At 71.1% G+C, this 230,686-nt stretch carries 186 protein-coding genes, 2 tRNA genes and 2 pseudogenes (2 of these 190 cut by a window edge); 142 read left to right on the forward strand and 48 right to left on the reverse strand.

Features of this window, described 5'->3' with window-relative positions; translation table 11 throughout:
- The 3 genes from ACIBM5_RS04500 to clpX all read left to right on the forward strand — a co-directional run.
- On the forward strand, positions 1–339 hold the 3' portion of the coding sequence (locus tag ACIBM5_RS04500) for an ATP-dependent Clp protease proteolytic subunit (protein ID WP_020550724.1). Its footprint begins 234 nt before the window's first position; only the last 339 of its 573 coding nucleotides appear in the window; the start codon falls outside the window, past its left edge; the stop codon is at positions 337–339.
- 115 nt (positions 340–454) lie between these two features.
- Positions 455–1,117: an ATP-dependent Clp protease proteolytic subunit gene (locus tag ACIBM5_RS04505; RefSeq protein ID WP_391582906.1), complete on the forward strand. Its 663-nt coding sequence runs from the start codon at positions 455–457 to the stop codon at positions 1,115–1,117.
- Between the two features lie 152 nt (positions 1,118–1,269).
- Positions 1,270–2,550 carry an ATP-dependent Clp protease ATP-binding subunit ClpX gene (gene clpX / locus ACIBM5_RS04510; protein ID WP_360304477.1) on the forward strand — a complete coding sequence of 427 codons (1,281 nt, stop codon included), beginning with the start codon at positions 1,270–1,272 and terminating at the stop codon, positions 2,548–2,550.
- A gap of 152 nt (positions 2,551–2,702) precedes the next feature.
- On the opposite strand, the gene ACIBM5_RS04515 is transcribed toward clpX, so the two are convergent.
- Together ACIBM5_RS04515 and ACIBM5_RS04520 are read right to left on the reverse strand one after the other, a co-directional pair.
- Positions 2,703–3,359 (reverse strand): hypothetical protein, encoded by a 657-nt coding sequence (locus ACIBM5_RS04515; protein WP_396005353.1) that lies wholly within the window; start codon positions 3,357–3,359, stop codon positions 2,703–2,705.
- A 119-nt stretch (positions 3,360–3,478) separates the two neighbouring features.
- Entirely contained in the window at positions 3,479–4,162 is a 684-nt protein-coding gene (locus tag ACIBM5_RS04520; RefSeq protein ID WP_396005355.1) for a hypothetical protein, read from the reverse strand.
- 417 nt (positions 4,163–4,579) lie between these two features.
- On the opposite strand from ACIBM5_RS04520, the gene ACIBM5_RS04525 reads away from it, so the two are divergent.
- The 20 genes and pseudogenes from ACIBM5_RS04525 (at position 4,580) to ACIBM5_RS04620 (ending at position 31,726) form a co-directional block, all read left to right on the forward strand.
- Entirely contained in the window at positions 4,580–7,213 is a 2,634-nt protein-coding gene (locus ACIBM5_RS04525) for a valine--tRNA ligase (RefSeq protein WP_396005356.1), read from the forward strand.
- 105 nt (positions 7,214–7,318) lie between these two features.
- Entirely contained in the window at positions 7,319–8,761 is a 1,443-nt protein-coding gene (locus ACIBM5_RS04530; protein WP_391582902.1) for a bifunctional folylpolyglutamate synthase/dihydrofolate synthase, read from the forward strand.
- 2 nt (positions 8,762–8,763) lie between these two features.
- Positions 8,764–9,099 carry a DUF4233 domain-containing protein gene (locus tag ACIBM5_RS04535; protein WP_391582901.1) on the forward strand — a complete coding sequence of 112 codons (336 nt, stop codon included), beginning with the start codon at positions 8,764–8,766 and terminating at the stop codon, positions 9,097–9,099.
- Between the two features lie 119 nt (positions 9,100–9,218).
- Positions 9,219–9,629: a nucleoside-diphosphate kinase gene (gene ndk, locus ACIBM5_RS04540; RefSeq protein ID WP_396005359.1), complete on the forward strand. Its 411-nt coding sequence runs from the start codon at positions 9,219–9,221 to the stop codon at positions 9,627–9,629.
- Between the two features lie 432 nt (positions 9,630–10,061).
- A complete protein-coding gene (locus ACIBM5_RS04545) occupies positions 10,062–11,081 on the forward strand; it encodes a rod shape-determining protein (RefSeq protein ID WP_078979486.1) in 1,020 nt (339 codons plus the stop codon).
- A gap of 114 nt (positions 11,082–11,195) precedes the next feature.
- Positions 11,196–12,260, forward strand: coding sequence for a rod shape-determining protein MreC (gene mreC / locus ACIBM5_RS04550; RefSeq protein WP_396005360.1), 1,065 nt, complete (start codon positions 11,196–11,198; stop codon positions 12,258–12,260).
- A gap of 4 nt (positions 12,261–12,264) precedes the next feature.
- A pseudogene (gene mreD, locus ACIBM5_RS04555) lies at positions 12,265–12,771 on the forward strand (rod shape-determining protein MreD); the annotation flags it as partial.
- Between the two features lie 50 nt (positions 12,772–12,821).
- Positions 12,822–15,056, forward strand: coding sequence for a penicillin-binding protein 2 (gene mrdA / locus ACIBM5_RS04560; RefSeq protein WP_396005731.1), 2,235 nt, complete (start codon positions 12,822–12,824; stop codon positions 15,054–15,056).
- On the forward strand, positions 15,053–16,303 hold the full coding sequence (gene rodA / locus ACIBM5_RS04565) for a rod shape-determining protein RodA (RefSeq protein ID WP_391582898.1): 1,251 nt from the start codon (positions 15,053–15,055) through the stop codon (positions 16,301–16,303). The genes mrdA and rodA overlap by 4 nt, the downstream gene beginning before the upstream one ends.
- A gap of 183 nt (positions 16,304–16,486) precedes the next feature.
- On the forward strand, positions 16,487–18,412 hold the full coding sequence (locus ACIBM5_RS04570) for a TIGR03960 family B12-binding radical SAM protein (protein WP_396005362.1): 1,926 nt from the start codon (positions 16,487–16,489) through the stop codon (positions 18,410–18,412).
- A 71-nt stretch (positions 18,413–18,483) separates the two neighbouring features.
- Positions 18,484–19,305, forward strand: coding sequence for a hypothetical protein (locus ACIBM5_RS04575; RefSeq protein ID WP_396005364.1), 822 nt, complete (start codon positions 18,484–18,486; stop codon positions 19,303–19,305).
- A 71-nt stretch (positions 19,306–19,376) separates the two neighbouring features.
- Positions 19,377–20,246 (forward strand): TIGR03936 family radical SAM-associated protein, encoded by an 870-nt coding sequence (locus ACIBM5_RS04580; RefSeq protein ID WP_391583081.1) that lies wholly within the window; start codon positions 19,377–19,379, stop codon positions 20,244–20,246.
- Positions 20,247–20,396: 150 nt separating this feature from the next.
- A complete protein-coding gene (locus ACIBM5_RS04585; RefSeq protein ID WP_396005366.1) occupies positions 20,397–24,014 on the forward strand; it encodes a ribonuclease E/G in 3,618 nt (1,205 codons plus the stop codon).
- Between the two features lie 210 nt (positions 24,015–24,224).
- Positions 24,225–24,539, forward strand: coding sequence for a 50S ribosomal protein L21 (gene rplU, locus ACIBM5_RS04590; protein ID WP_026218258.1), 315 nt, complete (start codon positions 24,225–24,227; stop codon positions 24,537–24,539).
- A gap of 11 nt (positions 24,540–24,550) precedes the next feature.
- Positions 24,551–24,805: a 50S ribosomal protein L27 gene (gene rpmA, locus ACIBM5_RS04595; RefSeq protein ID WP_020550744.1), complete on the forward strand. Its 255-nt coding sequence runs from the start codon at positions 24,551–24,553 to the stop codon at positions 24,803–24,805.
- Between the two features lie 111 nt (positions 24,806–24,916).
- A complete protein-coding gene (gene obgE / locus ACIBM5_RS04600) occupies positions 24,917–26,359 on the forward strand; it encodes a GTPase ObgE (protein WP_391582894.1) in 1,443 nt (480 codons plus the stop codon).
- Between the two features lie 136 nt (positions 26,360–26,495).
- Positions 26,496–27,599 (forward strand): glutamate 5-kinase, encoded by a 1,104-nt coding sequence (proB, locus tag ACIBM5_RS04605; RefSeq protein ID WP_391583080.1) that lies wholly within the window; start codon positions 26,496–26,498, stop codon positions 27,597–27,599.
- A gap of 45 nt (positions 27,600–27,644) precedes the next feature.
- Entirely contained in the window at positions 27,645–28,049 is a 405-nt protein-coding gene (locus ACIBM5_RS04610) for a hypothetical protein (protein WP_391582893.1), read from the forward strand.
- 174 nt (positions 28,050–28,223) lie between these two features.
- The gene (locus tag ACIBM5_RS04615) at positions 28,224–29,990 is read left to right on the forward strand and encodes an ABC transporter transmembrane domain-containing protein (protein WP_396005368.1); all 1,767 of its coding nucleotides are present in this window, start codon (positions 28,224–28,226) and stop codon (positions 29,988–29,990) included.
- Complete coding sequence (locus ACIBM5_RS04620) at positions 29,987–31,726, forward strand: ABC transporter ATP-binding protein (protein ID WP_396005369.1); 1,740 nt, start codon at positions 29,987–29,989, stop codon at positions 31,724–31,726. The genes ACIBM5_RS04615 and ACIBM5_RS04620 overlap by 4 nt, the downstream gene beginning before the upstream one ends.
- Before the next feature lie 220 nt (positions 31,727–31,946).
- On the opposite strand, the gene ACIBM5_RS04625 is transcribed toward ACIBM5_RS04620, so the two are convergent.
- On the reverse strand, positions 31,947–33,497 hold the full coding sequence (locus tag ACIBM5_RS04625) for a fatty acyl-CoA synthetase (RefSeq protein ID WP_396005370.1): 1,551 nt from the start codon (positions 33,495–33,497) through the stop codon (positions 31,947–31,949).
- On the opposite strand from ACIBM5_RS04625, the gene ACIBM5_RS04630 reads away from it, so the two are divergent.
- From ACIBM5_RS04630 to ACIBM5_RS04640, 3 genes are all read left to right on the forward strand, one after another.
- A complete protein-coding gene (locus ACIBM5_RS04630; RefSeq protein WP_396005371.1) occupies positions 33,445–34,887 on the forward strand; it encodes a glutamate-5-semialdehyde dehydrogenase in 1,443 nt (480 codons plus the stop codon). The two genes, ACIBM5_RS04625 and ACIBM5_RS04630, sit on opposite strands and share 53 nt — an antisense overlap.
- Positions 34,888–35,101: 214 nt before the next feature.
- On the forward strand, positions 35,102–35,668 hold the full coding sequence (locus tag ACIBM5_RS04635) for a hypothetical protein (RefSeq protein ID WP_396005372.1): 567 nt from the start codon (positions 35,102–35,104) through the stop codon (positions 35,666–35,668).
- Between the two features lie 62 nt (positions 35,669–35,730).
- The gene (locus ACIBM5_RS04640) at positions 35,731–36,780 is read left to right on the forward strand and encodes a hypothetical protein (protein WP_396005373.1); all 1,050 of its coding nucleotides are present in this window, start codon (positions 35,731–35,733) and stop codon (positions 36,778–36,780) included.
- A gap of 7 nt (positions 36,781–36,787) precedes the next feature.
- On the opposite strand, the gene ACIBM5_RS04645 is transcribed toward ACIBM5_RS04640, so the two are convergent.
- Positions 36,788–37,849 (reverse strand): M48 family metallopeptidase, encoded by a 1,062-nt coding sequence (locus ACIBM5_RS04645; RefSeq protein WP_396005374.1) that lies wholly within the window; start codon positions 37,847–37,849, stop codon positions 36,788–36,790.
- 262 nt (positions 37,850–38,111) lie between these two features.
- On the opposite strand from ACIBM5_RS04645, the gene ACIBM5_RS04650 reads away from it, so the two are divergent.
- From ACIBM5_RS04650 to ACIBM5_RS04690, 9 genes are all read left to right on the forward strand, one after another.
- Complete coding sequence (locus ACIBM5_RS04650) at positions 38,112–38,261, forward strand: hypothetical protein (RefSeq protein ID WP_020549751.1); 150 nt, start codon at positions 38,112–38,114, stop codon at positions 38,259–38,261.
- Positions 38,262–38,401: 140 nt separating this feature from the next.
- The gene (locus tag ACIBM5_RS04655; protein ID WP_396005375.1) at positions 38,402–39,799 is read left to right on the forward strand and encodes a TerD family protein; all 1,398 of its coding nucleotides are present in this window, start codon (positions 38,402–38,404) and stop codon (positions 39,797–39,799) included.
- Between the two features lie 83 nt (positions 39,800–39,882).
- The gene (locus ACIBM5_RS04660; protein ID WP_396005376.1) at positions 39,883–41,169 is read left to right on the forward strand and encodes an extracellular solute-binding protein; all 1,287 of its coding nucleotides are present in this window, start codon (positions 39,883–39,885) and stop codon (positions 41,167–41,169) included.
- Complete coding sequence (locus ACIBM5_RS04665) at positions 41,166–42,098, forward strand: carbohydrate ABC transporter permease (protein WP_396005377.1); 933 nt, start codon at positions 41,166–41,168, stop codon at positions 42,096–42,098. The genes ACIBM5_RS04660 and ACIBM5_RS04665 overlap by 4 nt, the downstream gene beginning before the upstream one ends.
- Entirely contained in the window at positions 42,095–42,928 is an 834-nt protein-coding gene (locus tag ACIBM5_RS04670; protein ID WP_396005378.1) for a carbohydrate ABC transporter permease, read from the forward strand. Before ACIBM5_RS04665 ends, ACIBM5_RS04670 begins: the two co-directional genes overlap by 4 nt.
- Before the next feature lie 21 nt (positions 42,929–42,949).
- The gene (nadD, locus tag ACIBM5_RS04675; RefSeq protein ID WP_391582881.1) at positions 42,950–43,552 is read left to right on the forward strand and encodes a nicotinate-nucleotide adenylyltransferase; all 603 of its coding nucleotides are present in this window, start codon (positions 42,950–42,952) and stop codon (positions 43,550–43,552) included.
- Complete coding sequence (locus ACIBM5_RS04680) at positions 43,549–45,657, forward strand: LytR C-terminal domain-containing protein (protein WP_396005379.1); 2,109 nt, start codon at positions 43,549–43,551, stop codon at positions 45,655–45,657. The genes nadD and ACIBM5_RS04680 overlap by 4 nt, the downstream gene beginning before the upstream one ends.
- A 190-nt stretch (positions 45,658–45,847) precedes the next feature.
- Positions 45,848–46,261 (forward strand): ribosome silencing factor, encoded by a 414-nt coding sequence (gene rsfS / locus ACIBM5_RS04685; RefSeq protein ID WP_020549744.1) that lies wholly within the window; start codon positions 45,848–45,850, stop codon positions 46,259–46,261.
- Positions 46,258–46,899 carry a histidine phosphatase family protein gene (locus ACIBM5_RS04690; protein WP_396005732.1) on the forward strand — a complete coding sequence of 214 codons (642 nt, stop codon included), beginning with the start codon at positions 46,258–46,260 and terminating at the stop codon, positions 46,897–46,899. The genes rsfS and ACIBM5_RS04690 overlap by 4 nt, the downstream gene beginning before the upstream one ends.
- A 129-nt stretch (positions 46,900–47,028) precedes the next feature.
- On the opposite strand, the gene ACIBM5_RS04695 is transcribed toward ACIBM5_RS04690, so the two are convergent.
- A complete protein-coding gene (locus ACIBM5_RS04695; protein ID WP_391582879.1) occupies positions 47,029–47,604 on the reverse strand; it encodes a helix-turn-helix transcriptional regulator in 576 nt (191 codons plus the stop codon).
- Positions 47,605–47,722: 118 nt separating this feature from the next.
- On the opposite strand from ACIBM5_RS04695, the gene ACIBM5_RS04700 reads away from it, so the two are divergent.
- The 6 genes from ACIBM5_RS04700 to ACIBM5_RS04725 all read left to right on the forward strand — a co-directional run bounded on the left by ACIBM5_RS04700 (position 47,723) and on the right by ACIBM5_RS04725 (position 52,918).
- Positions 47,723–48,862, forward strand: coding sequence for an LLM class flavin-dependent oxidoreductase (locus tag ACIBM5_RS04700; RefSeq protein WP_355544145.1), 1,140 nt, complete (start codon positions 47,723–47,725; stop codon positions 48,860–48,862).
- 190 nt (positions 48,863–49,052) lie between these two features.
- Positions 49,053–49,808, forward strand: a complete 756-nt coding sequence (locus tag ACIBM5_RS04705) for a glucose 1-dehydrogenase (protein ID WP_391582878.1) — start codon at positions 49,053–49,055, stop codon at positions 49,806–49,808.
- 116 nt (positions 49,809–49,924) lie between these two features.
- Entirely contained in the window at positions 49,925–50,701 is a 777-nt protein-coding gene (locus tag ACIBM5_RS04710) for a glucose 1-dehydrogenase (RefSeq protein WP_396005381.1), read from the forward strand.
- 57 nt (positions 50,702–50,758) lie between these two features.
- Positions 50,759–51,520, forward strand: coding sequence for an SDR family NAD(P)-dependent oxidoreductase (locus ACIBM5_RS04715; protein ID WP_391582876.1), 762 nt, complete (start codon positions 50,759–50,761; stop codon positions 51,518–51,520).
- A gap of 145 nt (positions 51,521–51,665) precedes the next feature.
- Positions 51,666–51,738: transfer RNA gene (locus ACIBM5_RS04720), tRNA-Ala, on the forward strand.
- 190 nt (positions 51,739–51,928) lie between these two features.
- The gene (locus tag ACIBM5_RS04725; RefSeq protein WP_396005382.1) at positions 51,929–52,918 is read left to right on the forward strand and encodes an SDR family NAD(P)-dependent oxidoreductase; all 990 of its coding nucleotides are present in this window, start codon (positions 51,929–51,931) and stop codon (positions 52,916–52,918) included.
- A 49-nt stretch (positions 52,919–52,967) separates the two neighbouring features.
- On the opposite strand, the gene ACIBM5_RS04730 is transcribed toward ACIBM5_RS04725, so the two are convergent.
- Together ACIBM5_RS04730 and ACIBM5_RS04735 are read right to left on the reverse strand one after the other, a co-directional pair.
- Positions 52,968–53,420 carry a nuclear transport factor 2 family protein gene (locus tag ACIBM5_RS04730; RefSeq protein ID WP_396005384.1) on the reverse strand — a complete coding sequence of 151 codons (453 nt, stop codon included), beginning with the start codon at positions 53,418–53,420 and terminating at the stop codon, positions 52,968–52,970.
- Positions 53,417–54,055, reverse strand: a complete 639-nt coding sequence (locus ACIBM5_RS04735) for an HD domain-containing protein (protein WP_396005385.1) — start codon at positions 54,053–54,055, stop codon at positions 53,417–53,419. The genes ACIBM5_RS04730 and ACIBM5_RS04735 overlap by 4 nt, the downstream gene beginning before the upstream one ends.
- 134 nt (positions 54,056–54,189) lie before the next feature.
- Here ACIBM5_RS04735 and ACIBM5_RS04740 point away from each other — a divergent pair, with 134 nt between their 5' ends.
- The 3 genes from ACIBM5_RS04740 (at position 54,190) to ACIBM5_RS04750 (ending at position 56,066) form a co-directional block, all read left to right on the forward strand.
- A complete protein-coding gene (locus tag ACIBM5_RS04740) occupies positions 54,190–55,143 on the forward strand; it encodes a GlxA family transcriptional regulator (protein WP_396005387.1) in 954 nt (317 codons plus the stop codon).
- A gap of 62 nt (positions 55,144–55,205) precedes the next feature.
- Positions 55,206–55,982, forward strand: a complete 777-nt coding sequence (locus ACIBM5_RS04745) for a rhomboid-like protein (RefSeq protein WP_396005388.1) — start codon at positions 55,206–55,208, stop codon at positions 55,980–55,982.
- An 11-nt stretch (positions 55,983–55,993) separates the two neighbouring features.
- A tRNA-Ala gene (locus ACIBM5_RS04750) sits at positions 55,994–56,066 on the forward strand.
- Between the two features lie 93 nt (positions 56,067–56,159).
- Here ACIBM5_RS04750 and ACIBM5_RS04755 read toward each other — a convergent pair.
- Complete coding sequence (locus ACIBM5_RS04755; RefSeq protein ID WP_396005389.1) at positions 56,160–57,332, reverse strand: epoxide hydrolase family protein; 1,173 nt, start codon at positions 57,330–57,332, stop codon at positions 56,160–56,162.
- Positions 57,333–57,394: 62 nt separating this feature from the next.
- Between ACIBM5_RS04755 and ACIBM5_RS04760 the strand changes: the two genes are divergently transcribed.
- From ACIBM5_RS04760 to holA, 8 genes are all read left to right on the forward strand, one after another.
- Complete coding sequence (locus tag ACIBM5_RS04760) at positions 57,395–58,372, forward strand: helix-turn-helix transcriptional regulator (protein WP_396005390.1); 978 nt, start codon at positions 57,395–57,397, stop codon at positions 58,370–58,372.
- Between the two features lie 399 nt (positions 58,373–58,771).
- On the forward strand, positions 58,772–59,431 hold the full coding sequence (locus tag ACIBM5_RS04765; RefSeq protein WP_396005391.1) for a lysoplasmalogenase family protein: 660 nt from the start codon (positions 58,772–58,774) through the stop codon (positions 59,429–59,431).
- A gap of 338 nt (positions 59,432–59,769) precedes the next feature.
- A complete protein-coding gene (gene leuS / locus ACIBM5_RS04770) occupies positions 59,770–62,670 on the forward strand; it encodes a leucine--tRNA ligase (RefSeq protein ID WP_396005392.1) in 2,901 nt (966 codons plus the stop codon).
- Positions 62,671–63,151: 481 nt separating this feature from the next.
- Positions 63,152–63,784, forward strand: a complete 633-nt coding sequence (locus ACIBM5_RS04775; protein ID WP_396005393.1) for a hypothetical protein — start codon at positions 63,152–63,154, stop codon at positions 63,782–63,784.
- A gap of 198 nt (positions 63,785–63,982) precedes the next feature.
- Positions 63,983–64,828, forward strand: a complete 846-nt coding sequence (locus ACIBM5_RS04780; protein ID WP_391582865.1) for a DegV family protein — start codon at positions 63,983–63,985, stop codon at positions 64,826–64,828.
- A gap of 637 nt (positions 64,829–65,465) precedes the next feature.
- Entirely contained in the window at positions 65,466–66,146 is a 681-nt protein-coding gene (locus ACIBM5_RS04785; RefSeq protein ID WP_396005394.1) for a helix-hairpin-helix domain-containing protein, read from the forward strand.
- A gap of 1,344 nt (positions 66,147–67,490) precedes the next feature.
- Positions 67,491–70,388, forward strand: coding sequence for a ComEC/Rec2 family competence protein (locus tag ACIBM5_RS04790; protein ID WP_396005395.1), 2,898 nt, complete (start codon positions 67,491–67,493; stop codon positions 70,386–70,388).
- Between the two features lie 182 nt (positions 70,389–70,570).
- Complete coding sequence (gene holA, locus ACIBM5_RS04795) at positions 70,571–71,560, forward strand: DNA polymerase III subunit delta (protein WP_396005733.1); 990 nt, start codon at positions 70,571–70,573, stop codon at positions 71,558–71,560.
- A gap of 262 nt (positions 71,561–71,822) precedes the next feature.
- Here the strand turns inward: holA and rpsT are convergent, their stop codons facing one another.
- Positions 71,823–72,089, reverse strand: a complete 267-nt coding sequence (gene rpsT / locus ACIBM5_RS04800; protein WP_020553196.1) for a 30S ribosomal protein S20 — start codon at positions 72,087–72,089, stop codon at positions 71,823–71,825.
- A gap of 503 nt (positions 72,090–72,592) precedes the next feature.
- On the opposite strand from rpsT, the gene lepA reads away from it, so the two are divergent.
- The 3 genes from lepA to hemW all read left to right on the forward strand — a co-directional run bounded on the left by lepA (position 72,593) and on the right by hemW (position 78,005).
- Positions 72,593–74,446 (forward strand): translation elongation factor 4, encoded by a 1,854-nt coding sequence (gene lepA / locus ACIBM5_RS04805; RefSeq protein WP_391582862.1) that lies wholly within the window; start codon positions 72,593–72,595, stop codon positions 74,444–74,446.
- Positions 74,447–74,828: 382 nt separating this feature from the next.
- Entirely contained in the window at positions 74,829–76,691 is a 1,863-nt protein-coding gene (locus ACIBM5_RS04810; RefSeq protein ID WP_396005396.1) for an AMP-dependent synthetase/ligase, read from the forward strand.
- Between the two features lie 93 nt (positions 76,692–76,784).
- Positions 76,785–78,005, forward strand: a complete 1,221-nt coding sequence (gene hemW, locus ACIBM5_RS04815) for a radical SAM family heme chaperone HemW (protein WP_396005397.1) — start codon at positions 76,785–76,787, stop codon at positions 78,003–78,005.
- 140 nt (positions 78,006–78,145) lie between these two features.
- On the opposite strand, the gene ACIBM5_RS04820 is transcribed toward hemW, so the two are convergent.
- Genes ACIBM5_RS04820 through ACIBM5_RS04835 form a run of 4 tightly spaced genes read right to left on the reverse strand, consistent with a single transcriptional unit; the run spans position 78,146 to position 85,997 of the window.
- Positions 78,146–80,119 (reverse strand): dynamin family protein, encoded by a 1,974-nt coding sequence (locus ACIBM5_RS04820; protein ID WP_391582859.1) that lies wholly within the window; start codon positions 80,117–80,119, stop codon positions 78,146–78,148.
- Between the two features lie 28 nt (positions 80,120–80,147).
- Complete coding sequence (locus tag ACIBM5_RS04825; RefSeq protein WP_396005398.1) at positions 80,148–82,811, reverse strand: dynamin family protein; 2,664 nt, start codon at positions 82,809–82,811, stop codon at positions 80,148–80,150.
- Positions 82,812–82,854: 43 nt separating this feature from the next.
- Positions 82,855–83,973: a hypothetical protein gene (locus tag ACIBM5_RS04830; protein WP_396005400.1), complete on the reverse strand. Its 1,119-nt coding sequence runs from the start codon at positions 83,971–83,973 to the stop codon at positions 82,855–82,857.
- A complete protein-coding gene (locus ACIBM5_RS04835) occupies positions 83,970–85,997 on the reverse strand; it encodes a dynamin family protein (protein WP_396005402.1) in 2,028 nt (675 codons plus the stop codon). Before ACIBM5_RS04835 ends, ACIBM5_RS04830 begins: the two co-directional genes overlap by 4 nt.
- Before the next feature lie 315 nt (positions 85,998–86,312).
- On the opposite strand from ACIBM5_RS04835, the gene ACIBM5_RS04840 reads away from it, so the two are divergent.
- Together ACIBM5_RS04840 and ACIBM5_RS04845 are read left to right on the forward strand one after the other, a co-directional pair.
- On the forward strand, positions 86,313–87,206 hold the full coding sequence (locus ACIBM5_RS04840) for a phenylalanine 4-monooxygenase (protein ID WP_396005404.1): 894 nt from the start codon (positions 86,313–86,315) through the stop codon (positions 87,204–87,206).
- 32 nt (positions 87,207–87,238) lie between these two features.
- Positions 87,239–87,880, forward strand: coding sequence for a Uma2 family endonuclease (locus tag ACIBM5_RS04845; RefSeq protein WP_396005405.1), 642 nt, complete (start codon positions 87,239–87,241; stop codon positions 87,878–87,880).
- Position 87,881: 1 nt separating this feature from the next.
- On the opposite strand, the gene ACIBM5_RS04850 is transcribed toward ACIBM5_RS04845, so the two are convergent.
- The 3 genes from ACIBM5_RS04850 to ACIBM5_RS04860 all read right to left on the reverse strand — a co-directional run bounded on the left by ACIBM5_RS04850 (position 87,882) and on the right by ACIBM5_RS04860 (position 90,775).
- Complete coding sequence (locus tag ACIBM5_RS04850) at positions 87,882–89,087, reverse strand: WD40 repeat domain-containing protein (protein WP_396005407.1); 1,206 nt, start codon at positions 89,085–89,087, stop codon at positions 87,882–87,884.
- 72 nt (positions 89,088–89,159) lie between these two features.
- Positions 89,160–89,990, reverse strand: coding sequence for a DUF3097 domain-containing protein (locus ACIBM5_RS04855; protein ID WP_396005409.1), 831 nt, complete (start codon positions 89,988–89,990; stop codon positions 89,160–89,162).
- A 29-nt stretch (positions 89,991–90,019) separates the two neighbouring features.
- Positions 90,020–90,775, reverse strand: coding sequence for an MBL fold metallo-hydrolase (locus tag ACIBM5_RS04860; protein WP_391582852.1), 756 nt, complete (start codon positions 90,773–90,775; stop codon positions 90,020–90,022).
- Positions 90,776–90,925: 150 nt separating this feature from the next.
- Here ACIBM5_RS04860 and hrcA point away from each other — a divergent pair, with 150 nt between their 5' ends.
- The 11 genes from hrcA (at position 90,926) to era (ending at position 101,084) form a co-directional block, all read left to right on the forward strand.
- The gene (hrcA, locus tag ACIBM5_RS04865; protein ID WP_078979500.1) at positions 90,926–91,942 is read left to right on the forward strand and encodes a heat-inducible transcriptional repressor HrcA; all 1,017 of its coding nucleotides are present in this window, start codon (positions 90,926–90,928) and stop codon (positions 91,940–91,942) included.
- 2 nt (positions 91,943–91,944) lie between these two features.
- Positions 91,945–93,075 (forward strand): molecular chaperone DnaJ, encoded by a 1,131-nt coding sequence (gene dnaJ / locus ACIBM5_RS04870; protein WP_391582851.1) that lies wholly within the window; start codon positions 91,945–91,947, stop codon positions 93,073–93,075.
- A gap of 238 nt (positions 93,076–93,313) precedes the next feature.
- Complete coding sequence (locus tag ACIBM5_RS04875) at positions 93,314–94,381, forward strand: NAD(P)H-dependent flavin oxidoreductase (protein ID WP_396005411.1); 1,068 nt, start codon at positions 93,314–93,316, stop codon at positions 94,379–94,381.
- Positions 94,378–95,118: a 16S rRNA (uracil(1498)-N(3))-methyltransferase gene (locus tag ACIBM5_RS04880; RefSeq protein WP_396005412.1), complete on the forward strand. Its 741-nt coding sequence runs from the start codon at positions 94,378–94,380 to the stop codon at positions 95,116–95,118. Before ACIBM5_RS04875 ends, ACIBM5_RS04880 begins: the two co-directional genes overlap by 4 nt.
- A gap of 72 nt (positions 95,119–95,190) precedes the next feature.
- Positions 95,191–95,553 (forward strand): histidine triad nucleotide-binding protein, encoded by a 363-nt coding sequence (locus tag ACIBM5_RS04885; RefSeq protein ID WP_391582849.1) that lies wholly within the window; start codon positions 95,191–95,193, stop codon positions 95,551–95,553.
- Between the two features lie 6 nt (positions 95,554–95,559).
- Entirely contained in the window at positions 95,560–96,471 is a 912-nt protein-coding gene (locus ACIBM5_RS04890) for a ribonuclease Z (RefSeq protein WP_396005413.1), read from the forward strand.
- A 97-nt stretch (positions 96,472–96,568) separates the two neighbouring features.
- Positions 96,569–97,738 (forward strand): PhoH family protein, encoded by a 1,170-nt coding sequence (locus ACIBM5_RS04895; RefSeq protein ID WP_396005414.1) that lies wholly within the window; start codon positions 96,569–96,571, stop codon positions 97,736–97,738.
- A 5-nt stretch (positions 97,739–97,743) separates the two neighbouring features.
- Positions 97,744–98,217 (forward strand): rRNA maturation RNase YbeY, encoded by a 474-nt coding sequence (gene ybeY / locus ACIBM5_RS04900; RefSeq protein WP_360304623.1) that lies wholly within the window; start codon positions 97,744–97,746, stop codon positions 98,215–98,217.
- Positions 98,218–98,268: 51 nt separating this feature from the next.
- Complete coding sequence (locus ACIBM5_RS04905) at positions 98,269–99,597, forward strand: hemolysin family protein (RefSeq protein WP_391582847.1); 1,329 nt, start codon at positions 98,269–98,271, stop codon at positions 99,595–99,597.
- Positions 99,598–99,692: 95 nt separating this feature from the next.
- The gene (locus tag ACIBM5_RS04910) at positions 99,693–100,052 is read left to right on the forward strand and encodes a cytidine deaminase (protein WP_396005416.1); all 360 of its coding nucleotides are present in this window, start codon (positions 99,693–99,695) and stop codon (positions 100,050–100,052) included.
- Positions 100,053–100,133: 81 nt separating this feature from the next.
- The gene (gene era, locus ACIBM5_RS04915; protein ID WP_391582845.1) at positions 100,134–101,084 is read left to right on the forward strand and encodes a GTPase Era; all 951 of its coding nucleotides are present in this window, start codon (positions 100,134–100,136) and stop codon (positions 101,082–101,084) included.
- A gap of 15 nt (positions 101,085–101,099) precedes the next feature.
- On the opposite strand, the gene ACIBM5_RS04920 is transcribed toward era, so the two are convergent.
- Positions 101,100–101,819 (reverse strand): hypothetical protein, encoded by a 720-nt coding sequence (locus tag ACIBM5_RS04920; RefSeq protein ID WP_396005418.1) that lies wholly within the window; start codon positions 101,817–101,819, stop codon positions 101,100–101,102.
- Between the two features lie 309 nt (positions 101,820–102,128).
- Here ACIBM5_RS04920 and leuA point away from each other — a divergent pair, with 309 nt between their 5' ends.
- The 7 genes from leuA (at position 102,129) to ACIBM5_RS04955 (ending at position 109,305) form a co-directional block, all read left to right on the forward strand.
- Complete coding sequence (leuA, locus tag ACIBM5_RS04925; RefSeq protein ID WP_396005419.1) at positions 102,129–103,886, forward strand: 2-isopropylmalate synthase; 1,758 nt, start codon at positions 102,129–102,131, stop codon at positions 103,884–103,886.
- A gap of 384 nt (positions 103,887–104,270) precedes the next feature.
- Positions 104,271–104,879 carry a TerB family tellurite resistance protein gene (locus tag ACIBM5_RS04930; RefSeq protein WP_396005420.1) on the forward strand — a complete coding sequence of 203 codons (609 nt, stop codon included), beginning with the start codon at positions 104,271–104,273 and terminating at the stop codon, positions 104,877–104,879.
- 70 nt (positions 104,880–104,949) lie between these two features.
- Positions 104,950–105,702 carry a DNA repair protein RecO gene (gene recO / locus ACIBM5_RS04935; protein ID WP_396005421.1) on the forward strand — a complete coding sequence of 251 codons (753 nt, stop codon included), beginning with the start codon at positions 104,950–104,952 and terminating at the stop codon, positions 105,700–105,702.
- Positions 105,699–106,616, forward strand: a complete 918-nt coding sequence (locus tag ACIBM5_RS04940; protein ID WP_396005423.1) for an isoprenyl transferase — start codon at positions 105,699–105,701, stop codon at positions 106,614–106,616. Before recO ends, ACIBM5_RS04940 begins: the two co-directional genes overlap by 4 nt.
- A 120-nt stretch (positions 106,617–106,736) precedes the next feature.
- Positions 106,737–107,822, forward strand: coding sequence for a permease (locus ACIBM5_RS04945; protein ID WP_396005424.1), 1,086 nt, complete (start codon positions 106,737–106,739; stop codon positions 107,820–107,822).
- Positions 107,819–108,607 carry a TIGR03943 family putative permease subunit gene (locus ACIBM5_RS04950; protein WP_396005425.1) on the forward strand — a complete coding sequence of 263 codons (789 nt, stop codon included), beginning with the start codon at positions 107,819–107,821 and terminating at the stop codon, positions 108,605–108,607. The genes ACIBM5_RS04945 and ACIBM5_RS04950 overlap by 4 nt, the downstream gene beginning before the upstream one ends.
- Positions 108,608–108,753: 146 nt before the next feature.
- Complete coding sequence (locus tag ACIBM5_RS04955; RefSeq protein WP_396005427.1) at positions 108,754–109,305, forward strand: hypothetical protein; 552 nt, start codon at positions 108,754–108,756, stop codon at positions 109,303–109,305.
- Between the two features lie 15 nt (positions 109,306–109,320).
- Here ACIBM5_RS04955 and ACIBM5_RS04960 read toward each other — a convergent pair whose 3' ends face one another.
- From ACIBM5_RS04960 to ACIBM5_RS04975, 4 genes are all read right to left on the reverse strand, one after another.
- Positions 109,321–109,737, reverse strand: coding sequence for a Fur family transcriptional regulator (locus ACIBM5_RS04960; RefSeq protein WP_391582836.1), 417 nt, complete (start codon positions 109,735–109,737; stop codon positions 109,321–109,323).
- A 69-nt stretch (positions 109,738–109,806) separates the two neighbouring features.
- Positions 109,807–110,718, reverse strand: a complete 912-nt coding sequence (locus ACIBM5_RS04965; protein WP_396005428.1) for a metal ABC transporter permease — start codon at positions 110,716–110,718, stop codon at positions 109,807–109,809.
- Positions 110,715–111,491, reverse strand: a complete 777-nt coding sequence (locus ACIBM5_RS04970; RefSeq protein ID WP_391582834.1) for a metal ABC transporter ATP-binding protein — start codon at positions 111,489–111,491, stop codon at positions 110,715–110,717. Before ACIBM5_RS04970 ends, ACIBM5_RS04965 begins: the two co-directional genes overlap by 4 nt.
- Positions 111,488–112,450, reverse strand: a complete 963-nt coding sequence (locus tag ACIBM5_RS04975) for a metal ABC transporter substrate-binding protein (RefSeq protein WP_396005429.1) — start codon at positions 112,448–112,450, stop codon at positions 111,488–111,490. The genes ACIBM5_RS04970 and ACIBM5_RS04975 overlap by 4 nt, the downstream gene beginning before the upstream one ends.
- A 163-nt stretch (positions 112,451–112,613) precedes the next feature.
- Between ACIBM5_RS04975 and ACIBM5_RS04980 the strand changes: the two genes are divergently transcribed.
- Positions 112,614–113,996 carry a glycine--tRNA ligase gene (locus tag ACIBM5_RS04980; protein ID WP_391582832.1) on the forward strand — a complete coding sequence of 461 codons (1,383 nt, stop codon included), beginning with the start codon at positions 112,614–112,616 and terminating at the stop codon, positions 113,994–113,996.
- Positions 113,997–114,099: 103 nt separating this feature from the next.
- On the opposite strand, the gene ACIBM5_RS04985 is transcribed toward ACIBM5_RS04980, so the two are convergent.
- The gene (locus ACIBM5_RS04985) at positions 114,100–115,107 is read right to left on the reverse strand and encodes a hypothetical protein (RefSeq protein WP_396005430.1); all 1,008 of its coding nucleotides are present in this window, start codon (positions 115,105–115,107) and stop codon (positions 114,100–114,102) included.
- A 15-nt stretch (positions 115,108–115,122) separates the two neighbouring features.
- Entirely contained in the window at positions 115,123–115,794 is a 672-nt protein-coding gene (locus tag ACIBM5_RS04990) for an NADAR family protein (protein ID WP_396005431.1), read from the reverse strand.
- A gap of 130 nt (positions 115,795–115,924) precedes the next feature.
- On the opposite strand from ACIBM5_RS04990, the gene dusB reads away from it, so the two are divergent.
- Together dusB and ACIBM5_RS05000 are read left to right on the forward strand one after the other, a co-directional pair.
- Positions 115,925–117,121, forward strand: coding sequence for a tRNA dihydrouridine synthase DusB (dusB, locus tag ACIBM5_RS04995; protein WP_396005433.1), 1,197 nt, complete (start codon positions 115,925–115,927; stop codon positions 117,119–117,121).
- 113 nt (positions 117,122–117,234) lie between these two features.
- Positions 117,235–117,816: a TetR/AcrR family transcriptional regulator gene (locus ACIBM5_RS05000; protein ID WP_391582829.1), complete on the forward strand. Its 582-nt coding sequence runs from the start codon at positions 117,235–117,237 to the stop codon at positions 117,814–117,816.
- Positions 117,817–117,902: 86 nt separating this feature from the next.
- Here the strand turns inward: ACIBM5_RS05000 and ACIBM5_RS05005 are convergent.
- Positions 117,903–118,769: pseudogene (locus tag ACIBM5_RS05005) on the reverse strand (peptidoglycan DD-metalloendopeptidase family protein); the annotation flags it as partial.
- Between ACIBM5_RS05005 and rpsB the strand changes: the two are divergent.
- The 6 genes from rpsB (at position 118,768) to rlmN (ending at position 124,704) form a co-directional block, all read left to right on the forward strand.
- The gene (gene rpsB, locus ACIBM5_RS05010; protein WP_396005435.1) at positions 118,768–119,715 is read left to right on the forward strand and encodes a 30S ribosomal protein S2; all 948 of its coding nucleotides are present in this window, start codon (positions 118,768–118,770) and stop codon (positions 119,713–119,715) included. The pseudogene ACIBM5_RS05005 and the gene rpsB overlap by 2 nt on opposite strands.
- Positions 119,716–119,920: 205 nt before the next feature.
- On the forward strand, positions 119,921–120,754 hold the full coding sequence (tsf, locus tag ACIBM5_RS05015) for a translation elongation factor Ts (RefSeq protein WP_391582827.1): 834 nt from the start codon (positions 119,921–119,923) through the stop codon (positions 120,752–120,754).
- 81 nt (positions 120,755–120,835) lie between these two features.
- The gene (gene pyrH, locus ACIBM5_RS05020) at positions 120,836–121,645 is read left to right on the forward strand and encodes a UMP kinase (protein ID WP_078977400.1); all 810 of its coding nucleotides are present in this window, start codon (positions 120,836–120,838) and stop codon (positions 121,643–121,645) included.
- 32 nt (positions 121,646–121,677) lie between these two features.
- A complete protein-coding gene (gene frr / locus ACIBM5_RS05025) occupies positions 121,678–122,235 on the forward strand; it encodes a ribosome recycling factor (protein WP_391582826.1) in 558 nt (185 codons plus the stop codon).
- Positions 122,235–123,500: a phosphatidate cytidylyltransferase gene (locus ACIBM5_RS05030; protein ID WP_391582825.1), complete on the forward strand. Its 1,266-nt coding sequence runs from the start codon at positions 122,235–122,237 to the stop codon at positions 123,498–123,500. The genes frr and ACIBM5_RS05030 overlap by 1 nt, the downstream gene beginning before the upstream one ends.
- 97 nt (positions 123,501–123,597) lie before the next feature.
- On the forward strand, positions 123,598–124,704 hold the full coding sequence (gene rlmN / locus ACIBM5_RS05035) for a 23S rRNA (adenine(2503)-C(2))-methyltransferase RlmN (RefSeq protein ID WP_391582824.1): 1,107 nt from the start codon (positions 123,598–123,600) through the stop codon (positions 124,702–124,704).
- 377 nt (positions 124,705–125,081) lie between these two features.
- Here the strand turns inward: rlmN and ACIBM5_RS05040 are convergent, their stop codons facing one another.
- Together ACIBM5_RS05040 and ACIBM5_RS05045 are read right to left on the reverse strand one after the other, a co-directional pair.
- Complete coding sequence (locus ACIBM5_RS05040; protein ID WP_396005437.1) at positions 125,082–126,344, reverse strand: hypothetical protein; 1,263 nt, start codon at positions 126,342–126,344, stop codon at positions 125,082–125,084.
- Positions 126,345–126,348: 4 nt separating this feature from the next.
- Complete coding sequence (locus ACIBM5_RS05045; RefSeq protein ID WP_396005438.1) at positions 126,349–127,101, reverse strand: ABC transporter ATP-binding protein; 753 nt, start codon at positions 127,099–127,101, stop codon at positions 126,349–126,351.
- Between the two features lie 181 nt (positions 127,102–127,282).
- Here ACIBM5_RS05045 and ACIBM5_RS05050 point away from each other — a divergent pair, with 181 nt between their 5' ends.
- Positions 127,283–128,083 carry a tyrosine-protein phosphatase gene (locus tag ACIBM5_RS05050; protein WP_391582821.1) on the forward strand — a complete coding sequence of 267 codons (801 nt, stop codon included), beginning with the start codon at positions 127,283–127,285 and terminating at the stop codon, positions 128,081–128,083.
- A 132-nt stretch (positions 128,084–128,215) separates the two neighbouring features.
- On the opposite strand, the gene ACIBM5_RS05055 is transcribed toward ACIBM5_RS05050, so the two are convergent.
- From ACIBM5_RS05055 to ACIBM5_RS05070, 4 genes are all read right to left on the reverse strand, one after another.
- Positions 128,216–129,595: an NAD(P)/FAD-dependent oxidoreductase gene (locus ACIBM5_RS05055; RefSeq protein WP_396005439.1), complete on the reverse strand. Its 1,380-nt coding sequence runs from the start codon at positions 129,593–129,595 to the stop codon at positions 128,216–128,218.
- The gene (locus ACIBM5_RS05060; RefSeq protein ID WP_396005440.1) at positions 129,592–130,248 is read right to left on the reverse strand and encodes a pyridoxamine 5'-phosphate oxidase family protein; all 657 of its coding nucleotides are present in this window, start codon (positions 130,246–130,248) and stop codon (positions 129,592–129,594) included. The genes ACIBM5_RS05055 and ACIBM5_RS05060 overlap by 4 nt, the downstream gene beginning before the upstream one ends.
- 204 nt (positions 130,249–130,452) lie before the next feature.
- Positions 130,453–131,838 carry an aspartate aminotransferase family protein gene (locus ACIBM5_RS05065; RefSeq protein ID WP_396005441.1) on the reverse strand — a complete coding sequence of 462 codons (1,386 nt, stop codon included), beginning with the start codon at positions 131,836–131,838 and terminating at the stop codon, positions 130,453–130,455.
- Complete coding sequence (locus ACIBM5_RS05070) at positions 131,835–132,326, reverse strand: Lrp/AsnC family transcriptional regulator (protein WP_396005442.1); 492 nt, start codon at positions 132,324–132,326, stop codon at positions 131,835–131,837. Before ACIBM5_RS05070 ends, ACIBM5_RS05065 begins: the two co-directional genes overlap by 4 nt.
- Before the next feature lie 184 nt (positions 132,327–132,510).
- Between ACIBM5_RS05070 and ACIBM5_RS05075 the strand changes: the two genes are divergently transcribed.
- Both ACIBM5_RS05075 and ACIBM5_RS05080 read left to right on the forward strand, forming a co-directional pair.
- Complete coding sequence (locus ACIBM5_RS05075) at positions 132,511–133,941, forward strand: gamma-aminobutyraldehyde dehydrogenase (protein WP_396005443.1); 1,431 nt, start codon at positions 132,511–132,513, stop codon at positions 133,939–133,941.
- 198 nt (positions 133,942–134,139) lie between these two features.
- The gene (locus tag ACIBM5_RS05080) at positions 134,140–135,357 is read left to right on the forward strand and encodes a spermidine/putrescine ABC transporter substrate-binding protein (protein WP_396005444.1); all 1,218 of its coding nucleotides are present in this window, start codon (positions 134,140–134,142) and stop codon (positions 135,355–135,357) included.
- A gap of 78 nt (positions 135,358–135,435) precedes the next feature.
- On the opposite strand, the gene ACIBM5_RS05085 is transcribed toward ACIBM5_RS05080, so the two are convergent.
- Positions 135,436–136,635, reverse strand: coding sequence for a cation:proton antiporter (locus ACIBM5_RS05085; RefSeq protein WP_396005445.1), 1,200 nt, complete (start codon positions 136,633–136,635; stop codon positions 135,436–135,438).
- 104 nt (positions 136,636–136,739) lie between these two features.
- Between ACIBM5_RS05085 and ACIBM5_RS05090 the strand changes: the two genes are divergently transcribed.
- Positions 136,740–137,972 carry a geranylgeranyl reductase family protein gene (locus ACIBM5_RS05090; protein WP_396005446.1) on the forward strand — a complete coding sequence of 411 codons (1,233 nt, stop codon included), beginning with the start codon at positions 136,740–136,742 and terminating at the stop codon, positions 137,970–137,972.
- Positions 137,973–138,151: 179 nt separating this feature from the next.
- Here ACIBM5_RS05090 and ACIBM5_RS05095 read toward each other — a convergent pair whose 3' ends face one another.
- On the reverse strand, positions 138,152–138,961 hold the full coding sequence (locus tag ACIBM5_RS05095; RefSeq protein ID WP_396005447.1) for a hypothetical protein: 810 nt from the start codon (positions 138,959–138,961) through the stop codon (positions 138,152–138,154).
- Here ACIBM5_RS05095 and ACIBM5_RS05100 point away from each other — a divergent pair.
- Both ACIBM5_RS05100 and ACIBM5_RS05105 read left to right on the forward strand, forming a co-directional pair.
- Positions 138,948–139,232, forward strand: a complete 285-nt coding sequence (locus ACIBM5_RS05100; RefSeq protein ID WP_396005448.1) for a hypothetical protein — start codon at positions 138,948–138,950, stop codon at positions 139,230–139,232. The genes ACIBM5_RS05095 and ACIBM5_RS05100 overlap by 14 nt on opposite strands.
- A 293-nt stretch (positions 139,233–139,525) precedes the next feature.
- Positions 139,526–141,394: a protein kinase gene (locus ACIBM5_RS05105; protein WP_396005449.1), complete on the forward strand. Its 1,869-nt coding sequence runs from the start codon at positions 139,526–139,528 to the stop codon at positions 141,392–141,394.
- A 28-nt stretch (positions 141,395–141,422) separates the two neighbouring features.
- On the opposite strand, the gene ACIBM5_RS05110 is transcribed toward ACIBM5_RS05105, so the two are convergent.
- Entirely contained in the window at positions 141,423–143,036 is a 1,614-nt protein-coding gene (locus tag ACIBM5_RS05110; RefSeq protein ID WP_396005450.1) for a PucR family transcriptional regulator, read from the reverse strand.
- A 319-nt stretch (positions 143,037–143,355) separates the two neighbouring features.
- On the opposite strand from ACIBM5_RS05110, the gene ACIBM5_RS05115 reads away from it, so the two are divergent.
- From ACIBM5_RS05115 to ACIBM5_RS05150, 8 genes are all read left to right on the forward strand, one after another.
- On the forward strand, positions 143,356–144,858 hold the full coding sequence (locus ACIBM5_RS05115; RefSeq protein ID WP_396005451.1) for a gamma-aminobutyraldehyde dehydrogenase: 1,503 nt from the start codon (positions 143,356–143,358) through the stop codon (positions 144,856–144,858).
- 95 nt (positions 144,859–144,953) lie between these two features.
- Entirely contained in the window at positions 144,954–146,105 is a 1,152-nt protein-coding gene (locus ACIBM5_RS05120) for an ABC transporter ATP-binding protein (protein ID WP_396005452.1), read from the forward strand.
- Positions 146,102–147,034 carry an ABC transporter permease gene (locus ACIBM5_RS05125; protein ID WP_396005453.1) on the forward strand — a complete coding sequence of 311 codons (933 nt, stop codon included), beginning with the start codon at positions 146,102–146,104 and terminating at the stop codon, positions 147,032–147,034. Before ACIBM5_RS05120 ends, ACIBM5_RS05125 begins: the two co-directional genes overlap by 4 nt.
- On the forward strand, positions 147,034–147,834 hold the full coding sequence (locus ACIBM5_RS05130; RefSeq protein ID WP_396005454.1) for an ABC transporter permease: 801 nt from the start codon (positions 147,034–147,036) through the stop codon (positions 147,832–147,834). The genes ACIBM5_RS05125 and ACIBM5_RS05130 overlap by 1 nt, the downstream gene beginning before the upstream one ends.
- Positions 147,835–147,940: 106 nt before the next feature.
- Entirely contained in the window at positions 147,941–149,371 is a 1,431-nt protein-coding gene (locus ACIBM5_RS05135) for an NAD(P)/FAD-dependent oxidoreductase (RefSeq protein ID WP_396005455.1), read from the forward strand.
- A 402-nt stretch (positions 149,372–149,773) separates the two neighbouring features.
- Positions 149,774–151,276: a CoA-acylating methylmalonate-semialdehyde dehydrogenase gene (locus ACIBM5_RS05140; RefSeq protein ID WP_391582804.1), complete on the forward strand. Its 1,503-nt coding sequence runs from the start codon at positions 149,774–149,776 to the stop codon at positions 151,274–151,276.
- A gap of 210 nt (positions 151,277–151,486) precedes the next feature.
- Complete coding sequence (locus ACIBM5_RS05145; RefSeq protein WP_396005457.1) at positions 151,487–152,446, forward strand: metallophosphoesterase; 960 nt, start codon at positions 151,487–151,489, stop codon at positions 152,444–152,446.
- A gap of 52 nt (positions 152,447–152,498) precedes the next feature.
- The gene (locus ACIBM5_RS05150) at positions 152,499–153,293 is read left to right on the forward strand and encodes a tyrosine-protein phosphatase (RefSeq protein ID WP_396005458.1); all 795 of its coding nucleotides are present in this window, start codon (positions 152,499–152,501) and stop codon (positions 153,291–153,293) included.
- A 95-nt stretch (positions 153,294–153,388) separates the two neighbouring features.
- Here ACIBM5_RS05150 and ACIBM5_RS05155 read toward each other — a convergent pair whose 3' ends face one another.
- The gene (locus ACIBM5_RS05155) at positions 153,389–154,804 is read right to left on the reverse strand and encodes an APC family permease (protein ID WP_396005459.1); all 1,416 of its coding nucleotides are present in this window, start codon (positions 154,802–154,804) and stop codon (positions 153,389–153,391) included.
- 261 nt (positions 154,805–155,065) lie between these two features.
- On the opposite strand from ACIBM5_RS05155, the gene ACIBM5_RS05160 reads away from it, so the two are divergent.
- The gene (locus tag ACIBM5_RS05160; RefSeq protein ID WP_396005460.1) at positions 155,066–155,995 is read left to right on the forward strand and encodes an NAD(P)H-dependent flavin oxidoreductase; all 930 of its coding nucleotides are present in this window, start codon (positions 155,066–155,068) and stop codon (positions 155,993–155,995) included.
- On the opposite strand, the gene ACIBM5_RS05165 is transcribed toward ACIBM5_RS05160, so the two are convergent.
- Positions 155,925–156,551, reverse strand: coding sequence for a phosphatase PAP2 family protein (locus ACIBM5_RS05165; protein WP_396005461.1), 627 nt, complete (start codon positions 156,549–156,551; stop codon positions 155,925–155,927). The genes ACIBM5_RS05160 and ACIBM5_RS05165 overlap by 71 nt on opposite strands.
- Positions 156,552–157,104: 553 nt before the next feature.
- Between ACIBM5_RS05165 and ACIBM5_RS05170 the strand changes: the two genes are divergently transcribed.
- Entirely contained in the window at positions 157,105–157,548 is a 444-nt protein-coding gene (locus ACIBM5_RS05170; RefSeq protein ID WP_396005462.1) for an anti-sigma factor antagonist, read from the forward strand.
- Positions 157,549–157,682: 134 nt separating this feature from the next.
- Here the strand turns inward: ACIBM5_RS05170 and gabT are convergent, their stop codons facing one another.
- Positions 157,683–159,038: a 4-aminobutyrate--2-oxoglutarate transaminase gene (gene gabT / locus ACIBM5_RS05175; RefSeq protein WP_396005463.1), complete on the reverse strand. Its 1,356-nt coding sequence runs from the start codon at positions 159,036–159,038 to the stop codon at positions 157,683–157,685.
- A gap of 417 nt (positions 159,039–159,455) precedes the next feature.
- On the opposite strand from gabT, the gene ACIBM5_RS05180 reads away from it, so the two are divergent.
- The 12 genes from ACIBM5_RS05180 to ACIBM5_RS05235 all read left to right on the forward strand — a co-directional run bounded on the left by ACIBM5_RS05180 (position 159,456) and on the right by ACIBM5_RS05235 (position 177,201).
- A complete protein-coding gene (locus tag ACIBM5_RS05180) occupies positions 159,456–161,831 on the forward strand; it encodes a hypothetical protein (protein ID WP_396005465.1) in 2,376 nt (791 codons plus the stop codon).
- A gap of 43 nt (positions 161,832–161,874) precedes the next feature.
- Positions 161,875–163,395 (forward strand): PucR family transcriptional regulator, encoded by a 1,521-nt coding sequence (locus ACIBM5_RS05185; RefSeq protein ID WP_396005466.1) that lies wholly within the window; start codon positions 161,875–161,877, stop codon positions 163,393–163,395.
- A 107-nt stretch (positions 163,396–163,502) separates the two neighbouring features.
- The gene (locus tag ACIBM5_RS05190; RefSeq protein ID WP_391582794.1) at positions 163,503–164,945 is read left to right on the forward strand and encodes an aldehyde dehydrogenase family protein; all 1,443 of its coding nucleotides are present in this window, start codon (positions 163,503–163,505) and stop codon (positions 164,943–164,945) included.
- A 153-nt stretch (positions 164,946–165,098) separates the two neighbouring features.
- Positions 165,099–166,412 carry a VWA domain-containing protein gene (locus ACIBM5_RS05195; protein WP_396005467.1) on the forward strand — a complete coding sequence of 438 codons (1,314 nt, stop codon included), beginning with the start codon at positions 165,099–165,101 and terminating at the stop codon, positions 166,410–166,412.
- A 122-nt stretch (positions 166,413–166,534) separates the two neighbouring features.
- The gene (locus ACIBM5_RS05200) at positions 166,535–168,460 is read left to right on the forward strand and encodes an acyl-CoA dehydrogenase family protein (protein ID WP_391582793.1); all 1,926 of its coding nucleotides are present in this window, start codon (positions 166,535–166,537) and stop codon (positions 168,458–168,460) included.
- 127 nt (positions 168,461–168,587) lie between these two features.
- Positions 168,588–169,850: a 1-deoxy-D-xylulose-5-phosphate reductoisomerase gene (gene dxr / locus ACIBM5_RS05205; protein WP_391582792.1), complete on the forward strand. Its 1,263-nt coding sequence runs from the start codon at positions 168,588–168,590 to the stop codon at positions 169,848–169,850.
- Entirely contained in the window at positions 169,847–171,148 is a 1,302-nt protein-coding gene (locus ACIBM5_RS05210; protein ID WP_396005468.1) for a M50 family metallopeptidase, read from the forward strand. Before dxr ends, ACIBM5_RS05210 begins: the two co-directional genes overlap by 4 nt.
- Positions 171,149–171,305: 157 nt before the next feature.
- Positions 171,306–172,463 (forward strand): flavodoxin-dependent (E)-4-hydroxy-3-methylbut-2-enyl-diphosphate synthase, encoded by a 1,158-nt coding sequence (gene ispG / locus ACIBM5_RS05215; RefSeq protein WP_396005469.1) that lies wholly within the window; start codon positions 171,306–171,308, stop codon positions 172,461–172,463.
- A 227-nt stretch (positions 172,464–172,690) separates the two neighbouring features.
- Positions 172,691–174,142: an alpha/beta hydrolase gene (locus ACIBM5_RS05220; protein ID WP_396005470.1), complete on the forward strand. Its 1,452-nt coding sequence runs from the start codon at positions 172,691–172,693 to the stop codon at positions 174,140–174,142.
- Complete coding sequence (locus ACIBM5_RS05225; protein ID WP_396005471.1) at positions 174,139–175,632, forward strand: alpha/beta hydrolase; 1,494 nt, start codon at positions 174,139–174,141, stop codon at positions 175,630–175,632. The genes ACIBM5_RS05220 and ACIBM5_RS05225 overlap by 4 nt, the downstream gene beginning before the upstream one ends.
- 125 nt (positions 175,633–175,757) lie before the next feature.
- Complete coding sequence (locus ACIBM5_RS05230; RefSeq protein WP_391582788.1) at positions 175,758–176,615, forward strand: GNAT family N-acetyltransferase; 858 nt, start codon at positions 175,758–175,760, stop codon at positions 176,613–176,615.
- Between the two features lie 58 nt (positions 176,616–176,673).
- The gene (locus ACIBM5_RS05235; RefSeq protein WP_396005473.1) at positions 176,674–177,201 is read left to right on the forward strand and encodes a GNAT family N-acetyltransferase; all 528 of its coding nucleotides are present in this window, start codon (positions 176,674–176,676) and stop codon (positions 177,199–177,201) included.
- Positions 177,202–177,228: 27 nt separating this feature from the next.
- Here ACIBM5_RS05235 and ACIBM5_RS05240 read toward each other — a convergent pair whose 3' ends face one another.
- Genes ACIBM5_RS05240 through ACIBM5_RS05250 form a run of 3 tightly spaced genes read right to left on the reverse strand, consistent with a single transcriptional unit; the run spans position 177,229 to position 179,098 of the window.
- On the reverse strand, positions 177,229–178,146 hold the full coding sequence (locus tag ACIBM5_RS05240) for an aminoglycoside phosphotransferase family protein (protein WP_396005474.1): 918 nt from the start codon (positions 178,144–178,146) through the stop codon (positions 177,229–177,231).
- A complete protein-coding gene (locus ACIBM5_RS05245) occupies positions 178,143–178,628 on the reverse strand; it encodes a ferritin-like domain-containing protein (RefSeq protein WP_396005475.1) in 486 nt (161 codons plus the stop codon). The genes ACIBM5_RS05240 and ACIBM5_RS05245 overlap by 4 nt, the downstream gene beginning before the upstream one ends.
- Complete coding sequence (locus tag ACIBM5_RS05250; RefSeq protein ID WP_396005476.1) at positions 178,625–179,098, reverse strand: hypothetical protein; 474 nt, start codon at positions 179,096–179,098, stop codon at positions 178,625–178,627. The genes ACIBM5_RS05245 and ACIBM5_RS05250 overlap by 4 nt, the downstream gene beginning before the upstream one ends.
- A 221-nt stretch (positions 179,099–179,319) precedes the next feature.
- Here ACIBM5_RS05250 and rimP point away from each other — a divergent pair, with 221 nt between their 5' ends.
- From rimP to ACIBM5_RS05295, 9 genes are all read left to right on the forward strand, one after another.
- Positions 179,320–179,871 (forward strand): ribosome maturation factor RimP, encoded by a 552-nt coding sequence (gene rimP / locus ACIBM5_RS05255; protein WP_396005477.1) that lies wholly within the window; start codon positions 179,320–179,322, stop codon positions 179,869–179,871.
- A 3-nt stretch (positions 179,872–179,874) separates the two neighbouring features.
- A complete protein-coding gene (gene nusA / locus ACIBM5_RS05260) occupies positions 179,875–180,897 on the forward strand; it encodes a transcription termination factor NusA (protein ID WP_396005478.1) in 1,023 nt (340 codons plus the stop codon).
- 8 nt (positions 180,898–180,905) lie between these two features.
- A complete protein-coding gene (locus ACIBM5_RS05265) occupies positions 180,906–181,274 on the forward strand; it encodes a YlxR family protein (RefSeq protein ID WP_079026705.1) in 369 nt (122 codons plus the stop codon).
- Between the two features lie 98 nt (positions 181,275–181,372).
- Positions 181,373–184,561 (forward strand): translation initiation factor IF-2, encoded by a 3,189-nt coding sequence (infB, locus tag ACIBM5_RS05270; RefSeq protein ID WP_396005479.1) that lies wholly within the window; start codon positions 181,373–181,375, stop codon positions 184,559–184,561.
- Between the two features lie 201 nt (positions 184,562–184,762).
- Complete coding sequence (locus ACIBM5_RS05275; RefSeq protein ID WP_391582780.1) at positions 184,763–185,056, forward strand: DUF503 domain-containing protein; 294 nt, start codon at positions 184,763–184,765, stop codon at positions 185,054–185,056.
- A gap of 134 nt (positions 185,057–185,190) precedes the next feature.
- Entirely contained in the window at positions 185,191–185,685 is a 495-nt protein-coding gene (rbfA, locus tag ACIBM5_RS05280; RefSeq protein WP_396005480.1) for a 30S ribosome-binding factor RbfA, read from the forward strand.
- Positions 185,682–186,809, forward strand: a complete 1,128-nt coding sequence (locus ACIBM5_RS05285) for a bifunctional oligoribonuclease/PAP phosphatase NrnA (protein WP_396005481.1) — start codon at positions 185,682–185,684, stop codon at positions 186,807–186,809. The genes rbfA and ACIBM5_RS05285 overlap by 4 nt, the downstream gene beginning before the upstream one ends.
- Positions 186,806–187,699 (forward strand): tRNA pseudouridine(55) synthase TruB, encoded by an 894-nt coding sequence (truB, locus tag ACIBM5_RS05290; protein ID WP_396005482.1) that lies wholly within the window; start codon positions 186,806–186,808, stop codon positions 187,697–187,699. The genes ACIBM5_RS05285 and truB overlap by 4 nt, the downstream gene beginning before the upstream one ends.
- A 107-nt stretch (positions 187,700–187,806) precedes the next feature.
- Positions 187,807–188,757 (forward strand): bifunctional riboflavin kinase/FAD synthetase, encoded by a 951-nt coding sequence (locus ACIBM5_RS05295; protein ID WP_396005483.1) that lies wholly within the window; start codon positions 187,807–187,809, stop codon positions 188,755–188,757.
- A 128-nt stretch (positions 188,758–188,885) separates the two neighbouring features.
- Here ACIBM5_RS05295 and ACIBM5_RS05300 read toward each other — a convergent pair whose 3' ends face one another.
- The 3 genes from ACIBM5_RS05300 to eccE form a co-directional block, all read right to left on the reverse strand.
- Positions 188,886–192,776 (reverse strand): AAA family ATPase, encoded by a 3,891-nt coding sequence (locus ACIBM5_RS05300; protein ID WP_396005484.1) that lies wholly within the window; start codon positions 192,774–192,776, stop codon positions 188,886–188,888.
- Positions 192,777–192,964: 188 nt separating this feature from the next.
- Positions 192,965–193,807 (reverse strand): hypothetical protein, encoded by an 843-nt coding sequence (locus tag ACIBM5_RS05305; RefSeq protein WP_396005485.1) that lies wholly within the window; start codon positions 193,805–193,807, stop codon positions 192,965–192,967.
- Between the two features lie 40 nt (positions 193,808–193,847).
- A complete protein-coding gene (gene eccE / locus ACIBM5_RS05310) occupies positions 193,848–195,038 on the reverse strand; it encodes a type VII secretion protein EccE (protein ID WP_396005734.1) in 1,191 nt (396 codons plus the stop codon).
- Positions 195,039–195,296: 258 nt separating this feature from the next.
- Between eccE and eccB the strand changes: the two genes are divergently transcribed.
- The 7 genes from eccB to ACIBM5_RS05345 all read left to right on the forward strand — a co-directional run bounded on the left by eccB (position 195,297) and on the right by ACIBM5_RS05345 (position 202,268).
- Positions 195,297–196,775 (forward strand): type VII secretion protein EccB, encoded by a 1,479-nt coding sequence (gene eccB, locus ACIBM5_RS05315; RefSeq protein ID WP_396005486.1) that lies wholly within the window; start codon positions 195,297–195,299, stop codon positions 196,773–196,775.
- A gap of 328 nt (positions 196,776–197,103) precedes the next feature.
- Entirely contained in the window at positions 197,104–197,409 is a 306-nt protein-coding gene (locus tag ACIBM5_RS05320; RefSeq protein WP_020553087.1) for a WXG100 family type VII secretion target, read from the forward strand.
- A gap of 100 nt (positions 197,410–197,509) precedes the next feature.
- On the forward strand, positions 197,510–197,797 hold the full coding sequence (locus ACIBM5_RS05325; RefSeq protein ID WP_355536648.1) for a WXG100 family type VII secretion target: 288 nt from the start codon (positions 197,510–197,512) through the stop codon (positions 197,795–197,797).
- Between the two features lie 291 nt (positions 197,798–198,088).
- Positions 198,089–199,321, forward strand: coding sequence for a type VII secretion-associated serine protease mycosin (gene mycP / locus ACIBM5_RS05330; RefSeq protein WP_396005488.1), 1,233 nt, complete (start codon positions 198,089–198,091; stop codon positions 199,319–199,321).
- Between the two features lie 154 nt (positions 199,322–199,475).
- On the forward strand, positions 199,476–200,057 hold the full coding sequence (locus ACIBM5_RS05335) for a hypothetical protein (RefSeq protein WP_396005489.1): 582 nt from the start codon (positions 199,476–199,478) through the stop codon (positions 200,055–200,057).
- 1 nt (position 200,058) lies between these two features.
- The gene (locus ACIBM5_RS05340; protein ID WP_396005490.1) at positions 200,059–201,756 is read left to right on the forward strand and encodes an alpha/beta hydrolase; all 1,698 of its coding nucleotides are present in this window, start codon (positions 200,059–200,061) and stop codon (positions 201,754–201,756) included.
- Between the two features lie 26 nt (positions 201,757–201,782).
- On the forward strand, positions 201,783–202,268 hold the full coding sequence (locus tag ACIBM5_RS05345; protein WP_396005491.1) for a hypothetical protein: 486 nt from the start codon (positions 201,783–201,785) through the stop codon (positions 202,266–202,268).
- A gap of 101 nt (positions 202,269–202,369) precedes the next feature.
- Here the strand turns inward: ACIBM5_RS05345 and ACIBM5_RS05350 are convergent, their stop codons facing one another.
- The 3 genes from ACIBM5_RS05350 to eccCa all read right to left on the reverse strand — a co-directional run bounded on the left by ACIBM5_RS05350 (position 202,370) and on the right by eccCa (position 209,940).
- Complete coding sequence (locus tag ACIBM5_RS05350; protein ID WP_396005492.1) at positions 202,370–203,668, reverse strand: S8 family serine peptidase; 1,299 nt, start codon at positions 203,666–203,668, stop codon at positions 202,370–202,372.
- Between the two features lie 1,696 nt (positions 203,669–205,364).
- Positions 205,365–205,763, reverse strand: coding sequence for a hypothetical protein (locus ACIBM5_RS05355; RefSeq protein WP_396005493.1), 399 nt, complete (start codon positions 205,761–205,763; stop codon positions 205,365–205,367).
- A 226-nt stretch (positions 205,764–205,989) separates the two neighbouring features.
- On the reverse strand, positions 205,990–209,940 hold the full coding sequence (eccCa, locus tag ACIBM5_RS05360) for a type VII secretion protein EccCa (RefSeq protein ID WP_396005494.1): 3,951 nt from the start codon (positions 209,938–209,940) through the stop codon (positions 205,990–205,992).
- Between the two features lie 277 nt (positions 209,941–210,217).
- Between eccCa and eccD the strand changes: the two genes are divergently transcribed.
- From eccD to ACIBM5_RS05390, 6 genes are all read left to right on the forward strand, one after another.
- Positions 210,218–211,618, forward strand: a complete 1,401-nt coding sequence (eccD, locus tag ACIBM5_RS05365; protein WP_391582764.1) for a type VII secretion integral membrane protein EccD — start codon at positions 210,218–210,220, stop codon at positions 211,616–211,618.
- 144 nt (positions 211,619–211,762) lie between these two features.
- Entirely contained in the window at positions 211,763–212,050 is a 288-nt protein-coding gene (gene rpsO / locus ACIBM5_RS05370) for a 30S ribosomal protein S15 (RefSeq protein ID WP_020553079.1), read from the forward strand.
- Between the two features lie 322 nt (positions 212,051–212,372).
- Positions 212,373–214,595: a polyribonucleotide nucleotidyltransferase gene (locus ACIBM5_RS05375; protein ID WP_391582763.1), complete on the forward strand. Its 2,223-nt coding sequence runs from the start codon at positions 212,373–212,375 to the stop codon at positions 214,593–214,595.
- Complete coding sequence (locus ACIBM5_RS05380) at positions 214,592–215,953, forward strand: M16 family metallopeptidase (protein WP_396005495.1); 1,362 nt, start codon at positions 214,592–214,594, stop codon at positions 215,951–215,953. The genes ACIBM5_RS05375 and ACIBM5_RS05380 overlap by 4 nt, the downstream gene beginning before the upstream one ends.
- A gap of 51 nt (positions 215,954–216,004) precedes the next feature.
- Positions 216,005–216,757, forward strand: coding sequence for a 4-hydroxy-tetrahydrodipicolinate reductase (dapB, locus tag ACIBM5_RS05385; RefSeq protein WP_396005496.1), 753 nt, complete (start codon positions 216,005–216,007; stop codon positions 216,755–216,757).
- 5 nt (positions 216,758–216,762) lie between these two features.
- A complete protein-coding gene (locus ACIBM5_RS05390; RefSeq protein WP_396005498.1) occupies positions 216,763–217,227 on the forward strand; it encodes a hypothetical protein in 465 nt (154 codons plus the stop codon).
- 1 nt (position 217,228) lies between these two features.
- Here the strand turns inward: ACIBM5_RS05390 and ACIBM5_RS05395 are convergent, their stop codons facing one another.
- Positions 217,229–217,903 (reverse strand): TetR/AcrR family transcriptional regulator, encoded by a 675-nt coding sequence (locus ACIBM5_RS05395; protein ID WP_396005500.1) that lies wholly within the window; start codon positions 217,901–217,903, stop codon positions 217,229–217,231.
- Positions 217,904–218,015: 112 nt separating this feature from the next.
- Entirely contained in the window at positions 218,016–218,561 is a 546-nt protein-coding gene (locus ACIBM5_RS05400; RefSeq protein WP_396005502.1) for a GNAT family N-acetyltransferase, read from the reverse strand.
- A 213-nt stretch (positions 218,562–218,774) separates the two neighbouring features.
- Here ACIBM5_RS05400 and ACIBM5_RS05405 point away from each other — a divergent pair, with 213 nt between their 5' ends.
- The 7 genes from ACIBM5_RS05405 to ACIBM5_RS05435 all read left to right on the forward strand — a co-directional run bounded on the left by ACIBM5_RS05405 (position 218,775) and on the right by ACIBM5_RS05435 (position 225,970).
- Positions 218,775–219,467, forward strand: a complete 693-nt coding sequence (locus ACIBM5_RS05405; RefSeq protein WP_396005504.1) for a hypothetical protein — start codon at positions 218,775–218,777, stop codon at positions 219,465–219,467.
- Positions 219,468–219,516: 49 nt separating this feature from the next.
- The gene (gene thyX / locus ACIBM5_RS05410; RefSeq protein ID WP_391582756.1) at positions 219,517–220,260 is read left to right on the forward strand and encodes an FAD-dependent thymidylate synthase; all 744 of its coding nucleotides are present in this window, start codon (positions 219,517–219,519) and stop codon (positions 220,258–220,260) included.
- Positions 220,261–220,585: 325 nt separating this feature from the next.
- Positions 220,586–221,485 (forward strand): 4-hydroxy-tetrahydrodipicolinate synthase, encoded by a 900-nt coding sequence (dapA, locus tag ACIBM5_RS05415; RefSeq protein ID WP_396005506.1) that lies wholly within the window; start codon positions 220,586–220,588, stop codon positions 221,483–221,485.
- A 125-nt stretch (positions 221,486–221,610) separates the two neighbouring features.
- On the forward strand, positions 221,611–223,299 hold the full coding sequence (locus ACIBM5_RS05420) for a ribonuclease J (RefSeq protein ID WP_391582754.1): 1,689 nt from the start codon (positions 221,611–221,613) through the stop codon (positions 223,297–223,299).
- 709 nt (positions 223,300–224,008) lie between these two features.
- Positions 224,009–224,329, forward strand: coding sequence for a peptidoglycan-binding protein (locus tag ACIBM5_RS05425; protein ID WP_391582753.1), 321 nt, complete (start codon positions 224,009–224,011; stop codon positions 224,327–224,329).
- Between the two features lie 179 nt (positions 224,330–224,508).
- Positions 224,509–225,429 carry a type IV toxin-antitoxin system AbiEi family antitoxin domain-containing protein gene (locus tag ACIBM5_RS05430; RefSeq protein WP_396005509.1) on the forward strand — a complete coding sequence of 307 codons (921 nt, stop codon included), beginning with the start codon at positions 224,509–224,511 and terminating at the stop codon, positions 225,427–225,429.
- 19 nt (positions 225,430–225,448) lie between these two features.
- A complete protein-coding gene (locus ACIBM5_RS05435; RefSeq protein WP_396005510.1) occupies positions 225,449–225,970 on the forward strand; it encodes a GNAT family N-acetyltransferase in 522 nt (173 codons plus the stop codon).
- 230 nt (positions 225,971–226,200) lie between these two features.
- On the opposite strand, the gene ACIBM5_RS05440 is transcribed toward ACIBM5_RS05435, so the two are convergent.
- Positions 226,201–228,723, reverse strand: coding sequence for a SpoIIE family protein phosphatase (locus ACIBM5_RS05440; RefSeq protein ID WP_396005511.1), 2,523 nt, complete (start codon positions 228,721–228,723; stop codon positions 226,201–226,203).
- 318 nt (positions 228,724–229,041) lie between these two features.
- Between ACIBM5_RS05440 and ACIBM5_RS05445 the strand changes: the two genes are divergently transcribed.
- A protein-coding gene (locus tag ACIBM5_RS05445) for a HAMP domain-containing protein (RefSeq protein WP_396005512.1) crosses the window boundary here: on the forward strand, positions 229,042–230,686 show its start. Its footprint extends 4,046 nt past the window's final position; only the first 1,645 of its 5,691 coding nucleotides appear in the window; the start codon lies at positions 229,042–229,044; the stop codon falls past the right edge of the window.

A 230,686-nucleotide genomic window follows, 5' to 3' on the forward strand; every position in this document is an offset into this window, starting at 1 on the left:
GCGATGGGCCTGGCCGCCTCCATGGGCCAGTTCCTGTTGACCGCCGGAGCCCCCGGCAAGCGCATCGCGCTCGCCAACTCCGAGATCCTGATGCACCAGCCGTCCGCCGGTCTCGGCGGCTCGGCGTCGGACATCAAGATCCAGGCCGAGCAGCTCCTGCGCACCAAGCGCAAGATGACTCGCCTGATCGCGCACCATTCCGGGCAGACCCCCGAGAAGATCGAGCACGACTCGGACCGCGACCGCTGGTTCTCCGCCGAGGAGGCCAAGGAATACGGCCTGGTGGACCACGTGGTTCGCAGTGCGGCCGAGGTTCCCAACACCGGCAGCACCAGCTGACACCGGCGGCTGCACACAGCTGATCCCGGCCGAAGAACAGCCGGGGAAAGCCGATCCAGCTTTCAGTCGCCCAGCCACTGAGTCGAGTCCGCAGTCCCGGAGGGCTGAGATTTCCATGAATGACAATCTGTTCCACCGGCCCGAGGGCCTGGCACCGCTTGCCTCGCGCAGCGCCGAGAGCCGTTACGTCCTGCCGCGCTTCATCGAGCGCACGTCGCAGGGTTTCCGCGAGCAGGACCCGTACACCAAGCTGTTCGAAGAGCGCATCATCTTCCTGGGCGTCCAGGTCGACGACGCGTCGGCGAACGACGTGATGGCGCAGCTCCTGACGCTGGAGTCGATGGACCCCGATCGGGACATCTCGATCTACATCAACTCGCCCGGCGGTTCCTTCACGGCGCTCACCGCCATCTACGACACGATGCAGTTCGTGCGCCCCGACATCCAGACGGTGTGCATGGGCCAGGCGGCCTCCGCCGCCGCCGTTCTGCTCGCCGCGGGAACTCCGGGCAAGCGAATGGCGCTGCCGAACTCCCGCATCCTCATCCACCAGCCGTACAGTGAAACCGGGCGCGCGCAAGTCAGCGACCTGGAGATCCAGGCTCGTGAGATCCAGCGCATGCGCACCATGCTGGAAACCATGCTCGCGCAGCACAGCACGAGGCCGATCGAGCAGGTTCGCGACGACATCGAGCGCGACAAGATTCTGACGGCCGAAGAGGCGCTTGCGTACGGCCTCATCGACGAGATCACCGCACCTCGGAAGGTCATCGGCTAGTGTCCCCGCCCGGTCGGCGGCTTGCCGCCGACCGGACAACGGTGACCGGTTGATGGTCAAAACCGGGGGATCGGAGATTCCGGCGGGGTACCGTCGAAAGACCAGGCACCAGGTCCGGGACATCCGGGGCCCAGGCGAAGGAGATGCACCTCGTGGCACGCATCGGTGACGGTGGCGACCTGCTCAAGTGCTCGTTCTGCGGAAAGAGCCAGAAGCAGGTGAAGAAGCTCATTGCCGGTCCGGGTGTCTACATCTGTGACGAGTGCATCGACCTGTGCAACGAGATCATCGAGGAGGAGCTCTCCGAGTCCTCCGAGTTGAAGTTCGAGGAGCTCCCCAAGCCACGGGAGATCTACGAGTTCCTCGACGGCTACGTGGTCGGGCAGGAAGTCGCCAAGAAGGCGCTCTCGGTGGCGGTGTACAACCACTACAAGCGGGTCCAGGCCGGTGAGTCGGCCAAGGCGTCCCGCGACGACGGCGTCGAACTGGCCAAGTCGAACATTCTGCTGCTCGGGCCGACCGGCTGCGGCAAGACGCTGCTGGCGCAGACCCTGGCCCGGATGCTGAACGTGCCGTTCGCCATCGCCGACGCGACCGCGCTCACCGAGGCGGGATACGTCGGCGAGGACGTCGAGAACATCCTGCTGAAGCTGATCCAGGCGGCCGACTACGACGTCAAGAAGGCCGAGACCGGGATCATCTACATCGACGAGGTCGACAAGATCGCCCGCAAGAGCGAGAACCCGTCGATCACCCGCGATGTGTCCGGTGAGGGCGTCCAGCAGGCGCTGCTGAAGATCATCGAGGGCACCACCGCGAGTGTGCCGCCGCAGGGCGGGCGCAAGCACCCGCACCAGGAGTTCATCCAGATCGACACGACGAACGTGCTGTTCATCGTGGGCGGGGCGTTCGCCGGCCTGGAGAAGATCATCGAGGGCCGGGTCGGCCGCAAGGGCATCGGCTTCGGCGCGCAGATCCGCTCCAAGCGCGATGTGGAGAGCGCCGACTCGTTCGCCGACGTGATGCCCGAGGACCTGCTCAAGTTCGGCATGATCCCCGAGTTCATCGGCCGGCTCCCGGTGCTCACCTCGGTGCACAACCTGGACCGCGAGGCGCTCATCCAGATCCTGACCGAGCCCAAGAACGCGCTGGTGAAGCAGTACCGCCGGCTGTTCGAACTCGACGGCGTCGAGCTGGACTTCGAGATGGAGGCGCTGGAGGCGATCGCCGACCAGGCGATCATGCGCGGCACCGGTGCGCGCGGCCTGCGGGCGATCCTCGAAGAGGTGCTCCAGTCGGTGATGTACGAGGTCCCGTCCCGCAAGGACGTGGCCCGCGTCGTGGTCACCGACCAGGTGGTCCTCAAGCACGTCAACCCCACGCTCGTGCCACGCGACGTGGTCAAGCGCGAGCGGCGCGACAAGAGCGCCTGAGTCGACCGGCGAGGCGCCGGCCGGGTTCCGGCCGGCGGCACGGCTCGCCTGCACCTTCGCACCCCGCGCTGCACGTTCGCATCCCGCGCCCGACCGGCGGGCACGGCCCGCTCACCCGTCCGCGACCACTCGCCGCTGCCGCACAGGCGGCCCTAGCGGGCACTGCCCGCATACACGTTCGCGATCACCAGTCGGGCGTGTGCGACGCCGGCTCCGTCGCTGACGTAGACGAGGTCGTGGTCGTCGCCCCACAGACACATCGCCGTGGTGGGGTTGCTCCAGCAGCGGAGCACCCCCGGCGGGCCGGGGACGGCCGGGTCCTCGGTCACCGGGACGGCCGGCACGAAGTCCCGGACGTACTCGGCTGGCACCCGGTCGCGCCGGGCGGCCAGGGTCAGCAGCACCGTCTCGCTGGTCTGCCCGCCGCCGAAGACCTCGGTGCGGACGTCCGCGAAGGTACGTCCCATCGTCGCGTTCAGATCCGCGACCGTCGACGGCAGTGCGGTCCGGGCGACCGGGCCGCGGGCCCCGATCGTGGCCGGCATGACGAGCGGTCCGGCACTGCGGGTGCTCGCCGGCGCGGTGGGCAGTCCGCGCGGCTCCGGGGCGTCGTCGCCGCCGGAGTCGAGCAGCAGCACCACGACCACCACGGCGGCGACCACCACGGCCACGCTGCCCAGCACGCCGACCAGGATCGCGATCCGGTCCCGGGAGCGGCTCTCCGCAGGCGGCGCGGCCCCCGGCGGCCCGGTCGGATACCCCGCCCCGCCGGTCCCGGGCCCCTGCCACCCGCCGTATCCGTCGCCCATCGCCCCCACCACCCGCGGTTCGGTCGAACGTCATCGGTACCCGGTACAACGACGCCACGGCCGCCAGGCGACGCGCGAACCGGCGTTCGACCCCGAACCACCCCCGCCCCACGGGGTCGCTACCGCTCCAGGTCCGCGCGCATCGCCTTGAACTTCGCCGCGGCCCGGTCCGCCGACAACTGCTCGAAATACGCCACGGCCGTCGTGTCCTGGTCCGCCCACCCGCAGATCGCCGCCGGCTGTGCGACCGAGGCCGGCATGCACTCCAGCGTGCCGCCCAGCGGGCCGGGATCGTAGCCCTTCATCGTCACCCCGTCCGGGACGCTGCCGCCGCTGCCGTTCACGTACTCGACCATGCCGCGGACCATGTGCTCCATGCGCTTGCCGTCGATCCCGGTCATCCCGTCCACCCCGACGAACAGCACCGAGCGGGGGCCTGCCCCGGTCGCGCCGTATGCCGCGACCAGCACGTTGTTGGCCGGGGAGCGCACCTCGCCCGGGTCGACCGGGACGTCGGTGGGCCCGCCGTCGAGCAGCCGGGCCAGGTCTCCGGCCCGGGCGGCGGGCCGGAGCTTGTGCGGGCTGGCCGCGGCCGGGGGTCGCTCGGACGGGACCGACGTCGACGGAGCAGACGCGGTCGGCTTGGCCTTGCCGGTCGGCACCTCCGCCGGCCGCGTCACGGACGCGGTCGTCCCGGGGTCGACCGGTTGGGTCGTCGCGGCGACCGCCGGGCCGCTTCGGTCGGCCTTGTCGTCCTTGCCGTCCTTGGCCTGACAGCCCGTCAGTACAGCCGTCCCGAGCACGGAGACGGTGACGGCGACAAACAGTGTGCGAGTGCGAGAGCCGGCACGAGGACGAGAGCCGACACGAGTACGAGTGTGAGTGCGAGTGCGCACGAGATCCCCCCGGATTCACGAAGTCACGGATACGGGCCCGCTCCGACGCTCCGACCGATGCCCCCATCGTCGAAACCCGGATACCGGCCCACGGCGCAAACTAGCGGTCCCCGGCCGCCGCCGGCGTCGCGGTGACACCACGGTGACAAGGGCGGGACGCCACCGGCGACAAAGGCGGAACGCCGGCGGCGGGACCCCGACCGGCGACAACCGGTCGGTCCGGCGACGTCGCCCGAGGGCCGCCGCCCGCGCCGCCCATCGCCCTGTTCCCGCCTTGCCGCCGGCGCGTCGAAGGTGCCCGTGCGCCTTCCGTAGACTGGGGCGGTGACCGAGAACACCACTCCCGCAGCCGCTGCCGCCGAGCAGCCGCAGGCCCTTCCCTCCCAGTACACCCCCGCCGAGGTAGAGGGGAAGCTGTACGAGCGCTGGGTAGCCGCGGGTTGGTTCGAGGCCGATGCCAAGAGCGACAAGCCGCCGTACACGATCGTCATCCCGCCGCCGAACGTCACCGGACAACTGCACCTGGGCCACGCGTTCCAGCACACGCTGATGGACGCGCTCACCCGCCGCAAGCGCATGCAGGGCTTCGAGGCGCTGTGGCTGCCCGGCATGGACCACGCCGGCATCGCCACCCAGAACGTGGTCGAGCGCGAGCTGGCCAAGGAGGGCAAGTCGCGGCACGACCTGGGCCGCGAGGCGTTCGTGGACCGGGTCTGGCAGTGGAAGGAAGAGTACGGCGGGAAGATCCTCGGCCAGATGCGTCGCCTCGGCGACGGCGTGGACTGGTCGCGTGAGCGCTTCACCATGGACGAGGGCCTGTCCCAGGCCGTGCAGACCATCTTCAAGCGGCTCTACGACGACGAGTTGATCTACCGCGCCGAGCGGATCATCAACTGGTGTCCGCGCTGTCTGACCGCGATCTCCGACATCGAGGTCGAGCACCAGGACGACGACGGCGAACTCGTCTCGATCCGCTACGGCGACGGCGACGACGCGATCGTGGTGGCCACCACGCGCGCCGAGACCATGCTCGGCGACACCGCCGTCGCGGTGCACCCGAGCGACGAGCGGTACGCGCACCTGGTCGGCACCGAGATCGAACTGCCGCTCACCGGGCGGCGGATCCCGATCGTGGCGGACGAGCACGTGGACCCCGAGTTCGGCACCGGCGCGGTCAAGGTGACCCCGGCGCACGACCCGAACGACTTCGAGATCGGCCGCCGGCACAACCTGCCGATGCCCACGGTCATGAACGAGCGGGCGATCATCACGGTGCACGGCCCGTTCGAGGGCCTGGACCGCTACGAGGCGCGTTTCGCGATCGTGGCCGCACTGCGCGAGCAGGGTCGGATCGTCGCCGAGAAGCGCCCGTACACGCACGCGGTCGGGCACTGCTCGCGCTGCAAGACCACGGTCGAGCCGCGGCTGTCCATGCAGTGGTGGGTCAGGGTCGAGCCGTTGGCCAAAGCCGCGGGCGACGCGGTGCGCGACGGTCGGGTGGCCATCCACCCGCAGGAGCTGGCCGGGCGCTACTTCGGCTGGGTCGACAACATGCACGACTGGTGCATCTCGCGGCAGTTGTGGTGGGGTCACCGAATCCCGGTCTGGTACGGCCCGAACGGCGAGACGGTCTGCGTGGGCCCGAACGACGAGGCGCCCACCGGCGAGGGCTGGACGCAGGACACCGACGTGCTCGACACGTGGTTCTCCTCCGCGCTGTGGCCGTTCTCCACGCTGGGCTGGCCCGAGCAGACCGCCGACCTGGCCAAGTTCTATCCGACCGACGTGCTGCTGACCGGGCACGACATCATCTTCTTCTGGGTCGCCCGGATGATGATGTTCGGGTTGTACGCGATGGACGGGCAGGCGCCGTTCCACACCATCACGCTCACCGGCCTGGTTCGCGACCAGTTCGGCAAGAAGATGTCCAAGTCGTTCGGCAACGTGGTCGACCCGATCGACTGGATGGACGCGTACGGCACCGACGCGCTGCGCTTCACCCTGGCCCGCGGCGCCAACCCCGGCACCGACGTGCCGATCGGCGAGGACTGGGTCCAGGGCTCGCGCAACTTCTGCAACAAGATCTGGAACGCCACCCGGTTCGCGCTGATGAACGGCGCCACCGTCGAGGGCCCGATGCCGGCCGCCGAGCAGCTCTCGGCGACCGACCGCTGGATCCTGTCCCGGCTGGACGCGGTCGTGGCCGAGGTGGACGCGTACTACGAGGACTATCAGTTCGCGAAGCTCTCCGACACGCTGTTCCACTTCGCCTGGGACGAGGTCTTCGACTGGTACGTGGAGCTGGCCAAGCTGCCGCTGAACGGCGACGACGAGGCCGCCGCACAGGCCACCCGGCGGGTCCTGGGCCATGTCCTGGACGTGACGCTGCGGCTGCTGCACCCGATCGTGCCGTTCGTGACCGAGGAGTTGTGGACCACGCTCACCGGTGGCGAGTCGCTCGTCGTGGCCCAGTGGCCGACCCCGAGCGGGTTCGCCGACCCGGCCGCCGAGGCCGAGATCACCACGCTCCAGCAGGTGATCACCGAGGTCCGCCGGTTCCGCTCGGACCAGGGTCTCAAGCCCGGTCAGCGGGTGCCGGCCAACATCTCGCTCGCGGGCACCGCGATCGCCGCGCACGAGGCGGCGCTGCGTCAGCTGGCCCGCTGCACGCCGGCCGGCGAGGGCTTCTCGGCGACCACGTCCTTCCCGGTCGCGGGCGCCGTGATCGAGCTGGACCTGTCCGGCGCGATCGACTTCGCCGCCGAGCGCAAGCGCCTGTCCAAGGACCTGGCCGAGGCGGAGAAGGTCCGCGACGTGAACACGAAGAAGCTCGGCAACGCGGGCTTCCTGGCCAAGGCCGCCCCCGACGTGGTGGACAAGGTCCGGGACAAGCTGGCCGGCGCCGAGGCCGACATCGAACGCATCAAGGGCCAGCTGGACCGGCTGCCCACCGGCTGACCCGACCGGCCGCACGGCCCGGGCACACCCACCCGGGCCGTGCGGGCGGCCACCCCACCAGCAACCCACCAGCTCCGCAGAACTCGATCAGAACCGGTGACACCTGTGACAGACCCCGCCGAGGCACTGGCCGCGCAGCGCGCCGTCGAGGCCGAGCTGATCGGGCGCTGGCCCGAGACGAAGCTCGACCCGTCCACCGACCGCGTGGTCGCGCTGATGGACGTGCTCGGCGAACCCCAGCGGGCGTACCCGGTCATCCACATCACCGGCACCAACGGCAAGACCAGCACGGCCCGGATGATCGAGGCGCTGCTGCGCGCCTTCCAACTGCGTACCGGCCGCTTCACCAGCCCGCACGTGGAGTCGATGACGGAGCGGATCAGCCTGGACGGCGAGCCGATCAGCGCCGAGCGGTTCGTCGAGACCTACCGCGACATCGAGCCCTACATCGGCATCGTGGACGCCGCGCAGCCGTACCGGCTGTCCTTCTTCGAGGTGATCACCGCAATGGCGTACGCGGCCTTCGCCGACGCGCCGGTGGACGTCGCGGTGGTCGAGGTCGGCATGGGTGGCACGTGGGACGCGACCAACGTGGTCGACGGCACCGTCGCCGTGGTCACCCCGATCGCGGTGGACCACGCCGCCCGGCTGGGGAACACGCCCGGCGAGATCGCGGTGGAGAAGGCCGGGATCATCAAGCAGGACAGCCTGGTCGTGCTGGCACACCAGCCGGTGGACGCCGCCGAGGCGCTGATCCGGCGCGCGGTCGAGGTGGACGCGACGGTGGCCCGCGAGGGCATGGAATTCGGCGTGGTCCGGCGCGACCTGGCAGTCGGCGGGCAGTTGCTCACCCTGCGCGGCCTGGCGGGGGAGTACGAGGACGTCTTCCTGCCGCTGCACGGCAGCCACCAGGCGCACAACGCCGCGGTCGCGCTGGCCGCGGTGGAGGCGTTCCTGGGCGTCGGCGTGGCCGACCGGCCCGGGCTCACCAGCGGCGGCGCGCTGAATGCCGACCTGGTCCGGGAGGCGTTCGCATCGGTCACCTCGCCCGGTCGGCTCGAGATCGTGCGACGCAGCCCCACCGTCCTGATCGACGCCGCACACAACCCGGCCGGTGCCCTGGCCGCCGCGCAGGCGATGACCGACTCGTTCGACTTCCGGCACCTGGTCGGCGTGGTCGGCGTGATGGGCGACAAGGACGTCCGAGGTGTCCTGGAGGCCCTCGAACCGGTGCTCGCCGAGGTCGTGGTGACGCAGAACTCGCAGCCGCGGGCGATGCCGGTCGACGAACTCGCCGCGCTCGCGGTCGAGGTGTTCGGCGCGGACCGGGTCGAGGTGCAGCCGAGCCTGCCGGACGCCATCGAGGCCGCCGTCACGCTCGCCGAGGAGGAGGGCGACCTCGGTGGTGCGGGTGTGCTGATCACCGGCTCCGTGGTCACCGTGGGCGAGGCCCGGGTGCTCCTCAAGGGCGGTGAACCGGGCGCGGGCCCGGGGGCCGGCCCATCCGGCGGAAGCGGCGGAGGCAACCGCAACGGAAGGGACGCCTGAGCATGCGTGCGCTGTGTTCGACCCATCTGATCGGCCAGGCCCTGGTGATCTGTCTCGCCGCGTTGGTGGCGATGCAACTCACCGACATCTCCACCGGCGTGTTGTGGGCGGTCGCCGGACCGTCCGCCCTCGTCTGCGTCTGGCTGTGCGCCAAGCTCGGCCGGCCGTGGGCGGTCACCGCGGGCTGGGTGCTGCAACTCGGCCTGTTCCTGACCGGTTTCGTGGTCCCGATGATGTTCCTGATCGGCGTGGTGTTCGCCGTGATCTGGTACGGCTGCGTCCGGGTCGGGCGGGTCATCGACGACGCCAAGGCGGCCCGCGCGGCCCTCGCGGACTGAGTCGCGACATACGGCCGAAAGGTTGATGCGTTACCCCGGATAGGCTCTGGGCGTTGACCGTTCGTCGGGTCGCAAGGTTCGTACCCGTACCCCCTCTTCGAGGAAGCAAGGAGCCAAACGTGTCCGAGCGCACGCTCGTCCTGGTCAAGCCGGACGGAGTCCGGCGTGGTCTCGTCGGCGAGGTCATCGGCCGCATCGAGCGCAAGGGCTTCACCCTGGCGGCGCTCGATCTGCGCGTGATGGATCGCGAGACGATCGAGCGGCACTACGCCGAGCACGAGGGCAAGCCGTTCTACGCCCCGCTCGTGGAGTTCATGACCTCGGCCCCCTCCGTGGCGCTGATCGTCGAGGGCGAGCGGGTGATCGAGTCCTTCCGCGCGCTCGCCGGCGTCACCGACCCGATCAAGGCTCTGCCGGGCACCATTCGCGGCGACTTCGCCACGATCACCCGGGAGAACATCGTGCACGGCTCCGACTCGCCGGAATCCGCCGAGCGCGAGATCAAGAACTTCTTCCCCGAACACGCCTGACGATTTCGCCGCGGCGCCGGGTGCGCCGCGCGGAATCGGTTCGCGATCCCCGCCGCGACGATCGCGTCGCGACCGTGCCCGAAGGCCGCGCGACGCGCGCGGACTGCGCGGGGGATCGATTTTTTTCGCGACCACGCCGGGCGGACCTCCGCGCGACCCGCCGGGGTGCCCTATCGGGCCCCGACCGTGCGCTGTTAGAGGGAAATCCCTCCACTTGCCGCGCGTGGCACGCAACCCCTCGCACCGTGATCACGTCATGGTGGATGGAGGGTGCAGCCGTGCCCCGGTACGTCGCGGGTTCTGCCGCCGGTACACCGTGCCTACGATTGTGGTCGGTCGATCCGGCGTTCTCGGTACGACGTCCCTCGGCCGGCTCATGTCCTCATGGCTACGAGCTCGGGAAGGCCCTAGGTTCTTTATATGGCGAACAACTTGTCGTTCATCGGTCGTGACATGGCGGTCGACCTCGGTACGGCCAACACGCTGGTGTACGTCAGAGGCCGCGGCATCGTACTGAACGAGCCGTCGGTGGTCGCCAAGAACACCACCACCGGGGGCATCCTGGCGGTCGGCGCCGAGGCGAAGAAGATGATCGGCCGCACGCCCGGCAACATCGTGGCGATCCGGCCGCTCAAGGACGGCGTGATCGCCGACTTCGAGATCACCGAGCGCATGTTGCGCTACTTCATCCTCAAGGTGCACCGCCGCCGGTACCTGGCCCGTCCGCGCGTGGTGATCTGCGTGCCCTCGGGCATCACCGGCGTCGAGCGCCGCGCCGTGGTCGAGGCGTCCAGCCAGGCCGGTGCGCGCAGCGTGCACATCATCGAAGAGCCGATGGCCGCCGCGATCGGCGCCGGTCTGCCGGTGCACGAGGCGACCGGCAACATGGTCGTCGACATCGGCGGCGGCACCACCGAGGTCGCGGTGATCTCGCTCGGCGGCATCGTCACGGCCCAGTCGATCCGGGTGGCCGGCGACGAGTTGGACAACGCGATCATCGCCTACGTCAAGAAGGAGTACTCGCTGCTCCTGGGCGAGCGCAGCGCCGAGGAAATCAAGATGTCGATCGGCTCGGCCTTCGACCTCGGCGAGGACGAGCACAGCGAGATTCGTGGTCGCGACCTGGTCAGCGGCCTGCCCAAGACGATCGTGATCTCCACCTCGGAGGTCCGCAAGGCGATCGAGGAACCGGTCAACACCGTTGTGGACGCGGTCAAGAGCACGCTGGACCAGTGTCCGCCCGAACTCGCCGGCGACGTGATGGATCGCGGCATCGTGCTCACCGGCGGCGGCGCCCTGCTGCGCGGCCTCGACGAGCGGCTGCGCACCGAGACCGGCATGCCGATCCACATCGCCGACAACCCGCTGGACTCGGTGGCTCTGGGCGCGGGCAAGTGCGTCGAGGAGTACGAGAAGCTCCAGCAGGTATTGGATGCCCAACCGCGCCGCTGACCGAGGACGCGGGGGCGGTCGGTCGGACCGCCGCCCACCGCGTTCGGCCCGGCACGGCCACACACCACAACTGCCCACAAGCGCCGCAACGTACGAAAGGGGCGGGCGCGCATCGTGAGGGACTCCCGGCACGGTCGGCTGGTCCTCGTGCTGCTGCTAGCGATCTCTTTCGCCCTCATCACCGTGGACATTCGCGGTGGCCGGAACTCGCCCATCGCGAACGTCCGCGACTGGGCCTCGGCCGTGTTCGGTCCCGCCGAACGCGGCGTGTCCGCCGCAGTGGATCCCGTCGGTCGGGCCGTGAACGCGGTCAAGGACGCGGGATCCCACGAGGGCGAGAAGAAGCGCCTGCAGGACGAGAACGCCAAGCTTCGTCAACAGGTGGACAACATCGAGTTCGACCGCAATCGGGCGGCCGAGTTGGACAAACTGCTCAAGGTCTCCACGGCCGGGCAGTACAAGACCAAGCCCGCGCGTGTGGTCGCCATCGGCCCCGCCCAGGGCTTTTCCTGGACGGTCACCATCGACGCGGGCGCGGGCGACGGCATCAAGCCGGACATGACCGTGATCAACGGCGACGGACTGGTCGGCCGGGTGACCCAGGTGGGTCCGATGACCGCGACCGTGCTGCTCGCCACCGACCCCGGATTCGCGGTCGGCACGCGGCTGGCCGGATCGATGGAAATAGGGATCACTTCCGGCCGCGGCGACAAGCCGATGAACCTCAAGCTGCTCAACGGCCAGGCCCACGTCAAGAAGGGCGACCGGCTGGTGACGTTCGGCTCGCAGGGCGGCAAGCCGTTCGTGGCGGGCGTACCGGTGGGCGAGGTCGCCGAGGTGCGCAACACCCCGGGTGAACTCACCCGCAGCGTCGAGGTGAAGTCGTACGTGCACTTCTCCAGGCTGGACACGGTGGGCGTGGTGATCGAGCCGCCGCGCACCGATCCGCGCGACGCGGTGCTGCCGCCGATCGCCCAGGAGGTCGCCGCGCCGCCGAGCGCCGCGCCACCGCCGCCGCCTCCGCCCGCGTCCACCGAGCCGCCCAAGGGCGCCTCGGCGGCCAAGCCGCCCGCCGGCGGCACCCGGAGCACCAACGCGAACGCGGCCGACACCGCCGCCGGCGACGGCCGCCGCAAGCCGCCGCCCGGCGGCACGGCCCCACCGACCGGAAGGGACTGAGACGGTGCGGATCTCCCGCGTGTTCTATGCCGCGCTGCTGATCGTCGTCGCGCTCGTCGTCCAGGTGAGCGTGTTCGCCCGGCTCGGTCTGCCCGGCGCGGTGCCGGACCTGCTGCTCCTGGTGGTGGTCGGGCTCGCGCTGACCTACGGGCCGACCTCGGGCTGCGTGATCGGCTTCGCGGCCGGCCTGTGCGCCGACCTCGCGCCGCCCGCGGACCACGCGGCGGGCCGGTACGCGTTCGTGTTGTGCCTGACCGGATACATCGCCGGCCTGTTCGTCTCGCGCAGCCCCAGACGCTCGGTGCTCGCGCCGATCGCCGTGGTGGCGATCGCCGCGGCGGGCACCACCGTGTTGTACGCGGCGGTCGGTGCGCTGGTCGGCGACGGTGCGGTGCGCCAGGTGGGGCTGACCAAGCTGTTGCTGACGGCGGTGGTCTACGACGCGATCCTGGCGCCGTTCGTGGTGCCGTGGGTGATGGCGCTGGCCCGCAAGGTGGATCCGAGTCCGATGCTCTCGGGCCTGTCCCGGTAGGGGGGTGAACGCCCAAGATGCGTAAACGCATGCCGAGCCTGCTCAACGCCGGCCGCTCCAGGGGAGACGGCGCGCACAGCGTGCGCGTGCGGATGGTGATCCTTCAGGTTCTGGTCCTGTCGCTGATGATCACCCTCTTCGGCCGGCTGTGGTACCTGCAGATCCGCGAGGGCGACCACTACGCCGCGGCCGCCTCGCAGAACCAGGTCCGGGACGTGGTGACGCCGGCGGTGCGCGGTCAGATCCTCGACGACAAGGGCCGCCCGCTGGTCAACAACCGCACCGCGCTGGTGGTGTCGGTCAGCCGGACCGAGTTGATGCGGATGCCCGACGCCGGTGCTGCCGTGCTGACCAGGCTGGCCGAGGTGTTGCAACTGCCGGCCGACGAGGTCAAGGCGCGCACCCGGCTGTGCGAGCGCAACGTGCCCAAGCCGTGCTGGAACGGCTCGCCGTACCAGCCGATCCCGGTCACCGACAACGCCACCACCGAGCAGGCGCTGACCATCATGGAGCACCGCGAGGACTTCCCCGGGGTGACCGCCGAGCCCACCGCGGTACGGCAGTATCCGGCGCCCGAGGGAGCAAACGGCGCACACGTCGTGGGCTATCTCTCGCCGGTCTCCGACGACGAGTTGAGCAAACAGAAGGCCGAGGGCAAGAAGGACCTCCAGCGGGCCGACGAGGTCGGCCGCAGCGGTCTCGAGCGCAGCTACGACGCGGACCTGCGCGGGAAGTCCGGGGTCACCGGACTGTCCGTGGACCACCTCGGACGGGTCACCGGCACCGTCTCGGAGACCCCGCCGGTGCCCGGGAACCACCTGGTGACCAGCATCGACGCGAAGATCCAGGCGATCACCGAGCAGCAGCTCGACGAGGCGATGAAGCGGGCCCGGGCGACCTTCGACGCGGGCAACACGCACAAGAACTTCATCGCCGACGCCGGCGCGGCCGTGGTGATGGACATCAAGACCGGCCGGGTGATCGCGATGGCCAGCGCACCCAACTACGACCCGTCGGTGTGGGTGGGCGGCATCTCGCCGCAGGACTACAAGGCGCTCACCGACGAGAAGGCCGGCGTGCCGCTGGTGTCCCGGGCCATACAGGGTCAGTTCGCACCGGGCTCGATCTTCAAGGTGATCTCCACCTCGGCCGCGGCCGAGTCGGGCTACTCCACCAAGGCCAACTACGACTGCTCGCCGAGCATCTCGGTCGGCGGCACGACCTTCAACAACCTGGAGTCCAGGGGCTACGGCCCGATCTCGCTCCAGCGCGCGCTGGAGGTCTCCTGCAACACCGTCTTCTACGGCATCGGCTACGACATGTGGCTCAAGGACGGCGGGATCTTCGGGAAGAATCCCAAGGACCCGATGGTCACCATGGCGAAGAGCTACGGCCTGGGCGCCCCCACCGGCATCGATCTGCCCGGCGAGGCCGGCGGACGGATCGCCGACCGGGCCTGGAAGAAGCGCAACTGGGAGCAGAACAAGGACGCGTGGTGCAAGCAGGGCAACACCGGCAACGAGTACGTGGACAAGATCGCCAAGGAGAACTGCGTCGACGGCTGGCAGTTCCGCGCCGGTGACGCGATCAACTTCGCGATCGGCCAGGGCGACACCACGGTCACCCCGTTGCAGATGGCCCGGGTGTACGCGGCGATCGCCAACGGCGGCACGTTGTGGAAGCCGACCCTGGGCAAGGCAGTGGTCAGCCCGAGCGGGAAGCTCGTACGCGAGATCCAGCCCCAGGCGGCGGCCAAGTTGCCGATAAGCGACGCCACGCTCAAGTACCTGCAGAACGCGCTGATCGGCGTCGAGATGAACGGCACCGCGGCCGGCGTGTTCGCCAACTGGCCCAACGCCCAGATGCCGATAGCGGCCAAGACCGGCACCGGCTCGGTGTACGGCAAGCAGAGCACCTCCTGGTTCGCCACGTACGGCGGTCCCAAGGACGGCCCGCAATACGCCGTGGTGATGATGGTCAGCCAGGGCGGCACCGGTTCCGGCACCTCGGGTCCGTCCGTGCGCAAGATCTACGAGGCGTTGCTCGGCGTCGACGACAAGGGCGCGATCGACCCGAGCAAGGCGCTGCTGCCCGCCCCGCCCGCGGGGCTGCCACAGGTCAAGGAGGACGGCACGGTCGTGCCCGCCTCCTACGTGCTGCCGCCGCACCCCGGCGGTGGTCGAGGCCCCACCACCACCGCGTTGTCCGCGCCCGGGGCGCTGCCCCCCGAGCGGCCGGCGTACCGGACGGGGAGAGGGACATGAGCCTGAAACTGCGACCCGCCTCGCGGGTGGCCGGATTCGGTACGCCGGATCTGGGCCGACTCGCGCCGGTGTTCACCCCGCGCCGGTCGATCACCCGACAGATCATCCAGCGCGACGCCCCGGTGCGTCGGCTGGACTGGATACTCCTGGGACCCGCGCTCGCGCTGTCGGTGGTGGGTTCGCTGCTGGTGTGGTCCGCGACCCGCAATCGGCGCGGCATCACCGGCGGGGATCCGCAGTTCTTCTTCAAGCGGCACCTGCTCAACCTGGCGATCGGGCTGGTCCTGGCCACCGTGGTGGCGATAATCGGTCACCGTCGGATAAGGGCCTTCGCGCCGTTCGTCGGGATCGCCGCGGTGCTCGGCCTGATGGCCGCGCTCAGTCCGTTGGGCAGCACGATCAACGGTCAGCGGGCCTGGATCCAACTGGGTGCGGGCTTTTCGGTGCAGCCCGCCGAGTTGGCCAAGATCGCGATCATCCTGTGCATGGGCATGATCCTGTCCGAACGGGTGGACACCGGGGATCTGGCCAAGCCGGGCGACAAGGCGGTGTTCTGGGCGCTCGTGGTGGCCGCCGTGCCGATGGCGGTGATCATGCTGATGCCCGACCTCGGCTCGGTCATGGTGCTGGCGATGATCGTGCTCGGCGTGTTGCTGGCGTCCGGCGCCCGGGCGCGGTGGATGGTCGCGCTGATCGCGATGGCCGCCGCCGGTGCGGTCGCGGTCGTACACCTCGGGCTGCTCAGCGAGTACCAGATCGACCGGTTCCGGGCCTTCGCCGACCCGAACTTCGACCCGGGCGGCGTCGGCTACAACACCGCGATGGCCCGACTGGCGATCGGCTCGGGCGGGCTCATGGGCAAGGGTTTGTTCCACGGCGAGCAGACCAGCGGCCAGTACGTGCCCGAACAGCAGACCGACTTCGTCTTCTCGGTGGCCGGCGAGGAGTTGGGCTTCATCGGCTGCTGCGTGGTCATCGCGCTGTTCGGGATACTGCTGTGGCGCGGGATCCGGATCGCGCTGCACGCCGACGACCTGTACGGCACGATCGTCGCGGCGGGCGTGGTCGCCTGGTTCGCCTTCCAGGCCTTCGAGAACATCGGGATGAACCTGGGCATCATGCCGGTGGCCGGACTGCCGCTGCCGTTCGTCTCCTACGGCGGCTCCTCGATGTTCGCGATCTGGATGGGGATAGGGCTGTTGCAGTCGGTGCACATGCGTCATGCCGGCGCCTTCAAGTCCGCCTGATCGCGGTCGCGACCGCGCCCGACCGACCCGGGGATCCGCCGGCCGCATCCGACGGATCCCCGTCTCACCGACACCGGACCACCCCCGCGGGCGGGCTTCCGCCGAGGATCTCGGTAGGGGGTCCGCCCGCTTCGCGTTAGGCTGGGAGGTCGATCCCCCTCCCAGCCCATCGGAAGGACCGCCATGCCCGTCGAGTCCCTGTTCCCGCGTCTGGAGCCGCTTCTGCCCCAGGTGCAGAAGCCCATCCAGTACGTCGGTGGCGAACTCAACTCGACCGTCAAGGACTGGGACGCGTGTGCGGTCCGCTGGGCGCTGATGTACCCGGACGCCTACGAGGTCGGTCTGCCCAACCAGGGCGTGATGATCCTGTACGAGGTCCTCAACGAGGTCGCCGACGTGCTCGCGGAGCGCACCTACGCGGTGTGGGGCGACCTGGAAAAGCTGATGCGCGAGCACGACGTGCCGCAGTTCACCGTGGACGGACACCGGCCCGTCGGCGCGTTCGACGTGTTCGGGCTGAGCTTCTCCACCGAGCTGGGCTACACGAACATGCTCAACGCGCTCGACCTGGCCGGCATCCCGATCGAGGCCGCGGATCGCACCGAGGACCACCCGATCGTGCTCGCCGGCGGACACGCCGCGTTCAACCCCGAGCCGATCGCGGACTTCATCGACTGCGCCGTGGTCGGCGACGGCGAGCAGGCCGTGCTCCAGATCACCGACATCATCCGGGCCTGGAAGGCCGAGGGCCGGCCGGGCGGTCGGGACGAACTGCTCTTCCGCCTCGCCGTCACCGGCAACGTCTACGTGCCGCGCTTCTACGACGTGGACTACCTCGACGACGGCCGCATCCAGCGGGTCGCGCCGAACCGCTCGGGCGTGCCGTGGCGGGTGTCCAAGCACACCGTGATGGACCTGGACGAGTGGCCCTACCCCAAGCAGCCGCTGGTCCCGCTCGCCGAGACGGTGCACGAGCGCATGTCGGTGGAGATCTTCCGCGGCTGCACCCGCGGTTGCCGGTTCTGCCAGGCCGGCATGATCACCCGGCCGGTGCGCGAGCGCAGCATCAAGGGCATCGGCGAGATGGTCGACAAGGGCCTGAAGGCGACCGGCTTCGAGGAGGTCGGCCTGCTGTCGTTGTCCTCCGCCGACCACACCGAGATCGCCGAGGTGGCCAAGGGCCTCGCGGACCGGTACACGGACGACAAGATCGGCCTGTCGCTGCCCTCCACCCGGGTGGACGCGTTCAACATCGATCTGGCCAACGAGCTGACCCGCAACGGTCGTCGCTCGGGGCTGACCTTCGCGCCCGAGGGCGGCAGCGAGCGGCTGCGCAAGGTGATCAACAAGATGGTGTCCGAGGAGGACCTCATCCGCACGGTCGCCACCGCGTACGGCAACGGCTGGCGGCAGGTGAAGCTCTACTTCATGGTCGGCCTGCCCACCGAGACCGACGAGGACGTGCTCCAGATCGCGGACATGGCCAAGAAGGTCATCCAGAAGGGCCGCGAGGTCTCCGGGAGCCGCGACATCCGGTGCACGGTGTCCATCGGCGGTTTCGTGCCCAAGCCGCACACCCCCTTCCAGTGGGCCCCGCAACTGGACCCCGCGGCCACCGACGCGCGGCTGCACAAGCTGCGCGACGCGATCCGCGCGGACCGGCAGTACGGCAAGTCGATCGGCTTCCGCTACCACGACGGCAAGCCGGGCGCGATCGAGGGCCTGCTCTCCCGCGGCGACCGGCGGGTCGGTCGGATCATCCGCGCGGTCTGGGAGGACGGCGGCCGATTCGACGGCTGGAGCGAGCACTTCAGCTACGACCGCTGGGTGCGCTGCGCGGACAAGGCGCTGGCCGACGAGCCGGTGGACCTGAACTGGTACACCACGCGCGAGCGCGAGTGGAACGAGGTGCTCCCGTGGGACCACCTCGACTCCGGCTTGGACAAGGACTGGCTGTGGGAGGACTGGCAGGACGCGCTCGACGAGACCGAGGTCGACGACTGCCGCTGGAGCCCGTGCTTCGACTGCGGCGTTTGCCCGCAAATGGGAACCGAGATCCAGATCGGCCCGACCGGACAGAAGTTGTTGCCGCTGAGCGTCGTCAAGTAGTCGGATAATCACGCAAAGCAGCATCCGTGGTCCCGCTCCCTCCCCGGGGGCGGGGCCACTAATCTGCCCGGGTGAATGCAAACGGGGACCAACCGGATCGGGTGCCGTGGACACCATCGACCCACAACAACCCACCGGGCGCGCCCGAGCCGCCCGGATGGCAGCAGCACGCCGAACACGCTTACCCACCGCGCACCGGCGCCGGCCCCGAACCCGGTGAGGGCTGCTTGTACGCGGTGGTCCGCTGGCCCGCCCGGATCATCGCGCTGATCGTCGTGGTGCCGCTGCGCCTGTTGTGGGAGCTGCTGCGACTGATCGGCAGAGGGATCAAATTCCTGTTCTGGGACTGGTTCCTGCACCCGATTCTCAAGGGCCTGAAGATCCTGCTGTGGGACTGGTTCCTGTACCCGGTGCTCCGCTTCGTCGGCCGCTACATCCTGGTTCCGATCGGCAACGCCATCGCGTGGGTGATCGTGCACGTGATCGTGCGACCGCTCGCCTTCGTGTTCCGGCACCTCCTGTACAAACCCGCGGTGCTGCTGTGGCGATACGTGCTGCGTCCGGTCGGACGCGCGACGCTCCAGGCGCTGCGGTTCGCGTGGGAAGTGTCCACCGCCGTCTTCAACTTCCTGATCGTGCGGCCGCTGTCCTGGCTGTGGCGGGCCGTGCTGGTGCCGATCGGTCGCGGCATCGCGGTGGTGTGGCACCACCTGGTCGTGCTGCCGGTGTCCTGGGCCTGGCGCAACGTGCTCGCGCCGATCGGCAGGGCGATCCGCGCCGTCTGGCGATTCGTGGTCGTGGCCCCGCTGCGCTGGGTCGGCCGCCACGTGCTCCGGCCGATCGGTCGGGCCACCGCGGAGGTGCTGCGAGCCCTCGGAATCGGGGGGCGCTGACCCGACCCGTGCGATGGCCGTAGGCTTGGATCGACTTCTGCCCACCCACTTGAGCCAAGGACTGAGCGAAACTGGCACGACGTACGCCCGAGGGACCGCCGCCCGCGCCGACGGTCCAGCGACTGCGCCTCCGGTACACCAAGCGCGGCCGCCTCCGGTTCACCAGCCACCGGGATTTTCAGCGCGCGTTCGAGCGGGCCCTGCGTCGGGCGGAAGTGCCGATGGCCTACTCCGCCGGTTTCACCCCCCACCCCAAGGTGTCCTACGCGGGAGCGGCGCCCACCGGCGTCGCCAGCGAGGCCGAGTATCTCGAGATCGGCGTGGCCACGCACTGTGACCCGGCGCGTCTGCGAGACCTGCTCGACGCGTCCCTGCCGACCGGTCTCGACGTGCTCGAGATCGTCGAGGCACACGGCGGCAACCTGCCCGAACGCCTGGAGGCGTCGGTCTGGGAGCTGGTCCTCGCGGGCGTCACCCGCGAGGAGGCCGAGCGCGCGGTCGGCGTGTTCCTGGCCGCCGAGGCCGTCGAGGTCCAGCGGATGAGCAAGAACGGAATGCGTACATTCGACGCCCGTGAGGCGGTGATCGCGCTGACCGTCACCACCCCCGACGGGAACGACGCAGGTCACCAGGGTGTCGATGCGGGTAGTGCCGCACCCTGTGCGATACTGCGACTGGTTGTCCGGCACACCACACCCGCCGTTCGACCCGACGACGTTCTGTCCGGTCTCCGCTCGGTCGCCGAACTTGTTACGCCCACCGCCGCCGCGGTCACCCGCCTGGCGCAGGGGCCGCTCGACACCGCGACCGATTCGGTGACCGACCCGCTCGCGCCCGACCGCGCAGCATCGGCGGTGGAGCACACCTCGCAGGGGGGCGAGGAACTCCGGACCGGCCCGCAGGGCGGTGCAGAACCCGTCGTCGAAGCCTCGAATCGGTGACGACCGGGTACACGAGGCCCAAGGCTTGAATTTCCGACAGACTTATCGCCCGGATCACGGCCGCAAGGTCGGGACCGGCGAGTGAGAGAGAAGCTTCCGCGCGGCGCCCTGCGTTGGAGCGCCCGGAAGCGTGACGGGAGACAGACCCGCATGCTCGACACCGAGCCCAACGACACGCCTGAGACATCAGGTACACCCGGGGTTGTGAACTCCGGTACTTCCGACAACGACAACAGCACGAAGGACGACACGGCCACGACGCCGGCCCCGCGCCGCCGTCGCCGCGCCGCCAGTCGCCCCGCAGGACCGCCGAGCGTGCCCTCTGCCGAGGCCGCGCCGGTTCAGGCTGCCGTGACACCCGAGGTTCCCGCGCCCTCCGACGAGGAGGAGCCGGAGGCCGAGGAGGCCGCAGTGGCCGAGACCACCCCCGAGCCCCAGCCCGAACCCGAGCCGGAGGCCCCGCGGCGTGCGCGGCGCACCCGCAAGCGGGTGACCGCGCCGGTCACCGACACGGCCGAGGTCGCGTCCGCACCGGTGGAGGCTGCCGAGCCCGCTCCGGTGGCGGCCGAGCCCGAGCCGGAGCCGGAGGAGGCGCCCCGGCGCGTCCGGCGCACCCGCAAGCGGGCGGCGGTCGCTCCCGAGGCGACCCCGGACGAGGTCGTGCCCGAGCCTGCCGCCACGTCGGCGCAGGCCGAGCCGGCGCAGCCGGAGACCGAGGCCGAGCCGGCCGAGGAGGCCCCGCGACGGACCCGGCGTACCCGCAAGCGTGCGGTGCCCGCCGTCGAGGTGACCGAGGAGACCCCGATCGCCGAGGCCGAGCCGGTCGTTCCGACCGAGCCCGAGCCCGAGCCGGAGCCGGAGGCTGCCCCCGAGCCGCGGGGCAGGGGTGGCCGCAAGACGCCGCCGCCGGTGTTCCAGCCGCTGTTCCAGGCCCCGCAGGCGGCCGTCTTCGCCGCGCCCCAGCGCGCGGCCGAGCCGACCCCCGCCCCGGCGCCGGCCGTCGCCGAGCCCGAGCCGGAGACCCGGACCGAGTCCGACGAGCCGCGTGGTCGGCGTCGCCGCCGGCGCGCGCTGCCGGTGGACGAGGTGCACACGGCCGCCGAGGCCGAGCCGCAGGACTCGCGCTACCAGGACGAGCAGGAGCGGCACGTGGACCGCTCGGTCGCCGCGACCGAGCAGCCCGAGCCGACGGAGGAGCCGGAGGGCTCCGAGGCGCACGAGGACGACACCGAGGGCGAGCGCCCGACCCGGCGTCGTCGGCGCGGTGGCCGTCGGCGTCGCGGCCGCGGTGACGACGGTGCCGAGGACAACGGCTCCGACGAGGACGGCGAGCAGCAGGCCGAAGGCGTCGGCGACGGTCCCGACGACGACGAGGACACCGACGAGCCGGGCGACGCCGGGGCGACCACCAGCAGCCGGCGTCGGCGCCGGCGTCGGCGCCGTGACGGTGCGGGCGACGAGCCGGCGGCCGAGCCGCAGGACGACCCCGAGCGCACCGTGGTCAAGGTCCGCGAGCCGCGCAAGCGCGAGGCGCTCGCGGAAAGCCCGACCGACGAGGTCCAGGGTGTCAAGGGCTCGACCCGCCTGGAGGCCAAGAAGCAGCGCCGCCGCGAGGGGCGCGAGCAGGGCCGGCGTCGGGTGCCGATCATCACCGAGTCGGAGTTCCTGGCCCGCCGCGAGGCGGTCGAGCGGGTGATGGTGGTGCGCCAGAACGGCGAGCGCACCCAGATCGGCGTGCTCGAGGACGACGTGCTCGTCGAGCACTACGTCAGCCGCAGCCAGGACAACCAGTCCGCGTACGTCGGCAACGTGTACCTGGGCAAGGTCCAGAACGTGCTGCCCTCGATGGAGGCCGCCTTCGTCGACATCGGCAAGGGCCGCAACGCGGTGCTGTACGCCGGCGAGGTCAACTTCGAGGCGGCGGGCTTCAGCGGCCCGCGCCGGATCGAGGCCGTGCTCAAGCCCGGCCAGTCGGTCCTGGTGCAGGTCACCAAGGACCCGATCGGCCACAAGGGCGCCCGGCTGACCAGCCAGGTGTCGCTGCCCGGTCGTTACCTGGTCTACGTGCCCGAGGGCACCATGACCGGGATCAGCCGCAAGCTCCCGGACACCGAGCGGGCGCGGCTGAAGACCATCCTCAAGAAGATCGTGCCGGAGAACGCGGGCGTCATCGTGCGCACCGCGGCCGAGGGCGCGACCGAGGAGGACCTGACCCGCGACGTGACGCGGCTGCAGGCCCAGTGGGAAGAGATCAAGAAGAAGTCCAAGATGATCACGACCAGTTCGCCCTCGCTGCTGTACGGCGAGCCGGACATGACGGTTCGGGTCATCCGCGACATCTTCAACGAGGACTTCTCGAAGCTGATCGTCTCGGGCGACGAGGCGTGGGACGTCATCCACGACTACGTCGGCCACGTGGCCCCCGACCTGGCCCCGCGCCTGTCCCGGTGGACCAGCGAGGTGGACGTCTTCGCGACGTACCGCATCGACGAGCAGCTGATGAAGGCGTTGGACCGCAAGGTCTGGCTGCCCAGTGGCGGCTCGCTGGTGATCGACCGCACCGAGGCGATGGTCGTGGTCGACGTCAACACCGGGAAGTTCACCGGTCAGGGCGGCAACCTCGAGGAGACCGTCACCCGCAACAACCTGGAGGCGGCCGAGGAGATCGTGCGCCAGCTCCGGCTGCGCGACCTCGGCGGGATCATCGTCGTCGACTTCATCGACATGGTCCTGGAGGGTAACCGCGACCTCGTGCTGCGGCGCCTGATGGAGTGCCTGGGCCGGGACCGGACCAAGCACCAGGTCGCCGAGGTCACCTCGCTCGGCCTGGTCCAGATGACCCGCAAGCGGGTCGGCCAGGGTCTGCTCGAAGCCTTCTCGGAGAACTGCGAGCGGTGCAACGGGCGCGGCGTGATCGTGCACATGGACGCGCCGGAGACCAAGGGCCACGGCAACGGCGGCCACATCCACGGCGGCAACGGCAACGGAGCCCCCGCGGGTTCCGGGCGGCGCAAGCGCAACAAGGGCAACGCCGACAAGAACGGCAGCGGTCCGATCACCGAGATCGTCGACACCGACGAGACGGTGGAGCTGGACGGGCCGGAGCTCGAGGACGTCGCGGTGGACACCGAGCTGCCCGAGGTCGCCGCCCTCGGCTCGGTCGAGCCGGTCGAGGTCGCCGAGGCGATCGAGACCGTGGAGGCCGTGGAGGCCGCCGTCGAGCCGGAGCCGGCCCCGCCGGTCGAGGCCGAGGTGACCACCGAGGCACCGGCCGAGGAGACCCCGGCGGAGCCGGTGGTCGAGGCCGAGCCGGAGGAGGCCGTCGAGGAGGCTGTCGAGGAGGCCCCGGCGCCGGCCAAGCGGGTTCGCAAGGCCGCCGCCAAGAAGACGGTCGCCAAGAAGGCCGCGGCCAAGACCGCACCGGCGAAGAAGACCGCCGCCGCCAAGACGCCGCGGAAGTCGGCCAAGAAGGTCGCCGCCGAGGCGGCAGAGGCAGCGGCGGCGAGCGAGGCACCGGCCGAGCAGCCGGCCGCCGAGCCGACGCCGGAACCGGCCCCGAAGGCGGCCGGATCGACCCGGGCGGGCAGGACCGCGGCCAAGGCCAAGGCCGCCGCCGAGGTCGCGGCCGAGGCGGAGGCCGAGCCGGCCAAGCCCGCCAAGGCGGCCGCCAAGCCGCGCAAGACGTCGCGGCGGGCGACCCGGCCCGCCGGTCCGCCGGAGGGCGCCGTGGACGGCGCCGAGCCGGTTTCGGCGGCGAGCGGAACCTGAGTCACCACGGGTCCGTCCCGGGTTCAAACCCCCGGGACGGACCCGTTTGGCCTTCGCCCCCGGGGATCCTGTAACCTTTGCCCTTGGTGTGCTTAGGCACAGGCTCCTGAGCAACCACCCTCCGGAACGCAAGCTTCGGAGGAGGCCCCCGATTTCTGTTCGGTGTGGCTGGCTTCAGGGGCTCGGACCCTGCAGAGAGAGAGATCCACGGTGTACGCGATCGTTCGCGCCGGTGGCAGGCAGCACAAGGTTGCCGTCGGTGACGTCGTCCAGGTCGACCGCATTCGCGGTGCGGCCGGTTCGGCAGTTGAGCTCCAGGCCATCCTCGTCGTAGACGGTGAAGCCGTGACGAGTGACCCGTGGGTCCTCGCGGGTGTGAAGGTGACGGCCGAGGTCGTCGATCACACCAAGGGCAAGAAGATCGACATTCTGAAGTACAAGAACAAGACCGGTTACCGCAAGCGCATGGGTCACCGCCAGCAGCACACCCAGCTGAAGATCACCGGCATCAACTCCGGGAAGTAGGGAGAAGCGACATGGCACACAAGAAGGGTGCATCTTCCACCCGGAACGGCCGTGACTCGAACGCTCAGCGCCTCGGCGTCAAGCGCTTCGGCGGCCAGGTCGTCAACGCCGGCGAGATCATCGTCCGCCAGCGGGGCACGCACTTCCACCCCGGCACCAACGTCGGCCGCGGTGGCGACGACACGCTGTTCGCGCTGTCGGCCGGTGCCGTGCAGTTCGGCACCGCGCGCGGTCGCCGCGTCGTGAACATCGTCCCGGCGGAATAAGCACGCCGCGGCATTCGCTTTGACACCCGAGGGCGGACCCCATGCGGTCCGCCCTCGGGTGTTTGTCCACAGTGTTTCGCTCCCCGCTCGGGGAGCCGAGGAGGAATCCACGTGACGACCTTCGTCGACCGCGTCGTGCTGCATGTCGCGGCGGGTAACGGGGGCCACGGCGTGGCCTCCGTCCACCGTGAGAAGTTCAAGCCGCTCGGCGGCCCCGACGGCGGCAACGGCGGCCGCGGCGGCGACGTCACGCTGGTCGTGGACGCCAACACCACCACGCTGCTCGAATACCACCACCACCCGCACCGCAAGGCCACCAACGGCAAGCCCGGCGCGGGCGCCAACCGGACCGGCCCCAACGGCGCGGACGTGATCCTCCCGGTGCCGGACGGCACGGTGGTCAAGCGACTGCTGCCCAACGGCGACGAGGAATTCGTCGAGGACCTGGTCGGCAACGGCGCCAGCTACGTGATCGCCCAGGGCGGTCGCGGCGGCCTCGGCAACGCGGCACTGGCCTCCCCGCGCCGCAAGGCCCCCGGCTTCGCGCTGCTCGGCGAGCCCGGCGAGGCCGGCGACTTCGTCCTGGAACTCAAGACCGTCGCGGACGTCGCGCTCGTGGGCTATCCGAGCGCCGGCAAGTCCTCGCTGATCGCCACGCTCAGTGCCGCCCGGCCCAAGATCGCCGACTACCCCTTCACCACGCTGGTGCCGAACCTGGGCGTGGTCACCGCCGGCGACGTGGTCTACACCGTCGCCGACGTGCCCGGCCTGATTCCCGGCGCGAGCGAGGGCAAGGGCCTGGGCCTGGAGTTCCTGCGGCACGTCGAGCGCTGCAAGGCGCTCGTGCACGTGCTCGACTGCGCGACGCTGGAGCCCGGCCGCGACCCGATCAGCGACCTGGACACGATCGAGGCCGAGCTGAAGGCGTACGGCGGCCTGGAGGACAGGCCGCGGATGGTCGCGCTGAACAAGATCGACGTGCCGGACGGCAACGATCTGGCGGACATGGTCAAGGCCGAGTTGGAGGCGCGCGGGCTCCAGGTGTTCGCGGTCTCCGCGGTCAGCCGGGCCGGCCTGCGCGAGTTGTCCTTCGCGATGGCCGCCCAGGTGCAGGGTGCGCGCGACGCCGCGCCGGCGCCCGAGGCGACCCGGATCGTGCTGCGGCCGACCGCCGTGGACGACAGCGGCTTCACCGTCACCCGGCGCGACGAGGCGTTCATCGTGCGCGGGACCAAGCCCGAACGCTGGGTGCGCCAGACCGACTTCAGCAACGACGAGGCGGTGGGCTACCTGGCCGACCGGCTCGCCCGGCTCGGCGTCGAGGAGGCGCTGTGGTCGGCCGGCGCCGTTCCCGGGGCCGAGGTCGTCATCGGCGACGACGTCAACGGTGTGGTCTTCGACTGGGAGCCCACCGTGGCGGCCGGCGCCGAGATGCTGGGTCGCCGCGGCGAGGACCACCGTCTGCAGACGCACCGCCCGGCGGTGGACCGCCGACGCGAGCGCGACGCGATCGAGTCGCAGTACGAGGAGTTCGACCCCTTCTCGGACTCCTGAGCGACGGGTGCTGCGCGCACGACGGTGATTCCCGACGTTTTTGGGTGACTCCGGACGCTTTCGAGCGCCGGATGCTTTTCGAACAGGGAAGGCGGGGCCTGAAGTGCTCACTGGGGACGACGCGGCGCGCGAGGACGTGACCTCCGCGCGCCGCATCGTGGTCAAGGTCGGTTCGTCCTCGTTGACGACCGCGCAGGGGGGCCTGGACGCGGACCGCGTCGACGCGCTCGTGGACGTGATAGCGGCCAAGCGGGCCGAGGGGGTCCAGGTCGTACTGGTCTCCTCCGGTGCGATCGCCGCCGGGCTGGCCCCGTTGGGCCTGCCGCGCCGACCGCGCGACCTGGCCACCCAGCAGGCCGCGGCGAGCGTGGGTCAGGGGCTGCTGGTGGCCCGCTACACCGCGTCGTTCGCCCGGTACGGCCTGCGGGTCGGCCAGGTGCTGCTGACCGTGGACGACGTCACCCGCCGCGCGCACTACCGCAACGCCTACAACACGCTGGACAAGCTGCTCGCGATGGGCGCGGTGCCGGTGGTCAACGAGAACGACACGGTGGCCACCGAGGAGATCCGGTTCGGCGACAACGACCGGCTCGCCGCGCTGGTCGCGCACGTCGTGCACGCCGATCTGCTCGTGCTGCTCTCCGATGTGGACGGGCTCTACAACGGCGACCCGGCGAAGCCGAGTTCGGCCCGGGTCCCGTTCGTGGCCGGACCGCAGGATCTCGAAGGCATCGAGATCGGCAAGGCGGGCAAGGCCGGCCTGGGTACCGGCGGCATGGTCACCAAGGTCGAGGCGGCGGGCATCGCGACCTCGGCGGGCATCCCCGTGGTGCTCACCGCGGCCCGCTTCGCGTCCGACGCGTTGGCCGGCAAGGACACCGGAACCCTCTTCCACCGCACCGGAGTTCGCACCGCCGACCGACTCCTGTGGCTGGCCCACGCAAGCACCGCGCGCGGTCGGCTCACGCTGGATCCGGGCGCGGTCCGGGCCGTGGTCGAGCGACACAGCTCGCTGCTGCCCGCCGGGATCACCGGTGTCCAGGGCGGTTTCGTCGCCGGCGATCCGGTGGACCTGGTTGACGAAAACGGTCACATCGTGGCCCGCGGACTGGTCAACTTTGATGCGAAGGAACTGCCGGGCCTGTTCGGGCGATCGACTCGAGAGTTGGCTCGGGAGTTGGGTCCGGCCTACGAGCGCGAGGTCGTCCACCGCGACGACCTGGTGCTGCTGCGCCGCTGAGCGACGACCACCGAAGATCAGCAGCTCGCCGACGGGAGGCCGGCCGTGCCGGAGCGTGGGGAACGCCCCTGGGGACAGCCGAATACGACGGCGCGGGTCGAGCACGAGGACGCGGGCCGGATGTGGCACATCACGCTGACCCTCGCCGGCAAGCCGGGTGACCCCGAGGACGTGCGGCGCGCGCTGGAACGACTCGCCCACGAACACCCCTTCCTGCTCGCCGGACGCTACGCGGCCGACCACGCCGAGGTGCGGTACTGGGAGGAGGCGCCCAACCTGCACGACGCCGCGGCGATCGCGCTGCGATTGTGGGGCGAGCATCGGCAGAGCGCGGGACTGCCGCCGTGGGAACTCATCGGGCTGGAGGTGGTGGACCGCCCGACGTACCAGAAGCGGGCCGGCGCACCGGCTCCGCTGCCGGTGCAACCGGGCCGGGTGCAGCCCTTCTAGGCTCTCCCGGCGAGCCTTGGCGGGGGCCGCGGCGGTTGGCACCGCGCCTCGTCGGCGGCCTCGGTCCGCGGCCGCCGCCGCGCCGCCGGCGAGCCGATCGGCGCCGGTCGTGCGCCCGGTGTGGGCGAATAATGCGTGGCCCGAAAAACTCTCGCGCGTTAGCGTCGCGGAACAATGCGTACGTTTCCCGTCGCCGACCCCGGCGATCCCGATATCCGGTCGGCGGGCCGATACCTGATCTGGCTCGCCGCTCGTTGCCGCCGGACGATCACCATGGGCATCCTGTGGGCGTCGATCTGGATGGTCGCGCAGGCCCTGATGCCCGCCGCGGTCGGCCGGGCGATCGACGCGATCGAGGCGCGCGACGAGCAGGGACTGCTCGGGTGGTCCGGCGCGCTGCTGGGCATCGCGATCCTGATCGGCTTCACCGGGATCATGCGACACCGCAACGCGGTCGCCAACTTCCTGGACGGCGCGTTCCGCACGATCCAACTGGTCACCCGGCACTCGTCCCGGCTCGGGGCCGCCCTCCAGCACCGGATCGCCTCCGGCGAGGTGGTCGGTGTGGGCACCTCGGACGTGGACGCGATCGGCGGCGTGCTCGACATCACCGCCCGCGGCTGCGCATCGGTCGTCACGCTCGGTGTGGTCGCGGTGGTGCTGCTGAACATGTCGGTGCCGCTGGGCCTGCTCGTCCTGATCGGCGTGCCGCTGCTGATGGGCCTGGTCTCGCTGCTGCTGCGTCCGCTGCACCGGCGCCAGAACGCCTACCGCGACCTGCAGACCGGCCTGGCCGATCGGGCCGTGGACATCGCCTCCGGCCTGCGGGTGCTGCGCGGGATCGGCGGTGAGCGCACGTTCGGCGCCCGCTACCGGCGCGAGTCGCAACAGCTGCGGGCGGCCGGCGTACGCACCGCCCGGGTCGAATCCCTGCTGGAGGCCGCCCAGTTCCTGGTGCCGGGCTTCTTCGTCGCATTCGGTACCTGGCTGGCCGCCCGGTTCGCCCTGGACGGCCGGTTGACGATCGGTCAGATGGTGTCCTTCTACGGCTACGCGGCGTTCCTGACCGTGCCGCTGTCCACCATCACCGAGTTCGCCGACCGGGTGGTGCGCGGCCATGTCGCGGCCCGGCGGGTGACGCGCGTGCTCGCCCTGGAGCCGGAAGTGACGGAGACCGCCGAGCCGGTCGCGTGGCCGCCGCCGGGAGACCTGGTGGACCGGCGCTCGGGCCTGCTCGTCCGGCCCGGTGTGCTGCTCGGGATCGCCTGTGAGGACCCGCAGGAGGCACCTGCGCTGGCCGATCGGCTCGGGCGCTACCAGGAGGCCGACGTGCTCTACGCCGACGTACGGCTCGCCGACCTCGCGCTCGCCGACGTGCGGGAGCGGATCCTGGTCGGGCATCACGACGCCGGGCTGTTCTCCGGGCCGCTGCGCCGCGAACTGACGCCGGGCGGCGGCGGAACGGGCGATCTGGCGACGGCGGTCGAGGTGGCCTGCGCCGACGACGTGATCGACGCGCTGGACGAGGGGCTGGACACCGAGATCGCGGCACGCGGCCGGGAGTTCTCCGGCGGGCAGGTGCAACGCCTGCGCCTGGTCCGGGCGTTGGTCGCCGACCCGCAGACGTTGGTGCTGATCGAACCCACCAGCGCGGTGGACGCGCACACCGAGGCGCGGATCGCCGCCCGGCTCGCCGCACACCGGCGAGGCCGCACCACGGTGGTCGCCACCACGAGTCCGCTCGTGCTGGACACCATGGACGAGGTCGCCTACGTCGAGGACGGCAAGGTCATGGCGGTCGGTCCGCACCGCGAACTGCTGGCGACCGAGCCGCGGTACGCCGCGCTGGTCACCCGGGTCGACGAGGACGACCGGGACGACGAAGGCGACGACGACGACGACAACGACGACAAGGGTCACGAAAGCGAGGAGGTCGCGTGAGCGCGCGGGAACTGCTCCCGATCGCGCCGGCTGCCGAGGTCGGCCGGCACGCCGTGCGACTGTTGCGCGAGCGGCGCCGCGATCTGATCCTGACCGTCCTGTTCTACGCGCTCGCCGCGGTGGCCGGTCTGGTTGCGCCGCGGTTGCTCGGGGTGTTGATCGAGAAGGTCCGCGCGGACAGCCCGACCCGCACGATCGACCTGCTCGGCCTGGGCATCGCCGGTGCGCTGTTGCTCCAGGCGCTGATCGTGCGGCAGGCCGCGGTGGCCGCCGCGCGGCTGGGCGAGGGACTGCTCGCGCAGGTCCGCGAGGAGTTCGTGGACCGGATTCTGGACCTGCCGCTGTCCACCGTCGAGCGGGCCGGCTCCGGCGACCTGCTCGGGCGGGCGAACCGCGACGTGGCCGCGATGTCCCGGTCGGCCCGGCGGGCGGTGCCGTCCGTGCTGGTCGCCGTGGTGACGATCGTGCTCACCTTCGCCGGACTGCTGCTGCTCAATCCGCTGCTGGCGCTGCCACTGCTGATCACGCTGCCGCTGCTGGTGCCGATCACGTACTGGTACCTGCGCCGCGCGCCGGCCGGCTACCTGCGCGAGAACGCGGCGTGGGCGCAGGTGACCGACTCGCTGGCGGAGACGGTCGAGGGGGCGCGCACGGTCGAGGCGCTGCGGCTGGCGGACCGGCGCCGGCGGCGTGGCGACGAGGACGTCGCGCAGGCGTATGCGGCCGAGCGGTACACGCTGTGGTTGCGCACGATCTGGTTCCCGACGGTCGACTTCGGCTACGTGCTGCCGGTGGTGGCCACCACTGCCTTCGGCGGATGGGCGTATCTGCACGGGTGGGCCACGCTCGGCGAGGTGGCGACCGCGGTGCTGTACGTGCAGTTGATCATCGGGCCGATGGACGAGTTGCTGAACTGGCTGGACGAGGTGCAGATCTCGGCGGCCTCGCTGGCCCGGCTGCTGGGCGTGGCCGACGTGCCCTCCGACCGCGAGCCGACCGACGCCGAGCCGGTGGACGAGACGTTGACCGTGCGCGATGTGCGGTTCGCCTATGCGACGGGTCGCGAGGTGCTGCACGGCATCGACCTGACCATCCGGCCGGGGGAGCGGATCGCCGTGGTGGGCCCCAGCGGGGCCGGGAAGTCCACGCTGGGGCGGCTGCTGGCGGGGGTCAACGCGCCCACGTCCGGGAGCGTGACGGTGGGCGGGGTGCCACTGGTCGGTCTGCCGCTGGACGAGTTGCGCGGCCGGGTCGCGCTGGTGACGCAGGAGCACCACGTCTTCCGGGGCACACTGCGGGACAACCTGCTGCTGGCCCGCGAGGACGCCTCCGACGACGAGATGCGGGATGCGTTGCGGGCGGTCGACGCGGACTGGGTGGCGGCATTGCCTGCCGGCGTGGACACCCGAGTCGGGCCCAAGGAGCACGAGTTGACCGCGCCGCAGGCGCAACAGCTGGCGCTGGCCCGGCTGGTGCTGGCCGATCCGCACACGCTCGTGCTGGATGAGGCCACCTCGCTGATCGATCCGCGGGCGGCGCGGCATCTGGAGCGGTCGTTGGGTGCGGTCATCTCGGGGCGGACGGTGATTGCGATCGCGCACCGGTTGTATACGGCGCACGACGCGGATCGGGTTGCGGTGGTGGAGGACGGGCGGATCACCGAACTCGGCAGTCATCGGGAGTTGATTGCGGCCGACGGTGCCTATGCTGCGCTCTGGCGGTCCTGGCACGGGTGAGCCGATGGTGGGTTCGCCTCATTCGCCGGCGGGGCTGATTTGGCCTCAAGCGCCGGCGGGGCTGCTTGGCCTCATGCGCCGGCCGGGCTGTTGGACCCGGCCTTCGGCCGAGGTGGCCTCAAGCGCCGGCCGGGCTGATTCGCCTCAAGCGCCGGCGGGGCTGCTTGGCCTCAAGCGCCGGCCGGGCTGTTGGGTTGCTCGGCCGGCGTTTGTGGGTGGGTCAGGGGTTTTTGGTGGCCAGGGATGCGTGTTCTTCGCGGAGTCGGCGTTTGAGGATTTTGCCGCTCGGGTTTTTGGGGAGGGCGTCGGTCAGGACCACGTACTTGGGGACCTTGAAGCCGGCGAGGTGGGATCGGCAGTGTTCGGTCAGTTGTTCCGGGGTGATCTTTTCGCCGGGCTTCGGGACGACCACCGCGGTGACGGCCTCGATCCAGTACGGGTGCGGGACGCCGAAGACGGCGGCCTCGGCGACGGCGGGGTGGGCGTGGATGACCTCCTCGACCTCGCGGCCCGCGACGTTTTCGCCACCGGTCTTGACCATGTCCTTCTTGCGGTCCACCACCGTGAGGTAGCCCTCGTCGTCGAGCACGCCCAGGTCACCGCTGTGGAACCAGCCGCCGCGGAACGCCTCGGCGGTGCGCTCGGGGTCGTTCCAGTAGCCCAGCATCGTGTGTGGGCCCCGGTGCACGATCTCGCCGACCACGCCGGACGGCACCGGCCGGTCCTGCTCGTCGACCACGATGGTCTGCACGTTCAGCCCCGCGCGTCCGGCCGAGCCGGCCTTCCGCTCCTGCTCCTCCGGGCCCAGGATGGTGGCGACCGGCGACATCTCGGTCTGGCCGTAGAAGTTGTACAGCCGCAACTGCGGTAGCCGGCGCCGCAGTTCCGCCAGCACCTCGACCGGCATCGCGGCCGCGCCGTAGTAGCCCTTGCGCAGACTGGACAGGTCCCGCGTGTCGAAGTCGGGATGGCGCAGCAGCGCGATCCACACCGTGGGCGGGCAGAACAACTTGGTCACCCGCTCGTGCTCGACGGTGGCGAGCAGCGTGGCCGGGTCCGGCGCGGGCAGGATGATCGAGGTCGCGCCCAGGTAGACGTCCGGCGTCAGGAAGCAGTGCAGCTGCGCGCAGTGGTAGAGCGGCAGCGCGTGGATCTCCACGTCGTCCGCGGCCATCCCGCCGTCGATGATCGCGGTCGCGTACTGCGCGATCAGGTTGCGGCTGGTCATCACCGCGCCCTTGGGCCGGGACTCGGTGCCGGAGGTGTACATGATCTGCACCGGATCGTCGTCGTCCAGGTCGAGATCGGGTACCGGGCCGCCCTCGGCGAGCAGCGTTGCGAACGGCTCCCAGCCCGGGACGGCCGGGCCGAACACCACCCGCAGCGCCTCGCGGCCGGCCAGTGCGGCGTCGGCGGTGTCGGTCAGCTCGGGACCGGCCAGGACGGCGCGGGCGCCCGCGTGCTCCAGGACGTAGCCCACCTCGGGCGCGGTGAGCATGAAGTTGACCGGGACGGAGATCGCGCCGAGCCGGGCCAGCGCGAAGTAGGCGACCGCGAAGCCGTGCGAATTGCGGGAGAGCAGCACGACCCGGTCGCCCTTGCCGATGCCGCGCGCGGCGAGCGCACCGGCCGCGGCCGATACCGCGGCGTCGAACTCGGCGAAGGTCTGTCGCAGGTCGTCGGCCACGATCGCGAGCCGGTTCGGCAGCCGGGCGGCGGTGCGCGCGAGCAGGTCGGCGACGCCGTGCCGGCGGGCCTGTACAGCGGTCACGGATGGCTCCTTGCCTCTGTGCAGCACATGGAGGCGTCATTGTGTCCGGCACGGCCGCCGGGGGGAAGCGTCTCACCCGCCGAAATCCTCGTGTCGACCACCGATCCGGCTAGGTAGGCTTGCCCACATGACCAGCAGCGAAGCCTCCGCAGTCCTCGACACCGCCCGTCGCGCCCGGGAGGCCGCCGCCGTCCTCGCGCCACTGTCCCGCCGGGCCAAGGACGACGCGCTCCTCGCGCTCGCCGACGCCCTCGTGGCCCGTTCGGCCGAGATCGTCCTCGCCAACACGGAGGACGTCGAGCGGGCCCGCGCCGACGGCACCGGCGAGGCGATGATCGACCGGCTGACCCTGACCGACGAGCGGATCGCCGCGATCGCCTCGGACGTGCGCGACGTGGTCGGCCTGCCGGACCCGGTCGGCGAGGTGCTGCGCGGCTCGACCCTGCCCAACGGTCTGGAGCTGCGCCAGGTGCGGGTGCCGCTCGGCGTGGTCGGGATCATCTACGAGGCCCGTCCCAACGTCACGGTGGACGGCGCCGCGCTGTGCCTGAAGTCGGGCAACGCGGTGCTGCTGCGCGGCTCCTCGTCGGCCTACCGCTCGAACACCGCGCTCGTCGCGGTGATGCGCGACGCGATCGTCGCGGCCGGCCTGCCCGCCGACGCGATCCAGCTGGTGCCGGGCGAGACGCACGACTCGGTGAAGGAACTGATGACCGCGCGCGGCCTGGTGGACGTGCTGATCCCGCGCGGCGGGGCCGGTCTGATCCGCACCGTGGTCGAGGGTTCGACCGTGCCGGTGATCGAGACCGGCGTCGGCAACTGCCACGTCTACGTCGATGCGCGGACCGACCTGGAGATGGCGGTGAACATCCTGGTCAACTCCAAGGCGCACCGGGTCAGCGTGTGCAACTCGGCCGAGACGCTGCTCGTGCACCGGGACGTGGCGGACGCCTTCGTGCCGCTCGCGCTGGCCGCCCTGAAGGACGCGGGCGTGACCGTGCACGGCGACGCCGCGGTGCAGGCGTTCTCGGCCGACGTGGTGCCCGCCACGGACGCCGACTGGGACACCGAATACCTCTCCTATGACATCGCCGCCGCCGTGGTGCCCTCGCTGCACGACGCGGTCGCACACATCCGTCGGCACAGCTCCGGCCACACCGAGGCGATCGTGACCACGTCGCAGGCCGCGGCCCGCGAGTTCGTCAGCCTGGTGGACTCGACCGCCGTCATGGTCAACGCGTCGACCCGGTTCACCGACGGCGGCCAGTTCGGCTTCGGTGCGGAGATCGGCATCTCGACGCAGAAGCTGCACGCCCGCGGGCCGATGGGTCTGCCCGAGCTGACCAGCACGAAGTACGTGGTCACCGGCGACGGTCATGTGCGTGCCTGATCCGGGAGCGCCGGGACCGGGGTCGGCGGGCCCGCGATCGGCCCGGATCGTGCTCGGGCGCTCGACCGGTGCGATGAATCGGTACCCATCCGGGCGCCTGCGGTAATACTGTCTAGGAGTGCCCGAATCACCAGGGCCAGAGTTCCCGGACGGCCCAGACTTTCCCGAGTTCTCGGAGGATGAGCTCTCCTCCGTCGTTTTCGACGAGTCGTTCGTGCGCGCCGCCCGCGTGCACGAGCCCTCGGCGAACGAGCGTGGCGCGGCGATCGATGCTGCGCCGACACCCACCCCGGCCGCGCCCGAGCGGACCGACAAGAAGGCCGAACAGGCCGATCGTTCCGACTGGTTCGACGACGGGTATCCGGCGGACGGCGAGGACCCGTGGCGGGCCCGGACCCTGTCCGGGCACGACCACGCGCCGCTGTCGGCGGACGTGCCCACCTGGTTCGCGAGCGAGCCGTGGACCCGATCCGCGCGGTCCACTCGCTGGCGGCGCGGGGTGGCCTGGGTGCTGGCGCTGCTGATGGGCGTCGGTGTGGTGGCGATTGCGGTGACCGCGTTCTACCGCAGCGGATCCTCCCAGGGCCCCACCACGCCCCGGCAGCCCTCGGTGGGCTCGGGCCGGAGTGCGACGACCGACAACAACCCGGTGTTCGCGCCGCTTCCGGGGCAGGACACGTCCCAGGTGCTGGTCACCGTGCCGCCCGCGGACCCCGGTGGGACGGACCGGTCCGTACCGGCCCCGTCGCTGCCCGGTTCGGCCCGTTCGGGGCCCGGCTGACCGGGCGCAACCCCGTCCCCGGGTGCATATCCACCCGCTCGTGGGCGACTTAGGCTGGGTGTATGTCCGGACGGGGAGTGCCCCCCGAAGGCCCGAACCGGGGTGGGCCCGACGGCGAGGACGAGTTCAGCGCCGTCGTATTCGACGCGACCTTCGTGCGTGCCGCGGGACTGCACGAGCCGTCGGCGCGGGAACGACTGCACGGAGGCAAGCGTCCGCATCGGCAGCGTCGGGTGTTCGGCGTACGGGTGCGCACGCTGCGCGGCGCGCTGGGCGCGTTGCTCGTGCTGCTGGTGATCGGCGGTGCGAGCTATCTGGGCGCGCGGCGGGCCGCCGCGCCCGGCCCGCGGGTGGAGATCGGCCCGGCGGTGCTGCACCGGGTCTCGCTGCTGCCCCCGGTGGGTTATGCGACGGGTGCGCTGCCCGCGGATCCGATGGCGGGCGGTCCGGCCGCCGGCTGGGCACAGGGCGCCGCTGGGATCGTCGTGGGCGAACGCCGTGCGACCGCACACTTCTCCGCCACCCGGGTCGGCCAAGCCCTGGACCTGGTGCGCGAGTTCGTGGTCGGCACCCAGCTCGACCCGGCCGTGCTCGCGGGTGGCCGACCGTGGGCCGCACTGCCGCTGTTGCGATCGGAGCAGCGCGATCAACTCGAGGCGGCGCTGATCGCTCCGCGCGACGACGACACGTCGGCGCCCACCGGGTGGATCACCCGATTCGATCCGGCCGCGGTCAAGGTCCTGGACGCGCCGGTGAAGGTCGCGGGCACGCTCGCGGTCGCCGAGCACGCGCGCACCGACCTGGTGATCACCGCCGACGTGGTGTTCGTGTACGCGGTCGCCCAGGTCGGCGGGCCGGGCTGGACCCGATTCGTGCTGCACCGGGTGTGGGACTTCCACCTGGACCCGGCGATGTTGCGCGACGGGCTGCTCCAGGTCCGCCGGATCGTCACCCTGGCCGGGCCGCAGGCGTGCGACGCGGATTCCTCGGTCTGGTTCCGGCCGGCCTTCACCGGCCCGGCACCGAGCGACGCGCCGCCGGCGGCCGAGCAGGTGGATCCGTTCCGCTCGGCCCCGACCGGCACGTGCGCCCGGTTGGCGGGCCCGCCCTGACGACCGGTCAGGCGCCGCCGCCGTTCGTCGAGGTCGCCCCCGGTTCCTCGCGGCGCCCGGCGAACCTGTCGCGGAGCTTGCCGCCCGCGTCCGCCGCGCCGTCGGCGAGGTCGCGCAGCAGCCCGAACAGCGGGTCGGTGGTGGTGCGTACCGATTCGCGGTAGGCGCTCGCCGAGGCCTTGGCCTCCTCGCGCACCGACGCGTTCGGGTCGTCCGCGCGACGCGGATACTCGCCCGCGATGATCCGTGCGTACTCCCCGCCGTCCGCCCACTTGCGCAGTTCGGCCACCCGGACCACCGGGAACGGGTGCGAACGCCCGAGCAGGTTCATCAACTTGAGCACGCTGTCGCGCAGGTCGCCGGCGCCCTCGTACTCGGCGGCCTGCTCCAGGAACGCGTCCGTGCTCATCTCGTGCAATTGCGAGCCGCCCGCCACCTTCATCAGCGCGCGCATCGACACCTCGGGGTCCTGGCCGACCAGGAGACCGGCGCGGTCGCAGGACAGTTCGGACTTGCGGAACCACTCCTGCAGCGCGGTGATGATCGCGTGCACACCCAGCGAACCGAGCGGGATCCCGGACAGCGCGGAGGCGAACCGGGTCAGGATCAACAACATCGTGCGGTACACCGCGTGCCCGGACAGGATGTGCCCGGTCTCGTGCCCGATCACCGTGCGCATCTCGTCGTCGTCGAGCAACTCGACCAGGCCCGAGGTGACCACGATGAACGGCCTGTCCATGCCGATCGCCATCGCGTTCGGCTGCGGGTCCATGCTGACGTACAGCTCGGGCACGGCGGGCAGGTCCAGGATGTACGCGGCTTCGCGGACCATCTCGTGCAACCGGCGGAACTGCTGCTCGCTCGTGCGCACCGAGCCCGCGAGGAAGGCGAGCCGGATGGCCCGTTCGGACACCATGCCCGACATCTGCTTGAGCACCGTGTCGAACCCGCTGAGCCGGCGCATCGCCACCAGCGCGGTGCGGTCGGCGGGATGTTCGTACGCCCGGGAGGAGATCCCGGGGAAGCGCCTGCGCCCCTCGAAGGCCTCGATCGTCTTGTCGTCCGGCATTCCGTGCCCCCTTGCCTCGACCAACGTGCCTCCCACAGTAGGGCCCGTCAACGCGGACCATCCGAGTCACGGGGAGTCGGGCGGCAGTTGGGGTGTGTGAGTTCGGGCGCGAGGGTCGGGGGTGCCGACGCGCCGGGGTGGGTGAGGTGGCGTGGTCGGGTCGGCCGTGGTGGGGGCGGGGCCTGGACGCGCGATTCGTTGTGTGCGCCCGTACGATGTCGTGCGCACACGTCGGCAAAAACTACGCAAGGGCTGACCACGGATGACCCAGCACGCGACGACCGTCCTGACCACGCTGGCCGGCGAGAGCGGCAAGCACGACAACCTGAACCCGCTGGGCGCCGGCATCGGTGCGCTGGCCGTGCTCCTCGTCCTGCTGTTCGTGGTGACGCGGTACAACAAGGACCGCTGAGCACCCGTTGCCGAGGCCGGGCGCGGGCGTCCGGTTCGTCGATTCCTTCCCCCGCCGGCCGAGGCGGCCCTTTGCCGTCCCGGCACTTTGCCGTGCGCGTTAAGGTGACGCCAGATCAGGGGCGGCCGGGGGAGGACGCGATGCGCACATTCGCCATGGGCGAGAAGACGAAGCTGGACGATTCGGCCATCGGGGTGGAGTTCGAGGTCTCGGGCGAGGGCCTGGCCGCGTACTGCTTCAGCCTGGGCACGGCGGATCTGGACGTGGTCTGTACGGCCCGGCCCGCGTCGCTGACGAGCGCGGTCGCGCTGGTGGCGGGCGGCGCCGGAACGGCTGAGTTCCATGTGGACCTGTCCGCCGTGGACGACGCGGTGGACCGCCTGGTGTTCGCGATCGGCGCGCAGGCGCCCGGATTCGGCGCCGGGTCACTGATCCGCCTGTCGGGCGCCGACGGCGAGATCGGACGCTTCGTGCTCCCGGTGGCGGACCTGACCCGCGAACGTGCGCTGATCCTGGCCGAGGTGTATCGGCGGGACGGCTGGCGGTTCGGCGCGGTCGGGCAGGGCTACGAGGCCGGCGTGGGGGAGCTCGTCCGCGACCTGGGCGGGGATCCCGAGCAGACGTTGATCGTGGCGGCGATACCGGCCGACGCGGAGCCGGTGCGCCCGTCGCCGGCGATCGCGAGGCCGGACGTGGCCGGTCCGGACGCGACGGCCGGGCACGCCGAGCCGCAGGCGAATCCCGAGCCCGCCGAGCCGATCGCCGCGGAGCGCGACGCCGAGCCGGCCGCGCCGTCGGAGTTGGCGCCGGAGACGGCATCGGGTGCGGAATCAGCCGCGGCGACGGCACCGGCGGCATCGGGTGCGAAACCGGGTGCGGAGGCGGACCGGGAACCGACGTCCGACTCGGAACCGACGCGCGGGCCGGAGCCGGAGCCGGAGCCGGAGCCGGAGCCGGAGCCGGAGCCCGCACCCGCCGCCGTCGAGGAGCCGTCCGCTCCCGCCGCCGTGTACGACGGTCGCGGTGACAAGGTGCTCTCGATTACTCGTCCGGTCGAAGTCGGCCCCTTCCTGGTCGAGTTGGAGGCCCGTGGCAGCGACAACTTCGTGGTGTGGACGCTGGATGCCGACCTGGAGACGGACAAGCTGCTGGCCAACGCGATCGGCGCCTACCGGGGCCGGGCCCTGGTGGACGAACGCGGCGGCCACACCTCGCGGCTGAAGATCGAGGCCGACGGCGAGTGGACCGTGCGACTGCTCGCTCCCGAGGCGGCCCGGGTGTTGACCGACCGGCTGACCGGCAGCGGCCCGGAGACGGTGCGCTGGACCGGCCCGCGCACGGTGCTCGCGATGACCCACGCGGGCGTCAGCAACTTCATCGTCGGCACCTTCGCCGAACACGGCGGCGACGAGGCCTACCTGGGCACCCTGGCCAACGCGATCGGCGACTACGAGGGCGAGTCGATCCTGCCCAAGGGCCCGTGCCTGATCGAACTCGAAGCCGACGGCGACTGGTCCCTGACCCCCGTCGCCGGCTGAGCCCACCGGCGTCGACACGCCACCGTTGGGGGTAAATAAAGCGACAAGGGTGGTTTGCTTGATCTGCTGACCCGGTGAACCACATGCTGCGTCGTCGCGGGCTCTGGGCCGTCGCGCTCGCACTCGTCGCCTCCGTCGTCGGGTGCGGAGGCGGCAGTTCGGGCCCACCGGTGCTCAATTGGTACGTGCCACCGGACAACGGGGCCTACCAAAAGCTCGCGGACCGGTGCAGCCGGGCGTCCGGCGGGGCTTATCGGGTCAAGGTCTCGGTGTTGCCCACCGACGCGTCCGGGCAGCGTGAGCAGTTGGTGCGGCGCCTGGCCGCCAAGGACTCCTCGATCGACGTGATGGCGCTCGACCCGGTCTTCGTACCGGAGTTCGCCGAGGCGGGCTTCCTGCGCCCGTTCGATCCGGCCGAGGCCGCGGCGCTCACCGAGGGCATGCTGAGCAGCGCGGTGGAGTCCTCGGGCTGGCGCAATCGACTGGTCGCCGCGCCGTTCCGGGCGAACACCCAACTGCTGTGGTACCGCAAGTCGGTGGCCGCGTCAGCCGGGCTCGACCTGAGCCGGCCGGTCGGCTGGGACGAGGTGATCAGCGCCGCCGAGAAGACGCACAAGACCCTCGCGGTGCCCGCCAAGCGCTACGAGGGCATCACCGTCTGGGTCAACGGCCTGGTCACCGGAGCCGGCGGCGCGATCGTGCGGGACGTGGAGAAGGGCGTCGACCTCGAGGCCACGCTCCAGGAGGGTGGTGCGGGCAAGCGGGCCGCCGAGATCATGCGCCGACTCGGCCGCTCGTCCGCCGCGCCGCCCAACCTGGCCACCTCGATCGAGGACGACACCCGGACCACGTTCCAGTCCGGCTCCGGCGGCTTCATGGTCAACTGGACGTACGCACGCGGCGCCGCGGTCGAGGCGGTGGCCGACGGTCAACTCGCACGCGAGGTGCTCGACGACTACGGCTGGGCGCGCTACCCGCAGACCGACGTCGGCAAGGCCTCCAAGCCACCCTTCGGCGGCATCGCGCTGGGCGTCAGCAAGTACGGCAGGCACAGCGCGGCGGCGGTGAGCGCGGTGCGCTGCGCGGGCACGCTGGAGAACCAGATCACCTACATGCTGGAGTCCAAGGAGACCACGGCCAAGGCCGCCGCCTACGACGACCCGCGAGTGCGCGAGGCGTTGCCGATGGCCGATCTGATCAAGGAATCGCTCGAGCAGGCCGGCCCGCGCCCGCGCACCCCGTACTACAACGACGTCTCCGCGTCCGTACAGCGCATGTACCACCCGCCCGCGGACGTCGACCCGAACACCGCCCCGCGCGAGACCGACGACCTGATCACCGGGGTCCTGCACGACAAGGTGCTGCTGTGAGCACGGTATCCACGGCCGACGCCGCGCCTCGGCACAAGAAGCCCCGCAAGCAGCTCGACCACGCCCAGCGGATGCGGCGCACCGGGTGGCTGCTCTCCGCGCCCGCCGTGGCGATCATGATCCTGGTCGCGATCGCGCCGCTGGTCGACGCGGGTTGGCTCTCGCTCTTCCACAAGCGGCTGACCACACCGGACGCGAACTCGTTCGCGGGTCTGTCCAACTACTGGGTGGTGCTCAAGGACCCGCTGTGGTGGACCGACGTGTGGACCACGCTGGCGCTGACCGTGGCCACCGTGTCGGTGGAGTTCGTGATCGGTCTCGGGCTCGCCCAGTTGATGCAGCGCGCGTTGCACCTGCGCCGCACCCTGCGCACGATCGTGCTGATCCCGTACGGCATCGTCACCGTGGTCTCCGCCTACGCCTGGCGCTACGCGTTCGATCCGTCCACCGGGTTCGTCAACGCCTGGTTCGGCACCGACATCGCGTGGTTCGACCACCGCTGGTCGGCGCTGTTCGTGATCGCCCTCTCGGAGATCTGGAAGACCACGCCGTTCATGTCGCTGCTGCTGCTCGGTGGGCTCATCCAGGTCTCCCCGGACGTGCACGAGGCGGCGCGGGTGGACGGCGCGGGCCCGTGGCAGCGGCTCACCCGGGTCACCCTGCCGATCATGAAGCAGGCCATCCTGGTCGCGCTGCTGTTTCGCACGATGGACGCGTTCCGGATCTTCGACTCGGTGTTCGTGATGACCGGCGGCGCCAACGACACCGAGACGGTGTCCTTCCTGGCCTACCGGCAACTGGTCAGCCGCACCGCGCTGGGTCTGGGTTCGGCGATCTCGGTGCTGTTGTTCGCCTGCGTGCTGCTGATCGCGTTCCTGTTCATCAAGCTCTTCCGTACCGACGTGAGCAAGCTCGGGAGTCCCGCGTGAGTCAGCCCAGCCCGGCCCGGGAGGGCGCCCGTGTCCTGGTCAGCGTCCTGGTGATCGCGATCACCGTGCTTCCGCTGGCCTGGATGGTGTCGTTGTCGTTCAAGGGCGGCGACGACATCAACAACGCGAAGTTCCTGCCCAGCACCTGGAGTTGGGACAACTACCGGACCGTCTTCAAGAACGACCTGTTCACCGACGCGCTGCGCAACTCGATCGGCATCTCGGTGATCGCCACGGTGATCGCGGTCGCCTGCGCGACCGGCACCGCGTACGCGATCGTGCGGATGGAGTTCCCGGGCAAGAAGCTGATCCTGCTCGGCGCGCTGGCGATCGCGATGTTCCCGACCATCGCGGTGGTCGGTCCGCTGTTCGACATGTGGCGCCGCATCGGCCTGTTCGACACCTGGATCGGGCTGATCCTGCCGTATCTGTCCTTCACCATGCCGCTGTCGATCTGGACCCTGACCTCGTTCTTCAAACAGATCCCGTGGGCCCTGGAGGACGCCGCGCGGATCGACGGCGCGTCCGCATGGCAGGCGTTTCGCTACGTGATCGCGCCGATGGCGGTGCCCGCCGTGGTGACCACCGCGATCCTGGTGTTCTTCTTCGCGTGGAACGACTTCGTCTTCTCGGTGTCGCTGACCTCGACCAACAGCTCGCGTACGGTGCCCGCCGCACTGGCCTTCTTCACCGGTGCCTCGCAGTTCCAGCAGCCCACCGCGGCGATCGCCGCGGCGTCGGTCGTGGTGAGCATTCCGGTGGTCGCCCTGGTGCTGGTTTTCCAGAAGCGGATCGTTGCGGGCATCACCTCGGGCGCGGTCAAGGAGTAGGGACCGATAGATTCTCGCGCCATGAGCGAGCGGAACAGACGTGTCGGTGTCATGGGCGGCACCTTCGATCCCATCCACCACGGACACCTCGTCGCCGCGAGCGAGGTGGCGGGCCAGTTCGGGCTCGACGAGGTGGTGTTCGTGCCGACCGGGCGGCCGTGGCAGAAGTCCGCGGAGGACGTGTCCTCGCCCGAGGACCGCTACCTGATGACGGTGATCGCCACCGCGTCCAACCCGACCTTCTCGGTGAGCCGGGTGGACATCGACCGCGCGGGCGAGACGTACACCCTCGACACACTGCGCGACCTGCGCGAGTCCTCGCCCGAGGGGACCGAAATATTCTTCATCACCGGCGCCGACGCGCTGTCCCAGATCTTTTCCTGGCACAACGCGCACGAGATGTTCGAGCTGGCGCATTTCGTGGGTTGCACCCGTCCGGGGCACACTCTGTCCGACCCGGGTTTCCCGGACGGCGGCGTGAGCCTGGTGGAGGTCCCCGCACTGGCCATCTCGTCGACCGACATCCGTGCAAGGGTGGCCGGGGGTGATCCGGTCTGGTACCTGGTGCCGGACGGGGTCGTCCAATACATCAGCAAGCGGCGGCTGTACCGGGGAGCTTCGTGAGCAACGACGACCGGCGCGAGTGGGAGCCTTACGGCACCGAGCGAGGGGACGGCGGACAGGCGCAGGAGCCTTACGACACCGGGCGAGGCGACGGCGCGCAGGCACAGGGGCAGCCCGGGTACGGCTCGTACGGTCCGGACGGCGGCTACCCGCCGTACGACGGGCAGCCGGTGCAGCCCGGGCAGCCGGGGCCGGACGGGCTCGACCCGGTGAGCTTCACCCCGCAGCAGTACTCGTACGACCCGAACGCGTATGGCCAGGGCGGCTACGACCCGAACGCGTACGACCCGAACGCCTATCGGTCCGGGGCCCATCCGTCCGGCGGCTACGACCCGAACGGGTACGACCAAGGCGCCGGGACGTACGACCCGAACGGCTACGGCGGCGCCGGTCAGGGCGGCTACGACCCGACCGCCTATGCCGCCCCGGAGTTTCCGCAGCAGGGCGGCCGGGGCGGCTACCCGGACCCGCAGCAGGGCGCGACCGGGTACCCGGAGCCGGCCCAGGGCTACTACGAACCGCAGCAGCCCGCCGCCCACTACGAGCAGCCGCCCGCCCCGCAGGTGCCGGCGAGTCGGCCCGCGCCCGCCGGGCCGCTGCCGGCGGCCGGTGCGGATCCGGCCTCGACCGGGATCGCGGCGGGCTCCATCCCGGTTCGCCCGCCGGCCGGGCCGACCCGTTCACGATCCGACCGTTCGCGGTCCGCGGCCTCCGGGGCTTCGGCGCCGACGTCCTCGGCACCGGGTTCGGCCGAGGCAGGGTCCGGATCCGGACCCGGGTCCGGCGGCAGGTCCGGGTCGTCGACCGAGGACGGCCGGGTGCCGGCGCCCAGGGCACGGCGGCCCGGACCGGGGCGGCCGGGCCGACCCGGCTACGGCTCGGACGAGTTCGCGTTCGTCGACGACGAGAGCGAGCAGGCCGAGGACGTGATCGACTGGCTGTCGTTCGCCGAGACCCGCTCCGAGCGCCGGGACGAGAAGCGCCGGGCGATCCGGCAGCGACTGATCGCGCTCACGGTGGTGCTCGCGGTGGCCCTGCTCGGCGTCGGGGGCTACTTCGCCTGGGACACCTGGATCCGTGAGGAGAAGGCGGTCGCCGCGCCCGGCAAGAACGGCGGCGTGCTGGTGCAACTGCGCGCCAAGGACGGCCAGGCTTCGGCCAACGCGCTGCTCACCGTCGACCCGGCGAAGAACACCGCGTCCATGGTCAGCGTGTCCTCGGTCGTGGTCGTCAACTCCGACAACAACTCGTTCCCGCTCGGCCGGCTGATGGCCGAGGAGGGCCCGGGGGCGTCCCGGGATGCACTTTCCGACCTGCTCGGCGTCAAGCTGGACGGCTCGTGGGTGATCTCCGAACCGGTCCTGCAGGGGTTGGTCGACCTGGCGGGCGGTATCCAGCTCAACGCCGACGTCGAGGTCAAGGGCCCGGACGGCAAGGTGCTGGTCGGGCAGGGCCGTAATCCCGCGAACGGCGTCGCGGCGCTGGCCTTCGCCACCTACAAGCAGCCCAACGAGGCGCCCGCGGTGGTCGGCGATCGGTTCGGCCGGGTCCTCCAGGGCCTGCTGGCCTCGTTCCCGACTCAGCCGGACGCGATCCTGACGCTGCTCGCCAACATGGCCAACCTGCCCGACCCCTCGTTGCCGGACGACAAGCTCAGCGTGCTGCTGGCGAATCTGGCCAAGGCCACCCAGGCGAAGCAATTGCAGGTCCGGGCGCTCCCGGTGTCCCCGGAGGGCATCCTGGACGGCCCGGCGGCGGTGCCGATCGTGCGCGAGCTGCTCGGCGGCACGGTACGCCAGGGCAAGGTCGCGGCGGGACCGGTCCGGGTGATGGTGGAGGACGCGAGCGGCAAGACCGGCGCCCAGCAGGACGCGAACGTGCGGTTGCTCAATGCGGGCGTCACGTACGTCCCGGGTGGTGCCGCGGGCAAGCGCACCCAGCCGGCGTCGACCGTGCAGTACGCCGACGACGCCCGCAAGGGCGACGCGGACCAGGTCGCGCTGACCCTGCGCCTGCCACCGACCGCGGTGAAGAAGGCCACCGGCGAGATGCTCGCCGACGTGGTGGTCACGCTCGGGCAGGACTACACCCCGAACAAGCCCTAGCCACGGGTGCGGCCGACCCCGGACACCGGTTCGGGGTCGGCCGCACTTCGCCGCGGCGGGTCGGCGGCGGTCGACACCGGGGTCCGCGAACGGGCGTCGGTCGGGAACGCGCGAATAACGAGTGGCCGTCGCACGCCCCGCGTGTGAGACCCTGAACGGTAATCCCCTTGTCGTCCGCAGGAAGCGAATCGTGACCGCAACCCCCCACGCCCTGGAGCTCGCCACCGCGGCTGCCGTGGCATGTGCAGAGAAGCTCGCCACCGACGTCGTCGCCTACGACGTGAGCGAGGTCGTCACGATCACCGACGTGTTCGTGCTCGCCTCCGCGTCCAACGACCGCCAGGTCAAGGCGATCATGGACGAGGTCGAGGAAGCGTTGCGCGGGCTCGGCGCCAAGCCGGTCCGTCGCGAGGGTGAGCGCGAAGGGCGCTGGATCCTCCTCGACTACATCGACATCGTGGTGCACGTCCAGCACGCCGAGGAGCGGGCCTACTACTCGCTCGAGAAGTTGTGGAAGGACTGCCCGCGCATCGAGCTGCCCGAATCGGTGCGGCTGGGCAACGAGCAGGCCAAGGCCGCGGAGGCGGCGGAGGGCGCGCTCTGAGCGGGAAGGGGCGCCGTGTCCTGCTGTGGCGGCACGGCCAGACCACGTGGAACGTCGAGCGGCGCTTCCAGGGGCAGACCGACATCCCGCTGACCGACGAGGGGCTGGCCCAGGCCCGGCGCTCGGCCCGGCTGCTCGCGGCGCTGCGTCCGGACGCGATCGTGGCGTCCGACCTGACCCGCGCGGTGGACACCGCCGCCGAACTCGCCCGGCTGGTCGACGTCCCGGTCATCCTGGATCCCGCGCTGCGCGAGACGTACGCGGGGGAGTGGCAGGGGCTGACCAACCGGGAGATCGAGGAGACCTTCCCCGAGCAGTTCGCCGCCTGGCGGCGCGGTGAACCGGTGCGGCGCGGCGGCGGCGAGTTGGAGAGCGAGGTCGCCGAGCGGATGGCCGAGGCGATCGGGCTCGCGGTGGAGAAGCTGCCGGAGGACGGCACGCTCGTGGTCGTCTCGCACGGCGGCGCGATTCGCTGCGGACTCGGCGCGATGCTGGGCCTGCCCCGGGAGACCTGGAGCGCGCTGGGCGCGCTGTCCAACTGCTGCTGGTCGGTGCTCGGCCCCGGGGCGCGCGGATGGCGGCTCCTGGAGCACAACGCCGGCACCCTGCCCGAGCCGGTCATCGGCGACGACGTCTGAGCCGGCCGCGACGAGGACGACCGATCCGGTCGCGGACGAGAACGATCCCGGAGTCGAGGGCGCCCCGATGGGGCCGCTTCCCTCGACTCCGGGATCGTTTTCGTCGTCCGGCGCCGGCGGTGCGTGTGCTCAGCCCTCCCCGGCCTGCTTGCGGTACAACTCCTCCAGGTCGGCGAGCATGCCGTCGGCGAGATCGCGTTCGGCCTGCCAGTAGCGCTCGCTCCACTTGAGCACCAGGGCCGGGAAGGGCCAGCGGTCCTGGGCGGAGTCCTCGCTCGCGCGCACCTCGTCCAGCGTGCCCGCCGCGTAGTCGCGGTGCTCCACCAGTGTCTTGCGCAGTTCCTCCGGCTCGCTGAGGTGGCCGAGCCAGACCCGCAGTGCGACGCCGTGCTTGAGCACGGGCGGTCCGGCCGGGGTCTCCCGGGTCCAGGCCGCCAGGGCCTCCTGGCCGGATGCGGTGATGCTGTACAGCCGCTTGTTGCGCAGTTCGTCCTGGGACGCGATGCGGGAGACGGCGAAGCCGAGTTGCTCCAGGCGCTTGAGTTCGCTGTAGATCTGACTCAGCGCCGGGCTCCAGTAGAAGAAGCGCAGGGACGCGTCGGCCCACTTCTTGAGGTCGTATCCGGAGCGCTCGCCCGGGAACGACAAGAGGCCGAGTACGGCCCACGCGGTTGCGGGCAGTTTCGGGAGCGGATCCCCCGTCATCGTGGCCTCCATCGGTACGCGTCAACTTTTTCTGATTCTACGTCAGCCGCCTATTGACCTGACTGGTCGTCATATATCTAATTGAAGTATTCCACGCCTCGCGCACCAGGAGTACGGCATGCAGTTCTCGATGATCTTCGAAGCCCAGATGGCCAACCCCACGGCAGAGCACGAGCGCGAGGTCATCCTCAACTCCGTGGATCAGGCCGTATACGCCGAGCAGATGGGCTTCGACCGGATCTGGGCGGTCGAGCACCACTCGACCAAGTGGTACTCGCACATGAGCGCTCCGGAGATCTTCCTGACCTGGGTGGCCGCGCGGACCAGCCGGATCCGGATCGCGCACGGCGCGGTCTGCATGCCGTTCAACTTCAACCACCCGGCCCGGGTCGCCGAGCGGATCGGCATGCTCGACACGCTCTCCGGCGGCCGGCTCGACGTCGGCGCGGCCCGCGGCGGCACGCTCCAGGAGTCCTCGCTGTGCGGGGTGGACATCGAGCAGACCAAGGCCCAGGTCGAGGAGGCGCTGCGGATCATCGGCGCCGCGTGGCAGCAGGACGAACTGGTCTGGCACGGCGACGTGCTCGACATCGAGGGCTCGCACCCGATCCTGCCGCGCCCGGTGCAGACTCCGCACCCGCCGCTGTTCCTGGCCTGCAGCAAGCAGCCGAGCCTGGTCGAGGCGGCGGAGTACGGCGTCGGCGCGCTGGTGCTCGGGTTCGCCGGTCCCGAGGAGGTGGCGAACCTCAACCAGATCTACCGGGACGCGATCAAGGAGCGCACCGGCGAGCGGTTCGTGTCCTCGGTCACCAACGACCACCTGGTCGCGCTGTGTCCGACGATCGTCTCGGAGGACGGCGCCCGCGCCCGCCAGGTGGGCGCCCGCGGCCAGCGCTTCTTCGCCCAGTCGATCGCGCACTGGTTCTCCGGCGGCAAGTCCGGCATCCCGGACGAGGCCGTGGTCGAGGGCCGGGACGAGGTGGCGATCATCAACGAGGCCGCCGAGCAGCAGGTCGCCATGCTGCACGAGGCGAAGATCCCGGTCACGGTGAACGCGACCGCCACGTACAACATCAACCACGCCTACGGCACGGCCGAGGACGCGATCGGCTACGTGCAGAAGCTGATCGACGCGGGCGCCGACGAGATCATGTGCCTGATCCAGATGGGCACGATCCCGCAGGAGGACTGCATGGAGACGATCCGCATCTGGGGCGAGAAGGTCATCCCGCACTTCCGGGCCAAGTACGGGGCCTGACGGGCGGGCCGGCCCCGGTGGGTCGGTGCACGGGGATCGAGACTTCGTTCGGGGCGTGGTACGCACGCCGTGGTCGTCCCGGACGAGACCGGCCCGGTCGGATCCGGTGCGGAGGACCGGGTCCGGCCGGGCCGCTTGTCGGGCGCGGTTTGTGGTCGGGTCGAGGACGGAACCTGCGGAGGCGGTACGCATGGCTGATCTGAGGGGCAAGGTGGCGATCGTCACCGGGGCGGCGCGGGGGCAGGGCGAGGCCGAGGCGCGGTTGTTGGCCGCGCGCGGGGCGAAGGTCGTGGTGACCGACCTGCTGGTGGAGGAGGGGACCGCGGTCGCCGCCGGGATCGGGGACGCGGCACGGTTCGTGCGCCACGACGTCTCGGATGCGGCGGACTGGGCGGCGGTCGTCGAGGTCGCCGTGCGCGAGTTCGGCGGTGTGCACGTCCTGGTCAACAACGCGGGCATCCTGTGGACCAAGCCGATCCTGGAGGAGACGCCCGAGGGGCTGGATCGCATTCTCAAGGTCAACCTGTTCGGCACCTTCCACGGCATCCAGGCGGTGGCCCCGCTGATGCGGGCCGACGGCGGCGGGTCGATCGTGAACATCTCCTCGCTCGCGGGGCTCCAGGGCATCCCGGGGCATGCGGCCTACGGGTCCTCCAAGTGGGCGATCCGCGGACTGACCAAGACCGCAGCGCTGGAACTGGGCGAGTACGGGATCCGGGTCAACTCGGTGCATCCCGGCGCCGTCGACACACCGATGATCGGCAACCGCTTCACGCGCGGCGCGGGCAACTTCCCGACCGTGCCGCTGCGTCGGGTCGGCGAGCCGGAGGACATCGGCGAGTTGGTGGTCTTCCTCGCGTCGGACGAGTCCTCCTGGATCACCGGGACCGAGTTCGTCATCGACGGGGGCTCGATGGCGGGCATCGTGCCGCCGGTGCGGGGGTAACGGCCGCGGCACGCGGTGGCCACTCGGCAACCGTTCGTTTGTTCGTCGGATTTGCTTAGTTGTACTATGCAAATGCGAGCCGAGAAGTCGGCAGGCACAGATCGAAGGAACGCATCATGGCTGAACTCCAGGGCCCCAACCTGACCGACAAGGTCGTCATCGTCACCGGTGGCGCCCGCGGGCTGGGCGCCGCCGCGGCCGAGCAGGTCGTCGCCGGCGGCGGGCGCGTGGTGATCTCCGACCTGCTGGACGAGGGCGCCGACACGGCCGCCGCCCTGGGCGCGAACGCGCGCTTCCACAAGCACGACGTGACCAGCGAGGAGCAGTGGAAGGCGGTCGTGGACTTCACGATCGCCGAGTTCGGCCGGGTCGACGGGCTGGTCAACAACGCGGGCGTGTCCACCGGCGCGATGTTCGACACCGAGACGCTCGAACACTTCGAGTTCGTGATCAAGGTCAACCTGACCGGCGTCTGGCTGGGCATGCAGGCGGTCATCCCGCACCTGAAGGCGGGCGGCGGCGGCTCGATCGTCAACATCTCCTCCGCGGCCGGCCTGATGGGCCTGGCGATGACCGGCTCCTACGGCGCGTCCAAGTGGGCGGTGCGCGGAATGAGCAAGGTCGCCGCGGTCGAACTGGGCACGGCCGGGATCCGGGTCAACTCGGTGCACCCCGGCATGGTCTACACGCCGATGACCTCGTCGGTGGGCATCCTGCGCGGCGAGGGCAACTACCCGAACACCCCGATGGGCCGGGTCGGCGAGCCGAGCGAGATCGGCTCGGCGGTCGCCTTCCTGCTCTCCGACGCCGCGTCCTACGTGACCGGCGCGGAGCTGGCCGTGGACGGCGGCTGGACCACCGGGCCGACGGTGAAGTACGTGATGGGCGGCTGACGGGATGGCGGCCGTGACGTCGCAGCGTTCGCATCGATCGAGGAAAGGTGGCATCCCATGGCGGATCTGACCGGCAAGGTCGCGATAATCACCGGCGCCGCACGCGGCCAGGGCGCGGCCGAGGCCCGGCTGTTCGTCGCGCACGGCGCCCGGGTCGTGCTGACCGACCTGTTGGTGGAGGAGGGTACGAAGATCGCCGCGGAGCTGGGCGAGGCCGCGCGCTTCGTCCGGCACGACGTCTCGGATCCGGCCGACTGGGCCGAGGTGGTCGCCGTCGCCGTCGCCGAGTTCGGCGGCCTCGACATCCTGGTCAACAACGCCGCGATCTACTGGACCAAGGGCTTCGCGGACGAGACGCCCGAGCGGGTCGAGCGCATCCTCCAGGTCAACTTCTTCGGCGTCTGGCACGGGATGCAGGCGGTGCTGCCCGCGATGAAGGAGCGCGGCGGCGGCTCGATCGTCAACATCTCCTCGCAGGCCGGCCTGGAGGGCATGCCGGGGCATGCGGCCTACGGTGCGACCAAGTGGGCCGTACGCGGCCTGTCCAAGACGGTCGCCCTGGAGGTCGGTGAGCACGGCATCCGGGTCAACTCGGTACACCCGGGCACGATCGACACCCCGATGATCGCCGCGGTCGGCCTGGAACAGGGCGCGGGCCGGTTCCCGTCCGTCCCGCTGCGCCGGATCGCCGCGCCGGAGGAGGTCGCCGAGGTGGTCGCCTTCGTCGCCTCCGACGCGGCGTCCTACCTCACCGGCACCGAGCTGGTCGTCGACGGTGGTGCGATGGCCGGGATGACCCGGCCCGTCGGCAGCTTCTGAGTCGCCTCCGGGGTCCGCGGGGGACACACCGCGGACCCCGGGGCCTCCCGGGACCGGCCCCGGCAAAGGCGTTTGGATGCGGCGCGGGGGAGCGTGTAAAGTACTCGTGGTCGAGCGGGTAAGCCGGTCGGCCCAGTTGAATAGCGGGGCTGTAGCTCAGTTGGTAGAGCGCTTGCATGGCATGCAAGAGGTCCGGAGTTCAATTCTCCGTAGCTCCACAGACAAGACCGCCTCCCGGATCCGTCCGGGAGGCGGTCTTTCTCGTATCCGGGTGCTTCGTGGGTGGGCGGCGGACCAGGCGTGCGCCGTACGGGTGGGGGCAGGGTCGGCGCCGAGTCCGCCGTAAATAGTATGAAAGCCCCGTACCGGGCATGGTCTCTCCGTGACTACGACGAAGGTGAGCGTGCGATGACGGAGAGTCGGTTCTGGGAGCGGGCGATGGACCGGACGATCGTGCCCGGATACAGCCGGATCGGGTACGGGGTGCGCCGGCGGGCCGGGTTTCCCGGCGATCCGGAGCCGGCGGCGCTCAAGGGGCGGACCGTCGTGGTGACCGGCGCGTCCTCCGGCATCGGCGAGGCGGCGGTGACCGGCCTGGCCCGGCTCGGCGCGACCGTGGTCCTGGTCGGACGTGACGAGGAGCGCACCGAGGCGGCCCGTCGGCGGGTGCTGGACCGGGTCCCGGGCGCCGAGGCGACCGTGCGCCGCTGCGACGTGGGCAGCCTGCCGGACGTGGCCAGGTTCGCCAAGGCGCTGCGCTCCGAACACGGCCCGCTGCACGCCTTGGTGCACAACGCCGGTGCGATGCCCGCCGAGCGCACCGAGACCGCCGAGGGACACGAGTTGTCGCTCGCCGTGCACGTGCTCGGGCCGCACCTGCTCAGCCGCCTCGTGGCCGCCGACCCCGCGTCCTGCGCGCGGGTGGTGTGGATGAGCTCGGGCGGGATGTACACCCAGCGGTTGCCGGTGGACGACATCGAGTACCAACGCGGCCCGTACCGGGCGACCGTCGCGTACGCGCGCACCAAACGCATGCAGGTCGTGCTCACCGAGCTGTGGGCCGAACACCTGGGCGCCGGCGGCCCGGTCGTGCACGCCACCCACCCGGGGTGGGTGGACACCCCGGGCCTGCGTGCGTCGATGCCGACCTTCCGCCGGCTGACCGCGCCCCTGCTGCGCACTCCGGAACAGGGCGCGGACACCGCCGTGTGGTTGTGCGCGGCCGACGAACCGGGCCGCGAGACCGGCCTGTTCTGGCAGGACCGGGCCCCGCGGCCGACCCACTACCGGACGGCGACCCGGGAGAGCCGGCCGGACCGCGCCTGGTTCTGGCGCCGCTGCCAGGAACTGACCCACCCGTGGGCAGCCGAGTGCGGCAGCCGCGCGGACCAGGCCTAGGCCTTGGCCCAGGCCCGGTTCCACCCGGCTCCGCCCCGCCCCGGCGCGGTCACGCGAGCGGGAAGGTGATCCCGTGTTCCTCGACCGGGCGCGGCCCGTGGATGCGGCGGTCGGCCTCGGCGATCACCACGTCGTTGATGCTCGCCTCGCGCCGCCGCATCAGACCGTCCTCGGCGAACTCCCACAACTCGTTGCCGTAGCTGCGCCGGAAGCCGCCCGCGCCGTCGTGCCACTCGTACTGGAAGCGCACCGCGATCCGGTCGGCGGTGTACGCCCACAGTTCCTTGCGCAGTGCGTAGTCGTGCTCGCGGGCCCACTTCTCGGTCAGGAAGGCCACGATCGCCGCGCGCCCGGTGACGAACCGGTCGCGATTGCGCCAGACCGAGTCGGGTGTGTAGGCGAGCGCGACGCGTTCGGGATCGCGGGTGTTCCAGGCGTCCTCGGCGGCCTGCACCTTGGCCCGCGCGTCGGCCTCGGTGAACGGGGGCAGCGGCGGCTTCACTCCGACCACCCCGACTGCTCGATCACGTCGACGAAGTTCGTTCGCTCGAAGCCAGGTACGAACCGGTCGAGCACATCGGCCTTGACGTTGCCGAACGTGGTCTGCGGGCGGTGTTCGATGCCCTCGGTGAAGGCCCGCAGGATCCTCCGCTCGAAGTCCGGGCGGGGGTGCGCGGCGACCACGGCGGCGCGCGCCGGAGCCGGGATGTCGTCGAGGCCCAGGCCGAGCACGTCCAGCTCGACGCCGGCGGTCACCAGTGCCACCTCCGGCTCCATCCGGGTCGGGATTTCCGGGGTGGTGTGCAGCGCGATGGCGGTCCACACGATCCGCGCGCGGTCGGCGGACAGGCCGTGCCGCAGCACGAAGTCGCGGGCGGCGTCCGCGCCGTCGAGTTCGAAGCGCTGCTGCGAGGCCCGGTACCCGGCGGTCAGCCCGAGGTCGTGGAACATCGCGCCCACGTAGAGCAGTTCGGGGTCGAAGTCCAGATCTCTTCGGCGTCCCTGGAGGGCGCCGAACAGGTACACGCGGCGCGAGTGGTCGTACAGCAGCGGTCCGGCGGTGTCCCGGACCAATTCGGTGGCCTCCTTGGCGAGCGCGCTGTCGGGGATGTCGACGTCGGCGATGCGGTCGGGCATGAGGGCGGTCCTTTCCGAGGCGAGGCGGTTTGTTTCGGTGCCTTGAGCCTCTCTCCGCGGGCCCGATCGGCGCCATGTCCATCCGGACACCGATCCCTCGCATTCGGACACGGCCGGCAGGTAGCGTCGAGGTCATGCGACGAAGGAACGTGGCGGTGCTCGGGTACGACGGGGTCCGGCTGATGGACGTGACCGCGCCCCTGGAGGTGTTCGGCACGGCTGAGCGGCTGGGCGGCGCGTACACGCTGACGCTGTGCTCGCCGACCGGCGCGCCGGTGACCACGTCGGCGGGCACCCGGCTGGTGGTCGACGCGGCCGCGGCGGAGATCGACGGCGCCCACACGCTGGTCGTGCCGGGGTCGGTCGACTTCCCGCACCGGGCGCCGTCGGCGGAACTCCTGGAGGCGGTGACCACGCTCGCCGCGACCTCCGGGCGGATCGCGTCGGTGTGCACCGGCGCGTTCCTGCTCGCCCGGGCGGGGCTGCTCGACGGGCGTCGGGCCGTGACGCACTGGCGGCACACGGCGGTGCTGGCCAGGCGGTATCCGAGCGTCTCGGTCGAGCCGGACGCGATCTTCGTCCGGGACGGCTCGGTGTACACGTCCGCGGGGGTGACCGCCGGCATCGACCTCGCACTGGCCCTGGTCGAGGCCGACGAGGGCGCCGATCTGGCCCGCGAGGTGGCCCGCGACCTGGTGGTGTTCCTGCGCCGACCGGGCGGCCAATCGCAGTTCTCGGTGCCCTCCCGGGCCCGCGCCGGCGCCGACGACCCGCTGCGCCCGGTCCTGGACGCGGTGGCCGCGGACCCGACGGCCGACCACTCGCTGCCCGCCCTCGCCCGGCTGAGCGGCTTCAGCCCACGCCACCTCACCCGCCTGTTCCACGAGCGGGTCGGCTCGACCCCCGCGGTCTACGTCGAGGCCGTGCGCATCGAGGCAGCCCAATCCCTCCTGGCAGCCGGCGCCACGGTCACCGCCGCCGCCACCCACAGCGGCCTCGGCAGCGACGAGTCGCTCCGCCGAGCCTTCCTCCGCCGCCTCGGCATCACCCCCTCCACCTACCGCGCCCGCTTCCGCACCACGGCGTAGCCCCTCGCCCCCATGCCACCCCCCCACGATTGCGTTCGATCGTGTGCGGGCACCGGAGGCGGGTGACCGTCGGACTCGGGCTGGGCCTTGTCGTCGCGTGGTACGTACTGCGCGGTCTCGGCCGCCGCTGGGGCTGGGCCCGGCGCTGCGTGCGGGTGCTGAGCCCGTGGACCGCACGGTTGCACGCGTGGGTGTTGTCCGCGCCGATCACCTTCACCTACATCGCCGTCTTCACCGCGTCCACCGTGGTGCAACGCACGTCCCCGCCCCGGCTGATCGACCTGCTCACCAAGCTGAACAGCACCAACCTGCTCCGGCTCGGCGACGATCCGCTGGAGGCGCTGCTCACCAGCGCGTTCTGGGTCGCCGACCACGGCTCGGGACTGGCCGGCTACGTGGTCGTGTTCGGCACGCTGGTGGCCTGGGCGGAACGCCGCTACGGGTCGCCCAGGATGTTGTTGATCGGGGCGAGCGGGCACGTGTTCGGGTCGTTGTTGACGGCCGCCGTGGAGAAGGGGGCGATCGAGGCGGGCCGTCTCCCGGACAGGATCGCGTTCGCGACCGATGTGGGGGTGAGCTACGTCGAGGTGGGCTCGTGCGCGGCGGCGGTGCTGATCATGTCCGGCTGGATCCGCCTCGCGGGCGCCGCGGTGATGTTCGTCTCGGTCGGCCTGCCGGTGATCGTGGACCACACCATCTGGGACTTCGGCCACCTGTTCGCGACGCTGTGCGGCCTCACCGCCGCGGTGCTGCTGCGGATGGTCGGGCCGCTGCGCAAACCGGCGCCGCTGCGGACCCCCTTGGTCGTGAGCACTGCGGCCGACCCGGTAGACTTGTGACGTATTCACGCGGGGCTGTAGCTCAGTTGGTAGAGCGCTTGCATGGCATGCAAGAGGTCCGGAGTTCAATTCTCCGTAGCTCCACGGCAATCCCGAAGGCCGCTTCCCTCAGGAAGCGGCCTTCGGTCGTTTCGGGTCGCCCGATCGTTTCGGCTCGCCCGATCGGTTCGACGAGCGTTACCGGTCCAGCTCCGCGAAGAACTCCCGGATGTCGCCGATCAGCAGCTCCGGCTGCTCCAGCGACAGGAAGTTGCCGCCGCGCTCGAACTCGGTCCAGCGCACCACGTTGTGGTCGCGTTCGGCGAACCGACGGATCGCCACGTCCTGCGGCAGCGCCACGGCCACCGCCGTCGGTACCGTGCCGCGCTCCTTGGGTGCCCACGCACTCGGGTCGTGCGCCATCTCGTAGTAGAGGTTGGCCGAGGAACCGGCCGTGCCGGTGAACCAGTACAGGCTGACGTTCGTGAGCAGGGTGTCCCGGTCCACCGCGTCCTCGGGCAGCTCGCTCGCGGTGTCCGTCCACTCCTTGAACTTCTCCACGATCCACGCGAGCTGGCCGACCGGGGAGTCGTGCAGCCCGTGGGCGAGCGTCTGCGGCCGGGTCGACTGGATCGCGTTGAAGCCCATCTTGTCGTCCCGGAACTCCTGGAGCCGGGCGAGCCTGGACTGTTCGCCCTCGGTCAACCCGACGAAGTCGGCCGGGTCCTCGGACGGGAAGGTGACCAGGCCGTTGACGTGGATCCCGATGATGTTCTCCGGCGCGATCCGACCCATCTCGCCGGCGATCCACGCACCGCCGCCGTTGCCCTGCACGCCGTAGCGCGCGTAGCCCAGGCGCGCCATCAACTCGGTGAACGCACCCGCGATCCGGCCGGTGTTCCACCCGGGACCGGACAGCGGGCCGGAGAAGCCGACGCCCGGGGTGTCGGTGACCACGACGTGGAAGTCGCGCGACAGCGGCTCGATCACGTCGACGAACTGCACGAACGAGCCCGGCCAGTCGTGGATCAACAACAGCGCGGGGGCGTCGGCACGGGCCGAGCGCACATGTGCGAAGTGGACCTCCTGGCCGTCGATTTCGGTGACGAACTGCGGGAACTCGTTCAGCCGGGCCTCCGCCTTGCGCCAGTCGAATCCGTCCGCCCAGTACGCCGCCAGACTCCGGAGGTAGTCCGCCGGCACCCCGCGCGTCCAGCCGGGCACGCCCGGGACGTCGGCGGCCCAGCGGGTGCGGGCGAGGCGATCGCGCAGGTCGTCGAGTTCGGCCTGGGCAACCCCGATCCGGAAGGGGCGGATCGCGGTGGCGTCGGCGGTGACGGTCTCGGCTGCGGTGTTGCTGCTGGTCTCCATGAGAAGAAGACTAGGATCCCATTGGGAACACTACGTTCCTATTGAAGCGTCAGGCTGAGAAAATGTTGGAAACCTCCGCGCGCCTGCTGCGCCTGTTGTCCCTGCTCCAGACCTCGCGGGAGTGGCCCGGTTCGGAACTGGCCGAACGCCTGGGCGTGACCGGTCGCACGATCCGCAAGGACGTCGAGCGGCTGCGCGAACTCGGCTACCCGGTCGATGCCACCCGCGGGTCCACCGGCGGCTATCGGCTGGCCGCCGGCGCCGCGATGCCGCCGCTGTTGTTGACCGACGACGAGGCGGTCGCGGTCACCATCGGGCTGGGCACGGTCGCCCGAGGCGCGATGGCGGGCATGGAGGAGACCTCCATACAGGCACTGGCCAAACTGGAACAGGTACTGCCGGCGCGGCTGCGCCGACGGGTGCGGACGTTGCAGCGGTACGCGGTGCCGGTGCCCGCGGACCGGCCGAGCGCGAAGGTGGACACCGATGTGCTCACCGCCCTGGTCGCGGCCTGCCGGGACCACGAGCGGCTGCGCCTGGACTATCTCGACCACGCCGGGCAGGTCACCCGGCGCACCGTCGAGCCGCAACGCGTGGTCAACTGGGGCCGACGCTGGTATCTGGTCGCGTGGGACGTGGACCGCGACGACTGGCGCACCTTCCGGGTCGACCGGATCACCCCGCGCACCCCCACCGGCCCCAGGTTCGCGCCGCGCGAGGACCCGGACGGCGACGCGGCGACCTACGTCGCGGGCAAGGTTTCCGCCGCCGCGTGGCGCCACCGCGCCCGCGTCCTCGTGCACGCGCCCGCCGCCGAGGTCCTGGACCGGATCAACCCGGCCGTCGGCACGGTCGAGCCGATCGACGCCGACACCTGCGTCCTGGACACCGGCGCCGACTCGCTCGACAACCTGGCCGTGCACCTGGGCATGCTCGGCCACGACTTCGACGTCACCGACCCTCCGGAACTGGTCGCCCACCTACGCACCTTGGCCACCCGCTACGCCCGAGCGACGCCGCCGCATCCGCCGCAGGCCTGAACACTCGGCGCGCCGGCGAGGCCGAGTCGATGTCGATCGCGAACGGTACGAGCAGTTCGAGCCGCACCCGCTCGATGGCCGTCGCCACGTACGTGCCCGTGGTCGGCGCCGACATGCGGCCCGGGTCGAACTCGCCGCCTACGACGCGGCGGTCACCGACTGGGAACTGTTTCGCGGCTTCGAGCGCATGTGAGCGCGGCCACGCGCATGCGCGGGCCGGCCGCTTCGTCGGAGCCCTGATCGGTCGGATCCGAGCGGGCGCCGGCGGGTGGGTGAGCGGGCGCGGACCGGTTCCGCGGGCACCGGGTGATCACGATTGAGGTCTTTCCCGTCACGGTTGCGTGACGGGTCGAACGAGTGGGCGAATGGTCCGGTTTCCGGCCAGTAGTGTCGCCGGACGTGACCCTCACCGCAGTACTCGTGCTGGTGCTCGCGAGCCTGCTCGCGGTCGCCGACTGGGTGGTCGTCGCCCGGGGACGTCTCCCGCTCGATCGGCTCCCCCTCGATCGCCTCCTGAAGGCCGCGGTGATCTGTGCCCTGGTGGTCGTCGTCTGGTCGTTCGACGAGGTCGAGGGGGCACTGCGCGCGTTGTTCAGCGTCGCGCTCGCGCTGTCGCTGCTGCGCGACCTGCTCGCCCCGCGCTGGTTCGCCGGCGCGGTCGCGGCCTCGCTGCTCGCCCACGTCGGCTACGTCGCGGGCTTCCAACGCATGGGGTGGTCCTGGTTGTGGGCCGCCGCCGGCATCGTGGTCGTGCTGTTCGCGGCGGCTGCCTACGCGGTGCGCCTGGTCACCGGCGCACGCGAGAGCGCGCCCACCTACGTCGGCATGGTGCTGCTCTACGTCGGCGTGGTCTCGCTGATGGTGGTCGCCGCGGCGGCCACCGGCCGACCGAGTGCGGTGGCCGGCGCGTTCCTGTTCTACGTCTGCGACACCCTGGTCGGCTGGAACCGGTTCCGTGCCCCGACGCCGTACGCGCCGGTGTTGATCGTGGTCGCCTACCACCTCGCCCAGATGTTGCTGGTGTTGTCGCTGTCCACCGGGCCGGCTCCGGGGCTGTGACCGGACCGTGGCGGCGCGGGGCCGGGGACCGTGGTGGCCGCGCCGGTGCCGCCACCCGGCCGCCTCGGGACCGTGAACGCGTCGGCCCGGGTGCCGTCACCGGGCCGCGACCGTATTGAAGTAACCTCGGGCCGCCTGCGGTAACCTGAGGGCATGCGTGCCGTACTGCTGCTTACCGGGCCGCGCTGAGCAGGCCGGGTGGAGGACCGCTCCCACCCGACTCGGCGCGGCGACCCCTCCTGAGCGAGGGGTCTTTTCGTTTCCAGAAACGGTCGCTTCGCGCAAGCGACGAAACCGGAAGCAGCCGAAGGCTGCCCACACCCCGATGGTTGAGGACGATGACCGAGATGACGCAGGGTTCTGCCGGCAACACCGACGCCCCGACCGAGCCCTACCGCTACAACGCCGTCCTGGCCGGCGACATCGAGGCGCGGTGGCAGGACCGTTGGGAGGCCGACGGCACGTTCGAGGCGCCGAACCCGGCCGGTCCGCTGGCCGAGCCGGAGAAGGTCGCCGGCCGGCCCAAGATGATGGTGATGGACATGTTCCCCTACCCCTCGGGTGTGGGCCTGCATGTCGGACACCCGCTGGGCTTCATCGCGACCGACGTATACGCCCGGTTCAAGCGCATGACCGGCCACAACGTGCTGCACACCCTGGGCTACGACGCGTTCGGCCTGCCCGCCGAGCAGTACGCGGTGCAGACCGGCACGCACCCGCGGGTGACCACCGAGGCGAACATCGCCAACATGCGCCGCCAGCTGCGCCGGCTGGGCCTGGGCCACGACCAGCGCCGCTCGGTGGCCACCACCGACCCGGCGTACTACCGCTGGACGCAGTGGATCTTCCTGCAGATCTTCAACTCCTGGTACGACCCCGAGGCGCCCGGTGCGGACGGCGGCGTCGGTCGTGCCCGCCCGATCGCCGAACTGGTCGAGCAGTTCGAGAAGGGCGACCGGGCCACCCCGGACGGGCGCGCGTGGGCCGACCTGACCGGCACCGAGCGCTCGGCCGTGCTGGACGAGTACCGCCTGGCGTACGTCTCGCAGGCCCCGGTCAACTGGGCGCCGGGCCTGGGCACCGTGCTGGCCAACGAGGAGGTCACCGCCGACGGCCGCAGCGAGCGCGGCAACTTCCCCGTGTTCAAGTCCAACCTGCGGCAGTGGATGATGCGGATCACCGCGTACTCCGACCGCCTGCTGGGCGATCTGGACAAGCTGGACTGGCCCGAGCCGATCAAGATCATGCAGCGCAACTGGATCGGCCGATCCGAGGGCGCCAAGGTCTCCTTCGCCACCGACGCGGCGCCGATCGAGGTCTTCACGACCCGGCCCGACACGCTGTTCGGCGCCACCTACATGGTGCTGGCGCCGGAGCACGAACTGGTCGACGCCATCGTTGCGGACGCCTGGCCCGAGGGCATCCCGGCGGTGTGGACGGGCGGCGCGGACACCCCGGGCGAGGCGGTCGCGGCGTACCGCCGATTCGCCGGCTCCAAGAGCGACGTCGAGCGACAGAGCGAGGGCAAGGACAAGACCGGCGTCTTCACCGGCGCCTATGCGACCAACCCGGTCGACGGCGCGCGGGTGCCGGTCTTCATCGCCGACTACGTGCTGATGGGCTACGGCACCGGCGCGATCATGGCGGTGCCCGCGCACGACCACCGCGACTTCGAGTTCGCGCGCGCCTTCGAGCTGCCGATCCGCTGCGTGGTGCAGCCCACCGACGACCGCTCGATCGACGACACCACCGACTGGGCCGACGCGTTCGTGTCCTACGACGCGAAGCTGGTGAACAGCTCCGGCGAGGGCATCTCCCTGGACGGCCTGGGCGTGGTCGACGCCAAGAAGGCGATCACCGAGTGGCTGGCCGAGCGCGGCATCGGCGAGGGCACGATCAACTTCAAGCTGCGCGACTGGCTGTTCTCCCGGCAGCGTTACTGGGGCGAGCCGTTCCCGATCGTGTTCGACGAGGACGGTGTCGCGCACGCGCTGCCGGACTCGATGCTGCCCGTCGAACTGCCCGAGATCGACGACTACCGCCCGCGCACCTTCGACCCGGACGACGCGGACACCAAGCCGGAGACGCCGCTGTCGCGCAACGCCGACTGGGTGAACGTCACGCTGGACCTGGGCGACGGACCCCGGCAGTACCGCCGCGAGACCAACACCATGCCCAACTGGGCCGGTTCGTGCTGGTACGAGCTGCGCTACCTGGACCCGACCAACACCGAGGTGCTGGTCGACCCCGAGGTCGAGAAGTACTGGATGGGGCCGAAGCACGAGGGTCACACCGGCGGCGTGGACCTGTACGTCGGCGGCGTCGAGCACGCGGTGCTGCACCTGCTGTACTCGCGCTTCTGGCACAAGGTGCTGTTCGACCTGGGCCACGTGTCCTCGTCCGAGCCGTTCCACAAGCTGTTCAACCAGGGCTACATCCAGGCGTTCGCGTACAAGGACGAGCGCGGCGTGTACGTCGAGGCGAGCGAAGTCGAGGAGCGGGACGGGAAGTTCTTCCTGGGCGAGCAGGCGGTCAGCCGCGAGTACGGGAAGATGGGCAAGTCGCTGAAGAACTCGGTGACGCCCGACCAGATGGCCGAGGAGTACGGCGCGGACACGCTGCGCCTGTACGAGATGTCGATGGGCCCGCTGGAGATCTCCCGGCCATGGGACACCCGCGCGGTGGTCGGCTCGTACCGCTTCCTGCAGCGGCTGTGGCGCAACATCGTGGACGAGCGCACGGGCGCGCCGACCGTGGTCGACGAGCCGGCCGACGAGGCCACGCTGCGGGCCACCCACAAGGCGATCGACGGCATGCGGCGGGACATGGACGCGCTGCGCTTCAACACCGCCATCGCCAAGGCGATCGAGCTGAACAACGCGCTGGTCAAGCTGCCGGCCGTACCGCGCGAGATCGCGGAGAAGCTGGTCCTGATGGTCGCGCCGCTGGTGCCGCACGTGGCCGAGGAGCTGTGGTCCCGGCTGGGGCACGGCGACACGGTCACCTACGAGGCGTTCCCGCAGGCGGACCCGGCCTACCTGGTCGAGGACACGGTCACCTGCGTCGTGCAGATCAAGGGCAAGGTACGGGCCCGCCTGGACGTCCCGCCGAGCATCGGCGAGGACGAGCTGAAGGCGCTGGCGCTGGCCGATCCGACGGTGCTGTCCGCGCTGGACGGGGCCGGGGTGCGGATGGTGATCGTCAAGCCGCCGAAGCTGGTGAACATCGTTCCGGCTTAGGTCGGTGGGGTGGGGCGGTGGGTGGGGGCGGCTGGGGTCGGTTGGCGTCGGCTGGTCGGTGGGCATCGGTCGGTGGGAGTCGGTCGGGGTCGGTTGGTCGGAGTCGATTGGTCGGGTCGGTTGGTCGGGTCGGCCGGTCGGGTGGGGTGGTCGGTGGGAGCCGACCGCCTGTTCGGTGGGCGGTCGGCCGTGCGTGGTGGGCGATTCCCGGGCTGTGTCCGGATGGCTTCCGGGGGCTTACGGTCCGCTTCCCGTCGGCTTCCGTCGGTTTCCCGTCGGCCTCCGTCGGTGGGGGTCGGCCGCTCGTTCGGTGGGCGGTCGGCCGTGCGCGGTAAGCGATTTCCGGGCTGTGTCCGGACCGTTTCCGGTCGGTGACGATCGGTCTGGAACGCGGTGTTTTCCGCCGCGTGCGTATCGGAGCGGCCCGGCGGCGTTAGTGTGAGGGGACACCTTCCGGCCCCGACCAGGCAGGAGACGCCTCGTGGCCCTCGCCGACGTTCCCGCGACCACCGACTCGTTGGCCGATGGCGCCGAGACCTTCGGCGTCGTGCTGGGCGCCGGTGTGCTCGCGTGTCTCGTGCTCGTGGGCGTCGTGGTGGGCCTGATCACGATGACGCGGCGGGCGGTGCGCCGCCGGATCGACCGGCATGCGCCCCGGGTCCGCGGCCTCGTGGAGGACGCCACGTCCAAGGCCCGTGCGTACACCCTCACGGGTGGTGCGGGCGAGGCGGCGCGCATGCGCGGGTCGGTGCGGCGTTCGCTGGACCAGACCCGCCGGGTGCTGGAAGCGGGCTACGCGCAGGACGCGCAGCTCTCCGACGCGGTCGCGCTGCTGCGCCGGCTGGACGAATTCGCCAAGGCCCTGGACACCGATCTCAAGCTGGTCGAGCGCGAGCCCGATCGGGACCGGGTCGCCCGCGAGTTGCCCGGCCTCAAGGACCGCGCGGACCGCATCGAGCACGCTGCGGCCTCGCTGCGGTGGGCCGTCCAGGATCGCGAACGCCACTTGGGCGAGGACGAGTTGGACCGGCTCGGCACGGACGTCGAGCGCGAGGCCGCGGCCCTGCGCGCACACGCGGACGAGAGCCGATCCGAGAGCAAGCGGCTGACCTGAGCAGCCGCCGCCGGCGGGCCCCGACGACGGGACGCGCCGGCCGCACCGCGGCGCGCGTCACCCGCGCGTCGGGGCGTGGCATGGTGACCGAATATTGAATGTGGTGTCTCGACTCAGCGACCCGACACGGGGTAGCCGAGACACCGACCCCGCCCCCCTGTCGTCTCACATCCGGGTGGTTGCCCGCTCATGCCGACGATGCCGACCGATCTTGCCGTGGTCACGGACTCCACGGCCTACCTACCCGAGGAGCTCGTGGAGCGGCACCGCCTCGTGGTGGTCCCGCTCAAGGTCGTCCTGCGCGGACGGCCGCTGGACGACGGCATCGAGGCCACGCCCGCCCAACTCACCGACGCGCTGCGCGGGCGTCGGGTGGTGACCACGTCGCGCCCGGCGCCCGAGACGTTTGCCGAGGTCTATCGCGAGCTCGCCGAGAAGGGCGCGACGGGCATCGTCTCGATCCACCTCTCCGGCGAGTTGTCCGGCACGTACGAGGCCGCGCTGCTCGCGGCGCGGGACGCCGACGTGCCGGTGCGCGTGGTGGACTCGCGCACGCTGGGCATGGGGATGGGCTTCTCCGTGCTGGCCGCGGCGGAGGCGGCGGCCGACGGCGCATCCCTGGAGGAGGCGGCGATCGCGGCGGAGAAGCGCGCGCAGACCACGTCCGCGCTGTTCTACGTGGACACGCTGGAGTATCTGCGCCGGGGCGGGCGGATCGGGGCGGCGGCGGCGTTCATGGGCACGGCGCTGGCGGTCAAGCCGCTGTTGCACGTGAGCGACGGGTTGATCGGGCCGCTGGAGAAGGTCCGCACGGCAACGCGCGCGATCAGCCGACTGGAGGAGTTGGCGGTGGAGCGGGCGGGGGCCGGGGAGGTCGACGTCGCGGTGCATCACCTGGCCAGTCCGGAGCGCGCGGAGGCGCTGGCCGGGCGGTTGCGGGAGCGGCTGCCCGGGCTGGGGGAGCTGTATGTGAGCGAGGTGGGCGCGGTGATCGGGGCGCACGCGGGGCCGGGTTTGTTGGCGGTGGTGGTTGCGCCTCGGTGAGGTGTGGAGGTGGGGGTGGGGTGGATGGGGTCGGGGTGCTCCGGGTGTGATGGGGCTGGGTCGGGGTGCTCGGGGTGCTCGGGGTGCTTGGGGTGTGATGGGGCTGGGTCGGGGTGCTCGGGGTGCTCGGGGTGCTTGGGGTGTGATGGGGCTGGGTCGGGGTTGGGGTCACCCACGTGGGTGGGTTCCGTTTCCACAGCCTGCCGGGTTGTGCACAGGCGGGTTCGGTGAGCGGGAGCGGGTGAGCGGGGAGACCTAGCTTCGAGGCATGTCCGGATCGCCGCCCTCGTTTTCGTCCTCGTTTCCGTCATCGCCACCGCCTTCTTCACCGCCGCCGTTCTCGTCCCCACCGTCGCCGTCGCCGTCGTCCCCGTCGCCGTCGTCCTTCGCCTATTCGCCGCCGCCCGGCTTTTCGGTTCTCGGGCGTTCGGCGCCGTCCGCCGGACATGCGTCTTCCGGTCGCGCCTCGCCTGGCCGCGCCTCCCCTGCTCGTGCGTCCCCTGATCGTGAGTCGCACGATCTCGCGTCGCCCGACCGTGCGTCCTCGGCGTTGCCGCGGTCGAGTGCCGAGCGGGTCGCCGCGCTGCTCGGGTCGGGGGAGCCGGATGCTCCTCGGGGGCCGGCCCCCGGGCGGCGGATGGCCGAGGCGGTCGCGGATCGACTGCCGGCTCGACTGCGGGTGGGCGTGGATCGGCGTGCGGTGGCCGCGGTCGCGGTGCTCGCATTGGTGGCGGTTGCCCTTGCGGTGGGCGGATGGTGGCGGGCGCGTCCGCAGAGTGTGGCGGCGCCCGCGCCGGCCGGGCAGGCGACGGGCGTCCCGGCGCCGGGGTTCGCGACGACGGCAGGCTCGCCGGCGCCGTTGTCGGCCGCCGGACCGGCGCCCGCGGTCGGGCCGATCACGGTGCACGTGGCCGGGAAGGTGGCGCGTCCGGGGGTGGTGGTGTTGCCGCCGGGGGCGCGGGTGGCGGACGCGGTACAGGCCGCGGGAGGTGCGCTGCCGGCGGCGGATCTGGCCACGCTGAACCTGGCCCGCCCACTGGCCGACGGCGAACAGATCCCGGTCGGTGTCCCGGGCGCCCCGATCCAGGTCGCCCCGACCCCGACGGGTGGCCCGACGGCTCCGGGCGCGCTCGTCGACATCAACGCGGCAACGGCCGAACAACTGGAGCAACTCCCCGGCGTAGGGCCGGTCCTGGCCCGCCAAATCATCGAGAAACGCACCCAGCTCGGCCGCTTCGCCACGATCGACCAGCTCCGCCAGATCCGCGGGATCGGCGAGCGCAAGTACAGCGACCTGAAACCAAAGGTCCGAGTATGAGCGGTCCGTTCGCGGGCATGGGTCGCCCGCCCACCTGCCCGGCAGTGCACCGCGACCGCCGGTTCCTCCCGGTGCGGGCCCGCGAGGGGCGCGGAACGCGGCCGTCGGTGGGTTGCGGAGTCGGGATGGGTTCGAGGGTGAGGCAGGAGCGCGGGGTTCGGTCGGGTCCGGTCCGAGTCGGTACATCCGTGGCCACCGCCGGTTCCGCAGTTTCCGTGGTCTCCGTGGTCTCCGTGCCGAAACGTGACGGGGGGCGCGGGCGGGGATGCTCTCGGCCCGACCGGGACGTGACTGCCACTCATGGTCCGTAGCCGTCCGACTCCCGCCGGCCGGCGCGAGCGGCCGACGGATGCTCGGCTGCTTCCCGGCGCGATCGCCGCCTGGGCAGCGGCGTGGACCGCGCCGCTGGTTCCCCTCTGGGCCACCGCGACCACGAGCGCCTGCGCAGTTCTCGGCGCCGCCGCGCTCGCGCGTGTGCCCACCATCCGTCGCCGGGCGGTCCTCGCCGTCGTCCTCGTATGCCTCGCGGCCGGCGGCCTGGTGTCCGGCCTGCGCACCGCCGCCGACCGGGCTGGCCCCGTCGCCGCCGCTGCCCGCCACCGCACCGAGGCCACCGTCGACCTGACCGTACGCACCGACCCGGAACGCCGGGTCACCCGCGTCCGAGGCAGCGAACTCGGCCAACCACCCACGATCTTCGCCGCGCGCATCGACCACCTGAGCACCGCACCCACCCCATCGACCCGAACCACCACACCGACCCAACCCGGCCGCCCCGACCCGACAGGCAACCTGATCCGGCCCGACCAACCAGCCCAACCCGGCCCATCCGACCGCCGATCCGCCCGATCCGGCCCGTGGGGATCCTTCGGGGGACCGGCTCAAGCCGGCCGGCCCGATCCGGCTGGGAGCCGATTCGGCCGATCCGTCCCGTCGGACCACTTCGGCGGACCGGTCCAACCCGACCGGCTCGATCCAGCCGCAGGCCAACCCGACCCAGGCGGCAGCCGATCCGACCTGCCGGGCCACTTCGGCGGACCGGTTCGAGTCGGCCGGCCCGACCCGATCGGGAGCCGATCCGGCCGACTCGACTGGTTGGGCCGCCTGGGCCGACCCGACCTGGCCGGCAGCCGATCCGACCCGTCGGGCAACCTGGTCCGGTCCGGCCGACCTGCCCAACCAGGCCTGGTCGGTGACCGACTCGGCGGATCCGACCTGTCGGGTGGCTTCGGCGGACCGGTCCAACTCGGCCCAGCCGGTAGCCGATCCGACCGACCCGGGCTCCCGGGCCCGACTGGTCCGAGTGGCCCGCGTGGTACGCGAGTTCGTACCCCCGTCACCGTCATGGTCAGCGGGGCCGAGGCCGGATCCTGGATCGGTCTGCTTCCGAGTACGCCGATCCGGGTCCATGGTCGCCTCGTTCCGGGGCGGGACGGGCGGGCCCTTCTCCTGGTGCGGTCCACCCCGGAGCGCATCGGCGTTCCCGCGGCTCACCAGCGCTTCGCGGGTCGGCTTCGTGCCGACCTCCGCGCGGCGTGTGCGGACCTGCCGCCCGCTGCCCGCGGTCTGCTTCCGGGTCTGGTGGTCGGCGATACGAGCATGCTGCCCGCCGACCTCGAAGCCGACTTCCGGACCACCGAACTCACCCACCTGACGGCGGTGAGCGGCACCAACATCACGATCCTGTTGGGCTTCGTCCTCCTGGTGCTCCGCCGCAGCGGTGTGCGCGGTCGGGCCCTGCCCATCACGGGCGCGGTGGCCGTGGCGTGCTTCGTGGTCGTGGCTCGCCCCGAACCGAGCGTGCTGCGCGCCGCGGTGATGGGTCTGGTCACCGTGGTCGCGCTGTACACCGGCCGGCCCCGGCGCGGGCTTCCCGCGCTGTCCGTCGCCGTGTTGGGCCTGGTGCTGTTCGATCCGACCCTGGCCCGCTCGTACGGATTCGCGCTGTCCGTATTGGCCACGGGTGCGCTGTTGTTGCTCGCGCCGCACTGGGCGGCGCGGCTGTGTGCCCGAGGTTGGCCGAAGTGGGCTGCGGTCATGGTCGCCGTGCCACTGGCCGCGCAGGCCGTGTGCGGACCGCTCGTGGTGACCTTCGCGGGCCGGGTCGGACTGATGGCCGTTCCGTGCAACCTGCTCGCCGAGTTCGCGGTCGCGCCGGCCACGATCCTCGGCTTCGTCGCCCTGCTGCCGGCGCCGGTATGCCTGCCGCTCGCGCAGTCGGCCGCGTGGCTGGGTTCCTGGCCGATCCGGTGGATCGTGATGGTGGCCCACACCGGCGCCGCGCTGCCCGGCGCGGCCGTCACCTGGCCGACCGGCGTTTTCGGCGGTGTGGTGCTCGCGGCGATCACCGTCGCGGCCGTGCCGACGCTGCGTGTCCTGCGCCGTCCGCGGTCGGCCCGACCCACCGGATGGCCGCGCGTCATGACCGCCGCGCTGCTCGCGACCCTCGCGGTGGTGCTCCTGCTGCGCCCGCCGGCCGTGGTCCGCCCGCTGACCGGCTGGCCGCCCCCGAACTGGCACCTGGTGATGTGCGACGTCGGCCAGGGCGATGCCATCGTGCTCAACGCGGGCCCCGGCACCGGGATCCTGATCGACGCCGGACCCGACCCGCATGCGGTCGATCGTTGTCTGCGCGACCTCGGGATCCGGCGCCTGCCGCTGATTCTGCTCAGCCACTTCCACGCCGACCATGTCGAGGGCCTGCCGGGCGCGTTGCGCGGTCGCGCGGTGGGCCTGATCCAGGGCACGTCGGTCCTCGAACCGATGGCCGAGGTCATCCGAGTCCGCCGCTGGGCCGCTGCCGCCGGCATCCCGCTCTCCACCCCCACCGACGGCGAACGCCGCACCCGGGCCGCCCTGACCTGGCAAACCCTCACCCCACCCCCGAACACCCCACGCCCCAGACCCACACCCGGGACCGCCACCCGCCCCAACTCCCCACTCTCCGACACCCGTTCGCTCAGCCCACCCCCTGCCTCCGGACCGACTCCGGCCCCGCCGCCCAACCCGCCGGCCACCCGAGCCGAGGGCCCGGTTCGGGGGTCCGCTTCGTCGCCATCGGATGTACCGGTTGGGCCCGACGTACGGGAGTGGGCTGCTGCAGCGCCGAGTCTTCCGGTGGGGAGCGTGGTGGGTGGGTCGGTGGCCAACAACGCGAGTCTCGTGGTGCTTGCGGAGCGGCACGGCGTTCGGATGTTGCTTACGGGGGATGCCGAGACCGAGGCCCAAGAGGTGCTGCGGGCGCGGTTGGCCGGGGTACGGGTGGACGTGCTCAAGGTCGCTCATCACGGCTCGGCCCGCCAGGATCCGGGGCTCGTACTCGGATTGCACCCACGCCTCGCGCTCGTCTCGGTGGGTAAGGGCAACCCGTACGGCCATCCGTCCCCCTCCGCCCGCGCCCTGGTGGCGGCCACCGGCGCACGCCTCCTGCGCACCGACACCGACGGCCCGATCGCGGTAACCGGCTCCCCGACCCATCTGAACGCGGTGGCCCGCGGCCCCGACACAGCCACCCGCGCCGACCACCCACCCGCCCCCATCCCTGCGCCGGTGCAGGTCATTGCCTCGGCCCAACCATGGCCATCCGCTCCCGCCGGTACCCGCGCCGGTCGCCTCCCGCGCGGGTTCGGCTCCGGCCGGTGTCGCGGACCGGCCACCCGCCCGCACGCCCGTGGTGGTTCCGGACGTCGCGTCCGCCCCGTGACGGCTGCCCGCCCCCGCCGTCTCCCGCGCGGGTTCGGCTCCGGCCGGTGTCGCCGGCCGGTCACCCGTCCTCACGCCCGCCGCGGTGCAGGCCGTCGCTCCAGCTCGGCCACGGCCGCTTACCCTGCCGGCACCGTGCCGGTCGCCTCCCGCCCCGGTCGCCTCGTGCGCGGGTTCGCCCCGCTCGGCACCGCGGGCCGGTCACCCGCCCTTCACGCTCGCAGCGGTGCAGGCCGTTGGCTCCACCCCGACACGGCCGCCCGCCTCCGGCGCCACCCGCGCCGGTCGCCTCCCGCGCGGATTCGGCCGCGATCGGCGGCGGCTACCGCGCATTGCTTGGGCGCGCGTGCAGTGCATGGCATGCGCCGCATGCCGCCCGTGTGGGTTCCTTTCGGGGCGCGGGTGGCTGCTTCGTGGGGGGATCGGGTGCGCGTAGCGCACTGTGGTGCCGCGCATCGGCTCGGGCAGGTCTTGCTCTTCCTGTCCCGATGGACGGCGACCCGCTCCGCGTCGTCCGCTCATGTCTGGCCTACGGCCTGAGTCGCCGCCCTGTGCGGGTGCCGTCCCGATCGACGGCGACCGACCGTCCGCCGCCGAACCCGCACAGGGCGGCGAGCGGCGCCGCCGTCCGTATTCGACGTGGTGTCCGCGTGCGCATCCGCCGCTCCTCGGGTGTGTGGCGACCATCCGGCGTTGGGGGATCGGTGTCCGTCGGGCGTGGGATGCTTGGTCGGGTGGCCAGGAGAATGCAGGATGACCCGCTCGCGCCTGTGACGCTTGTCGTCGGGCCCGAGGAATTGCTGGTGGATCGGGCGATCGGCGAAGTGGTGCGCGCCGTGCGGGCGCTGGACCCCGATGCCGATGTGCGCGACCTCGCGCCGGGCGCGCTGCAGGCGGGGATGTTGTCCGAGTTGGCCAGTCCGTCGTTGTTCGGCGAGCGCAAGGTCATCGTGATCCGGTCCGCGCAGGACCTCGGGACGGATCTGGCCGGCGAGGTCAAGAAGCTGATCGCCGATCCGGCCGACGAGATCGTGCTCGTGCTCGCCCATCTCGGCGGACCCAAGGGCAAGAACCTCCTGGACGCCGTCCGCAAGGTCGGCGTGCGCGAGGTCACGTGCCCCAAGGTCACCAAGGTCGGCGATCGGGTCGCCTTCGCCCGGTCCGAGTTCCGGATCGCAGGTCGCTCGCTCACCGAGGACGCCTGCCGCACGCTGGTCGAGGCGATCGGCAACGACCTGCGCGAATTGGCGTCCGCGTGCAGCCAGCTGATGGCGGACACCGACGGCGTGGTCGACGAGGAAGTGGTCGCGCGTTACTACAGCGGGGTCGCCGAGGCGTCCAGCTTCACCGTCGCCGACAAGACCGTCGAGGGCCGTACCGCCGAGGCGCTGGAGCAGTTGCGCTGGGCGCTTTCGGTCGGTGTCGCGCCGGTCATGGTCACCAGTGCGCTCGCGCAGAGTGTGCGGCAGATCGCTCGGGTCGGGGCCGCCCCGCGCAATGCCCGGCCCAACGACCTGGCCCGCGACCTGGGTATGCCCCCGTGGAAGGTGGACCGGGTGCGGCAACAATTGCGCGGCTGGACCCCGGACGGCATCGTGCGCGCGCTGTGCGCCGTCGCCGACGCGGATGCGGCGGTCAAGGGTGGTGGTACGGATCCGGCCTATGCGCTGGAGAAGGCCGTCGTGACGGTCTCCACGGTCCGCAACATCTGACCGGGACCCTCGACCCACCGCCCCCGGCCCCGGCCCAACCCCACCCCGAAGCCCGAAGACGTCGCCCGCCCGCTCACCACACAGGCGTCGCCCACCACAAAGCCGCCGACACCGCAAAGCCACCGGCGCCACCGCCTCACGGACCACCGCCCACACCCCCGCAGACACCACAAAGGCGCCGCCCCCGAGAGATCCGGGGACGGCGCCTTCGAAGTCACTACGAGCGCAAGCGCTCGGGTGTCACACGGTGCGGATGCGCGAATCAGGCCTTGGCCGTCGCGACACGCTTCTCCAGCGCCGACTTCTTGTTGGCGGCCTGGTTCTTGTGGATGACACCCTTGCTGACGGCCTTGTCGAGCTTGCGGGCCGCGAGGCGGGTGAGCGCCTCGGCCTGCTCGACGTTGCCGGCCTCGGCCGCCTCGCGCGCCTTGCGCACGAAGGTCTTGAGCTCCGACTTGACGGCCTTGTTGCGCTGACGCGCAATCTCGTTCGTCTTGTTGCGCTTGATCTGGGACTTGATGTTCGCCACGAAAGAGCCTTCTGAGTACTAGGTCGGGATCCGATCCAGGGAGAGGGCCCGTTCGGACGTTGACTTGCGTGGCAGAGACACGTACGCCACACGCGATCCATCAGATTACCAGTCATCGGCGGGCTTCCACGACACGGTCGGCCATCCCGGCCGGATCCGCCCCCGTCCGCGGCCCACGCCCACCCTGTTCACCCGTGTGGGTGGCGACCCGAACAGGCTCGGCCGGCTCCACCAACACGGCTCACCCATGCCGCATGGGACCATGTAGGGAACACCGGCGATCCCACACCGATCCCACGTGCCACCCGCAGGACCTGCACAGGACGCAGGACGTTCGACACCGCAGGACCCCCGCAGGACCGCAGGACCCCCGCCACACCGCAGGACCTCCGCAAGACCGCACACCGCAAGGCCGTACGACCCCCCGCAAGACCGCAGACCGCAGACCGCAAGACCCCCGCAACCCCTCGCCAGTCCACCCGATCGAGAATCTGGAAGCCCGCGTGCCCGCGACCCCGCCAGTGAACGTGCCGGAGCCCAGCCGTACCGACCCGGCGCTGATCCGGAACTTCTGCATCATCGCCCACATCGACCACGGCAAGTCGACGCTCGCCGACCGGATGCTTCAGATCACCGGTGTGGTCGATGCGCGACAGATGCGCGCGCAGTACCTCGACCGCATGGACATCGAGCGTGAGCGCGGAATCACCATCAAGTCGCAGGCGGTGCGGCTGCCGTGGACGGCCCCCGACGGCCAAATCCACATCCTCAACATGATCGACACCCCCGGCCACGTGGACTTCACGTACGAGGTGTCCCGTTCGCTCGCGGCCTGCGAGGGCGCGATCCTCCTGGTCGACGCGGCGCAGGGGATCGAGGCGCAGACGCTCGCCAACCTCTACCTCGCGCTGGAGAACGACCTCCAGATCATCCCGGTGCTGAACAAGATCGACCTGCCGGCCGCCCAGCCCGAGAAGTACGCGGCGGAGCTCGCGCACATCATCGGCTGCGACCCGGAGGACGTGCTCAAGGTCTCCGGCAAGACCGGCGTGGGTGTGGCCGAGCTGCTGGACGAGTGCGTACGCCTGGTCCCGCCGCCGATCGGCGCCAAGGACGCACCCGCTCGCGCGATGATCTTCGACTCGGTCTACGACTCGTACCGGGGCGTGGTCACCTACGTCCGCGTGATCGACGGCGACCTGAAGAAGCGCGAGCGGATCCAGATGATGTCGACGGGGGTGACCCACGAGCTCCTGGAGATCGGGGTCATCTCGCCCGAGCCCAAGCCCTCCGACGGCCTGAGCGTCGGCGAGGTCGGCTACATCATCACCGGCGTGAAGGACGTTCGGCAGTCCCGAGTGGGTGACACGATCACCTCGCTGCACCACGGTGCGACCGAGGCGCTCGGGGGTTACAAGGACCCGAAGCCGATGGTGTTCTCCGGTCTGTATCCGCTGGACGGATCGGACTACCCCGAGCTGCGCGACGCGCTCGACAAGCTCCAGCTCAACGACGCCGCGCTGGTGTACGAGCCGGAGACCTCGGTCGCACTCGGCTTCGGTTTCCGCTGCGGCTTCCTGGGCCTGCTGCACCTGGAGATCGTCCGGGAGCGGCTGGAGCGCGAGTTCAACCTGGAGCTCATCTCCACCGCGCCGAGCGTGGTGTACCGCGTCGTCATGGAGGACGGCACCGAGCACACCGTGACCAACCCGAGCGAGTTCCCCGGCGGCAAGATCGCCGAGGTGCACGAGCCGGTGGTACGGGCCACGATCCTGGCGCCGAGCGAGTACATCGGCACCATCATGGAGCTGTGCCAGACCCGGCGCGGGGTCCAGATCGGAATGGACTACCTCTCCGAGGACCGGGTCGAGCTGCGCTACACGCTGCCGCTCGCGGAGATCGTGTTCGACTTCTTCGACGCGCTCAAGTCCAAGACGCGCGGATACGCGTCGCTCGACTACGAGACCACCGGCGAGCAGGAATCCGCGCTGGTCAAGGTCGACATTCTGCTCCAGGGCGAGGCGGTCGACGCATTCAGCGCGATCGTGCACAAGGACAAGGCGTACAACTACGGCGTCGAGATGACCAAGAAGCTGCGCGAATTGATTCCTCGTCAGCAGTTCGAGGTGCCGATCCAGGCCGCGGTCGGGGCGCGGGTGATCGCCCGCGAGAACATCCGCGCGATCCGCAAGGACGTGCTCGCCAAGTGCTACGGCGGTGACATCAGCCGCAAGCGCAAGCTGCTGGAGAAGCAGAAGGAAGGCAAGAAGCGGATGAAGATGGTCGGCCGCGTCGAGGTGCCGCAAGAGGCCTTCATCGCGGCGCTGTCCACCGACGACAGCGGCGGCAAGAAGTAGCCGGCGGCGGCAGGAAGTAGCGGTACGCAGGGCGCAGAGGTAGGGAGCGGGAGCGGCAGGCAGGGCACGGCCGGGTCGGCCGGCGGGGTGTGGCGACGCGATTCGCAGGCGGATCCGGGCGAAGCTACTACCGCGTAGCCCTGTGGCGGCGTACGTTGCGGGTGCATCGGGCACAACCCGATGCACCCGCTTTGTTTTTACTCCCGCTATACCGAACCCCTCGCACTCCGTCCGCTGCCGATATCCGGCTCTCGTCGCCGTCGATACCGGTATCGACACCAGTACTCGGCATCGCCAGCACTCCCTGAGATCCGCCCAGGCTGCAATTCGCCCAACCTGCAACTTGCCCAGACTGCAACTTGTCCAGGACGTGGAGGCCGCAGTGAGTCCAGAGTCAGTCGGCATCGACAATCGCCCGCCGTCCATCGCCGTGGACTTTCTGGAGCGCATTCGCGCGACGCCCGAACGTGAGGCGTATCGGCATCCGGTGGCAGTGGGCGACGGCGACCGCGAGGAATGGCGTTCGCTCACCTGGGGGCAGGCCGGTGATCGGGCCAAGGCGATCGCCGCCGGTCTGGTGGTGCTGGGGGTCGAGCCCGAGGACCGGGTCGCGATCGTCGCCGAGACCAGGCTCGACTGGGTGCTCGCGGACCTGGGCATCATGTGCGCCGGCGCGGCCACCACCACCGTCTATCCGACCACCAACGCCGACGAGGCGGCCTTCATCCTGGCCGACTCCGGCAGTGTGCTGGCCTTCGTCGCCGACGACGCCCAACTCGCCAAACTGCGCGGCGAGCGGGCCGCCCTCGGCGCGGTGCGCAAGGTCGTCGTCTTCGACCACGCGCCCGACGCCGACGGCGGCGCCGACGACTGGGTGATCACCCTCGCCGACCTGGAGGAACTCGGCCGGGCCCGGCTGGAGAAGGAGCCCGACCTGATCGAGACCCGGGTCGCCGCGATCACCCGGGACCAGCTCGCGACGTTGATCTACACCTCCGGGACGACCGGCCGGCCCAAGGGTGTTCGGCTCGCGCACGACACGTGGGCCTATCAGGCCGCCGCGCAGGCCGCGATGGGGATGACCGACCCCGACGAACTGCAGTACCTGTGGCTGCCGCTCGCGCATTGCTACGGCAAGGTGATGATGTCCGGCCAGATCCGGATCGGCTACCCGACCGCGATCGACGGTCGGATTCCCAAGCTGATCACCAACCTTCCGATCGTGCGGCCGACCTTCATGGCCGCCGCGCCGCGGGTGTTCGAGAAGGTGTACAACTCCGTGCACGTGCGGATGCGGGCCGAGGGCGGGCTCAAGTACAGGATCTTTCGGTGGGCGATCGGCGTCGGCCGGGAGATGTCGCAGACCCGGCAGGCCGGTCGCACCCCCTCCGTGCTGCTGAACGCCAAGTACCGACTGGCCGACCGGCTCGTCTTCGGCAAGCTGCGCGACCTGTTCGGCGGCCGGCTCAAGGGCTGTATCTCCGGCAGTGTGGCGCTCTCGCCCGACGTGGCGGAGTTCTTCGACGCGATCGGCATCCCCATCCTGGAGGGCTACGGCCTGACCGAGGCCAGCGCGGGCAGCTCGGTCAACCGCTACGACGCGCACCGCATCGGCACCGTCGGCCTGGTGCTGCCCGGCTCCGAACTGCGCATCGCCGAGGACGGCGAGCTGCTCGTGCGCGGCCCGGCGGTGATGCAGGGCTATCACAACGACCCGGAGGCCACCGCCGAGGTGCTCACCGAGGACGGCTGGCTGCGCACCGGCGACATCGCGGTGATCGAGGACGGCTTCCTGCGCATCACCGACCGCAAGAAGGACCTGATCAAAACGTCCGGCGGAAAGTACGTGGCGCCCAGTGAGATCGAAGGCCGGTTCAAGGGCATGTGCCCGTACGTCGGCAACATCCTCGTGCACGGCGAGGGCCGCAACTTCTGCACCGCGCTGATCACCCTGGACCCGGACGCGATCCGGGGCTGGGCGGCCGACCGGCCGGAACTGCGGGACAAGTCGTACGAGGAACTGGCCGGCAGCGCCGAGGCCCGCGCGCTCATCGCCGAATGTATCGACGAGCTCAACGCCGGTCTCCAGCGCTGGCAGACGGTGAAGAAATTCGCCATCCTGCCGCGCGACCTGAGCGTCGAGCACGGTGAGCTGACGCCCAGCCTCAAGGTCAAGCGGCGGGCGGTGGAGCAGCAGTACGCGGAGCTGTTGGAGGACATGTACAAGGGCACGCTGGTCACCTGAGCGCCGGGGGCACGGCCGGCCATCGAGTCCGGGGTCGGCCCGCGGGTGTCGCCGGCCGCCGGGCCCGGTCGCCGGCTCGTGGACAATGGGAGGATGCCCTCCGCACCCCCCGACGGTCTGCCCGTGCCCGAAGACGGTTCGCTGCCCGCGTCCGCACTCGCCGAGTTCGCGGGCGCGCGTCGCCCGTTCGGCTTCTACGTGCACGTGCCCTACTGCGCGTCACGGTGCGGTTACTGCGACTTCAACACCTACACCGCGACCGAGCTGGGCGGATCGGCTTCGCAGGGGTCGTACGCGGACGACGCGATCGCCGAGATCCGGATGGCCCGGCGGTTGCTGGGCGAGGTGGATCGGCCGGTGGAGACGGTGTTCTTCGGCGGGGGCACGCCCACCCTGCTCCCGGCTTCGGACCTGGCCCGGATCCTGGGCGCGATCCGGGACGAGTTCGGCCTCGCCGCCGGGGCCGAGGTGACCACCGAGGCCAATCCCGAGTCGGTGGATCCGGCCTATCTGGACACACTGCTCGCGGGCGGCTTCAACCGGCTGTCGTTCGGCATGCAGAGCGCGCGCCGGCACGTGTTGCAGATCCTGGACCGCAGGCACACCCCGGGTCGGCCGGAGCAGTGCGTGGCCGACGCGCGCGCGGCCGGGTTCGAGCACGTCAACCTGGACCTGATCTACGGCACGCCGGGAGAGTCCGACGACGACTGGCGGGCCTCGCTGGACGCGGTGCTCGGTGCCCGTCCCGACCATGTCTCGGCGTATGCGCTGATCGTCGAGGACGGTACTCGGCTGGCCGGCCGGGTGCGTCGCGGCGAGCTGCCGATGCCGGACGACGACGTGCTCGCGAACCGATACCTGATGGCGGACGAGGCGTTCACCGGCGCCGGGCTCGGCTGGTACGAGGTGTCCAACTGGGCCACCGATGCCGCCGCGCGCTGCCGGCACAACGAGCTGTACTGGACCGGCGCGGACTGGTGGGGTGCGGGGCCGGGTGCGCACAGCCACGTGGGGGGCGTGCGGTGGTGGAACGTCCGGCATCCCGCCGCGTACGCGCAGCGGCTGGCCGCGGACACGTCTCCCGCGCAGGCGCGCGAGTTGCTCACCGCGGAGGACCGTCGAATCGAGCGGATCCTGCTCGAACTGCGGCTGTCCGACGGCGTCCCGCGCTCGCTCCTGACGGAGGTGGGGCGAAAGGCGGCGGACCGGGCCGTGGCCGATGGCCTGCTCGAGCCCCATGCGGGGGATCGGGCGGTTCTCACGCTTCGCGGGCGGTTGTTGGCCGACGCCGTCGTGCGGGATTTGGTCGACTAGGCCGTGTCCGATCCGCCGGACACGGCCTGGGCCCCATCAGGATCCGCCGGACGCGGCCTCGGAGGCGATGAGCGCCTTCGGCCTCGAACGCCGACCGGGCTGTCGTCGGCCCGGCCGGTGGTCGGTGCCGGGGTCCGTGGTTACATCGCCACGTCCATGATCAGGTCGGCCAGGGATTCGTCGATGCGGTTCAGTTCCTGGGCGTAGCGGCGCATCTCGGTGCCTTCGCGCTTGGCATCCGACTCGCCCTGTTCCTTGGTGCGCAGGGCCGCGCCCACCTCGTCGCGGATCGACTTGATTTCCGCGTCCAGACCCTGGGCGATCGCGTCGCGCATCTTGCGGAGTTGCTTGACCACCTCTTCGCCCAGGTTGGTCACGTCGGTGTCGGCCTGCTTGCGCAGTTCCAGTTGGACCTGCTCGGCGACCTGCTCCTTGAGTCGACGGTTGGCCTTGTTCAATTGCAGCGCGCCCTTGAACACGGTCGACCCGAGCACCGCGCCGAGGATCACGAACGGGCCCAGGCCGACCAGGAACGCCGCCGTGCCGACCGCGATCTGCGGCAGGAGTGCGGTGAGCATCGACCTGAGGTTGAACTTGCCGCCGGAGACCGCGGTGGCCGGGTCGAGCACGAAGCTGACCGCGTCCGCGAGCAACCGCTCGATCGGCGTCGAGGGTTTGCCGTCCTCGTCGGTGCCGACCGGGCCTGCGGTGAGCGACGCACGGATCTCGTCGATCCGCGTGACGAACTGCTTCACGTCGTCGTCGATCATCCGCTCCATGTCCTCGACGCGACGCGCGACGAGCGGCTTGAGTTCGCTCTCCTGCCACTGCGCGAACTCGACCTGGACCCGCCCGGAGAGATGGTCGGTGATCTCCTTGACCGCCGCCTCCATCTTCTCGCGCGCGTTGAACGGATTTGCGCCGATGGTGTTGCTCGGGTCGTACTCCTGCGCCCAGTTCGGGATGTTCGCGGCGACCCGGTCCATGAACCGCCGGGTCGCGGCCTCGACTTCGCCGCGGGTCTCGCGCAGGTGCTCCTCCATCTGCGCGACGATCACCCGCCGATTCTGCTCCAGCCGGGTCAGCGGACCCTGGACCCGCTCGTAAGTGGCCCGCAACTCCTCGACGTCCTGGGTCAGGAGCGCCTCCTTGCGGTCGATCTGTTCGCGCGCCTCGATCAGCAGGTACTTGAGCTCCCGGGCGGGCGAGAGGATCTTGGCCCGGCCGCGCTCGCGGGTCAGGAAGTCCTCCAGGCCGCGCTCCAGTTCGGGCATCCCGGAGCCGGCCAGCAGGTCCGGGTCGCCCTTCTGCCGGCCGGTGAGCGCGGCGCGGGCGTTGACGAAGAAGACCCGGTCCGGGCGGGAGAGGTAGGGGGAGAGGCGCTTGCGGATCTCCCGCTGCACGTCCTCGCGCTCCTCCTCCTCGACCAGGTTGATCTTGTTCCCGACGTAGAACACGTCCTCGTGCCCGCGCGCCTTGACGTGCACGTCCAGGAAGAGCTGTTCGCTGCGCGACATCGCGGCCTGGCAGTCCACCACGAACACCAGCACGTCGGCCTGTTCGAGGTAGTTCAGGGTGACCTTCTCGCGCTCGGGGGCCTCGTTCAGGCCCGGCGAGTCGACCACCACGACGCCGTTGCGGCACAGTTCGAGCGGCCAGCGCACCACCGCCCGCTCGTACGGGTTCGGGGTGTTGTCGTCGTCCGCGCCGATGGTGACGTAGTCGGCGATCTCGTCCACGCCGACGGTCAGCGGGTCGCCCGCCGTGCCGTCCGCCTCCAGCGGATAGATCAGCGCCGAGCGGGTGTCACCCCACGTCACCTCGTTGATGATCGCGGTACACGGACGCGCGAAGGAGGGCAGCACCTTCTCGCCGAGCATCGAGTTGATCACCGTGCTCTTGCCGCGTTTGAACTCGCCGACGATCATCACCTTGAACGCCTCGGACGCGGCCCGCTGCTTCAACGAGTCCAACTTCTTGACGCCCGCACCGATCCGCAGTCCGGCCACGATCGGCGTGAGCCGGTCGATCAGGCCGACCAGGGTCTCCTGCCGTGCCCGCCACGCGCCGTAACCCGCGTAGGCCCCGTCGGCCGCCCCATGACCCCTGTCCACCCTGAACGCTCCCCTCCTCGACGGCTGCTCAGCCTCTGGCGCCCAGCATGGTGTCGAGCTGGACCCCGAGCTGCTCGCTGCGCGAGACGAGATCCTGCCATGCGGGCCCATCCGTGCCGACCTTGGCCAGCGCGGTCTGTCGATCGCTCCGCCATGCCTTCTGGCCGCGCACCGCCTCGTCCATCACCCCGGCGTAGAGCGTGTGCAGGCGCTTGGAGACCTCCTCGGAGAAGCCACCGAGCACCTCCTCGACCATCGGCTCCAGGGCCTTCATCGCCTGCGCGCGCTGCCCCTCGGTCAGCGACGTCGACTTGACCTCGCCGAGCACCATGCCGCCCGCCGAGGCGGCCATGCTCGCGCCCATGGGCAGCGCGGAGACGCCGCCGGTGAGCGGGATCAGCAGCGCGCCGAGCACGGCGAGGCCGGTCGGGCCGATCCGCCAGGCGAGCTTGCGGCTCTTGAGGTCCTTCAGGCCCAGCGACTCCGCCTCGCCGAGTTCGAACTCGGTGGACAGCTGCTCGACCTTCTCCAGCCGGTATCCGCTGCCGCGTCCGAAGTGCAGCTTCATCTTCGCGTCCAGCCACTGCACGTCGGCCTGCACGCTGGAATGCAGCTGGGCCTCGAACTTCTTGGCCAGCGCGGTGAGTTCGCGGCGCAGCCGGAACGGCAGGTCGCGCTCCCACCAGGTCCGCGGGTCGGGCGCGCGCTCCATCTCGTAGCGCAGCGTGTCCAACAGGTCGCCGCGCGAGAGCTGGAGGTGCTCGCGGAACTTCTCCGCGGTCTGCGTGCGCCGCTGCTGGAGTTCGACCCGGACCTTGCCCCACTCGGCGGACATCCGGTCGATCTCGACCTCGGACTGCTCGACGGCGCGCTGTCGTTCGGCCGCACCGAGCTCGGCCGCGGCCAGGCCGTCCCGACCCACCTGGGCCATCTCCGCCAGCAGCGCGAGCAGTTGACCCGCGGTCTGCCGCGAGCGCATGCTGCGCCGGCCGGCGGAGGTGGTGTACTCGGTGATCCGCTCGATCACGCCGGCCACCGGCGAGACGTCCTCGCGATGCGGGCCGGCGAGCACCTGCAGGGTCGGCGAGATGCGGCGCACCCGGCCGCCGAGGTAGTCGACGATGTCCTCGCGCTCGTCCTCGTCGACGGTGTCCAGCTTGGACACCACCACGGTGATCCGCGGCACGTGCCGGGCGATCACCTCCTCCTCCAGGAACGCGGTCTCGGACAGGCCGAGCGGCGCGCTCGCGGAGACCACCATCAGCACCGCGTCGCTGGCCGCGACGGTGCGCCGGACCAGGTCCTCGGTCCGGCGGTCGTGCTCCTCGGCATCGGTGCCCTTGCCGCGCCCGGCGTTGACGCCCGGTGTGTCCACCAACTCGACGTCCAGTCGGGCCAGTTCCGGTTCGGCGACGAGCACGCGCACGCCGACCAGTCGGGCCCGGTCCGGATCCTGGGACTCGCTCAGCCGGTGCACCTCGTCCCACGACGCGGACACCGCCGGCCTGGGTTCGGCCCGTCCGTCGGAGAACTGCAGTTCCAGGCGCGGTTCCGGTCCGGCGGCGATCACCAGCGGGACCGGGGTGTGCCGACCCTCGGGCAACACCGGGGCGCCGAGCAGCCGGTTGATCAGCGAGGACTTGCCGCGGCCGAATTCGCCCACCACCGCGATCCGCAGACCGGGCCGGCGCATCCGGGCCCGCAACCGGTCGAGTTCGGCGGCGATGGCGTCCAGGCCGAAGTCACCGGCGATCGCCTGCGCGTCGTTGATCCGTCGGCCGAGCGTGGTGGCCGACGGCGCCTGCTTGACCAGGCTGGTCACCGACCCGGCGGGCACGGCGGCCGGCGCGGGCGTACGCGGAGCCGGCGGCACGGGCGCGACCCGCGCCGCCGGGGCGACCCGAGCGGCAGCCGGCGGCGCGGCCGGTGCCGCCGACCCGCCCGCGCCGGACGGGCCGCCCGCGAGGCGACCCGCCCAGCCCGGGTTCGGCCCCGGAGCACTCGAAGCATCGCCCGCCGGGCGCGGACCCGGAGCCGGGGCCTGCCTCCGGTCCGCCGTCTGCCCCGACGGGCCGGGTCGGCCGGTGGGCGAGTCGCCCGAGTCGCGCCGCGCCGCCGCCTCACGCGGTGCGCCGGCACGCAGCCACGAGGCCGTGCTCGGCACGAGTCGGTGGTACGCGGCCACCGCGCCGGCGGGCATCACCCGCGCGTAGAGCCCGGCGAGGATCTTCGGGCCGCCCTTCGCGTCCGCGTCGGGGTCGGCCAGGAAGCGGCCCAGCGACTGGAAGAAGCGGGCCCGCTCGGCCAGCGCCTCCGGCTGCATGGACAGCGCCCAGGCGGCCTCGTCCCCGATGGTGCTCTCCACCGACGCGGCGACCTCGGGCAACTCGGTCAGCTTGACGTGCCGCAGCACGTCCTCGGACGGCCAGCCCCACTGGACCGCGCCCCACACCGGGTGGATCGGCAGTTCGCGGCGCCCCGGGACGGCCTTGCCGACCCCGATCAGGCTCCACAACGTCCAGCCGTTCGCGGTCCGTTCGGGCACCGGCGGCAGTGCCACCGATTCCATGGTGACCCAGCCGCGCAGCTCGTCGCTGCGGTGGATCCCGCTCAACAGGCCCGCGACGCCCGGACGGCGGCGCGGCTGTACCTGCGCGGCCTGGCGCAGCACGTGTTCACGATCGAACGACATGTGTTGTCCCTACTCCCATCGAATCCGTTGTGATGTCGAACGATCAGGCGTGCGTCGGGTGGGCCACGATCATCGTGGTGTCCCGGTCCTGCCACGCGTTGACGAAGTCCGCCAGCGGAATCGGCTCGGTCTGGCCGAACGGCGCACCCGGGTCGTTGAGCAGGACGTAGACCGATCCGTCGGGCTGGGTGTCGATGCCGGTGACCCACACGGCGTGTCCCATCGTGGGGTCCTGCTCCAGCGGCGCACCGGTGGCCGGGTCCTGCATCGGGGACCAGATCTCCTGCGCGTCCAGGGCGACGATGACCTGGTCGCCCTTCTCCAGCGCGTCGAGCATCTGCCGCATGTCGGCGCCCGGCACCATGTCGGTGTCCACGCCGTGCATTTCGAGCAGCTTGCCGATGTCGTCGGTTCTGGTGCCGTTCTCGGGGTCGTAGATGCCGGCCTGCTGAGCCTCGGTCATCAGCGCGTTCTCGTCCAGCGGCAGACCGGTGAGCTTCTCCAGGATCATCCCCTGGGAGACCACCGCGCAGCTGGTCGGGCTGACCTGCTGCTGCCAGTACTGCGCGTCGCCGACCGGGTCGCCGAAGCCGTCGAACTGCGCGGGCGTCCAGTTGTCCGGCGCGTGGTACTGCCAGTTGCCCTGCTCGTCGGAGACCGCGCCCCATGCGGCGGGCACGCCGGGCTCGGTGTTGCCCGTGCCCGGGTAGCTCGCCGGGTCCGCGTACGGGTCGTTGCCCTGCGGCTCGCCGTAGGGATCCATGCCGTACGGGTCGCCGTAGGGGTCCGCGTACGGGTCGCCGTAGGGATCGGCGTACGGGTCGTTGGCGACCTGGTCGTCGTACCACTGCCGACTGGGCGTGGGGACGGGCTCGTTGTTGTCGTTGGGGTCGAACATGTGCGGGTCGTACGCGTCGATCCGGCCGTCGCCGTCGCTGTCCGCGTGGAACGGGTCGTAGTTCGGGTCGTTGAGCGGATCGAAGTTCGGGTCCGTGTACGGCAGAGTGGAGTTGGGGTAGGTACCGCCGTTGCTCTCGCCGCCCGCGTCGGTCTCCCACAGTGGTGCCGCCGCTACAGTGCCCCCGTCGGCGGTGTCCAGTGTGTCGATGGTGTCGTCGGAGACCACCGCGAACAGGTCGTCGTCGTGCGTGTAGTCGCTCATCTGCCGAATTCCCCCCGGCGTGTGAGGCGCTCGCGTTGGTTGTTCACCGTGTCGCGGCGCCGTTCCGTCTGCCTGTCCGCGTCCTGCAACAGGCTTCTGCGAGCCGCGAGAATATCCTCACGGCGGTGATGCTCGGTCACCAGTTCGGCGACCGTCGCCTCGTACCTGGCCCGGTAGCGGTCCACGTGTTGTGAGACGTCCAGCGAGTAGTGCGTCGTGGCCGTGCCGACGGCCTCGTCGATCTGTCGGGACAAACCGTCGGCGACGGTTCGCAGTGTCTGATGCATTTCGGCGCGTGCGCGGTTCCGCAGAGCCGTCATGTCAGTGGATGACAGCGAATCGGCCACTTTGGCCATGAATCCACCGAAGCCGGCCCGGCCGGAGGGCGCGCCCGGGTCGCCGTTTCGGGCGCCGCCGAACCACTGGTCCAGGGCGCCGCCGATCCGCGCGCCGGGGGTGCGCGGGGTGGTCGGGTCCAGTCGCACGGCGCGGATCTGCTGGGTGACTCCGGAGACCGAGTCCTGATAGGCGCGCATCGCCGCGTCCGCGAGTTGATGCCCGGTCAGCACGGTGACCCGGTCCGGTCCGGCCGGTCGGTGGATGGCGCCGAGCTTGCGGTACGCCGCCTCGAACGCGGCGTCGGCGGCCGACCGGGCGCTCTCGGCGGCGGTGGCCAGCGCGCCGGTGACGGCCTGCTGCACGATGTCGCCGATCCGGGGCAGGCCCTGCCGGATCAGTTCCGGCGCGCGGACCGCGATCACCGCGCGCAGTTCGTCCGGGGTTTCCGCGCCGTCGAGTGCGTGGTCGATCTCGGCCTGGGTGTAGCGCCACCACTGCGGGGCCATGCCGCCGACCGCCTGTTGGGCACGCTGGGCGCCGGCGCCCAGCAGGCGTGCGGTCTCGCCGTGTTGGGCCCGGACGAATGCGGCCATGTCGGCGATGCGGGCATCCGCGAGTTCGGCCTCCTCCGCGTCCAGCCGCTGCTCGGCCAGGGTCACCTCGCGGCGCAGTTCGTCGAGCAGGTCCTCCAGGAGCCGCAGCAGGTGGTCGGACACCGCGACGATGCGCTGACGCTGCATCAGGTCCCGGAGTCGGGCCACCGTGCGCGGGAACTCCTCGGCCCAGTAGGCCTGTTCCGGCCCGCGCAGCGGTCGTCCCGAGGCGAGTCGGACCACCGGCTCGGCGGCGACCGGTTCGACCACCGGGTCGGCCGTGCCCAGCATCCGGGCGAACCGCTGCCGGACGTGCGCGAGCAGGTCCTCGCGTTCGTCCTCGTCGATGTGATCCATCTTGGTGACCAGGACGATGCAGCGGCGCAGTTGCCCGGGGTCGAGCGCGTCGGTCAGGAACTCGGCCAGCGACACCGGCGAGGGCGACGTGGACGCGGTCAGCGCCGCCGCGACGTCGGCGATGTCGCGCATCACCGTGCGGGTGATCTCGGTGTGTCCGACGCGGGCGTTGGTGCCGGGCGTGTCGATGATCACCAGCCCGTCGCGCAGTGCGTCGGCGGGGTGGCGGACCTCCAGACTCCGTACCCGTGGCGCGATCGTGTCGTCGGCGGTGAGCAGCCGCAGGATGCCGGCCGTGTCGTCGGGAACGGGCACGTCCGGGGCGAGATGCGCGAGCATCCGGCCGAGCGGACTGGCCGCGCCGGTGTACCGCCCGGAGGGGTAGACGTAGCGGATCCCGTCGCCGTTGAAGCGCACCTCGACGGAGAATTCGTCACCGTGGGTGATCCTGGTCGCGGCGCCGGTGGTGGGCAGCGCCGAGGTGGGCAGCAGATCCTCGGCCAGCAGCGCGTTGATGAAGGTGCTCTTGCCGGCCGAGAACTCGCCGATCACGGCGAGGTAGTACCGGTCGTCGCGCAGGCGCGTCTCGATCTCGCGGATGCGTTCGGTCAGTTGGGTCAGTCGCTCCTGATCGCCGACGATGCGGCGGACCATGGCGAGTGCGAAGTCGAGGTGGTCGGAGGTCTCGGTGAGCGCCTCGACCACATCGCGTCGCTTCGAACGATCCCCGGCCATGCCGCGAGAATCCACCACCGCGCCCCCTCCCGACGGTGCCCTCCCCGATGTACGGGCGATCCTGTCACGAGGTCCGGAATCCCGTCTCGGTGGATTCGGATGCAGGCCGGACCGATCGGTGGAACCTCTGTGGCCCTTGTGAGACGGCCGTCGAAATGGTGCGATATAGGCGCCGAGGCGATCCCTCGCACCTGATCCACGTCGTCGCCCCATTCGGCCCGATCGGTATGAATGGTACGAATTCGACGCATACTGGTTGCGTGTGGGTGCCTCGGCTCGTCCGGCGAGTCGATTCCGATGCGATCAGGAGATGGCATGTTCGAGGAGGCCCAGTATCTGGCCCCGGTCACCCGTAGGGCCGACGGCGGCGTCGAGGTCGAGCTGTCCCGCAGCCACCCGGGGTTCGCGGACGCGGTGTACCGCGAGCGCCGGAATCGGATCGCGGAGCTGGCCTTGGACCACCGGCGCGGCGACCCGATCCCGGAGGTCGAGTACACCGAAGAGGAGCACGAGGTCTGGCGCCTCGTCTCGCACGAGTTGTCCGTCTCCCATGCGGAGTACGCGGTCTCGGAGTACCTGGAGGGCACGGCGCGGCTGAAACTGCCGACCGACCGGATCCCCCAGTTGGAGGAGGTCAGCGGCGCACTGCAACCGCTCACCGGGTTCCGTTACCTGCCCGCGGCCGGCCTGGTCCCGCTGCGCGACTTCTACGGATCACTGGCCGACTCGTACTTCCACTCGACCCAGTACATCCGCCACCACAGCGTGCCGCTGTACACACCCGAGCCGGACGTCGTGCACGAGGTGATCGGGCACGCCAACATGCTCGCCTCGGACCGGTTCGCCGCGCTGTACCGGGTGGCCGGCGAAGCGGCCCGCCGGGTGGAGAGCCGCGAGGCGCTGGAGTTCGTCTCGAAGGTCTTCTGGTTCACCCTGGAATTCGGCGTCATGCACGAGGACGGCGCACTCAAGGCCTACGGCGCGGGAATCCTGTCGTCCTACGGCGAGATCCGCGAGTTCCGCACCGTCGACATCCGCGAACTGGACCTGGTGGCGATGGGCACGATGCAGTACGACATCACCCACTACCAGGACATCCTGTACGCGGCCCACTCGATGACCCACCTGGAGGACCTCGTCGGCACCTTCTGGGCCACGTGCACCGACGACTCGATCGCCGCCCTGACGGCGTCGGCGAAGACGCCGTAGGCCCCTCCTCACGCGGTCGTTCACTCGGTCGGGTGATCGAAGATCAACTCGATCACCCGACCGAACTGCTCGTAATCTCGGGTCGACACCCCGGGAGGCGCGTGATGACACAAGAGCTCGATACCCAGGCGGCCATCCTCCTGGAGGTGTTCCACGAACTGGACACCCCACCCGACCTGCGGCCCGAATTGGTCGACGGGGAGGTCGTGGTGAGGGTGACGCCGCCCGGGAGTCACGAACACGTGATCTCATCGGTGATCCGGCGGATTCATGCGGATGCGGCCATCGACGTGCATTTCTCCGGGAACAAGGGCCTGATCACGCCGAGCATCGGCGCATTTCCTCCCAATCACGTCATTCCGGATGGGGTTTTCGTGCCTGCGGCATTGGACGTCTTCCGTGGCGCCGCCGCCTGGATGCCGTGTTCGCAGGTGCTCCTCGTTCTCGAGGTCACCGATCGACGGCCGGAGTTGGATCGAGAGCAAAAACGCCGTTCCTATGCGCGAGCTGAAATTCCGTTCTATCTGCTGGTCGATCGCGATGTACACCGAACCTCGTTGTTCTCGAACCCGGAGGACGGCGACTACACGAGGATCCAGGTCAGACCGTTCGGGCGCCTGCTCGATCTGCCCGAGCCGTTTTCGATGGCGCTGAGCACCGCGAGGTTCGGCTGATTCACACCCGCCGTACGAATACCCGGCCGAAGTCGCCGCCCGTGGCCAGGAGGGTGCCGTCGGTGGAGAAGGCCAGGCGGCGTACGCGTTGGTCGTCGTAGCCGGGGAGTGGACGGCCGGACGCCTCGCGCAGGTTCGCGTCGTACACGTGCAGCGCGCCCGTGCGGTGGCCGCCGATCGCAATCCGCCGGCCGTCCGGCGAGTAGGCCCACGCGTAGCACGTGGCCCAGCCGTTCGGGTGGTGCGGGTTGGTGAAGTGCCAGGCCGGCTCGCCGGTGTCGATCGAGAGTGCGAACGGGCCGTTCACCCGCCTCTGGTTGACCAGGAGCAGGGTCTCGCTCGGATCGAAGCCGAGGTCGCCGATCTCCCACGCGAGCGGCACCCGAGCGGTCGGGCGACCGGTCTCCACGTCCCACACCTCGACCTCGTTGGTCGGATCGTCGGTCGCGTCCCGGTGCCCGTAGACCACCCCGCGGCTGACCCGCCACACCGCCAACAATCGGCCCGAGGGCGACAGCGCGGCCCCCCGGCACTCGGTGGTCGCCGACTGCGTCGAAACCTCGAACACCTGCGCGCCGGCCGCGTCCAGGACGCGCACCCGGTCGCCGGCGTCGAACACCACCAGTCGTCGGCGGGCCGCGTCCCAGGACGGCTGCACGGTGTACGGATTGAACAGCGCATCCTCGAACTGCCGGTAACAGGCGAGCTGTTCCTCATGCAGAGTGGTCAGGTCGAACCGGCGTGTGGCGCCGCCGACCGTGTAGACCACGGCCGTTCCCGTCGCATCGAACAACACGCTGTCGATGCCGGTCAGCCGCTCGGCCGTCGGCACCGCGTGCACCGTGCGCCGAACCCCGGTGGCCACGTCCACGAGACGGATCGCACCGTCGTAGGCGATCAGCACCGTGTGCCCGTCCGGATGCAGGTCCAGCGCCCGCGACGAGGTCTTGCCCGGCGGCATGAACTCCAGCGCCACGGGATCCTCCACCCCGCCCAGTCGGACGAATCCGGACCGCAGCGCCTTGTCCGCCTCCCGCCGCAGCGCGACCACGGCGGCGGCCGGGTCCGCGAACTCCTTGCGCGTCTCCCGGGCCTTCCCGCTCCCCGACCACGCGGCCCGGACGAACTCGGCGCCGGACACGCCGAATCTCCGGTACTTGGGCCCGGCCGAGTCCGGCAGCACGAGCGTGACCTGTTCCTGTCGCATCGGAGCACGCTAGCGCGGCACCGGCGCGGCGAACACGCGGCCGGGAAGCGGGCATCGGGTGGCGGACGCGGCTCACACCTCGGACGGGGACGTCACGAAATCGATCAGTTCCTCCACCTTCCCCAGCAGCGCCGGTTCCAGATCGCGGTACGAATCCACCGCGGCGAGAATGCGACGCCACGCCTGCGGCGGATCCACCGGCCAGCCGAGCGCCGCGCAGACCCCTTCCTTCCACGGCATACCGCGCGGTACGTCCGGCCACGCCGCGATGCCCACCGACGCGGGCCGGACCGCCTGCCACACGTCGATATAGGGGTGTCCCACCACGAGCACCTGATCGCCGGTCACCTGGGCCGCGATCCGGCTCTCCTTCGAGCCGGGCACCAGGTGGTCCACCAGCACGCCCAGCCGTCGACCCGGGCCCGGCGCGAACTCGCGCACCAGCGCCGGAAGATCGTCGACGCCCTCCAGATACTCCACGACCACGCCCTCGATCCGCAGGTCGTCGCCCCACACCCGCTCGACCAACTCCGCGTCGTGCCGGCCCTCCACATAGATCCGGCCGGCCCGCGCCACCCTGGCCCGGGCGCCCCGGACCGCCACCGAACCCGACGCGGTCCGCCCGGGCGTGCGCGCGGGTCCGGGCGTACGCGGGCGGACCAGGGTGACGACCTCGCCGTCGATCAGGAACCCGCGCGGATCCAACGGGAAGACCCGGAGTCGGCCGTGCCGATCCTCCAGGGTGACGGTGAACCCCTCCGGGGTCTTCTCCACCCGGACCACCGCACCGCAGAAGCCGGTGGACGCCTCCTCCACCACCAGATCGCGTTCGGCCTCGACCTCGGGGACGGGCTTGTCCTTCTTCCATCCCGGGATCAGCGACTCGGGTCCATAACTGCGCATGAGAGTGACGCTAGCCGGGTGACGGTGCGTCAGTCCGGTACGACGCGCCCGGCGGCGACCTCGGCCAGCCAGTGGTTCTGTCGGATCACGAACTCCTCGTCCACCACCGCACCGTGTCCGGGCAGCCAGACACTCGCGTCCAGCGCCCGGACCCGGGCCAGCGAATCGCTCCACTCGGCGGCGAACGCATCCGAGCCGAACACCGGCGGCCCGCTCTCCTCCACCATGTCGCCGGCGATCAGCACGCCGCAGTCGGGCACGTGCACGACCACATCGTGGTCGGTGTGTCCGCGACCCGGCGCGTACAGCACCACCTCGCGCCCGCCCAGGTCCACAGTCACCGGCTGCTCGCGGGTCACCGTGCGGGTCGGCGGCACGATCCGCGCGGCGTTCATCAGCTCCGGGTCGAAGCCGTGCGAGATGCCGCTCGCCCGACCGGCGTCGGCGTACCGCTCCAGATAGGCCGGCAGATCCGCGTGGCCCCAGACCTCGGCGTCGGGGAAGGCACGCAGCACCTCGTCGTTGCCGTAGCAGTGGTCGAAGTGACCGTGTGTGTTCACCACCGCGACCACCCGGTCGGGCAATCCGTGCGCGGGCAGCTCGCGGGCCAGCGAGGCCAACAGGTCGGCGGCCTCGTGGTCATGCGAACCGGTGTCCACGAGCAGGATCCCCTCGCGACCCGTGACGACCGCCACATTCAGTTCCAAGCCGGGCAGCCGGCGGCGCAGGACGCCCGGTGCGATCGGCTCCCAGGTGGCGTGTTTCGGCTGTTCGGCGCGTAGCATGCGTCAACCTTGGCACGGACTCAGGGGTACGGTCCGGATCGGGTGACCCGTACACTGGCACTCGGCGGGACGGAGTGCCAACCAGTGGGACGAACCACCGCCGACGGGACACGGCAACGGGTGGAAGAACGGGTCAGGGAGGTGCGCACCATGCTCGACGATCGCAAGCAGGACGTGCTGCGTGCCATCGTGCAGGACTATGTGGCGACCCAGGAGCCGGTGGGTTCCAAGGCGCTCGCGGACCGACACAACCTCGGGGTCTCCCCGGCCACCATTCGCAACGACATGGCCGCGCTGGAGGAGGAGGGCTACATCACGCAGCCCCACACCAGCGCCGGCCGCGTGCCCACGGACAAGGGCTACCGGCTGTTCGTCGACCGGCTCGCGGGCGTCAAGCCGCTGTCGGGCGCCGAACGCCGGGCGATCCAGACCTTCCTGGCCGGCGCGGTGGACCTGGACGACGTGGTGGGCCGGACGGTGCGGCTGCTGGCGCAGCTGACCCATCAGGTCGCCGTCGTGCAGTACCCCTCGCTGACCCGCTCGACGATCCGGCACGTCGAGTTGCTCACCCTGGCGCCCACGCGCGTGATGCTCGTGCTGATCACCAGCACGGGTCGGGTCGAGCAGCGGGTGATGGACACACCGGGCCCGGTCGGCGAGAACCTGCTCGCCGACGTCCGTGCGCGACTGAACAGCCGGATCACCGGCAAGCGGTTCGCCGATGTGCCGTTGTTGGTCCAGGATCTCGCCGAGCCGTTCACCGCCGAGGAACGGCCGATCGTGGCGGACATCCTGGCGACCCTGCTCGACACCCTGGTCGAGCACAAGGAAGAGAAGGTCGTCCTGGCCGGGACGGCCAACCTGACCCGTTTCGGCATGGACTTCCCGAACACGATCCGCCCGGTCCTCGAAGCACTCGAGGAGCACGTCGTGCTGCTGCGCCTGTTGGGTGAGGCGACCGACCCGGGCATGGTCGTGCGGATCGGACACGAGAACATGCACGAAGGACTGGCCGCGACCTCGGTGGTCGCCGTCGGATACGGCAGTGGGCAGGAAACGCTGGCGAAGCTCGGGGTGCTCGGGCCGACCCGAATGGACTACCCCGGAACGATGGGAGCGGTGCGCGCCGTGGCACGGTACGTCGGACAGATCCTCGCGGAGTCGTAGAGTTGGCTACCGATTACTACGAGGTCCTCGGGGTGCGGCGGGACGCCACCCCGGAGGAAATCAAGAAGGCCTTCCGCCGGCTCGCTCGGGAGCTGCACCCGGACGTCAATCCGGACCCGAAGACGCAGGACCGGTTCAAGGAGATCAACAACGCCTACGAGGTCCTCTCGGACCCGCAGAAGCGACAGATGTACGACCTCGGCGGCGACCCGCTGTCCTCCGGGGGCGGCGCGGGCGGCGGCTTCGGCCAGGCCGGCTTCGGCTTCAGCGACATCATGGACGCGTTCTTCGGCCAGGCCAGCCAGCGCGGACCGCGCTCGCGCACGCGCCGCGGCCAGGACGCGATGATCCGGATCGAGATCACCCTCGAAGAGGCCGCGTTCGGCACCACCCGGGAAATCCAGGTGGACACCGCCGTCACGTGCAATACGTGCAACGGCGAGGGCGCGGCCCCGGGTACCTCGGCGCAGACCTGCGACATGTGTCGCGGGCGCGGCGAGGTCAGCCAGGTCACCAAGTCCTTCCTGGGCCAGGTCATGACGTCGCGGCCGTGTCCGCAGTGTCAGGGCTTCGGCACCGTGGTCCCGCACCCGTGCCCCGAGTGCGCGGGCGACGGCCGGATCCGCGCGCGGCGCACGCTCACCGTCAAGATCCCGGCGGGCGTGGACAGCGGCACCCGGATCCAGCTCGCGGGCGAGGGCGAGGTCGGCCCCGGCGGCGGACCGGCCGGCGACCTGTACGTGGAGATCGTCGAGGTCCCGCACACCACGTTCCAGCGGCGCGGCGACGACCTGCACTGCACGGTCACCATCCCGATGACGGCGGCGTCGCTGGGCACCAAGGTGCCGTTGCAGACGCTGGACGGCACCGAGGAGATCGACATCCGCCCCGGCACCCAGTCGGGCCAGTCGATCCCGCTGCACGGACGCGGCATCACCCACCTGCGCGGCGGCGGCCGGGGCGACCTGGTCGTGCACGTCGAGGTGCAGACGCCGAGCAAGCTCGACCCCGAGCAGGAGGAGCTGCTGCGACGGCTCGCCAAGCTGCGCGGCGAGGAACGGCCTTCCGGCCAGTTCACGCCGGGCCAGCAGGGCCTGTTCTCCCGCCTCAAGGACGCGTTCAACGGTCGCTGAACCGACGCGCGGCACGCACAGCGCGCGCGAGTGTCCGGGGTGGGTGTGTCGTGATGTGCGCACGCGCCGGACGGGCCGAAATCGGCCCGTCCGGCGCGTGTGCACGTATCCACGGCGGACCTGTGCCGCGAGGTCGGGGCGAGGCACGTCCCAGGCTCGGTCGGTCCCAGGCTCGGTCGGTCCTAGGCTTGGTCGGACGAGGCGAGCCGAGCCGTCCTCCGAGCGAACGGGGAGCATGATGCCGACGACGACCGACCCCACCCGGCTGACCGCGCTGCCGATCGTGCAGGCACCGATGGCCGGTGCGGCCGGCTTCGCCCTCGCGGCGGCGGTCATCCGCTCGGGCGGGCTCGGTTTCCTGGCCGCCGGGTATCGCTCGGCCGACGCGCTGGCCGCCGAGATCGACGAACTGCGCGCGCTGATCGGCGACGCGCCGTTCGGGGTCAACGCGTTCATGCCGCACCCCGCGCCCACCCGCGCCCAGGACGAGCTCACCCGGCGCTACGCGGCGTCGCTGGCCCGAGCCGCCGCGCACTACGGCGGCACCGTCGGCACGCCCGCCCCCGGCTCGGAACGCGACGACTGGGACGCCAAGCTCGCGCTGCTGCTCGCCCACCCGGTACCGGTGGTGAGCTTCACCTTCGGTCTGCCCGACCCCGCCGCGATCACCGCGCTGCGGGCCGCCGGCACGCTGACCGTGGCCACCGTCACCACGCCCGAGGAGGCCCGCGTCGCCGCCGGTGCCGGGGTCGACGCGCTGTGCGTACAGGGCGCCGAGGCCGGCGGGCACCAGGGCGGCTTCGCCAATCCGGACGAGCCCGCCCCGTACGGCCTGCTCACCCTGCTCACGCTGGTCGCCGCCGAGACCGAACTGCCGCTGATCGCCGCCGGCGGCCTGATGACCGGCCGGCAGATCGAGGCGGTGCGGCTCGCCGGCGCGAGTGCCGCCCAGCTGGGCACCGCCTTCCTGCGCTGCCCGGAAGCCGTCGCGCCCGCCGCGCACAAGGCCGCGCTGGCCGATCCGGCCTTCGACCGCAGCGTGCTCACCCGCGCGTTCTCCGGCCGCTGGGCCCGGGGACTGCGCAACGGCTTCGTGGCCCGTCACGAGGCCGAGGCCCCCGGGGTCTACCCCTACGTCCACCACCTGGTCTCGCCGATCCGCAAGGCCGCCGCCGCCCGGGGCGAGGCCGACGGCCTGGCCCTGTGGGCCGGTCAGGGCTGGCGCCTCGCCCGCGAGGAGCCCGCCGCCGAGGTGATCAACCGGCTCGTCCACGAGATGGCCGCCGCCCGAAAGGCACATGCGTGAGCGCCCCCGTCTTCCTCGCCCCCGGCGAGGCCATCCGGCACGGCCGGCAGGTCGTCCTGGACGGCGCCGAGGGTCGACACGCCGTCACGGTGCGCCGCCTCGTCGCCGGTGAGCCGATCGTCCTGGCCGACGGCGCCGGACTGGCCGTGCACGGCACGGTCAACCGCACCGAGGGCAAGGACACGCTGTACGTCGACGTCGACTCGCGCACCGAGGAACCCGCCCCCGCCCCCCGGATCGTGGTGGTCCAGGCACTGCCCAAGGGCGACCGCGGCGAACTCGCGGTGGAGACGATGACCGAGGTCGGAGTCGACGTGATCGTGCCCTGGGCCGCCGCCCGCTGCATCACCCAGTGGAAGGGCGAGCGCGGCGCGAAGGCGCTGGCCAAGTGGCGCTCGACCGCCCGCGAGGCGGGCAAGCAGGCCCGCCGGCTGCACCTGCCCGAGGTCACCGAGCAGATGAGCACGCGCCAGGTGGCCGCGCTGCTCGGCGCCGCCGCGTTCGCGGGCGTGCTGCACGAGTCGGCCGACGCGCCGATCGCGACCGCCGCCACGCCGACCGAGGGCGACCTGGTCCTGGTGGTCGGCCCCGAGGGCGGGGTGTCGCCGGACGAACTGGCCGCCTTCGCCGCGGCAGGCGCGAGCGCGTACCGTCTGGGCCCGACCGTGCTGCGCACCTCCACGGCCGGCGTCTCGGCCGCGTCCGTGTTGTTGGCCCGATCCGGCCGCTGGGGCTGACGCGTCGGGCGGTACACCTGACTACGATCGGGGCGACCGCCCGTGATCGACTCGGACCCGATGGAGGCACCCATGGCTGCGGGGGAACCCCAGGCCGACTGCCTGTTCTGCAAGATCCTCGCCGGCGACGTCCCGGCCACGATCGTCCACGAGACCAAGGACGTGGTGGCCTTCCGGGACATCAACCCGCAGGCGCCCACACACGTCCTGGTCATCCCGCGCGCGCACTACGCCAACGCGGGCGAACTGGGCGCCGAGGCCCCCGAACTGGCGGGCACCCTGCTCGCCGAGGCGGCGGTCGTCGCAGCCGCCGAGGACCTCGCCGAAGCGGGCTACCGGATAGTCTTCAACACCGGTACAGGCGCCGGGCAGACCGTCTTCCACGTGCACGCGCATCTCCTCGGCGGTCGCGGGCTGAGCTGGCCTCCCGGCTAGTCGAACGTGTCCACCAGGGAATTCGTCGTCCTCGGCACCGCGAGCCAGGCTCCGACCCGGCACCGCAACCACAACGGCTACCTGTTGCGGTGGGACGGCGAAGGGCTGCTGTTCGACCCCGGGGAGGGCACCCAGCGGCAGATGTTGCACGCCGGGGTGGCCGCGCACGACATCACCCGGATCTGCGTCACGCATTTCCACGGTGACCACTGCCTCGGCCTCCCCGGCGTGATCCAACGCATGTCGCTGGACCGGGTCGCGCACCCGGTGACCGCGCACTACCCGGCGAGCGGACAGCGGTGGTTCGACCGGTTGCACCACGCGACCGCGTTCCACGAGACCGCCGTGCTGATCGAGCACCCGCTGGCGGGAGAGCACGTCGAACTGCCCGCCGGGCCGTTCACCCTGGAGGCACGTCTGCTCTCCCACCCGGTCGAGTCGTACGGCTACCGGGTGGTCGAGCCGGACGGCCGTCGGATGGTGCCCGACCTGCTCGCCGCACACGGCATATCCGGGCCCGACGTGGGCCGGATCCAGCGCGAGGGTCGAGTCGGCGAGGTCACCCTCGAACAGGTCAGCGTGCCTCGCCCCGGGCAGAAGTTCGCGTTCGTGATGGACACCCGGATGTGTCCGGGCGCGGTCGAGCTCGCCCGCGACGTGGACCTGCTCGTGTGCGAGTCCACGTTCGCCGACGCCGATGCCGACCTCGCCCGTGAGGTCGGCCACCTCACCGCCCGCGAGGCGGCGGGCATCGCCGCCGAGGCGGGCGCGCGCCGGCTGGTGCTGACCCACTTCTCGCAGCGCTACGCCGACGTGACACCGCTCCTGGAGCAGGCCCGGGAGGTTTTCCCGGACACCGTCGCGGCGCACGACCTGGACCGGATCGAGGTCCCGAGGCGGCGGCAGGTGCCGGAATAATCCCCGGGTCCGCCGGGTCCGGAGAGTTACCATTGAGCAGCATCGAACCGCTTCCCGAGCACGGAAATGAGGCGTGATCAGGCCGCCAAGGCCGCCCATGGCTCCCACGACGAACGCGCGAGGCGCGAGCTCCGAGAACACCGCGCGCGAGAGCACGCGCGAAACTCCGGCCGCGCAGGCCCAGGCGAAGATCACGATCCCCGCCAAGCACCCCATGGTGGCGCTCCTCGGTTCCGGCGACTCGTTCCTGCGAGTGGTCGAGCAGGGGTTCCCCGACACCGACATCCACGTCCGAGGCAACGAGGTCACCGTCTCCGGTACCGAGGCCGACGTCGCCCTGGTCCGCAGGCTCTTCGACGAACTCCTGGTCATCGTGCGCACCGGCCAGCCGCTCAACGAGGAGGCGGTCGAGCGCTCGGTGGCGATGGTCCGCTCCAACGACGGGCACGGTCCCGCCGAGGTGATGACCCTCAACATCCTGTCCAACCGCGGCCGCACGATCCGTCCCAAGACGCTCAACCAGAAGAGCTATGTGGACGCGATCGACGAACACACCATCGTGTTCGGCCTCGGCCCGGCGGGCACCGGCAAGACCTACCTGGCGATGGCCAAGGCGGTCCAGGCCCTGCAGTCCAAGCAGGTCACCCGGATCATCCTGACCCGCCCGGCGGTCGAGGCGGGCGAGCGGCTCGGCTTCCTGCCCGGCACGCTCTACGAGAAGATCGACCCGTACCTGCGCCCGCTCTACGACGCGCTGCACGACATGATCGACCCCGACTCGATCCCGCGCCTGATGGCCGCGGGCACCATCGAGGTGGCCCCGCTCGCCTACATGCGCGGCCGTACGCTGAACGACGCGTTCATCATCCTGGACGAGGCGCAGAACACCTCGGCCGAGCAGATGAAGATGTTCCTGACCCGGTTGGGCTTCGGCTCGCGCATGGTGGTCACCGGCGACACGACCCAGGTCGACCTGCCCGGTGGCACCCAGTCCGGGCTGCGCGTGGTGCAGGAGATCCTGCGTGGCGTGAACGACATCGCATTCTGCAGCCTCACCAGCGAGGATGTGGTGCGACACAAGCTCGTCGGCCGGATCGTGGACGCATACGCGCGCTACGACGTCCTGGTCGAGGCCGACGGTCGCGCGAACGGCGACACCGGCAACGGTGACGCGCCCGGCTCGCGCGGGCGGCGGCCGGCCGACCGGAACGGCCGGGGCAAGCACACCGTTGTGAACATGCAAACAGTGGAACGGGAAGTGAACTGAAGGCCATGTCCATCGACATCGCCAACGAGTCCGGCACGGGGGTGGACGAACACGCGATCGTGGACGTCGCCCGGTGGACGCTGGACCGTATGCGCATCCATCCACTGGCGGAACTGTCCGTGGTCATCGTGGACGAACCCGCGATGGAACAACTGCACATCCAATGGATGGACCTGCCCGGTCCGACCGACGTGATGTCCTTCCCGATGGACGAACTGCGTCCCGGCAAGGCCGACGAGGACCCCCCGCAGGGGCTGCTCGGCGACGTCGTGCTGTGTCCGACCGTCGCGCAGCGCCAGGGCGCGGCGGCCGGCCACTCCATGGACGACGAACTGCACCTGCTCACCGTGCACGGCGTGCTGCACCTGCTCGGCTACGACCACGCCGAGCCGGACGAGGAGCGCGAGATGTTCGCGCTCCAGAAGGAGTTGCTCGAATCCTGGCGGGAGGCCCGTCGCGCCGCGGGAGACCGCGGATGATCCCGCCACCGGATACATCCGCCCCGAGCCGGAACCGGCCCTGGGGCGGCAGTGCCCGCTGACAGCGTGCTGCAACTCGTGGTCGGTGCGATCGTCCTGGTCGTCGTGGCCGGCCTCTTCGCCTGCCTGGAGACCGCTCTCGCGCGGATCTCCCGGGTCCGCGCCGAGGAGTTGGTCCGCGAGGAACGCCGGGGCGCCAAGCGCCTGTTGACGGTGGTTCAGGATCCCGCCCGATATCTCAACCTGGCCCTGCTGGTGCGGGTCGCGTGCGAGCTGTCGGCGGCCGTCCTGGTCACCGTCGTGTGCATGGACGACTTCGCCGAGACCTGGCAGGCGGTGCTGGTCACCATCGGCATCATGGTCGTGGTGTCCTACGTCGCCGTCGGGGTGTCCCCGCGCACCGTCGGCCGCCAGCACCCGGTCACCGTGGCCACCATCGGCGCACCCGTGCTGTTCGGACTCGCCCGCGTGCTCGGGCCGCTGCCGAAGCTGCTGATCCTGCTGGGCAACGCGCTCACGCCGGGCAAGGGTTTTCGGGAGGGGCCGTTCGCGTCCGAGGCCGAACTGCGCGCGTTCGTGGACCTGGCCGAGAAGGACTCGCTGATCGAGGACGACGAGCGCGAGATGTTGCACTCGGTGCTGCAACTGGGCGACACCATCGTGCGCGAGGTGATGGTGCCCCGCCCGGACATGGTCTTCATCGAACGGCACAAGACGCTGCGTCAGGCGATGTCGCTGGCACTGCGCAGCGGCTACTCGCGGATCCCGGTGATCGGCGAGAACGAGGACGACGTGGTGGGCATCGTCTTCCTCAAGGACCTGGCCCGGCGCAGCACCATGGGCGATCCCGGCTGGGCCAAGGAGAGCGTCGACTCGATCATGCGCGCGGCGACCTTCGTGCCGGACAGCAAACCGGCCGACGACCTGCTGCGCGAGATGCAGGCCGATCGCACGCACATGGTCGTGGTGGTCGACGAGTACGGCGGCACCGCCGGGCTGGTCACCATCGAGGACATTCTCGAGGAGATCGTCGGCGAGATCACCGACGAGTACGACACCGAGACCGCGCCGGTGGAGCAACTCCCCGACGGCACGTTCCGGGTCACCGCCCGGCTGCCCGTGGACGAGTTGGGCGAGCTGTTCGGCCTCGAACTCGACGACGAGGACGTGGAGACCGTCGGCGGCCTGCTCGCCAAGGCGCTCGGCCGGGTGCCCATCCCGGGCGCGACGGCCGTGGTCGAGGGCCTGCGGCTGATCGCGGAGAGCCCCTCGGGCCGGCGCAACCGGGTCGGCACGATCGTGGTCGGCCGGGTCGAACCGGACCGGGACGACCCGTCGACCACCGCGGACGCCCGCCCGGGGTCCGAGCGGAACCGCTGACGGGCCGGGCCGGCCCGCCGCCTCGGGTGCGACCTCCACACGAGCGCGAGTTAGGGTGTGCCGGCACCCGTACCGCGCCGAACAGGAGAGCCCCCGTGAGCGCCGAGACGCCCGAGTTCGCCGTCGATCCCGAGGACGCCAAGCTGGTCACCCTGGCCCGGGCCACCCGGGCCCGCAACGGGGCGAGCGAGGGTGCCGCCGTGCGCGACGAGACCGGGCGCACCTACACGGCGTCCACGGTCGCGCTGCCCTCGCTGGAGTTGTCGGCGCTGCGCACGGCCGTCGCGATGGCGGTCGCGGGCGGCGCACGCGGTCTGGAGGCGGCGGCGATCGTCGGCGCGGCCGGCCCGGTGGCCGAGGCGGATCTGGCCGCGGTGCGCGATCTCGGCGGCGCCGGCACGCCGATCCTGTCGGCCGGCCCGGACGCGGTCGTGCGTACGATCGTCGCCGTCTAGGCCCTGTCGGATGGATCCCGGTGGGGTCGAAAGGCGTCCGGCGCACCCGCGCCGCGAGGAACGCTCGCTTCTTGAGCGACAATGTCACCCATGAGTGATCGCCCTAACCCCTCCGCGCCCGTCCACCGCTCGGGCTTCGCGTGCTTCGTGGGCCGCCCCAACGCCGGCAAGTCCACCCTGACGAACGCGCTGGTGGGCACGAAGGTGGCGATCACGTCGGGCCGCCCCCAGACCACCCGCCACACGGTGCGCGGCATCGTGCACCGGCCCGACGGCCAGCTCGTCCTGGTGGACACCCCCGGCCTGCACAAGCCGCGTACGCTGCTCGGCCAGCGGCTCAACGACCTGGTCCGGGCCACCTGGGCGGAGGTCGACGTGATCGGCTTCTGTATCCCGGCCGACCAGAAGGTCGGCCCCGGCGACAAGTTCATCGCGGCCGAGTTGGCCGAGGCCAAGCGCACGCCCAAGGTCGCGATCGTGACCAAGACCGACCTGGTGGACCAGCAGACGCTGGTCCAACAGTTGCTCGCGGTGCAGAAGATGGGCGAGGACGTCGGCATCGAGTGGGCCGAGATCATCCCGGTCTCCGCCGTCGGCGACAGCCAGGTGACCCTGGTCGCCGACCTGTTGGTGCCGCTGCTGCCGGCGGGCCCGCCGCTGTACCCGGACGGCGAGCTCACCGACGAGCCGGAGATGGTGATGGCCGCCGAGCTGATCCGCGAGGCGGCCCTGGAGGGTGTGCGGGACGAGCTCCCGCACTCGCTCGCGGTGGTCATCGAGGAGATGATCCCGCGTGAGGACCGCCCCGCGGACCGGCCGCTGCTCGACGTGCACGCGAACCTCTACGTGGAGCGGCCGAGCCAGAAGGCGATCGTGATCGGGCACAAGGGCGCGCGGCTCAAGGATGTGGGCACGCGCGCCCGCAAGCAGATCGAGGCGCTGCTTGGGACGCCCGTTTACCTGGACCTTCACGTGAAGGTGGCCAAGGACTGGCAGCGCGACCCCAAGCAGCTCCGCAAGCTCGGGTTCTGAGGTGGGGCGGGTGGGTCAGCGGCCGTAGGGACCCGGCTGGTTCCGCTTCGCGGTCAGCAGGACGAAGGCGGCGGCGCCGATGGTGATCACGGCGCCGGCCAGAACCATCCACAGGCCGTACTCGGCCGTGAGATCGATTCTCTCCAGGAGCTTCTTGGCTCGGTCGACCTGGGAGTCGGGCAGGTCCGCGTCCTGGAGCGGCAGCCGAGTCTTGTCGGCGATGTTCCAGATCGCGAAGCCCAGAGCCACGAGCCCGGCGATCGCGGCGCCCACGGCGACCTGAGCCTTGCGCAGCGCGATGCCGACGCCGAACAGGATCACGGCGATCAGGCTTGCGGCCAAGGTCCACTTGCCATCGCCCTCGAGGCCCTTGATCGGGTCGCCCTCACCCTTGGCGCCGATCCAGGCCAGGCACGACCCGATCGCCGCGATCACCGCACCGATCGCCCCGCCGATCGCCGCCGGCGCGAACGGCGCCAACCCGCCGCCCATGCCGCCTCCGCTCGGCGTGGGCGGCGGATATCCACCGGGCTGCTGCCCGTATCCCGGCTGCTGACCGTACGGGCCGGGCTGCTGGCCGTACCCGGGCGGCGGCTGCTGGCCGTACTGCGGGGGTTGCTGTCCGTATCCGCCCTGTTGCGGTTGTCCGTAGCCCGGGCCGCCCTGCTGGGGGTATCCGCCGGGCTGGCCCTGACCCGGCTGTTGTCCGTATGGGCCCTGGTTGTCGTAGCTCATGGTCAGTGAGCGTAGGAGGATCTCGGCCGGCGGGCGAGGGGCTCGGCCGAAAAGATCGCATGTGTTCGTATGTCGGATGCCGGCCCGACGATTGCGATCGGTCGGGTATGGTTGCCGGATCATGCGTCAGTGGCTGCTTCTCCTTAGCCGCCGCGCCGGGGGCTCATCCCTCTGACAGAGGTCAGACCGGCTCCCCCGTCGCGGGGATAGAGGCATGTCCGCACGTCGGAGCCTCCGGGATGTCGTTTCCTCCCGTCGCCGGCCTACCTGCCGTTGCAGCCCGTTCCTCGCATACAGGAGACCAGCCGCATGCCTTCCGTGAATCGCCCCACGCCGATCACCGCCTCGTCCGTGACGCAGCAGCCGTCCGGGATGCCGATCCACAAGTACAAGCCGTTCCGGGGCGTCGACCTGCCGGACCGCACCTGGCCGTCGAAGACGATCACGGTGGCACCGCGCTGGCTGTCCACCGACCTGCGGGACGGCAACCAGGCGCTGATCGACCCGATGAGCCCGGCCCGCAAGCGGACCATGTTCGACCTGCTGGTGCGGATGGGCTACAAGGAGATCGAGGTCGGCTTCCCGGCCGCGTCGCAGACCGACTTCGACTTCATCCGCTCGATCATCGAAGAGGGCGCGGTACCGGAGGACGTCACCATCTCGGTGCTGACCCAGGCCCGCGAGGAACTGATCGGGCGCACCGTGGAGTCGCTGATCGGCGCGCCCAAGGCCACGGTCCACCTGTACAACGCGACGGCGCCCGCCTTCCGTCGGGTCGTCTTCAACGTCGACCGCGACCAGTGCAAGGCGATCGCGGTGTCCGGCACCGAGCACGTGATGCGCTTCGCGGACAAGCACCTGGGCGACGAGACCGCGTTCGGCTACGAGTACTCGCCCGAGATCTTCATCGACACCGAGCTGGACTTCGCCCTGGAGGTCTGCGAGGCGGTGATGGACGTGTGGCAGCCCGAGGCCGGTCGCGAGATCGTGCTGAACCTGCCCGCCACCATCGAGCGCTCGACGCCGAACGTGTACGCGGACCAGATCGAGTGGATGAGCCGCAACCTGACCCGTCGCGACTTCATCGCGCTGTCGGTGCACCCGCACAACGACCGCGGCGCGGCGGTGGCGGCGACCGAGCTGGCCGTGATGGCCGGTGCCGACCGGGTCGAGGGCTGCCTGTTCGGGCACGGCGAGCGCACCGGCAACGTGGACCTGGTCACGCTGGGGATGAACCTGTTCAGCCAGGGCGTCGACCCGATGATCGACTTCTCCGAGATCGACGAGATCCGGCGCACGGTCGAGTACTGCACGCAGCTGCCGGTGCACCCGCGCCACCCGTACGCGGGCGACCTGGTCTACACCGCGTTCTCCGGCTCGCACCAGGACGCGATCAAGAAGGGCCTGGAGGTCCTGGAGCGGGACGCGGCCGAGGCGGGCAAGCCGGTCGAGGAACTGGACTGGGCGGTGCCGTACCTGCCGATCGACCCCAAGGACGTGGGCCGCACCTACGAAGCGGTGATCCGGGTCAACAGCCAGTCCGGCAAGGGTGGCGTCGCGTACGTGCTCAAGGCCGACCACCGGATGGACCTGCCGCGTCGGGCGCAGATCGAGTTCTCCCGGATCATCCAGACCAAGACCGACGCCGAGGGCGGCGAGGTGACGCCGGCTCAGATCTGGGCCACGTTCCAGGACGAGTACCTGCCCACGCCGGACGCCCCGTGGGGTCGGCTGGAGCTGCGCGGTCACCGCACGGTCTCCGGTGCGGACGGCAAGGACGTGCTGACCGTCGAGATGAGCGTGGACGGCGCGGTGCAGACGCTGGAGGCGATCGGCAACGGCCCGATCGACGCGTTCGTCCGGGCCCTGGGCGGCCTGGGCTTCGACGCGCGGGTGCTGGACTACAGCGAGCACGCGATGAGCGGCGGCGAGGACGCGCGGGCCGCGGCCTACGTCGAGTGCGCGGTCGACGGCCGAGTGCTGTGGGGTGTGGGCGTGGACGAGAACATCGTGCGCGCGTCGCTCAAGGCGATCGTGAGCGCGGTCAACCGCGCCGCGCGCGGGTGATCGAGAAGGTTTCCCGAACGGCGGTTCCCGGCTCGGCCGGGGACCGCCGTCGCGTTTTCACCGAGCCCGCGTTTTTGCCGAACCGGGCTCCGTCGAACCGGACTTGGGATCGACTCGGCCGCATTCCCAATTTAACTCAGCTGAGTTAAAGTGCCGCTCTCCTCCCACGTGCGGGTGATGGAGCGCGCATCGATCCTGGGCGACCGTCCGTACTGATCACTCCGGCCGCCTGCCCCGACGGCCCGCGCACCCTGCCCGCGTGCCGCCCCGGGCGAACAAAAGTAACCATCCGTCCGCTTTCGATGACGCTTCGTGAAAATCGTGGCAGCATCGGAGCAGGCGGAAATACTGCATTCCGTCGCGCGGGACGCAGGGGGCTGCACCATGTTCTTCGTCGTGGGCATCCGGACCATTCGATCGGCGATCGGGGACGGCGAGTTCCACTGTCCGGCGTGCGGTGGTGACCGGCGCTTTCGCAAGGGCGGCGGTCGACGCCGGCTCGTGCTGTTGGGCGTCGCGCTGATCCCGCTCGGGCGGGCCGGCTCCGGCATCGAGTGCGCGGTGTGCTGCACGCGGCACGACGTCTCGGTGCTGGAGACGCCGACCGCGCGCGCTCTGACGCTGCTGCTGCGCGAGGCGGTGCGTGCCCTGGTGGTGGCCGTCGTGGCGGCCGTGGACGACGAGCCGCACGCGGCGGAGGCGGTGCGCGCGGCGGCGGTGGAGACGGTCCGGGCCGCGGGCATGCCGAGCTACGACGCGTGCACGCTCGCCGCCGACGTCGGGGCGCACATGGCGCAGGACACCGCGTGGGCGCTCGCCGAGATCGCGCCGCACCTCGCGGTCGCCGGGCGCGAGCACCTGGTCGGCCTCGCGGCCCGGGTCGCGCTGGCCGGCGGGGCGTACGACCCGGCACACCGGGTGATCCTCTACCACGCGGGCGACCGACTCGGCCTCGGCCGGGCCCGCGTCGATCACGTGCTCGCAGGGCCCTGAGCCGCCCGCGGCCGGCCGCGAGCCGTGAGCACGGACCCGGCGCGTCGGCCGAGCGCGGCACAATGGGAGCATGAGCCTCCTCCGTGACGAGGGTGTCGTCCTGCGCGCCCAGAAGTTGGGTGAGGCCGATCGGATCATCACCCTCCTGACCCGCGACCACGGGATCGTGCGCGCCGTCGCACGCGGGGTGCGCAAGACGAAGTCGAAGTTCGGCGCCCGGGTCGAGCCGTTCGCGCACGTCGACATCCAGCTCTTCACCCGGGGCAGCGACTTCCCGGGCCGCGGTCTGCCGATCATCACGCAGGCGGAGACCCTGGGCGCGTACGGCGGTCGGCTCGCGCTGGACTACGCCGCGTACACCTCCGGGACGGCGATCCTGGAGACCGCCGAGCGGCTCACCGACCACGAGCGCGGCCAACCGGCACTCCAGCAGTACCTCCTGCTGATCGGCGCCCTGCGCACCCTCGCGATGGGCACCCACGAGCCCGGCCTGGTACTGGACGCGTTCCTGCTCCGCTCGCTCGCGGTGGCGGGCTACGCGCCCAGTTTCGTCGACTGCGCGCGCTGCGGACTGGACGGACCGAACCGGTTCTTCTCCGTCCAGGGTGGTGGGACGGTGTGCGGCGACTGCCGCCCGGCCGGATCCGTCGTACCCTCACCCGAGACCCTTTCCCTGCTCGGTGCGCTGTTGACCGGCGACTGGGGCCGAGCCGACGCGAGCGAGCCGCGGCACCGGCGCGAGGGCAGCGGCCTGGTGGCCGCGTATCTGCAATGGCACCTGGAGCGGGGTATCCGCTCGTTGAGATTGGTGGAGAGATCGTGAGTCAGTCGCGTGGCCGCTTCGGCCTGTTCCCCCGCCGCCGGCGGGCCGAGTCGGCACCCGCCCGGGCCGCTCGCGAGCAGCGGCAGTACCGCGACCCGAAGCCGCACGCCGAGGGCGCGCTGCCACCTGAGATCCCGGCCGACCTGGTGCCCCGGCACGTGGCACTGGTGATGGACGGCAACGGTCGCTGGGCCAAGGAGCGCGGTCTGGCCCGCACCGACGGACACACGGCGGGCGAGGCGTCGTTGTTCGACGTGGTCGAGGGCGCGGCGCAGATCGGCGTCAAGTACGTCTCCGCGTACGCCTTCTCCACCGAGAACTGGAAGCGTTCGCCCGAGGAGGTGCGCTTCCTGATGGGCTTCAACATCGACACGATCCACCGGCGGATCGACGAGATGGACGAGCTCGGCGTACGGATCCGCTGGTGCGGTCGGCGGCCCCGGTTGTGGGCGAGCGTGATCAGGGAGCTGGAGATCGCCGAGGAGCGGACCAAGAACAACACCAACCTCACCCTGGCGATGTGCATCAACTACGGCGGCCGGGCCGAGATCGCGGACGCCGCGGCGTTGATCGCGGCGGACGTCAAGGCGGGTCGGCTGGACCCGAAGAAGGTCGACGAGAAGTTGTTCGCCAAGTATCTGGACGAGCCGGACATGCCCGATGTGGATCTGTTCATCCGGTCCTCCGGTGAGCAGCGCACGTCCAACTTCCTGCTGTGGCAGTCCGCGTACGCCGAGATGGTCTTCCTCGACGTGTTGTGGCCGGACTTCGACCGGCGGCACATGTGGCAGGCGTGCGAGACGTACGCCTCGCGCGATCGCCGCTACGGCGGCGCGCTGCCGAACGCGGTCGCGGCGCCGGACCCGGAGTCGGAGCCGGTGCCGTCGGGTTCGCCGGCCGCGTCGGGGGCCTGATCGGCCCCGGCGGGGTCGGTCGGCACGGGGAGCCGCTCGCCCGAGTGGGCGACGGTCGACGGGTGAAAGGTTCGTAAAGCGGGGTGTGCGCCCGGCGGGAGCCTCACGATCAATGCGAACATGACCATCATGTTCGAAAAGAGCGCGCCGCCGCGCCCCGCTGCCGCCGCACGGACGGCGCCACCGCCACCGCGCAGCGCCGAGTCGTCCGCGACCGCCGGGCCCGTTTCGCACGGTCGCCCACCCGCCGAGCGATGGCGACCGGGCCAACTCGAATTCTTCGTCCTCGCCCTGGTCGGGCTGCTGTTCGCGCAGCCGTGGATCGTGGATCGGCTCGGCACGCCCGCGGTGCAGACCTGGGCCACCGTGTTCGTCGCGATCTCCGTGCAGGCGCTGCCGTTCCTGGTGCTCGGCACACTGCTGTCCGCGGCGATCACCGCGTTCGTGCCGCCGTCGGTGTTCACCAAGGTGCTGCCCCGGCGGCAGTCCCTGGCGGTGCCGGTCGCGGGCGCTGCCGGGGCGATCCTGCCCGGCTGCGAGTGCGCGTCGGTGCCGGTGGCCAGCGGGTTGATGGCGCGCGGGGTCGCGCCCGCCGCGGCGCTCGCGTTCCTGTTGTCCTCGCCCGCGATCAACCCGATCGTGTTGACCGCGACCGCGGTGGCCTTTCCCAAGCAACCCGAGATGGTGCTCGCCCGCTTCGTCGCCTCGCTCGGCACGGCGGTGCTGATGGGCTGGTTGTGGGCACGCTTCGGCCGGCCCGAGTGGATCAAGGCGATGCGCCGCCCGCACGATCACGGCGGCAGCGGCAAGTGGGAGAACTTCCGGCTCGCGCTCCAGCACGACTTCCTGCACGCGGGCGGCTTCCTGGTGGTCGGCGCGCTCACCGCCGCGACGCTGAACGTCACGGTGCCCAAGCACGTGATCGACGCGGTCTCCGGTTCGCCGTGGTTCGCGGTGCTCGCGCTGGCCTTCCTGGCGGTGGTGCTCGCGGTCTGCTCCGAGGCGGACGCGTTCGTGGCGGCGAGTCTGATCGGGTTCTCGCCGACCGCGAAACTGGCCTTCATGGTGGTCGGCCCGATGGTGGACGTGAAGCTGATCGCGCTCCAGTCGGGCACCTTCGGGCGCGGCTTCGCGGCCCGGTTCTCCTCGGCCACGTTCGTGGTCGCGATCGTGGCAAGTTACGGCGTCGGATGGTGGTTGTTGTGAGGCGGGACGTCCAGGCGGTGCTGTTGATCCTGATCGGCGGCGCGCTGCTGCGGATCTCGCTGACCGACATGTACCTGCGCTATGTCAAGGACGGGCTGCGTCCCGCGCTGCTCGCGGCGGGCGTGATCCTGCTCGTGGTCGGCCTGATCTCCGTGGTGCGGGACGGGATCCAGCGGCAGGCCAAGGAACCCGCCACCGAGCACGCGTCCGCCCATGCGGCCGGGTCGGTCGACGAGCAGCCGGTGGAGCCGGCGGGCGAGGACGGTCACGGGCACGACCACTCGGCCGGCCCGCGTGCGGCCTGGCTGCTGTGCCTGCCGGTGCTCGCGCTGTTCCTGATCGCGCCGCCCGCCCTCGGTTCGTACACCGCCTCGCGCTCGGACAACGTGGTGGCCAAGCCGGCCGCCGCCTCGAACGACGCGGGCTTCCCGGCACTGCCGCCGGGGGATCCGCTGCCGATGACCCTGGCCGACTTCCTGATCCGCTCGGTCTGGGACACCACCGCGCCGCTCAAGGACCGCAACGTCCAGCTCACCGGCTTCGTCACGCCCGGCAAGACGCCCGGCACGTGGTACATCACCCGGATGGTGATCAGCTGCTGTGCCGCCGACGCCTTCGCCCGCAAGATCGAGGTGCACGGCGTCGCGGCGCCCCCGACCGACTCGTGGGTGACGGTCACCGGCCGCTGGCTGCCCAACGGCCAGACCCAGGCGGACGATGCGATGCCGGCCCTGACCGCGACCAGGGTCGACCCCATCCCGACGCCGCGCGAGCCGTACGAATAGGCACGCCGTGACGATGTCACGGTCCCGTCACCGCCGCGTTCGCGTCCTGCGAGCGCGGCGGCGGCGCGACCCCCCTTCTCCTACCGTGAGTTCGCGGACGGATCGCCTGGGGAGGACGATCCGCCGGTCGATCGGGGGGAATCAGCATGGGTTGGGGAATGCGTCGTGCCGTCGTCGCGGCGGTCGTCGTGGGCGTACTCGGGTCGGGCGTGACCGGGTGTCAAAAGCACAAGGGCACGGACACCGACCGGCAGCAGGGCACGAGCACCGAGGTGCCGAAGACCTCGGGCCAGGACGGCAAGGCCGGTGACGGCGACCTGGAGGTCAAGGGCGTGTTCCTGACCGTCACGCCCGGCACGCTGGCCGGCGTCCGGTGCAAGACCGCGTTCATGGAGACCTTCATCGCCACGATCACCTTCGCCGACGGACACAAGGGCGGGCGGATCACGGTCAGCTACGGCGGCTCCTCCGGCAGCATGAAGCAGGAGGACATCGACGTGCCCGCGGGCAAGAAGTCGATCACCAAGACGTTCGCCTACTCGGAGTTCCTCTACGGCGGTTCGATCGCGGCCGGACAGCTCAACGTGCTGAAGCCGAATCGGGTCGGCTCGGCCACGGTGCGGCCCACCGGCACGTGCACCGAGGGCGGGACCTGGGGCGGCAGCACGACCGGTACGACCGGCGGGGGCAGCTGGTAGTCGAGCGAACCCGGCCTAGGCCGGGTTCGCGCACTGCGCGCAGGTGCCGAAGATTTCCAACTCGTGCGAGACGTCGCCGAAACCGTGCTCGGCGGCGATCCGGTTCGCCCACCGCTCGACCGCCGGGCCCTCGACCTCGACGGTGCGACCGCAGGAGCGGCAGACGAGGTGGTGGTGGTGCCCACGGCTGCACCGACGGTAGACCGACTCGCCGTCCTGGGTGCGCAGCACGTCCACCTCGTCGGCGTCCGCCAGGGCCTGGAGCGTGCGGTAGACGGTGGTCAGCCCGACCGCCTCGCCGCGCTGCTTGAGCAGGTCGTGCAGGTCCTGGGCGCTGCGGAAGTCCTCGATCTCGTCGAGGAGCGCCGAAACGGCGGCACGCTGCCGGGTGGACCGACCCCGAACCGGGCTCGCGCCGTGGGCGGTGGTCACCTGGGTGCCTCCTCGATCGCTACGAGCCGGACGGCGCGCTGTCCTCGCGCCGGCGCGGTGTGTCCATGTCTAGGTCGCCATTGTGCCGGCGCCGGGTACCTCCGCGTCCACATGCACGTCGTCGACCCGAGCCGGACCCGCCTCGGCCGCGGCGGCCTCCGCGCGCCGGGCCCGGCGCCGGTTCAGCGGCGTGGCGAGCACGCCCACCAGGACGAACAACGCGATGGCGAGCAGCACGATGGTGGCCCCGGGCGGCGCGTCGACGTAGTACGTCAGGGCCGTGCCGGAGACCGAGACCAGTACGCCGACCACGATCGCGAGCGCGGCGGTCATCGAGAACGTGCGCGAGACCTGCTGGGCGACCGCGACCGGGACCACCATCAGTGCGCTCACCAGGAGCAGCCCCACCACCCGCATGGCCACCGTCACGGTGACCGCGGCGGTGACCGCGAGCAGCAGGTTCAGCGCGCGCACCGGCAGGCCGGTCACCCGGGCGAACTCCTCGTCCTGGCACACCGTGAACAGAGCCCGGCGCAGCCCGAGGGTGACCGCGAGCACCGCGACCGCCAGGATCGTGATGATCCGGATGTCCTCCGGCGAGACCGAGGTCAGCGAACCGAACAGGTACGACTGGAGATTGGCGTTGGAGCCCTCCGGGGCCAGGTTGATCAGCATCACGCCGCCCGCGATGCCGCCGTAGAAGAGCACGGACAGCGCGACGTCGCCGCTGACCTTGTTGCGCTCGCGGATCAGCTCGATCAGCACCGCGCCCACGGACGCGGTGAGCACCGCGGTCCACACGGGGGAGGTGCTGAGCAGGAAGCCCAGGCCCACGCCGGTCAGCGCGACGTGTCCGATGCCGTCGCCCATGAACGCCTGTCGGCGCTGGACCAGGTAGACGCCGACGGCGGGCGCGGCCATGCCCACGAGCAGGGCCGCGAGCAGCGCGCGCTGCATGAAGGGGAAGTCCAGGATCGTCACGAGAGCAGTCCCATCCCGGCGCGGTGCGCGGTGTGATCGTCGTGCGGGTGCACGTGGTCGTGGCCCGGCAGCGCATGTTGGCCGACCGCCCGGGGCGGCGGGCCGTCGTGGCACACGCAGCCCTCGCGCAGGACCACCGCGCGGTCGATCAGCGGCTCCAGCGGGCCGAGTTCGTGCAGTACGAGCAGGACCGCCCGGCCCTGCTCCTGCTGCGTGCGCAAGGTGCCCGCGAGTACCTCCTGACTGCGCAGGTCCACGCCCGCCATCGGCTCGTCCATGATCAGCAGGTCGGGGCGGCGGGCCAGGGCGCGGGCGATCAGCACCCGCTGCTGCTGGCCGCCGGACAGGTGGGCGATGCCGTCGCGGGCCCGGTCGAGCATGCCGACCGCGGCCAGCGCCTCGTCCACGGCGGCCCGGCCGCGCCGACCCGGGCCGAGTACGCGACGGCCGTCGAGCAGGCCCGAGGTGACCACTTCGCGCACACTGGCCGGCACGCCGGCGGCGGCGGTGGTGCGCTGCGGCACGTAGCCGATCCGGGACCAGTCGCGGAATCGGGCGAACGGCGTGTCGAACAGTTCGATCGTGCCGCCGGTCAACGGGACCAGCCCGACCAGGGTGCGCACCAGCGTGGACTTGCCCGAGCCGTTGGCGCCGAGCAGGGCGACCACCTCGCCGGGGTGCACGCTCAGGTCCACTCCGCGCAGTACCGGCCGGCCGCCCAGGGACGCGGTGCCGCCGGTCAGCCGGGCGACCGGCGCCTGAAGTCGTGTCATGAGCAGCCGAGTCCCTTCCGCAGCGCGTCCAGGTTGGCGCGCATCACCGAGAGGTAATCGTTCTCGGCCTCGTTCTTTATGCCCTCCAGCGGATCCAGGACGGCGGTCCGCACGTTCAGGTCCTGGGCGAGCGTCCTGGCGGTCTTGGGTTCGGCCAGCGTCTCGAAGAAGATCGTGGTCACCCCGCGCTCGTTGGCCAGCTTCTGGATGTCGGCCCGGCGGGCGGGGGAGGGCTCGGATTCCGGGTTGACGCCGTTCACCGCGATCTGGTTCAGGTGGTAACGCTCCGCGAGATAGCCGAAGGCCGCGTGCGCGGTCACGAAGTCCCTGCGGGCGCACGTGGTCAGGCCGGCGGTGAACTCGCGGTCGAGCGTGTTCAGGCGCGCGGTCAGGTCGGCGGCGCGGGCGCGGTAGTCCTGCGCGTTGGCCGGGTCCGCGGCGGCGAGCGATTCGCCCACACCGCCGGCGATCGCGGCGAGCCGGGTCGGGTCCAGCCACACGTGCGGGTCGCCGTGCTCGGCGTCCGCGTGGTCGTGGCCCTCGTGCCCGCCTTCGTCGGCGCCGTGCACCTCGGTGCCGTGCTCCTCCAGCGGCGCGAGTGTGCTCGCCTCCACCGTGTGCTTGGGCCTGTTCTGCGAGATCGCCTTGTCCACCGCGGGCTGCAGACCCTTGAGGTAGACGACCAGATCGGCCTGCGAGACCGCGCCGACCTGCCTGGGGGTCAACTCCAGATCGTGCGGCTCGGCGCCGGCCTTGGTCAGGTTCGTCACCTTCACGTGCGGCCCGCCGACCTGCTGGGCAACGAATTTCATCGGATAGAAGGCCGCGATCACCCGCAGCTTCGCGCCCGCCCCGGTATCCGCCTTCGCGTCGTCGGTGCCCGCGCATCCGGAGAGCAGCAGGGCGGATGCGGCGGCGGCAGCGAGCAGGCCGGCCGGAGCGGTGCGGCGTATCTTCATGACAATGATTCTCAACTAGAATGACAATCGTTGTCAATAATAGCGGGTTGGGCCAACCGTGGCACAGTCGAGTGCGGGCATATGGATTTACCGGGGCGACCGGCGCGCCGGTAGCCTGTGCCGACACTGTCACTGCCCGCATCGTCGCACCGAAGAGAGCATTGTGGCCGCCGACAAGATCGACACCATCGTCAGCCTGAGCAAGCGCCGAGGCTTCGTTTACCCCTGTAGTGAGATCTACGGCGGCCAGAAGGCCGCCTGGGACTACGGTCCCCTCGGCGTGGAGCTCAAGGAGAACATCAAGCGCCAGTGGTGGCGCACGATGGTCACCTCGCGTGACGACATCGTCGGTCTGGACTCCTCGGTCATCCTCGCCCGCGAGGTGTGGGAGGCGTCCGGTCACGTCGAGGCGTTCGTCGACCCGCTGACCGAGTGCACCTCGTGCCACAAGCGCTACCGCGCCGACCACCTCGAAGAGGCCTACGAGGCCAAGCGCGGCCGGCTGCCGGAGAACGGCCTCGCCGACATCACGTGTCCCAACTGTGGGAACAAGGGCACCTTCACCGAGCCCAAGATGTTCAACGGGCTGCTCCAGACCTTCCTCGGCCCCACCCAGGACGAGTCCGGCCGCGCGTACCTGCGCCCGGAGACCGCCCAGGGCATCTTCGTCAACTACAAGGCCGTCGAGCAGACCTCGCGCAAGAAGCCGCCGTTCGGCATCGCCCAGACCGGCAAGAGCTTCCGCAACGAGATCACCCCCGGAAACTTCATCTTCCGCACGCGCGAGTTCGAGCAGATGGAGATGGAGTTCTTCGTCAAGCCGGGTGAGGACGAGACCTGGCAGGAATACTGGATGCAGCAGCGTTGGGACTGGTACGTCGGTCTCGGCCTCAGCCCCGACAACATGCGCTTCTTCGAGCACCCGAAGGAGAAGTTGTCGCACTACTCCAAGCGCACGGTCGACATCGAGTACCGCTTCAACTTCGGCGGCACCGAGTTCTCCGAGCTGGAGGGCATCGCCAACCGCACGGACTACGACCTGCGCACCCACTCGGAGAAGTCCGGCACCGACCTGTCGTACTTCGACCAGGACGCCGGCGAGCGCTGGTTCCCCTACGTCATCGAGCCCGCCGCGGGCCTGAACCGGGCGATGCTCGCGTTCCTGCTCGACGCGTACTTCGAGGACGAGGCCCCCAACGCCAAGGGCAAGCTGGAAAAGCGCACCGTGCTGCGCCTGGACCCGCGCCTGGCGCCGGTCAAGGCCGCCATCCTGCCGCTGTCGCGCAACACCGACCTGTCGCCCAAGGCCCGCGGGCTGGCCGCGGACCTGCGGCAGTACTGGAACTGCGACTTCGACGACGCCGGCGCGATCGGTCGCCGCTACCGTCGCCAGGACGAGATCGGCACGCCGTTCTGCATCACCGTCGACTTCGACACGCTGGAGGACGACGCGGTGACCGTGCGCTCGCGCGACACCATGCAGCAGGAGCGGGTCTCGCTCGACCAGGTCGTGGGCTATCTCGCGGCGCGGCTGCCGGGCTGCTGACCCGGGGCCGGCCGTAGGCCGGATACACGCCGTGAGGGGCGCCGTCGTGGACGGCGCCCCTCACGCGTTTCGCGAACCTGCCCACCCCAGCCGGGGACAGCACCTAGCCCGTCTTGAAGATGCCCGCCACGATGCGATCGGTCATCCGGAAGCTCAGGTCGCCGAAGACGGTGCTCGCGGCCTTGGACACCTCCTCGCCCTGGCCCTTGAGCGGTGCGCCGTCGGCCCGGCCGATGTCGATCACCAGCACGTAGTGCCCGGTCGTGGTGGAGACCGCGATGTGCTCGGAGCCGTCCTTGAAGGTGATGCCGCTCGACGCGGGAGGCTTGAGCCACCCGGTCGGCGACGTCGCGAACGGAATCGGAACCAGCGCCTTGCGCAGCGCCTGCGCCTTGGGCTTGTCCGGCACCGAGATCACCGACAGCGTCGCCACGAACTTGCCGGCGGAGTCCTTGTACGAGCCGCGCAGCACGCCCACGCAGCCGTTCTGGGCGAGCGCCGAACCGGTCGCGGTGGCCGCCTTCGAGCAGTCCGAGGCCGCGCTGCCGTCGGCGGCCAACTGCCGGTACTTGGCGCCGCTGCGCCCGTCGAACTCGGCGCTGTCGTTGAAGAAGTAGTCCGTGGTGAAGGCCAGTTTGTCGGTGGAGACCGCGTCGATGTCGCTCGTGTTCGGCGGCGGCGCGGACTGGAACCCCTTGGGCTCGTCGTCGGGTGCCGGGTTCGAGCCCTGCGGTGCGGGCAGCGAGCCGCCGTTGTCGGCCGGCTTCGGCGGGTTCTGCGAGGAGTCGGCGGCCGGCTTCTTGTCGTCGCCGTCGTCGCGCGACACGAAGAGGAACGTCCCGCCGCCGATCACCGCGAGCGCGACCACCGCGGCCGCGGGCACCAGCCACTTCGGCCGTCGCGGCGGCGTGGGCGGCGGCCCGCCGTACCCCTGGCCGTACTGCTGCTGCGGGTACGGCTGACCGTACGGCTGCTGTTGTCCGTAGGCCGGTTGCCCGTAGGGCTGCTGCTGCCCATAGGACTGCGGACCGTTGTTCGGCTGTCCGTACGGCTGTTGCCCGTGGCCGTAGCCGGGCCCGTTCGGGGGCTGCGGGGGCGGGAAGGCACTCATGGTGCGGAGATTAGTTCATCGGGCAGACCCGGCAGGGCCCGAGCGGCCGGCCCCGTCGGTCGAGGCGGCCAACCGCGCGCGGGCCTCCATCAACGCGAAGCCCAACAGATTCGACCCGCGCCAGAGTTCGGGGTTGCCCGCCCGCTCGTCGTCCGCGGCCAGCCCGATGCCCCAGATCCGGTCCAGCGGACTGGCCTCGACCAGCACCCGCTGCCCGGTGCCCAGCAGGAACGCGCCCATCGCCGGGTGTTGCCCGAACTTGGCCACATTGCCGCGCACGATCAGCTCGAACCGCTCGTCCACCCAGCGCCGTTCGTCGAAGCCGCGCACCTGCCGACCGATCGTCTTGGCGGTCTTGGGGTGAGCCGCGGCCACCACCCGCCGCTCCGCGTCCTCGTCGCCGAACATCCGCGCCTTGCCCGCCATCATCCAGTGCTCGGCCGTGCGATACGTCACCGCGTCCACCGTGAACGGCGACGGATACCACTGACTCAGGCAGCTCGAATCGACGCCCTCGCGCGGCTCCCGATGGCCCCAGAAGAAGACGTACTTCACCCGAGGCTCCCGCCGGGCCCGCAGGATGAGCGACGCGACGTCGCGGGGCTCGGCGGCGAACCGGCCACCCGGTCCGTCGATCGCCGACCGGGAATCCGGGGAATCCGAGGTGTCCGGGGTCTCCATGCTCATGCCGGCGATGGTGTCAGGCCCGGCCGACTCCCGGCATCCGCTTATTCCCGGGAGTATTCCCCGAGGGCGCGTTTGCCGGTGGGGGACAATGGATCGGTTCCGTCCCCCGCACCCTCCTGGAGCACCGTCCATGGCACCCGCCGACGCACCCACCCCCGACGCGACCGGCAGCCCGTGGGCACCGCTGCGCCTGGGCGCCGCGGGCGGCGCGCAGATCTGGCCACCGGTGGTGCTGGCCCCGATGGCCGGTATCACCAACGCGCCGTTCCGCACGTTGTGCCAGGAACAGGCCGAGGCGGCCACCACCGTACGACCCGCCGGGCTGTACGTCAGCGAGATGATCACCACCCGCGCCCTGGTGGAGCGGGACGCCAAGACGTTGCGCCTGATCCGCTTCGCCGAGACCGAGCGCCCGCGCAGCATCCAGCTCTACGGCGTGGACCCGGACATCGTCGGCCGCGCCGTGGCGATGATCGTGGACGAGGACCTGGCCGACCACGTCGACCTCAACTTCGGCTGCCCGGTGCCCAAGGTCACCCGCAAGGGCGGCGGCTCGGCACTGCCCTACAAGCGCAACCTGCTGCGCGACATCCTGCGCTCGGCGGTCAAGAACGCGCGCGGCGTGCCGGTCACCATCAAGATGCGCAAGGGCATCGACGACGACCACCTGACCTACCTCGACGCGGGCCGGATCGCCGTGGACGAGGGCATCACGTGGGTCGCCCTGCACGGCCGCACCGCCGAGCAGCACTACGGGGGCACCGCCGACTGGTCGGCGATCGCCCGGCTCAAGGAGGTCGTCACCGACATCCCGGTGCTCGGCAACGGCGACATCTGGGACGCCGAGGACGCGTTGCGGATGATGCGCGAGACCGGTTGCGACGGCGTCGTGGTCGGCCGCGGCTGCCTGGGTCGCCCGTGGTTGTTCCGCGACCTGGTGTCCGCGTTCGAGGGCAGCGCCGACCGGGCCCGCCCGACGCTGGGCGAGGCGACCGCGATCATGCGCCGGCACGCGGTGCTGCTCGCCGAGTGGATCGGCGACGAGGCACACGGCGTGACCGACCTGCGCAAGCACGTGGCGTGGTACATGAAGGGCTTCTCGGTCGGCGGCACCATCCGACGCGGCCTGGCCACCGCGAGCAGCCTGGCCGAACTCGACGACTGGTTCGGGAAACTCGACCTGGACCAGCCCTGGCCGATCGGCGCCGACGGCCCGCGCGGTCGCACCGCGGGCGGCAAGCGGGTCGTCCTGCCCGAGGGCTGGCTCGACGACCCCGAGTGCGCGCTGCCCCCGGTCGACGCGGAACTGGACCACTCGGGCGGCTGATCCCGACCGGGCCGGCGGCCGATCCGGACCGGTCGGCGGCCGGCGGTGCGCGGGCGGCGGCGAATTCCACAAGCTCCCCGATGCCACCCACAGTGACGTCGTACAGTGAGTGGATGCCCAAGATTCGAGCGTCCTCCGTCGCCGAACACCGCGCGATGCAGCACGCCGCGCTGCTCGACGCCGCGCGGAGCCTGCTCGACGAGGGCGGTTTCGCCGCGCTGACCTTCCCCGCGCTCGCCGAACGCACCGGCCTGGCCCGCTCCTCGCTCTACGAGTACTTCGCCTCGCGCGCGGCCGTGGTCGAGGAACTGTGTGCGGTGGACCTGCCCGCGTGGGTGGCCGAGGTCGAGGACGCGATGGGCGCGACCGAGGACCCGGCGCAGAAGATCGCGGCCTACGTGGCTCGCCAGTTGGAACTGGTCGGTGATCGCCGTCATCGTGTGGTGGTCGCGATCTCCACCGGCGAACTGGACGCGAACGCCCGCGAACGCATCCGGGCCGCCCACGGGCGCATCGTCGAACTGGTGGTGGACGCGCTGGCCGCGCTGGGCCACCGGGACCCGATGCTGGTGGCGACCCTGGTCCAGGGCATGGTCGACGCGGCGGTCCGCCGGATCGAGTGCGGCGCCGACCCCGCCGCGGTCGAGGCGGCCACGCTGGCCCTCGTACTCGGTGGCGTGGCCCGGGTCGGATAGCCGGCGTCGTTCGGATACAACCGCACCCGCACGCGTCGCAACAACGTGAGCGGATCCCGATACCCGGGCACCAGCAATCCCCAGTGCAGACACGGCTCGCCCAGATGGAACGGCCCCGGGGCCAGTTCCCCGAGCGGCTCGCCCGCCGCGACCGCCCGCCCGGCCGACACCGACGCGAGCACCGGCTCGTAGGTCGTGCGCACGGCGCCGTGCCGCACGCTCACCACCCCTCGTCCGGCCACCGAACCGGCGAACACCACCACCCCCGCGCCCGCCGCCCGCACCGGTTGTCCCACCCGGGCCGCGAGATCCACCCCGCGATGCCCCGGTGACCACGCCGTCTGTGGTGCCTCGAAGCCGCGCAGCACCACCGGGCGCGGATCCAGCGGCCACACCCACCGCCGCGGCGACGCGGCGGGGCGCACCGCGGCGGGCGCGGCCGGCGGCCCGGTCGTCGACAACACGGCCGTGAGCAACAACAGAACCGGCACGATCGGCCTTCGACCCCGCTTCGATACGTTCATGCACTCAGGTTGACCACCCGCGGGCGCCGGGTGGTCCGGCACGAGCCCGCCTGTGGACACGACCCCCGGTTGTGGATACCGGTTGTGGATAAATGGCCATCTATCGCGTGTGGACGACTTTTTCCATGCCAAGAGCCAAAAAATGCCGGCCGGAAGGCGAGTCGCTCGGCCGCGCGCGGTTCCCGTACACTTCCCGGAGCGGCCCGGCTTTCCGGGTCGACTTCGCGCGCCCACCTTCGAGCCGCCGACGTCCCGCATGGCGAGACGCCAGAGAGCGGGACTCGATGGGGACACCTCTCGGTCCGGGAATCCGCAAGGACCTCGGCGTGGTGTCGCGGGCGTCAGGCGTGGCGGCGACCCGTCGCCACGGCACAACCGAGAGTCCCGGGCACGATCGCCGGGACGAGAGCCCAAGGAGCGTACGGCCATGGCCGTCGTCACGATGCGGGAGCTGCTGGAAAGCGGCGTCCACTTCGGTCACCAGACCCGCCGCTGGAACCCGAAGATGAAGCGCTTCATCTTCACGGAGCGCAACGGCATCTACATCATCGACCTGCTCCAGTCGCTGTCGTACATCGACCGCGCCTACGAGTTCGTCAAGGAGACCGTCGCCCACGGTGGCACGATCCTCTTCGTCGGCACCAAGAAGCAGGCGCAGGAAGCGATCGCCGAGCAGGCGACGCGCGTGGGCATGCCCTACGTCAACCAGCGCTGGCTCGGCGGCATGCTGACCAACTTCTCGACGGTCTACAAGCGCCTCCAGCGCCTGAAGGAGCTCGAGCAGCTCGACTTCGACGACGTGGCCGGCTCGGGCATGACGAAGAAGGAACTGCTCGTCCTCAAGCGCGAGAAGGACAAGCTGGCGAAGACCCTCGGCGGCATCCGCGACATGCAGCGCGTGCCTTCGGCCGTGTGGATCGTGGACACCAAGAAGGAGCACATCGGCGTCGGCGAGGCCCGGAAGCTGCACATCCCGGTCGTCGCGATCCTCGACACCAACTGTGACCCCGACGAGGTCGACTACAAGATCCCGGGCAACGACGACGCGATCCGCTCGGTCACGCTGCTCACCCGCGTGATCGCCGACGCGGTCGCCGACGGTCTCATGTCGCGCGCCGGTGGCGCCGCCGCCGACACCAAGGCCACCGTCGGCGAGCCCCTCGCCGACTGGGAGCGCGAGCTGCTCGAGGCCGGCAAGAAGGACGAGGCCGCTCCGGCCGAGGCCGCCCCCGCCGCCGAAGAGGTCGTCGAGTCCGGCTCGGTCACCGAGGCCGATGTCGAGGCCGAGGCCACCGAGACCGCTCCGGCGGCCGAGGTCGCCGCCGAGGCGCCGGCCACCGACGCGCCGGCCACCGAGGCCGACCCGCAGGTCTGACCCTGGATCGAGGGGTACGGCGGCCCAGCCGGCGTACCCCTCGCCCTGTGCCGGGACCCGATCACGGTGCGTACGTACTGCGTACGTCCCCGTATGTGTCGGAATACCGCACAGCCCCTTGACCTTCATCGGGTGGGACGACAGCCTCACCCGCAGTCGCTCGGCGCAACCGGGCCGCTGACCCGAGAGACGAGAGAATCAGGACATGGCGAACTTCTCCGCCGCGGACGTGAAGAAGCTCCGTGAGCTCACCGCCGCAGGCATGATGGACTGCAAGAAGGCCCTCGAAGAGGCCGAAGGTGACGTCGACAAGGCTGTCGAGATCCTTCGCGTCAAGGGCCAGAAGGGCGTCACCAAGCGCGAGGGCCGCTCGGCCTCCAACGGTGCGGTCGTCGCGCTGCTCGACGGCAACGCGTCCGGTGTCCTGGTCGAGCTCAAGTGCGAGACCGACTTCGTGGCCAAGAGCCCGAAGTTCATCGAGGCCGCCGAGGCGATCGCCGCCCACGTCGCCAAGACCTCGCCCGCCGACATCGCCGCGCTGCTCGCGAGCGAGATCGAGGCCGGCAAGACCGTCCAGCAGTACGTGGACGACGCCAACGTCACGCTCGGCGAGAAGATCGTGCTGGACCGCTTCGCGCAGTACGCCGACGGCTTCGTCGCCGCGTACCTGCACAAGACCAGCCCCGACCTGCCCGCGCAGATCGGCGTGCTGATCGAGCTGGACGGCGCCAACGCCGAGGTCGCCAAGGACGTCGCGCAGCACATCGCCGCGTTCTCGCCCACCGTGCTCAACCGCGAGGACGTGCCGGCCGAGACGGTCGAGAACGAGCGTCGCGTGGCCGAGGCCACCGCGCGCGAGGAGGGCAAGCCCGAGGCTGCCCTCGGCAAGATCGTCGAGGGCCGGGTGACCGGCTTCTTCAAGGAGAACGTGCTGCTCGACCAGGCGTTCGCCAAGGACAGCAAGAAGTCCGTGGGCAAGGTCCTGGACGAGGCCGGCGTCAAGGTCAAGCGCTTCACCCGCTTCCGCGTCGGCGTCTGATCCGCCCCTCGCACCACCGCCCCGATGTAGACATCAATGCAGTCGGGGCATGCAGTAGGCATGAACGCAGTGAAAAGCAGTATGGCGAGGAGGCCGCAAGGCGTGGAGGGAACCGTGCAGGAAACCGAAACGAAGGCGGCCTCCTCGTCGTCCGCCGAGGGCGACGAGCCGAACCCCTACGCACGTCGGGTGCTGCTCAAGCTCTCCGGCGAGGCGTTCGCGGGCGGCGGTGCCCTGGGCGTCGACCCGGACACCGTGCAGACCATCGCGCTCCAGATCGCCGACGTGGTCCGCCGCGGCACGCAGGTCGCCATCGTCATCGGCGGTGGCAACTTCTTCCGCGGCGCCGAGTTGCAGATCCGCGGCATGGACCGCGCACGTTCGGACTACATGGGCATGCTCGGCACCGTGATGAACTGCCTCGCGCTCCAGGACTTCCTGGAGAAGCAGGGCATCGACACCCGCGTGCAGACCGCCATCACGATGGGCCAGGTCGCCGAGCCGTACATTCCGCGCCGAGCCGTGCGACACCTGGAAAAGGGTCGCGTGGTCATCTTCGGTGCGGGCATGGGCATGCCCTACTTCTCCACCGACACCACGGCCGCGCAGCGTGCCCTCGAGATCGACGCGGTCGCGTTGCTCATGGCCAAGGGTGTCGACGGCGTGTACGACTGCGACCCGAAGTCCAACCCGGACGCGGTCATGTTCGATCGTCTGGATCACGCCGAGGTGCTCGCCCGCGGGCTCAAGGTCGCGGACGCCACCGCGATCAGCCTGTGCATGGACAACGAACTGCCGATCGTCGTCTTCAACCTGCTCGTCGAGGGCAACATTGCCCGCGCCGTGCGGGGTGAGAAGATCGGCACCCTGGTCAGCCGTACCGACGGCTGATCGACGGCGACAGGACCGGGACAGGAGCCGACATGATCGACGAGATTCTCCTCGAGGCCGAGGAAAAGATGGAGAAGGCCGTCGTGGTCGCCAAGGAAGACTTCGCGGCGATCCGCACGGGCCGGGCCACCCCGGCCATGTTCAACAAGATCCTCGTGGACTACTACGGCTCGCCCACTCCGGTGAACCAGCTCGCGTCGTTCACCACCCCCGAGCCGCGCATGGTCATCGTGACCCCGTTCGACCGCGGCTCCACGAACGCGATCGTCAAGGCGATCCGCGACTCGGACCTCGGGGTCAACCCGACCGACGACGGCAAGCTCATCCGCGTGGTCTTCCCGCAGCTGACCGAGGAACGCCGCAAGGAGTTCATCAAGCTGGCGCGGGGCAAGGGCGAGGACGCGAAGATCTCGCTGCGGGCGATCCGCCGCAAGGCCAAGGAAACGCTCGACAAGCTGGTCAAGGACGGCGAGAGCGGCGAGGACGAGGTGCGTCGCGCCGAGAAGGAACTCGACGACACGACCCACAAGTACGTCGCGCAGATCGACGAGTTGCTCAAGCACAAGGAAGCCGAGCTGCTCGAAGTCTGATGAACGACTCGACCTGGGGCGGTACGCCGCCGGCCGATCCGCCCGCGGGAGCGCACCCCGATCTGCCGCCCGGCCACGACCCGTACGGGTCGTACGGCGCGTGGCCGGAGCAGGTCCCGGGCGCACCGACGGGTCAGGATCAGGCCCACTACGACGCGGCCCGGTCCGGCGGCCATGGGGACGGCGCCACTCGTGCGCAGCAGCACTTTCCCGCCGGCGTCGGGGTACGGACACAGGATGACCACACGCAGGTGCTGTCACCGATCGCGGGTCACGACCCGGGCGACGAACCGGAGCTCCGCTCGGGTGCGTCGTTGCCCGAGGAGGCCGCTCGGGTGGACGCGACTCTGCCCGAACCTCGGCGTGAGGGGCTCGTGGTGACCGAGGGGCCGCCTGCCAAACGGGTCGGCAAGGCCGGCCGCAACCTGCCGCAGGCGATCGGCGTCGGGGCCGGGCTGGGCGGGGTCATCATCGCCTCGCTGCTGACCCTGCCGGTGTTGTTCGTCGGCGTCGTGCTGCTCGCGGTCCTGGTCGGACTGTGGGAGCTGGCGGGCGCGTTCGGTCGGGCCGAGGCGGTCACCGACGCGTCCGGTCGGACCGCACAGGGCGCCACCGTCGGGCGCGGCATCCGGATTCCGGTGGTACCGCTCGCCGTCGGCTCGGTGGCGATGCTCGTCGCCGGCTACGCGCGCGGTGCCGAGGGGCTGGCGATCGCCACCGCGCTGACCGCGATCGCGGTGATGATCTGGCGGATGACCGAGGGTCCCGAGGACTTCCTGCGGGACATGACGGCCGGTGTGTTCACCGTCTTCTACCTGCCGTTCCTGGCCGGGTTCGCGGTGCTCATGCTCGCCGACGACGACGGCGCCCGGCGCGTGCTGACCTTCATCATCCTGGTGGTCTGTGCGGACACCGGTGCCTATGCGGCGGGCGTCACCTCCGGTGGTCCGCACAAGATGGCGCCGAAGATCAGTCCCGGCAAGAGCTGGGAGGGCTTCGCCGGCGGAGTGCTCCTGGCCGCCGGCGCGGGTGCGGTCTGCGTGACGACCATGCTCGACGGTGCGTGGTGGCAGGGTGCCGTGGTGGGCGTCGCCGCCGCCGCCGTGTCCGCGCTCGGGGACCTGGCCGAATCGATGATCAAGCGGGACCTCAAGGTCAAGGACATGGGCAGTCTGCTGCCCGGTCACGGCGGCCTGATGGACCGGCTCGACTCGTTGCTGCCCGCCGCTCCCGTGGTGTGGCTGCTGCTCGCCGCATTCGTATGACCCGGACCTGATCCGGCAGAGAAACCGGACAGGCCGCGTGTGCACGAGAGCGGGGCCGATTCGGCCCCGCCCGTACACCTGCGACACTGGACGAGCCATGCCCAAACCAGGAGAACTCACCTTCACCGCGCCGCCGCGTCGTTCGAAGCCGCCGCGCCACCTTGCCGACCTCACCCTCGCCGAGCGCCGCGATGCCGTGGCCGAGCTGGGCGAGAAGCCGTTTCGTGCGGCCCAACTGTCCAAGCACTACTTCGGTCACCTCTCGGACGACCCCGGGCAGTGGACCGACATGCCCGCCGCTTCGCGGGCCAGGCTCGCCGAGGCGCTGCTGCCCACGCTGATGACGTCCGTGCGGGACATCTCGTGCGACGACGGCGCGACCCGCAAGTCGCTGTGGAAGCTCTTCGACGGCACGCTCGTCGAGGCCGTGTTGATGCGCTACCCCGACCGGGTCACCATGTGTGTGTCCTCGCAGGCGGGCTGCGGGATGAACTGCCCGTTCTGCGCCACCGGCCAGGCGGGTCTGACCCGCAACCTGTCCACCGGCGAGATCGTCGAGCAGGTGCTCGCGGGCGCGCGGGCCCTCGCCCGCGGCGAGGTGCCGGGTGGCCCCGGCCGGGTCAGCAACATCGTCTTCATGGGCATGGGCGAGCCGCTCGCCAACTACAAGGCGGTGGTCGGCGCGGTGCGTCGGCTGACCGACCCGGCCCCGGACGGACTGGGCATCTCCGCCCGCTCGGTGACCATGTCGACGGTCGGTCTGGTCCCGGCGATGTACAAGCTCGCCGACGAACGCATCCCGGTCACCCTCGCGCTGTCCCTGCACGCGCCGGACGACGACCTGCGCAACACGCTCGTGCCGGTCAACACGCGCTGGGACGTGCGCGAGGTGCTGGACGCCGCATGGCACTACGAGGGCGTCACCGGCCGACGGGTGTCCATCGAGTACGCGCTGATCAAGGACATCAACGACCACGGCTGGCGGGCCGACCTGCTCGGACGCCGGCTGAAGAACCACAACGCGCACGTCAACCTGATCCCGCTGAACCCCACCCCGGGGTCGAAGTGGACCGCGTCGACGGCCGAACGCCAGGAGGAGTTCGTCCGCCTGCTGACCAAGCACGGCGTGCCGGTCACCGTCCGGGACACCCGGGGCCGGGACATCGACGGGGCGTGCGGTCAGCTCGCCGCCGCAGAGGTCTAGCCGTAGGGCCCGGTCCACCGCAGCGGCCCGGGCCGTAAGTGGGACATCCCGGGCAGGTCACGGGTGCGCGGCGCGGCGATATAGAACGGGTAACGAATCCTTATCGGATCCTTAGGCGCCCCAGGGCAGACTGATCTCAGTGCCAAGCCGTCGGATCCTTTGATCCCCCCGTTCGAATGCTCCGGCGGTGGCACGCCCAAGCCGCCGGTCGAAGGGACACGATCCGGCGCACGGCTCGGGGTCGCGTGGCCCCCGAGACGATAAGCACTTCGGGCCCGTTGCGGAAGGGGACGCCGCGCCGGGCCCGAAGTGTTTTCCCATTTCCGGCGGGCTTCGCTCGCCGGTTTTGCGTTTCGCCCGCAGGCCCGGCCGCGGTTTCAGATCCGGCCCGGCCGGTCGTCCCGCAGGATCACCACCGCCGCCCCGATCAGCGCGAAGGCGAGCAGACCGATCGTCCACAGCGTGCCCAGCAGGGCCGCGTGTGCGGGCATGGTCGGAAACGAGTCCCCTGTGCCGCGCGCCGGCCACGCCTGCAGCGCGCCGATCGCGACCGCGACCGGTACGCACACCAGCAGCGGCACCACCAGAGCGGCCAGCGCCGCGTGCCGATCCATCCGCTCCCCGGCGCCGATCGAATGCAACGTGTGTGAGGTCTCGCGGCGCGCGGAGCCGTACTCCACGACGACCGTGAACAACATCGCCGCCGCACACGAGGACACCGTCGTCATGGTCAGGAAGAGGGGGGCGTCGGCCATCCCGGTCGGCGTGCGGTCGTCGGCGAGGCCGCTGGTGGTGACCACCGCGAGAGCGATCGTGGTCAGGCCCAGCGGCAGTGCCAGACCGCGTGCGCTCGCCTCGATCCGGCGCGCCGCGCACAGTGTCCACACCCGATCCGCTCGGGCGGCCCAGCCGGAACCCAGCCAGGTCAACAGCCATGGCACGGTGAGTGCCGCGCCTGCCGGCACCGCGCCGTAGCAGATCGCCGCCGCCGGCACCGCGCCGTGCGACAACCGGTCCGGGTGGCCCGGGTCGGCGATCAGGTACTGCCCGAGCAGTCCGGCGAGCAGCACCAGCGGTCCGATGTAGCGCGGGACCCGGGGCTTCAGCCGCAACGACGGTCGGGCCGTCGCGTAGCAGGCGGCGAGCACCGCGACGGTGGGCACCGTGGCGAGCACCGCCACCACGGCCGGCCAGGGCGCCGAGGCACCGATCGCCAGCAGATGCCGGACCGCCGGGGGTGGCGAAGCCGGGAGCGAGCGCAGCACCAGGTGCGCCTGAACGCCGGCAAACGTGCCGGCCAGAGCGGTGACGGCGGTCTCGGACACGACCACCTCCCGACTCCGGCGGTTCTTCCCGTGGGCCCGGAACGGGGCACCCGGTCGGTCGATGCGGCCCGGGAACGTCAGGCGGATGCCGACCGTGACCAACACGGCCACGGCGCCCAGCACCGGCAGCATCGCGAGCACCGGTCGGATCAGTGCCGGACCGGGACGTCCGACCGGCAATGCCCAGGCCAGCAGGCACAACAGCACGATCGTGGCCGTACCCGCGACCGCCGCACAGGCCAGCACACGCACGGCGTCGACCCGGGACGCGTTGCGCAACGCGTCGCGCAGCGGGCTCGAGTCGGCCCGGGACACCGCCCTACCACCCGTCCGTATGCGGGTCGGGGCGACCGTCGCGCAGGACCAGACAGTGGTCCGCGTGTGCGGCCACCCGCCGGTCGGCGGTGGCCAGCACCAGGGTCGTCCCGTGCGAGCGCACGGCGGAGACCAGGATCCGCATCAGATGGTCGACCTCGGTGCCGTCCAGATCGTGCGCCGGTTCGTCCGCGAACACCACGGCCGGCCGGGTGACCAGCGCCCGGGCGACCGCCGCCCGCCGCAGCAGGGCCGGACCCAGGCCGGTCGGCCGGGATTCGGCGTGCTCGGTCACGTCCAGCCGTTCCATCCAGTGCCGGGCGATCGCGAATGCCTCGGCCCGGCGCATCCGGTCGAGCAGCAACGGCAGTACGACGTTCTCCGCGACGGTCAGCTCCGGCAGCAGCCGGGTACGGCCGTCGACGAGCCCGAAGTGCCGACGTCGCAGCGCGGTTCGGCCCTTCTCGTCGAGCACGTGCATCGCGCCGCTGTTGAACCACACCTCGCCCGAATCCGGGGCGACCACACCGGACAGGCAGGCGAGCAGCGCCGACTTGCCGGCTCCGGCGGGACCGGTGATCGCGAACGTCTCCTCGGCCCGGACCGCCATCGAGACGTCCCGCAGCAGGGTGACCGGACCCTGGGTCAGGGTCAGCCCGCGAGCGCGCAGGACGTCGTTGTCGGGTGGGGCGGTCGGTACTCCGGCGACGACGGCGCGCCGCTCATGCGGTCTCGCCGCGCGGGACGACAGGGACATGGCACACCTCCCGCAGAGAAACGTTGGTTGCCACCCGTTCTCCTCCAACGAGCATCGCGACGCCTGGTTGCGGCAGGGACGCCAAACCCCTTCACTCGGGGAATCCCTGCCGGCGGCGGGAGTTCGCGCGCACCATGATGAGGCGAACAGGTGTATCGAACGCGTTCCGAACGGGGTGCACATGAACCGCCGACTCGATCTTCCGGATCTCCTCAATGCCCGCGACGTCGGGGACCTACCGCTGATCGACGGGGGAGTCACTCGAACGGGCGTACTCATGCGCTGTGAGACCCCGGACCTGCTGACCCCCGAGGGAATCGACCGGCTGACCCACACCTACCGTGTGCGGCACGTGCTGGACCTGCGGTCGGAGGGTGAGGGGCTGCCGCCGGAGCAGTGGCCGGGTGTGACCCGACACCGGCTGCCGCTGCTGGGCCGACGCTCGGCGCTGGCCGCCGATCGGGCCGCGATCGGCGACGTCTCGGCGGGACAGACCCAGGGTCTGGGGTTGGACGACGACATCGACCTGGGCAGCGTGGACGAGCACGGCGCGGGTCTGTTGTACATGCGGATGGCCGAGCGCGGCGGTGAGTCGTACGTGCGTTCGCTGGAGATTCTGGCCGGTGACGGCGGGGTGCCGGCGCTGGTGCACTGTACGGCGGGCAAGGATCGGACCGGGATCCTGGTCGCGCTGCTGTTGTCGGTCGCGGGGGTGGAGCGGGAGGCGATCATCGCCGACTACACCGAGACCGAGGTGCACCTGGTCGAGATGTTCGAGCGGATCGACCGGTTGCCCAGGCAGCCGCGGATCGATCCGGCCCATCCGGTGGCCCCGGCGATGCGCGGTGCGGCCCGGGCCTCCATCGACACGTTCCTGCGCGTGCTCGCCGAGCGGCACGGCTCGGCGGCGGAGTTCCTGCTCAAGGCGGGTGCGGCGCCGGAGCACCTGGAGACCTGGCGCCGCACCATCCGGGGGCGTTGACCCGGCCGGTCGCCGGGGCACCGGGCGGCTCACCGGCCCGGGCCCGGGCGCGGTGGCCCGGGCTCGGGCGTAGTGGCTCGGCCCGGGCCGCCCGGTCACCCGGGCACGTGGCCCGGGCGTGGTGCGCCCGGCTCAGTGGCCCAGGAATCGGCCGAACGCCTGCGCGAGTCGGGACTCCTTGCCGGTGCGCTGCTCCTCGGCGTCCGCGCCCGCCATCACCCGCAGGCCGACGTTGGTGCCGATCCAGCGGAGCGGCTCCGGCTCCCACTTGGGCGAGCGGTGGCGGACCCAGGGCAGCCGGGTCAGGTCGGTGTACTCGTCGCGGATCAGGTCGGCGAGGGTGCGGCCGGCCAGGTTCGCGGTGCCCACGCCGTCGCCGACGTAGCCGCCCGCCCAGGCGAGTCCGCGGGCGCGGTCCAGGCCGCAGCTCGCGTACCAGTCGCGGGCCACACCCAGCGGTCCGCCCCAGGTGTGGGTGATCGCGGCGTCGGCGACCGCCGGGAACAGCTCGGCGATCACCCGACGCAGCTCGGCGAAGACGTTCTCGTCGCGGTCGAACTCGGGCCGCACCCTGGAGCCGAAGTGGTACGGCGCGCCGCGCCCGCCGAAGGCCAGCCGGTCGTCGGCGGTGCGCTGGCCGTAGATGATCAGGTGGCGCATGTCGCTGAAGCTCTCCCGGCGGGCCAGGCCCGCCTCCGCCCAGAAGGACTGCGGCAGCGGCTCGGTGGCGATCATCAGCGAGTACACCGGGGCCAGTTCGCGATGGAAGCCGGCCAGCTCGGGGGTGTAGCCCTCGGTGGCCCGGACCACCACGTCGGCACGGACGCGGCCGTGCGGGGTGAGCGCGACACCGTTCTCGATCGCGGTGACGGGGGTGCGCTCGTGGATGGTCACCCCCAGGCGGGTCACCGCGTCGGCCAGACCCCGGGCCAGTTTGGCGGGGTGGACGACCGCGCAGTGCGGGGTGTAGGTGCCGCCGAGCACGTCGGTGGCGCCGACCATCGCGCGGGCCTCGGCGGCGTCCAGCAATCTGGCGTCGGACTCGTCGAAGCCCCATGCGTGTTCGTCGGCGACCAGTTGCCGGGCCCGGGCCAGCTGGACCGGGGTGCGGGCCAGGACCACGGTGCCGCCCTTGGCGAAGTCGCAGTCGATGCCCTCCTCGGCGACCACCCGGCCGACCTCGTCCACGGTGGCGTTCATCGCCCGCTGTTGGGCGATCGCCCGCTCGCGGGTGCTGCTTCGGGCCACCTTGGCGATCGAGGCGGGGAACAGCGCCGAGCACCAGCCGCCGTTGCGGCCGGAGGCGCCGAATCCGGCGATCTCCCGCTCCAGGACCACGATGCGCAGGGACGGGTCCGCCTTGGCCAGGTAGTAGGCGGTCCACAGGCCGGTGTAGCCGGCGCCGACGATGGCCACGTCCACGTCCAGGTCGCCCGCGAGCGCCGGTCGTGGCGTGACGTCCGCGCCGAGGGTGTCGAACCACAACGACAGGTCGCGGTAGTCGGCGGTCATCGTTGCCACTTCCTCAGGTAGTCCGGCGCGGGCAGATCGAAGCGCAGGTCGGGGGCGGGCACGGGCTCGCCGAAGTGCTCGGTGATGGGCACCACGCCGGCCCAGATCGGGGTGTCCAGGTCCTCGTCCGCGTCGTCCGGCGGGCCGGAAGAGATCTTCACCGACGCCTCGTCCAGGGACAGCGCGAGCACCAGCGTCGCGGCGAGTTCCCGGGCCCGGTGCGGGCGCAACTCGTCCCGGCGGCCGGGCAGCAGCCGGTCGGTGAGCAGGTCCAGCGCGGCGACCTTCTCGTCCTCGGGCAGCACGACGCACGAGCCGAGCACCATCGCGCTGCGGTAGTGCATGGACGATTCGAACGCCGAGCGGGCCACCACCAGACCGTCGAGCAGGGTCACGGTCAGGCAGGTCGGCGCGCCCGCGGCCAGGCCGCGGAAGAGTCGACTGCCGGTCGAGCCGTGGATCAGCACACGTTCGCCGTCCCGGGCGTAGGCGACCGGGAGGACGAACGGCTGACCCTCCTCGCCGGTGATCGCGAGGTGTCCGACCAGACCGGCGTCGAGCACGGCGTGCAGCGCGGTCCGATCCGGCACGGCGTGGTGGGGCAGGCGGCGTATCCGGGTGCGGGGGGTGGAGCCTGGCGTGGGGTGGCTCATCGGGCCTCTTCGGTGATCCGAGCGCGGCGCCGGTCGGCGCGGGCGGGTCGATGTGACGGTGTATTTCTCGGTTCCTCGGGGCCCTGACGCGCACTTCGTGCCAGGCACCCCGGACATGAGTCTGCCGCCGTCGCGCACTGGCGTGTGCGCGACGGCGGCAGACTCACTGAGGGTTCGTCGAATAGCCGGGGTCCACTGCTCGATCTACAGCTTGGTCCATGCCTCGGTCAGCACTCCGCGCAGGATCTGCTCGATCTCGTCGAACACGCCCTGGTCCGCGACCAGCGGCGGGGAGAGCTGGATGACCGGGTCGCCGCGGTCGTCCGCGCGGCAGTACAGGCCGTTGTCGTACAGCGCGGTGGACAGGAAGCCGCGCAGCAGACGCTCGGCCTCGTCCTCGTTGAACGTCTCCTTGGTGCTCTTGTCCTTGACCATCTCGATGCCGTAGAAGTACCCGTTGCCGCGCACGTCGCCGACGATCGGCAGGTCCTGGAGCTTCTGCAGCGTGGCCAGGAACTTGGACTCGTTGTCCAGCACGTGCTGGTTCAGGCCCTCACGCTCGAAGATGTCCAGGTTGGCCAGCGCCACGGCGGAGGACACCGGGTGCCCGCCGAACGTGTAGCCGTGCATGAAGACGTTGTCGCTGCCGTTGTAGAACGGCTCGGCGATGCGGTCCGAGACGAGCATCGCGCCGATCGGCGAGTAGCCCGAGGTCATGCCCTTGGCGCAGGTGATGATGTCCGGCACGTAGTCGAACTTGTCGCACGCGAACATCGTGCCGAGCCGGCCGAACGCGCAGATGACCTCGTCCGAGACGAGCAGCACGTCGTACTTGTCGCAGATCTCGCGCACGCGCTGGAAGTATCCGGGCGGCGGCGGGAAGCAGCCACCGGCGTTCTGCACCGGCTCCAGGAAGACCGCGGCGACGGTGTCCGCGCCCTCGTTGAGGATCGCCACCTCGATCTGGTCGGCGGCCCAGCGGCCGAAGCCCTCGGGCGAGGAGTCGGCCAGGAACTCCGGCTTGCGGTACTGGTTGGTGTTCGGCACCCGGAAGGTGCTCGGCACCAGCGGCTCGTACGGCGCCTTGTAGTCCGGCAGACCGGTGATCGACAGCGCGCCCTGCGGGGTGCCGTGGTAGGCGATGGCCCGGGAGATGACCTTGTGCTTGGTCGGCTTGCCGGTCAGCTTGAAGTAGTGCTTCGCCAGCTTCCACGCGGACTCGACGGCCTCGCCGCCACCGGTGGTGAAGAAGACCTTGTTCAGGTCGCCCGGGGCGTAGTTCGCCAGCCGCTCGGCCAGCTCGATCGCCTTGGGGTGGGCGTAGCTCCACACCGGGAAGAAGGCGAGCTGCTCGGCCTGCTTGCGGGCCACCTCGGCAAGCTCGGTGCGGCCGTGACCGGCCTGTACGACGAACAGGCCGGCGAGGCCGTCGATGTACTTGCGCCCGTTGGTGTCCCAGATGTAGCTGCCTTCACCGCGCACGATGGTCGGCACGGGAGCGTTCTCGTAGGACGACATGCGGGTGAAGTGCATCCACAGGTGGTCGTAGGCGCTCTTGGAGAGAGCCGCGTTGTCGTACTGCTGTGTCATCGAGTACCCCACTGGTAGGTCTGCTTCCGAAGCTTCAGGTAGACGAAGCTCTCGGTGCTCCGTACGCCCGGAATCGCTCGAATCCTCTTGTTGATGATGTCGAGCAGGTGGTCGTCGTTCTCGCATACGAGTTCCACGATGAGGTCGAAGGAGCCCGCCGTGATGACGACGTAGTCCACTTCCTTCATCGTGGCCAGTATGTCCGCTACGGGGTCGATGTCTCCTTCGATACGGACCCCGACCATGGCCTGGCGATGGAAGCCGACGGTCAGCGGATCGGTCACCGCGACGATCTGCATCACGCCCTGGTCGAGCAGGCGCTGTACGCGTTGACGCACCGCGGCCTCCGAGAGACCGACCGCCTTGCCGATCGCGGCGTACGAGCGGCGTCCGTCCTCCTGGAGCTGCTCGATGATCGCCTTCGACACGGCGTCGGCCGGAGCGTTCGGGTTTCTGTCTCGACCGGCCACGTGGTCACTCTGCCTCATCAGATGGGCCTTTCGCAAGGGAATCCGTTGACTTTGCTCAACGAGACAACTGATTCAGTTGTTGGTGCGTGATGGGGATGCGGATACCGACAGCAATCCGGTTAGGCTGGGAACGCGGCCCAGCCCGGGATCGACCCCTCACCGTCCTGCCGGCGCCGCCCCGTTTTCGAAGGAGACTTGGGACATGAGCGACCTGCGTACTCTGCGCAACTACATCGACGGCACGTTCACCGACGCCGCGGACGGCGGCACGCTCGACATCGTCGACCCCGCCACGGGCGAGGTCTATGCGACGTCCCCGCTCTCCCGCGAGCGGGATGTCGACGCGGCGATGCGCGCGGCGGCCACGGCGTTCGAGACCTGGAGCGAGACGACCCCCGCCGAGCGGCAGCTCGCGCTGCTGCGGATCGCCGACGCGGTGGAGAAGCGTGCCGACGAGTTGATCGACGCCGAGTGTCTCGACACCGGCAAGCCGCGTGCGCTCACCGCGTCCGAGGAAATCCCGCCGATGGTGGACCAGATCCGCTTCTTCGCGGGCGCCGCGCGCATGCTCGAAGGCAAGTCGGCCGGAGAGTACATGGCAGGGCACACCTCCATGGTGCGCCGTGAGCCGGTCGGTGTCTGTGCCCAGGTGGCGCCGTGGAACTACCCGATGATGATGGCCGTGTGGAAGTTCGCGCCGGCCATCGCCGCGGGCAACACCGTGGTGCTCAAGCCGTCGGACACCACCCCCGCGTCCACCGTGCTGCTCGCCGAGATCATCGGCGAGATCCTGCCCGCCGGCGTGTTCAACGTGATCTGCGGCGACCGCGACACCGGCCGGCTGATGGTCGAGCACAAGACCCCGGCGATGGCCTCGATCACCGGTTCGGTACGCGCCGGCATGTCGGTCGCCGAGAGCGCGGCCAAGGACCTCAAGCGGGTGCACCTCGAACTCGGCGGCAAGGCGCCCGTCGTGGTCTTCGAGGACGCGGACATCGCCGCCGCGGCCGAGGGCATCGCCGGTGCCGGCTTCTTCAACGCCGGCCAGGACTGCACCGCGGCCACCCGGGTGCTCGTGCACTCCTCGATCCGCGACGAGTTCGTCGCCGCGCTGGCCGCCGCCGCCGGCGACCTCTCGACCGGCTCGCACGAGGACGCGTACTTCGGCCCGGTCAACAACGTCAACCAGCTCAAGCAGGTCAGCGGCTTCATCGAGCGCCTCCCCGCGCACGCGAAGGTCGAGACCGGCGGGCACCAGGTCGGCGACAAGGGCTTCTTCTACGCCCCGACCGTGGTCTCCGGGCTCAAGCAGGACGACGAGATCATCCAGAACGAGGTGTTCGGCCCGGTCATCACCGTGCAGTCGTTCGAGGACGAGGCGGAGGCACTGGGCAACGCCAACGGCGTGCAGTACGCGCTCGCCTCCTCGGTGTGGACCAAGGACCACGGCCGGGCGATGCGGATGGCCAAGCGCCTCGACTTCGGCTGCGTGTGGATCAACACGCACATCCCGCTGGTCGCCGAGATGCCGCACGGCGGCTTCAAGCACTCCGGCTACGGCAAGGACCTCTCCGGCTACGGCTTCGAGGACTACACCCGGATCAAGCACGTGATGACCAACTACGACGCCTGATCCACCCCGCCGCACCCGCGGCGTCGGCACGACCCGCACGCACCCTGTCAACTCCGCTCCGCGAGGGTTGACAGGGTGCGTGTTGCCGTTCGGGGCGGGTGGGCGCCACGATGCGGTGGGCCATTTTGTACGCCACCGTGCGGTCCCCCGCCCATGGAGCAGGCCCCACCCCCCCCGCATTTCGCCAAGGAGTCGCCGATGACCCGCGCCCGCACTCGCGCCCAGTCCCCGCTGCGGATCGCCGGGCACCGGGTGGATCGGCGGATGTTCCTGCGCGGCACCGGCGCGGCGGCGGCCGTGGGCACCCTGGCCGCGTGCGGCGTGCCCTCCGCGTACGTCCAGGAGAGCAAGCGCGGCGGCCGGGACCGGTCGGAGCAGGAGAAGGTGGTGCGCTTCTCCAACTGGGCGCTCTACATCGACATCGACGAGAACGACGAGCAGCGGCACCCCACGCTCGACGCCTTCACCGAGAAGACCGGCATCAAGGTCCGGTACTCGGAGGAGATCAACGACAACGACGAGTTCTTCGGCAAGATCCACCCGGCCATCCAGGCGGGCAAGGAGCCCGGCCGCGACGTGATCGTCATCTCGGACTGGATGTGCACCCGCTTCGTCCGGTTGGGCTGGGTGCAGAAACTGAACAAGGCCAACCTGCCGCAGGTGGACGCCAACCTGGCCGAATCGCTGCGCAGCCCGGGCTACGACCCCAAGCGCGAGTACACGGTGCCGTGGCAGAGCGGGATGACCGGCATCGCGTACAACAAGAAGCTGGTGGGTCGCGAGATCCGGTCGGTGAACGACCTGTGGCGGCCCGAGCTCAAGGGCCGGGTCACCGTGTTCGCGGGCTTCATGGAGGCCGTCGCGCTGCTGATGCTCGGTGAGGGCACGGACATCAAGACCTTCACGGACGCGGACGTGGACAAGGTGATGGAGCGGATGCAGAAGCTGGTGGACAAGGACCACATCCGCAGTTTCACCGGCAACGACTACACCTCGGGCCTGGCCAGTGGCGACATCCTGGCCTGCCAGGCGTACTCCGGCGACGTCGGCCAGCTCAAGCTGGACAACCCCGACATCGAGTTCGTCGTGCCCGAGGAGGGCGCCGAGCTGTGGTCGGAGAACCTGATGGTGCCGAACAAGGCCGCGCACAAGACCAACGCCGAGAAGCTGATGGACTTCTACTACGACCCGGAGGTCGCCGCCGAGTTGGCGAACTACGTGGCGTACGTGTGTCCGGTCCCGGCCGCGCAGCAGGTGCTGGCCGAGTCCTCGGACCAGGAGATGCGCGACTCGGCGAGCAACCCGCTGATCTTCCCGGACGCCGAGATGACCGCGAAGCTGCACGGGATGCGCGAGACCACCGAGGACGAGGAACGGCGCTGGGAGAAGGCCTGGGGGAACATCATCGGCCTGTGAGCCACGGGCCGCGCGAGCGGCGGTGCGCGCTCGACGGCGGGGTCGAGGCCGGGGTCGAGGCCGGCGGGGTCGGCGGAATCAGCGCTCGGCCAGGGCCGGATCGGCGATGACGGCGCCGCGATAGGCGCGCATGCCGAGCAGCGGGAACACCAGTACGGAGACCATGCCGGCGCCGACCATCGCGGCGGCGGTGCCCGCGCGCAGTTCGCCCTCGTCCACGCCGATGCCGGTGATCACCACGATCAGCGGCAGGCCGGCCGAGGCGAACAGGGCCAGGCCCAGCCGTACCCCCGCCGGCGAACCACGCTCCAGCAGATACGTCGGCACCCCGCGCACCACGAGCAACAGCGCCAGGAACAGTGGCAGCAGGGCGAGCGTGCCGACGTCGGAGAACAGCGCACGGCCGTCGAAGCGCACGCCGCTGATCACGAAGAAGACCGGGACGAACAGCCCGAAGCCGATCCCGTCCAGCTTGCCCGCGACCGTCTCGCGCGACTCGGCGGGCATGTCGGACAGCAGCAGCCGGATGACCAGCCCCGCGGCGAACGCGCCGAGCAGGGCGTCCAGGCCGAGTTCGTCCGCGGCCCAGACCAACAGCGCGAGCACGAGCACCGCCAGCCGGATGGCGAGTTGGCCGCTGGAGTGCAGCGTGGCCCGGACCACCCGGTCCAGCGCCCCGGGCAACGGTCGACGGGCGAATGCGAACACCACCACGGTCACCGCGGCGAAGCAGGCCAGCGCGACCGCCGAGGCACCCGCGTTGCGCCCGCTCAGCAGCAGCGACACGGCCACGATCGGGCCGAACTCGCCGAGCGTGCCGATCGCCATCACCTGCGCGCCGAACCGGGTCGGCAGCGCGCCCGCGTCGCGCAGGATCGGCAGCAGCGTGCCGAGCGCGGTGGTGGTCAGGGCCAGTCCGACCACCAGGCGGGACATCGTCGAGCCGGACCACACCAGCAGCAAGCCGAGCAGCAGGCCGACCACCAGGGACAGCGCCCAACCCAGCGTGGCCCGGCGCAGCGGTCGGCCGCTGAGTCGGCCCGGATCGATCTCGAAGCCGGCCAGGAACATCAGGAACGCGAGCCCGAAGTTGGCCATGTAGGTCAGCACGTCACCCTCGTGCACCCAGTCCAGGACGGACGGACCCACCAGGACGCCGAGCAGGAGTTCGACCACGACCGTGGGCACCGGGACCCGGCGCCCGAGCAGATCGGCCACCAGCGGTGCGGCGAAGGCCACGGCGAGAACGATCAGGAACGGTGCGCTGTCGTCGGACATCGGCGGAGCATATTGCGCATTCGGCGGCCATTCGGGCAGACGCGCAGGTCGGCGGCGGACCTGCCGGGAAGTGCGCCCGGACGGACGCACTAGGGTCGATATCCATGACTAGCAGCTCTCCCGAGGCCGCCGCCGTGCCCGCCGTCGAACTGCCCGCCGACCCCGGTACCGACCCCGGTACCGAGCCTGTGACCTGGGATGTCGTGGTGATCGGAGCGGGCCCCGCCGGGGCGTCCGCGGCCCTGGCCGCGGCGCGCGCGGGACGCCGGGTGCTGGTCGTGGACCGGGCCGAGCTGCCGCGCTACAAGACCTGCGGCGGCGGCATCATCGGCCCCGCCAAGAGCGCCCTTCCGCCCGGGTTCGAGCCGCCGGTCGAAGACCTGGTGCACGAGGTCGAATTCACCCTGCGCGGCCGCCGTCGGCGGGTGCGCTCGGCGCGGACCACGCTGATCGGCCTGGTCGACCGGGCCCGCTTCGACGAGGCGCTGACCCGGGCGGCGGTGGCCGCGGGGGCGGTGCTGCGCGAGGGCGTCGCGGTCTCCCGGATCGCCGAGCGGGACGGCCTGGTGACACTGACCCTGGCCGGCGGCGAACTGCTGCGGGCGCACGCCGTGGTCGGCGCGGACGGCAGCGCGGGACGCAGCTCCGCCTACGTCGGGGTCACCTTCGAACAGGTCGACCTGGGCCTGGAGGCGGAGATCCCGGTGCCGCCGGAGGTCGCCGCGCACTGGCGCGGCCGGATCCTGCTCGACTGGGGGCCGTTGCCCGGCTCGTACGGCTGGGTCTTTCCCAAGGGCGACACATTGACGGTCGGGGTGATCTGCGCCCGGGGCGAGGGCGAGGCCACCCGCGCCTACCTGCGTGACTTCATCGCCCGGCTCGGCCTGGCCGGGTTCCGGCCGTCGGTCGAGTCGGGCCACCTGACCCGATGCCGCAAGGAGAGCGCGCCGCTCTCGCGCGGCCGGGTCCTGGTCGCCGGCGACGCCGCCGGACTGCTGGAGCCGTGGACGCGCGAGGGCATCTCGTACGCGCTGCGCTCGGGCCGGCTGGCGGGGGAGCGGGCCGCGCTGGTGGCCGAGGCGGGTACCGACGCCGAGGTGGACAAGATCGGCGCCGGCTATCACGCGGACATCGATGCGGTGCTGGGTCGTGAGATGCGCGCCGGACGGCTCCTGCTCGGCGTGTTCGAGCGGCATCCCGGGATGTTGCACCATGCGGTGAGCACGCTGCCGCAGGGCTGGCGGGTGTTCCGCAAGGTGGTCCAGGGACGGACCACGTTCGCCGATCTGCTGGAGCGGCCCGCCGCCCGGCGGGTGCTGGCGTTGACCGGCCACTGACGACGTCGGACGGCCCCGGGCCCGTCGTGCACGGGGCCGGGGCCGTCCGCTTCGGTTGTGCTCGTCGACCCATGTGCTTACGGGCCGATGTGTGCACGGCTCGGTGTGCTCGGGCTCGGGGCGCTCGGGCCCGTGTGCTCACGGCTCGCAAGCGGGCCGGCGGCGGTCGTGCGCCGGACTCAGTCCCGGTCCGGCTCGTCGTCGCCCTCGGCCGAGCGGATCCGGCGCAGCCGTGCGCCCTGGAAGAGCGCGTTGCCCAGCAGCATCAGGCCGAGCGCGCCGCCCGCGAGTGGCAGCGTGTCGTCCTCGGGGCCGGTCTTGGGCAGCGAGGTGGGTGGCGTGGTTTGGTCGGTGCCGCCGCCGGTGGTGCCGCCCGTGTCGCTCCCGCCGCTCGTGCCGCCGCCGCCTGTGCTGCCCTCACCCGTCGAGCCGCCACCCGTCGAGCCGCCGCCGGTCGTGGAGCCGCCGTTGCTCCCCCCGCCCGTCGAGCCGCCGCCGTTGGTGCCGCCGGGGACCGGCGTGTCCACGGTGTAGCCGATGAACGACGGGTCGTTGTTGTTGGCCCGGTTGACCAGCGTCAACGGTCCGGCCACACCCAGCACCACGGACGTGTCCGTGGCGCCCGCGGGCACCACGAGCACGCAGAACGTGGAGATGTCCGCCTCCGGCGCGAGCGGGAGCCGCGCCTCGGCCCGAGCCGCGCGCGGCTGCCGCACGGCCGGCGGATATTCCACCGCCGCGGACCAGCGCTTGGTCTCGTGCGGCCCGAGCGGACCCGGCGCGCACTTGAAGGTGGTCGTCCAGGCCGGTCCCGGTGCCTTGAGCGCGGGTGCCGCCGAACAACCGGGCACCGAGAGGATCCGGAGGCTGCCGGTGCTGCGGGCGTACACGTCGCGGGCCGGCTGGGCCCGGTCGGTGTTGTTGGTGACGGTGAACTCGATCGAACCCCGACCCGCGGCGTCGAAGGTGATCTGGGTGGACGTGGTCACCGCGAACGGCCTGGCCGTGGGTGGCACGGTCGGCGACGCGGACGTACTCGGCGGGACCGTGGTGGGCGGCGGGGTGCTCGGCCGCGTCGTGGTCGTTGGCGGCGTCGTCCCCGGCCGGGTCGTCGAGGGCCGGGACGTGGTCGGCGGCGGCGTGCTGCCGGGCCCGTGCGTCGTGGGCCGCGACGTGGTGGCCGGCGGTGTCGTGGTGACCTCACCGGTCGGACCGTGCGTGCCCGTGGGGCCGTGTGTGCGGGTCGGTGCGTGTGTGTAGGTGTGCCCGCCGCCCGATCGATACGCGGGCCCGTTCCCCTCGGTATCCGCGACGGCCAGGCCGGCGTTCAGAATCATTCCTATTCCGACCGGAACAGAAATTATCAAGGCCGCGCGCTTGACGTTTTCTGATCGAAACTTTTTCGGGGTGAACATGCGGTATCCCCCTCCCGCTATGTGTGACGATTCGTTCTACCATGTCCGTCCTAAGCTTTCGCAGGGCCTTTAACAGGTAATCCCACGAAAGTGGCAATAGTCTGATCTTGAAAAGCGGCGGGACCGGGGGGAAAGCCGATGTCGGGCGGGCCGGGAGAGGATTGGGCGGGCTTCGTGGTCGGAGCCCGCTACGAACTGGTGAGCGTGCTCGGCAGCGGTGGCATGGGCACGGTGTGGCGGGCCCGGGATCGCGTGCTGGACCGTCCCGTGGCGGCGAAGGTGATCACCACCGGATGGGGCCGCAACGCGTCCCGGTCCTTCCGCGAACGCAGCCTGCGCGAGGCGCAGGCGACCGCGCGGATCAATCACCCCAACGTCGTCCGCGTCTACGACTACGTCGAGGACGACGACCGGTTGTGGATCGTGATGGAGCTGCTCGACGCCCGCTCGCTGGACGCCATTCTGGACGAGGACGGGCCGCTCACCCCGCATGCCGCGGCGGCGGTGGCCGTGCAGATCGCCCGCGCGCTCGGCGTCGTGCATGCGCACGGCATCATCCATCGCGACGTCAAGCCGGGCAATGTGCTGATCGCCCGGGACGGACACGCCGTGCTGACCGACTTCGGCATCGCCGCGCTGGAGGGCGTGAGCGGGCTGACCGGCACCGGGGCGATCCTGGGCTCGCCCGAGTTCATGGCCCCCGAGCGGATAGAGAGCGAGCACCCCGGGCCGGCGTCCGACCTGTGGTCGCTGGGCGTCACGCTGTGCGCGGCGGTCACCGGCGCGTCGCCGTTCCGTCGCGCGACGCCGGTGGCCACGATGCACGCGATCGTGATCGCCGAGCCCGAGGTGCCCGAGGAGATCGGCCCGCTGGAGCCCCTCGTGCGCGACCTGTTCCGACGCGACCCGGCGCGGCGCCCGGACTCGGCCGAGGTGGAGGCACGCCTGAACGCACTGCTCGCCGCCGAGGGCCGCCGGCATGCGGGCGACGTGACCCGACCGATCCCGCCCACCACGCTCGGCCGGGTGATCGAGCGCGGGCCGGCCGAGTACGGGCGCGAGGAACGTGGGCCGAACGAATTCGGGCCGAACGCATTCGGGCCGGACCAGGCGAACGACGACGTGACGCTGCTGCCGACCGTGCACCCGCAGCCACCGCTGCGCGACCTGCTCCCGCCCGCCCGGATCGCCCCCGACGACGGCACCCCGCTCGACCCGTTCCCGCGGGTGCCCGCCGCACCCTCGCCGGAGCGGCGGCCGAGCACCCCGGCCGGCCCCGCGCACTCGCCGACCTTCCCGATGCCGACCCGCACCCGCCGGCCGCCCCGCTCGCGGCGCCGCCTCCTGGCCGTGCTGATGCCGCTCGTCACGCTCCTGGTGGCCGGTGCCGTCGTGGTGGCGTTGCTGCTCGCGAACGGCGGCGGCAAGTCCGGTGGGGACGAGGGGAAGGGCGACGGCAGGTCGGGCCCGATCCCGCCGACGAGCTCCGGGACGGGCGGCGCGCCCGCGGCGAACCCGGTCGCGGGTCTCGCGCCCTACCCGAGCGCGCCCGTGGCCACCCCGCCGATCCCGGTCCGCACAGCCGACGAGAGCACCTTCACCTGGCAGATCCCGCAGGGGTGGACCCGCAAGGAGCAGGACCAGAGCGTGGTCTACACCGACCCGGCCGGTGCGGGCGTGTTGACCGGGCGTACCGCGTTCCAACAGACCACGGATTTGTTGGAGCAGTGGCGCGACGACGAACAGAACGCCCCGAAGGTTTTCCGCGACTATCGGAAAACGGTCTTCGAGGAACGCGCCATTCAGGGCCGAAAGGGCGTGGTCTGGGAATACACCTGGACCGAGTCCGGAGTGGCCCGGCACGCGATGTTGGCCGCGGTGATCGTGAATGGCGTCTACATCGAGGTCGACGTGTTCGGTACCGAGCGGCAATGGGCGCGCGATGCGGCCCTGCATGCGGTCGCGGTGACCGCCTTCACCCTTGCGGGCGGGCGCCCCGCCGCCTGAGGACCGCGCCCGGAATGGGGCGCCGCGCTCAGCGGCGGAGGGCCTCCAGGCCGAGCAGCGCGACGTGCAGCGACAGACAACTCTCCACCTGGTCCAGGTCGACGCCCAGGATCCGCTCGATCCGGTGCAGCCGCTCGTAGAAGGACGGGCGGGACAGGTGCGCGGCGTCGGCTGCCGCGGACTTGTTCCGCCCGTGGTCCAGATAGACCTGGAGCATCGCGATCAACTGGGTGCCCTGCTGCGCGTCGTAGGCGAGCAGCGGACCGAGTTCGCGCTCGACGTAGGTCTGCAACCGGGCGTCGTCGCGGAGCAGGTGCAGCAGCCCGCGCAGGCGCACGTCGGGCAGCCGGTAGAAGGCGGCCTTGCCGCCCTGGTGCAGGGCGGCGTCCGCGACCTGGGTGGCCTCCAGGAGCGAGCGGCGCGCGTCGCGCACCGCGCCCACCGAGGAGCCGACCGCGACCACGATGTCGTCCGCGAGGTCGGGGGCGAGCCGGCGGATGGCGGCGGAGAAGCCCTCCAGCGCGCCGTCCTCGGTGTCCTGCGAGGCGAGCGCGACGAGCAGCCCGACGTTCTCGTCGTCCAGCCCGCCGACCAGGGCGGCCAGCCGGCGTTCGCGGACCGCCGCAGCGGCGATCTCGGTGAAGTCGCGCAGTCGGGCCTGCGATTCCAGCGCGGCCGGGGTCACGCTGCGGCGCAGCCGCAGTACCACGCCGACCAGGCGCCGGCCCTCCAGCGGGACACCGAGCGCGCGGGCCCGCAGGGTCACCTCGGCCACCGTGTAGGAGTGGGTCAGGATCCCGGACAGCAGGGTGCGGTGGGTCTGCCGCTCCAGGCTCTCCCGGTCGCGCACCACCAGCCGGTTCAGCGCGAGGGTGGACGCGGCCCGCTCCAGGAGCATGGTCTGCTGTGCGGGCGGCGGTGTGCCGTCGCCGACCAGCACCAGCCGGCCCCAGTCGTGGCCGCGCGCGCCGACGGTGGTCACCAGCCACCCGGTGCGCTCGTCGAACGCGGTCCGGGCGGTCAGTCGCAACTGTCGGGAGCGGTCCTCCCAGTTCTCCAGCAGTGTCTCCGCGACTATTCCGGCCGCGTCGTAGGCGAGCACCTGGTGTGCCAGGTTCTCCAGGATCACCGGGCGGCCGGCCATCCGGGACGCCTGCCGGACGATCTCGGCCGGTTCCGCGCCCTCGACCGCGAGCTCGTTGAACGCCTGGTGCACCGCCTCGGAGGCCTGCAACTCGGCCAGCTGGGCGTCGATGATCAGCCCGTGCACGGCCTCGGTGATGCCGATGAAGCGGGTCTCGTTGCGCAGGGTGATCACCGGCAGGCCCACCTGCTCGGCCGCCGCGACCAGCGCCCGCGGCAGCTGCTCGGTGTAGCGCCGGCCCAACTCGACCACGAGTCCGGCCGCGTCCACTTCGGCCAGATCGCGGATGTAGCGTTGCAGGCCCTCGCGCTCCTCGGGGAGCGCGATGCCGGTGGCCATCACCAGTTCGCCACCCTTGAGGAGCCGGGTGACGTCCGGCAGCTCGCTGATGTGCACCCAGCGCACCGGCCGGGCCAGGCCGCGTTCACCCGCGACCACCTGCGGGCGGCCGCGCTGGACGATGTCGAGGGCCAATACGTCGGCGACCGTGGGGAACATTCGAAAACCTCCGCGAGCTGACAACGGCCCGACCGCGACGGCGGTTGGTTCCCGAAGGAAGCGGGAATCCGCGAGCAATCTGTAAACGGCTCGGCGGGCAACGCTTCCATGGTGACAGGTCGGCGCCCGGTTCGACCCCGGACCCCTGGGTTCGAACGGGCGATTGGCGACCTGTAAAGCCCACGCCGCCCTACCTGTCGATGTGCCTGTTGCGGCACCCCGTGTCGAAACGGCATCGTCCTACGCTGACGCGGCTCACGCGCATACCCACCGCACGCAGCGCCCGTCTGCTCATCGAAAACCCCCTTGGAGGGCTCCCATGCCTGTGCAGGACTTCGGCAAAGGTCATCAGTACGTCGGGGGACAACTGCGGCAGGGCTCGTCCGGAGAGACCTTCGACGTCGTCGACCCGGCCACCGGCGAGACGGTCGAGACGGTCACCCTCGCGAACACCTCGGACGTGGACGCGGCGGTAGCCGCCGCCAAGGGCGCCTTCCCGCAGTGGTCACAGGCCACCCCGGGCGAGCGGGCGACCGCGCTGAACCGGCTGTCGGTGCTGCTCGAGGAGCGGGCCGAGGAGTTCGCCCGGGTCGAGACCGCGCAGGCGGGCAAGCCGATCCGGCTCAGCACCGAGTTCGACGTGCCGGGCACGATCGACAACACGGCGTTCTTCGCGGGCGCGGCCCGCAACCTGGAGGGCAAGGCGGCCGGCGAGTACGCGGCCGGCTCCACCTCGATGGTGCGTCGTGAGGCGATCGGCGTGGTCGGCTCGATCGCGCCGTGGAACTATCCGCTCCAGATGGCCGCGTGGAAGATCCTGCCGGCGATCGCCGCGGGCAACACGATCGTGCTCAAGCCGGCCGAGATCACCCCGCTGACCTCGTTGATGTTCGCCCAGGCGTGCGCCGACGCGGGCATCCCGGACGGCGTGGTCAACGTGATCACGGGCAAGGGCCGCACCGTCGGCGAATACCTGATGGGCCACGCCGACGTGTCGATGGTCTCGTTCACCGGCTCCACCGGGGTCGGCAAGCGGGTCGGCGAGGTGGCGCTGCAGACCGTCAAGCGCCTGCACCTCGAACTCGGCGGCAAGGCCCCGTTCGTGGTCTTCGACGACGCCGACCTCGACGCGGCGATCAACGGCGCGGTCGCCGCATCGCTGATCAACTCGGGCCAGGACTGCACCGCCGCGACCCGCGCGTACGTGCAGCGCCCGCTCTACGACGCGTTCGTGGCGGGCGTCGCGGAGCTGTACGACGGCGTGCGCCTGGGCGACACGATGGACCCCGCGACCGACCTCGGCCCGCTCGTCTCGCGGCGCCAGCAGGAGTCGGTGGCCGGCTTCGTCGAGCGCGCCCGCGGCTACGGCGCGACCATCGTGACCGGCGGCGAGATCCCCGGCGGCGAACTGGCCAGGGGCGCGTTCTACCGCCCGACGCTGGTCACGGGTGTGGCCCAGGACAGCGAGATCGTGCAGGACGAGATCTTCGGCCCGGTCCTGGTCGTGCTGCCGTTCGACAGCGACGAGGAGGGCATCCGGCTCGCCAACGACACCCCGTACGGCCTGGCCGCCTCCGCCTGGACGCGCGACATCTTCCGCTCGCTGCGCGCGACCCGGGAGATCCAGGCCGGCTGCGTGTGGGTCAACGACCACATCCCGATCATCAGCGACATGCCGCACGGCGGTTACAAGGCATCCGGCTTCGGCAAGGACATGTCGCAGTACTCCTTCGACGAGTACACCCAGGTCAAGCACGTGATGTACGACGGCACGGGAATCGCCCGCAAGGACTGGCACCGGACGATCTTCGGAGCCCGGTAACCACCCCCATCGAACGGGCGGCCGAGGACGCGAGTCCTCGGCCGCCCTTGCGGCCGGCGAGCGGGTTCGGGGCCCGCGGCGCGGCGAGAGGAATCATGACTGAGCAGCAGCGGGCCGGCGCCTCCGGCGACGTCTCCTTGGCGGGCCTGAGCAAGCACTACGGTGACTTCACGGCCGTCCGACCCATGGACCTGACGATCCCCGCGGGATCGTTCTTCGCCCTCCTCGGTGCCTCGGGCTGCGGCAAGACCACGACGCTGCGGATGATCGCCGGACTGGAGCAGCCCTCGACCGGCAGCGTGAGCATCGGCGACCGCGACGTCACGGCGCTTCCGCCGTACAAGCGCCCGGTGAACACGGTGTTCCAGAACTATGCGCTCTTCCCGCATCTGAGCGTGGCCGACAACGTCGGCTTCGGCCTCAGGCGGCGCGGCATCAAGGACACCCGGAAGCAGGTCGAGGACATGCTCGACCTGGTCGAGCTGGGGCACCTGGCCAAGCGCAAGCCGACCCAACTCTCCGGCGGTCAGCAGCAGCGGGTCGCGGTGGCCCGGGCGCTGATCAACACGCCGCAGGTGCTGCTCCTGGACGAACCGCTGGGCGCGCTCGACCTCAAGCTGCGCCGGCAGATGCAGCTCGAACTCAAGCGCATCCAGACCGACGTGGGCATCACGTTCGTGCACGTGACGCACGACCAGGAAGAGGCCATGACGATGGCCGACACGATCGCCGTGATGAACGGCGGCCGAATAGAGCAACTCGGCTCCCCGGTCGAGCTGTACGAGGCGCCGCGCACCACGTTCGTGGCCAACTTCCTGGGCCAGTCCAACCTGGTCGAGGCCAAGGTGACCGGGCGCGCCGACGGCGATCTGCTGTTGGACGCGCAGGGCAACCGGCTGGCGCTGCCCGCCGCCCGCTCGGCCGCCGACGGCGACCACCTGGTGATGGGCATCCGACCGGAGAAGATCACCATCTCCTACGCGGCGGACGCGAAGGTCGCGGACAACCGCAACCGCCTCGACGGCGGCGTGATCGTGGACGCCGCGTTCATCGGCGTCTCCACGCAGTACGTGGTGCGGATGCCGTGGGGCCAGGAGTTCACCGTGTTCGAACAGAACATGGAGCGCGACCCGCGCGTGGTGCCCGGGGCGACGGTGACCCTGCACTGGAACCCGGAGCACGGCTTCGGCCTGGAGTCGGGCGACCTGACCGCGGGCATCGCCGAGGCGAGCGAGGACGCCGCGTGAGCGCGCTCGGCACCCTCGGCGCGGGCACGACGGGAGGTGCGGACACCAAGACCACGGAGCTCAAGCGGCGCGGCAGGTGGGTACCGTACGCGCTGCTCGCGCCCGGCCTGCTGTGGCTGGTGGTCTTCTTCGCGATCCCGATGGTGGTGCAGGGCTCGACGTCGCTGCAGACCGGCAACCTGACCAAGGGCTACGACCTCACCTGGCACTGGGCCACCTACTCGGACGCGCTCGACCAGTACTACCCGCAGTTCCTGCGCTCGTTCGGGTACGCGGCCGCGGCGACCGTGATGTGCCTGGTGATCGGCTACCCGCTCGCCTACGCGATCGCGTTCAAGGCCGGCCGGTGGCGCGGCATGTGGCTGGTGCTGGTGATCGCACCGTTCTTCACCAGCTTCCTGGTCCGCACGCTGGCCTGGAAGACGATCCTGGCGGACAACGGGATCGTCGTCGACGTGCTCAACAAGCTGCACTTCACCAACGTCACGGCGTTCCTCGGCCTGACCCAGGACGACCGGGTGCTGGCCACGCCGCTCGCGGTGATCTGCGGTCTGACCTACAACTTCCTGCCGTTCATGGTGCTGCCGCTGTACGCGTGTCTGGAGCGGATCGATCCGCGCCTGCACGAGGCCGCGGGCGACCTGTACGCGTCGCCGCGGACCACCTTCGCCAAGGTCACCTTCCCGCTGTCGCTGCCGGGCGTGGTCTCCGGCACGCTGCTCACCTTCATCCCGGCGTCCGGCGACTACGTCAACGCGCAGTGGCTCGGCTCGCCGGACACCGGCATGGCGGGCAACGTGATCCAGACCCAGTTCCTGCGGGTGCTGGACTACCCGACCGCAGCCGCCCTGTCGTTCATCCTGATGTTGCTGATCGTGCTCATGGTGACGGCGTACATCCGCAAGGCGGGGACGGAGGACCTGGTCTGATGGCCGTCGTCAACTGGTTGCGTCGCAACGTCATCGTGCTGTTCGGCCTGCTCGCGCTCGGCTACATGACGCTGCCCAACATCGTCGTGCTGATGTTCTCGTTCAACGACCCGAACGGGCGCTTCAACTACACCTGGAACGGCTTCACGCTCGATGCGTGGAAGGAGCCGTGCGGGGTCGCCGGCATCTGTGACTCGGTCGCGATCAGCATGAAGATCGCGGTCCTGTCCACCCTGATCGCCACGGCGCTCGGTACCGCGATCGCGTTCGCGCTCGGCCGCTACCGGTTCCGGGCCCGCGGCGCGATCAACACGCTGCTGTTCCTGCCGATGTCCATGCCCGAGGTGGTGATGGGCGCCTCGCTCGGCACGCTGTTCCTGAACATGCGGATCAACACCGGCTTCGTGACGATCCTGATCGCGCACATCATGTTCTGCCTGAGCTTCGTCGTGGTCGCGGTCAAGGCCCGTGTCCTGGGCATGGATCCCAAGCTCGAAGAGGCCGCACAGGACCTGTACGCCTCGCCCACCCAGGTGTTCCTGCGGGTGACCCTGCCGCTCGCCGCGCCCGGCATCGGGGCGGGCGCGATGCTCGCCTTCGCGCTGAGCTTCGACGACTTCGTGATCACGAACTTCACCTCGGGCAACACGGTCACCTTCCCGATGTTCGTGTACGGCGCGGCGCAGCGCGGCACGCCGCCGCAGATCAACGTGATCGGCTCGGCGATGTTCGTGATCGCCGTGCTGATCGTGATGATCGGGCAGATCCGTGCCTCGCGGCGAGCCAAACAGCGGGCGTAGTTTCGCCTGTTGGATGATGATCAATCCCAGATCTGTAGCTATGCGGTGAAATCGCCGGGGCCCGACAAGGCGGCCCCGGCGGGCACTGCGAAAGTGGTGAAACCCCATGGGTCCCCGGAACACGTCGGATCCTGCTCCCTCGGTCGAGGCCATCCGCTCGCTCGCGGACGCCGCGCCCACCCCCTTCTGGCTCGACCAGAGCGACCGTCCGGAGCCGTGCGCGGCCCTGGTCGGCGACGACCACTGCGATCTCGCGATCGTCGGCGGCGGCTACTCGGGTCTGTGGACCGCGCTGATCGCCAAGGAACGCAACCCCTCGCGCGATGTGGTGCTGGTCGAGGCGCACGAGATCGGCTGGGCGGCCTCGGGCCGCAACGGCGGATTCTGCGCCGCGAGCCTGACCCACGGCTTCTACAACGGGCTGGATCGCTGGGAGGGCGAACTCGCCCGGCTGGAGCGGCTCGGCGAGCACAACCTCGACGAGATCGAGGCGGCGATCAAGCGCTACGGCATCGACTGCGACTTCCGTCGCACCGGCGAACTCAGCGTCGCGACCCAGCCGCACCAGGTCGAGGAACTGCGCGAGGAGATCGACCTCGCCCGCCGGTACGGCACCGAACTGACCTTCCTGGACCGGGACGAGGTGCGGGCGGAGGTCGACTCGCCCACCTACCTCGCCGGCGTCTGGGACCGGACCGGCTGCGCGATCATCGACCCGGCCCGACTGGCCTGGGGCCTCAAGGCCGCGTGCGAGTCGCTGGGCGTGCGGATCCATGAGCGCACGAAGGTGACCGAACTGGCCGAGCACGGCTCGGGGATGGTGCTCAAGACCGCGTACGGCCGGGTCTTCGCGGGCAATGTGGCGCTGGGCACCAACGTCTTCCCGTCGCTGGTCAAGCGACTGCGGCCGTTCGTGGTGCCGGTCTACGACTACGCGATGATGACCGAGCCGCTGAGCGCCGGGCAACTCGAGGCGATCGGCTGGCACAACCGGCAGGGCATCGGCGACACGAACAACCAGTTCCACTACTACCGGCTCAGCGCGGACAACCGGATCCTGTGGGGCGGTTACGACGCCGTCTACCACTACGGCTCCAAGCTCTCCTCGGACCTGGACCAGCGCCCGGAGACGTTCGCGAAGCTCGCGCAGCACTTCTTCGAGACCTTCCCGCAGTTGGAGGGTCTGCGCTTCAGCCACACGTGGGGCGGCGCGATCGACACGTGCAGCCGCTTCTCGGCGTTCTTCGGGACGGCGTACAAGGGCAAGGTCGCGTACGCGCTGGGCTTCACCGGTCTGGGTGTGGGCGCCACCCGCTTCGGCGCCGAGGTGATGCTGGACAAGCTCGACGGTCGCCCGACCGAGCGCACCGAACTCGAAATGGTCCGCACCAAGCCCCTCCCGTTCCCGCCGGAACCGATCAAGTGGGCGGGCGTGACGATGACCAAGTGGTCGATGGACCGCGCGGACAAGAACGCCGGCAAGCGCAACCTGTGGCTGAAGGCGCTCGACAAGGTCGGCATGGGCTTCGACAGTTAGAAACGCGCTGCGCGCGGAGGTGGCTGCGCCACCGGCGGCCTCAGGCCGCTTTCCTCGCGCGCTCGTCGATCACCGCACGCGATCGAGTCGTGGGCGCCGACGCGCCTTGGGCAGCCGGGTGAGCATGCACCTCACCCGGCTTCCGGCGCGTCATTCGCGAGATCCGGCAAGGCTGCGGCGCCTGATTCGTCCGCCCCTTCGCGGTAAATCCGCAACATTTTCCGAAACGTGACGGGTGGTGCGGGCGGGCATATCCACGCTGCCCGAGACGGTCTGTAAGGCGAACGGCCCAACCGCCGACACCTTGAAGCTTGAGCCCCTCCCACCCGGCCAGCAGACTGGCAAACCGTACGGGGCTTGTGCGGCCCCTCGCCAAACCCGCATCCCCCGGAAGGTCGGACCGTGACGAACCACGTAACCCACTGGATTGCCAACGCGGAGTGGACCGGCGTCTCCGAGCGTCGGGGCGACATCCACAACCCCGCCACCGGCAAGGTCACCGGCACGGTCGACTACGCCTCCGTGGCCGAGGTCGACGAGGCCGTCTCGGTCGCCGTCCGGGCCTTCGCCGGCTGGAAGAACGCCTCGCTCGCGAAGCGCTCGTCGGTGCTCTTCAACTTCCGTGAGCTGCTCAACGCCAAGAAGGACGAGCTCGCCGCGATCATCGTGGCCGAGCACGGCAAGGTGCACTCGGACGCGCTCGGCGAGATCGCCCGCGGCCAGGAGGTCGTGGAACTCGCTTGCGGCATCCCGCACTTGCAGAAGGGTGGGCACTCCGAGCAGGCGTCGACCGGCATCGACGTCTACTCGATCCGCCAGCCGCTGGGTCCGGTCGCGATCATCTCGCCGTTCAACTTCCCGGCGATGGTCCCGATGTGGTTCTTCCCGATCGCGATCGCCACCGGCAACACGGTGATCCTCAAGCCGAGCGAGAAGGACCCGTCCACCGCGAACTTCCTCGCCGACCTGTGGAAGCAGGCCGGTCTGCCCGACGGCGTGTTCAACGTCGTGCACGGCGACAAGGTCGCCGTGGACCGGATCCTGGAGCACCCGGACATCAAGTCCGTCTCGTTCGTCGGCTCGACCCCGATCGCCAAGTACGTGTACGAGAACGGCACCCGCTACGGGAAGCGCGTGCAGGCCCTGGGCGGCGCCAAGAACCACATGCTGGTGCTCCCGGACGCCGACCTGGACCTGGTCGCCGACGCCGCGGTCAACGCCGGTTTCGGTGCGGCCGGCGAGCGCTGCATGGCGATCTCGGCCCTGGTCGCGGTCGAGCCGATCGCCGACGAGCTGATCGCCCGGATCAAGGAGCGGATGACCAAGCTCCGGGTCGGCGCGGGCAACGACGCCGCCTCCGAGATGGGCCCGCTGGTCACCCGCCAGCACGCGGACAAGGTGCTGTCGTACGTGCGGGCCGGCGAGGACCAGGGCGCGACGCTCGTGGTGGACGGCCGCGAGCACCCGATCAACGGCACCGACACCGCCGACGGCTACTGGGTCGGCCCGACCCTGTTCGACAACGTCACCCCCGAGATGTCGATCTACACCGACGAGATCTTCGGCCCGGTGTTGTCGGTCGTGCGGGTCGAGTCCTACGACGAGGGCCTGGCGCTGATCAACGCCAACCCGTACGGCAACGGCACCGCGATCTTCACCAACGACGGCGGCGCCGCCCGCAGGTTCCAGAACGAGGTCGAGGTGGGCATGATCGGCATCAACGTGCCGATCCCGGTCCCGGTCGCCTACTACTCGTTCGGCGGCTGGAAGAACTCGCTGTTCGGCGACCTGCACGCGTACGGCGCCGACGGCGTGCAGTTCTTCACCCGCGGCAAGGTCGTCACCCAGCGCTGGCTCGACCCCAGCCACGGCGGCATCAACCTGGGCTTCCCCACCAACGACTGACGCTCGCCCGCCTCGGCGAGCCCGCGCTCCCAGGCCGTGTCCAGCCCGCCCGACCCCAATGACGTGGTCGGGCGGGCTTCGTCGTCCGCGGTCCGCACCGACCCCGGGCCGCTTCGCCATTTCCTCCGCACGCCTTCCCTGGCAGCATGCGTGACGGGTCGTCAGATGATCAGTCTGCGACCGTTCACGGACGTGACAGGGGAATGGCGCATGCCCATCGAAGACGGTCCGGCCGGCGATACCGCCATCCGTTTGATCCAGATTTCCGACGTGCACTATCGGGACGCTCCGGGCACCCACGGGTTCGTGCAGCACGATCCGGACGCCGGGCTGGCCGCGACCCTCGCGGACGCCGCCGACGCGCTCGCCGCCGCCGATGTGCTGGTGGCCTCCGGCGACCTGGCGGACACCGGCGAGCCCGGGGCCTACCGGCGGCTGGGGGACGTGCTCCAGGAACTCCCGGTGCCCGTGTACTGCCTGCCCGGGAACCACGACAACCACGACGCCTACATCGCGGGCCTGCCGCGCACCGGCGTGCACCTGGAACCCGCGGTGCGGATCGGGTCCTGGCTGTTGCTCATGGTGGACACCAACGCGCTCGGCCGCGAGCACGTGGGCGAGGGCGTGTACCGCGACCTCGACGACCGGATGACCCGGGCCGACGGGCCGGAACTGAGTGCGCCCGAAGCCGCCCGGATCCGGGAGATCCTGGCCGGTTCGGACGCCGAGCACGTGCTGCTGTTCGTGCACCAGCCGCCGCTCGCCGAGATCTGCCCGAACCTGGACCCCTCCGGTCGACTCGGCGCGCTGCTCAGCGACTTCGGGCACATCCGGGCCATCTCCGGCGGCCACCTGCACGGTGCGCTGGAGGGCGAGTTCGCCGGCGTACCGGTGTATGTGGCGCCCTCGACCACGTACAGCATCGACTACGCCGGCAAACACTTCGACGGCCCCGGCTACCGCACCTTCACCTTGCATCCGGACGGCCGGGTCGAATCCGCCGCGCACACCGCGCCCGGTCCGATCACGGACACGATGCGCGCCAAACCCGCACCGCGCTTTCTCACCGATCTCATGCTGGGCGTGGTGACCATCGAGGAGATGCGCGAGATGAGCGACGAGCGGTTCGAGGCCAGGTTCGGCGAGCCCCGTCCGGTCCGCGGCGCCTGAGTCCGATCCCCCGCACGGCCACGACCACAGCCCGACCAGCACGAGGAGACACGTGACACAGCATCAGGCGGACGCCGGACTCGCCCTCGAAGGGGTCCGCAACTTCCGCGACATCGGCGGACTGCCCACCGCCGACGGCCGGCGGGTGCGGGCCGGTCGCTACTTCCGCAGCGGCCACCTGGCCAAGCCCACGGAGGCGGACCGCGCCGTCCTGGCCGACCTGGGCATCCGGCTCGTGGTGGACCTGCGCAGCCCGGCCGACATCGAACTGGACGGCGCCGACGTGCTGCCCGACGGTGCCCGGTGGCTGAACCTGCCGATGTCCGATCCGGCCCGCCACTCGGACTTCTGGAAGGATCTGCGCAGCGCCGACCTGAGCGTGCTGCGCGAGCGGCTGGGCAACGGGCGCGCGGAGAAGTCGATCGCGGCGGACTACCGCGACCAGGTGGTGAGTCGGGTCGACCGGCACGCGCAGATGTTGCGCGCGATGCTCGACGCGGACGGCCTGCCGGTCGTGGTGCACTGTTCGGCCGGCAAGGACCGTGCCGGGATCGCGGCGGCTCTGGTGCAGCGCATCGTCGGGGTCTCCGCCGACGACGCGGTGGCGAACTACCTGATCAGCAACGACCCGGGCAACCGCTACGAGCCGAACAGCGACAAGCTCGCGATGCGGCCGGGCCTGCTGGAACTCTTCCAGCCGTTCCTGGAGGTGCGCGAGGAATACCTGCGCGGCGCGCTGGAGGTGATGGACACCCACTGGGGCGGCTTCGACGCCTACCTGGAGCAGGGTCTGGGCCTGGACGCGGAGCGGCTGGACCGGCTGCGGGCGATGCTGCTGGAGGACTGAGCCGGGTCCGGACGCGCCCGAGGACGGTGCCCACAGGAGGAGGCACCGCCCTCGGGTCGGTACGGCCTACGACGGTTGCCGCGGGCCGCCGAGAATCAGGAGTCGTCGGCCATCAGCTTGATGTTCCAGCGGGTCTCCTGACGCGGACGCAGGTAGACCACCCAGTACAGCGCGGCCAGGACCAGCACCCCGCCGGTGATCAGCAGGGCGCGGGTCGGCTGCTCGGTCAGCACGTAGATCATCGACGCGATCAGGAGCACCGGGATCGCCGGCCACAGCGGCATGCGCCAGGCCTGGGTGCTCTTGTGCGCGCCCTTCCGGGCGACCAGCACGGCGAGCGCCACCACCAGGTAGAGCGCGGCGACCGCGACGCCGGTGACCTCACCGAGGATGTCCAGGTTCACGAAGCACAGGAGCGCGCCGGGCACCCCGACCACCAGCGTGGAGACCCACGGCGAGCCGAAGCGGTTCACCTTGCCGAACGCCCGGTTGATCGGCTCGGGCCAGGCCCGGTCGCGGGCCGAGGCGTAGACCACGCGGGAGTTCTGGATCACCATGACCACGCCCGCGTTGATGATCGCCAGCGCGATGCACAGGCCGATGAAGGTGGCCGTGCCGTGGTTGGACCAACCCTCGACCAGGCCGAGGATGTCGCCGCCCGCCAGCGACGCCTGGTCCGGCGCGCCCAGCGAGATCGCGACGGTGGGCACGATCAGGATCACGCCGCCCAGGCCCAGGGTCCACAACACCGTGCGGGAGACCGTGCGCCGCGGGTTCTCCATCTCCTCGGCCAGATAGACCGCGGTGGAAAAGCCCTGCAGGGCGAACAGGGCGCCCGCCATGCCCGCGATCAGCACACCCATCTTCAGCGGGTCCGTCGTGTTGCTCGCGGCGTCCACGACGACCTCGGGCTTGATCAGCGTCGAGGTCGCCTGGTTCACGTTGGCGAAGCCGAGGAAGGCCACGATCGCGGCGGCGATCACCTCCAGGGCCAGGAAGACGCCGGTCACCCACGCGTTCGCACGCAGGTCGAGCAGCCCCATGACGGTGGCCAGGATCATCACCGCGGCGCCGGCCCACATCGTGTCGAACGTCGCGATCGAGGTCAGATACTCGGCGGTACCCAGGGCGATGATCGGCGGCACGATCATCACCACGATGGTGGCGATGATGAAGACCAGCCAGCCCATGAAGCGGCCCATCAGGGTGCCGACCATGGCGTACTCGCCGCCGGCGCTGGGGATCAGGGTGCCCAGCTCGGAGTAACAGAACGCGACGCCGACACACAGGACGGCGGCCACGACCAGGGCCAACGCGGTTCCGGAGCCGAGCGTTTCGAACATCCCCGGAACGATCACGAACAGCGAGGACGCGGGGGTCAGACAGGAGAGTGTGAGCAGGGTGCCGCCGACGACTCCGATGGAGCGCTTGAGCGGGGCGGGGGTGCCATCGGCGTCGAGGGTGACTGGAGTCAGGGTCCCGGACGGCGGTGGGGTTGTTTCAACAGCCATATGCGCTACCTCTGCGGGACAGCGGGGTGCGGTTATCGCCTCCGGGACGGATATGAGCCGTTCGTGCCTTCCGAACGGTGCGGCGTAATACAAACGCCCGTTTGATCACCCGTCAAGATCCCGTTGGCAACTGATTCCGTAGGGAGTACGCCCAGATTTCATCGAATATCGCTTCAAGCTGGCATCTGATGGTACGTAATCCGCAGATTCGGCTGCGGGAAAAGTTTTCCTACCGTTCACCTGTCGAGATAGCCTCCGGCCATGGTCAACCGCGTACTCGCGCACACCGGCGCCCGGCACCCGGTCATCCAGGCGCCGATGGGCTGGATAGCCCGCTCCCGACTGGCCGCGGCGGTGTCCGCGGCGGGCGGCCTCGGGATGGTGGAGACCTCCTCCGGCGAGGTCGACGCGTGCCGTCGGGAGATCGACACGATGGTCGCCTCGGGGCTGCCGTTCGGGGTCAACCTGCCGCTGATGTTCCTGCGCGACGACCGGCTCGTGCGGCACGTGGCGGACGCGGGGGTGCGGTTCGTGACCACGTCGGCCGGCAATCCGGCGACCCTCGTGGGCCTGCTTCGAGAGCACGGCCTGACCGTCTATCACGTGGTGCCCTCGATCCGGGCCGCCCGCAAGGCGATCGAGGCCGGTGTGGACGGACTGGTGGTGGAGGGCGCCGAGGGCGGCGGCTTCAAGAATCCGGCCGAGGTGTCGCTGCTCGTGCTGCTCCAGGGCATCCGGGAGATCACCGACCTGCCTCTGGTCGCCGCCGGCGGCATCGTGGACGGGCGCGGCATGGCGGCGGCGTTCGCGCTCGGGGCGGAGGCGGTCCAGATGGGCACCCGGTTCCTGGCCTCGGCCGAGAGCCCGGTACACGCCCACTACAAGCAGGCGGTGTTGGCCGCGGACGAGACCGGGACCGTGGTGGTCAACCGCACGGGCAGCCCGACCATGCGGGTCCTGGGTACCGAGTTCTCCCGCGCGCTCGCCGCCTCCGGCGGGCCGGCGCACAGCTCGCTCGACGCGATCAAGCGGTTGTACTTCGACGGCGAGATGGAGGCGTCGCTCGCCTCCGCGGGTCAGTCGGTCGGCTTGGTGCACGACGTGGAGTCGGTGGCCGCGATCATCGAGCGGACGATGGCGGGGTTCCACGCGGCGATGGCGACGGCGGTGCGGCGGGCGGGCGAGCTCTGAGCCCGCCGGCGTCGGCCACCCGCGCCGCCGCCCACAACACGATCCCGCACAGTGCCCACGAGGCCAGCACGTCCGCGAGCCAGTGGTAGTCGCACCACAGCAGCGCGAACCCGATCAGGGCGCACAGCACGACCGCACCCACGGCCCAGCGTCGGCCCGCCCGCGCCGAGCCGACACGCCCGAGCAGCAGTGCGGCGATCCCGTAGCAGACCGTCGAGGTCGCGGTGTGCCCGGACGGGAAGAAGCCCCACCCGTCGGCGGGCACCGGGGCTTCGCTCGGTCCCGGCCGTCCGATCAGATCCTTGCCGGCGATCACCGCGATCGTCACCACGAGCACGCCGCCCGCCGCGATGGCGATCGGGTACGCGCTGCGCCTGCGTACGGTCGCGAACAGCGCCGCGGCGGCGAGGGCGATCCCGGCGGGCAGTGGCCCGCCCAGGTCGGCCAGGACGTGCATCGGTCCGTCGAGCCGGGCCGCTCCGCTCGCGCCCGCGAGATCGCGGATCGCGTTTCGCACGGTGTGATCCAGGTCGAGCGAGGGTCCGCTTTCGGCCACTACCTGGACGGTGAGCGCGACGAGCGCGAGAAGGAGAATCAGCGGCAGTGCGAGGCCGCGCGTGTACTGTGAGTGAACAGACCACCGCCCCGGAACGGGGGGCGTTGTCCCGGGGCGGCCGCCGGCTTGCTCAGGGCCGGCGTCGGTGGAAGGTCTGTGCATCTCACTCGAAGATACGCGGAGAACAGGTCGGCGGGTTCCCGACGCGCGGCCTTCACACAAAGCCTGCACACGTTCTCCACGGTCTGGAAGGCGGGACATACACGCTGTACGTTGGAGCAATGAAGGGTGTGAGCGGCGTCACAGCACGTGTCGCGTGAGTCCGACCACCCGGGAGAGTCCAAGTACGCGGAGAACATCCGTAAGCAGGGCAAATCGACGGTTACTCGAGTGACGTGGCATTGACGCAATGTCGTCGATCGCCCCTCTGCTGTCAGCACGCAAAGGTAGGGTTGGCCAGGTGGTTGAAGAGTCCGATTACTCGACATACCGCGTGCCGTGCATCCCGGCCCCTGCGGGGAGCGGGCGCGTCCGCCGGACCGAGGTTCCGGTGGTGTCCAAGGGCGTCAAGGCGGGCGGTGCCGTGTTCGATTCCTCGGTGGAACCCCGACCGGGTCGGGGCGCGGGTGCGATGGGCGTGGTCCTGACCAGCGACCGCCAGCTGCGCGTCGTGCGCACGACCCGGCCGCGCGGCCTGCGACTCGAAGGCGAGATCGACCTCGCGAACGTGGACGTGGTGCGCCGCGTCCTGGCCGCCGCGTCCCGCGACGGCGGCGACGTCCGGGTGGACGTCGGCAAGCTCGCCTTCATCGACGTCGCCGGCCTGAGGGTGTTCGTCGACCAGGCCGGCGCGCTGTCCCGGCGCGGCGGACACATGATCCTGATCGGCGCGAGCCGGCAGATGTCGCGAGTGCTCGCACTGTGCGGCTGGGACGCGGTCCCGGGCCTGAGCATGGTCGAGCGGATCGCCCCGGCGCCGCGCCGACCGCGGCTCTGAGCGCTCCCCGATCACGGCACCGCGGCACCGCGGTCGGCCGGTCCGCGGCGGACGCCGCGACTCCCATCCGAGACACCGAACCCCCGCCCACCGGAGCATTCCGGCGGACGGGGGTTCGTGCTGTCGCGGCCGGCTCAGACCGAGGCGGCGAACGCCTCCTCGAGCACGTCCAAGCCCTCGACGAGCAGGTGCTCGGGGATCACCAGCGGCGGCAGGAAGCGCAGCACGTTGCCGTAGGTGCCGGCGGTCAGCACCAGCAGACCCCGCGCGTGGCACGCCTTGGCGACCGCGCCGGCCAGCTCCGCGTTCGGCTTCTTGGAGCCGGGCTCGACCAGTTCGATCGCGATCATCGCGCCGCGACCGCGAACCTCGCCGATCTCGGCGAACTTCTCGCTCATCGTGCCCAGTCGGCCGAGCATGATCTCGCCGATCCGGCGGGCCGCGCCGTTGAGGTCGAGGCCGCGCATCGTCTCGATCGCGCCGAGCGCCGCGGCGCACGCGACCGGGTTGCCGCCGTACGTGCCACCGAGGCCACCCGCATGGGCGGAATCCATGATCTCGGCGCGCCCGGTTACGGCGGCCAACGGCAGGCCGCCCGCGATGCCCTTGGCGGTGGTGATCAGGTCCGGCACGATGCCCTCGTCGTCGCACGCGAACCACTGGCCGGTGCGGCAGAAGCCGGTCTGGATCTCGTCCGCCACGAACACGATGCCGTTCGCCTTGCAGAACTCGACGATCCTGGGCAGGAAGCCCTTGGCCGGCTCGATGAAGCCGCCCTCGCCCAGCACGGGTTCGATCACCACGGCGGCCACGTTGTGCGCGCCGATCTGCTTGGTGATCATGTCGATCGCCTGCGCGGCGGCCTCCTCGGCGCAGTTCTCCGCGCCGGTCAACCAGCGGTAGGGGTAGGCGACCGGGACCCGGTAGACCTCGGGGGCGAACGGGCCGAACGACTCCTTGTACGGCATGTTCTTCGCCGTCAGCGCCATGGTCAGGTTGGTGCGACCGTGATAGCCGTGGTCGAACACGACCACCGCGGGGCGCTTGGTGTGGGCACGCGCGATCTTGACCGCGTTCTCCACCGCCTCGGCGCCCGAGTTGAACAGCGCGGTGCGCTTGTCGTGATCACCCGGGGTCAGCTCGTTGAGCTGCTCGGCGACCGCCACGTACGACTCGTACGGGGTCACCATGAAGCACGTGTGGGTGAACCGCTGAAGCTGCTCGGACGCGCGGCGCACGACACCCTCGGCGGAGTTGCCGACGCTGGTCACCGCGATGCCGGAGCCGAAGTCGATCAGCGAGTTGCCGTCCACGTCGACGACCACGCCGCCACCCGCCTGGGTCACGAAGACCGGCAGGGTGGTGCTGACGCCGCGCGCGACCGCCGCGTTGCGACGCGTCATCAGCTCGGTCGACTTCGGGCCGGGGATGGCGGTGACGAGCCGGCGCTCCTGCGGGAGCGAGGGCCCGCCGGGCTGCGAAGCGCCCATGCTGGTCTCCTGTGGGTCGAGGCGGGGGGTTCGCGGTGGCACCGCGGTCCTATCGGCAGGCTAGGCGCCGGGCCGCGTTCGCCGCATGCGCCGCATCGGTTAATCACCCGGTTGCTTGTGTCCGGGATGGACAAATGCCGATCGGGCAGAACAACTCGTGAACTCGTCGCGGACTCGCGCCGGAATGATCATCACGACGGTGGGCGCGGCGCCTGGTGTCCCGCCCGGCGACGTTTGCCCCGTCGTGGTGTTCGGTGCGGTGCATCGGCGTGCTGCCGGAACGTTCTCGTACCGGAAGTACTCGGACGTTTCGGCGCGGCGGCGAGGTGCCGTGCCGGGCGCCGCGACGGGGTGAACGTCGCCGGGTGCGGCACTAGATTGAGTTCCGGTCAGGGTGTGGTTCCGGGAGGGCGAGACGTGGACGTGGAACGGCCGGATTCCCCGGCGTCGCCGGCTGTCGAGGCCGAGGTCTTCGGGGCCGACCCGACGGGCTCTGGTGCCCCCGCGATCCGCCGCGCGCGGGCCGCCCGAGCACGGGTGCCGGCCCCGACCGCGGCCGAGCGCGACGTCGATCCCGACGGCTTCGACCTGCGCGGCTGGCTGCGCGGCCCGCGACACCGGGAGGCCCCCGGCGTGTACGGCTACGGCCGGGACGAGCGGGAGATCAGGTTGCGGGCGGCCGAGCGCGACGCACGCACCCGGCCGGAGGCGGCGTTGGTCCGGCGTGCGGTGTTGTGGCTGGTGATCGCGGTGCTCAGCCTGAACTGGGTGATCGTCGCCTACGTCTGGCTGGTCCGGAAGATCATCCCGACCTTCATGTGGCCGCTGCTGTTCAACAACCTGCTCTACGTGGTGTTGTTCGTGCTGTTCGGCTACCTCGGCCGATGGCACGAGATCGCCTGGCCGTTCCTGCGCCCGTGGTGGCAACGGCTGGACCGCCGAGCCGAGCTGAACGGACGCCCGCGCCCCGAACAGTGGCGCCGCGCCGCGCTGTTCCTGGTCCTGGGCTTCGTCGCCTGGATCGCGCTGATGCGCCCGTTCGTCGCGCTGTTGCTGCTGATCTTCCCGCGCGGGCTGCTGCACGACGGGCAGTGGCTGGTCCGGCTCCTCTACAACGGCGGTTTCCTGTACGCGGCCGCGACGCTGGGCCGCTGGGAGGTGGTGCTCGGGCCGTACCTGCGCACTCCCGGCGAGCAGGCCGCGCCCGAAACCGAGGAGGCGCAGGTCGCCGACGCGGAGTTGTGGCCGGAGTTGCGCGACGCGGGACAACACGAGGCCGCCGACGTGCTCGACCACGAGGTGTCCGCGGGCCGGGTGCGGGACGTGGACTACCTGCGGCTGCGCCGGGTGATCGAGGCCGGCGCGACGGACTCCGAATACCTCGCGGACGTGGCCGAGGAGGTCGTCGACCACGGCGCCGCCGCCTGTCGGCACGGCTCCGGGCAGCGCGACCTGCGGCCCCGACGGGCCGAACACGACCTGTTCGCCGGCCAGGTGCGGGTCGGCGTGGGCACCGACCACCCGAAGAACCCGCCGCTGTACCGGGACACCCCCTTCGCCCTCGATCCGGACGTGCTCGGCGCCTCGATGCTCGTGGTCGGTGCGGCCCGGGCCGGCGAGCCGGCCCGGCTGCTGGAGCCGGTGGTCGAGACGATGAGCCTGCGCGCGCTGACCGGCTCCGCGTCGTTGGTGGTGATCGACGCCAAGGGCGACGAATTCGACCGCCCGGGCGGCTACGACCTCGAAGTCATCGTCGGCGACCCGGACTCGCCCTCGGGCCTGGACCTGTACGGCGGCGCGGCCTCGCCCGAGGACGCCGCCGACCGGCTCGCCGCCGCCGCGCTGCCGCCGAACATGATCGGGCTCGGCGACGCCGCGGGCAACGCGCTGCGCCAGGTGCTCGGCGCGTACGTGGCCGGGCACGGCCGCTATCCCGAGGTGGGCACGCTGCTCGACCTGTTGGACGGCACCGAGGCCGCGCTCGCCGCACTGGAGCGCGCGCTGCGGGCCGCCGGCCGGTACGCCGAGCACGAGCGGGCGCTGCGCGCGATGGCGCGCGGCGACGACGACGCGCGGATGCTGGTGCAGCGCCTGGCGGTGCTGGAGCGACCCGGCGTCGCGGAGTTGTTCCACCCCGATCGGCAGCGCTTCGCGGCGGGCGACATCGACCGGCCGCTGCGGGTGCGGATCGCGCTGAACGAGGCCGCGCACCCCGAGGCGGCCCGGCTGATCGGCCGGCTCGTGTTGTCCCAGTTCGTCCAGGCGATGGCCACGCCCCGGCGCGAGCGCGGGCCGCGCAAGGTGTTCGCGTGCCTGGTCGCCGACGACGCGGGGCGGCTGGTGGACGAGTACGCGGCCAAGGGCCTGCAATGGGCCCGCAACCGCCGGGCCGGCCTGGTCCTGTCGGTGCGCTCGCTCGACGACCTCGCCCCCGCGTTGCGGCACACCGTGTTCGCCGCGGCCGGCTGCAAGGCGGTGGTACCGGGCGCGTCGCGCACCGATGCCGAGTTGTTCGCCGAGTACTGGGGGATGACCAAGGAGCAGGAAAAGTCGATCACCATGGGCACGCCCGAGGGCGGGCTGGTCAAGCGGATCCGCTACTCGGTGCTGGGCGCGCTGTTCGGCGAGAAGGCGAGTGGGCGGTCCGAGCGGGTGACCACCCGCACCGTCGAGCGCTATCGCTGGTCCCCGAACGAGATCACCGGCGACCTGCCGACCCGGCACGCCGTCGTCAGCCTGACCACCCGAAAGGGCGAGCGAACCCCTCCCGTGCTGATCGATCTCGGCCGCTGAGTCAGACTGGAAGCCTCTCCCACTCCGGTTTGGACAAAACGACATGCCGCCCACCCTCGCCTCCCTGGTCCGTGCCCCCGCCCTCGACCTGCGGGTGCTCGCGGGCAAGGGCGGGCTGGAGCGCGAGGTGCGGTGGGTGCACACCAGCGAACTCGCCGATCCCACGCCCTATCTGGAGGGTGGCGAACTGCTGCTCACCACCGGGATGAAGCTCGGCCGCACCAACGCCGAGCGGCGTGCCTACGTCGAGCGGCTCGCGGCGGCCGAGGTGGCCGGGCTCGGGATCGGGGTGGGCCTGACCCTGGACCGGGTGCCCGCGGTGATCGTCGAGGTCGCCGAGGCGTACGGCTTCCCGGTGTTCGAGGTGCCGCGTCCGACGCCGTTCATCGCGATCAGCAAGGTGGTCTCGTCGGCGCTGGCGGCCGAGCAGTACGAGACCGTCACCACCGGCTTCGCGGTCCAGCAGGAGCTGACCCGGGCCGCCGCCGGGCGCGAGGGTCCCGCGACGCTGATCCGCCGGCTCGCGGCCCGGTTGGACGGCTGGGCCGCGCTGTACGACGCGGACGGCACACTGCGCCAGGTCGCGCCCGCCGCGGCCCGGGCCCGTACCGACGGCCTGCGCGCCGACATCGAGAAGTTGCGTGGGATGCCCGCGCCGTCCTCCGCGTCGTTGCCGGGGATCGGGGGCGACGGGCGCGTGGTGGTGCAGTCGCTGGGTGCGGAGCGGCGGATCAGCGGCTTCCTGGCGGTGGGCACCGACCGGCCGCCGCGCACCGCCGACCGGCAGACCCTGGGCACCGCGGCCTCGCTGCTGACGCTGGCCCTGGAACAGTCCCGGGCCAGTGCCGACGCGGGCGCCCGGATGCGCACCGCGCTGCTGCGGCTGCTGCTCACCGGCGAGCGGGCGACGCCGACCGACCTGGCCCGCGACATCGCGGCCGACCTGCCGCCGGGACCGTGGCGGGTGCTGGTGGCCACCGGGCCCGAGCAGGTCGTGGCGGCGTTCGCGGAACGGCTGTGCACGCGGGCGGTCCGGGCCGGCACACCCGCGCTCACCGGCGAGTTGGGCGGGGCGACGGTGCTGGTGCTGCCGGAGTCGGTCGAGCCGGTGGAGCCGACGGACCTGCCCGGGCTGATCGCGGGCGTGTCCGGTCCGGTGGAGCCGGACGCCGCCGCGGACGGCTATCGGCAGGCCCTGGGCGCGCACGCGGTGGGACTGCGCTCGGAGAAGGCGCTGACCGTGCACGGCCGCGATGCCGGCGGGTTGTTGCCACTGCTGGACGGGGACGCCGTGCATGCGTGGGCCGAGCAACTGCTCGCCCCGTTGCGTGCGCACGACGCGGGCGGCCGGGGCGATCTGATCGGCTCGCTGCGCGCGTGGCTGGCCCGGCACGGGCAGTGGGACGCGGCGGCCGGCGACCTGGGCGTGCACCGGCACACACTGCGGTATCGCATCCGCCGGGCCGAGGAGATCCTCGGCCGTACTCTGGACGATCCGGACACCCGCGCCGAACTGTGGTTCGCGCTGCGCGACCCGAGCCGGGACCGTGAGGACAAGTCGTAGTACCGGCGAAATGCGATTCGCCGAGATGGACAAAACCGCGTGCGCCCGATCGGCCTACCGTTGGGTCACCGGGATCATCGGCGCCCGTTGACGGAGAAGGAGCAGCAGTGACCACCACCCACGCGTTCTGGTCGGCGGGCCGACAGGCCGTCGGCGAGACGACCTTCGACGTCACGAACTCGTACGACGGCCGGCTCGTCGGCCGGGTCTCCGAGCCCACCGACGCGCAGATCGAGGAGGCCGTCGCCGCGGCGCACGCCGTCGCGCACGAGTTCGCCGCGCTGCCCGCCTTCCGGCGCGCCGCGGCCCTGGACCACGTGGCCAAGCGGCTCGGCGAGCGCACCGAGGAGATCGCTCGACTGATCACCGCCGAGAACGGCAAGCCGATCAAGTGGGCGCGCGGCGAGGTCGGCCGCGCGGTGTCGGTGTTCCGCTGGGCGGCCGAGGAGGCCCGCCGGTTCAACGGCGAGGGCATGCGCCTGGACACCGATGCGGGTGGCACCGGTCGTTACGCGCTGGTCCGCCGGATCCCCAAGGGCGTGGTGCTGGGCATCGCGCCGTTCAACTTCCCGCTCAACCTGGTCGCGCACAAGGTCGCCCCGGCGATCGCGGTCGGCGCACCGATCATCCTCAAGCCCGCGCCGGCCACCCCGCTGTCCGCGCTCGTGCTCGGCGAGATCCTGGCCGAGACCGACCTGCCCGCCGGTTCGTGGAGCGTGCTGCCGGTGCCCAACGACCGGATGCCGGCGCTGGTGAAGGACGAGCGGTTGCCGGTCATCTCGTTCACCGGCTCGGGCCCGGTGGGCTGGAGCATCATGGACTCGGTGCCGCGCAAGCACGTCACGCTGGAGCTGGGCGGCAACGCCGCCGCCGTCGTGCTCGCCGACTGGTCCTCCGAGGCCGACCTGGAGTGGGCCGCGCAGCGGATCGCGACCTTCTCCAACTACCAGGGCGGCCAGTCCTGCATCTCGGTGCAGCGGGTGATCGCCGACGCGAGCGTCTACGACCGCCTCGTGGAGAAGATCGTGGCGAAGGTGGCCGCCCAGGTCACCGGCGACCCCGAGGACGACACGGTCGACGTCGGCCCGCTGGTCAGCGTCGCCGCCGCCGAGCGGGTCCAGGCATGGGTGGACGAGGCCGTGCAGGCCGGCGCCAAGGTGCTCACCGGCGGTACCCGCGACGGCGCCTCCTACGCGCCGACGGTGCTCAGCGAGGTCCCGGCCGGCGTCACCATCGCCTGCGAGGAGGTCTTCGGCCCGGTGCTCACGCTGACCCGGGTGGACGGCACGGACGCCGCGTTCGCCGCGGTCAACGACTCCGAATTCGGCCTCCAGGCCGGAGTGTTCACCCACGACATCCAGACCGCCTTCCGGGCCCAGCGCGAACTGGAGGTGGGCGGCGTGATCATCGGTGACGCCCCCTCCTACCGCGCCGACCAGATGCCCTACGGCGGCGCGAAGAACTCCGGCGTCGGCCGCGAGGGCGTCACGTACGCGATGACCGACTTCACGTACGAGCGCGTCATGGTGCTCACGGGCCTGGCCCTGTAGGCACCCCTTCGACGAAGGGCCCGGCCACCTGGGGTGGTGCCGCCGGGCCCTTTCGCACGTTCCGGGGCCGATGCCGGGTTCGGCCACGAGGGGCTCCCCGCAGATCTGTGAACTCGCACGTCGGAGGGCGGGCGGGCCCGACATGGTGGTGGGATGAGCACCCTGGAACCGGGCACGAGTACGTCGCTGCCGGACGCGATCACCGACCTCATGTTGTCCTGGCCGGCCGCGGAGGCGATGCCGCGCGTGGATCTGTACGCGTTATTGCTCGGCGCGGACGGACGGGTCTGCGCACCGCGGGACGCGGTCGTCAGCCGCGCAGAGCCGACCGCCGCGTCGGGCGCGGTGTGGTTCCTGGGCGCCGACGCGAGCACCGCGACCATCCGGATCACCCCGTCCGCACTGCCCGCGCGGGTGGCCCGGATCGTCGTGGTGGCCTCGATCGGCGACCTGCCGCTCGCGAGGTTCCCGGGGCTCACGGTGTACGCGTACAGCGCGAGCAAGCCGTTCGCGACCTGGCCCGTCTCGGGCCACACCGAGACCGCACTCGTACTGGCGGAGGTGGGTCGGGGCCCGGACGGATGGCGGCTGACGGCCGTGGGGCAAGGGCTTGCGGGCGGCCTGCCGGATGTGCCGATCCGACACGAGGTGATCCACGCCTTCGCTCCCGTCGCGATCGCCGGGCCGGTGCCCGGGTCGCTCTCGCGACCCACGGATCGCGCCTTGGACGCGCGAATCGCGCTGCGCAAGCAGCAGGTCGCCGACTACCTGCGGGCACGCGGACTCGCCGGTATTCGTGGTCGGGTGGTCATGGTGTTGGATGTGTCCGGCTCGATGACATCCCTGTACGGCAGCGGCGTGGTCGCCCGGATGGTGGAACGGCTGGCGTCGGTGGCGGCGATACTGGACCCCGGTGAGGTCATGGAGGTCTGGGCCTTCGCGGAGCGAAGGTTGCTTCTCCCGCCGTTGTACGTCCCGCGTATTGCCGAGTGGTTGCCCCACGTCGACACGAGTGCCGTGACCGCGCGGTTGAACCTGGGCACGGCTACCGACGCGGTCGCCGCCGTCCGCACGATTCTCGATCGGCACGTGCCCCCACCGGGAGGCGGACCGACGCTGGTGGTGTTCCTGTCGGACGGAGCCATCGACGTCCAGGGGGTCAAGGCGCTGGTCAAGGACGCGGAGAGCCGCCCCGCGTTCTGGCAGTTCGTGGAGGTGGGTCCACACCTGTGTTGGGGCGAGCCCGATCCCGAGCACCAGGAGCGAGTGATCGCCGAATCCAACTTCCTGATTCGGCCCATTCTGCGACGCGAACTCAGGCGCTCACGGCAGGGCGTGCCCAACGTCGGACACTTCGGCGAGGAGGACATCGACGCGCTGACCGACGAGCAACTCCACGACCGCCTGCTCGGCGAATTCTCCACCTGGCTGACCGCGGCCCGCGCGCGAGGCATCGCGGGTCGCTGATCCGCCAAGTGGCCGCAGCTCTGGACAAATGGATGTCACTCGGCATTCAGTGGACGTGCACGGGCAGGTAACACCGGTCGGTAACAACGTCGGTTCCGCTGCGAGTCCGCGAGGAGTCCGCCATGCCCCCTGTCAGCGAACGCGAAGCCCGCAAGGTTGCCGAGGAAGCCCGGCAACAGGACTGGGACAAGCCCAGTTTCGCCAAGGAGCTCTTCCTCGGGCGTTTTCGACTCGACCTCGTCCACCCGCATCCCGAGGCCGATCCGGAGGAGATCCGTCGGGGGGAGGAATTCCTCGCGGTGCTGCGCGAGTTCCTCTCCACCCGGGTGGACCCCACGGTGATCGAGCGCGACGCGCGGATCCCGGACGAGGTGATCAAGGGCCTGGCCGAGATCGGCGCGCTGGGCATGAAGATCGACCCGGAGTACGGCGGCCTGGGCCTGAGCCAGCTCTACTACAACAAGGCGCTGGTCCTGGTCGGCTCGGTCAACGCCGCGCTCGGCGCGCTGTTGTCCGCGCACCAGTCGATCGGGGTGCCGCAGCCGGTCAAGATGTTCGGCACCGACGCGCAGAAGCGCGAGTTCCTGCCGCGCTGCGTGCGTGAGGTCAGCGCGTTCCTGCTCACCGAACCCGACGTCGGCTCGGACCCGGCCCGACTGGCCACCTCCGCGGTGCCCACCGAGGACGGCGAGGCGTACGTCCTGGACGGCGTGAAGTTGTGGACCACCAACGGTGTGGTCGCCGGACTGCTCGTGGTGATGGCCCGGGTGCCCAAGGCGGAGGGCCGGCGCGGCGGCATCACCGCGTTCGTGGTGGACGCGGACAGCCCCGGCATCACCGTGGAGAACCGCAACTCCTTCATGGGCCTGCGCGGTATCGAGAACGGGGTGACCCGCTTCCACAACGTCCGGGTGCCCGCCGCGAACCGGATCGGCGCCGAGGGCGCGGGCCTGAAGATCGCGCTGACCACCCTCAACACCGGCCGACTCTCGCTGCCCGCGATGTGCGCCGGTGCCGCCAAGTGGTCGCTCAAGGTGGCCCGCGAGTGGGCGGGCGAGCGCGAGCAGTGGGGCCGGCCGATCGCCGGCCACGAGGCGGTCGCGGGCAAGATCGCCTACATCGCGGCGAGTGCCTTCGCGCTGGAGGCGGTGCTGGAGCTGACCGCCCGGATGGCCGACGAGGGCCGCCGCGACATCCGGATCGAGGCGGCACTGGCGAAGCTGTACGCGTCCGAGGTGGGCTGGACGGTCAGCGACGAACTCGTGCAGATCCGAGGTGGTCGCGGCTACGAGACGGCCGCCTCGTTGCGCGCCCGCGGCGAACGCGGCGTCCCCGCCGAGCAGATGTTGCGGGACATGCGGATCAACCGGATCTTCGAGGGCTCGACCGAGATCATGCACCTGCTGATCGCGCGCGAGGCGGTGGATGCGCACCTGGCCGTGGCCGGCGACATCATCGACCCCGAGGCGGACCTGAAGGCCAAGGGCAAGGCCGCCGCCGACGCGGGCGTCTTCTACGCCAAGTGGCTGCCCAAGCTGGTCACCGGCAAGGGCCAGGTGCCCACCTCCTACCGCGAGTTCGCCCCGGTCGGCGCGCCGAGCCTGGCCGCGCACCTGCGCTTCGTCGAGCGTTCCTCGCGTCGGCTGGCCCGTTCCACCTTCTATGGCATGGCCCGCTGGCAGGGCGCGATGGAGCGCAAGCAGGGCTTCCTCGGCCGGATCGTGGACATCGGCGCCGAACTGTTCGCGATGAGCGCGGTGTGCGTGCGGGCCGACATGTTGCGCCGGCGCGACCTCGAACAGGGCCGGGCGGCATACGAACTCGCCGACCTGTTCTGCCGGCAGGCGCAGATCCGGGTGGACGAGTTGTTCGGCCGGTTGTGGACCAACACCGACGCGTTGGACGTCAAGGCGGTCGAGGGCGTGCTCGCGGGCCGGCATCTGTGGCTGGAGGAGGGTGTGCTCGACCCGTCCACCGAGGGCCCCTGGATCGCCGACGCGACGCCCGGCCCCACCAGGGTCGACAACGTGCACCGACCCGTCGGCTGATCCGCATGCGGCCGGCGGGAGCCTCCCACCGGCCGCATGCGCCGACCCGCACCGTTCGCGGCCGGCTCGCGTGGGCAATCGGCCGACCTGCGCTCGGCGCCGGGCCGGCGCGGGCCACAATGGTCGGATGGACTCCCTGGCCGATCCGTACGCGCCCTTCGCCGCCCCCGACCAGTCGACCACCCGGCGGGACATCGTCCTGCTCGGCTCCACCGGGTCGATCGGGACCCAGACCGTCGACGTGGTTCGCGCCCACCCCGAGCTGTTCCGGATCGTCGGCCTGTCCGCCGGCGGCGGCCGGGTGGACGAGCTGGCCCGACAGGCGCTCGAACTGGAGGTCGAGGTGGTCGCGGTGGCCAAGGCGTCCGCCGCCCAGGACCTGCAGCTGGCCTTCTACGCCGAGGCGCAGCGCCGCGGCTACGCCAAGGGGCAGTACAAGCTGCCGCGCATCCTGGCCGGCCCCACCGCCGCCACCGAGCTCGCCGCGCACCCGTGCGACGTGGTCCTGAACGGGATCACCGGTTCGATCGGCCTGGCCCCCACCCTCGCCGCGCTGACCGCGGGCCGCACTCTCGCGCTGGCCAACAAGGAGTCGCTGATCGTCGGCGGCCCGCTGGTCAAGGCGATCGCCAAGCCCGGCCAGATCGTCCCGGTCGACTCGGAGCACTCGGCGCTGATCCAGGCCCTGCGCGGTGGCCGTGCCGACCAGGTCAAGCGGCTCGTGGTGACCGCCAGCGGCGGTCCGTTCCGCGGTCGCAGCCGCGCCGACCTGGTCGACGTCACGCCCGAGCAGGCCGCGGCCCACCCCACCTGGGACATGGGCCCGGTGATCACGATCAACTCGGCGACCCTGGTCAACAAGGGGCTCGAAGTGATCGAGGCGCACCTGCTCTACGACATCCCGTTCGACCGGATCGACGTCGTCGTGCACCCGCAGTCGATCGTGCACTCGATGGTCGAGTTCGTGGACGGCTCGACCCTGGCGCAGGCGTCGCCGCCGGACATGCGGCTGCCGATCGCGCTCGGCCTGTCCTGGCCGGACCGGGTGCCGGACGTCGCGGCGGGCTGCGACTGGACCAAGGCGGCCACGTGGGAGTTCTTCCCGCTCGACCACGAGGCGTTCCCGGCGGTCGAGCTGGCGTGCGCCGCGGGGCGCGCCGGTGGCACCGCGCCGGCCGTGTTCAACGCGGCCAACGAGGAGTGCGTGGACGCGTTCATCGCGGGACACCTGAAGTTCAACGGCATCACCGACACGGTCGCCGCCGTCGTGAGCGAGCATGATGTACGTGGGGACGGCAACCGGCTGACGCTGGAGGACGTCCTCGACGCGGAGGACTGGGCGCGCCGACGGGCACGCGAGATCATCGCCCACGGAGGAGAACCCCGTTGACCCTGTTCATGACGATCCTCGGCATCGTCGTCTTTGTCGTGGGCCTGCTGTTCTCCATCGCCTGGCACGAGGCGGGCCACCTGATCACCGGCAAGATGTTCGGTGTGCGGGTGCCGCAGTACATGGTCGGCTTCGGCAGGACGTTGTGGTCGAAGAAGATCGGTGAGACCGAGTACGGGCTCAAGGCGATCCCGGCGGGCGGCTACTGCCGGCTGATCGGCATGTTCCCGCCCGACGCGTCGGGCAAGGTGCAGGCCCGCAGCACCTCACCGTGGCGCAGCATGATCGAGGAGGCCCGTGAGGCGTCCTACGAGGAGGTCGGTCCCGGCGACGAGGACCGGATGTTCTATCAGCGCAAGCCGTGGCAGCGCACGATCATCATGCTGGCCGGGCCGTTCATGAACCTGATCCTGGCCATCGGGCTGCTCGCGGTGTACCTGATGGGCTTCGGGATCCTCGAGACCACCTCGACGGTGAGCACCGTCTCGGAGTGCGTGGTCAGCGCCGACGCGAAGACCGACAAGTGCCCCGAGGGCGCCAAGGCGGCTCCCGGCAAGGCGGCCGGTCTGCTGCCGGGCGACCGCATCGTGTCGTTCAACGGTCAAAAGATTGGCGACTACGACAAGCTCCAGGGCCTGATCCGCAAGTCGTCCGGCGAGGTCACCCTCGTGGTCGACCGCAAGGGCGAACTCATCACCCTCAAGCCCGTGCTCGAACAGAACAAGATGATCAAGCTCGACGGTGACGGACGCCCGGTGGCCGACCAGTACGTCACCACCGGCTTCCTGGGCATCAGTCCGGCGCGAGGGATCCAGCGCCAGAGCGCCGCCGAGTCCGTCGAGTACACGGGCGATCTGGTCAAGAGCGCGTTCCACAGCCTGCTGCGCATCCCGCAGAAGGTGCCCGCGTTGTGGGGCGCGGCCTTCCAGGGCGACGAACGCGACCAGGACTCCCCGGTCGGCGTGGTCGGCGCGGCCCGGGTCGGCGGCGAGGTGGCCGCGTTGGACGTGCCCGCGTCCCAGCGCGTCGGCCTGATGATCTTCATCATCGCGGGCTTCAACGTGTCGCTGTTCCTGTTCAACATGCTGCCGCTGCTCCCGCTCGACGGCGGTCATGTGGTCGGCGCGTGGTGGGAGTCGATCCGTCGCAGGATCGCGAGCCTGCGCAAGCGGCCGGACCCGGGCCCGTTCGACGTGGCCAGGCTGATGCCGGTCGCCTACGTCGTGGCCTCGATCTTCATCGCCTTCACCGTGCTGGTGTTGATCGCCGACCTGATCAACCCGGTGAAGGTGACGTAGCGCTCGGGAGAGCACCCGACAGGACGCCCCGCCGGCCCGCTTGTGTCGATCAGGCAACAGCTGGGTCGGCACGGGGGTACGGGCGCGTCCGCACCGGTGTGCGGTGGCGTAGCGTTGAGTCGACCCACCCCGCCGAACCCACGGGACTAAAGCGAAGATGACCGCGATCCAGCTCGGAATGCCGTCCGTACCTGCCCGGCCCCTCACGCCGCGCCGCAAGTCACGGCAGATCATGGTCGGCAACGTGGCCGTCGGCGGAGACGCCCCGGTGTCGGTGCAGTCCATGACGACCACCCTGACCTCCGACGTCAATGCCACGCTTCAGCAGATCGCCGAGCTGACCGCCTCCGGCTGCCAGATCGTCCGGGTCGCGGTGCCCTCGCAGGACGACGCCGACGCGCTGCCCGCGATCGCCCGCAAGTCGCAGATCCCGGTGATCGCGGACATCCACTTCCAGCCGAAGTACGTGTTCGCCGCGATCGACGCCGGCTGCGCCGCGGTGCGGGTGAACCCGGGCAACATCAAGCAGTTCGACGACAAGATCGCCGAGATCGCCAAGGCCGCGTCCGCCGCCGGCACCCCGATCCGGATCGGCGTCAACGCCGGGTCGCTGGACAAGCGGCTGCTGGCCAAGCACGGCAAGGCCACCCCGGAGGCGCTGGTCGAATCCGCGCTGTGGGAGTGCTCGCTGTTCGAGGAGCACGACTTCCGGGACATCAAGATCTCGGTCAAGCACAACGACCCGGTCGTGATGATCGAGGCCTACCGGCTGCTCGCCGAGCGCTGCGACTACCCGCTGCACCTGGGCGTCACCGAGGCCGGCCCCGCGTTCCAGGGCACGATCAAGTCCTCGGTCGCGTTCGGCGCGCTGCTCGCGCAGGGCATCGGCGACACCATCCGGGTCTCCCTCTCCGCTCCGCCGGTCGAGGAGATCAAGGTCGGCAACCAGATCCTGGAGTCCCTGGGGCTGCGGCAGCGCGGCCTGGAGATCGTCTCCTGCCCGTCCTGTGGCCGCGCCCAGGTCGACGTGTACAAGCTCGCCGAGGAGGTCACCGCGGGCCTGGACGGGCTCAAGGTGCCGCTGCGGGTGGCCGTGATGGGCTGCGTCGTCAACGGCCCCGGCGAGGCCCGCGAGGCGGACCTGGGCGTGGCGTCCGGTAACGGCAAGGGCCAGATCTTCGTCAAGGGCGAGGTGATCAAGACCGTGCCCGAGTCGAAGATCGTGGAGACCCTGATCGACGAAGCGCTCAAGCTCGCCGAGCAGATGCAGGCGGACGGCGTGATCAGCGGCGAACCGATCGTCGACATCGCCTGAGTCGAGCCCCCGACCGACCTGCTCTCCGGCCCACTCGGTCCGGGCACGCAAACTCGGCCGATCCACCCCGCGTGGTCCCCGCCGACGCGCCCGGCCCGCCGCCCGACCGGATCAATCCACTCGCCCACCCGGGTGACATATCGTTGATGCGCCCCTACCTTCGGTAATCGCCCCCGATCATCGAGACACATGATCGGGGCGCCGCCCCCGGGGGAGGGGCGTCGTGCGTGGGACGCATCATCGCGACCGGACTGGCCGTCGCCGGCATGATCATGGGCACCGCGGCGGTGCCCGCAAGCGGGCCCGCCCCCGGCGATCGGCCGGCCGCCCGGTCGGCGCCCGGCATCGCCTGGGGCGGCTGCCCGGCCGACGTCGCCGCACCCGGACTGCGCTGCGGAACGCTGGCCGTGCCGGTCGACCACGCGCGCGCCGACGGGCCCACCACCACGCTGGGCGTCTCGCTCGCACGGGCCACGGGCGGCCGGCCCCGGCGCGGCACGATCGTGGTCAACCCCGGCGGCCCGGGCGGCGGCGGCATGTGGCTGGCCGACCTGGTGCGGCACGCGCTGCCGGAACGGGTGCGACAGAGCTACGACATCGTCGGCGTCGACCCGCGCGGCAACCACCACAGCGACCCGATCTCCTGCGTCGACCCGAGCTTCGACCGGGCCCCGAAGCCGGACCCGGTGCCCGCCACACCGCAGGACGAGCAGCGGCTGATCGAGCGCGCCCGCAGCTACGCCCGTGGCTGCGCCGAGCGGGCCGGCGACCTGCTGCCGCACCTGGGCACCCTGGAGAACGCGCGCGACCTCGACCTGCTCCGCGCCGCGCTCGGCGAACCCCGGATCTCCTTCATCGGCTGGTCCTACGGCACCTACCTCGGCGCGGTCTACGGACACCTGTTCCCCGAGCGGGTCGACCGGATGATCCTGGACAGCGTCGTCGACCCCCGCCCGGACCAGGTCTGGTACGGATCCAACCTGCGTCAGGACGTCGCCTTCCAGGACCGCTGGCGCGACCTCGTCGCGGCCGAGGGCGCCGACCTGGACGACGTGCTCGCCCGCACCCTCGCCGTCGTCCGGGCCGAGCCCGCGGGCGGCACCGTGGGCCCCGCCGAATTGCGCGACATCGCCACTCGGGTCCTGTACAACTCACAGGCCTGGCCGGAGTTCGCCAAGGCGCTGCGCGCCCACGACCGGGGCGACCCGGCGCCGCTGGCCGCGCTGTACGCCCCGCCCACCGCGCAGGACGCCAACGGCACCGCGATCTACACCGCGGTCGAGTGCCACGACGGCCCGTGGCCGCGCGACTGGTCGGTGTGGGACCGCGACGCCCGCGCCGTGGACCTGACCGCGCCCCTGGTGACCTGGTCCAACACGTGGCTGAACGCACCCTGCGCGTTCTGGCCGGTGCCCGCCCGCACGCCGCCGAGGATCGACGGGCACGACCTGCCGCCGGTGCTGCTCGTCCAGGGCACCCGCGATCCGGCCACCCCACTCGCCGGGGCGAGCGCGCTGCACCGGGCGCTGCCCTCCTCGCACCTGATCACCGTGCTCGACGAGGGCGACCACGGGATCCTCGCGTTCCAGCCCGATCCGTGCGTCCTGCGGGCCGCCTCGGCCTATCTGACCGACGGCACGCTCCCGCCGGGCCGCGACACCACCTGTGAGGCATCGTGACCCGCCCCGTCCGCGTCCTGCTGGCGGGCGCGTTGACCGCCGCCGTGCTCACCGCCGCCGGTCCGGCCCGGGCGGACACCGAGCCGATCGTGTGGGGCGACTGCCCGCCGGGCACCGCGACGGGGGAGCGCTGCGGCACCATCGGCGCGCCGCTGGACCACGCACGCCCGGCCGGCCCGCGGATCCGGGTCGGCGTCTCGAAGGTCGCGGCCACCGGGACGAAGGCGGAGTACCGAGGCATCCTGGCGGTCAACTTCGGCGGTCCGGGCGCCGCCGCCGTCGGCTCGATGGCGGCGCTCGCCGGCGGCCTGCCCGAGCGGCTGCGCCGGGCCTACGACCTGATCGGCTTCGACCTGCGCGGGCGCGGCACCAGCACGCGCGTGGAGTGCACCGACCCGGAGACCTTCGGACGCGCGCCCAGGCCAGACCCGGCGATGCCCGGCAGCCGGGCGGCGCACCTGGCCGCCACCCGCGCGTTCGCCGACGGTTGCCGCAGGTCCGCCGGCGAGCTGCTGCCGCACCTGACCACCCGGGACATCGCCCGCGACCTCGACCTGGTCCGGGCCGCGTTCGGCGCCGAACGGCTCTCGATCCTGGGCTACTCCTACGGCAGCTACCTGGGCGCGGTCTACGGGCAGCTCTTCCCGAACCGGGTGTACCGGATGCTGCTCGACAGCCTGGTCGACCCCACCGAGGTCTGGTACGGAACCGGTTTCCTGCAGGCCCGAGGGTTCGACGCGCGCCGGCACGACTGGGCCGAGTGGACCGCCACCCGAGCGGACCGCTTCCACCTGGGCGACACCGGCACGACCGTGCTGGCGACCTGGGACCGGCTGCGCGGCGAACTCGCCGCACACCCGGCGGGCGGCGTGTTCGGCGGCGTCGAACTCGACCAGTACACGCTCGGCAAGCTGTACACCGACCGGGATTGGGCGAGCATGTCCGGTGCGCTCGCGGACTACGCGTCGGGCGATCCGGCCGCGCTGATCGCCGGGCGCAAACCGGCGACCCCGGACGAGGTCAACTTCGAGTCGGTCATGCAGACGGTCACCTGCGCGGACGCGCCCGCGCCGGCCGACGAGTCGGTGTTCGAACGCGACATGGCCGTGCTCCGGGCCCGGCACGGCGCGCTGGGCGCCGCCATCGCCTCCCCCGGCGCGTGCCTGTACCTCCAGAGCAACACCGCGCCGCCGACCCGGATCGACGGCGCCGGCCTGCCCGGTGTGCTGCTCGTGCAATCCGTCGGCGACCCGGCGACGCCCTACGACGGGGCCCTGCGCATGCACGCGGCGCTGCCCTCGTCGCGGCTGCTCACCGTGCGCGGCAACGGCAACCACGGGCACTACCTCGTCGACGGTCCGTGCGTCGACGACCGAGGCACCGCCTACCTGGTCGACGGCACCCTGCCCGCGACCGACGTCGAGTGCACCGAACCGGCTCCGACCGACCCCGACCCGCGCCGATCGGCGGTCGTGCACCCGCACCGCTGACCCGCCCGCCGGGGGCCCGCCGGCCCCGGCCGCCGATCCCGCCGCCTCCCGGGCGGCACAGGCGGCCCGGACCTGCATAGGGTGGTGCCGCAAGACTGGCATTTCCCCAAGGTCCGCCCGATGGCATGGTGAGGCACGTGCTGAGCTCGGTTTCCACCAAGGTCCTGGACGGGACCGACCTGTCCGCCGTCCAGGCGCTGCTCGACCGTGACCCCGTCACGAACGTCTTCGTCGCGTCCCGGGTCCGACTCGCCGGCGTCGACCCGTGGCGGCTCGGCGGCGAACTGTGGGGCTACTACGAGGGCGGGCGGCTGACGTCGCTGTGTTACGCGGGCGCGAACCTGGTCCCGGTCGAGGCCGGACCGGACGCCATACGCTCGTTCGCCGAGCGGGCCCGCCGGCAGGGCCGGCGCTGCTCGTCGATCGTCGGCCCGGCCGAGGCGGCCGCCGGCCTGTGGCGCCTGCTCGAACCCGTGTGGGGGCCGGCCCGCGAGGTCCGGCCGGTGCAGCCGCTCATGGTCGCCGAGGAACCGTCCCGCGAGGTGGCCCCGGATCCGCTGGTGCGCCGGGTGCGTCCGGACGAGCTGGATCTGGTGATGCCCGCGTGCGTGGCGATGTTCACCGAGGAGGTCGGCGTCTCGCCGCTGATCGGCGACGGCGGTACCCTCTACCGCGCCCGGGTGGCCGAACTCATCGCGGGCGGGCGGGCGTTCGCCCGGATCGAGGACGGCAAGGTGGTGTTCAAGGCGGAGATCGGCGCGGTCACCCGGCACGCGTGCCAGATCCAGGGCGTGTGGGTGGCCCCCGAGCGGCGCGGCGAGGGCCTGTCCGAGATCGGCATGGCGGCCGTACTGCGCCACGCGCTCGGCGAGGTGGCCCCGATCGCCAGCCTGTACGTGAACAGCTACAACGGCCCCGCGCGCGCGGCCTACCGGCGGGTCGGCTTCGCCGAGACCGGGGCCTTCATGAGCGTGCTGTTCTGATCCGGTCCGTGGTGTCCGGACAGCGGCGACGATCCGACCCCAGGGAGTGCGTGTGCTGATGGAGTGGACGTGCCGGGTCGTCGATCTCGCCGAGTACGCGGACGAGGCGGTCGACGTCCAGGCCGGCGCGTTCGGTCTGGCCGACGACGAGATCGCGGTGCGGCAGCGGATAATGCGACGGCATGCGACCTTCGCCGGAGTGCGCTCCCTGGGCGCGTTCGACGCCGCCGGTCGGCTGGTGGGATTCGGGTACGGCTATCCCAACCTCACCGATCAGTGGTGGAGCCTGGTGATCGAACCGCACCTGGCCCGGGCCGGACACCGGGCCTGGCTGGACGAGTCGTTCGTGGTCGGCGAACTGCACGTGTTGCCGCGCTGGCAGGGGCACGGCATCGGACGCACCCTGATCACGCTGCTGTGCCGGGGCCAGGACCGCTCGCACATCCTGCTGTCCGCGATCGACGAACCGACGCCGGCCCGCCGGCTGTACCACGGCCTGGGCTTCGTGGACCTGGCCCGCCCGGTGCTGTTCCCGGGCAATGCCCGCCCCTACGCGGTGATGGGCGCGGTCCTGCCGTTCACGTGACCCGCCGACCCGGCCGGGGATCGCGGATCAGGACAGCCACTCCGCGACGGACAGCAGGTCCTCGCCCACCGGATCCTCGACCGACATGCACCACAGGCCCAGCGCCAGCGCCTGCACCAGCGCCCAACCGCGCACCCGCTCGGCGTCCAGGTCCAAGGCGTTCGCCAGCCAGGTCACCCGCCGCCGGACCAGCGCCTGCGGGCGCGGCTCGGCGACCACCGTGGCCATCCGGTCCCGCACCAGCGCACCCAGATCGAAAGCCCGTTCGCCGAGCATCGGCCGCGGGTCGATGGCCAGCCACTTCGCCCGCTCGGCGGCCAGCACGTTGCCGTGGTGGAGGTCCGTGTGCAGGACCACCACCTCGGGCTGCGACGCGGCCAGCTCGCGGCACAGCGTCACCGCCTCCTCGACCAGCGCCGCGGGACACGGGCCGGCCAGGTCCGCGTACCGGCGCGGGATCGATTCGCCCCAGTGTTCGGCCCGATCGGCGACCGGCTCGATCGCGCAGTCCGCGGGCGGGCCCACCCACAATTTGCGGACCACCTCGGCGGCCTCCAGCATCGCCCGGTCCTCGGCCAGCGAACGCAGCGACACGTCCGGCTGGAGGCGCTCCAGCAACAGCGCGCCGTGCTCGGGATCCGCGTCGAGCAGGCGAACCGCCCCGACGCCGTTCCACAGCGCGAGCGCGCTCGCCTCGTGCGCGGTGTAGCGGTCGATCAGGCCGAGCTTGAGGGTGGCCGGCGTGCCGTCCGGGCGCCGGACCAGGAGGGTCAGGCTGAGTGCGCCGCCGGGAATGACGGCCCGTTCCACGGTCAGCTCCCAGCGCCGCGCGTACTCGGCGACCGCGTCCGGCAGCCCCGCCAGCCACGGGCGGGCCACCTCCTCGCCGCACCACCGCAGAGCGGTTCGGGTCAAGCGCTCCGGGACCTCGACCCGATCGCTCACGTGCGGCTCCCGGTCGTCGGCGCCGCCGGGTCGGCGGGCGCGGGCAGCCCCGGGAACGCGGTGCTCGCGCCCCGCCAGCGCACCGCCCACACCGCGCTCTCGCGCAACCAGCCCGCCGCCTCGGCGCGCAACGGCGCCCCGGCCGCGGCCACCAACTCGCCCAGATGCAGCGCGACTCCGTCCTCCAGGTAGACCGCCAGCCGGGTCGCGTCGGCGGGCGTGGCCACCGCGAACGGGATCGTGTACGCGGGCGCCGCCGGCTGCGCCGCCGCGCCCCGGTCGGCGATCAGCCGCGCGATCGTGTCCCGGCGGGCCCGGTGCGCATCCAGCGCGGTGCGGGCCTGGGTGCGCGCGGCACCGGTCAATCGGCCGCCGGCCACGCCGTAGCCGTAGACGGCCGCGTGCTCCGCGTCCAGCGCGTCGCGCAGTGCCTTGACCTCGGGGGTGGCGGACCCGGACGGGGTCGGCCGCGGCGTGCTCACGATGCGCTCCGAAGCAGTTGGGCGTGACCCGCCAGGCACGCGGCGGTGGCGGCCAGCGTGCGGGCGAGTTCGGGGGAGACCGCGTCCAGTCCGGTCAGCCGCTCGTCGGAGGCCTGCTGCGCCCCGTCGGCGAGCCCGGCGCTCGCGGCGGCGAGGTCGTCCGGCGCGCTGCCGGTGGGCGGCGCGGAGTGCGACGCGCCCCCGGCGAAGGCGGTCAGGTGTTGGCGCAGCTCCACCGACAGCGGCCGGATGCGTTCGGCCAGCGGGGCGTGTCGGGCGGCGACCGCGTCGTAGCGCGCGAGCAGCGCCCCGGTCGCCGCGTGGGCCCGCTGCCGCGCCGCGTCGTCCGCTTTGCGCCGCCCCTGGCCCGAGCCCCCGCCGCCGTCGTCGCAACCGGCGATCGTGGCGGCGATCGTCGCCGCGGCCACGGTGCCGAGGACGGCCCGTCGCGTCGGCCCCGCGTCGCGCATGCGTCCCGCTCCTGACCCTCGTCCGTGATGTCCGTTGCCGGCCCCTGGCCGTGTCGGACGCTACCGCATGTGCGGGCGTGCGAACCTCCGCGGACATCGGGCGTACGCCGGGCGGACGTGCGCGAGATGGGCTCCGGACCGGATACTGTTGTCCTTCCACGACCCGCCCCGGCGGTCGACGCACCTGAGACAACAGCACACGCAGCCGAGGAGTCACCCGGATGAGCACCACCACGTTGGACCGGCTGCGGGAGTTGCTGGAGCCAGTGGTATCGACGGTGGGCGTGGATCTGGAGGATCTCTCCCTCACCCCCGCCGGCAAGCGCCGCGTGTTGCGCGTGATGGTGGCCGCCGACGACGGCGTCGACCTGGACAAGGTGGCCGAGGTCAGTCGGGCCGTCTCGGACGTGCTGGACCCGAGCGACGTCCTGGGCAGCCTGCCCTATCAGTTGGAAGTCACCACCCCGGGCGTGGACCGCCCGCTGACGCTGGAGCGCCACTGGCGCCGCGCGGCGGATCGGCTGGTCCAGGTCCAGCTGCACGACGGCGGCACCGTGACCGGCCGGATCGGCGCGAGCGACGCCGAGGGCGTGGAGCTGGACGTCGAGGGCAAGCCGCGCCGGCTGGCGTACGACGAGGTGGCCAAGGCGGTCGTGCAGGTCGAGTTCAACCGCAGGAGCGCGGACCCGGCGGCCACCGCCGAGGACGACGAGGACACCGAGGTCGAGGACATCGACCCCGACAACGACGACACCATGGACGAGGAGGCGTAGGACGTGGACATCGACATGAGCGCCCTGCGCGGGCTTGAGCGCGAAAGAGAGATCAAGTTCGACCTCCTGGTCGAGGCCATCGAATCGGCCCTGTTGATCGCATACCACCGCACCGAGGGCAGCCTGCCCAAGGCGCGGGTGGAGCTGGACCGCTCCACCGGTCACGTCACCGTGTGGGCGACCGAGACCGACGAGGCCGGGCAGCGCGTTCGCGAGTTCGACGACACCCCGGACGACTTCGGCCGGATCGCGGCGACCACCGCCAAGCAGGTGATCCTGCAGCGGCTGCGCGACGCCGAGGAGGAGATCACGTTCGGCGAGTTCGCCGGCCGTGAGGGCGAGATCGTCGCGGGCGTGGTCCAGCAGGGCAAGGACAACCGCAACGTCCTGGTGGACCTGGGTCGCATCGAGGCGATCCTGCCGCCCCAGGAGCAGGTACCGGGCGAGCGGTACGCGCACGGCATGCGCCTGCGTTGCTATGTCGTACAGGTGCGGCGTGGGCCCAAGGGGCCGTCCATCACGCTCTCGCGCACCCACCCCAACCTGGTGCGGAAGCTGTTCGCGCTGGAGGTCCCGGAGATCGCCGACGGCAGCGTCGAGATCGCCGCGATCGCCCGCGAGGCCGGCCACCGCTCCAAGATCGCCGTCTACTCCACGCGGGCCGGGCTCAACCCCAAGGGCGCGTGCATCGGGCCGATGGGGGCGCGCGTGCGTGCCGTCATGGCCGAGTTGAACGGCGAGAAGATCGACATCGTCGACTGGTCGGACGACCCCGCCCGGATGGTGGCCAACGCGCTGTCCCCGGCGCGGGTGAGCAAGGTCGAGGTCGTTGACCTCGCCGCGCGTTCCGCCCGGGTGACCGTGCCCGACTACCAGCTCTCGCTGGCGATCGGCAAGGAGGGACAGAATGCCCGACTTGCCGCGCGATTGACCGGATGGCGCATCGACATCCGGCCGGACACCGAGACCGGTGAATCGGACGACCGGGGACGGTCGGCCGAACCAGGTCGCGGTGAGGAGCGGTAGACTTGAACATGTCTGGTCGCAGGCGTGCCCGAGCATGCCCTCGTACGAGGTCGGAGAAGCAGGAAATCACTGCCTCTCCGTGCCGAACGTGCGTAGGTTGTCGGCAGCGTGCGGCCAAGGCCGACCTATTGCGGGTCGTGGCGGTGGAGGGCAGTTGTGTCCCCGACCCCCGCGGCCGAATGCTCGGACGGGGCGCGCATCTGCACCCCGATCCGGAGTGCCTGGCCCAGGCGGAGCGTCGCAAGGCGTTCGTTCGGGCTTTGCGCGTGCCGGGGCCGCTGGACTCGGCACCACTGCGTGCTTATTTGAGCGGTGATGGGTTGTCAGAGGTCGGTCGGACAGGTCCAGCGAAGCAGTACCTCGCGAGTCGGAAGTAGGTCGAGATTGCGATGAGCACTCGATGAGTACGCGATGAGTACAGACATGCGGTAGTGACGGTCCGGCGGACGACCAACCCCGGACCAGAAGGAGCGACGTGGCAAAGGTCCGGGTATACGAACTCGCCAAGGAGTTCGGAGTCGAGAGCAAGGTCGTCATGGCCAAGCTCCAAGAACTCGGTGAGTTCGTTCGTTCGGCGTCCTCGACGATCGAGGCGCCGGTTGTTCGCAAACTGACGGAAGCACTCAAGACGGAAGGCGGGCCCTCCCGCCGGCCCCAGCGTCCCGCCCCCTCGGGCGCGCCGCAGGGCGCCACCCCCAGTTCCCCGCAGGGCGCCGCGGCGCGTCCTGCCCCCGCTCCGGGCCCGCGCCCGGCGGGTGCGCCGACTCCGGGCCCGCGCCCGGCGCCGCGCCCGGCCCCCCAGGGCAGCACCGCTCCGCCCGTGGTGCCGGCCGTACCGGCCGCCGAGGCGGCTCCGGCCGCCCCGCGTCAGGCGGAGCGTCCCGCGGCCCAGTCGGGTTCGCGTCCGGCCGGCGCGCCGGCTCCGGGCCCGCGCCCGGCAGCGCGTCCCGCCGATCGTGGTCCGGCCGAGCGTGGCCAGGGCGACCGCGGTCCGGCCGAGCGCGGTCCGCGTTCGGACCGTCCGGCGGCGGCCTCCTCGGGTCCCGGTGCGGGCAACCGTCCGGGCCCGCGTCCGGCCGGTGCCGGTCAGGGCGGCCCCGGTGGCCGTCCCGAGCGCGGCGATCGTCCCGAGCGTGGCGAGCGTCCCTCCGGTCCGCGTACCGGTGGCGCTCCGTCCGCCGGTGGCGCGCGTCCGTCGGGTCCCGGTCAGGGTGGTGCACCCCGTCCGGGTGGCACCCGCCCCGCCGGCCCGCGTCCGGGCAACAACCCGTTCACCTCGGGCAGCACCGGCATGCCGCGGCCGCAGGCCGCGGGCGGCGCCGGTCGGCCCACTCCCGGTGGCATGCCGCCGCGTCCGCAGGGTCCTGCGGCCGGTGGCCCGCGTCCGGGTGGCTCGGGTGGCCCCGCGGGTCCGCGTCCCGGTGGTAGCGCAGGCCCCGGTGGCCCGCGTCCCAACCCGGGCATGATGCCCAACCGTCCGGCGCCCGCTCGTGGCCCGGGTGGTCCCGGTCGTCCCGGCGGTGCGCCCGGTCGTCCCGGCGGTCCCGGTGGCGGCGGCGGTCGTCCCGGCGGTCCCGGTGCCGGTGGCGGTGGCGGTCGTCCCGGCGGCGGCGGTGGCGGCTTCGGCGGTCCCCGTCCCGGTGGTGGCGGCGGCGCTCCGGGTCGTCCCGGTGGCGGCGGCGGCTTCGCCGGTCGTCCCGGCGGCGGCGGTCGTGGCGGCCCCGGTGGTCGCGGCGGCACGCAGGGTGCGTTCGGTCGTCCCGGTGGGCGTCCGGGCCGCGCGCGCAAGTCGAAGCGTCAGCGTCGTCAAGAGTTCGACAACATGCAGGCTCCGTCCGCCGGTGGCGTGATGGCTCCTCGCGGCAACGGGCGAGTCGTCCGGATGTCGCGCGGTGCCTCGCTCACCGACTTCGCGGAGAAGATCAACGCGAACCCGGCAGCACTCGTCCAGATCATGTTCAACCTGGGCTCGATGCTGACCGCGACGCAGTCGGTGAGCGACGACGAGCTGCAGACCCTCGGGGCCGAGCTCGACTTCGTGATCCAGATCGTCTCCCCGGAGGAGGAGGACCGCGAGCTGCTCGAGTCCTTCGACCTCGAATGGGGCGAGGACGAGGGCGACGAGGAAGACCTGGAGGCGCGTCCGCCGGTCGTCACCGTCATGGGCCACGTCGACCACGGCAAGACCCGCCTGCTCGACGCGATCCGCAAGACGAACGTGATCGCGGGCGAGGCCGGTGGCATCACCCAGCACATCGGTGCCTACCAGGTCGCGACCACGGTCAACGAGGTCGACCGGAAGATCACCCTGATCGACACCCCCGGTCACGAGGCGTTCACCGCCATGCGTGCCCGCGGTGCCAAGTCGACGGACATCGCGATTCTCGTGGTCGCGGCGGACGACGGCGTGAAGCCGCAGACGATCGAGGCGCTCAACCACGCGCAGGCGGCCGGCGTGCCGATCGTCGTCGCGGTCAACAAGATCGACAAGGAAGGCGCGGACCCGACCAAGGTTCGTGGCCAGCTCACCGAATACGGGCTCGTGGCCGAGGAGTACGGCGGCGACACGATGTTCGTCGACATCTCGGCGAAGCAGGGCCTGGGCATCGACGAGCTGCTGGAAGCGGTCGTGCTGACCGCGGACGCGGCTCTGGAGCTCACCGCCAACCCGCACCAGGAAGCCCAGGGCATCGCGATCGAGGGTCACCTCGACAAGGGCCGCGGCCCCGTCGCGACCGTCCTGGTCCAGCGCGGCACGCTGCGCATCGGCGACGCGATCGTGGTCGGCGAGGCGTACGGCCGGGTCCGCGCGATGATCGACGAGAACGGCAACAACCTCACCGAGGCCGCGCCGTCCCGTCCGGTCATGGTGCTGGGTCTGACCTCGGTGCCGGGTGCCGGTGACAACTTCCTCGTGGTCGAGGAAGAGCGCACCGCGCGTCAGATCGCCGAGAAGCGGGCGGCCCGGGAGCGCAACGCGACCCTGGCCCGTCGCTCCAAGCGCGTCTCGCTCGAGGACCTGGACAAGGCCCTCAAGGCCGGCGAGATGCAGCAGCTCAACCTCATCCTCAAGGGTGACGGCTCCGGTTCGGTGGAGGCGTTGGAAGACGCGCTGCTCAACCTGGATGTCGGCGACGAGGTCGAGCTGCGGATCATCGACCGGGGTGTCGGTGCGATCACCGAGTCCAACGTCAACCTGGCGATGGCCTCGGACGCGATCATCATCGGCTTCAACGTCCGGCCGGAGGGCCGGGCGCGGACGATGGCGGACCGCGAGGGCGTCGACATTCGCTTCTACTCGGTGATCTACCAGGCCATCGAGGAGATCGAAGCAGCGCTCAAGGGCATGCTCAAGCCCGAGTACGAAGAGGTCCAGCTGGGCACGGCGCAGATCCGCGCGGTGTTCCGCTCCTCCAAGCTCGGCAACATCGCGGGCTGCATGGTCACCGGCGGGACGATCAAGCGCAACACCAAGGCGCGGATCATCCGGCAGGGGGCGGTCGTCGCCGACAACCTCAACGTCGAGGGCCTGCGCCGCGAGAAGGACGATGTCACCGAGGTCCGCGAGGGCTTCGAGTGCGGTATCAACCTCGGTTCGTTCAACGACATCAAGGTCGAGGACATCATCGAGACGTTCGAGATGCGGGAGAAGCCGCGAGGCTGACCCGGTAGGTCGAACCGATCGAACCGCTGATCGACACGACGGATCCGCCCGGTACGCACCGGGCGGATCCGGCGTGTCGCAGTACGAGCAGACCAGCGTGACCAGTGACACCCCGGGCCGCGACGTGTGAGCCCGGTTCTTTCGTCGGTGGCCCCAGTGGCCCCGACCCGAGGCCTCCCGGGCCGGCCAGGCCCGTCGCCTATGTTTGTGGGAACCATCAGCCTCGATCTGCTGTTCGGCGATGTGCACTCGTTGAAGGAAAAACGATCTTTGATCCGCCCCATACTGGCGGACCTTCAGCGCAAGAATGCCGTTGCCGCCGCCGAGGTGGAGCATCAGGATTTGCATCGGCGCAGCGTGATCGGCATCGCGGTGGTCTCCGCGAGCGTCGAACGATGTGCCGAGGTGTTGGACAGCTGTGAGCGGCTGGTCGCCGGCCGGCCCGAGTTGGAACTGCTCTCCGCACGCCGCAGGGTGTACGGAGAGGACGACTGACCATCGTCCGACCGCCGTCGAACGCGCGGTCGGACGAGCAGCCGAAGAGAACAAGCAACGAGAGCGGCCCCCGCGTCCGGTGATCCCGGGCGCGGGGGATCCCGCCGAAATGCCGAGCAATCGCAGGAGGATCAGTGGCCGACACCGCGCGGGCGCGCAAACTCGCGGACCGTATCCAGGTTGTGGTCGCGGAGACCTTGGAGCGCCGGATCAAGGACCCGCGTCTGGGGTTCGTGACGATCACCGCCGCACGAGTGACCGGTGACCTCCGTGAGGCGACCGTGTTCTACACGGTCTACGGCGACGAGACCGAGCGTGCGGCGACCGCCGCCGCACTGGAGAGCGCCAAGGGCGTGCTCCGCAGTGAGGTGGGCCGCCAGACCGGCGTACGACACACGCCGTCGCTGACGTTCATCGCCGACGCCCTTCCGGACAACGCCAAACTCATCGACGATCTCCTCGCCCGGGCACAGCAGGCCGATGCGGCGGTACGCTCAACCGCCGCGGGCGCCGGCTATGCCGGTGACGCGGATCCCTATCGGACCCCGGCCGTGGGCGACTCCGAGGACTCCGACGACGAGTCGGAGGCGGAGACCAAGGCGGATACACAGGAGGGCGACCGACCTTGACACCAGGCGTGGCGGCGGACCGGGAGCCCGGCCCGACCGCGGGAGCGAGGCCGCGGACCGACGACTTCGGCGCGAGGACGGCGCCGCCGACCGCGCCGGGTGCGGCCGAATGGGACGAGGCGGTACGCCTGCTCCTGGCGGCTCGCGACATCACCCTGCTGGCGCACGTCAGCCCCGACGGCGACGCGCTCGGTTCGGCGCTCGCCGTCGGGCTGGCGCTGCGCGAGCTGGGCCGCACCGTCCGGGTCTCCTACGGTGACGACCCCCTCGTGGTGCCGTCCTCGCTGGAGTTCCTGCCCGGCCAGGACCTGCTCGTGCCGCACACCGAGGTGCCCGACGAACCGGAGCTGGTCGCCGTCTTCGACGCGGCGGGCTCGGCCCGGCTGGGCCTGCTGGAGGCCAAGGCCAAGGCGGCGGGCACCCTGCTGGTGGTCGACCACCACGCCTCCAACACACGCTTCGGCACGCATCACCTGATCGACATCCAGGCACCCGCGACCGCGGTGCTCGCCGACGAGTTGATCACTCGGCTCGGCGCGACGCTGACCGCCGACATCGCCACCGCGCTGTACACCGGCCTGGTCACCGACACCGGCTCGTTCAAGTACGTGGGGACCACCCCCGACACGCACACCTTCGCGGCCCGGCTGATGGCCACCGGGATACGGCACGACCTGATCCAGCGGGCGATCTGGGACACCTGCCGGTTCGGCTACCTCAAGGTGCTCGCCGGCGCCCTCGCGGGGGCCGAGTTGGACGCGGGCGCGGCAGGCGGTCTGGGCCTGGTGTCCACCGTGATCACCCGCGCCGAACGGGCCGCGCACGGGGTCCGCCTGGACGAGATCGAAGGCGTGATCGACGTGGTCCGCAAGAGCGGCGAGGCCGAGGTCGCGCTGGTGCTCAAGGAGGACGACGACGGTGCGCTGCGCGCGTCCGCGCGCTCCAAGGGCGCGGTGGACCTCGGACGCGTCTGCGGAGCCTTCGGCGGCGGCGGGCACGCGTTCGCCGCCGGATTCACCGCATACGACCCACCGGCCGAGGTGGTGGCCCGATTCCGGGACCTCCTGGCCGACGCACTACTGCCGGTCGCTCCGGCGCACGCAACCCCGGGAGACGACGCGTGAAGCGCCGCAACGCAGGACCCCCGCCGCCCGACGGTCTGGTGATCGTGGACAAGCCGGCCGGGCTCACCTCGCACGACGTGGTGGGCCGGCTGCGCCGCATCGCCGGCACCCGTCGGGTGGGGCACGCGGGCACGCTGGACCCGATGGCCACCGGTGTCCTGGTGATCGGCATCGAGAAGGCCACCCGCCTGCTCGGCCACCTCGCGCTCACCGAGAAGGAGTACGTCGGGACCATCCGGCTCGGCCAGAGCACGCTCACCGACGACGCCGAGGGCGAGGTCACCGCGACCACCCCGGCCGCGCACGTGGACGACGCCTCGATCGCGGCGGGCATAGCCGAGCTGACCGGCCCGATCCTGCAGGTGCCCTCCAAGGTGTCGGCGATCAAGATCGACGGCAAGCGCTCGTACTCGCGGGTGCGCGACGGCGAGGAGTTCGAACTCGCCGCCCGCCCGATCACCGTGTCCGCGTTCGAGGTGCTCGCCACCCGGCGCGAGGGCGTCACGATCGACCTGGACGTGCGGGTGACCTGCTCGTCCGGCACCTACATCCGGGCGCTGGCCCGCGACCTGGGCGCCGGGCTCGGGGTCGGCGGTCACCTGACCGCACTGCGCCGCACCCGGGTGGGGCCGTACGCGCTGGACCGGGCGCACACGCTGGAGGAGCTGGAGGAGTCGTTCGGCGTGCTGCCGATCGCCGACGCGGCCACGGCGGCCTTTCCGCGCCGGGAGGTCACCGAGGACCAGGCGCGCGCCGTCTCGCACGGCGGCCGGCTGCCGGCCGACGAGAGCGAGGGGCCGGTGGGTGTGTTCGGCCCCGACGGCACCTTCCTCGCGCTGGTGGAGAACCGGGAGGGCGTGGCCCGACCGCTCGCGGTGTTCGTGGGCTGAGGCCAGGGCCGGGGTGATGGTCGCCACGGCGGGGGCGGGACCGAGGGACGGCGCCTGCATGGGAAGCTGGACCCGCGACACGTCACGAAGAACGAGGAGCGGTTACGGTGCAGCGTTGGCGGGGCTTGGAGGACGTCCCCAGCGATTGGGGACGCTCCGTCGTCACGATCGGGTCCTATGACGGTGTGCATCGCGGGCACCAGCGGACGATCGGCCGGGCGGTCGAGATCGGTCGCGAGCGCGGACTGCCGGTGGTCGTGGTCACGTTCGACCCGCACCCCAGCGAAGTGGTCCGCCCGGGAAGCCACCCGCCGCTGCTCACGCCGCACCACCGGCGCGCGCAGCTGATGGCGGACCTGGGAGTGGACGCGGTGCTGGTGCTCCCGTTCACGCTCGAATTCTCTCGGCAGAGCGCGGCCGACTTCGTGCGGCAGGTCCTGGTGGACACGCTGCACGCGGCCGTGGTGGTCGAGGGGCGCAATTTCCGATTCGGCCACAAGGCGACGGGCAACGTCGCGCTCTTGGAGGAGTTGGGCGTGGCGAACGACTTCACCGTCGTCGAGCCGGAGCTGTTCGTCTCGGGCGAGGTGACCTTCTCCTCCACCGTGGTGCGGGCCCGGGTCGCCGAGGGCGACGTCGCGGGTGCGGCCGAGCTGCTCGGTCGGCCGCATCGGGTCGAGGGCGTGGTGGTGCGCGGCGACCAGCGCGGGCGCGAGCTCGGCTACCCGACGGCCAACCTGGAGGTGCTCCCGTACACGGCGATCCCGGCCGACGGGGTGTACGCGGGCTGGCTGGTGATCGAGGGCGAGCGGCTGCCCGCGGCGATCTCGATCGGCACCAACCCGACCTTCGACGGCACCGAGCGGCGGGTCGAGGCGTACGCGCTGGACCGGACCGACCTCGACCTGTACGGGATGCACGTCGCGGTGGACTTCCTGGAGTACCTGCGCGGGACCGAGCGCTTCGACTCGATCGACGACCTGCTGGAACACATGGCGCGCGACGTCAAGCGCGCGCGTGAGCTGATCGACGCGGCGGACCTGCGCCCGACGGGCTGAACCGGCGCCGCCGCCGCACCGCTTCGCGGCGTCGCCTCGCTGTCGCCCGGCCCATCGCGTCGCGTCGCGTCGCGACTGATGTGCCGAGGGCCGCCCCGGAAACCTTTCCGGGGCGGCCCTTCGTCATGTCAGCCCTGACGCGGTGGTTGCCAGTCGCCGGGCGGGGGTTGCTGGTAGTACGGCGGCTGCGGCTGGTGCGGGTGCTGCGGTTGCTGGGGGTGCGGCTGTTGGTGGGGGTGCTGCTGGGGTTGCGGTTGCTGTTGTTGCTGGGGATACGGCTGCTGTTGCGGGTACGGCTGTTGCGGCGCGCCGTAGTAGGGCTGTTGCTGCTGTGGTTGCCGGTATTGCGGCTGCCACTGCTGCTGATCGGCCGGCGGCTGGGTGCGGTGGAAGTCCTCGGCGACCAGCGCGGCCAGCTCGAAGTACGCCTCGCGGGTCTTGGGTCGCATCATCTCCAGGTCCAACTCCGCGCCCGCCGACAGGTGTTCGTCGAACGGAACGACCACGACCGCGCGGCAGCGGGTCTCGAAGTGGGCCACGATGTCCTCGGTCTTGACCATCTTGCCGGTCTCCCGGACGCCCGAGATCACCGTGATGCTGTTCGCGACCAGATCGGCGTAGCCGTGCGCGACCAGCCAGTCGAGCGTGGTGCTCGCGCTGGTCGCGCCGTCCACGCTGGGCGTGCTGATCACGATCAACTGGTGGGCCAGGTCGAGCACACCGCGCATCGCGCTGTAGAGCAGGCCGGTGCCCGAGTCGGTCAGGATGATCGGATACTGCTTGCCCAGCAGGTCGATCACCGAGCGGTAGTCCTCGTCGTTGAACGTCGTCGACACCGCCGGGTCCACGTCGTTGGCCAGGATCTCCAGGCCGCTGGAGGACTGCGACGTGAACCGCCGGATGTCCATGTAACTGTGCACGTGGGCCATCGAGTTGACCAGGTCGCGGATGGTCGCGCCGGTCTCCCGGCGGACCCGGCGGCCGAGCGTGCCGGCGTCCGGGTTGGCGTCGATCGCGATCACCCGGTCCTGCCGCTCGGTGGCCAGCGTCGAGCCGAGCGCGGTGGTGGTCGTGGTCTTGCCGACGCCGCCCTTGAGGCTGATCACCGCGATCCGGTAGCAGCCCAGGACGGGCGTGCGGATCCGCTCCAGGCGTTCGGCCCGGCGGGCGTCGGCGGACTTGCCGCCGAGCCGGAAGCGCGGGGTCTGCCGGCGCGGTTGCGGTTGCTTGCGCAGCAGTCGGTCGCTGGTCAGTTCGACGGCCGCGGTGTAGCCGAGCGGCGCGCCGCCGACGGTCCGGGCGGGGGTGCCGCCGCCGTCGGGGGACCAGGACTGCGGGGGTGGGCCGCCCTGCGCCGGGGCGCCCGGCGGGTAGGGCTGTGCGGCGTCGGGCGCGCGGTCGTACGGGTTGGGCGGCTCGGGTCCGCGGTCCGCCGGTGCGGGCTGCCCGGGCTGGTGCTGCGCGGCCTGGTGTGGCGGGGTCTGCTGGTGCGGGGCCGGCTGCGCGTGCGGGCCGGGGGCGCCGTGCGGGGGCGTGCCCGGGTGGTACGGCGACTGCGGCTCGGGGCCGGCGGGCGGTTGCACGTACGGGTTGTGCTGCGGAGCCGGTGCGCCCTGCGGCGGGGTGCCCTGGGCGTACGGCGGACGGCCGGCGTCGGGCTGTCCGTAGGGGGCACCCTGGCCGTACGGCGGCTCCTGGCCCTGCGGGCCGCGTTGGCCGTACGGCGCCTGACCCGGGTGGCCGTCGGCGGGCGCGGCCTGGGCGTAGGGATGCTGCGCCTGGTTGGGGTCGGGCTGCGGGTAGGGCGCGGGGGCCTGCGGGCCGGGGGCGCCGTGCGGCGGGGTGCCCTGCCGGTACGGGTCCGGGGCCTGCTGGTACGGGCCGGGGGCCTGGGCGTACGGCGGCTGCCCGCCGTGCTGCTCCGGCGGGCCGGCCGGTTCGTTGTTGCCGCCGAAGGCGCGCCGCATCCAGGAGCGTTCGTCGCGCCGCTGCTGCTGCGGCTGCTGCTGGTGCGGGGGCGCGACCGGCTCGCCGGCGGGCGGTGGCAGCGGTTGTCCGGTCGGCGGCGGAGCGCCGGTGCCCCACGCCTCGCCGTGACCGGGGGCCGTGCCGGACCAGCCCGGAGGCGGCATGGGCGAGCCCTGCGGCGGGGTCGTCGGACGCGGCGGGGCACCGGTCGGCGCCGAGGGGTGCCCGGCGCCGGGCGGTGGAGCCTGCTGCGGGATGCCCGGCGGCGGGGCCGTGTCGTCGGTGATCGGCGCCATCAGCCGGGTCGCCGGGTCGGGCAGCGGAGCGCCCTGGGCCGGGCCCGGGTACTGCTGTTGCTGCTGCCCCGAGCCGGGGGGCGTGCCGCCCTGCTGCTGCGGCGGGTACGGCGCCGGGCCGCCCTGCGGTGGGGCGGGCTGCTGCCCGTAGGGCGGATAGCCGCCGGCGGGCGGGCCCTGCGGCGGCTGCGGGCCGTCGGTGGGCGGTTGCGGGGCACCGGCCGACGCGGCCTGGGCGGCCGGCTGCGGCTCGGCGGTGTGGCTCTCGGGCTGCGGGGCGGACGGGCCGGCCGGGTCGCCGGTCGGGCGCTGGGCCGGGTCGTACGGCTCGGGCGTCGGCCGCGCGTCGGCGGCCGGCGGGTACGGCGGGTGGTTGTCGTACCGCGGCGGCTCGGGAGCGTGCTGCGGCGCGGGGCCGGCGGACGCTTCGGCGGGCTCCGTACGCGGCGGCTCGGCGGCCGGTCCGGCGGGGGACAGGCCGGGGATCGGGGTGCCGCCGGCGGGTGTGGTGGGCACGTCGCTCGGCTCGAACGGCGCGTCCGTGTGTGCGCGGTCCACCCGGTCGGGCGTGGGCACCGGGTCGGCCGGCCGGTCGGCCGGATCGGGCTCGGTGGAATCGGGCTCGGTGGAATCCACGGGGTCGCCGGGATCGGTGGGACCGGCAGGATCGGTGGGCTCGGCCGGCTCGGGGTCGAGCGTCGGGCCGGCGTCGCTCGGCGGTACGGGAGCGGCCGGCGGCTGCTCGGCGGGCGCGGCGTCGTCCGGCCGGGAGGCGGGCGGAGCCTGCTCGGCCTGCTCGGCCCGGTCCGGGCCCCGGTGGTCCGACTCGGCGGTCGGCGCGGTGGGTGCGTCGGCGGCACCGACCTCGCGCGGATCGGCGGCGGATCGGCCCTGGTCGACGGACGGCGGCACGACCACGGTCGGCTCGCCGGGGGCGAAGGGCGGTGAGGGGGTGTCGGATCGGTCCCGGTCGGCCGCAGGCGGCACGACCACGGTCGGCTCGCCGGGGGTGAAGGGCGGCGGACCGGTCGGGTCGTCGGTGGGCCGGCCCGGGTCGACGGACAGCGGCATGACCATGGTCGGGTCGCCGGGGGTGTACGTCGGGCCCGGCGTGGTCGGCGGCCCGGTGGGGGGTTGCTCGGCCGAGGGCGTGCCGTAGGGGAGCGGGGCCGGGGGCTCGGGCGCGGGGTACCGCGGCGGCACGACGGTGGTCGCGTCGCCCGCGGGCGCGCCGAATCCGCGCGGTTCGTCGGCGGGCGGGGTGCTCGGTTGCCCGGGGGCGCCGGCGCCGTACGGAGGCTGCGGGTCGGCCCGGTGCGACGCGGCGTGATCGACGCCATGGGGCGCGCCCGGACCGGCGGGCGGCTCGGTCGCCGGGGCGCCGCCGTAGCCGGGCGCATCCACCGGGCGCGCCGGCGGCGGGGACGCCGGTGCGGGCGTGCCCGCGCCGGATCCGTACCCACCCGGGGCGGCGCCGGTCGGCGCGTCCGGGCCGGGGCCGGTCCCGTACGGCAGCGGTGCGTGCGGGTCGGGCGTTCGCGCGGGCGGCACCAGCGTCGCGTCGTCGCTGCCGTACCGGGGCGCCTCCGGCACCTGCCGAGGGGGCGCGGGCGCACCGACTCCGGACGGTGGTGGCGCAGGTGCGCCGCCGTCCTGGTGTGTGTACCACGAGGGCATGGTGAAGTCGGGTCCCGACCACTCCTCTTCCTCGTCGACCCCCGGCTCGATGTGTGCGCCGTCCTGCTCGCTGCTCACGGTGTGGTCCTTCCGATCGTCCGGAGGCGGCTCGGCTCGGATCACACGGCGCCGCGCCGTCCGCCGTACCCCGACCCCAGGGTCGAGGCTGCCCCCTACACGAGCCTCACAGCGTAGTCAGCGGTGTCGGCACCCGTCGCCGGTCCGTCCACCTGTTCGCGCAGAGCCGCTGTCGCGACCGCGCTCGGTCAGTCCATCCGGCGCGGCGGCCCGAGCAGGCCGACCTCGGCCCGAGTGGGCGTCAGCAGCACGTACTTGCGCGACTTCCGGGTGCTCCACAGGGTCAGTTCGTCGGCGAGCGTGGGCAGCGCGGCCTCGTCCTCGCCGGGCAGGGACAGTACCGACGAGGCGGCCTGCGCCTCGATCGGGGAGACCCGCTGGATGCCGACCAGTCCCGCACCCACCCCGATCCGCTGCCGGGCCTGCGCCGGGTCCAGGAACGGCAGCAGGGTCAGGGTGGTCTGCCACGCGGCCGGCGCGAGCCGATTGCGCGGCGGTCGGGCGCCGCAGTCGCGAACGACCAGGACCGGGCTGCCGGCGGTGGGACCCTGCGGACCGAGCCGACCCACCTGATGCACCGTCACGCACGGCTGGGCGCCACCCGCGGCCTGGGCCATCGCGGACCACAACTGCGGACGACCGGACTCGATCGCGACCCGCGCGCCGATCGCCGCGGCCCGCAGCGCGATGATCTGCACCACATAGGCACCGCCGACGAACGCCACGTCCAACGGCTCGGGCCGGAACAGGCCGAGCACCGCCGGGTTGCGCTCGGCGTCGACCCCGATCACCACGCCGTCGTCGCCCACCGGCAGACCGAGGGCGGGCAGCTGGGCGGTGGTCAGTACGTGCCGTTCGTGCCTGGGGCCGACCAGACGGGCCAGGCCCCTGCGCCGCGAGGGTCGCGGCACGGGAGTCCCCGAGCCGGGCGTGGGGTTCGGCGTGGGAGCCGGCGGCGGGCTCGGATTGCGGTTGTTGCCATGTCCGTTCGAGGCCCGGCGTCGGCCCCGGCCGGCGTTGGTCGTGCTCACTGGTCGATCCTCCCCGTACGCGTGCACCTGTGACGGTTCGTCACGACAGGCCGCCGAGTGGCAGTGTGGCCAGCAGAGCCGGCTGCTGCTCCCAGTCGAGCCGGGTCAGACCGACCTTCTCGGCGCGGGCCCGGCGCTCCAATTGTCGTGTCACGTCCGCGAGTTCACTACCGGAACGGGCGGCGATCCGGACGTGCGTGGTGAGCGCGGTGGTGCCACCCACGCCGTGCGTCGCGGTCAGGGCGAACGTGGTGGCGATGGCCGGCGTCGCGGTCAGCGCGCCCACCAGGTCGGAGGTGCGGCCCTGGGTCAGCTGCGGCCAGCGGTTGGCCCAGTACGTGGTGTGCCACCGGTCGTCGCAGCGCCAGGCGCGCTTGGACTCGGTGGTCCGCCGGCCGCCGCGCCCGTACTGGCGGGTGGTGCGGTTCACACTGCACGAGGTGGCGAGCGCCTGGATCAGCTCGGCCTCCTCGAGCGCACGGGCCTCGAAGCCGGCGCCGGTCAGGTTGCCGGCCAGCTGATTGACCGCGCGCAGCAGTGCCCGCTGGGCGCCCTCCTCGCCGCCGCCGCGGGCGGCGACCGCGCCCGCGCACAGTTCCGGCTCGAAGCGCAGCGCGATCCAGGTCAGCCGCAGCGCCGGTACGTCGTGCAGCCCCTGCTCGACGAGTTCGCGGTAGGACCGGGTGGCCAGCGCCTCCTCGGGCAGGTGGGTGGCCGGCGCGGGCTGGGTGTGCTGGACCACCTGGACCGAGGCCAGCGTGACGTCGTCGACCTCCAGCGTGCTCACGATCGTGGGCAGCGGCAACGGTCGTTGCGCCCGCGAGGGGCGCAGCGGCTCGTCGCGCGAGGTGACCAACAGCACGGCGGTGAGGAAGGTGCCGTCGCCGATCAGCCCGATGGAGCGGCGATCGCGGTCGGTGACCGAACTCGTCGCCAGATGCGGCGCACACTCCAGGACCGGCACCAGGACCGGGTCCGCGTCGTCCGGGACGGCCGGCATCCGGTGCCGGCGACGGAAGTCGAACAGGATCGGCAACCACTGCACCAGCCAGCGGCCGCGCAGCCGCACCAGGGCGGGCACCACGAGGAGCAGCGCGAGCACGCCGAGGCCGATCAACACCGCCGGATTCGTGGCCAGTCCGATCGCGACCAGCAGCACCCCGAGCTGGATGAGCACGATCTGCTGCACCAGGACGCCGCCGATCCGGCCCGCGCGCGGGTGTACGCGCAGAACGGCGCGCTGCGCTACCGGTGGTGACGTCCCGTCGGGTGTGGGCGGGCGGGTCTGCCGATGCGTGCCTACCGGCGCGGGTGCGGCCACGTGTGTAGATCCCCCATGCTCACGACTTGTCCCCGTTTGCCGTCGCCCGACTGTCACGGCGGGTGCGGCACACCGTACGGTACGGGGCCGGGGGTTTGCCCGCGACCCTGTGGCCGCGTCGGTGATAGAACCTTCAGCCGGAGCGCATGGTCGATCACGGGGAGAACGATGGCATCGCGCCGCGAGCAACTTGAGGCGTACATCTTCGCGCGCCGCCGCATGGTGGCGGCGTTCCTGCAACCGGCTCCCGGCGGTGGCACCGAGGAGAACGCGCCCAAGCCGATGCGCATGGTCACGCCGAGCATCGTGGTCGCGATGCTCGTGCTGGTCGGCTTCGGGGTCGTCGGCCTGATCAAGCCGGGAACGCCGCCGGGATGGAAGAACAAGAGCAGCCTGATCGTGGGCCGCGACTCGGCGAGCCGATACGTCTATCTCGACGGCAAGTTGCATCCGGTGCTCAACATCGCCTCCGGCCGACTGCTGCTCGACCCGGGCAACTTCAAGGTCAACATGGTCCCGGAGAGGCAGCTCAACAGCGTGAGCCACGGGGCGCCGCTGGGCATCCCGAACGCACCGGACCGGCTGCCGACGGCCAAGGAGGTCAGGGAGCGCAAGTCCTGGACCGTGTGCGAGCGGCCGGCCGTGGGCAAGGACGGCAAGCCCGACCCGGCCGGCGAGCCGCAGCGCAGCGTGTTCATCGGCGCGGCTCCGGCGGACGGTGCGCTTCGACCGGGCGAGGCGCTGTTCGTGCAGGACCGCAGCCAGCACAAGTACCTCGTCTACCAGGGCAAGCGCTTCGTGGTGGAGGCGCCCACCGTGATCGGCGCGCTGAACCTGGTCGGCATACCCGCGCAACCGGTCAGCGACGCGTGGCTGGCCACGCTGGTCGACGGGGGCACCATCGACCACCCGATGCCGGCCGACTACGGCAAGCCGACCCAGCTGCCCCTGGACAGGGAGTACAACAGGGTCGGCATCGTGCTGCGCGCGGAGGGCAGTGCCCAGCGGCAGAACTATGTGGTCACCAAGGAGGGCGTGGTGCCGGTCAGCGAGCTGACCGCCGTGCTGCTGACCACGAACCCCCGGGCCAGGGAGGCGTACGGGAACACCACGCCCACCGCGTTCCCGGTCAACATCGGCACGCTCGGCGGCGCCGTGGTGCAGGACCGCACGTTCGCCGCGGACAAGGGCTGGCCGGAGATCCCGCCGACGCCGATGAACCGGATGACGCGCAACGACCTGGAACTGCCGCGCAACGTGGTGTGCAACACGTTCTCCGGCGAGTGGCGCGGCATCCAGCCGGTGACCACGCAGTCCGCCGGGATCCGGCCGCCGGAGCAACTCGTCGACGGCATGGGCGGCGTGTGGGTCAAGCCCGGCGCGGGGGCGCTGTACCGCGAGGTGACCGGCACACCCGACGAGGGTGGCCCGACGTACCTGGTGGCCGACTCGGGACTGCGCTACAGCGTGCCGGAGGACGCTCAGGCCGGCGGCGCGCCGGCCGGCCCGAACCGGGACAGCGAGGCGAAGCAGCGCCTGGGCTACAAGGGCGTGGACGTGCGGCCGTTGCCGCGGGCGTGGTCCGAACTGGTCTCGCGGGGACCGCAGTTGAGTACGGTCGATGCGAAGAAGCCGCAGGGTTCCTGAGTTGAGTACGGTCGATGCGAAGAAGCCGCAGGGTTCCTGAGCCTGGGGGCGGGAGTTGAGGTAGCGTCGGACGGGTCGTGAGTGGTAGGGACTCCCGACGCCGAGACAACCGGAAAGCACCACCGAAGACCGGCACATTGCACAGAGCCGCGGGGGTATCCACCGAGTCAAGGTTCCGTAACCATGCGTAGGGCGTCGCTTGGGCGGCGTCCCGGATTGCGGTTAGAGTTCCCACGACGTCGCAACGGTGACGTTGGTGCGGGGGCACCCGACACGGGTGACACGAGCCTTCCCTCGCGCATGTCTGTCTCATGGGGGATGGTGAAACATGGCAGGTGAAGCGTTCAAGATCACTCCGCAGATGTTGGCGGAGTTGTCGAAGAAGGTGCAGGGCGTGGCGACCGACCTCGAAGCGGCCATCCAGGAGATGAACCGCAAGGTCGATGCGATCGAGGGCCAGTGGCAGGGCGCTGCCAGGAACCAGTTCGACCCGTTGCAGGAGCAGGCCGTGCAGAAGGCGCTCGGGGTCAAGCGCGCGCTCGACGCGATTTCCGGGGCCATGGGCCACAACGCCAACTCGTACGACCAGACCGAGACGACCGTGTCCGGCAACATCTCGAAGTTGATGTTCTGACCGAGGTTCGCCACTCGGTCGCACACGGTCGCACCGGCTCTCGTACTGCTCGGGGCGATGCCCCGGTCGCAAGCCGGTCATCCGACACTGGGGAGAAAGCATGTCGCAGGTAGTTGTCACTTTCGCTGCGCTCGAACAGGCCGCAGCCGATATTCGCGCCCTCAACGCCCGTCTCGCCGACATGCAGTCGGGTCTCAAGCGGGACATCGCGCCGGTCACCGAGTCGTGGTCCGGTGACGCCCGCGAGGGTTACCTCGTCCAGCAGGCGAGCTGGGACCAGAACGCGCAGGGTCTGCAGGACGCGCTCAACGGCATCGCCGACGGCCTGATGCGGGCGGCCGACGCGTACCGCCAGACCGAGGCGTCCAACGCCAAGATGTGGCACTGACACCGGGAATTCCGGGGGCACCGGCGGTCCGTACCGGCGTGGTGGCGCTCGCAGTTGCTGCGCCGCCGACGTGGTACCGGTACCGACGCGGTAGCGGTATCGGTCCGGGGGCAGCCGCCGGGTCGATGGTCGGTGCCATCGTTGTGACGCGGTGAGAGGAGGCGGGCTCGTGCCCGCCTCCTCCCGCGTCCGTCATCGGTCTCACGGGGGCCGGGGACACCTACACGACAGGTCTGGCCGGCCCGGGACTCCGGGGCCGGTCCGGTGGTGATCCGGAAGGCGAACGAACCGATGCGACCCGTGCGGCGACGGTGGGCGGCACCTCTTCTCGCGCTCGGCCTGCTGCTGCCGCCGGGGTCGGCGGCGATCGACCAGGGGCCCGTGGACACCGAGCTGCTCGCGGGCGAGTGCGTGTACCCCTCCAAGCCGATGCCCGGCAAACCCTGGTCGCTGCAGCGCGTACTGCTCGACGAGCTCTGGCAGAAGTCCACCGGCAAGGGCGTCACGGTCGCGGTGATCGACACCGGGATCGACGACGACAACCCGCAGTTGGGTCCGGCGATCGTGCCCGGCAAGGACTTCTTCAACGACAAGGCCAACGGCACCGACGACACCCACGGCCACGGCACGATGGCCGCGGGCATCATCGCGGCCCGGCCCGGCAGCGGGCTGACCCCCCGGCTCGACACCGGCTTCGTGGGTCTGGCGCCCGAGGCGATGTTGTTGCCGATCCGGCAGAACGGCGGCGACGACGCGACGAAGGGCAACGAGGACAGCCTGGCCGCGGCGATCGACTTCGCGGTCGCGGGCGGCGCGACGGTCATCAACATCTCGCAGGACACCGTGGGCGGCCAGGAACCGGGCACCAAACTGCGCGAGGCGGTGCAGCGCGCGATCGCCAAGCAGGTGGTCGTGGTCGCCGCCGCGGGCAACTCCGGCGACAAGGACAACCTCGACTCGTGGCCGGCGAAGTATCCCGGCGTCCTGGGCGTCGGCGCCTCCGACCGCAACAACGAGCGGGCGCCGTTCTCGCAGAACAAGCCGTACGTGGGCGTGTTGGCCCCGGGCGTGGACATGTGGTCGACGGTGCCCAAGGGCGGTCATTGCAGTGGCGCCGGCACCTCCTTCGCGACCCCCTACGTGGCCGCCGTCGCGGCGCTGATCCGCTCGGCGCACCCCACCTACACCGCGGCCCAGGTGATCACGCTGATCGAACAGACCGCGCAGCGCGCCGCCCCGGGCCACATGGACGGCGTCGGCTGGGGCGTGGTCGACCCGCTGCGCGCCCTCAGCTCCACGACGGTCCCCGCATCCGCCCCGATCCCGGACCCCAAGGTCGACCGCAGCACCGAACTGGTCAACGTCGCCCCCCTGGCCCACGGCCCCACCCGCGCCGACCGCGACCGCCGCCAGGCCTCGGTGGTCCTGTTCATGGCCATCGGCCTGACCATCATCGTCATCTGCACCGCCATCGTCATCCGCGACGCCCGCCGGCGCGGGAAGGGAATCCCCGATACCGGTTGATCCAAGGTGCCACCCGCGCACCGGAATCCCGACGGACGCGGGGCAGGGGCCTCGCCCTCGGTCACCGGTGTGCGACTTCGGGTCGTGTTCCTTGACAGAAACGAAACCTCCATCCGATTCGGGGACGGATTCCCGCCGAACAAGAAGGGGAAACATGGGAAGCCAGGAGTTACCGGACACGCCGATAAATCGCGCCATGACGCCCGAGTATTTCAGAGTGGATCCGAATAGTAGATCGGAACCGAGCCCACTTCTCGCGGCTCCCCCGAAGCAACCGCCGCCGATTGTTTCGGGCGATGGCGGATCGTCTCCGCAGGTGACGGGCCCCAGATTTGCCGACGAGCCGGACAATGACTGGTCCGGGCCCGGCATGGATCGGATTCTGAGCGACCCCGCGCACCGGCCGGTATTGCCAAGCAAGGCGGACCCGGTGCTCGCCCAACCGGCGAATAGTTTCGCGGTGGACGTCGATAAACTGGTTCCCGCAGCATCGAAGGCGGCCTCGATAGGCCTGGATCTGAAGGTGCTCAGCGGCGAGGTGGGTCAGCCGCCGCCGCCAGGCACGCCGGGTTTCAAAATCGGCTTCCAGATGGGCGAACTGGGCCGGGAATGGTCGACCGCGATCATGCGGCTGGCCAATGGATCGCAGGCTGCCGCAGACAAGATATACCGGACTCGTACGCAGTACCGTGACAACGAAACCGAACTGCAATCGATGTTCGGCGCGGGGGCTTAACGTGGTCAACTTCGTTGAGTTGAGAGACGCCAGATTCGATGGATGGCGTGAGTTCGCGACCGCGTGGACCAAGGGCGCAAGCCGCCTGCACGACCTGGAGAAGTCCTTCCGGACCGGCGTGAACGACATCGTCGAGGAAGCCGGCTGGAAGGGCGTTTCGGCGCAGACCGCGGACAAGGATCTGGAACGGCTCGTCCGACAGATCTCCCTATCTGCGATGCAGGCTCGGTCGATCGGGTCGGCGGCGGACAAGGCGATCGCGGAAATTCTTGGGATCCAAGCCTCTCTGCTGTCCGCCATACGTGACGCGGAAGCATCCGGAATCAGGGTTACGGATGCTTCCGGAGGATATGTACTCAAGGCTGAGGTTCCTCCGGGGCAGGAGGGTGCCACCGCTCCGGATCCGGCGAGGGTTCAGGGCCTGTTGGACGAATACAAGGCACGTTTCGACGGAATACTCCGGCAGGCTTCCGAGGCAGACGACAAAATCGCCGGGATACTTGCGACGCTCAATCCGTCGGATGTCTCACCAACCGCGCCGAATTCGTGGGAGAACGCTACGGAGGATGCCCGGAGGGTTGCCGGCCTGTATGGGCTGAGCGCACTTCCGGAAAAGATGGACCCGGCTCGGAGTGCGGCGTGGTGGCGAGATCTCAGCGAGGACCAACGGAAGCTGTATCTGGCCAACTATCCGCATGAGATCGGAAGTATGGACGGTCTTCCGGCGGCTGATCGTGACAGGGCCAACCGTATCGCCCTCGATGCGCGGCTGGCCGATCTTTCCGGGCGCCCGCTGACTGACAAGGAATATCGAGAAATTAAGAATCTCGAAGCCATAAATCTGGCGTTGACCAAGAATGGGACCTGCGCCGCGGACGACTCGGGAATAATGCTGCTGAAGTTCGGCGACAAGTTTCTCGACGGCCAGGTCGTCATGTCGATCGGAAATCCGGACCTGGCGAAAAATACCGCAATCCTGGTGCCGGGAACCAACACGGATGTGGCCGGCGGGCTCGAGGGACAGATGAAGCGTCTCGACAAGATTCAGGAGGCATCCGATCGACTCACGCTGGAAAGGGGCGATGTCGCCTCGGTATTCTGGCTGGACTACGACGCTCCCGAAGCGTCATTCGGAGGTCTTACCACTCCCTGGGAATCAAAAGTTTCCAGCGTGGTCGGATGGGGGCGATCGGAAGAGGGGGCTCCGAGGCTCGATTCGTTCGTGGGCGGTCTTCGCGCCCAGTCCACGGACCATCACATCAGTGTGGTGGCGCACAGCTACGGTTCGGCTCTCCTGGGCGATGCCGGCCGGAGCGGTGATGGTATAGCGGTCGACGACATGATCGTCGTCGGTAGTCCTGGTATGCATGCCGACAGCGCAGACGATTTGCACATCGATCCGCGACACGTGTGGGCGGAAGTAGCCGGGGACGACCCCATTCCCGGACTCGGCGAAGCCAGTCATGCCGGCTGGCAGGCTGGCCATGGGAAGACGCTGCCGCACGAGACGGATTTCGGCGGTAATCGCCTGGCTGCATCGCAGGGTGATCACAGCAGTTACTGGAATGTGAAAGGCGACGAGCCGGACGAGAGTCTCAAGAATCAAGCAAAGGTGATCATGGGGACCTATGACGATCCGAACCCCGCTCGTCGCCCCGAGCTCGTGCACGGCCAGTATCCGACCGCGCCGAAGCGATGAGGACGGGTCGCGCTCTTGCGTTGGCAATGAGTTTTCTGGCCTTTGGTTCGGCCTGTGGAGGAGATATGTCGCAGAGTAGCAAGACGCACAAGGTCATGCCGATGGAGGGCGCCCGGGCAATCGCGGAGCGGCATGCTCGATTGGTACTGGATACCATCGGTGCCCCGGTCACTCCGCAGGGACTCTCGTCGAAGGACGGTCCGTGTGAGGATGCGGGCGGCAATCTCTCCGACGGGAACTCGTATTCTCTTTTGCACATGTACAACGTGGTCGTTGCGCCCGAACATCAGGTCGAGGCGTTGCATCGAACCCGAGACGCGCTGATTTCCCACGGTATAAGGGTTGTCGAGGACAAAGTCTACGATATTCCCGAGAGCCCGGGTGGCGAAGTTTCCGCGGTAAGCAGTGCCGATGGTTTCAAAATCCTGGTGAGCAGCACGAGCCCACCCGAGCAGATCACGATTTGGGTCACCTCGCCGTGTTTCACGAAACCGGCGGCCGATCGGAAATAGTCCGATGGCGACCGGGTCGGGCGGTGCGGACCATGGGTAGGGCGCAAGAACCGACCCGACTTACCCGGGGGCCAATCGAGTCGAGATCGGGCTTCCGCTCGTCAGCGCCGGTCGTAGGGGCCGGCGCCGGGGTGGTAGGTCGGCGGTGCGGGGGGCGCGGTGGGCCACGGAGGCACGGCGGCGGCTTGGCGGTGGGCGAGTTCGCGGGCTCGGCGGCGGCGCACGGCGATGACGGTGGCGCCTGCGACGAGGGCGGCTGCGGCGATGGTGCCGACCAGGATCGGGACGAGGAGGCTGTCGCCGTCGTCTGACTTGGCGGCGGTGGCCGCTGGGGGAGTGGTGCCGCCCGGTGCGACCGGCGCCGACGCGGCGGCCGAGGGCGACGTACTCGGCACGGGGGCCGGCTTGTCCCCGCGCACGCCGATCAACGGGTTGACGTCGGCGGGACCTGGCGTGTCGGTGGCGGCGAGGGCCTTGCGGGGGCTGACGGCGCCGTACCCGAAGGTGTCCGAAGGCACGGGCTCATTGGGCCGATTGGCGGTATCGAGCAGCCGCCGAATGACCTGATTGGCGGTCCAGTCGGGATGCACGGACCAGACGAGCGCGGCGACGCCGGAGGTGAGGGCGGTGGCATCGCTGGAGCCGGTGCCGAGACAATAGTGGGTCTGCGTGACACAGGCACTTGGGATGTCTTGTCCGGGAGCTGCCAACGAAATCCACGACCCCTGCACGCTGTTCTTGGCCGGTGCTCCGTTGCGATCGACTGCGCTCACGGACAGAACGCCAGGATAGGCGGCGGGATACACCGGTGCACCGTTTCGATCCAACGGCGTGTTTCCGCCGGCTGCAATCAGCAGTTTGCCTTTACTCAGCGCGTATGTGACAGCTTCGCCCAACGCTGGGGTATTTATTTTCGAGCCGACGGAAAGATTGATGATCCGGGCCTGCGAATCGGCAGCGAGACGGACACCCTCGGCCAAAGATGTTTGATCGACCCCTCCGACCGGAGCGGGGTTGGTGCGGAAGGGCAGGACTTTGGCACTCGGGGCAATGCCAAAGACGCCTTGGCCGCCGCCTGCTTGGCCCTGCCCCACGATGAGGCTGGCCATGGAAGTCCCGTGCCCGTCTTGATCCCCGGTGGTGTTTAGGCTCGGCAGAATCTGTCCGACGAGGTCCACATGAGTGGTGTCTACGCCCGAGTCGACCACGGCAACTGTGACTCCTGCACCGCGCGTGGTTTTCCAGACGTCATCGATCTTCCAAGTGTCCAAGTACCACTGTTGTGCCCGGATGGAATCGGCATGAGCACGTGGAGCAAAGTGGCCCGCGCCGACCATGATGATCAGGAGCACGCCGAGTGTGACGGACATCCGGAAAGTTCGGGTGAGGCGTCCGCTCATGCGGCGAAGGTGTCCTTCCTGAGATGGCGGCGCGGGCGTTTGTCAGTCGATGACTGGCGGGACGACACCTGGCCGGCGTGGGCCGTCCCAGACGTTGTCGTCATCTTCCTCGGGGCGTGGGGTGCGACGTCGGACCTGCTCAGAGCGCGCACCGCCGGTGAAAGGCGTTCGCTGCCCGGGCGATCGTCTCGGGGGCTGGCTGCCGGTACCCTCCGAAGCCGGATTGCTGCCGTCTACTGGCAGTGCCCGCAGTCTGGGCGAATTTCGGTTGGACGCGGCTCCCGAGGCGTTTCCGACAGAGCCACCTCGGGAGGCGGCAAGCCTGCGGCCCGAACCACCAGTCGAGGACGGGCCTCCGGCGACTCCGGCAGCACCCGGTGATCCCGGTATCCCGCCGGGGCGTCCGGAGGCGTTGGTGCCGGACGGACCAGTGGCCCCGACTGAGTTCGGGTTGCGTGCTTCCGGATGGGTCGTGAACGATCCCCGTCCACCACCAGCTCCCGGAGGGCCGCCGGTACGTGGCGAGGAGCCGGGCGGGACCCCGCCGCCACCTGGCACGAATCCGGGCACGCCGCCGCGGGGAGGCGTGCCGCTGGTACTCCCGCTTCCACCTCGCGGACCGGAACTGCCACCGGTAGATGCGGCAGGGTAGGTCCCCGAAAACGGGTGTAGGCCACCCGGAGGCACTCCTCCCGGGCCACTGGCGTTGGGTACGGTCACTGATCCTGGGCCGCCGCCGGAGACTTGCGGAATCCAGGGAGTATTTGCTGTGGGATCGGGGGCCGTGAGTGAACCGCTGCCTTGCAGGTTGGTCGACTGCGGCACGTAGTTCGATTGCGGTACGTGGGCGGTGTTGACCTTCGTCGTGTTTCCGCCGCCAAGCCCTCCGCCGTTAGGCGCGGAGCCTTGTGGGGCAGAGTAGACCCCCGAACTTGGATGGCCTGCTCCTGAACGTGACTGTGATGTGCCTCGTCCACCTCCACCCTGGCCATCGGAGCTGTTGGTTGGACCGCCAAGGGACCTGACGGCATGTTGGAAGTCACCCGGCGGATCCGGAAACGCCGGCGCCGGCAACGCCTTCAAGTCCTGCGCCGTCACCCGATACGTCGAAGCAAGCATCCGCATCTGCGCCACCGCCTCGCGGTGGGCGGCGTCGACCTGGGCCTTGGCTTCCTGTTGGGCCTTGATCGGGTCCACGCCGCCTGGAGGTGTGCCGCCGGTGGCCTGGGTCGTTACGGCTTGGGACACCACGGAGACCGGGCCCTGGTTTGCCTTGGCCAGGATTATCGGGTCCATGCGAGGGGGCATCCGGGCCTTGGCCACGAAGATCTGTTGGCCCACGTGATTGACGTGGGTGCCGGCCGCCGCGACGTAGTCACCGAGCCCAGTTGCGGCAGCGGTGAGGCCGCCGGCCCAGGTGCGGAAGCTGTCCGCGCTGGGGCCTTCCCAGACGCCGTCCAGGGCCTGGATGCACTTGGTGAGGCCCTCCGTTGCGGACTGGATTCGCCGCGCCGTGCCGTGCAGCTTCTCCGCGTATCCGGCCAGCGCCGAAGGGTTCGCCTGCGCGATCATCGCCTGCAACTGCTCCAAGGAAAAGCCGTCGAAGTCGGTTTCCCCGCCGCCCGGCCCGTCGGTCGGCGCGCCTTCGGAATGCACCATCAGATTCCCCCCACGGCCCCGAGTACGCATGGTCGCGTCATTCCAAGCCCACCTTGTGGTTCCCCGGCGTCGACCCCGTCACCACGGGCGCCTGTCCGCCGGTGGTGATCCGCTGCATTACCTGATTCAGCGACTGTCGCGTGTCGTCGTCCACGTCGGCCGTGTTCACGCCCGTGACCTTGATCGCCAACTTCATCGCCGTGATCTGGTCCTGCAACTTGTCGATCAACGACCGCAGTTGCGAGGCCGTCTCCGTGATGACCCCACCCATCATCGGCGCCTCGGCGAACGACACCCCGAAGTCGGTTGCGCCGATCCCGTGCTCCCCCGGATTGGCCCCCGCGTCCGGGCCGACCAGATCGGTCAGGACGCCCTCCAGCGCGCTTTGAAACTTTTCGAGCATCTCCAGGCTGATCTGGAAACCGGATCCCGCCATAGCCAACGCTTCCCCCGCGCTTGATGACCTTCGGCCGCGACCCTCCCCGGCGGACCTCGGACACGCCTACGTGTCGCAGCGTTGACCATTGATCCATGAATCATCAGCGGATCGCAAGAGGAGGCTGACGTTCCGTTATAACTATTCGGATGGTCGGGTCGGCGGAATCGACGCAAAGCGGGGCTCGACCGGAGTCGGTCGAGCCCCGCTTCGGCTGTGGGCGGCCTCAATTTTCGGCGAGCCAGGCCGTCTGGATCAGTTCGACGCCGCGTCGGCGGGTGATGAACTGGCCTCGGCCCGGGGGGAGTTGGGCCGGTTTGACGTTGGCCATCAGGGCGCCCTCGTCGCGGTTGCCGGACAGGATCAGGCCGGACGTGCCCAGGTCGAGGAGCTTTTGCAGGACCGGCTCGTACAGTGCGCGGCCCGCGCCGCCGCTGCTGCGGGCGAGGATCAGGTGCAGGCCGACGTCGCGGGCCAGCGGCAGGAACTCGGCGATGGTGCCGACCGGGTTGCCGCTCGACGATGCCACCAGGTCGTAGTCGTCGATCAGCAGGAACAGCTCGGGGCCGCTCCACCAGCTCCGGTTGCGCAGCTGATCCTGGGTCACCTCCGGCCCGGGCAGGCGGCGTTCGATGCCGCCTCGGATCTCGTTCATGAACGAGGTCAGGGCCGGCGCCGCCGCCGCGTACTCCAGCAGGTGCGACTCCGGGACCACGTCCAGGAGCGTGCGCCGGTAGTCGGACACGATGATCCGGGCCTCGGCCGGCGTGTACCGCTCGGAGATGCCGCGCGCCAGCATGCGCAGGAAGTTGGTCTTGCCGGACTCGCTCTCGCCGAACAGCACGAAGTTCGTGTCGACGTTGAAGTCCAGGTACACCGGACTGAGCGTCGCCTCGTCCACGCCGATCGGGATCGCCCGACCGGGCACCTGTTCGGGCGTCGGCAACTGCTCGTAGGGCAGCAGCATCGGCAGCACCCGCACCGGCGGAGCGGGCGGCCCCGCCCACGCGGCCTTGATCGCGCCGACCATGGCCGCCATGCCCTCGCCCAGGTCCTCCGCCGCGGACGACCCGTCGATCCGCGGCAGCGCGGCCAGGAAGTGCAGCTTGTCCGGGGACAGTCCGCGACCCGGCGCACCCGTGGGCACGTTCGCCGCGAGCCGCCGGTCCACCTCGGACTCCATCGTCTCGCCGAGCCGCAGCTCCAGCCGGGTCTGGATCTGGTCCTTGAGCGCGGGCCGGATCTCCGGGTGTCGGGACGCGGTGAGCACCACGTGCACGCCGAAGCCCAGGCCGCGCGTGGCGATGTCGGTGACCTCGGCCTCCAGCGCGTCGAAGTCGTTCTTGAGGGTCAACCACCCGTCGACGAACAGGAAGACGTCGCCCCACGCCTCGTCCGGCAACGTCCCGGCGGCGCGGCGCCGGCGGAACGTGTCGATCGAGTCGATGTTGTTGACCCGGAACATCTCCTCGCGTCGGTCCAGGATGCCCTTGACCTCGCTGACGATCCGGCGCACCCGCTCGGCGTCGAGCCGGCCCGCCACCCCGCCCACGTGCGGCAGATCGCTCAGCGCGACCATGCCACCGCCGCCGAAGTCCAGGACGTAGAAATGGACTTCGGCCGGAGTGTGGGTCAGCGCGAAGGATGTGATCATGGTGCGCAGCAGCGTGCTCTTGCCACTGCGCGGGCCACCCACGACGAGCGCGTGGCCGGCCGCGCCGGACAGGTCCGCGTACATCACGTCGCGGCGCTGCTCGAACGGCTTGTCCACCAGGCCCAGCGGCACCACCAGTCGGCCGTTCGCGCCCCACTCGGGCGAGCACAACCCGCGATCCGTGGTGACCCGAAGCGGTGGCAACATCTGGTCGACCGAGTTCGACTCGGCCAGCGGCGGCAGCCACACCTGGTGCGCCGGCGGACCCTGGTTGACCATCCGGCGCACGATCACATCCAGCACGGTGTCCGCGAGCGCGCTGTCGATGTCCGGTTCCGGCTCGGGCTCCGGCGGCAGGTCCGGCTGCCGGTTCCACATGTTCGCGGCCGTCCACCGGCTGTCGAACAGCACCGGCATGGGCGCGCCCGACCGGTTGCGGCGAACCCGGTCGGAGGCCCGGTAGGTGCCGGACACGTATGCGGCCTTGAACTGCACCATCGACTCGGTGTCGAACTTGAGGTAACCCGCGCCGGGGACCGATGGCAGGTGGTACGCGTCCGGCACGCCGATCGCCGCGCGCGACTCGGCGGCGGAGAACGTACGCAGGCCGATCCGGTAGGACAAGTACGTGTCCAGACCGCGCAGTCGGCCCTCCTCCAGGCGCTGCGAAGCGAGCAGCAGGTGCACGCCCAACGATCGGCCGATGCGGCCGATCTGGATGAACATGTCGATGAAGTCCGGCTTGGCGGTGAGCAGTTCGCTGAACTCGTCGATGATGATGACCAGCGAGGGCAGCGGTTCGAGCGCGGCGCCCGCGACCCGGGCCCGCTCGTAGTCGTGCATGTTGGCGTAGTTGCCCGCCGAACGCAGCAGCTCCTGCCGCCGGTTCAGCTCGCCGGTGATCGAGTCGCGCATGCGGTCGACCAGGGTCAGGTCGTCGGACAGGTTGGTGATCACCGCCGCGACGTGCGGCATGTCCGACATCCCGGAGAAGGTCGCGCCGCCCTTGAAGTCGGCGAGCACGAAGTTGAGGATCTCCGAACTGTGCGTGGTGGCCAGGCCCAGCACCAGCGTGCGCAGCAGCTCGGACTTGCCGGAACCGGTGGCGCCGACACACAGGCCGTGCGGGCCCATGCCCTCCATCGCCGCTTCCTTGATGTCCAGCATGATCGGCTCGCCGTTCTGGCCGATCCCGATCGGCACCCGCAGCCGGTCGTTCGGCGGCCGGGGCCGCCAGGTCTGCGACACGTCCACCTGCGCGGCGTCACCGATACCCATCAGGTCGGTGAAGTCCAGGTTGGCCAGCAGCGGCTCGTCGTCGTCGTTCGCCGACAACCGCAGCGGGGCCAACTTCCGGGCGAGCGCCTCCGCGTCGCCCGCCGACAGGAAGTCGGGCAGGCCCTCGTACGCGCCCGCCGTCGACTCCAGCGTCAGCCGGTCCTCCTCGGCGATGATCGCCAGGCCGCCGCGCAGTTCGTCCAGCGGACCGGGCACCACCTCGACGATGGTCACCCCCTGCAGGCCGTCCGCCCCCGCGAGCAGCGAGTTGGCCGGCACCCCGCCGCCGTCCAGGACCACCACCAGGTGCGGCTGGTCCAGCACGGGCTGCGCACCGGCCGCGAAGCGCGAGCGCCCGGCCAGGTCCTCGGCCAGCCACTCCTCGATCTCGCCGAGGTCGCCCGCGATCATCCGGACCGAACCCGCGCCGTCCGACTGGGACGGGTGCTGCACGTGCGGCAGCCACTTCAGCCAGTCCCAACGCGGCAGCAAGTTCGCGTCCGTGGCCACCACGATGCGCACGTCGTCCGGCGAGTGCAGCACCGCGAGTTGGCCCAGCATCGCCCGGGTCAGCCCGTACACCCGCTCCGGCTCGCCGGAGACGGTCAGGTGATAGAAGGAGCGCAGCGACACCGCCATCGGCAGGTCGTCCAGCGTCGCCTGGGTGCGCAGGAAGCGCCGCATCGCGTCCGCACACAGCGGCTCCAACTCGTCCAGCGGCGCGGTGCTGGGCGCCACCAGCGGGGTGGACAACTGCTGCTGGCCCACGCCGACCCGGACCTGTCCGAAGTCGGCGTCACCGGCCCGGCGTTCCCAGATCCGTCGTTCGCCCGCCGCCACCGACCACAGCTGCGCGGGGTCCGGGTGCGTCCACAACTGCGCGTCGCGCTGCCTGCGGGCGGTCCGGCGGACCTCCTTGCGCTGCTGGGCGAGGTACTTGAGGTAGTCGCGTCGGGCGTCGAGCATCTGGACCCGGTTGCCACCGCGCGACTTGATGATGTTCGCGACCACCATGACCAGCGACGAGATCATCATCATGCCGCCCATGACCATCATCATCTTCGGCGCACCGGGCATGAAGAAGAAGCCGGCCGAGCCGAGCATGCCCATCATCGGGAGCACGCTCATGATCCAGTTCTGGTCTGTGGGGCGCTCCAGTTCGGGCGGTGCCTGGAGCTGGATCTCCTCCGCCGGCACAGGAGAGGGCAACACCCTGGGCGGGCGCTTGACGATGACCACGGTCAAGGTGAATCAGCCTCATCCGTCGCGAGGATCCTTGGACACGGATCGAGCCCGCCGCAGAGCACGGAAAAGGAGCAGGTGATGTGAGTCAACCCACCCCGTCAGGGTCGTCTCCATGCACACGTGAGCCGGTTGAGCCGTTCGTGTGTGCGCCGCATACTACTGGCCGACCCCCTCGGCGCCAGTGGCGAGTCGTGACGCGGCGTATAGAGTGCGTCGTCATCCCGGCCCCTCGGGGCCGCGGGACACGGGGCAGCGACAAGCAGGGGGATCTGCACAGGTGAACTCCACGACCACGACGGTCACCACCGGGTTCGCCCGGATCACCGTCATCGCGCCGGATTGCCGCGTCGATCTCGCGCTGCCGGAAGAGGTCCCGCTCGCGGAGCTGTACCCGGAGATACTCCGGCTGTCCGGGCAGACCCAGCGCAACGGCTCGGTGACCGGCTTCCAGCTCACCCGCCTCGACGGCGAGCCCCTGGACAGCGCGCTCACCCTGGCCGGGCAGAACGTGCGCGACGGCGAACTGCTGCGCTTCACCGCACTCGCGGACGCGCCGCCGCCGCCGGTCTACGACGACGTGGCCGACTCGGTGGCCACCTCGGTCGCCGGCGACAACCGGCTGTGGACGCCGGAGATGTTGCGGGTCGCCGGCCTGTCCGGTGCGGCCGCCTTCTTCACCCTCGGCGCCATCGTGCTCTGGCGGATGACCCCCCTGCCGCACGGCCTGCCCGCCATCGTCGGCGGCTCGCTGGCCCTGGTGCTCACCGTGGTCGCCGGCGTGCGCTCGCGGGTGTACGGGGACCACGTCGGCGGCGCCGTGCTCGGCCTCGGCGCACTGCCGAACGCGTTCCTGGCCGGCCTGGGCGCGATCGAGCCGCCGGCGCGCGAGGGCCCCGGCCGGGTCCAGTTCCTGTCCGCCTGCGTCGCGGTCCTGGTGGTCTCCACGCTGATCGCCGCGCTGCTGCCGGAACGCGGCGCCGTCTATATCGCGGGCGCGGGCGCCGGCGCGCTGGGCACGCTGGCCACCTTCGGCATGATCACCTTCGAGAGCGCCCCGCGCGAGGCGGCGGCCGTCGCCGGCACCGTCGCGCTCGCGATGATCGCCTTCCTGCCCTCCTGGGCGGCCCGCCTCGCCCGCCTGCCGATCGGCTTCCTGCCCTCGGACGCACCCACCGCCCGGCAGAGCGACACCCTCGACCACGCCGACGTCGCCGCGCGCGCCCGCAACGGGCACGAGCTGCTCAGCGGCCTCACCGGCGCATGTGCCGCGGTGATCGTCGCCTCGTGCGTCGTGCTGGGCAACGTCGACACCATGTGGACCCGGGTCCTGACCGCCGTACTGGCGCTGGTCACCCTCGGTCGCGCCCGCCTGTTCCGGCACACCACGCAGGTCACCGTGCTGTACACGGCCGGCCTGCTCGGCCTCGCGATGCTCTTCGTCGGCCTGACCCTGGACACCGGATTCCCGGACAAGGAGCGCCAGGGCTGGATCTTCGCCCTGATCTGCGCGGTCGGCGCGCTGCTCGCGATCGTCGCGACCACCGTGCCCACGCGCGGACTGTCCCCGTTCTGGGGGCGGGCGATGGACGTGCTCGAAGGCATGCTGATGGTGTCCGTCGTTCCGCTGTGCGTGGCGGTGCTGGATCTGTACGACAAGCTGCGGAACATCACAGCCTGATGCGCTCCTGCTAGGGTTGTCCGTATCCCGGAGCCGCGTGCCCGGGATGCGCGCTGCCCACGGGCCGCGCGCCCGCACCATGTGAGCCCAGTCGCCTCCGTGAGTCAGACCGGGGGCGCTCACCACCTTGCAGAGGGAGAACACGTGTCGCTCGACACCGCAACGAAGAAGCAGATCATGGCCGACTACGCCACCAAGGAAGGCGACACCGGCTCCCCCGAGGTGCAGGTCGCGATCCTGAGCTACCGCATCAACGAGCTCACCGCCCACCTCAAGGAGCACAAGCACGACCACCACAGCCGCCGGGGCCTGCTGCTCCTGGTCGGCCAGCGTCGTCGCCTGCTCGGCTACCTGGCCAAGAAGGACATCGAGCGCTACCGCACGCTGACGGACCGCCTGAGCATCCGCCGCAGCGGCGTCGGCATCCGCTAGTAGCGCACGACGGGGGAGCGGCTTTCGCGAGCCGCTCCTTCGCCGTATCCGGACGCGGTCTTTGTAGGCTGTGTTCCGCGCGCGGGTATGCCGCGCTGAGATAGAACAAGACAAATACGAAATCGTCCGTGCGTATTCGGCCCGGGCGAGACGAACAAAGACTGGGAGCGCCGCGTCGCGACCAAGGCGCCGACCTACAGCGCCGGTCCTCGGTAGTGGCCCCCGGGTAACGCACCCGGGTGCTTCGATCGAAGACCGGCTCGGTCGGCCCTCAGGCGTCATGCGCCGCGGACCTCCCTCGAAACGAACGAGGAGGGCACCCGTGGAGGGTCCCGACATCAGCTTCGCCGAAGCAGTCATCGAGAACGGCACGTTCGGCAACCGCACCATCCGCTTCGAGACCGGCCGGCTGGCCCGGCAGGCCGCCGGCTCCGCCGTGGTCTACCTGGACGACGACACCATGGTGCTCTCGGCCACGACCGCCTCGAAGCGCCCGAAGGACCAGCTCGACTTCTTCCCCCTGACGGTGGACGTCGAGGAGCGCATGTACGCCGCGGGCAAGATCCCCGGCTCGTTCTTCCGTCGTGAGGGCCGCCCGTCCGAGGACGCCGTCCTCACCTGCCGGCTGATCGACCGTCCGCTGCGCCCGTCCTTCAAGAAGGGCCTGCGCAACGAGATCCAGATCGTCGAGACGATCATGGCGCTCAACCCGGACCACCTGTACGACGTCGTCGCGATCAACGCGGCCTCGATGTCCACCCAGCTCGCGGGTCTGCCGTTCTCCGGCCCGATCGGTGGCGTCCGGGTGGCGCTCATCGACGGCACCTGGGTCGGCTTCCCCACGCACACCGAGCTCGAGCGCGCCGTGTTCGACATGGTCGTCGCGGGCCGCGTGCTCGAGGACGGCGACGTGGCGATCATGATGGTCGAGGCCGAGGCCACGACCGGCACGATCGAGCTGGTCAAGGGCGGCGCGGACGCGCCGACCGAGGAGGTCGTCGCGGACGGCCTCGAGGCGTCCAAGAAGTTCATCAAGGCGCTGTGCGCCGCGCAGGTCCAGGTCGCCGAGAAGGCCGCCAAGGAGACCGGCGAGTTCCCGGTCTACCTGGACTACCAGGACGATGTCTTCGAGGCGCTGGCCGCCGCGGTGACCGACGAGCTGTCGGCCGCGCTGACCATCGCCGGCAAGCAGGCCCGCGAGAGCGAGCTCGACCGGGTCAAGGACCTCGCCGCGGAGAAGCTGCTCCCGGCGTTCGAGGGTCGCGAGAAGGAGATCGGCGGCGCGTTCCGCGCGCTCACCAAGAAGCTCGTGCGTCAGCGCGTGCTGCGCGACAAGGTGCGCATCGACGGTCGCGGCCTGACCGACATCCGCACCCTGTCGGCCGAGGTCGAGGTCATCCCGCGCGTGCACGGCTCGGCCCTGTTCGAGCGCGGCGAGACCCAGATCCTGGGCGTCACCACGCTGAACATGCTGCGCATGGAGCAGATGCTCGACACGCTCTCGCCCGAGACGCGCAAGCGCTACATGCACAACTACAACTTCCCGCCGTACTCGGTCGGCGAGACCGGCCGGGTGGGCTCGCCCAAGCGCCGCGAGATCGGCCACGGCGCGCTCGCCGAGCGCGCCATCCTCCCGGTCCTGCCGGCCCGCGAGGACTTCCCGTACGCGATCCGTCAGGTGTCCGAGGCGCTCGGCTCCAACGGCTCGACCTCGATGGGCTCGGTCTGCGCGTCCACGATGTCGCTGCTCAACGCCGGTGTGCCGCTCCGGGCGCCGGTCGCGGGCATCGCGATGGGCCTGATCTCGGACGAGGTCGACGGCAAGACCGAGTACGTGTGCCTGACCGACATCCTCGGAGCCGAGGACGCGTACGGCGACATGGACTTCAAGGTCGCCGGCACCAAGGAGTTCGTCACCGCGCTCCAGCTCGACACCAAGCTCGACGGCATCCCGGCGTCGGTGCTCGCCGGGGCGCTCAAGCAGGCCAAGGACGCCCGCCTGCACATCCTCGACGTGATGATGGAAGCCATCGACACGCCGGACGAGATGTCGCAGTTCGCGCCGCGCATCATCACCGTCAAGATCCCGGTGGACAAGATCGGCGAGGTCATCGGCCCGAAGGGCAAGATGATCAACCAGATCCAGGACGACACCGGTGCCGAGATCACCATCGAGGACGATGGCACGATCTACATCGGTGCCTCGGACGGCACCTCGGCCGAGGCCGCGCGGGCGACGATCAACGCGATCGCCAACCCGACGATGCCCGAGGTCGGCGAGCGGTACCTGGGTACGGTTGTCAAGACCACCACGTTCGGCGCGTTCGTGTCGCTGATGCCCGGCAAGGACGGCCTGCTGCACATCTCGCAGCTGCGCAAGATCGCCGGCGGCAAGCGGGTCGAGAACGTCGACGACGTGATCAAGGTCGGCGACAAGGTGCAGGTCGAGATCGCCGAGATCGACCAGCGCGGCAAGCTGTCGCTCGTCCCGGTCATCGAGGGCGAAGACAATGCCGAGGCCTCCGAGGATGCTGCCGCCAAGTGACGTCCTCCTCGTCGAAGAACCAGGTCGCTGCGTCCGCGCAGCGGCCTGGTTCCACGAAGACCCTGCTGCGTGACGCGGACGGCATCGGTGCCGTCCGCCGCACCGTCCTGCCCGGCGGCCTCCGGGTGATCACCGAGAACATGCCGTCCGTGCGCTCCGCCACGTTCGGCATCTGGGTCGGGGTCGGCTCGCGGGACGAGACCCCCGCCCTGGCCGGCACCTCGCACTACCTCGAACACCTGCTGTTCAAGGGCACCGAGAAGCGCGATGCGCTGGAGATCTCGGCCGAGCTGGACGCGGTCGGCGGTGAGATGAACGCGTTCACCACCAAGGAGTACACGTGCTACTACGCACGCGTGCTCGACACCGATCTCCCGCTCGCGATCGACGTGATCTGCGACATGGTCACCGGCTCGCTGATCGACGCCGAGGACGTGGACGCCGAACGCGGCGTGATCCTCGAGGAGATCGCGATGAACGAGGACGAGCCCGGCGACCTCGTGCACGAGCTCTTCTACGACGCGATGCTCGGCGACGCGCCGCTGGGTCGCCCGGTGCTGGGCACGGTCGAGTCGATCAACGCGCTCACCCGGACCCAGATCAGCGGCTACTACAAGCGTCGCTACAAGGCACCGAACATGGTGGTGACCGCGGCGGGCAACATCGACCACGCCAAGGTGGTCCGCCTGGTCAAGAAGGCGTTCGCGCACGTGCGCGTCGACGAGGCGGCGGTGCCCGCCGCGCCGCGTGCCGGCGGCCGCGGGGTGCGTGCGGCCGGCAGCGTACAGCTGTTGAACCGACCGACCGAGCAGGCCCATCTGGTGCTGGGCATGCCGGGGTTGGCCCGGGACGACGACCGGCGATTCGCGCTCAGCGTGCTCAACACCGCGCTCGGTGGCGGGATGAGTTCGCGGCTGTTCCAGGAGATCCGGGAGAAGCGCGGCCTGGCCTACTCGGTCTACTCCTTCCACTCCGGCTACGCCGACCTGGGCGTGTTCGGCATCTATGCCGGCTGCCAGCCCAAGAAGGCCCGCCAGGTGATCGAGATCTGCCGGACCGAGCTGGACCGGGTGGTCCGCGAGGGCCTGCCGCAGGACGAGATCGATCGGGCCATCGGCCAACTGCGCGGCTCGACCGTGCTGGGGCTGGAGGACACCGGGTCCCGGATGAGCCGGATCGGCAAGAGCGAACTCGTCTACGGCGAACACCTGTCCGTCGACGAGGTACTCGCCCGGATCGCCGCGGTCACCGCCGCGGAGATCCACGACGTGGCGAAGCACCTGTTCGCCGCGCGGCCCACCCTGGCCGTGGTCGGACCGTTCGCCGACGACGCGGACTTCGTCGCCGCGTCGGCCTGATCGCGGTGCGATCGAAGTCGAAACCGTTCTGACTGGAGAGTGCACGACATCATGACTGCAATCCGGGTGGGTGTGATCGGTGCGGCCGGCCGCATGGGTTCCGAGGCGTGCCGGGCGGTCGAGGGCGCTGCCGACCTCGAACTGGTGGCGCGAGTCGACGAAGGCGACGACCTCGCGGAGCTCGCGAAGGCGGGCGCGCAGGTCGCCGTCGACTTCACCCACCCGGGTGTGGTCATGGGCAACCTCGAATATTGCGTCGGCGCCGGCATCCACGCGGTCGTGGGCACCAGCGGGTTCACTCCCGAGCGCCTGGCCCGGCTGCGCGAGTGGCTGGCGAAGAGCCCGGAAACCGGCATCCTGATCGCGCCCAACTTCGGCATCGGCGCGGTGCTGATGATGCAGTTCGCGGCCAAGGCGGCCCGGTTCTACGAGTCGGTCGAGATCGTCGAACTGCACCACCCGAACAAGCTGGACGCGCCCAGCGGCACCGCCCGCCGGACCGCCGAGCTGGTCGCCGAGGCACGCGAGCGGGCAGGCCTGGCGGACATGCCGGACGCGACGGTGGACGACCCGGACGGCGCCCGCGGCGGCAGGGTCGACGGCGTCCCGGTGCACGCGGTGCGGCTGCGCGGTCTGGTCGCCCACCAGGAGGTCCTGCTCGGCGACGAGGGCGAGATGTTGACCATCCGGCACGACTCCTTCCAGCGCACGTCGTTCATGCCGGGCGTGCTGCTCGGGGTGCGTCGTGTGGGCTCCGCGCCCGGCCTGACCGTGGGCCTGGAACACTTCCTCGATCTGGACTGAGCATCGTGAGACAACGTGTCACCGCGCTCGTGCTGATCGCGGTTCTCGTGTTCTACGTGTTCCTCGTCGGGAGTCGCGGCCTGATCGCGATTCGCGACGGGGAGCCGGTCACCATCGTGCTGGGTCTGGGGATCCTGCTCGTGCCGGTCGTCGGCGCCTGGTACATCTGGCGCGAGGTGCGCTTCGGCTTCGCGATGCAGCGTCTGGCCCGCGAACTGGAGGCCGAGGGCGGCCTGCCGGCGGACGAGTTGGACCGCACGCCGGGCGGCCGGGTCGACCGGGACAGCGCGGACGCCGTGTTCGAACGCCGCAAGGCGGAGGTCGAGGCGGACCCCGACGACTGGCGGGCCTGGTACCGGCTGGCCGTCGCGTACGGCGACGCGCGGGACAACGCGCGCGGGCGCCGGGCCATGCTCACCGCGATCCGCCTGCACGCGCGCAGGGCGTCCGCGACCCCGGCCGGGACCTGACCTAACCGGCCCGGGCCGGCGTGCCCGTCGGCGGCTCCAACGCGGCCAGCACCTGGGCCGACACCGGCGCGGCCAGGATGCCGACGACGGCGTCCACGAGGTCCGCCACGAAGGCCGCCGGTGGCAGTACGTCGTGCGCCTGTCCCTCGTACACCCGCTGTTCGCGGTCGGCCGTGGCGTGCACCGCCAGGCTCCCGCCCAGCCGCAGCCGGTTGCGCCGTACGGGGGTCGGCAGATGGCCCAGCGCGCGGTCGATCAACCGGCCGAACTCCGGCGAGCTGCCCTCCAGGCCCATGGCCGGCAGCGCGTACGTGCTCGCGCCCATGTGCTGGTGCACTCGGGCCAGAAAGCGCAGATAGAAACTGCCGCCGACGTCGATCTGTTCGGCCAGCGGTCGCACCATGGCCTCGGCCAGTGCCCGGGGCTCCCGGTCCGCTCCGGTGCTCACCGACTCGCGGACCAGGATCTCGCGGCGCGAGTTGATCGTCACGAGTCGGAATCCGAAGATCGCCCGGATCAACTCCTCTTTGTTGCCGAAATGGTATTGCGCGGCCGAATTGTTGCGCTGACTCGCCGCGACACTGATCTGTCGCAGCGAGACCGCGTCGATTCCGTGCACGGCGAAGAGCCGCTCGGCGGTGAGCAGAAGGCGCTCGCGGGTCGGAGTTCGGCTCACGGCGCTTACGTTAAGACGGCTGACTTACCTTGTTCAATGGCACATCGGTGTGGTGTTCACCGTGTTCGTCCGCCGGCTCACGACACACCGGGAGTCGGCCCGCCGACCCGGCTCACTCCTCGGCGGCCACCGACGTGTGCAATCGCACCTGTCGGATCACCGACCTGCCCGCCTCGTCCACCCACAGTTCGCGCGTCGCGCCGTCGGGCGCCCACCCGGTGCCGACCAGGAAGTCGTACAACGGCTTGTCGCTCTCCAGAACCCAGGTCACCAACATTTGTACGCCGTCCGTCGCGGCGTCCGCGACAACCGCCGTCAACAGCCGGGACGCGTGACCCTCGCGCTGATGTGGCGGGTCGACCACCAGGATCGCCAACTCGCCGGTGACGGCCGGGTCGAGATCCTCGTCCGCGCCGGGCACCAGGGCCGCGAAGCCGGCCACGGTCGGGCCCGCGCAGGCCACCAGCAGGCGGTGGCGCGGCGACGGTGGCGAGATCGCCGCGTCCTCCCACTCCGCGGCCAGCGCCTGCGGCGTCGCCGCCTCCAGCGCGGTGGCCGGCAACACCCCGGTGTAGGCGTCGTGCCAGGCCCGGGCATGTGCGGCGCCCAACGCGGCACCGTCGCCGGCGTGGGCCGGGCGTACGTACGGATCGGTCATGTGGCGCCCCCATCGTCGAGTTCGGCCGATTCTCGCGTGCCCCGGCCTTCCGTGTCCGCCGCTCGCCGAACGCGCACACGCGTGGGCGACACGCGGGACAGGCGCTGCCGACCTCCCGCGCGGCGTGCGACGCTGTCCGCCAAGGGTTGGTGGGCGCGGCAGCGGAGGATGGTCATGGGGGTCCGGATCCGACGAATCGCCCCGGTGTGTGCGGTGGTTGTGCTGTTCGCGAGCGGCTGCATGGTCGGTCCCACGATCGAGGACGAGAAGCCGAAGGCGGCTCCCGCGGGCGCCACCGGCAATCCGCCGGATCTGCCGGACAAGAACCCGACGGGCGGTACGGCGCCGGGCGCGCCGCCCTCCGGCGCGGCGGTCCCACCCGGCCAGGTCCCGGCGAAACAGGGCTCGCACACGTACTCCAACGGGCTGACGGTGTCCACGCTCCCGCTCGCGGTGACCCGCACGGCGAGCGTGCCGAACGAGAAGCGCGAGACGGTCGACGTCGCGGTCCCGATCCGGTACACCAACCGCACCGGCTCCAATCTGGCGGCCGAACTGTTCGGCGTGACGCTGTACGCCGGGCCCGACAGTCTGCCGTGCGGGCCCGCGCGGAACGGACAGGCGCGCAGCGGCCCGGCCGAGGCGGTCCGCAACGCCGACACGGTGTTCACCTACAACTTCGCGGTGCCCCGCGAGTTGATCGGCAAGCTGGTGATCCAGGTGCACCCGTACTTTTCCCGTCTGGACAAGACCTCCTTCGAGACGTCCGTGGCGCTGCCCGCGGGCACTGTCACGCGGCCTGCCGAGGGTCCGGCGACCCAGCCCGGCACGGTGGTGGTGCCGCGCTCCACGCCGACGGCGAGCGGTTCGGCCACGGCGTCCGGCGACGTCGGCGGGCGTGGTTAGGCTTGAGCGCCCGTCTCACCCCGACCTCATCGACGAGGAGCAACTCCGCGTGACCGAAACACCCCAGGAGAATCCGTCCGCCATCCGCTTCCGCAGCGACGTCACGGTCGAGCTGATCAAGCACAGCGCCGCCGACCAGGACGTGTTGTGGGCGGCTCGGGTCTCCACGGCGGGGGAGAAGTCCCTCGACGAGCTCGAAAAGGACGCCTCGCGGTCCAAGGGTCTGATCAACTTCCTGATGCGGGACAAGCACGGCAGCCCCTTCGAGCACAACTCGATGACGTTCTTCGTGAGCGCGCCGATCTTCGTCTTCCGCGAGTTCCACCGGCACCGCGTCGGCTGGTCGTACAACGAGGAAAGCGGCCGCTACCGCGAGCTGCAGCCGGTGTTCTACGTGCCCGCCGAGGACCGCAAGCTGGTCCAGCAGGGCAAGCCCGGCGCGTACGTCTTCGTCGACGGCACCCCCGAGCAGTACAAGACGGTGGACAGCGCGACGCGCGAGTCGTACGAGGCGGCGTACGCGGGCTACCGGCGCATGCTGGAGGCGGGCGTCGCGCGCGAGGTGGCCCGCACCACGTTGCCGGTGGGCCTCTACTCGTCGATGTACGCGACCTGCAACGCGCGTTCGCTGATGCACTTCCTCGGTCTGCGCACCAAGCGCGAGGACGCCACCTTCCCGTCCTTCCCGCAGCGCGAGATCGAGATGGTCGCGGAGCGGATGGAGGCCGCGTGGGCCGAGCTGATGCCGCTCACGTACGCGGCGTTCAACACCAACGGGCGAGTCGCGCCTTAGATGTTGAGCCGTCCGAGTGGTCAAATCGGCACATAGGGTGACATTGGAAGTTTTTCGTCCGAATCCCTAAGGTTTCGCCCTCGATGGTCGATACTGAAAGAGATCAGACGCTGCTCGAACCCCCGAGCGGGCAGCGTCTGGTCCTTTCTTTTGTGGGCGGCGTGCCGACGCGCGGCGGATGGCCGCGGCCGGTGTCCGGGCCGCCGGGTCCGGGCCGTCGAAGGCCCGGAGGAATTCCCGCGAAGTCGCGGCCGCATGCGCGGTCGAAGTCTCATAGGGCGGGTGCTACCCGCAGGTCAGGTGTGCGCCCGGTACGGTTTGGGCCATGGCTCCGACGTCTACCCCCCAGACCCCCTTCGGCCGGGTCCTCACCGCGATGGTGACCCCCTTCACGGCCGACGGTGCGCTCGACCTTCCCGGCGCCCAGCGCCTGGCCTCCCATCTTGTCGACGCCGGCAACGACGGACTCGTCGTCAACGGCACCACCGGCGAGTCGCCCACCACGAGCGACGCGGAGAAAGAGCAACTGGTCCGGGCGGTGCTGGAGGCCGTGGGCGATCGCGCGTTCGTGGTCGCCGGAGTCGGCACCAACGACACCCGACACTCGGTCGAGTTGGCCCGGCAGGCACAGGCCGCCGGCGCCCACGGCCTGCTGGTGGTCACCCCGTACTACAGCAAGCCCCCGCAGGAGGGCCTGTACCGACACTTCACCACCGTCGCCGACGCCACCGAGCTGCCGGTGATGCTGTACGACATCCCCGGTCGCAGCGCCGTGCCGGTCGAGACCGAGACCCTGGTCCGGCTCGCCGAGCACCCCAGGATCGTCGCGAACAAGGACGCCAAGGGCGACCTCGCGTCCGCGAGCTGGGTCATGGCGCGCACCGACATGGTGTACTACAGCGGTGAGGACATGCTGAACCTTCCGCTCCTGTCCATCGGCGCGGTCGGTGTGGTGAGCGTGGTCGGGCACCTCGTGTCGGCGGAGCTCCGCGCGATGATCGACGCCTACGTGGGCGGCGACGTTGCCAAGGCACGCGAGATCCACCAGCGTCTTCTTCCGGTGTACACCGGCATTTTTCGTACCCAGGGCGTGATCCTCACCAAGGCCGCTCTGGGATTGCAGGGCCTGCCCGCCGGGCCGCTGCGGCTGCCGCTGATCGAGGCCACGAAGGCCCAGATCGCGCAGCTGAGGCAGGATCTGTCGGCGGGTGGGGTAGAGCTGTAAACAGGAATATCTGTAAGTAGTGCCCCGGGCGGGTACCGCATCCGCCCGGGCCGAACACGAGCTTTTGCGCGTCCCCGTGCGACCGTCCAGGACGGCCGAGCGGCGGCACGTGGCGAGGAGAGAACTTGAGCCATCCCCATCCCGAATTCGGCCCGCCGCCGGTGCTGCCCAAGGGCGGCCTTCGGATCACCCCGCTCGGTGGTCTCGGCGAGATCGGCCGAAACATGACCGTCTTCGAGTTCGACGGCCGGCTGCTGATCGTCGACTGCGGGGTGCTGTTCCCCGAGGAGGAGCAGCCCGGAGTCGACCTCATCCTGCCGGACTTCAGCTCGATTCGGGATCGCCTCGACGACATCGAGGCGATCATCCTGACGCACGGGCACGAGGACCACATCGGTGCGGTTCCGTATCTGCTCCGCGAGAAGGCCGACATTCCGCTGATCGGGTCGAAGCTGACCCTCGCGTTCATCGAGGCCAAGCTCACCGAGCACCGCATCCGGCCGTACACGCTGGAGGTCAAGGAAGGCGACATCGAGCGGCTCGGTCCGTTCGAGTGCGAGTTCATCTCGGTGAACCACTCGATCCCGGACGCGCTCGCGCTGGCCATCCGCACCGAGGCCGGCACCGTCGTGCACACCGGCGACTTCAAGATGGACCAGTTGCCGCTGGACAACCGGCTGACCGACCTGCCGGCGTTCGCGCGGCTGGGCACCGAGGGCATCGACCTGCTGCTCGTGGACTCCACGAACGCGGAGGTGCCCGGCTTCATCCCGGCCGAGCGGGACATCGCGGGGGTACTGGACCGGGTCTTCGCGGACGCCGACCAGCGGATCATCGTGGCCAGCTTCGCCAGCCACGTGCACCGCATCCAGCAGGTGCTGGACACCGCGTACGCCTACGAGCGCAAGGTCGCCTTCGTCGGCCGCTCGATGGTGCGCAACATGAAGATCGCCGGGGACCTGGGCTATCTGAAGATTCCGGCCGGGCTGGTCGTGGACGTCAAGACGCTCGACGACCTGCCCCCGGACGAGGTCGTGCTCGTGTGCACCGGCTCGCAGGGCGAGCCGATGGCGGCGCTGTCGCGGATGGCCAACCGCTCGCACCAGCAGATCCGGATCGTCGAGGGCGACACCGTGGTGCTCGCGTCCTCGCTGATCCCGGGCAACGAGACCTCGGTCTACCGGGTGATCAACGGGCTGACCCGCTGGGGCGCCAAGGTCGTGCACAAGGGCAACGCCAAGGTGCACGTCTCCGGCCACGCCTCGGCCGGTGAGCTGTTGTACTTCTTCAACCTCACCCGGCCGCGCAACCTGATGCCGGTGCACGGCGAATGGCGCCATCTGCGCGCCGCCGCCGACCTGGGTATCAAGACCGGGGTGCGCAAGGACCGGGTGGTGCTCGCGGAGGACGGCCTCACCGTGGACCTGGTCAACGGGGTGGCCAAGATCACCGGAAAGGTGCAGGCCGGATACGTCTACGTGGACGGCTTGTCCGTGGGCGACGTGACCGAGTCCTCGCTCAAGGACCGCCGGATCCTGGGCGAGGAGGGCTTCGTGTCCGTGTTCCTCGCCGTGGACTCGTCCTCCGGCAAGGTGGTCGGCGGGCCGACCATCACGGCCCGTGGATCGGGCATCGACGACGCCCGGTTCGACGCGGTGGTCCCCAAGATCGAGGAGATGCTGCAGAAGGCGGCGGCCGACGGTGTGGCGGAGCCGTATCAGTTGCAGCAGCAGGTGCGCCGGATCGTGGGCAAGTGGGTGTCCGACACCTATCGACGCCGGCCGATGATTCTGCCGGTGGTCGTGGAGGTCTGACACCTCGTCGACGACTCGCACCGGGCCCGCTACGAATTCTTCGTAGCGGGCCCGGTGTTTTTGTTCCGGTGCGGGTGCGTCTCGGCGTGGTTTTCCTTCGGCGTGGTTTTGCTTCGATGGCGGGTCGTGTCGGAGCCGGGTTGCCCGGGCGTCGGGTTGCCTCGGTGTGGTTTGTGGTCGGGATCGGCGGTGTGTTCTCGACCGATTGTGCGCGGTGGATTGGGCTCGGGGTGGGGGTCGGGCGCGCGCATTTCGGTGGGGAATGCCGGGGTCGGCCCGCGGTGGGCGGCGGGTGCGGTCCGGGGGGTGCGGTCCGGGTGGAGCGGAGGGCAGCGGACGGGAATCCGGGCTGTTTCGGGCGATTCCGCAGTGTGGAAATCGGGTTTTCGTACCTCTCGGTGGCAGGGTCGCCGGCTCCTAACGTCGGTCGTGTTCGGAGGGCACTCGGTCCTTCGGGCGCTGGACAGGTCGACACGGTCGACAGGATCGGCAGTGGGGAGCAGAGATGGATGCGGCACTGAACGCGGGACCGGACGGGGTACGGCGGGATCGGAGCTGCGGGGGGCCGCGACGGGGTGCGCCGCCGCCGACCCCGCCGATTCCGACGCCTCGGCCGCCCGCGGCCCGGCCCGGGCAGCGGCAGCGGCGTCGGGGGCGGGTTGCGGCGATCGCGCTGACCTCGTGCGCGGCGCTGGGGCTGGGCACGGGGATGACGGCCCCCGGGTCGCCGGCGGCGGCCGCCTCGCGCTGCGATCACGTGGCCAAGGACAACCGGCCGGAGCTGCGTGAGGGGGATCGGGACGACGCGGTCGCCCAGGTGCAGTGCCTGGTCGAGACGAGGTCCGGTGCCCCCGGGGAGCTGCCGGAGAACGGCGTGTTCGACGCGGCCACCGCGGACGGGGTCCGGTGGGTGCAGAAGTGCAACGGCCTCGAACCGTCGGGGGTCACGGACGCGGCCACCTGGAAGGTGCTCTATCGCGCGAAGAAGGGATGTGGGAAGAAGGCGGAGCAGGCGGTCGACCCCGGCTGAGCACAGCGGGTGGGGCCGGGCGGTGGGACGAAGGGCGTCGGCGGGTCGGCCGGGGACCGGATCGTGGGGGCGGTTCGGGCCACGCGGTGTACACAGGCCGGGTGTGATGGTCACACCCATCCCGGGGGCTGTGGACGACGGGCGGCACGCGCGGAGGGGACGCGCGCACACTGACCCGCATGACGCCGACCGACCTTTCCGCCCTGCTGTCCCGGCCCTTCACCCTCGCCGTCGCCGCCCGTCACGGGGTCGGCCGGTCGGTCGTCCGACGCCTGGTGCGGGACGGCGACGTGCGTCGGGTCATACACGGGGTCTACGTCGGTGCGCACGTCGTGGACACGCCGGCGGTGCGGGCCCGGGCCGCGGTCATGGTGCTGCCCCGCGGGGCCGTGGTCTGTGGGCGCACCGCGGCGCGGTTGCACGGCGTGCGCGTGCCGGCGGATCCCCGGGACGGGGCTCGGCGCACGGCACCGGTCGAGGTGGCCGTGCCGGTGGGGGCGGTCTTGCCCCGCCGGCACGGCTGCCGGGCCCGGGTCATGGCGCTGGCGCCCGGGGAGGTGGTGTGGCCGGGTGGGATCCCGGTCACCTCGCCGATCCGGACGGCGGCCGATCTGGTTCGGACCTCGGATTTGGACACCGGCGTGGTGGTGCTGGACGGCTTCCTGCGGGCCGGCCTGGTGCCGGCCGGCGAGTGGGCCGGACTGGTGGAGCGTTATGCCCGGCATCCGGGGCGGCACCGGCTCGCCGAGGCGGTGCGGCTCGCCGACGGGCGCAGCGCGAGCGAGGACGAGACCCGACTGCGGCTGGCGCTGCTCGGCGCCGGGCTGCCGCCGGCCGAGGTCGGGTGGGAGATCCGCTCGGCGTTCGGCCGGATCCTGCACCGTTTCGCGTTGGCCTGGCCGCGGTCGCGGGTCGGGGTGGAGCTGACGGCGGATCGGCAGTGGGTTCGGGCGCGGTCGCGGAGCATCGGCGGGCAGAGCTGGTGGGTGCTGGACTGCCCTACGGTCCAGGCGCGCGAGGACGCACCGGCCACGGTCGCCCGGATCGGCTCCGAGCTGCGGCTGCGCGAGCGTCGATACGTCGGCGACATCGCCGCGTGAGGGCCGGCATGCTGCCGCGATGGACGTGAACGAGAAGGCGTGGGTGCGCAGCGAGCGCCTCGACCTGATCCCGGTCGAGGTCGGGCACGCCGAGGAGATGGTCGAGGTGCTGGGTGATCCGGCGTTGTACACCTTCATCGGTGGCGAACCGGAGGACTTGGCGGCGCTGCGGGCTCGCTACACGCGCTGGGCGAAGGGGTCACCGGATCCGGAGGTGACCTGGTTGAACCGGGTGATCCGACTGCGCGCGCAGGAGCGGTTGGTGGGCACGGTGCAGGCCACGGTCGGACCCGGCCCGGTCGCCGAGGTGGCGTGGGTCGTGGGCGGCGCGTGGCAGCGCCGGGGCATCGCCAAGGAGGCGGCGATCGTGTGGGTGGCGTGGTTGCGCGCACACGGCGTCGAGGAGATCCGCGCGAACATCCACCCGGACAACCTCGCCTCCGCAGCCGTTGCGAAGGCCGCGGGCCTGCACCCGACGGCGATCCGGCAGGACGACGAACAGCGCTGGTCGACAACGGTGCCCGAGAGACCGGCCACCTGAGCCCGAACAACGACGACGCGCCACCGATCCGGGCGAACTCCGGGGCGCCGGGGTCGGGATGAAGCGTGCTGCCGGCCGTTCGAGGACCCGGCCGGCGGGGTGGCGGGTCCGGCGCTGCTCGGGCGCGGGTGGTCCCGGGTCGGAAGGCCGCGGGGCGGGCGGCCCGGGACGGGGGCGGGCGAACTCCGGGCGCCCGATCCCCGGTCGCCCGGTCGGCGGATCGTCCTCGGTCAGTCCTCGCCGGAGACGCGCATGACCAGGATGGCCATGTCGTCGCGGGCCTGCTCCTCGGCGAACTGTTCGACCGCGCGGTGGATTCGGGTCGCGACCGCGCCCGCGGTCAGGCCCGTGCAGCCGGAGAGCACGTCGGCCAGTCCGTCGTCGCCGAGCATGCGGGTGCCCTCGCGGCGTTCGGTGACCCCGTCGGTGACACAGACCAGGACGTCGCCCGGGTCCAGGTCCACCGTCTCCAGGACCAGGTCGACCTCGTCCAGCACGCCCAGCAGCGGCTGCGGCGTGGCCACCGAGGTGACCGTGCCGTCCGGGCGCAACCGCAGCGGGAGCGGGTGTCCGGCGGAGACCAGGCTGAGCCGTATCCCGCCGCCCTCGCGATGGGTGATGTGGCCGTGCAGCAGGGTGAGGAACCGGCTGCGTGGCCCCTCCTCCAGGATCGCGGTGTTCAGCCGTTGCAGGACGGCCGGTACCGACAACCCCTCGCGGGTCAGCAGCCGCAGGGCCTGCCGGGCCAGTCCGGTGACCGCGGCGGCCTCGGGACCGGTGCCGCACACGTCACCGATCGCGAAGCCCCACTTGTCGTCGCCGATGGTGAACAGGTCGTAGAAGTCGCCGCCGACCTCGTTGCCCTCGCCGGAGGCCTGGTAGACCACCTCGACGTCGACGCCCGGGACCTTGGGCAGCTCGGGCGGCAGCAGGCTGCGCTGGAGCGCCTGGCTGGTCGAGTTGCGCTCGGAGTACAGCCGGGCGTTGTCCATCGCCAGCGCGGCGCGGCGGGACAGGTCCTCGGCCAGTTCCAGGGTGTCCCGGCGGAAGCGGTCGCCGGCCAGGATGCCGAAGGTCAGCATGCCGATACCCCGGCCCCGGGCGACCAGCGGCAGGGTGACCGCCTCGCCGGTGACCAGGTCGGCGTGCCCGCGGACGACCTCCGGGTCCAGATGCCGCAGGCCCAGCCACCGACGCGCGCCGGGGGTGGGCTGGGCACGCGGCGGCTCGGCCCGGTCCAGCAGCGCGCGCAGGTCGTCGATCCGCATCTCGTCGGCGTGCCACACCACGCTCAGCACCGGCGCGTGCGACTCGCCGGTGTGCACCGCGCACCAGGTGCCGAGCCGGGGCACCACGATCTGGGCGATCATCGCCAGCGTCATTTCCGGGTCGAGGGTGCCCGCGAGCAGGTCGGACGCCTCGGCGAGGAAGGACAGCGAGCCCCGGCGGACCCGTTCCAGCTCGGACAGGCGTGCGCTCTCCACGGTCAACGAGACCCGGTCGGCGGCGCGCTGGAGTCGGGCCGCGTCGTCGTTGTCGAAGCGCGCGGCGGACTCGGAGGCGACGCCGAGCGTGCCGGTCAGCCGCCCCTCGACCTTGAGCGGGACGGTCACCGCCGAGCGCATCCGGGTGTCCTGGAGGATCGGCACCGCGTCGGGACCGGCCTCCAAGTCCTCGTGCACGGCCGGCATCCGAGCCGAGCCGTAGCGACCCACCGAGGTTTCCACCGGCACCCGGGACAACCGGTGCGCGGCGCCGGCCAGGCCGGTGGTGGCGCGCACCTCCATCTCGCTCTCGTCGTCGGTGGCCAGCAGGACGAACGCGGCGTCCGCGTCGAGCAGGTCGCGGGCACGCTCGACCGCGCGCTGCAACAGGTCCTCCAGACCCAGCCGGCTCAGCCCGTCGATGCCGTCCCACTCGCTGTCCACGGGCACCGCCGCGCCGGTCCTGGCGCGGGCCGCGTCCCGGTTCTCCAGCACGGCGCGGGCCTGTGCGGGCACCAGCAGCGCGACCAGGGCCGGATCGCCGCCCGCGTCGCGCAGCCGTACGTGCGAGGCGAAGACCCGGGAGGCGATGCCGTCGGCGGCGCGGATGTCGTAGCCGCCCTGCCAGCGGGACAACTCCAGCATCTCGTCCAGGGTCAGCTCGGTGCCGGGCGTCTGCGGCCACGCGACCAGGTCGTTCAGCGACATGCCGACCGCCTCGTGATCGCTCAGGCCGAACAGCCGGGCCGCCTCGGGGCTCCAGTGCGTCACCTTGCGCGAGGCGTCCGCATGCAGCACGGCGACGCTGATCGGCACCGAGGCGTCGGGCAGCGCGTTGGCCGGCAGCAGCGGTCCCGCCGAGAAGGTCGCCGAGACCGGGTCGGGCAGTTCCAGCCGGAACCACACCCGCTTGACGTTCTTGGCGTACTCCACGCCCCACGCGGAGGCCAGGGACGCGGACAGGAACAGGCCGCGCCCGCTCTCGTCGCCGTCGTCGAACCCGGTCACCGGCTCGGGCAGCTCGCGGCTGGGGTAGTGGTCGGTGACCTCGATCTGCACGCCGCCGTCGTAGCGCACACAGGAGACCTCGGCCGAGGTGCCGGCGTGCACGATCGCATTGGTGACCAGCTCGCTGGTCAGCAACACGGCGTCGTCCACGACGTCCCCGGCGTCCCAGTCGCCGAGCGTCTTGCGGACGAACGAGCGCGCGGCCGCCACGGACCTGCCCTCGGGTGCGAAGGCAGCGCTCATCCGGGCAGTGATGAGCATGCTCGTTCCCTGATCCATACACTCCCGCATCTGCGACGAACGGCGGCTGCGGTGACGAATCCGGCTCCACAGTCCGGCAGATTCGCACCCTATCGGTTTCGGACGATCGGGCGGACCCCTTCCAAACAGTGACGGATCCGTCACGATTCCGACAGAAGTTCCGGCCGAGCGGGCCTTTCGAGCCCACACTTTCCGGATGACAAGCACCATCCTCCCGGACCGCCTCTGCTCTCAACCCTGTGAGTGAAAGACTGTCGATGGCAAGCGACCGGGCGCACGAGCGGTCGCGGCGAATCGGTCCGGCGGAGGAAATGCGAGATGGCGAAGGCTTCCCCAGGGCAGGCACGGACGACGGCCGCCCGGAGCCGGCACGACGAGCAGGATCTGCGTCGGCTGCTGGCCGCGCTGACCGGTGTGCGTGACGGCAACTTCCGCAAGCGCCTGACGGTCTCCGGCGACGGGATCATGTCCGAGATCGCCGTCGCGTTCAACGACATGGTCGAGCGCAACCAGCACCTCGCCGGCGAGTTGGCCCGGGTCCGCCGGGTGGTCGGTCGGGAGGGCAAGCTCACCGAGCGGCTCGATCCGGGACCGGGCGAGGGCGCCTGGGCGACCAGTATCGACGCGGCCAACGCGCTCGTGGAGGACCTGGTCCGGCCGACCGTCGAGGTCGGCCGGGTGCTGGCCGCGGTCGCCGAGGGTGATCTGTCCCAGCGGATGGACCTGCGGATCGCCGAGCAGCCGCTGCGCGGCGAGTTCCTGCGGATGGGCCGCACCGCCAACGGCCTGGTGGATCAGCTCAGCGCGTTCGCCGACGAGGTCACCCGGGTGGCCCGCGAGGTGGGCACCGAGGGCAAGCTGGGCGGCCAGGCCCGGGTGCGCGGGGTGTCCGGCAGTTGGAAGGACCTCACCGACTCGGTCAACACGATGGCCAGTCGGTTGACCCTCCAGGTGCGCGACATCGCGCTGGTGACCACCGCGGTGGCCAAGGGCGACCTGTCCCGCACGGTCACCGTCGAGGTGGCCGGCGAGATGCTGGAGCTGAAGGAGACCGTCAACACGATGGTCGACCAGCTCTCCGGCTTCGCCCAGGAGGTCACCCGGGTGGCCCGGGAGGTGGGCACCGAGGGCCGCCTCGGCGGGCAGGCCCGGGTCGAGGGCGTCTCGGGCACCTGGAAGGACCTCACCGACTCGGTCAACATCATGGCGGGCAACCTGACCGCCCAGGTGCGCGACATCGCGCAGGTGACCAAGGCGGTCGCCTACGGCGACCTGTCGCAGACCATCACCGTGTCCGCCCGCGGCGAGATGGCCCAGCTCGCCGAGACGATCAACGCGATGACCGGCACGCTGCGCACGTTCGCCTCCGAGGTGACCCGGGTCGCCCGCGAGGTCGGCTTCGAGGGCCGGCTCGGCGGCCAGGCCCAGGTACCCGGCGGCGCGGGCATCTGGAAGGACCTGACCGACTCGGTCAACACCGCCTTCTTCAACCTCACCGCGCAGGTCCGCGACATCGCCGGGGTGACCACCGCGGTGGCCCAGGGCGACCTGTCGCAGAAGATCACCGTGGACGTCTCCGGCGAGATGCTGGAGCTCAAGAACACCGTCAACACCATGGTCGGCCAGCTGAGCGCGTTCGCCTCGGAGGTGACCCGGGTGGCCCGCGAGGTGGGCAGCGAGGGCATCCTCGGCGGTCAGGCGCAGGTGTCCGGGGTGGCCGGCACCTGGAAGGACCTGACCGACTCGGTCAACGTGATGGCCGGCAACCTGACCGGCCAGGTGCGCAACATCGCCCAGGTCTCCACCGCGGTCGCGCGGGGCGACCTGTCGCAGAAGATCACGGTCGACGTCTCCGGCGAGATGCTGGAGCTCAAGAACACCGTCAACACGATGGTGGACCAGCTGTCCGCGTTCGCCTCGGAGGTCACCCGGGTCGCCCGCGAGGTCGGCGGTGAGGGGCGCC

Origin of the sequence: Embleya sp. NPDC050493, from assembly GCF_044458105.1 — a bacterium.
Taxonomy (GTDB): domain Bacteria; phylum Actinomycetota; class Actinomycetes; order Streptomycetales; family Streptomycetaceae; genus Embleya.

What these genes read in the sequence shown, in the direction of transcription:
- ACIBM5_RS04875 (WP_396005411.1), top strand. Translation starts at nt 93,314, where the DNA reads ATGCCGACGACGACCGACCCCACCCGGCTGACCGCGCTGCCGATCGTG.
- ACIBM5_RS04885 (WP_391582849.1), top strand. Translation starts at nt 95,191, where the DNA reads ATGGCTGCGGGGGAACCCCAGGCCGACTGCCTGTTCTGCAAGATCCTC.
- ACIBM5_RS05000 (WP_391582829.1), top strand. Translation starts at nt 117,235, where the DNA reads ATGCCCAAGATTCGAGCGTCCTCCGTCGCCGAACACCGCGCGATGCAG.
- ACIBM5_RS04920 (WP_396005418.1), bottom strand. Translation starts at nt 101,819, where the DNA reads ATGAGCTACGACAACCAGGGCCCATACGGACAACAGCCGGGTCAGGGC.
- ACIBM5_RS04695 (WP_391582879.1), bottom strand. Translation starts at nt 47,604, where the DNA reads ATGACGGGGGATCCGCTCCCGAAACTGCCCGCAACCGCGTGGGCCGTA.
- ACIBM5_RS05425 (WP_391582753.1), top strand. Translation starts at nt 224,009, where the DNA reads ATGACGGCCCCCGGGTCGCCGGCGGCGGCCGCCTCGCGCTGCGATCAC.
- frr (WP_391582826.1), top strand. Translation starts at nt 121,678, where the DNA reads ATGATCGACGAGATTCTCCTCGAGGCCGAGGAAAAGATGGAGAAGGCC.
- ACIBM5_RS04650 (WP_020549751.1), top strand. Translation starts at nt 38,112, where the DNA reads ATGACCCAGCACGCGACGACCGTCCTGACCACGCTGGCCGGCGAGAGC.
- ACIBM5_RS04505 (WP_391582906.1), top strand. Translation starts at nt 455, where the DNA reads ATGAATGACAATCTGTTCCACCGGCCCGAGGGCCTGGCACCGCTTGCC.
- ACIBM5_RS05045 (WP_396005438.1), bottom strand. Translation starts at nt 127,101, where the DNA reads ATGTCCCTGTCGTCCCGCGCGGCGAGACCGCATGAGCGGCGCGCCGTC.
- ACIBM5_RS04760 (WP_396005390.1), top strand. Translation starts at nt 57,395, where the DNA reads ATGTTGGAAACCTCCGCGCGCCTGCTGCGCCTGTTGTCCCTGCTCCAG.
- ACIBM5_RS05185 (WP_396005466.1), top strand. Translation starts at nt 161,875, where the DNA reads ATGCCGCCCACCCTCGCCTCCCTGGTCCGTGCCCCCGCCCTCGACCTG.
- eccB (WP_396005486.1), top strand. Translation starts at nt 195,297, where the DNA reads ATGGCATCGCGCCGCGAGCAACTTGAGGCGTACATCTTCGCGCGCCGC.
- ACIBM5_RS05130 (WP_396005454.1), top strand. Translation starts at nt 147,034, where the DNA reads ATGGCCGTCGTCAACTGGTTGCGTCGCAACGTCATCGTGCTGTTCGGC.
- ACIBM5_RS04655 (WP_396005375.1), top strand. Translation starts at nt 38,402, where the DNA reads ATGCGCACATTCGCCATGGGCGAGAAGACGAAGCTGGACGATTCGGCC.
- ACIBM5_RS05230 (WP_391582788.1), top strand. Translation starts at nt 175,758, where the DNA reads ATGGTGAGGCACGTGCTGAGCTCGGTTTCCACCAAGGTCCTGGACGGG.
- ACIBM5_RS05145 (WP_396005457.1), top strand. Translation starts at nt 151,487, where the DNA reads ATGCCCATCGAAGACGGTCCGGCCGGCGATACCGCCATCCGTTTGATC.
- ACIBM5_RS04660 (WP_396005376.1), top strand. Translation starts at nt 39,883, where the DNA reads ATGCTGCGTCGTCGCGGGCTCTGGGCCGTCGCGCTCGCACTCGTCGCC.
- ACIBM5_RS05050 (WP_391582821.1), top strand. Translation starts at nt 127,283, where the DNA reads ATGAACCGCCGACTCGATCTTCCGGATCTCCTCAATGCCCGCGACGTC.
- ACIBM5_RS05430 (WP_396005509.1), top strand. Translation starts at nt 224,509, where the DNA reads ATGACGCCGACCGACCTTTCCGCCCTGCTGTCCCGGCCCTTCACCCTC.
- ybeY (WP_360304623.1), top strand. Translation starts at nt 97,744, where the DNA reads ATGTCCATCGACATCGCCAACGAGTCCGGCACGGGGGTGGACGAACAC.
- ACIBM5_RS04570 (WP_396005362.1), top strand. Translation starts at nt 16,487, where the DNA reads ATGCCCGTCGAGTCCCTGTTCCCGCGTCTGGAGCCGCTTCTGCCCCAG.
- ACIBM5_RS05105 (WP_396005449.1), top strand. Translation starts at nt 139,526, where the DNA reads ATGTCGGGCGGGCCGGGAGAGGATTGGGCGGGCTTCGTGGTCGGAGCC.
- gabT (WP_396005463.1), bottom strand. Translation starts at nt 159,038, where the DNA reads ATGGGCGCTTCGCAGCCCGGCGGGCCCTCGCTCCCGCAGGAGCGCCGG.
- ACIBM5_RS04830 (WP_396005400.1), bottom strand. Translation starts at nt 83,973, where the DNA reads ATGAGCGACTACACGCACGACGACGACCTGTTCGCGGTGGTCTCCGAC.
- ACIBM5_RS04985 (WP_396005430.1), bottom strand. Translation starts at nt 115,107, where the DNA reads ATGAGTGCCTTCCCGCCCCCGCAGCCCCCGAACGGGCCCGGCTACGGC.
- ACIBM5_RS05135 (WP_396005455.1), top strand. Translation starts at nt 147,941, where the DNA reads ATGGGTCCCCGGAACACGTCGGATCCTGCTCCCTCGGTCGAGGCCATC.
- ACIBM5_RS04930 (WP_396005420.1), top strand. Translation starts at nt 104,271, where the DNA reads ATGTTCTTCGTCGTGGGCATCCGGACCATTCGATCGGCGATCGGGGAC.
- ACIBM5_RS04975 (WP_396005429.1), bottom strand. Translation starts at nt 112,450, where the DNA reads ATGAAGATACGCCGCACCGCTCCGGCCGGCCTGCTCGCTGCCGCCGCC.
- ACIBM5_RS04710 (WP_396005381.1), top strand. Translation starts at nt 49,925, where the DNA reads ATGGCTGAACTCCAGGGCCCCAACCTGACCGACAAGGTCGTCATCGTC.
- ACIBM5_RS05250 (WP_396005476.1), bottom strand. Translation starts at nt 179,098, where the DNA reads ATGCGCGACGCGGGGCCGACGCGACGGGCCGTCCTCGGCACCGTGGCC.
- ACIBM5_RS04855 (WP_396005409.1), bottom strand. Translation starts at nt 89,990, where the DNA reads ATGCGCAGTTATGGACCCGAGTCGCTGATCCCGGGATGGAAGAAGGAC.
- dapB (WP_396005496.1), top strand. Translation starts at nt 216,005, where the DNA reads ATGACTGCAATCCGGGTGGGTGTGATCGGTGCGGCCGGCCGCATGGGT.
- ACIBM5_RS04970 (WP_391582834.1), bottom strand. Translation starts at nt 111,491, where the DNA reads ATGACACGACTTCAGGCGCCGGTCGCCCGGCTGACCGGCGGCACCGCG.
- ACIBM5_RS04850 (WP_396005407.1), bottom strand. Translation starts at nt 89,087, where the DNA reads ATGCGACAGGAACAGGTCACGCTCGTGCTGCCGGACTCGGCCGGGCCC.
- dusB (WP_396005433.1), top strand. Translation starts at nt 115,925, where the DNA reads ATGGCACCCGCCGACGCACCCACCCCCGACGCGACCGGCAGCCCGTGG.
- ACIBM5_RS05265 (WP_079026705.1), top strand. Translation starts at nt 180,906, where the DNA reads ATGTCTGGTCGCAGGCGTGCCCGAGCATGCCCTCGTACGAGGTCGGAG.
- mycP (WP_396005488.1), top strand. Translation starts at nt 198,089, where the DNA reads ATGCGACCCGTGCGGCGACGGTGGGCGGCACCTCTTCTCGCGCTCGGC.
- rimP (WP_396005477.1), top strand. Translation starts at nt 179,320, where the DNA reads ATGAGCACCACCACGTTGGACCGGCTGCGGGAGTTGCTGGAGCCAGTG.
- ACIBM5_RS05275 (WP_391582780.1), top strand. Translation starts at nt 184,763, where the DNA reads ATGTTTGTGGGAACCATCAGCCTCGATCTGCTGTTCGGCGATGTGCAC.
- hrcA (WP_078979500.1), top strand. Translation starts at nt 90,926, where the DNA reads ATGCTCGACGATCGCAAGCAGGACGTGCTGCGTGCCATCGTGCAGGAC.
- rpmA (WP_020550744.1), top strand. Translation starts at nt 24,551, where the DNA reads ATGGCACACAAGAAGGGTGCATCTTCCACCCGGAACGGCCGTGACTCG.
- ACIBM5_RS05080 (WP_396005444.1), top strand. Translation starts at nt 134,140, where the DNA reads ATGACCCGCGCCCGCACTCGCGCCCAGTCCCCGCTGCGGATCGCCGGG.
- ACIBM5_RS05440 (WP_396005511.1), bottom strand. Translation starts at nt 228,723, where the DNA reads ATGCTCATCACTGCCCGGATGAGCGCTGCCTTCGCACCCGAGGGCAGG.
- ACIBM5_RS04860 (WP_391582852.1), bottom strand. Translation starts at nt 90,775, where the DNA reads ATGCTACGCGCCGAACAGCCGAAACACGCCACCTGGGAGCCGATCGCA.
- dapA (WP_396005506.1), top strand. Translation starts at nt 220,586, where the DNA reads ATGGCTCCGACGTCTACCCCCCAGACCCCCTTCGGCCGGGTCCTCACC.
- hemW (WP_396005397.1), top strand. Translation starts at nt 76,785, where the DNA reads ATGCCCTCCGCACCCCCCGACGGTCTGCCCGTGCCCGAAGACGGTTCG.
- dxr (WP_391582792.1), top strand. Translation starts at nt 168,588, where the DNA reads ATGGACTCCCTGGCCGATCCGTACGCGCCCTTCGCCGCCCCCGACCAG.
- ACIBM5_RS04955 (WP_396005427.1), top strand. Translation starts at nt 108,754, where the DNA reads ATGGGTTGGGGAATGCGTCGTGCCGTCGTCGCGGCGGTCGTCGTGGGC.
- ACIBM5_RS05345 (WP_396005491.1), top strand. Translation starts at nt 201,783, where the DNA reads ATGAGTTTTCTGGCCTTTGGTTCGGCCTGTGGAGGAGATATGTCGCAG.
- ACIBM5_RS05065 (WP_396005441.1), bottom strand. Translation starts at nt 131,838, where the DNA reads ATGACACAGCAGTACGACAACGCGGCTCTCTCCAAGAGCGCCTACGAC.
- leuA (WP_396005419.1), top strand. Translation starts at nt 102,129, where the DNA reads ATGCCTTCCGTGAATCGCCCCACGCCGATCACCGCCTCGTCCGTGACG.
- ACIBM5_RS05030 (WP_391582825.1), top strand. Translation starts at nt 122,235, where the DNA reads ATGAACGACTCGACCTGGGGCGGTACGCCGCCGGCCGATCCGCCCGCG.
- ACIBM5_RS05085 (WP_396005445.1), bottom strand. Translation starts at nt 136,635, where the DNA reads ATGTCCGACGACAGCGCACCGTTCCTGATCGTTCTCGCCGTGGCCTTC.
- ACIBM5_RS04535 (WP_391582901.1), top strand. Translation starts at nt 8,764, where the DNA reads ATGCGTGCGCTGTGTTCGACCCATCTGATCGGCCAGGCCCTGGTGATC.
- ACIBM5_RS05320 (WP_020553087.1), top strand. Translation starts at nt 197,104, where the DNA reads ATGGCAGGTGAAGCGTTCAAGATCACTCCGCAGATGTTGGCGGAGTTG.
- ACIBM5_RS04700 (WP_355544145.1), top strand. Translation starts at nt 47,723, where the DNA reads ATGCAGTTCTCGATGATCTTCGAAGCCCAGATGGCCAACCCCACGGCA.
- rlmN (WP_391582824.1), top strand. Translation starts at nt 123,598, where the DNA reads ATGCCCAAACCAGGAGAACTCACCTTCACCGCGCCGCCGCGTCGTTCG.
- ACIBM5_RS05435 (WP_396005510.1), top strand. Translation starts at nt 225,449, where the DNA reads ATGGACGTGAACGAGAAGGCGTGGGTGCGCAGCGAGCGCCTCGACCTG.
- ACIBM5_RS04515 (WP_396005353.1), bottom strand. Translation starts at nt 3,359, where the DNA reads ATGGGCGACGGATACGGCGGGTGGCAGGGGCCCGGGACCGGCGGGGCG.
- ACIBM5_RS04785 (WP_396005394.1), top strand. Translation starts at nt 65,466, where the DNA reads ATGGCCGAGGCGGTCGCGGATCGACTGCCGGCTCGACTGCGGGTGGGC.
- ACIBM5_RS04990 (WP_396005431.1), bottom strand. Translation starts at nt 115,794, where the DNA reads ATGAGCATGGAGACCCCGGACACCTCGGATTCCCCGGATTCCCGGTCG.
- ACIBM5_RS05055 (WP_396005439.1), bottom strand. Translation starts at nt 129,595, where the DNA reads ATGACCGCCGACTACCGCGACCTGTCGTTGTGGTTCGACACCCTCGGC.
- leuS (WP_396005392.1), top strand. Translation starts at nt 59,770, where the DNA reads ATGACCGAGATGACGCAGGGTTCTGCCGGCAACACCGACGCCCCGACC.
- ACIBM5_RS04835 (WP_396005402.1), bottom strand. Translation starts at nt 85,997, where the DNA reads ATGGCCGGGGATCGTTCGAAGCGACGCGATGTGGTCGAGGCGCTCACC.
- ACIBM5_RS04780 (WP_391582865.1), top strand. Translation starts at nt 63,983, where the DNA reads ATGCCGACCGATCTTGCCGTGGTCACGGACTCCACGGCCTACCTACCC.
- ACIBM5_RS04735 (WP_396005385.1), bottom strand. Translation starts at nt 54,055, where the DNA reads ATGCCCGACCGCATCGCCGACGTCGACATCCCCGACAGCGCGCTCGCC.
- ACIBM5_RS04585 (WP_396005366.1), top strand. Translation starts at nt 20,397, where the DNA reads ATGCTCGACACCGAGCCCAACGACACGCCTGAGACATCAGGTACACCC.
- ACIBM5_RS04705 (WP_391582878.1), top strand. Translation starts at nt 49,053, where the DNA reads ATGGCTGATCTGAGGGGCAAGGTGGCGATCGTCACCGGGGCGGCGCGG.
- ACIBM5_RS04740 (WP_396005387.1), top strand. Translation starts at nt 54,190, where the DNA reads ATGCGACGAAGGAACGTGGCGGTGCTCGGGTACGACGGGGTCCGGCTG.
- ACIBM5_RS04945 (WP_396005424.1), top strand. Translation starts at nt 106,737, where the DNA reads ATGACCATCATGTTCGAAAAGAGCGCGCCGCCGCGCCCCGCTGCCGCC.
- recO (WP_396005421.1), top strand. Translation starts at nt 104,950, where the DNA reads ATGAGCCTCCTCCGTGACGAGGGTGTCGTCCTGCGCGCCCAGAAGTTG.
- tsf (WP_391582827.1), top strand. Translation starts at nt 119,921, where the DNA reads ATGGCGAACTTCTCCGCCGCGGACGTGAAGAAGCTCCGTGAGCTCACC.
- ACIBM5_RS05120 (WP_396005452.1), top strand. Translation starts at nt 144,954, where the DNA reads ATGACTGAGCAGCAGCGGGCCGGCGCCTCCGGCGACGTCTCCTTGGCG.
- era (WP_391582845.1), top strand. Translation starts at nt 100,134, where the DNA reads ATGTCACCCATGAGTGATCGCCCTAACCCCTCCGCGCCCGTCCACCGC.
- ACIBM5_RS05200 (WP_391582793.1), top strand. Translation starts at nt 166,535, where the DNA reads ATGCCCCCTGTCAGCGAACGCGAAGCCCGCAAGGTTGCCGAGGAAGCC.
- ACIBM5_RS04715 (WP_391582876.1), top strand. Translation starts at nt 50,759, where the DNA reads ATGGCGGATCTGACCGGCAAGGTCGCGATAATCACCGGCGCCGCACGC.
- ACIBM5_RS05160 (WP_396005460.1), top strand. Translation starts at nt 155,066, where the DNA reads ATGGTCAACCGCGTACTCGCGCACACCGGCGCCCGGCACCCGGTCATC.
- ispG (WP_396005469.1), top strand. Translation starts at nt 171,306, where the DNA reads ATGACCGCGATCCAGCTCGGAATGCCGTCCGTACCTGCCCGGCCCCTC.
- ACIBM5_RS04615 (WP_396005368.1), top strand. Translation starts at nt 28,224, where the DNA reads ATGCGTACGTTTCCCGTCGCCGACCCCGGCGATCCCGATATCCGGTCG.
- ACIBM5_RS04825 (WP_396005398.1), bottom strand. Translation starts at nt 82,811, where the DNA reads ATGTCGTTCGATCGTGAACACGTGCTGCGCCAGGCCGCGCAGGTACAG.
- ACIBM5_RS04725 (WP_396005382.1), top strand. Translation starts at nt 51,929, where the DNA reads ATGACGGAGAGTCGGTTCTGGGAGCGGGCGATGGACCGGACGATCGTG.
- ACIBM5_RS05335 (WP_396005489.1), top strand. Translation starts at nt 199,476, where the DNA reads ATGGGAAGCCAGGAGTTACCGGACACGCCGATAAATCGCGCCATGACG.
- ACIBM5_RS05355 (WP_396005493.1), bottom strand. Translation starts at nt 205,763, where the DNA reads ATGGCGGGATCCGGTTTCCAGATCAGCCTGGAGATGCTCGAAAAGTTT.
- ACIBM5_RS05070 (WP_396005442.1), bottom strand. Translation starts at nt 132,326, where the DNA reads ATGAGGCAGAGTGACCACGTGGCCGGTCGAGACAGAAACCCGAACGCT.
- holA (WP_396005733.1), top strand. Translation starts at nt 70,571, where the DNA reads ATGCTTGGTCGGGTGGCCAGGAGAATGCAGGATGACCCGCTCGCGCCT.
- rodA (WP_391582898.1), top strand. Translation starts at nt 15,053, where the DNA reads ATGAGCCTGAAACTGCGACCCGCCTCGCGGGTGGCCGGATTCGGTACG.
- ACIBM5_RS04895 (WP_396005414.1), top strand. Translation starts at nt 96,569, where the DNA reads ATGGCTCCCACGACGAACGCGCGAGGCGCGAGCTCCGAGAACACCGCG.
- pyrH (WP_078977400.1), top strand. Translation starts at nt 120,836, where the DNA reads ATGGCGAGGAGGCCGCAAGGCGTGGAGGGAACCGTGCAGGAAACCGAA.
- ACIBM5_RS05400 (WP_396005502.1), bottom strand. Translation starts at nt 218,561, where the DNA reads ATGACCGATCCGTACGTACGCCCGGCCCACGCCGGCGACGGTGCCGCG.
- rpsB (WP_396005435.1), top strand. Translation starts at nt 118,768, where the DNA reads ATGGCCGTCGTCACGATGCGGGAGCTGCTGGAAAGCGGCGTCCACTTC.
- ACIBM5_RS05090 (WP_396005446.1), top strand. Translation starts at nt 136,740, where the DNA reads ATGACTAGCAGCTCTCCCGAGGCCGCCGCCGTGCCCGCCGTCGAACTG.
- ACIBM5_RS05195 (WP_396005467.1), top strand. Translation starts at nt 165,099, where the DNA reads ATGAGCACCCTGGAACCGGGCACGAGTACGTCGCTGCCGGACGCGATC.
- ACIBM5_RS04645 (WP_396005374.1), bottom strand. Translation starts at nt 37,849, where the DNA reads ATGCCGGACGACAAGACGATCGAGGCCTTCGAGGGGCGCAGGCGCTTC.
- ACIBM5_RS05060 (WP_396005440.1), bottom strand. Translation starts at nt 130,248, where the DNA reads ATGAGCCACCCCACGCCAGGCTCCACCCCCCGCACCCGGATACGCCGC.
- ACIBM5_RS05115 (WP_396005451.1), top strand. Translation starts at nt 143,356, where the DNA reads ATGCCTGTGCAGGACTTCGGCAAAGGTCATCAGTACGTCGGGGGACAA.
- ACIBM5_RS04790 (WP_396005395.1), top strand. Translation starts at nt 67,491, where the DNA reads ATGGTCAGCGGGGCCGAGGCCGGATCCTGGATCGGTCTGCTTCCGAGT.
- ACIBM5_RS05325 (WP_355536648.1), top strand. Translation starts at nt 197,510, where the DNA reads ATGTCGCAGGTAGTTGTCACTTTCGCTGCGCTCGAACAGGCCGCAGCC.
- nadD (WP_391582881.1), top strand. Translation starts at nt 42,950, where the DNA reads ATGAGCGAGCGGAACAGACGTGTCGGTGTCATGGGCGGCACCTTCGAT.
- ACIBM5_RS05075 (WP_396005443.1), top strand. Translation starts at nt 132,511, where the DNA reads ATGAGCGACCTGCGTACTCTGCGCAACTACATCGACGGCACGTTCACC.
- ACIBM5_RS05110 (WP_396005450.1), bottom strand. Translation starts at nt 143,036, where the DNA reads ATGTTCCCCACGGTCGCCGACGTATTGGCCCTCGACATCGTCCAGCGC.
- ACIBM5_RS05350 (WP_396005492.1), bottom strand. Translation starts at nt 203,668, where the DNA reads ATGAGCGGACGCCTCACCCGAACTTTCCGGATGTCCGTCACACTCGGC.
- ACIBM5_RS04640 (WP_396005373.1), top strand. Translation starts at nt 35,731, where the DNA reads ATGTCCGGACGGGGAGTGCCCCCCGAAGGCCCGAACCGGGGTGGGCCC.
- ACIBM5_RS04755 (WP_396005389.1), bottom strand. Translation starts at nt 57,332, where the DNA reads ATGGAGACCAGCAGCAACACCGCAGCCGAGACCGTCACCGCCGACGCC.
- ACIBM5_RS05235 (WP_396005473.1), top strand. Translation starts at nt 176,674, where the DNA reads ATGGAGTGGACGTGCCGGGTCGTCGATCTCGCCGAGTACGCGGACGAG.
- ACIBM5_RS05155 (WP_396005459.1), bottom strand. Translation starts at nt 154,804, where the DNA reads ATGGCTGTTGAAACAACCCCACCGCCGTCCGGGACCCTGACTCCAGTC.
- mrdA (WP_396005731.1), top strand. Translation starts at nt 12,822, where the DNA reads ATGCCGAGCCTGCTCAACGCCGGCCGCTCCAGGGGAGACGGCGCGCAC.
- ACIBM5_RS04840 (WP_396005404.1), top strand. Translation starts at nt 86,313, where the DNA reads ATGTTCGAGGAGGCCCAGTATCTGGCCCCGGTCACCCGTAGGGCCGAC.